Below are 196,331 nucleotides of genomic sequence, written 5' to 3'. Positions count from 1 at the left end.
GCGAGTTGGTCATCCGCCCGCCGATCCGGTCGGTCAGATAGGCGGCGGTCTGCATCACCTGGCTGTGGTTCAGCCCCTGGTCGATGATGCCGTTGACGGCGACGCGGTCCACCGACTGGGCGGCGACCGGCGTGGCGAGAAGAGCGGCGGCGGAGACGAAGGCGAGCAGACGCGACATGGATTCCCCTGAGCTGAACAGGGGCGCATCTGAGGCGATCCGCCTACGGAGTGCAAACCGCAAACCGTATTCAGGCCGCGACGATCAGCCCCAGGGTCCGCGCGGTTCGGTCGGCGTGGCAGGCACGCCGGTGGTCGAGGCGGCAAAGCCGGCGGCGGGGCGAGGTTGGGTCAGGTCCGGCGTTCGCGGGCGCGGCTGCATTCCCATCTTGGCGCCCAGCTCCATCAGCGCCTTGACGCGGTTGACCGTCGCCGGATGGGTCGAGAACAGATTGTCGGCTCCGCGTCCCGCCAGCGGATTGATGATGAACATCTGGCCCGAGGCCGGATTGCGCTCGGCCGTCTGATTGGTGATCCGCTTGGCGTAGGCGTCGATCTTCTGCAGGGCCGAGGCCAGGGCCTGGGGGTCGCCGGCGATTTCGGCGCCGACGCGGTCGGCCTCGTATTCGCGGCCCCGGCTGATCGCCATCTGCACCAGACCGGCCGCCATGGGCGCCAGCAGCATCAGGGCCAGGGCGCCGATGATGCCGCCCGGCCGTTCGCGATCCTGACCCCCGCCGAAGAACAGGGCGAAGTTGGCCAGGGCGGCGATGGCGCCGGCGATGGTCGCCGTCACCGTCATGATCAGGGTGTCGCGGTTCTTCACATGGGCCAGCTCGTGCGCCATCACCCCGCGCACCTCCTCGCGCGTCAGCATGTCCAGCAGGCCGGTGGTGGCGCACACGGCGGCGTTCTCGGGATTCCGACCCGTGGCGAAGGCGTTGGGCTGGTCGTTGGGAATGATGGCGACCTGGGGCTGGGGCAGGCCGGCGTCGCGGGCCATCTGGCGCACGTCGGCGACATAGTTCCTGACCACGGCGTTGGGATGCTGCTCGTCGACCGGCTGGGCCCGGTACATCTTCAGCACGATCTTGTCGGCGTTCCAGTAGCTGAACAGGTTCATCCCGCCCGCGAGCAGCAGGGCGATGGCCATGCCGGTCGCGCCGCCGATCCGATAGCCGAGGCCCATGAAAATGGCGGTCAGCGCGGCCAGCAGGATGAAGGTCTTCAGATGGTTCATCGCGGTTCCGTCACTCGATCCGGCCGTTCTGTCTGGCGTCACGAGTTTGATCCTCTATTTGAGAGAAGGCGCATCAAGCCTCAAGGGAGCCGCCCTGTGACCGAACATCCCACCCCCGGCCCGGACAACGACGCCGAAACGGCTCCGGCGACCCCCGTCTTCAACGCCGACGTGCCCAACGCCACGCCGGAGCGGCCGGTCAGCGAGGCCGCGCGCCGGGCCTTGCAGGAGGCGGCCGATCGTCGCGCGGCGGAGCCGTCGATTCAGGCGGACACGGAATACGGCGGCCCGTCCGGTCCCGAACCGACCCGTTTCGGCGATTGGGAAAAGAAGGGGCTGGCGGTCGATTTCTGACCCTCTGGCCCTGTCGGGGTGGGGGGAAGGGTTAACGACGGCTTAAGAAACAGGCGCCGGATTTGCCAGTGCAGGGACAACTCAGAGGAGTCTGTCCCGTGACGATACAGTCGATACTTACCGCCGCATCGGCGGCTCTGCTGCTCTCGGCAGCGCCCGCTCTCGCCGGAGGGCCTGGAGGCCACGGCGGCGGCTATGGCGGCGGCCATGGCGGTCAATCCGGCGGCTGCGGCGGCGGATGCGGTGGCGGCGGCTACCAAGGCGGTGGCGGCCATTACGGCGGCGGCAACTACAACGCCAACCACAACGCCAATGTGAACGTGAACGGCGGGGCCTACACCAATGCGAGCGCGAACGCCTATGCGGGCGCGTCCAGCTATTCGGCGATCAACGCCCGATCCTATTCCAGCTCGTCCAGCTTCCAGCGCGGCTATGTCGGCGGCGGCACGACCTACGTCGGCGGCGGCGGCTATTCAGACGGATATTACGGCGGTGGATACGGCGGCGGCGGCGTGAGCACGACCTCGGTCCTGGTCGGCCGTCCCCCGGTCAGCGCCCCGGTCGGCTATCCCGTCTATGGCTTCGGTCGCGACTATATCGGCTGGCGTCCGTATCAGCAGGGCCGCCCTGCCGACTGCAACTGCCGCCCGCCCGCACGTCCGCCGGTGCGCTACGAACAGCGCTATGAGCAGCGTTACGAACAACGCTACGTCGAGCAGCCCCCGGTCTATGTCCAGGCGCCGCCGGTGCAGGTCGCGCCGCAACGCATCTATGTCGCCCCGTCGCAAGTGAACTTCGCGCCGCCCCAGATCGAGATGGGACCGCCCACCTATATCGAGCAACCGCCCATCTATGTGCAGGCGCCGCCGGTCAACATCGGGCCTCAGCGTGTTCAGGTCGCCGCGTCGCAGGTGAACCTGGCCCCGCCGCAGATCGAGACGGGCGGTCCGGTCTATTACGATCAGGCCCCGGTCTATGTGCAGTCGGCCCCGGTCAACATCGGCCCGCAACGCATCCAGGTCGCCCCAGGCCAGGTCAATATGGCCCCGCCGCAGATCGAGACCGGCGGCCCGGTCTATGTCGATCAGTCGCCCGTCTATGTGCAGTCCGCACCGGTCAACGTCGCCCCGGCCCAGATCTATGTGGCCCCGCCGGAGGTGAACACCATGCCGCCGCCCCCTCCGCCGCCGCCGCCTTCGGGCTACTATGGCGATCTGCCGCCGCCCGAAGCGCCCGCGCCCCACGCGCCGCCCCGCCACGGCTATGCCCAGGAGCCGGGCGAGCGGGGCTGATCGCCTCGCGGCAGGACAACCGAAGACGAAAGGTCGCCCTGGTCTGTCTCAGATCAGGGCGATCTGCTGTGCGATCTCTTGCGCCGCCGCAAGAGGATCGGCCGAGGCCGTGATCGGCCGGCCGATGACCAGATGGGTGGCGCCGGCTTCAAGCGCCGCCTGCGGGGTCGCCGCCCGCGCCTGGTCGTCCAGCGCCGCGCCGACCGGCCGCACGCCCGGCGTGACGATCAGGAAGTCCGGCCGTCCCGCCTCAATGGCAAAAGCCCGCGCACGCGCCGCCTCGTGCGGGCTGGAGACGACGCCGTCGATGCCGGCGTCCAGCGCCTGACGCACGCGTCGCTCGACCAGGTCGGCCGGCGACAGGCTGTGGTCGTCGGCGGACAGATCCTCGGCCGTCAGACTGGTCAGGACCGTGACGCCCAGCACTTTCATAGTCGACCCCGCCGCACCGCGCGCCGCCGCCGCCATCACCTGCGGCCGCGCATGGACGGTCAGCAGGTCGCAGTCGGCGCTCGCCAGGTTGGCCGTCGCCTTCTCCACCGTCGCGCCGATGTCGTGGAGCTTCCAATCGAGGAAGATCTTGCGCCCTTGCGCCTTCAGCTCGCGCGCCAAATCCATGCCGCCGACCGCGAAAAGCTGAAGCCCGATCTTGTAGAAGCCGACCGCATCCCCGATCCGCGCGACCAGGGCGGCGGCCTCGGCCGTCGTCGGCACGTCCAGGGCGCAGATGATCCGTTCGTCAGGCAGGCGATTGGGCGATGCGGTATGGGTCTGGGTCATCGACGGACTCGCGCTTAGCGGCTATGCCGGGACCTGTGGGGGCGCGTCGGCATGCGGCGTGACTGATTGAGGGCGAGGGCAGGCGATGAACGCAGTCGATTTGGGTGTCAACCTGTTCGTGACCCTGTTCGCCCTGCTGGACCCGATCGGCAATCTGCCGATCTTCGCCGCCGCCACGGCCGGGGCGACGCTGCGCCAGCGGATTTCGGTCTCGGCCCTGATCTGCGCCTTCGCCGCCGTCTTCCTGGCCTTCTTCCTGTTCACGGGCCTGGGCCTGCTGCAGTTCTTCGGCATTTCGTTGGCGGCGTTCCGCATCGCGGGGGGCATTCTGCTGCTGTTCCTGGGGCTCGATATGGCGCGCGGCGACTTCCTGGCCATGTTCGCCGACAAGGACGCGCTCGCCGACACCAAGGACGTGCGCGGCTATGCCCGCCGGCGCTTCCAGCGCCTGGTCGTGCCCTTCGCCATTCCGCTGATGATCGGCCCCGGCGCCATTTCGGCCGTCATCATCCAGGCGGGCGAGGCGGCAAAGCTGGGCTATGCCGGGACCATGGGGTCGCTGGCCGCCATCACGGCCGCCTGCGCGGTCTCCTTCGTCTGTTTCGCCCTGACCGGGTCGCTCAGCCGCCTGCTGGGCGAGGTCGGCATGGCCATCATCGTGCGCGTGCTGGGCCTAATCCTGTGCGCCCTGGCGATCCAGTTCATCCTGCTGGGCCTGGGCGAGGCCATCCCCGGCATGATCTCCGGCGCGGTGACCACGCCCTATCCCGCAGCGAAGTAGGCTTCAGTCCTCGTCGTCCTCGATGGCGTGGATGTCGTCGTCGGTCAGGCCCAGGTGGTGGCCGATCTCGTGGATCAGGACGTGGGCGATCAGTTCGGCGATCCCCACGTCGCCGCGCTCGCACCATTCGTCCAGGATCGGGCGGCGATAGAGGAAGACTCGCGACGGCTCGGCCGCCGGCCCCAGACTGTCGCGCCGACCGATGTCCACGCCGTGATACAGGCCCGTCAGCTCGAACGGATCCTCGATCTCCATCTCCGCCAGCGTCGCCTCGTCGGCGAAGTCATCGATGCGGATAACCACCTCGCCCGCCGCCTGTCTGAACGGCCCCGGCAGGGCGTCGAACGCCTCTTGCGCCAGCCTGGCGAAGTCGTCGAGGGAGGGGGCCAGAAACGAAGGGGGGCGCGCGTCGGTCATGACTGCGATATCGCGGTCCCGAGGGGGCGGCGCAACGGGGCGCGATGACGCGATCACGAGACTGCCGCTTTTTCGCGCGCTTGGGGTATGGTTACCGAATCGGGGCGCAGACCTTTCTCCAGGGACACGAATGGCCGAGGCCGACATCGCCTATGTCGCCACAGCGGGCGCAGCCGGACTGGCCATGGCCGTCAGCGCCTGGGCCTTGCTGCTGCGCGGACGGCTGAACGAGACGGCCGTTCAGGCCGAGCGCGAGCGGGTCGAGGCCCTGGCGGACCTCAGCCGCCACGACGCCATGCTGCGCGCCTTCGACGATGTCAGCCTGGCCCTGACGCCGGACGGTCAGGCGGCCGGCGCGCCCATCGGCTCGGCCGAACTGATCGCGCGCCTGGCGGGCGACAGCGACGAGGTCGGCGCCGCGGTCCTGGCCAAGCTCAAGATCACCCACGACGCACTGATCGAGGCCCTGGTGCAGGCGGGCCAGGCGTTCGAGGGTCTGGTCGCGTTGGACGACGTCGAGCCGTGGCGGATCGAGGGGCGGGTCGCCGGCGGTTCGGCCTGGCTGCGGCTGTCGCCCGCGTCGCGCTTCACTTTGACCGGCGCCGATGCGACCGAAAGCGGCCTGGCCATGCTGGGCGACGCCTCGCCCATGCCGACCTGGGTCGTGGACGGGACCGGCAAACTGGCCTGGGCCAACCGCGCCTGGCTGGCCGAGATCAACGCCGAAACCATCGACGCCGCCATCGAGGAAGGCCTGTCGTTCGACCGGGGGGCGGACGCCCTGGTCGCCGAGGCCGCGCGCCTGGGCGTGCGCCAGGAAGGCTTCCGCTGGACGACTGGCGGGGGCGCGCGCCGCGCCTGGCGCATCATCGCCGAACCGGCGGGCGGCGGCGCCGTCACCGCCTTCGCCATCGAGGTGACCGAGGCGGAAGAGACGCGCGACACCCTGCGCCGCCACGTCGACGCCCATGACGAGACGCTGAACCACCTGGCTGACGCTGTCGCCATCTTCGGCCCGCAAAAGCGCCTGGCCTTCCACAACACCGCCTTCCAGACCCTGTTCGACATCGACGCCGCCTGGCTGGACGAACGCCCGACCCATGCCGAACTGCTGGACCGACTGCGCCAGCGTCGCAGCCTGCCCGAAGTCGTGGACTATGCCGGCTGGAAGGCGCGCGAGCTTGAGTTCTATGGCGCGTCGGAGGCCTCGCCCGACGACAGCTGGTCCCTGCCGGACGGTCGCACCCTGCGCGTGGTGCGCCAGCCGCACCCGCTGGGCGGCATATTGCTGATCTTCTCGGACATCACCGACGAGCTGAAGCTGCGCAGCCGGTTCAACGCCCAGATCCAGGTCCAGCGCGCGACCCTGGACAAGCTGAACGACGCGGTGGCCGTGTTCGGTTCGGACGGGCGGCTCAGGCTGCACAACGAGGCGTTCGAGACCTTCTGGAACCTGTCGGTCGATCGGATCGCGGCGGCGTCGGATTTCGACGCCCTGGCAGAACTGTGCAAGGCGGTGCTGCCCGATCCGGCCCTGTGGCTGGGGCTGAAGGCGCGGGTCGCCGATCCCGATCCCGAAAGCCGTGTCGCGATTTCAGGCGAGGGCCGAACCGTCGATGGCCGCGTCGCCGCCTGGCAGACCCGGCCGCTGCCGGATGGCGCGACCCTGGTCGCCTTCTCGGACGTCACTGCCCGACGCGGGCTGGAACAGGCCCTGGTCCAGCGCGAACAGGCCCTGGCCGAGAGCCAGGCGCTGAAACGCGAGTTCGTGGGCAGCGTCTCCTATGAGCTGCGCACGCCCCTGACGACCATCGTCGGCTATTCCGAACTGCTGGAGACCATGGGTGACCTGCCCGAGCGCAGTCGCCAGCACGCCGGCGCCATCCGCATCGCCGCCAGCCAACTGGCCCGCTCCATCGACGACGTGCTGGACATGGCCCAGATCGACGCCGGCGAGATGGAGCTGTCGCTGGGCGACATGCGCGTCAGCGACCTGCTGAACCAGGCGGCAGAGAAGGTTCGTGCGCGGGTCGAGGGACGCGGCGCGACTCTGATCCTCTCCTGTCCCATCGACCTCAAGCCGATCCGCGCCGACGAGCACCGCATTGGCCAGGCTTTGGATCATCTGCTGGAAAACGCCGCCCGCGCCGTGTCAGACGGCGGGGTCGTGGAGCTGAAGGCCGAGACCGGCCCGTCCGAAATCCGCCTGACCGTGTCCGACACCGGGCGCGGCATCCCCTATCATCTGCAGGCCCACGTCTTCGACCGCTTCGTGCGTCGCGAGCGCGGCGGCCCCGGCGTGGGCTTGGCCCTGGTCAAGGCCCTGGTCGAACTGCACGGCGGCTGGGCCGAGGTGGAAAGCGAGCCCGGCAAGGGCGCGGCCTTCATCCTGCACCTGCCGCTGGGCGCCGCGACCACCGCCGCCGCGCCCGAGCTTCAGCTGGAACTCTAGCGCCTCTCGATCTAGGTCTTTTCGACGCGCGCCGGACGGGTGGCGAACTGACCGGCGCGCCAAGCCATCCAGGTCGCCAGAACCCCCACGGCCATACAGACGACCAGGGCCGGCAAGGACGCCTCGGGTCCGAAAGCGCCGCCGGTCAGCCATTCTGGAAAGCCCGGCCGCGCCGTGCTGCTGGCGATGGCGGGTCCGAAGTCGCCGCCGCTGACCGCCGCGCCGAACAGATAGCCCTGCGTGAAATTCCAGGCGGCATGAACCCCGATCGAGACCCAGATGCGTCCCGTCAGGGCATAGAAGGCGGCCAGCATGATTCCGGCCTCCAGCGCGATGCAGATGGCCGCGAACACGGTCGCATTGGGATTGGTGATATGGCCGAAGCCGAACAGGGCGGCGGAGGCGGCGAAGGCGATCCACGGACCGAACGCCCGCCAGATCAGGCGCAGCAGGACGGCGCGCAGCATGATCTCCTCGACCACCCCCGACTGGATGGCCCCGCCGGCGGCGGCCCAGGCCGGGGCGACGCCCAGAGCGCGGATCTCATAAAGGCCGAACACCGCCATTATGGCCATGACGGCGGCGAACATCAGGGCGCCGATCAGCAGGCCGACAAGAAGCTGAGGTAGGAGCGGCCGCAGGGCGATCTCCGACGGTCTGCGGCCTTCGGCCAGCCAGACCGCCAGAGCATAGAAGCCCAGGCCGACGACGGCCCCAACGACATTGGCCGCCAGCTGCGCCGGCCCCGTGTTCGGCAGAAAATCGCCCAGCACCTGGATCGTCGGAAGGGAAACCAGCACCACCAGGAAGAACAGGGCCACGGCCCAGCCTACGGCCCGCAACCACCGCAGCGGCCCCGGATGCAGGAAACGCCGCTCGCCCAGGTCCACCGGATGGACCCAGGCCTTCATGTCGATCGTCATTCCGCGTTCCCAACCCAAAGGCGAAGCTTAGGCTGCGCCGGGGAGACGACGCAATCGTCAGCCTAGCGCCGCGAAGCTTTCGACGTATCGCGCGAGGGACCGAACTCGGCGCCTGGGTTCCATTCCGGCCATTGGTCGCTGTCCGCCAGCTCACGGCCGACAGCGTAGATCAGCGCCACATCCGCCGCTGCGGCATCCATTTTCCAGGTCGCATCCCATTCGTCCGTGGGCTGATGATAGCGGTTCTGGACGTAGTCGCGGCTGGCGGCGCTGGCGCCGGTGAAGCCAGCCGCCGGGAACAGGGCCGGCACGCCCTTCAGGGCCAGGGGGAAGTGGTCGGAGCGATAGAAGGCGCCGGCCTGGGGCGCCGGATCGGCGATCAGGGTGCGGCCGGCCTGGGTCGCGTGGCGCGCCAGAACGTCGTCCAGTTGGTTCTTGCCCTTGCCGATGACGACGACGTTCGGGTCGATCTGGGTTCCGGGCAGCAGGCTGTCGACGTTGATGTTGGCGACCGTGGTTTCCAGCGGCCAGACCGGATTGGCGGCGTAATAGGTCGAGCCGAGAAGCCCAGCCTCCTCGCCCGACCAGGCGGCGAAGACGACCGACCGTTTCGGACGCGGACCGTCGGAGAAGGCGTGGGCCAGTTCCAGCAGGGCGGCGACCCCGGTCGCATTGTCCACGGCGGCGTTATAGATCTTGTCGCCCTGAGCGTTCGGCGTGCCGACGCCGTAGCCGTCCCAGTGGGCGCCGTACATGACGGTCTCGTTCGGACGTTCGGCGCCGGGAATCCGGGCGATGACGTTCTTGGTCTCCACCTTGTCGGCGATCTGGCCGAAGTCCACGCTCATGGTCAGGCCCGGCAGCACGACAGGCTTGAAGTCGGCGCGGCGAGCGCTGTCCTTCAGGGCGGCGAAGTCCAGGCCGGCTGCGGTGAACAGTTCTTCGGCCCTGGCGCGCTGGATCCAGCCCTGGAAGGGCGCGCGCTCGGCGTCGGGATCGGCGCGCACGATGTCGAACTTGGGCGCGGCCGACGAGTTCTGCAGCGTGGACCAGCCGTAGCCGGCGCCCGCCGTCTCATGCACCACCAGCACGCCCGCGGCGCCGCGACGGCCTGCCTCCTGGAACTTGTAGGTCCAGCGGCCATAGAAGGTCATGGCGGCGCCGTCGAACTTGCCGGCGACGGGATCGCCCTCGGGGGCCTGGAAATCGGGATCGTTGACCAGGACGACGATGACCTTGCCGCGCACGTCCACGTCCTTGAAGTCGTCCCACTGGCGTTCCGGCGCGGTCGCGCCATAGCCGACGAAGACCACGGGGGCGTCGGTCACGGTGATATGGTCGGTCGGACGGTCGCTGGACACCAGCACGTCGGGACCGCGCTCCAGGCTGATCGCCCTGCCGCCGACGGTCGCGGCCACGGTCGCAGGACCGTTCTGTCGGGTGCGCGACAGATGGGCGACCTGGACGAAGGCGCCGTCCGGTCCGCCGCCCTGGGCGCCGGCAGCGCGGAATTGTTCGACCAGCCAGGCGACGGTCTTTTCCTCGCCTGGCGAGGCGGGGGCGCGGCCTTCGAACTCATCCGATGCCAAAACCCGCACCGATTCGTTCATCCGTGCGGCGTCGATGTTTGGCGCGCCCTCCTGCGCCAGGGCGGAGGAACAGGCCATCATCATAGCCAGGGCGGAAACGGCGGGAAGGGTGCGGCGCATCGGGAACTCCTGATCGAACCGGGCGACCCTGCCTTCCTCAGTCCCGGCTGTCGAGCCAGTCGATGACGCCGGACGCCGCGACCAAGCCAGAGGCGAAGCTGGCCTGAAGCAGATAGCCGCCGGTCGGCGCCTCCCAGTCCAGCATCTCTCCGGCGGCGAAGACGCCCGGTCGCGCAACCAGCATCAGCCGTTCGTCCAGGCCGTCCAGCGCCACACCGCCGGCCGAGGAAATGGCTCGCTCCAACCCCTGAACGCCCGTCAGGGTCAGCGGCATGGCCTTGATCCGTTCCGCCAGGGCGCGAGGCGAGGCGGGCAGGGGGCCGGCTTCGTAGAGCAGGGCGACGGCGGCCGGATCCAGCCCCACCACCTTGCGCAGATGGTTCGACAGGCTGGCCTTGCCGCGCGGCTTCGACAGCCGGTCGGTCAGCTTGCCGACCGCCACGTCCGGCTTCAGGTCGATCTGGATATCGGCGCGGCCGTCCGTCTCGACCGTCGTCCTCAGCGCGGCGGACAGCGCATAGATCGCGCCGCCTTCGATGCCGTAGCGGGCGATCATCGCCTCCCCGCGCGCCGTCCGGTCGCCATGGGTGACGGCGACGCCCTTCAGCGGCTGGCCGGCGAAGCGGTCACGGAACAGGGGGGACCAGGCGACGTCGAAACCGACATTGGCGGGTCGGAACGGCGTAACGGATGCGCCGGCCGCTTCGAGCCACGGCGCCCAGGCCCCATCCGAACCCAGACGCGGCCAGCTGGCGCCGCCCAGGGCCAGAACCACGGCGTCCGGTCTCTCAAGCCGCTCGCCGTCCGGTGTCTCGAACGCCAGCGCGCCGTCGCGCCACCCGGTCCAGCGCGAGCGGGTGCGGATCTCGACGTTCAGTTCGCTCAGCCGCGCCAGCCAGGCCCGGACGAGGGGCGAGGCTTTCATCGCCTTGGGAAACACCCGGCCGCTGGACCCGACGAAGGTCTCCTGCCCCAGGGCCTCGACCCAGGCGGTCAAGTCGGCGGGGGGAAATCGGTCGATCCAGGCGGCGGCAGTCGGCTGAGCGAGGCCATAGCGGGTGGTGAACCGGTCCAGCGGTTCCGAATGGGTCAGGTTCAGCCCGCCTCGCCCCGCCATCAACAGCTTGCGGGCGACCGAGGGCATCCGTTCATGAACGATCACTGTCGCTCCCGCCTGCGCCAGCCGTTCAGCGGCCATCAGTCCGGCGGGACCGGCGCCGATCACATGGACATGTCGGGAGGGCGTCAGGCGGGGGGACTGTTGCATGGCGTCGCTTTGCGCGCTTGCGGCGGCGCTGGCTATAGGCAGCCGCATCGCTATGTTCCGTACCATGAGCGTTGCATTCACCCGCGAAGAAGATCTTGAGGCCACCGCCGCCGATCTGGCGGACCGCCCGATCTCGCCCCACCCCAATCTGGTCACGCCGCAAGGCCTGGCGATGATCGAGGCCGAACTGGCCTCGGCGCGCGCCGCCTATACCGCCGCCCAGGTAAAGGGGTCCATCGAGAGCGACCGCACGGCGATGGCGCGCGCGACGCGCGATCTGCGCTACTGGTCCGCCCGTCGCGCCTCGGCCCAGTTGGTCGAGCCGACCGAGGACGAGGGGGCCGTGCGGTTCGGCGGGTCGGTCTCCATTGAGCGCGAGGACGGCCGTGCCCAGACCTGGCGTATTGTGGGCGAGGACGAGGCCGATCCGGCGGCCGGATCCGTCAGCCATGTCTCGCCCCTGGCCCGCGCCGTCGTAGGCAAGCGGGTCGGCGCCGAGGTGATCGTGGCGGGTCAGTCGGCGGAGATCGTGGCGGTCGGCTAGACCTTACGGCTGGGGCTCTTCGTCGCCCAGCATCTCACGCATCATGTCCAGGATCAGCTTCTGCTTGCGCGGCGGCAGGCGCGGCGCAAGGCGGGTGATCTCGACGCTGTTCCTGGTCGGCTTGTGCTCGTGGTCGAAGGCGGGGGCCACCTCTTCCGCCATGCCGGGCTGGGCGTTGGCGTAGCCGTTGAAGAAGAAGGGGATATCCACCTTCATGAAATCGGCCATCTCGAACAGTTTCGAGGCCGAGACGCGGTTGGTGCCCTTCTCGTACTTCTGCACCTGCTGGAAGCTGACGCCGACGGCCTTGGCCAGGGCGGTCTGGGTCAGGCCCAGGTCCAGCCGCTTTTCCTGAACGCGACGGCCGACATGGCGATCGACGGGATGCGGATCCTCGTCCTTGTCACGCGCCATGCCATCCCCCCTCTTTGCTCAGATCGCTGCCCGATTCGCACGGACCCTAGATCGCCGGATCAAAGGCCACAAGGACAGGATGAATGCTGTTAGGGTCGGGAAAAAGAACAGGAAATCGCCGAACCGACCATAGGGCGTGATCCCGGTCGGGCGCGGCAACGGCGCGTCGATCACGCCCATGACGCCGGGGTCCAGCCGCTGGCCGTCCACGATGCGACCCCAGGGGTCGATCATGGCCGAAATCCCTGTCGGCGTGGCACGCGCGATGGGCAGGCCGGTCTCGATGGCGCGATAGCTGGCCAGGTTCAGATGCTGGCGCGGACCCGAGGTCGCGCCGAACCAGGCGTCGTTGGAGGCGTTGACGATCCACGCCGGCCGCCCCGCCGCGCCGGGGGTGAAGCCGGGGAAGAGGCTCTCGTAGCAGATCAGCACCTGGGCCGGCGGCGCGCCCGGAACCTGGATCGGCGCCGGCGTCGGTCCGGCGGAGAAGTCGCTGGGCATATGCACCAGGCTGCGCAGGCCGACCTTGGTCATGATCCCGCTCAGCGGCAGATATTCGCCGAACGGCACCAGCCGGTGCTTGTCATAGACGGCCGCGACCCTCAGGCCCGCCCCGCCTTCGTCGGCCAGGGCGAACAGGCTGTTGTAGTAACGACCGCCCTCCGGCGCGGTCAGGTCCGGCTCGCCGCGCGCCAGCCCCATCAGCAGGGTCTGTCCGGGCCGCAAGGCGCCGGCGATGGCCTGGGCGTCCGGCGAGGCGAAGACGTCGTTGGCCGAGGCGGGCAGGGCGCCCTCGGGCCAGACCACGACATTGGGCGTGCGTGCCGCCGCCTGACCCGTCAGGGCGACATACCGATCGACGATGGAGCGATAGGCGTCGGGCGACCATTTGGTCTCCTGCTTCACATCGGCCTGGACCAGACGCACGACGGTGTCGGTGAACTGCAGGTCGGCCTGCGCCAGCCTGACGGCGCCGAACGTCCCGACGGCGATCAGGGCCAGCGCCCCCAGGCCGGCGGAGATCAGGCGGCTGCGCTTGGCGCCGGGTCCGATCAGCGGCGCGAAGGCAGCGGTCGCCGCGACCGTGACCAGGCTCAGTCCATAGACGCCGACCACCGAGGCGAACTGGGACATGCCGCCGCCCGCGCGCCAGGTCGCTCCGGCCGGGTTCCACGGAAAGCCGGTCAGCACATGGCCCCGCAGCCATTCGGCGGCGCAGAACAGGGCCGCGAACAACAGCACCCGCACCGCGCCCAGCCGCGCCCAGCGGCGATATAGCGCCGTCGCCGTTCCCCAGAACAGGCCCAGGCCGGCGGGCAGCAGGCTGGCGGCGAAGGGCGCCATCCACGCCTGTTCGGGATTGACGAAAAAGGCCTCGGCCACCCACCAGCAGCCGATGAAGAAATAGGCGAAGCCGGCCAGCCACCCCATCCAGAAGGCGCCGCGCACTGTGTCCGAACGCTCCGACAGGATCATCAGCAGCGGATAACCCAACAAGCCGATCAACACGCCGAACGGTGGATGCGCAAAAGCGGTCCCGGCCCCGGCCAGCAGCGCCAGGGCGATGCGGATCAGCCGCCAGGTCAGGGCGCGTTTCTTGTCGGGCATGGCGCGGATCGGGGCGGCGAAACGGTCCAGCAGGGCGTCGGGAAACATCGGTCAGTCCTGCTCGGCTAAATAGGGGTCGGCGACGCCGATCTGGGCCAGGATCTCGCGCTCCTCGGCCTCCATCTCTTCGGCCTCGGCGTCGTCCTCGTGGTCGCGGCCCAGCAGATGCAGCACGCCGTGGACGACCAGATGGCTCAGATGATCGGCCAGGGTCTTGCCCTGCGCCTCGGCCTCGGTTGCGCAGACGCCGTAGGCCAGGACGATGTCGCCCAGATGCGGCGCGGCGTTTTCCGGCGCGGGAAACGACAGGACATTGGTCGGCCTGTCCTTGTCGCGAAACCGGGCGTTCAGCTCGCGCACGCTTTCGTCGTCGGTCAGCAGGACGACGATGTCGCCCTCGACCTTCCCCAGCGCAGCGAGCGCCGCCCGTTCCACGACGGCTTCCGTTTCCGGCAGGGCGCCGGTCCAGGCCTCGGCCTCGACTTCAATCTCGATCATGCGGGGTCTTCGGCAACCGGGGCCGGGCGGCCCTTTTCAGCATCGGCGTCATAGGCGCGCACGATCCGCTCGACCATGGCGTGGCGCACCACGTCCGAGGCTTCGAACTTCAGGATGCCGACGCCCTTGACCCCGTCGAGGATCCGCAGGGCGTGGGCCAGGCCGGAGTCGCGCGGGTTCAGCAGGTCGATCTGCGACGGGTCGCCCGTGACCACCATCCGCGCGCCCTCGCCCAGGCGCGTCAGCACCATCTTCATCTGCAGGCGCGAGGTGTTCTGGGCCTCGTCGACGATGACGAAGGCGTGGCTGAGGGTGCGGCCGCGCATGAAGGCGATGGGGGCGGCTTCGATCTCGCCCTTGTCGCGGCGACGCTGCACGTCCTCAGGCCCCAGGATGTCGTTCAGCGCCTCCCAGATCGGGGCCAGATAGGGATCGACCTTCTCGTTCAGATCGCCGGGCAGGAAACCCAGCTTCTCGCCCGCCTCGACCGCCGGGCGGGTGATGACCAGACGGTCCACCTGCCCCCGCCGCAACAGCGACGCGCCATATGCCGCCGCCAGGAAGGTCTTGCCGGTGCCGGCCGGGCCGACGCCAAACGACAGTTCGCATCGGCCCAGCATGTCCAGATAGGCGGCCTGCGCCTTGGTCTTGGGCACGATGGAGCCGCGCTTGCCGCCCGGAAGCGACACGCCCGCCGCCGCCATGCCCGGCGTGCCCTTGCCGCCCCGCGCCTGACCCAGGGCCGCGCGCACATCCGCCTCGGTGACTTCGGCGCCCAGGGCCGCACGCTTGGCCAGGTCCTCGATGACCTGGCGCGCGTCGGTGCGGTCGCGCGTGCCGCCGTTGACGGAGACCCCGCCGCCCGGCGCCTCGACCAGCACCTTGAAGGCGTCCTCGATCAGGGCGACGTGACGGCTGTTCGGCCCGACGACCGCACGCAGTTCGGCGTCATTCAAAGGAACGAATTCGGACTCACGTGCCATCAAGCAGCCTTTTCTTTTTGGGCTAGCGCCGAGCCCGCGGGGCTCGGCTGCTTGAGCCCGTCTGCTATGAGCCGGCCCGACAGACTGTTTTGCTGGCCCGCAACGATCTCGACCGGAACGATCTGTCCGATCAGATGATCCGCGTCGTCGACATGGACCGATTGCAGATATGGGGATCGACCTATCGCTTGGCGACGGTGGCCGTGTCGGCCGGGCTTGTCGAACAGCACATTCAAGATCCGGCCCGTCTGAAGTTCATTGAAGGCGGTTTGCTGTTCGGTCAGCAGGGCGATCAGACGATGCAGCCGCTCCTTGGCGACTTCCGGCTCGACCTGTTTGCCCATGCCGGCGGCGGGAGTGCCCGGACGCGGCGAATAGGCGAAGGCGAAGGCCCCCGCGTAGTTCACACGCCGCACCAGATCCAAGGTGTCCTCGAACTCCTTGTCCGTCTCGCCGGGGAAGCCGACGATGAAGTCGCCCGCGATGGCGATGTCGGGCCGCGCGGCGCGGATGCGGTCGATCAGGTCGAAATACTTCTGGCGGCCGTGTTTGCGGTTCATCGCCCGCAGGATGCGGTCAGACCCCGCCTGAACCGGCAGGTGCAGATAGGGCATCAGGGCGTCCAGCTCGCCGTGCGCGGCGATCAGTTCGTCGGCCATGTCGTTGGGATGGCTGGTCGTATAGCGGATCCGGTCCAGGCCAGGAATATCGGCCAGGGCATAGGCGAGTTCCGCCAGGGTCGCCTTCTTCCCGTCCGGCCGTTCGCCGTCATAGGCGTTGACGTTCTGGCCCAAAAGCGTGACCTCGCGCACGCCGCGTCCGGCCAGTTGGCGCGCCTCCTCCAGCACCGAGGTCATCGGACGCGACCATTCGGCGCCGCGCGTATAGGGCACGACGCAGAAGGTGCAGAACTTGTCGCATCCCTCCTGCACCGTCAGGAAGGCGGTCGGTCCCTCGGTGAAGCGGGCGGCGGGCAGGGCGTCGAACTTGTCGTCGGGGGCGAAGTCGGCGCCGATCCGCTCGCCCCGCGCCCGCGCCGTGCGGGTCAGAAGTTCGGGCAGCTGGTGATAGGCCTGGGGGCCGACGACGATATCGACCGCCGGCTGGCGGCGCATGATCTCCTCGCCCTCCGCCTGGGCGACGCAGCCGGCGACGGCGATGGTCAGGTCGCCACCCGTTTCGCGCCGGACGTCGCGCATCTCGCGCAGCTTGCCGAGCTCGGAATAGATCTTCTCGGCCGCCTTCTCGCGGATGTGGCAGGTGTTCAGGATGACGAAGTCGGCGGCCTTAACATCGTCGGTCGTCGCGTAGCCCAGCGGGCGCAGCACATCGGCCATGCGCTCCGAGTCATAGACGTTCATCTGACAGCCGTAGGTCTTGATGAACAGGCGCTTTTCGGGCGCCGCCATCGCTTCTGCCGTTGGAACCAGGGTCTCAGTCATTGCGGGCTTATGATCGCCCGCACGCGCCCCGACAAGACGGGCGTTCAGCCGGCATCCACGTCGGCGGGATCGACCCGCGCGGCGTGGCGGGTGAAGATCAGGCCTTCGCGTTTGGACGGCTCGGCGCCCTCGATCGCCACGCCGTAAAGCTCCAGCTTGTGGCCGATCAGCTGGAAGCCCAGCCGTTCCGCGATCTCGGACTTCAACCGCTCGATCTCGGCGTCGAAGAACTCGATCACCTCGCCCGACTTGGTGTCGATCAGGTGGTCGTGGTGATCGTCGCCCGCCTCTTCATAGCGGCTGCGGCCGTCGCCGAAGTCATGCTTCTCGACCACGCCCGCCTCTTCGAACAGGCGCACGGTGCGATAGACGGTGGCGATGGAGATGTGCGGGTCGATGGCCGAGGCGCGACGGTACAGCTCCTCGACATCGGGGTGGTCTTCGGCGTTCGACAGCACGCGGGCGATCACCCGACGCTGTTCGGTCATACGCATGCCGCGGTCGGCGCAGAGTTTTTCGATCCGGTCCATGACCCTAGAATAGGGGCTCGGATCGCATCAGGGAAGCGGCACGTTGGCCTGATCCACACAGAGATCGCGGCTCATCACCAATGCATCCGTCCGAGACCCGTCGGCGGCGGCGTAATAGGCCTTTCGACTGCCGATCTGGGTAAATCCAGAGCGGTCGTACAGGGCGCGGGCGGCGAGGTTGTCCTCGGAGACTTCCAGGAACAATCGCGATGCCCCCGCCCGCGCCGCCGTGACGGCGCCGAGTTCGACCAGGCGACGGCCCAGCCCTGTTCGGCGCGCAGACGGACGCACCGCCAAGGTCAGGATTTCGGCCTCGTCCTGCACGACGCGAATCAGGATGAAGCCGTCGGGTTCCGCGACGACGAAGACCCCGGTATGGGACAGAAGGTCCGCAAACTCGATCCCGCTCCATGGCGCCGCGAACGCCTCGGCATGAAGGGCGGCGAGAGTGTGCGGATCGGGAGCGGTCATGACGCCGGTTGGCGCGGCTGGCCTGGCAGGCGGCTGGGCGGGGTCGCGTCGGGTGCGCGCAGGTAGAGCGGGCGCGGCAGGTGAACCGCCGGATCGGCGGCGGCGCTCAGCCGGGCCAGCGCCTCTGGCGACGGCGCGACGCGGTCGTCCCGGCTTGCGAACTTCAGATTGGGATGGGCCTCAACCAGAACCGCAGCGCCGTTGCCCACGAGGGCGATGTCGGGGCCAAGATCGGCGATCCGGCCCGCCGCGTCGCCTAGCGACAGGGCTTTGTCGGGTCCGAGAGGCTCGCCATTGGCGAACAGCCGCGCGTAAACCTGACCGCGTCTGGCGTCGATCAAGGCGGCGACCGGCCCCGTAACGGCATCCGAGGAGGCCGCGAGGGCGTCCAGGGCGGATAGACCTACAACCGGCCGATCCAGCGCCGCGCCCAGTCCCTGGGCGAAGGCCAGACCGACGCGAAGTCCGGTGAACGATCCCGGTCCGACGGTCACGCCGATCCGGTCCAGACTATCGAAACCGCCGCCCGCCTCGGCCATCGCATCGCGAACCAGACCGCCCAGCCGCTCCTGATGTCCCTTGGTCATCGGCTCGAACCGCACGGCCAGAGGGCGGTCGTCCTCGAACACCGCCGCCGTGCAGGCGCCCAGCGCCGTATCGATCACCAGAAGTCTCATGAGCGGCCTTCTAGGCCGCTCTGGCGAGAACCTCCACCAGTCGCGTCAAGGCTTGCCGCACGGCGCGGTCGTCGATGCGGGAAAACCCGTCGGCCATCGCCCGTCCCTCAGCCGTTACGGCCAGGGATCGGATCATGATTAGTTCGGCGCTTTCGGCCGGTTCAGGACGATCCGGAAAGAAGGCCTCGACGGGCAGGCCCAAGGCCAGAGCCAGCCGATGCAGGCGCGCCGCAGAAATGCGATTGCGCCCACCCTCGTATTTTTGAAGCTGCTGACAACTGACGCCGACCATCGCGCCCAGCGCCGTCTGCGATAGACCCAAGGCCGTTCGCCGCGACGCAATGCGCCTCCCGACCAGAGCATCCAGAGGCTCCACGGCGCGGGCCTTCTTGCGAGAAACGCTATCCGTCTTTTCCATAGAAAGACGATTTCACAACCTTACCGAGAATGCAACGTTTTCGTTTCATCGCTCCAGTCGGGCGACGACCGCCGATGTTCGCACGATGAGGTGACGGTCGATGATCTCGGCTTGATCGAGCTTTCCGGCGCCGCGCACGTGCATCTCTTGAGCATCCGTCCGCTCGAATAGCCGCACACGCATCGTCCCATCGGCCATCTCTATCACGCAGCCCTGCCCCTGGCGCGGCTGCATCCCCGGTTCGAACTCCAGAACGACGCCGGGTTCGGCCCAAGGTGACAGGTGGTCGTCACGAACTTCAATACGGTTCGGTGCGCGCGATAGCCCGTCGAAGGGGCGTCCGCTGTTTTCGACGCCGTTCGGATCGACCGCTGTCGGTCGATCGGCCTCGTCGGATAGCAGCAGGGCAAGGGCTTCGGGGCTGGAGTCCAGAGCGCCGGTCAGGCGGCGTTGGACATCGGGTCGAAACAGGCCGGGACGGCGACCGGCCTCATACAGGCCCCAACCCTGGCTGGTCATGTTCAGTCGCGCGCCCGCCTCGGCCTGCGACAGGCCGCGCTCGCGGCGCAGGGCGGCGAGGGCTTCGCCGAGGCGGAGAACTTCAGGGTCGGGAACGAAGCGGGGCATCAACTCAAGATGGCGCCCGGCAACGTGTCTGGCGAGGACGAAAACCGTCCGGTCGATCAGAGGGTCTGCTCGACCCGCGTCACTTCCGGCACATAGTGGCGCATCATCTGCTCGACGCCGGCCTTCAGCGTGGCCGATGAAGACGGGCAGCCGGCGCAGGCGCCGCGCATCCGCAGGTTCAGAACGCCTGTCGATTCATCGAAGGAATCAAACAGGATGTCGCCGCCGTCCTGGGCCACGGCCGGGCGGATGCGGCTGTCCAGCAGTGCCTTGATCTCGGCGACGATCTCGCTGTCGTCCTCGGCATGACCGTCGGCCTCGACGCTCGCGCCGCGCGTCAGCGGCTGGCCCGAGACGAAATGATCCATGACGACGCCCAGGATCGGCGCCTTCATCTCCGACCATTCCGGCCCCTGGGGTTGGCGGGTGACCGACACATAGTCGGCGCCGAAGAAGACGCCGTCGACGCCTTCGACCTCGAACAGGGCCTCTGCCAGAGGAGAGGCCGTCGCCTCATCGATGTTGCGGTACTCCAGCGCGGCGGCCGGCGACACGTCGCGGCCGGGCAGGAACTTCAGCACGTTCGGATTGGGCGTGGGTTCGGTCTGGATGAACATGGGCGGGAGATGCGCTCGCCCCCGCCCCGTTGCAAGACCCCGCGCGGAACCTAGCGCCGCTTCAACCCGCCCAGCAGGCCGCGCATCAGTTCGCGGGTCAGGGTCGATCCGGCGGTGCGAAGGACCGACTTGGTCATGGCCTCGATCGGTGTTTCACGCGTGGACCGACGGGCCGGGGTCGCTGTCGCGCGCGCGGCCCGCGCATCGGCCTGAGCCTGCGCCTTAGCCTGAGCCTGAGCTTGGGCCTGAGCCTGGGCCGCCTTCTCATCGGCCCTGGCCTGAACCTGAGCGGCCTTGTCGGCCTCGACCTGGGCCTTCGCCTGAGCCGCTGCCTGATCGGCGGCGCCGTGGCGGTTGGCCAGGATTTCGGCGGCGGATTCGCGGTTCAGAACCTGATCGTAGAGGCCGCGCACGGGACTGGCAGCCATGATCGCCGCGCGCTCGGCGTCGGTCGCCGGACCCAGGCGTGACGCCGGCGGGCGGATCTTGGTGCGAGCCACGATGGTGGGCGCGCCCTTCTCGTCCAGCACCGAAACCAGGGCCTCGCCCACGCCCAGACCCTGAATGGCCTCGGCCGTGTCGAAGGCGGCGTTGGCGCGGAAACTTTGCGAAGCGGCCTTCAGTCCCTTCTGTTCCGACGGCGTATAGGCGCGCAGGGCGTGCTGGATGCGGTTGCCCAACTGGGCCAGGACGCTGTCGGGAATATCGGCCGGGTTCTGGGTGACGAAATAGACGCCGACCCCCTTGGACCGGATCAACCGCACCACCTGTTCGACCTTTTCCAGCAGGGCGCGCGGGGCGTCGTTGAACAGCAGGTGGGCCTCGTCGAAGAAGAAGACCAGGCGCGGCTTTTCCGGGTCGCCCACCTCTGGAAGTTGCTCGAACAGTTCCGACAGCAACCATAGCAGGAAAGCCGCATACAGGCGCGGACTGTTCATCAGCCGGGTCGAATCCAGCACATTGACCTGGCCCCGTCCGTCCAGACCGACGCGGATCATGTCTTCCAGCTTCAAGGCCGGTTCGCCGAAGAAGGCGTCGCCGCCCTGTTGCTCGACCTGCAGCAGCGAGCGCTGGATGGCGGCGATGGAGGCGGGGGCGACATTGCCGACCTCGCGTCCGATCCGCTCGGCGTTCTCGCCGACATAGACCAGAAGGCTGCGCAGATCGTCGAGGTCCAGCAGCAGCAGGCCCTCCTTGTCGGCGACGTGGAAGACGACGGTCAGCACGCCTTCCTGCACGTCATTCAGGTTCAGCATCCGCGCCATCAGCACCGGGCCGATCTCGGACACGGTGGTGCGGATCGGATGGCCCTTCTGGCCATACAGATCCCAGAAGACCGTCGGCGCGGCGCGCGGCGTCAGGGTCAGTCCCATCTCGGTCGCGCGGGCGATCAGTTTCTCGTTCGGGGTTCCCACCTGCGAAATGCCCGACAGGTCGCCCTTCACGTCGGCGCAGAAGACCGGCACCCCGGCGTCGGAGAACCCTTGGGCCATGATCTGAAGTGTGACCGTCTTGCCCGTTCCGGTCGCGCCGGCGACGACGCCGTGGCGGTTGGCGCGGTTGAACAACAGGCTTTCCGGCTGGTCGGCGTCGGACTGGCCGAGGAACAGGCCGGGCAGGGCGTCGGGCATGAGGATCTCCGATGGCGTCTCGAAGAAAGGTCTAGCGCGTTCCAAACGCGGTCGGAACAGTGATTGACGCCGAAGCCGAGCGGTTCGACAACACAGGCATGAAAAGCCCCGTCGCCATGCCGTCCTCGGCCGTGTCCCGCAACGCCGTCGGGATCATCGCCACGGTGGCGGCGGGAGCGGCCATCTATTGGCTGCGGGACATCCTGACGCCGCTGGCCATGGCCATCTTCCTGCTGATCATGATCGACGGGGTGAAGCGGTCGGTCGAGGCGCGCACGCCGTTGAACAGCCGTATGGCCGGGATCGCGGCCCTGACCCTGGTGGTGCTGGCCTTCTTCGCCTCCATCGCCATCATCGTGAACGGCGCGGCCGGCTTCTTCGGCGAGGCGTCGGGCGTGTCCCAGAACATCGGCCCGCGCATCGATCAGATCATTCGCGATGTCTATGGCATCGTGCGGCTGGCCAATCCGCCGACGGCCCAGGATTTGATCAACGGCGTGGATGTGCGCGGCTGGCTGACCTCGATGGCCTTCCAGGTTCAGGGCATCGCCTCGGGCGCCTTCTTCGTCCTGATCTATCTGGGCTTTCTGCTGGCGTCCCAGGTTGGGTTCCGCCGCAAGATCATCGCCATGTTCCCCTCGGAGGCCCAGCGCGACGAGGCTGTCGCGGTGTTCCAGCGCGTGCGCGGCGGGGTCGAGGGCTATATCTGGGTGCAGTCGGTGACGGGGGCGATGATCTGCGTCGTGGCCTGGATCCTGATGCGGGCGGTGGGGCTTCAGAACGCCGAGTTCTGGACCTTCGTCATCTTCATCGTTGGCTTCATCCCCGTGCTGGGCGGGGCGGTGGCGGGGCTGGCCCCGCCGCTGTTCGCCCTTGTCCAGTTCGAAAGCTACTGGCCGGCCGCCATCCTGCTGGTCGGGTTGCAGGTGATCCTGTTCGTCGTCGGCAACTTCATCCAGCCGCGCATGCAGGGCGACAACCAGAACATCGATCCGGTGGTGGTGCTGCTGGCTTTGGCCTTCTGGGGCAAAATGTGGGGTGTGATCGGCATGTTCCTGTCCACGCCGCTGGCCGTCATGGCCATGGCGATCCTGGCCGAGTTCAAGGGGTCGCGCTGGATGGCGATCCTGCTGTCCGGCGACGGCGAACCCTATGCGGACGAGGACAAGACGACCGACAAGCCGAAATCGGCCCGGCGCAAGCCTAAACCTGAGCCTGCGCCGGAGGCCTGATCAGGGCTGCCAGCCGCTGATCTGATCCGTGTCGCCTTCGCCGGCCAGGGCGCCGCGCGTCTTCTTCACCTCGGCCCAGGCGGCGCGCAGCAGGGCGGCGACGCCCTCGCCCGACACGCCGGACACCAGCATGGGGCGGCGACCTGAGACGGCTTCCAGTTCGGCCGCCTTCTCATCGCGCGCCTCTGGCGTCAGGGCGTCGATCTTGTTCAACGCCAGGATCTCGGCCTTGTCGGCCAGGCCCTCGCCATAGGCCTCAAGCTCGCCACGGATGATGCGATAGGCCTCCGCCACATCGTCCTGTGTGCCGTCGATCAGGTGGATCAGGCTGGCCGAGCGTTCGACGTGGCCCAGGAAGCGCGTGCCCAGCCCCGCGCCCTCGCTGGCGCCCTCGATCAGGCCGGGGATGTCGGCGATGACGAACCGCTCTGAAGGCGACAGGTCCACCATCCCCAGGTTAGGGGCCAGGGTGGTGAAGGGATAATCCGCGATCTTGGGCTTGGCGGCGCTGGCCGCCGACAGGAAGGTCGACTTGCCCGCATTGGGCAGGCCCGCCAGACCGATGTCGGCGATCAGCTTCAACCGCAGCCAGATCCAGCGTTCCTGACCGTCCTGGCCGGGGTTGGCGTAGGTCGGCGCCTGGTTGGTCGGGCCCTTGAACCGCACATTGCCCCAGCCGCCGTTGCCGCCCTTCAGCAGCAGTTCGACCTTGCCGGGGGTGTCCATGTCCAGCAGGACGGTTTCCTTGTCCTCGTCCAGAACCTGTGTGCCGACCGGCACCTTCAGATGCACGTCGTCGCCCTTGCCGCCATGCATCTGGCGACCCTGGCCGTGATGGCCGGTCTGGGCCTTGAAATGCTGCTGGTAGCGATAGTCGATCAGGGTGTTCAGCCCGTCCATCGACTCGATCCAGACGTCGCCGCCCTTGCCGCCGTCGCCGCCGTCCGGGCCGCCGTTGGGAATGAATTTCTCGCGTCGGAACGACACGGAGCCCGCGCCGCCGTTACCGGAGCGGATATAGATCTTGGCCTGGTCGAGGAACTTCATCGCGGGCTTATGCCAAAAGACGAGGGCGAGGGCGAGGCGCCGCGTAATTCATAGGTCATTAAGCGACGCGATCCAGACTCTTCGCCCATGAACGTCTCGTCCGCCAGCGCCATGGGTAATGTCCTGAACGAGGGCCGTGTCCAGCGCGAGAAGGCGGCGGACGAGCGATCCGCCGCCCGGCTGCGTGACGCCAAGTCGGCGGTGGCGACGCTGAAACAAATGAACACCGACGCCTCGGACCAGAAGAAGGCCGCCGCCAAACAGCGCGTTGATCAGCTCAAGGCCCGGCTGCAGATGCTGAGGATGAGCAGTCCCGTCGATCCCAAGGTGCTGGCCCAGCTGGCGCGTGAACTGAAATCGGCGGTCAGCAGCTATGCCGGGGCAGGCGGTTCCGCCGGTGATCTGGGCGTGACGGCGACAGCCGCCGCCTCGGCTGATCCGAGCGCCGCCTCTGTCTCTGCAAGCGTCGAGGGTGAAGCCAGCGCCAACTCACAAGCGGTGCAGACGGTCTCCACAGCAGACAGTGCAAAATCAGGCGAGGGCGAGAGGGAAGCTCCCGCCGGCGAGCCGGCCGGATCTCCCGAGGCCAACCCCTATCAACGCATGGCGCAGGACGCGGACGCCCGGTTCGCCGATGCGTCGCGTCGCGGCGCAGCAATCCAGGCGGACCGCGAATTCCTGACCGACGTCCGCAGTCTGGTCAACCAGATCAAGGCCATGGCCAAACAGGCCGCCGCTCAAAAGCCCGATGGAGCCGAGACCCGCGATGCTGACGATGCGGAAAAGGCGGCGGCCGATGACGGCGGCCGACTTGTCAAAACGAATGACCGAGCCGATGCACTCAAGGCCGTGGACGATGCGGGCAAAGACCTGAACGTCGGCGGGATTTCCCTGACGGTCTGATCACCGCAGCGCCAGCGTCACCGTCTTGATGTCCACATATTCGTCGATCCCGTGGATCGAACCCTCGCGGCCATAGCCCGACTGCTTGACCCCGCCGAACGGGGCGACGGCGGTGGAGATCAGGCCCGTATTGACGCCGCACATTCCCGCCTCGATCCGACGCGAAAACCGCATGGCCCGGTCCAGGTCGCGGGTGAACAGATAGGAGGCCAGGCCGTAATCGCTGGCGTTGGCCTTCTCCAGAACCTCCTCCTCGGTATCGAAGGCGAAAACGGGGATCATCGGACCGAACGTCTCTTCCTCGCGGAACAGTGCGTCGTTCCCGCCCAAGGTGACGGTCGGCTGGAAGAAGCGGCCGCCCAGCTCATGGCGCGAGCCGCCGGTCAGCACCTTGCCGCCGTCGGCCTTGATCGTCGCCACGTGTTTCTCGACCTTGTCGATGGCCTTGTCCTCGATCAGTGGCCCAACCTTCACGCCCTCTTCGAAAGCGTTCCCGACGTTGATCTTTGCGACTTCCGCCGCGAGTTTTTCGGCATAGGTCTCGGCGACCGACCGCTCGACATAGACGCGGTTGGGACAGACGCAGGTCTGGCCCGAGTTCCTGAACTTGCCCTTGATGGTCTCGGCGACGGCCAAATCCAGATCGGCGTCGGCGAAGACGATCAGCGGGGCAGCGCCGCCCAACTCCATCGACACCCGCTTCAGCGTCGGGGCGCACTGTTCCGCCAGTTTGCGGCCCACGCCGGTCGAGCCGGTGAAGGACAGTTTGCGGATCGCCGGGCTGTCCGTCAGCACCTTGCCGATGGTCGCGGCGTCGCCAGTGACGATGGACAGGGCGCCCCTGGGCAGGCCCGCCTGATAGGCCAGTTCGGCAAGGGCGATGGCGGTGAAGGGAGTCTGGCTGGCCGGCTTGACCACGGCGGTGCAGCCGGCGGCGAAGGCGGGGCCCAGCTTCCGCGTCAGCATGGCGGCGGGGAAGTTCCACGGTGTGATCAATGCGCACGGTCCGACCGCCTCACGATAGGTCAGGATCAGATGGCCCAGCGGACTGTCCTGGGTCTCGCCGATCAGCCGCTCGGCCTGGCCCGCGAACCATTTCAGGAAGCCGTTGGCGTAGGTCACCTCGCCCTTGGCCTCCTCGAACGGCTTGCCGTTCTCCAGCGCCATCAACGCGCCCAGACCTTCGACGTTGTCGTCGATCAACGCCGCCCATTTTCGCAGGAAGGCGGCGCGCTCATGAGGGTCGCTCCGGGACCAGGTCTTGAACGTCTCCGCCGCCGCCGCGATCGCCCGTTCGGTTTCGGCGACGCTCATGTCGGGAACATGGCCGATGATCTCTCCGGTCGCCGGATCATCGACGGCGATGCCTGCACCGTTCGCAAGGATGGGCTCTCCGGCGATCAGGGCGTACTGGCGCAGCAGCGCAAGGCCGGATTGGCGGGCGGTATGGTTCACTCAAAAGCTCCTCTCGCAGTCCTGAAACGAACAAGGCCCCGACGATGCGGGGCCTTGCAAGTCCGACGATGCAGCCGAGGGCTGCGGCCGTCGATTAGTTCTTGGCGTCTTGGGCGGCGCCGGTGACGGCTTGGCCGGCGGCCTGGGTGTCGCGGCCCACGCCTTCGACTGTGTTGCAGGCGGCGGTGGTCAGGGCGGCGGCGGCGGCGACCAGAACGAAAATCTTGCGCATGAGAAAACTCCGAAGGTTAGCCGGGGTGAAACTCCGCCGGTCTTGCTGCATCAACGCGACGCCACGGCTCCGGTTCCGTTGCTGGACGTCTTGTCCGCCGGATCGACCGGCGCCAAGGCCTCGGGCGTGGCGAAGGTCATGCGGGCGATGGTGCCGCCGCCGCGGGGCGTGATGAAATCGGTCTCGCCCCGCAACTGTTTGGCGAAGGCGCTCATCAGGGTGCGACCCACGCCGACCTCAGCCCCGGCCTGGGCGCCGGGTCCGTCGTCCTCGACTTCAAGCACGGACGTTTCGCCCTGGACCCGGAAGCGGACCTTCAACTCACCGCCGCTGCCGGCGAAGGCGTGCTTCTGTGCGTTGGTCACCGCCTCGACCAGCCACAGCGCCAGGGGCGCCAGCTTGTCGGGATCGACGTGAAGCGAATCCGCATCGACCGAACTGATGACGACCGGGCCGCGGGTGGCCTCGCTGGCGACCAACTGCCCCACCAGTTCGTTAAGGAACTCACGCGCATCGGCGTGGCGGATGTCGTTGCTCTGGTAGAGGGTGCGATAGATCAGGGCCAGGGCCGAGATGCGCTGACGCGTATCGCCCAGAGCCGCCTTGGCCGGGGCGTCGGTCAGGGCGCGCTGCTGCATCGACAGCAGGGAAGAGATGATCTGAAGGTTGTTCTTCACCCGGTGGTGGATCTCGCGCATCAGCGCGTCCTTCTCCGCCAGGGCGTCGGTCAGCTCCCGATCTCGAACCGTGATGGCCTCGGCCATTTCGTCCAGAGTGCGGGCCATGGTGCGGATTTCAGCCGGGGCGTTCATCGCCTGAAGAGGCCGCACCGAGAACCGACCGCGCGCATAGATGGCGGCGACCCGCTCCAGATAGTCCAGCCAGCGGATGAAGATGCGCTCAGACAGCAGCATCACCGCCGCGAACGCCGTCAACCAGGCGCCCAGGGGCAGCAGCAACGTTCCGATCGGGTTCAGCCGCGCCCAGGACAGCAGGCCGGGCGCCGGCGCCGACAGCAGGGCGTAGAGGTCTCCGCCCGCCAGCGCCGCACCGGCATAGTCGCGTCGGTGGTTCTGAACGTCCTTGGCCTCGAACACGGCCGAACCCTGGTCGCGCGCTCGCGCGACCCAGCCGGCGATGTCGTCGCCGTCGGCAAGCTTGAAGACATCGGGATCACTGGCGGTCAGGATGCGGCCGGCGCCGTCGGTCAACGCGGCCTCGGCGCCCGATGGCAGAGCGGGGTCGCCGATGTCGGGTTGCAGGGCGGACAGGGGAATGACGGCGACCATGGCCCCGTCGAACCGGCCCATCGGCCGCTCGGCGCGGGTCGCCACGATCAGCGCGCCTTGATAACCGGCTCCGTCTGACGCGCGCACCACGACCAGTTCCTCGCCGTTGCGCAGACGCTGGAACCATGTGGCCTGTGCGGCCGGCGCGACGCCGGAACGCAGCCCGTCCGTGCGGCCGGAGGCGCAGACCGCCTCGCCGGTCGGACTTATGCGATAGAGGCCTTCATAACCTTCCAGCCGTCCGACAAGCGCGGTCAGGCGGGGCGCGCAATAGGGGCCGAGCGCATCGGGGCTGAGCGCGCGCAACAGAACCTGGGCGCTGTCCAGCTGGGCCTTGGCGCTGGAGGCGCTGCGCTCGGCCGCCAGTTGCAGGTCGACCTGTCGGTCCTCGGCCTGCCGGCGGAAATCCGCCTGGGTCTGGATCAAGCTGAGGACGAAGATCGGCAGCAGGGCCATGGCCATGGCCGCGCCCAGCCGAAAGCGAATGCCCTGAAACCGGTCCGTATTCCACGTGCGACCGAGGCGCGGCCTTGAGGCGTCTCTGGTCGTCTCATTCACCGCAGGTCAGCTCCGGGCGCCGGCCAGCCTGTCGGCCTCGCCCAGGATGGAGCGCATGGCGTCGCCCGCCGCCTTTCCGTCGCGGCCGTAGCCGCCTTTTTCAAGCGTGGCCGCAAGCGCGCGACGCGCCCGGCTGACGCGGCTCTTCACCGTGCCGACCGCGCAGCCGCAGATTTCGGCCGCTTCTTCGTAGGCGAAGCCGCCGGCGCCGACCAGGATCAGGGCTTCACGCTGTTCTTCGGGCAGGGTCTTCAGGGCCTGACGCAGTTCGTCCAGCGCGACGGGCGCCTCGGGATCGTCCACGGCGACCAGGGTCCGCTCGGCGGCTTCCTGATCCAGCTGCGACTGACGCCACGAGCGACGCTTCTCGGAATAGAACTGATTGCGCAGGATCATGAAGGTCCAAGCCTTCATGTTCGTGCCCATCTGATAGGAGGCGCGGGCGTCCCACGCCTTCATCATCGCGTCCTGCGCCAGGTCGTCGGCGGCGGTCGGATCACCGGTCAGTGTGCGGGCGAAGGCGCGCAGATGCGGGATCAGCACCACCAGTTCGCGCTTGAAGCCTTCGTCGTCGGCCGAGGCGGGCTTGGGGGCGGCCCCCAGGCGAGACGTACTCATGCGGCGCCATCCGCCGCCTTGGCGTCGGCGCGCTTCAGGATGTCGAGAAACTCGTCGGGGACGGGTTCGTTGACGACCTCGTCGAACATGTGCCGCAGCTTTACGCCGATGGCCTGCTGACGAAGGCGAGCTTCTTCAAGCCCGGCCTCCCCCTTGTTTTCGGCGCCCTTGGGGCGCGAGGAGTCGGTAGAATCAATCATAGACAGAACACGCCCACCCAACGGTCTTCGCAGAGATGCCCGCCGATAACGTCGTCCCCGCGCCGGGGTTCCTGTGCGATGGCGATTTTACGCTCAAGCTTTGTCCAAACTGCGGAACCGTGACGCGTATGATACGTTTAGACCCGCTGTAGCGCCTTCCATTGCTGGGACGGCGGAGATTTGTCGGGGACTATCTGAATGAGCCTTCTGGCCAGACTTGCGCCGCACCTGCCTTATGTGCGCCGTTACGCCCGTGCGCTGACCGGCGACCAATCCACCGGCGACAATTACGTCCGTGTCGCCCTTGAGGCCCTGGCGGCTGGTGAGCAGCAGCTGTCGGCCGACATGACGCCGCGCGTGGCCCTGTATCATGTCTTCCACGCCATCTGGTCGTCCACCGGCGCCCAGTTGGAGACCGGCATGCTGGAGACCACGGGCAATGACGCCTCGCAGCGTCTGCTGCGTATCGCGCCCCGTTCGCGTCAGGCCTTCCTGCTGACTGCTCTGGAAGGTTTCACCCCTTCGGAAGCCGCCCAGATCCTGTCCGCCGATCCGCGCGACGTCGAACGCCTGATCGCCGACGCCCAGTCCGACATCGACGCCGAACTGGCGACGGACGTGCTGGTGATCGAGGACGAGGCTATCATTTCGGCCGACATCCAGAGCCTGGTCAAGGAACTGGGTCACCGCGTCACCGGCACCGCCACGACGCATGACGAAGCCATCGACGCCGTCGCCCGCCACAAGCCGGGTCTGGTTCTGGCCGACATCCAACTGGCCGACGGTTCGTCCGGCATCGACGCGGTCAAGGACATCCTGAAGACGCTGGACGTGCCGGTGATCTTCATCACCGCCTTCCCGGAACGCCTGCTGACCGGCGAGCGTCCCGAGCCGACCTTCCTGATCACAAAGCCGTTCCAGCCGGAAACGGTGAAGGCGGCGATCAGCCAGGCGCTGTTCTTCCATCCTTCGCGTCAGAAAGAAGCGGCGTAAAGCCGCAGCCCGTCTTTCAGACGACAAAGAGGCCCCGTTCGCATCCGCGACGGGGCCTTTTCTTTTGGGTCGACAGGAAAAGTCGCAACCGTCGGGGAACCCGCGTTCCGTCTCGTCGTTATCGGGATGCGGAGGCGGCGACGCCCCCCGACTTGATCAGCGATAGCCGATCATGCCGCCTCCGCGCCTCATTCTCGATGATGCCACTTCAAAGCGGTCCGCAAGGGCCGCTTTTTTCTTGGTCATGGCTCGACCGCCGCGCGCGCCGGGGCCAAGGTGGCGCTCAAAGAAAACCCACGGGAGAAACGCGCATGGCCTCGACGAACGGCAAGACGAACCGACAATGGGTGCTGCGCCAGCGCCCCAAGGGGCTGATCCAGCCCGGCGACCTCGAACTGGTCGAGACGGCCATCCCCGACCTGAAGGAAAACGAGGTGCTGGTCCGCACCGTCTATCTGTCGCTGGACCCGACCAACCGCACCTGGATGAACGATTCCGAAGGCTATCTGCCGCCGGTGGGCCTGGGCGAGGTCATGCGCGGCCTGACCCTGGGCGTGGTCGAGGCCTCGCGGTCCAGCCGCTTCAAGTCCGGCGACGTAGTCATGCCGACCTCGGGTGGCTGGGCCGACTACGCCGTCGTGCCTGAAGGCGGCCTTCGCCCCGTCCACCGCGCGCCGGGCCTGCCGCTGACGGCCAATATGTCGGTGCTCGGCATGACCGGCCTGACCGCCTATTTCGGCATCACCGATGTGCTCAAGGCCAAGGAGGGCGAGACCATCGTCATCTCGGCGGCGGCCGGCGCCGTCGGCTCCATCGCCGGCCAGATCGCCAAACAGCGCGGATGCCGCGTCATCGGTATCGCCGGGGGTCCTGAGAAATGCGCCTGGCTGACCGACGAACTCGGGTTCGACGCCGCCATCGACTACAAGAACGAGGATGTGGGCGAGGCGCTGGACCGTCTGGCCCCCGACGGCGTCGATCTGAACTTCGAGAATGTCGGCGGCGACATCATGATCGCCGTCTTCAACCGGCTGAAGGTTCACGGCCGGATGGCGGTGTGCGGCCTGGTGTCTTCCTACAATGCGACCAAGGCGCCGCCGTCGCCGAACTTCGCGCGCATCATCACCCACCGTCTTCAGGTCCAGGGTTTCCTGGTTCTGGACTATGCTCCGCGCGCCCGCGAGATGGTCGCCGAGATGGGGCCGTGGCTGGCGGACGGGCGGGTGAAGTGGAAGGTTCACGTCGATGACGGCCTGGACGGCGCGGTGGATTCGTTGAACCGCTTGTTCACCGGCGATCACGACGGCAAGCTGCTGGTTCGCGTTTCCGAAGAACCCGCCTGAAGCCGAAGGTCCGTCCATGAGCGATCCGCTGCACGTCCATTTCGAAGACCTGGAAGTGGGTCAGGTCGTGCCGCTGGGCGCCTGCGCCGTCGATCAGGCGGCGCTGGACGTCTTCATCGAGCGGTTCTCGCCGGGCTGGGACGTCGCCTACGGCGCACCGGACGCCATGGTCTATGTGCTGTGGAGCCGGCTGGCGGCCGACAAGTCCGGCGGCTGGGCCCAGACCAAGGTCCTGGCCGTCGACGGCCTGCGCTACATGCGCAATCCGCCCGCCGGCGAGCTGCTGCGTGGGCGGATGACGGTGATGGGCAAGGATCCGGTCGGCGACGAAAAGGGCATCGTCATCGCCTCCCACGACCTGTTGGACGAGGCGGGGCGGCTAGTCTTTTCCTGCCTGACGCGGGCGCTGTTCTCGCGGCGTTGAGCCCACGAAAAGCCCCGCCGGCGGAACCGGCGGGGCTGATCGTCTTGAAGCGTCGTCGACTTAGTTGACGGTCGTCGGCGCCTGGCGCAGCACGGCCAGGGCGATCAGGCGATCCCAACCGATCAGCGACACCAGGTGGGCGTAGATCTGGCCCAGGGCGCCGTTGTCGCGCAGCTCGACCAGCTTCTCGGCGGGCAGGGCGCGCAGCTTGTCTTCCGACACCGCATAGTATTCGGCCAGCTTCTGCGGCTCGCCCGGCGTGCCGTCGGGGTTGCGAGGCGTGAAGTGGGCCTCGCGAATGTCCAGCAGGTCCAACTCGTTGATCAGCGTCATGAAGCCTTCGGTGCGCAGACGCTCCTGCTCGAAGTTGTTGCAGAACTCCATCGCCATATTGGTGTAGTCGCTGGGTTGGCCATCGACGAACAGCGGATTCTGGCCGCCCTCGGCGACGATCGAGGCGCCGCGGTCGATGCACAGGATCAGGCGCTGGTTCTGCTTGTCGTCGGCGAAGACGAACGGATAGCGGCGCACATAGGCCGGCACATAGGCGTCGCCGCGGAACTCGCCGTCGTCGGCGACGAACAGGTTCTCGTTCTGGCGCAGGCCCATCACGGCCACCGGCTGGCGGTTCTCGCCGGTGAAGATGATCGGATAGGACAGGGCGGCGGCCGAGAACTCGGTCACCGTCAGCGGCACGACATTCGTCTGGGCCACGAAGGCGTAGGGCTTGTCGCTCGGGTTGACGCCCAGGCCGCCGTGGATGGTCTGATCCAGCGGCTCGGGGTTGGTGTAGAAGAGGACGTTGCCTTCGAGCGGCGAGTTGTTCGTGTCGGTCATGAAGCGAGGACGCTCTGGTTGGAGATCGGAGGCGCGCCTTCTAGCCCAACCCCGCCCAACCGGCAAACCCGCGATGCGTCGGTTGCAGTAGGGGACGCCAGCCATTAGCTGTAGCGCATGGGTTCCGCCTGCGATCACGATCACGACCATTCCGGCCTGAACGGCGGCGCGCTGGATCGCGCCCTGGCGGCGGCCGAGGCGCGCGCGGTCCAGCGGGGCGAGCGCATGACCGCCCAGCGCCGCCGGGTTCTGGCCCTGCTGCTGGAAACGGGCGAGCCGGTGAAGGCCTATGACCTGATCGCGCGTTTCGGCGAGGACGGTCAGGCCGCCAAGCCGCCGACCGTCTATCGCGCGCTGGAGTTTCTGGAGCGACTGGGCATGGCCCACCGCATCGCCTCCATCAGCGCCTATGTCGCCTGCACCGACGACGGCGACGCCGCCCATGCCGCCGCCTTCCTGATCTGCGACTGCTGCGGCGCGACGCGCGAGGTCAGCGGCCCGGATCAGAGCGCCATGAACGCCGCCGCATCAGCTGCAGGCTACGCCATCGCCCGCACCACCATCGAGGCGCACGGCCGTTGCGCCGCGTGCCGAGAGACGGCTTGAGCATGGATGCGGCGCTGATGTCTCCTTCTCGGCGCCTGGCCGTTCCCATCGACAACCGCTGGGGCGCGGGTGAGATGGCGGTGCTGGATTTCGGCGATCCCAAACGCCCGGTCGATCTGATCTTCTCCCACGCCAACGGTTTCAACGCCGCCACCTACCGCAGCTTGCTGTCGCCCCTGTCGGCGTCGTTGCGCATCTGGGCGCCCGATTTGCGCGGGCATGGCCGTTCGACCCTGCCGGTCTTCACCCGGCCCAAGACCAGCTGGCTGGATCACCGCGACGACCTGCTGGCCTTGCTCAAGGCTATCGACGGTCCGCCGGTGGTGATGGCCGGCCATTCGATGGGCGGCACGGCCTCACTGATGGCGGCGGCTGTGCAGCCGGAACGTGTCTCCAGCCTGGTGCTGTTCGACCCGGTGATCTGGAAACGGTCGGCGGTCTTCGCCTTCAACCTGCCCTTCGCCCACCGGCTGATGGGCGCCATCCCCATCGCCAAAGCCACCCTGCGCCGTCGCAGTCTGTTCGACAGCCGCGAGCAGGCCATGGCCGCCTATCGCGGGCGCGGCGCCTTCAAGGGTTGGCCCGACATGGTTCTGGCCGACTATCTGTCGGAAGGCCTGACTGAGCAAAAGGGCGAGGGGGAGGGCGGCTTGAACCTCAGCGCCACCCCGGCCTGGGAGGCGGCCAACTATTCGGCCCAGGCGCACGACCCCTGGCGGGCGCTACGGCGCTATCCGGGGCCGGTGCGCATCCTGAAAGCCGAACACGGCGCCCTGACCCATGTGCCGGTCGCGCCTCGCGGCCTGCCTAACGTCACGGTCGAGGTCGTATCCGGCGGGGGTCACCTGTTCCCCATGACCCACGCCGACATAGCCCGTGACGCCTTGTTCGACGCTGCTGTCTAAGAATGATTTCTGTAGGCTGAACAAACACCCGCGCTATAAGGGCGCCGCTGAGCAAAACTCCCTCGCCGCCCGAGACGCCGCTTGTCCTTCTTCCACGCCGGTCCCGCGCCCAAAGGCGCCGGCCCCCGATCCGGGGCGCTGCGCGATGGCCTGATCTTGTCCCCAGGCATGAAGGTCGGCCTGTTCGGCGGCTCCTTCAATCCGGCCCACAACGGCCATGCCCATGTCGCCGAGACCGCCATGCGTCGCCTCGGTCTGGACCGTGTCGTCTGGCTGGTCTCGCCGCAGAACCCGTTGAAGGAGGCCCGTCACAGCGCGCCGCTGGACGAGCGCATGGCCTCGGCCCGCCAGCAGGCGCGCGGCCCGTCGATGATCGTCTCGGACTTCGAGACCCGCGCCGGCGTGGCCTGGACCGTGGACACGCTGCGCCTGCTGGTCGCGCGGCATCCCGGCGTGCATTTCGTCTGGCTGATGGGGTCGGACAATCTGGCCAGTTTCCATCGCTGGAGAGGCTGGACCGACATCATGCGGCTGATGCCCGTGGCGGTGATCGCCCGGCCCGGTTCGCTGCTGGACAGCCGCACGGCGCCTGCCGCCGCCCGTTTCGCCGGTTTCCGCATTCCGGCCCAGCAGGCGGGGCTTTTGCCGACGCTTGAGGCGCCCGCCTGGACCTATCTGACCGCGCCGCTCAATCCCCTGTCCTCGACCGCGATCAGGACTTCGACGGGGCGACGCGCGGCCTCGTGATCGCCGGATGATTCGGGCGCCGGTTCACGTTGCGGCCCATCCGTGCTAGAGGGCTTCTTTAGTCAACGCTCCCGGAGCCCTCCGCTGACCCCCTCGCCCGCGTATAATACGCAAGACGCCGCCGTCTCGAACACGGCGCACGAGATGGATGCTATCGAACCTCTCCATTCCGAAGACGGCTTTGAATCCGACGCCTCCCCGCGCGGTTTCGACGATTCCGCTCCGCGCCCCGTCGGCGCAACCCCGCTTGAAGAAGCCATCCTGAGCCGCCTCGACGAGGACAAGGCCCAGGACATGGTGCTGATCGACCTCAAGGGCAAAAGCGCCATGGCCGACAGCATGATCGTGGCGTCCGGCCGTTCCCACCGTCACGTCGGCGCCATCGCCGACCACCTGTTGCGCACGCTGAAGGAAAACGGTCTGGGCAAGGCCAAGGTCGAGGGCCTGCCGCACTGCGACTGGGTCCTGATCGACGCCGGCGACGTGATCGTGCACCTGTTCCGCCCGGAAGTGCGCACCTTCTACAATATCGAGAAGATCTGGGCCGTCGATTCCGCCCACCGCATGGTCCGCGACTAAGACCGTGAAGCTGAGCATCGTCGCCATCGGCCGACCAGGCCGGGGGCCTGAGGCGGCGCTCGCCGACGACTACGCCAAGCGCGCCACCCTGTCGGGACGTGCGCTTGGCCTCGGTCCCCTCGAACTGATCGACCTTGAAGCCCGCAAGTCGGGCAAGGCGCCGGAGGCCGAGCTGATCCTCGCCGCTGCCGAGGGGGCGCATCTGATCGCCTGCGACGAACGGGGCAGGACCTATTCCTCGCGCGCCTTCGCCGACCACATCGCCAAGCTGCGCGACCAGGGCGAGCGCCGTCTGGTCTTCGCCATTGGCGGGGCGGACGGACTGGACGAAAGCGTGCGGGCCGCCGCCTCCTCGACCCTGGCCTTCGGTCCCCAGACATGGCCCCACGCCCTGGCGCGCGCTATGCTGGCGGAACAACTGTATCGGGCCGTGACCATCCTGGCCGGATCGCCGTATCATCGCGACTGACATGCGTCGCGCCATTCCCCTATCGCTGGCCCTGCTGACGGGTTTCGTCTGCGCCGCGCCCGCCGTCGGCAGGCAGGCGCCCGAAAGCGAGCTGTCGCGCATCCAGGCCGAATACCGCGACGAGACGGTGCGCGCGCGCCGCCTGCGCGCCGACGCCGACGCCGCCAAGGCCGAACTGGTCCTGCTGGAGCGCCGCCTGGCCTTGCTGCGCGCCGACGAACAGACCGGCGACCGCCAGATCGACGATCAGCGCGCCCGGCTGCAGCAACTGACCGAACGCGAGGCCGAACTGGTCACCGACCTGGCCCGCGAACGCGGCGCCCAGGGGCGTCTGCTCAGCGCCCTTCAGATGATGAGCCGCCGCCCGCCGCCGCCCCTGCTGGTGCCCGCCGACAAGGCCATCGACACGGTGCGCGCCTCAATCCTGCTCAAGGCCATGACGCCGGACCTAGAAAACCGCGCCAAGGCCCTGGGCGCACGTCAGGCCGAGATCATGCGCATCCGCCGCCTCGCCGTCCTGTCCTCCGAACGCCTGCTGACGACCGAGAGCGAACAGGGCGACCGCCGGGGAGAGATCGAGGGTCTGACGTCGCGCAAGACCGCGCTGACCGCCGTGCTGAACGCCGAGGCCCGCGCCGCCGAACGCGCCGCCGCCGTGCTGGAACGTCGTATCCGCGAACTGGGCGGGGCCGTGCCGACCACCCAGGCGGCGGAAACCCCCACGGCCCGCCTGCCCGCGGGACGCGCGCGCCTCAGTCCGCCCGTCTCCGGCGCGCCCAGCCAGACCTGGGGCGCGGGAACCTCCGGCTGGCGCTGGCGCGCCGACCGGGCGGCCGTGACGGCCCCCGCCGACGCCAAGGTCGCCTACGCCGGGCCGCAGACGGGATGGGGCAATGTCGTGGTGCTGGACCTCGGCCCAGGCTGGCGCGCGGTCATCGCCGGGCTGGACAGCGTGGATGTCGGTCCGGACGCGCGCGTCTCGGACGGCCAGACCCTGGGCCGCAGCGGCCCTGACGGCGATATCTATTTCGAGCTTCGCCGCGACGAACGGCCCATCGATCCTGGGCCTTGGTTGCAGTGAACCTGCAATAGTCCTTTGCATTCTCGTCTGACGCTGATTTTATCGGCGTAACGCTGCGTCGCCACGATTTGGTCGTGTCTGCATCGCCTTACCCTTCCCACGGGCGCCTTGAATGATCGGCCCGACCGAAAGAGACCGAATGCGTAAACTGCTCCTCGTCGGCTGCGCCGCTCTGGTGCTCGGCGGATCCGCCGCTGCTGTCAGCAGCCAGACCCCCCGCAACGAAACCTTCCGCATGCTGGAGCTGTTCGGCGACGTGGTCGGCATCGTCGAGCAGGCCTATGTCGTCCCGGTCGACAACAAGAAGCTGATCGAGGCCGCGCTGGCCGGCATGATGACGGCCCTGGACCCGCACTCCAACTATCTGCCGCCGTCCAACTACGATGAGCTGCGCGAACGCACCGAGGGCCAGTATTCGGGCGTCGGCCTGACCATCAGCGCCGACGGCGGCATGGTGAAGGTCATCTCGCCGATGGACGACAGCCCCGCCGCCAAGGCCGGGGTCCAGGCGGGCGACGTGATCTCTTCGATCGAGGGCCAGAACGCCGCCGGCCTGACGGTCAGCCAGGTGTCCGAGAAGCTGCGCGGCGCCGTGGGCACCAGCGTCAAGGTCACCTTCCTGCGCGACGGCTCCGACCCGCTGGAAGTGACCCTGACCCGCGAGGTCATCAAGGTCCAGTCGGTCACCGGCCGGGTCGAGGGCGACTTCGGCTACCTGCGCGTCTCGACCTTCAACGAGAACACCGGCCGCGAGCTGAACGAGGCCATCGCCAAGATCAAGGCCGAGAAGCCGGGCGTGAAGGGCTATGTCCTGGACCTGCGCAACAACGGCGGCGGTCTGCTGAACGCCGCCATCGACGTGTCCGACGCCTTCCTTGAACGCGGCGAGATCGTCAGCCAGCGCGGTCGCAAGCCCGAGCAGATCCAGCGCTATTCGGCCAAGCCCGGCGACATCACCGGCGGCCTGCCGCTGGTCGTGCTGGTCAACTATGGCTCGGCCTCGGCGTCCGAGATCGTCGCCGGCGCTCTCAAGGATCATCAGCGTGCGGCCGTGGTCGGCCTGACCAGCTTCGGCAAGGGATCGGTCCAGACGGTGATCCCGCTGCGCCAGGGTCAGGACGGCGCCCTGTCGATCACGACCGCGCGCTATTACACGCCATCGGGCGCCTCGATCCAGAAGATCGGCATCGAGCCGGACCTGGAGGTGGCCCGTTCGGAAGCCGAGGCGCGCATCGTCTCGCGCTCCAGCTTCATCTATTCCGAAGCCGCCTACGCCACGGCCCTGGACGCCTCCATCGGCGCCGAGCGCAAGGGACCGCACACGCCGCGCGAGGCACCGGGCGAGAGCTTCGACAAGGAAAAGGATTACCAGCTGCAGCGGGCGCTGGACGTCCTGCGCGCCGGTGGCGATCTGACGAAACTGTCGGCTGCGCCCGAAGGCATCGTCGTCACCGAGCCGGGCTCGACGCCCAAGCCCGACGCCGAGCCGGCGGCGGCCGAGCCGAAAGACGAATAGGTCAGGGAAGGGCGGCGAGAGCCGCCCTTTTTCTTGCGCTTACGACAGGCGGTCGCGGAACTCGGAGTAATCGAACGCGCGCACGATCTTCAACGCGTCCGTCTCGCTGTTCCACAGGGCGATGGCCGGCAGCGGCACCCCGTTGAAGGTGTTGGTCTTCACCATCGAATAGTGGGCCTGGTCCAGAAACGCGATCCGCGTTCCCGCCGTCGGCGCCGTCTCGAAGACGTAGTCGCCGATGATGTCGCCCGCCAGGCACGACGGCCCGCCCAGGCGATAGGTCACGCCCGCCTCGCCCTCGTTCAGCATGGCCGGACGGTAGGGCGCCTCGATCACATCGGGCATGTGGCAGGTCGCGGACATATCGGTGATGGCGACCGCGATGCCGTTGTCGAAGGTGTCCAGCACCTCGCCGATCAGAATGCCGGCATCCAGGGCGACGGCCTCGCCGGGCTCGATATAAACCTCAAGACCGTGCGTTTCGCCCAAGCGACGCAGGAAGGCGGCCAGATCGTCGCGTCTGTAATCGGCCCGCGTGACATGGTGCCCACCGCCCAGGTTGATCCATTTCAGGTCGGCCAGCAGGGGCGCCAGCGTCGGCTCGACCGCCGCCCAGATCCGCTCCAGCGGTTCGAACCCCTGTTCGCACAAGGCATGGATGTGCAGGCCGTCGACGCCGGTCAGATGCTCCGGCTTCAGTTGCGACACCGGAAACCCCAGGCGCGAACCGAACTGGCACGGGTCGTATTTGGCGACCTCGGCCTCGGAATGCTCGGGGTTCAGCCTCAGGCCGATGTCGAACGTCTCACCCCCGGCGCGGGCCGTGGCGATTGCATCGGCGAAGCGGGCGATCTGATCGGGCGCGTTGAAGATGACCGTGTCCGACAGGCGCAGGATCTCGGGCAGGTCCGCCGGCTTGTAGGCTGGCGAATAGGTGGTCAGGTGCCCCTTGTAGAACTCCCGCGCCAGCCGCGCTTCCCACAGGCCCGAGGCGCAGACGCCGTCGAGGTATTCCCCGACGACATCGGCCAGCGACCACATGGAAAAGGCCTTCAGGGCCAGCAGAACCCGCGCGTTTCCGTGCGTCCCCACGTCCTTCAGGACCGACAGGTTGCGACGCACCGCCGCCTCGTCGACCACGAAGGCGGGCGACGGAACGCGGTTCAGATCGAACCGGGCGAAGGCGCCCGGTCCGCCGGCTTGGGTCTGCATGGCCATGGTCTGAGCCTTAGAAGTCGAGAGGGGCGTCCAGGTCCTGAACCTTCCACGGCAGGCCGTGCTTGTTCAGCATGTCCATGAAGGGATCGGGGTCCAGCTGTTCCATGTTGAACACGCCTTCGCCCTTCCACTGACCCGTCAGCATCAGTGCCGCGCCGATCATGGCGGGGACGCCGGTGGTGTAGCTGACCGCCTGATTGCCGGTTTCGGCATAGGCTTCTTGGTGGTCGCAGATGTTGTTGACGTAGACCGTCTTCTTGACCCCATCCTTCACGCCCGTGGCGATGACGCCGATATTGGTCTTGCCCTTGGTGATCGGACCCAGCGACGACGGTTCCGGCAGCAGGGCCTTCAGGAACTCGATCGGAATGATCTCGCGGCCCTGGAACTGCATCGGCTCGATCGAGGTCATGCCGATGTTTTCCAGCACTTCGAGGTGCTTCAGATAGCTGTCGCCGAACGTCATCCAGAAGCGGATGCGCTTGATTTCGGGATAGAATTTGGCCAGCGATTCCAGCTCCTCATGATACATGAGGTACATGTTCTTCTCGCCCACGCCCTCGAAGTCGAAGACCTGTTTGTGGCTCAGCGCCGGGCCCTCGACCCACTGGCCGTTCTCCCAGTGACGCGACGGGGCCGTCACTTCGCGCAGATTGATCTCGGGGTTGAAGTTGGTCGCGAACGGCAGGCCGGTGTCGCCGCCGTTGCAGTCCAGGATGTCCAGCGTCTCGATCGAATCCAGCAGGTGCTTCTTGGTGTAGGTGGCGAAGACCGAGGTCACGCCGGGGTCGAAGCCCGAACCCAGCAGCGCCATCAGGCCAGCTTTCTCGAACCGCTCCTGATAGGCCCACTGCCACTTGTATTCGAACTTGGCCTCGTCGCGCGGCTCGTAGTTGGCGGTGTCGAGATAGTTCACGCCGGCGGCGAGACAGGCGTCCATGATCGCCAGGTCCTGATAGGGCAGGGCCAGGTTCACGACCAGTGCGGGCTGCACCTGTTTGATCAGGGCGGTCGTCGCGGCCACGTCGTCGGCGTCGATGGCGGCGGTGTCGATGCTCACGCCAAAGCGCGACTTCACGGACTCGGCGATGGCGTCGCACTTCGACTTGGTGCGGCTCGCCAGGGTGATATGCGAGAAGATGTCCGCATTCATCGCCATCTTGTGGACGGCCACCGAACTGACGCCGCCTGCGCCGATAACCAGCACCTTGCTCATGTGTGCTTCTCCTGAAGTCAAAAGCTCTGGCGACATCGCCGCCCCTATAAAGGGCGCGGCTCTTAGCACGATGATGACAATCCGCTAAATGCCCCGGCGAACATTGGCCTTATAGCCCTTATCGACTCGCTCCGGTTGCCTTTGTCGAGGTTTTCCGCCATAAGCCGCCGCTTCCGACGCAAGTGAACCTGCGTCTCCACCATCACGCCCCCATCTCAGGATGGACGAGGATGGCGAGAACCCTCCGCCGACGTGATCGTCGCCGGGGGCCGTTGTCGTATGGAGCCGTTTCACCCGTCGATATGAGGTAGTGAATGTTCGAGGCTCTGAACGAGCGGCTGACAGGCGTCTTCGACCGGATCACCGGGCGCGGCGCCCTGTCCGAAAAGGATGTCGCCGAGGCGATGCGCGAAGTGCGCGTGGCCCTGCTCGAAGCCGACGTCGCCCTGCCGGTCGTCAAGGAATTCATCGCCTTCGCCACCGAGCGCGCGACCGGCGAAGAGGTCATCCGCTCGGTCAAGCCGGCCGATCAGGTGGTCAAGATCGTCTATGACGGCCTGATCGAGATGCTGGGCGGCGAAGAGCCGGTCCCGCTGAACACCAACGCCAACCCGCCCGCCGTGGTGCTGATGGCCGGCCTGCAGGGCTCGGGCAAGACCACGACCTCGGCCAAGCTGGCGCTGCGCCTGACCAAGTTCGATCGCAAGAAGGTCATGATGGCCTCGCTGGACACGCGTCGTCCGGCCGCGATGGAACAGCTGGCCACCCTGGGCAAACAGATCGAGGTCGCCACCCTGCCCATCGTGGCGGGCGAGAGCGCCGTCCAGATCACGCGCCGGGCGCTGCAATCCGCGAAACTTCAGGGCTTCGATGTCCTGATCCTCGACACCGCCGGCCGCATCACCCTGGACGAAGGGCTGATGAACGAGGTGGCCGAGGTCGCCGACATCGCCAAGCCCGTCGAGACCCTGCTGGTCGCCGACAGCCTGACTGGTCAGGACGCGGTGCGCACCGCCGCCGCCTTCCACGCCCGCCTGCCCCTGACCGGCCTCGTCCTGACCCGCGCCGACGGCGACGGTCGCGGCGGCGCCATGCTGTCGATGCGGGCCGTCACCGGCCTGCCGATCAAATATCTGGGCGCCGGCGAAAAGGTCGACGCCCTGGACGTGTTCGACGCCCGTCGCGTCGCCGGCCGCATCCTGGGTCAGGGCGATATCGTCGCCCTGGTCGAAAAGGCCAGCCAGGACCTGGACCAGGCCAAGGCCGAGAAGATGGCCCGGAAGCTGGCCAAGGGTCAGTTCGATCTGGACGACCTGGCCGGTCAGCTTCAACAGATGAAGCGGATGGGCGGGCTTCAGGGCATCATGGGCATGCTGCCCGGCGTGGCCAAGATGAAGGGCCAGATGGCCGAAAGCGGCATCGACGACCGCATGATCCTGCGCCAGGAAGCCATCATCTCCTCGATGACCAAGGCCGAGCGCAAGAAGCCGGATCTGCTGAACGCCAGCCGCAAGAAGCGTATCGCCGCTGGCGCCGGCGTGGACGTGCAGGACGTGAACCGGGTTCTGAAACAGCATCGCCAGATGGCCGACGTGGTCAAGTCGATGGCGCGCGGCGGACCCAAGAAGATGCAGCAGATGGCCGCCATGCTGGGCGGCCTCGGCGGTGGCGGCGGCATCCCCGGAATGGGGGGCGGCGGCCCGGATCTGAACCGATTGAAGGCCCTGGGCGGCGGCAAGACGCCGGAAGCCAGCGCCGACGAACTGAAAGCCATCCAGGACCGGCTCGCCGGACTTGGAAACCCCCTCGGGGGTGGCGGACAACTTCCGGGAGGCCTCCCTGGCCTTCCCGGCTTCCCTCCCAAGAAATAACGACTACCTGGAAAGAGACCTGAAATGCTGAAGATTCGTCTGGCCCGCGGCGGCGCCAAGAAGCGCCCCTACTATCACATCGTCGTCGCCGACTCGCACTCGCCCCGCGACGGCAAGTTCATCGAGAAGGTCGGCAGCTACAACCCGATGCTGCCCAAGGACGGCGCCACCCCGCGCGTCGCCCTGAAGGTCGAGCGTATCGCCGAATGGCTCGGCAAGGGCGCCCAGCCGACCGACCGCGTCGCCCGCTTCCTGTCGCAGGACGAGACCCTGGGCCAGAAGGTCAAGTGGACCCAGTCCAACAACCCGAACAAGGCCCAGCCCGGCAAGAAGGCGCAAGAGCGCGCCGCTGAACGCGCCCAGCGTGAAGCCGACCGCCTGGAAGCCGAAGCCGCCGCCAAGGTCGAAGCTGCTGAAGCCGCTGCTCGCGCCAAGGAAGAAGCCGCCGCCGCTGCCGCTGCTCCGGCTGTCGAAGAAGCCCCGGCTGAAGAAGCGCCTGCTGCTGAAGCCGCCGCCGAAGAGGCTCCGGCTGCTGAAGAATCGACCGAAGAAAAGACCGAAGCCTAAGCCTTTCGGTTTCGACACGATCAAGGCGGCGTCTTTCGACGCCGCCTTTTTCATGCGTTAAGGACCAGCATGACCACGGACAGCAGATTGATCCTCGTCGGCCAGATCGGCGGCGCTTTCGGCGTGCGGGGCGAGGTGCGGGTGACCGCCTTCACCGCCGATCCCCTGGCTCTGACCGCCTATGGTCCGCTGCTGCGCGCCGACGGCACGGTGGCCCTGACCCTGACCTCGACGCGGCCCGACAAGGCCGGCGTCGTCGGCCGGGCCAAGGAGATCGCCACCAAGGAAGAGGCCGACGCCCTGCGCGGCCTCAAGCTGCACGTCCCCCGCGACCGCTTCCCGGAACCGGACGAGGATGAATTCTATCTCGCCGATCTGCTGGGGGTCGAGGTCCGCGACACAGCGGGCGCCGTTCTGGGAACAGTCAAGTCTGTGCAGAACTTCGGCGCCGACGACATGCTGGAGATCGCCCCCGCGACGGGCGGCCCAACCTGGTATCTGCCCTTCACCAAGGAAGCGACGGCCGAGCTGCACCTCGCCGACGGCTGGCTTCTGGCCGTGCCGCCGACCGAGGTGGGCGAGCGCGAGCCCGACTAGGCGTCTTCAACAGGGGCGTCGCCGACGTGCTTCTTGATCGACTCGATCGCGCGCTTGGCGCCCGACTTGTCGGAATAGCCTTCGGTCGAAAAGATGATCTCGGAATTGTATTTGAAGCGGACCCGGTATTCGCCGGCCTTGTCCTGATAGACTTCGAACTTGTGCGCCATCGGGCGTCTCCATGTCTGCGACCCGTGATCGGTCACGGCCAAGCTGGCATCGTCGCCCGTACGGTTCCAGACACAAGCCCGCGATCAAATCGTGCCGATGACAGTTGCGAACCTCGCGCGCGACCCCGACATGGATGTTCATCACCCCAGTCGAGGCTGAACGCATGACCGACCTGTCCGCCTTCCCGATCACCCGGCGCTGGCCGGCCCAGTATCCCGACCGGCTCCAGCTCTATTCGCTGCCCACGCCCAATGGGGTGAAGGTTTCGATCATGCTGGAGGAGATCGGCCTGGCCCATGAGCCGCACCTGATCGACATCATGGCCAACGAGACCTGGGGGCCGGAATATCTGTTGCTGAACCCCAACGGCAAGATCCCCGCCATCCTCGATCCGAACGGCCCGGACGGAAAGCCGCTGGCCCTGTTCGAATCCGGCGCCATCCTGATCTATCTGGCGGAAAAGACGGGCAAGCTGCTCTCGGCCGATCCGGCGACCCGTTACGAGACGATCCAGTGGGTCATGTTCCAGATGGGCGCGATCGGCCCGATGTTCGGCCAGTTGGGCTTCTTCCACCGCTTCGCCGGCAAGGACTATGAGGACAAGCGCCCACGCGACCGCTACGTCGCCGAAAGCCGCCGCCTGCTGGGCGTGCTGGAAACGCGGCTTGAAGACCGGGACTGGATCGTTGGGGATTACTCCATCGCCGATGTCGCCACCCTGGGCTGGGTCCGCAACCTGATCGGCTTCTACGAGGCGGGCGAGATCGTCGGCTTTGCGGACTTCCCGCGCGTCGCCGCCTGGCTGGAGCGGGGTCTGGCGCGCCCCGCCGTGCAGCGCGGACTGGAGATTCCGGCGCGTCACTGAACCGTCGTGCCCGGCGGGCATTATCTGACGACACAAACAGGAGCGCGACCGATGGGTATCTTCTCTTCGATTTGGAACAAGATCACGGGCCACAAGCCGAAAGCGGCCCCCACACCGGCGCCAACGCCGACCGCCAGCGTGACGCCGACGCCCGGCACGGCGGCCCCGACCGCCGCTCCGGCCCTGCCGCCCGTCGATGTCGAGGCTGTGCTCAGCGATCTGGCGGCGTCCAAGGGCGGCGGCGGCAACTGGCGCACCTCGATCGTCGATCTGCTGAAGCTGCTGGACCTGGATTCCAGCCTGGCGGCCCGCAAGGAACTGGCGGAAGAGCTGAACGTCCATGCCGGCGAGCACGGTTCAGCCGAACAGAACATCGCCCTGTCCAAGGCGGTCTGGAAGAAGCTGGCCGAAAACGGCGGTCAGGTGCCGGCGTCGCTGCGCGACTAACGCGCCTCAAGCAGCGCGAAGCGCGATAGGCTAAAATAGAGAGGTGCTGGGTCAGGCTTGCGGTCTGATCCAGCGTCCGGCAGCCAAGGCCGCAAAGCCGACGACCAGACCCCAGAAGGCTGACCCCACCCCGAACAGGGCCAAGCCCGAAGCCGTCGCGGCGAACGTCAGCACGGCTGCCTCACGTGACGCCGTCTCGGCCACCATTCCTTGCAGAGCGCCCGTCAGAGGCGCGACCAACGCAAGACCCGTCACAGCCGCCAGCACTGCCGGCGGCATGGCGATAAAGAGCCCGGCCAGCGGCGCAGCGAACAGGGCCACGACCAGATAGAAGCCGCCATAGATCACGCCAACGACCCAACGTCGCGCGGGGTCGGGGTGTGCGTCAGGCCCGGTGCAGATCGCCGCCGTGATCGCCGCCAGATTGACCCCGTGTCCGCCGAACGGGGCGATCAGCAGGCTGGCTACGCCGGTGGACAGGATCAGCCGGTTGGCGGGCGGCGGATAGCCGGCGCTCTGCAACACGACCAGCCCCGGCAGGTTCTGCGCCGCCAGGGTCACCAGGAACAACGGAAAGCCCAGGCTGACCGCCGCCTTCCAGTCGAACACGGGCGCAACGGGCTCCAGATGGCCGAACAGGCCTGTCCCTGCCGGCAGGACCAACTGTCCCCGTATCGCCAGCACCGCAAAGGCGGCCGCCAGCACGGCCGGTAGTGCCCCGGTGGGCCACAGGCGTCGCGATACCAGAAACAGCGCGACCAGTCCGACGACCAGCACTGCCTCGTCAGGCACGACCCTGAACACTCTCAGCACAAAGGGCAGCAGCACCCCCGCCAGCATGGCCGAGGCGATGGCCGCCGGTATTCGCGCCGCCAGACGCCCCAGCGTCGGGATCAGGCCGGTCAGGATCATCAGCAGGGCGGCGAAGACGAAGGCGCCGATCGCCGTCGGCCACGACAGGCCCAAGGTCGAGGCCGCCAGCAAGGCCGCCCCCGGCGTCGACCAGGCCAGGACGACGGGAATCTTCAGCCGCCAGCTCAAGAGGGCGCCCGGCACGCCGATGGCCAGACACAGGGCGGTGACCATGGATCCGATCTGGCTAGCGTCCGCGCGCAGGGCCTGTCCCGCCTGCACCACCAGGGCGACGGTCCCGCCGAACCCGATCACCGTCGCCACGGCGGCGGACGAAAAGGCGGAGGCGGGCAGGGCGCGCATGGAAAAGGCCGGAGCAGTCATGCCCCGGCCTTAAACCGTCACCGTGAACGCCGGAAGAGCCTGATCAGGCCGCCCCGATCAACCTTCGACGTCGTCCGGCAGGCCCACGGCGTGGAAGCCCGCATCGACGTGGACGACCTCGCCCGTGGTCGAACGCCCCAGGTCCGAGCACAGCCACAGGGCCGCGCCGGCGACGCCCTCCATCGAGGTCTCTTCCTTGATCAGTGAGAACTGCGCCGACTTGGAGTGCAGGCCGCGCCCGCCCGAGATGCCGGCCAGCGACAGGGTGCGCATGGCCCCGGCCGAGATGGCGTTGACGCGGATGTTCTTGGGGCCCAGGTCGCGCGCGATATAGCGGGTTGCCGCCTCCAGCGCCGCCTTGGCCACGCCCATGGTGTTGTAGTTCGGAATGACCCGCTCGGACCCCAGATAGGTCAGGGTGATCAGGCTGCCGCCGTTCGGCATCAGCTTGGCGGCCCGCTTGGACACATCCACGAAGCTGAAGGCCGAGATGTTCATGGCCAGCAGGAAGCTGTCGCGCGTGGTGTTGTCCACGAAGCTGCCCTTCAACTCGTCCTTGTTGGCGAAGGCCACCGAATGGACGACGAAGTCGATCGTGCCGAAGGTCTTTTCCAGCTCGGCGAAGGCGGCGTCCATCGAGGCGTCGTCAGTGACGTCGGCCGGGATCAGCAGCTTGGCGCCGACGCTTTCGGCCAGCGGGCGCACGCGCCGCTCCAGGCTTTCGCCCATATAGGTGAAGGCCAGTTCCGCGCCCTGCGCCGCCAGCTGCGAGGCGATGCCCCAGGCGATGGAGCTGGAGTTCGCCACGCCCATGATCAGGCCCTTCTTGCCCTTCATGAGGTCGCCGGTCGGCATGTCCCAGCCTTCGGAATTGGCCATGGTTCGTCTCCTGATGATTTGCGCGGAGGGTTAGCAGGCGCGAGCCAAGCGCTCAACTTTTCCCTCCCCGCCTCGGGGAGGGTGGTCGCGCAGCGACCGGGTGGGGGCGACCCGGCAGGGGCGCGCTTGTCTTAGGCAGGTCAGTGGGGTGTCGCCTGGCCGCCCCCACCCGACCTCGCTGCGCTCGGCCACCCTCCCCGCCTCGGGGAGGGAAAGACGCCATGCTGATTTTTAAAGCAGGCCCGAGATCGCCGCGCGGGCGGCGTCGCCCAGGTCGGGCCGTTTCAGCGCCAGGGCGACGTTGGCGCGCAGCAAGCCGATCTTGTCGCCGCAGTCGTGGGTCACGCCCGCATATTCGACGGCGGTGAAGCTCTGGTCGGCCATCAGTCGCGCCATGGCGTCGGTCAGCTGAATCTCGCCGCCGGCCCCCTTCTCCTGCGTCGCCAGAAGATCGAAGATTTCCGGCTGCAGAATGTAGCGGCCCGAGATCGACAGGTTGGACGGCGCCGTTCCGGCGGCGGGCTTTTCGACCATGCCTTTCATGACGATCCGCGAGCCGTCGCGGCTGACGGGATCGACGATGCCGTATTTGTGGGTCTGGTCCTCGGGCACGGACTCAACCCCGATGATGTTGCCGCCGGTCTCGGCGTAGACCTCGGCCAACTGCTTCAGGGCGCCCGGCTGCGAATCCACGATCACGTCGGGCAGAATGACGGCGAACGGCTCATGACCGATGATGTCGCGGGCGCACCAGACGGCGTGACCCAGGCCCTTGGGCTGCATCTGGCGGGTGAAGCTCATCTCGCCGGCGGACGCCAGTTCGGCGTTCATCATCTCAAGGATTTCGATCTTGCCCTTGGCCAGGAGCTGGGCTTCCAGCTCGATCTGGTGATCGAAATAGTCCTCGATGGCGCCCTTGGAGCGGCCGGTGACGAAGACGATGTGCTCGATCCCGGCTTCGCGCGCCTCTTCGACGATGTAGGACAGGATCGGCCGATCGACGACGTTCAGCAGTTCCTTGGGCGTGGTCTTGGTGCCGGGGAGAACGCGGGTGCCGAGGCCCGCGACGGGCAATACGGCCTTGCGCAGGCGCGCGGGCGTGGTGGTCATCAATATTTCCTGACAGCTATCCCGCCCCTTCTAACCGGTGCGAGCCGGCGAAAGAAGGGGTGGGACGGCCGTCGGGTTCCGCCCTATTTGGCGGGGCGCGTCATGGGGGTCATGGCGGCGATGGTCGCGCGCTGGGCCAGCAGTTGATCTTCCGGCAGCGGGATCAGGCCGCGGTCGGCCAGATAGCCGCCCTTGCCCGCCGAACCTTCCGACAGGAACTCCTGCACGAACTGCTGCAGGCCAGGAATGACGCCGATGTGGGCCTTCTTCACATAGATGTAGAGGCTGCGCGACAGCGGGTATGCGCCGCTGGCGATGGTGTCGGCCGTGGGCGCGACGCCGTCGATGGTCTCGGCCTTCACCGTGTCCAGGTTCTGTTCCAGGAAGGAATATCCGAACACGCCCAGCGAGCCCGGCGTGCGGGTCAGGGTCTGGACGATGGCGTTGTCGTTCTCGCCCGAGTCGATCCAGGCGCCGTCCTCGCGCAGGGTGTGGGCGATGCCCTCGAACCGGTCCTTATCGCCCTCGATCGCCTTGACGGCCGGCACCAGCTTGGCGCCCGGCGTCATGCCCAGCTCCAGGAAGGCGTCGCGCGTGCCCGAGGTGGGCGGCGGGCCATAGACCTGGATACGCTGGTTGGGCAGGCCAGCGTTGACCTGGTTCCAGGTCTTGGCCGGGTTGGCGACGAAGGTCCCGTTCGGACCGGGCACTTCCTTGGCCAGGCCTTCGTACAGGTCGTTCAGTTCGAAGTTGAAGCCGTTGCCGTTGCGGGCGGTGGCGATGACGATGCCGTCGAAGCCGATCTTGATCTCGACGATGTCGGTGACGCCGTTTTTGGCGCACAGGTCGAACTCGGACTGTTTCATCTGACGCGAGGCGTTGGCGATGTCCGGGGTGGTCGGGCCGACGCCCTGGCAGAAGGCCTGGATGCCGCCGCCGGTGCCCAGCGATTCGACGCGGGGCGCCGCGCCGTTGGAGGCGCGGGCGAAGGTCTCGGCGACGCGCGTGGCGAAGGGGAAGACGGTTGAAGATCCGGCCGCCCAGATCCCGGCGCGCGTGCCGGAGGCCGAACCGCCCCCGCCGTTGTCGCCACAGGCCGCCAGGGCCAGAAGGGCGGCGGCCGAAGCCGCCAGTTTCAGTGTGCGGATCATCCTGAGCTCTCCCTGAGCATCGATTTCGCGATGCTTAGAGCAGAGGATTGTGACAGTCCGACGAAGGACAGCCCGCCGCTACAGCAGGCGACGACGCATGACCTGCGACAGGGTGTCGATCAGGGTCACGGCGATGACGACCACAATCACGATGGCCGAGACGGCGCGGAAATCGAAGGCGTTCATGCTGTCGAACAGCACCTGACCGATGCCGCCGGCGCCGATCAGACCCAGAACCGTCGCCGAACGGCTGTTGGATTCGAAACGATAGAGGGCGAACGAGGTCCACAGCGGCGCGACCTGAGGCAGCACGCCCCAGACGATCTCGTGCAGCTTGCCGGCGCCGGTGGCGCGCACGCCCTCGACGGGCCCCTTGTCGATCGACTCCACGGCTTCCGAGAACAGCTTGGCCAGCACGCCGGCCGTATTCAGGGTGATGGCCAGGACGCCGGCCAGCGGCCCCAGGCCGACGGCCGTCACGAACAGCAGGCCTATGACCAGGTCGGGCACCGAGCGCAGCAGATTCATCACCCAGCGCACCGGGGTCACGATCCACGTCGGCGCGATGTTGCGCGCGGCGGCCAGACCCAGCGGAACGCCCAGGAAGACGGCCAGGAATGTGCCCCACAGGGCGATCTGCACCGTCTCCCACATCTTGCCGACGAACATCTTCCAGTCGCCGAAATCGGGGCGCAGCAGGTCGTGCACGAACAACTGGGTGCTCTCGTTGCCCGAGAACAGGCGCGAGATGTTGCGCAGGTCGACCGCGTCGATGCTGTACAGCAGGACGGCGGCGACGCCGCCCCACACCAGAATATCGGCCGCCCACGCCAGGGTGGATTTCTTCGGCGCCTCAGGAATTGAGAGAGCGGGGGACGCGACTGCGGTCAAGGCCGGACCTCACGCAGGCTGCGCAGGCGTTGAAGCTCGCGCTCGGCGGCGGCGACGGCGGTCGTGTCGCCCTTGGCGCGCGCTTCGCCCAGCTTCTGGTCGGCGATCATTTCGCGGATCGGATCCAGATACCTGTCGTCGGCGGCGGCGAAGCGCGAATATTCCAGATCCGCCAGAACCTTGCGCTGACGCTCGGCCTCGGCGCCTTCGCCCTGGCCATAGGTCAGGAAGAAGCTGCGGATTTTTTCCTTCAGCGCCGGGTCCAGATCCTCGCGCACGACGATGCCGCTCTCGGGGATGGGGGGCGAGGTCCAGATTTCCTCGATCTGGCCCGCCAGCTGCGGGTTCTCGCGGCGCATGAAGACGGTGTTGACGCTGTTGGACGTGGCCACCTCGATCACGCCGGTGGCGACGCCGAAGGCGTTGGCCTGGTGGTTGGCCGAGCGCACGGTCTTGAAGCACTGGGCCGGGACCACGCCGCGCGGATTGAACAGGAAGGTCAGCGGGGCCAGGGTGCCCGACGTCGACTGGGCGTCGCCGATGCCGAAGTTGTACTGCTTGCCGCACGCCAGAACCTTGTCCAGCGTGATGCCCGAGCCCTTCTTGACGATCAGGGTCGACTGATAGCTGTCCAGACCTTCGCGGTTGACGGTGCGGGCGATGACCTCGGCCTTGGCGCGGTCGATGGCCTCGACCTCGGGCTTGGCCGAGAACCAGCCGACCTGGGTGTGGTTGCCGCGCATGGCCTCGACCAGAACCGTATAGTTCGAGCCGAAATAGGGTTTCACCGGCACGCCGATGGCCTTGGACATGTCGTCCAGCAGCGGCTGCCACATCGGGCCTGACGAGGCCTGGCCCTCGGCCGACAGGATCGAGAAGGTGATCTCGGTCGGCGTGCCGCCGGCCTTCTTGTCGTCGCCGCCGCCACAGGCCGCCAGGCCCATGATCATGACGGCCGCGCCGGCAGCCGCCATCAGACGACGTGTGGGCGAAATACGGGACAGGCTCATGCCTTGGTCTCCCAGAACGCGTCCTCGAATTCGGGACCGTAGATTTCGATCAGGCGTTGTTGGTCCAGCGCCGTTGACGGACCGTCATAGACGATCTTGCCGCCTTGCAGGGCGATGACGCGGTCGCAATAGCGGATGGCGTAGTCGACCTGGTGCAGGGTGACGATCACGCCCATGCCGTCGCGCTTGTTCAGCTCGACCAGCAGCTCCATCACCTTGCGCGCGGACACCGGGTCCAGCGAGGCGACGGGTTCGTCGGCCAAAATAGCCTTGGCGCCCTGAACGATGGCGCGGGCGATGGCTCCGCGCTGCTGCTGGCCGCCCGACAGGGTGTTGGCGCGCTGGGCGGCGTAGTCTGACACGCCGACGCGGTGAAGGGCCGCCATGGCCTTGTCCTTGTCCGCCTGGGGCCAGGCCCCCAGCAGGCCCTTCCACGCGGGCAGGCGGCCGAGCGCGCCCAGCATGACGTTGGAGAACAGGCTGAGGCGGCCGACCAGGTTGAACTGCTGGAAGATCATGCCCAGCTTGCCGCGCGCCTTGCGCACGGAGCCGGTGACACGGCCGTCCTTTTGCACCGTCTCGCCGAAGACCTGGATGGTGCCCTTGCCCGCGTCGATCGACTGCAGGCCGGTGATGGAGCGGAGCAGGGTGGACTTGCCCGACCCGGACGGACCGATCAGGGCGACCATTTCGCCGGAGGCCACGGAAATCGAGACGCCGTCCAGCGCCTTTCGCGATCCGAAGGTCTTCGACACGTCACGCGCCAGGACGAGCCCGGGGGAGACGGCGGCTGCGGATGAACTCATGAACTCGCTAGGAGGCTGTGGCGAAGGGGCGCCGCATGACGCGACGAGGGCGTCTAGGCAAGGCCTTAATCGCACGTCGGGCGCGATGTCGTCCAGTGCGGCGCTTCACGCACAGGCGCGCGCGAGGTTCTGCCTTGAAATTACCACTTTACATGACAGTTCGAAGTCCCCATATCGCGCCTTCCGGCGGACCCCGTAGGTCCTTTCTGCGCCGCTAACGCCGGTCTGGGTTTAACAATTAGCAGGGGGTTACGTGAATTGCGCACGTATCAGCTTCCCCTGGACCTGGTCCGTGAGCGGTCCCCTGAACGTCCCGTCGCCCTCGTGCGGCCGCGTTCGGTTTCCGTAGCGGCGCGCTGGTTCCAGGATAATCTAAAGGCCGACGTCTTCTACGCTGTGAAGGCCAACCCCTCGCGTTGGGTCGTCGAGACCCTGATCGAGGCGGGCGTTCGCGGCTTCGACGTGGCGTCCATCGCCGAGATCGAGCTGGTTCGCTCGGTCAGCCATGATGTGCGTCTGGCCTTCATGCACCCGGTCAAGAGCCGGTCCGCGATCACCAAGGCCTATTTCGACCACGGCGTGCGGACCTTCTCGCTCGACTGCGTCGATGAGCTGAACAAGATCCTCGACGCCACCGGCGGCGCGGACGACCTGAACCTGATCGTGCGCATGGCCGTCTCGGCCGATGGCGCGGCCTATACGCTTTCGGGCAAGTTCGGCGTTTCGGCGGATCAGGCTCCGGCCCTGCTGATGGAGACGCGCCAAGCGGTCAAGGAAGGCCTGATGGGCGTTTCGTTCCACGTCGGCAGCCAGTGCATGCGTCCGACAGCCTATCAGGCGGCGATGGCCCAGGTCAGCCGGTCGATCAGCCGTGCGGGCGTGATCGTCGATATCGTCGATGTCGGCGGCGGCTTCCCCTCGGTCTATCCGGGCATGGTCCCGCCGGACATGAGCGAATACGCCGACGCCATCCATCGCGGCTTCAACGAGATGCCCGTGTCGGAAACGACCGAGCTGTGGTGCGAGCCCGGCCGGGCGCTGGTCGCCGAGTCCTCGTCGATCCTGGCGCGCGTCGATCTGCGCAAGGGCGACGCCCTGTATCTGAACGACGGCTCGTACGGCTCGCTGTTCGACGCGACCCACTCGCGCTGGCCCTTCCCGACCAAGCTGGTGCGGGACGGTGAGGCGGCGGGCGATCTGAAGGCGTTCCAGTTCTACGGCCCGACCTGCGATTCCATCGACCATATGCCAGGCCCGTTCTGGCTGCCGGCCGATGTGCGCGAAGGCGACTTCATCGAGATCGGCATGCTGGGCGCCTATGGCGTTGCGATGTCGACCGGCTTCAACGGCTATGGCGAGCACGATCTCGCCGTGGTCGAGGACGCCCCGATGGCCTCGCTCTATGGTCTGGCCCCCCGTTCCATCCCCACCGTGCGCACCACGGCCGAGGAGAACGCCCGCAAGATCGTGCGTCTGTCACGTCCCAAGGGTAAGGCCGGTCAGCGCAAGTCGCGCCGGAAGTAGGTCGCTACGCTGATCGTGAGAGGTAATTCGTGAGTCGTGATTGGCAACCATGAGCGACTTGCGAACCCACCGCGATCTTGATGCCTGGAAGTTGTCGCTCGACTGGGTCGAAGCCGTTTATCGGTGTTCGGCCTCGTGGCTTTCCGACGAGCGGTTCGGCCTGATCAGTCAGGTTCGTCGTGCAGCCGTCAGCGTGGCGGCCAATATCGCGGAGGGAGCGGGCCGAAACGGAACGGGCGAATTTGTTCACTTCATCGGCATCGCGCGCGGGTCGCTCGCCGAGGTCCAAACCCATCTCCTCATCGCCTCGCGTCTCGGCTATCTAACGACTGACCATCTCCAGACTTTGCTTGCCGACATGGAGCGGATCGGGCGCATGCTCTCCGGCCTTTCGACACGACTGAAGCAACGCCACAAGACCTGACCGCATTCATCCTGTTCACGCCTTACGATTCACGAGTCACCCATGACCGCCAACACCAAGGCCCAGCTGCTGCAGAACGTCGTCGAGCATGTCGACATCACGTCCTTCGACGCCCGGCCGATCATCGACAGCATGCGGAAGATGTCATTCAGCTCGCGCGACACCGCCCGCGCCGCCGACATCTTCTCGATGGCCATCGAGGACAAGGACTGCTCGCCCTGGCTGATCCTGGCCGGTTCGACCTCGGCCGGCGGCTGCATGCATGTGTACCGCGACATGGTGAAGTTCGGCATGGTGGACGCGGTCGTCGCCACCGGCGCCTCCATCGTGGACATGGATTTCTTCGAGGCCTTGGGCTTCAAACACTACCAGGCCGCCGGCGAGGTGGACGACAACGTCCTGCGCGAAAACTACATCGACCGGATCTACGACACCTATATCGACGAGGAAGAGCTCCAGGCCTGCGACCACACCATCTTGGAGATCGCCAATCGGCTTGAGCCGCGCGGCTATTCCTCGCGCGAATTCATCTGGGAAATGGGCAAATGGTTGAGCGAGGGCAACGCCAAGAAGCCCGGCTCGCTGATCCAGACCGCCTATGAAGAGGGCGTGCCGATCTTCTGCCCGGCCTTCGTCGATTCATCGGCCGGCTTCGGCCTGGTCAAGCACCAGAAGGAACGCGCCGCCGCTGGCTTGCCCTATCTGATGCTGGACGCCATCGCCGACTTCCGCGAACTGACCGACATCAAGATCGCCGCTGGCGTCACCGGCCTGTTCATGGTCGGCGGCGGCGTGCCCAAGAACTTCGCTCAGGACACCGTCGTCTGCGCCGAAATCCTCGGCGTCGAAGCCGAGATGCACCGCTATGCGGTCCAGATCACCGTCGCCGACGTCCGCGACGGCGCTTGCTCGTCCTCGACCCTGAAAGAGGCCGCCTCCTGGGGCAAGGTCCAGACCACCCACGAACAGATGGTCTTCGCCGAAGCCACCACGGTCGTTCCCCTGATCGGCTCCGACGCCTATCATCGCGGCGCCTGGAAGGCCCGCGACAAGCGCCGCTGGAACAAGCTGTTCGGCAAGTAAGACTTACTCGTCGATTTCCTTCTCCCCTCGGGGGAGAAGGTGGCCGGCGGAGCCGGTCGGATGAGGGGGCTGTGTCCGCATCGCGGCATGCTGACGTATGGCGTCCAATACGACCGCCGGATTCTTCAAAAACGCCCCGTTTCTAAATCGCAGGACCGTATAGCCCGCGATACGCAGCCGCTCGTCCCGCACAGCGTCGCGCGCCTCGTGCAGATCATGCACGCCGCCGTCCAGCTCTATGATCAGTCTGATCTCATGACAGGCGAAATCGGCGATGGCCCCAGCGACTGGCGCTTGCCGCCTGAACTTCAATCCATCCAGCTGTCGGTTACGCAGCATCGACCAAAGGATCGTCTCCGCGCCTGTCATGTCAGCGCGAAGACGGCGTGACTGCCGGGTTCTTGGCGGCGATTGCAACATCTGCGTCCGGCAGCCCCCTCATCCGTCTCGCTCCGCGAGCCACCTTCTCCCCCGAGGGGAGAAGGATCGACCAGAATTAGTCAGCCGTTGAAGACGCAGCCGATCTTGTTGCCTGATGGGTCGCGGACATAGGCGGCAAACCAGTTCGGACCATAATGCGCCCGGTGTCCCGGCGCACCTTCGTCAGTACCGCCGTGAGCCATTGCAGCGGCATGAAAGGTTTCTACAGCTTCGCGCGAGTCTGCCGGCAGTCCGAGCATGGCGCCATTGCCTGCTGACGCCGGCTGGCCGTCGAACGGTTGGCAGACCCAGATCGTAAAACCTTCGCCCGTTCCGCCCGCCGAATAGGCGCGCCATCCCGGAAAGCTCACGTGGCTGCTCCAGCCGACAGTGGCCAGAACGGCGTCATAGAAGGCGTTCGCCTCGTAGGCGTCTTTGACGCCAAGGGTCAGGTAGGGCTGCATGGATAGTCCTCGTAAGTGCGAGACCCATCCTTGTGTACGAATCAGAACAAAGCAAGAACTTTAAGCGGCGGCACAGCCCTCGAACCCGGCTTTCAGCGCCGCCTCGTCGAGATCGCGGCCGATGAAGACGGCGCGGCTCCAGCGGCGTTCGGCGACACCCCATTCGCGTTGCAGGTCGCCTTCCAGGATCATGTGCACGGCCTGGAAGACCAGGCGGCGGTCCTCGCCCTGGACGTCGATGATGCCCTTGGCGCGCAGGATGTTCTGGCCCTGCTCACCCAGCAGCTTGTCCAGCCAGGCGGTAAATTTAGTCCCGTCCAGCGGTCGGTCCAGCGACAGGGAGATGCCCTTGATATCGTCCTGATGGGCGTGACCTCGCGCGCCATGGGCGTGATCGTGGTGATGATGATCGTGCCCGTGATCATGGTCATGGTCGTGATGATCGTGGCCGCAGGCCTCGTCATGCACATGGCCGTCCGCGCCATGCGGCGGGTTCACGAAATCCGGCTTGACCTCCAGGATCCGCTCCAGATCGAAGGCGTGCAGGCCCAACACCTGGTCCAGCGGTACGTTGGACCGCTCGGCCCGCACAATGGGCGCCAGCGGGTTCAGCGCCCGCAGACGCGCCTCGACCGCGTCCAGTTCGTCCGCCGTCGCCAGATCCACCTTGTTCAGGATGATCCGGTCGGCGAAGGCCACCTGTTCGCGCGCCTCTTTGGAGTCGTCCAGCCGCGCCATCACGTGTTTGGCGTCGACCAGGGTTGTGACGCTGTCCAGCTGGGTCTTGGCCTTGACGTCCTCGTCGACGAAGAAGGTCTGGGCCACCGGGCCGGGGTCGGCGAGGCCCGTCGTCTCGACGATGATAGCGTCGAAGGCGGGCTTGCCGGGGCGCTGGCGCTTCATCAGGCCGGCTACCACGCGGATCAGGTCTCCCCGCACCGTGCAGCAGACGCAGCCGTTGTTCATCTCGAACACGTCCTCGTCGGCGCCGACCACCAGGTCGTTGTCGATGCCGATCTCGCCGAACTCGTTGACGATGACGGCGTAACGCTTGCCGTGGTCCTCGGTCAGGATCCGGTTCAGCAGCGTCGTCTTGCCCGCGCCGAGATAGCCGGTCAGGACGGTGACGGGGATCTTGCCCCCAGAGCCTTGAGAGGATGCGGCGGTCGAGGCGGGGGCGGCGAGGGTGTCAGTCATCGCCGCTAGATGGCGGCTGACATCACGCTTGGGAAGAGGGGCTAGGCCTTCTTCACGAACTCGACGCGCAGGACCAGACCGCGCACCTTGTCGACATTGGCCTCGATCTCGTCCGTGTCGCCGGTCAGGCGGATGTTCTTGACCAGCGTCCCGCGCTTCAGCGTCACCCCGCCCGAACCCTTGACCTTGAGATCCTTGATCAGGGTCACGCTGTCGCCGTCGGCCAGGATGTTGCCGTTGGAATCTTTGGTCACGTCATCGGTCATGGCGAAGCTTCTAGCGACTGGTTCGGCGAATATCCACACTCAACCTATGGGAATTCACGCATCGTCTCCTCCCCGCTTTGCGGGGAGGGGGACCGCGTAGCGGTGGAGGGGTTCTTGAAGTCCCACCGACGCTTGCGATGCGGTCCAGAACCCCTCCATCACGGCGCGCAAGAGCGCCGCGCCACCTCCCCATAAATGGGGAGGAGACGGTTCAGTCCGGCACGTTCGCGTCCAGTTCGTCCAGCCACACTCGCGCGTTTCCATCTGACGGCGCGCGCCAGTCGCCGCGTGGTGACAGCGACCCGCCGGTGACCACCTTGGGCCCGTTCGGCAGGGCCGAACGCTTGAACTGCGATGTCTGGAAGAACCGCACCAGGAACTTCCTCAGCCAGCCCTTGATCGTCGCCAGATCGTATTCGACTTTCTCGTCTTCGGGCGTGTTCGCCGGCCATTCGCCCGCGCCCGCATCGCCCCAGGCCTGGTGCGCCAGGAAGGCGACCTTGGACGGCTTCAGCCCGAACCGGCTGATGTAGAACAGGAAGAAGTCGTTCAGCGCATAGGGGCCGACCGTCCCCTCGGTCGACTGGATCACGCCATCTTTCGCCGGCACCAGTTCAGGCGAAATCTCGGTGTCCAGAATGGCGTGCAGCGTCTCGCGCGCGCCCGCGCCGATCAGGTCGCCGGCCGCCACCCAGCGGATCAGGTGACGGATCAACGTCTTCGCCACCCCGCCATTGACGTTGTAGTGGCTCATATGGTCGCCGACGCCATATGTGGCCCAGCCCAGCGCCAGTTCCGACAGGTCGCCGGTCCCCAGGACGAAGGCCTGGTTCTGGTTCGCCAGGCGGAACAGATAGTCGGTCCTCAGCCCCGCCTGCACGTTCTCGAAGGTGATGTCGTGGATCGGCTGACCCTCGGCATAGGGGTGGCCGATGTCTTTGAACATCTGTTCGGCGGCGGGGCGGATGTCGATCTCTGCGCCCGTGACGCCCAGCGCGGTCATCAGCGCCCAGGCGTTGGACTTGGTGCCGTCCGACGTCGCAAACCCCGGCATGGTGAAGGCCAGGATGTTCGTCCTCGGCAGGTCCAGCCGGTCAAAGGCGCGGCAGGCCACCAGCAGGGCCTGGGTCGAATCCAGCCCGCCCGACACGCCGATCACTAGCGACTTCGCCCCCGTCGCCGTCATCCGGCGCATCAACCCTTGCACCTGGATATTGAAGGCCTCGTAGCAGTCCTGATCCAGCCGCCCCGCGTCGTCCGGTACGAAGGGGAATCGGTCCAGCGGCCGGATCAGCTCGCTGGCTTCGTGGTCCTCGCGCGCCATGAAGGGCACGACGGTCGCCGGCTCGCCTTCGTTCCTCGCGCATTCGGCGAAGGTGCCGTTCCTCAATCGGTCCAGCCCGATCCGGTCCACGTCCACGTCGGCGAGCGTCAGATGGCTGTCCAGGGCGAACCGCTCGCCCTCGGCCAGTTTCGAGCCCAGCTCATGGACCGTCGCCTGGCCGTCCCAGGCCAGATCGGTGGTGCTCTCGCCCCAGCCCGAGGCGGCGAAGACATAGGCCGACAGGGTCCGCGCCGAATGGCTGGCGCTCAGCATCGCCCGCTCGTCCGCCTTGCCGATGACGATGTTGGACGCCGACAGGTTCAGCAGTATCCGCGCCCCCGCCAGCGCCGCGCGGGTCGAGGGGGGCAGGGGCGCCCAATAGTCCTCGCAGATCTCGGCCGCGAAGACGAAGCCGGGCCGGTTGACCGCCTCGAACAGCAGGCCCGGCGCGAAATCCACCGTCTCGCCATTCAGCTGGATCACGTCCTCGCTGCGCGCCGTCGCCGGCGCGAACCAGCGTTTCTCGTAATACTCGCGGTAGTTGGGCAGATAGGTCTTGGGCACGACCCCCAGCACCTCGCCCGCGCCCATCACCACCGCACAGTTATAGAGGGCGTCGCCGTTGTGGATCGGCGCCCCGACCACGGCAACCAGATCATGCTCGCCAGTCGCCTGGGCGATGACCGCGATCTGCCGCTCGACCTCCTCCAGCAGCGCCGCCTGCATGTGCAGGTCGTCGATCGCATAGGCCGACAGAGACAGCTCGGGAAACACCATCAGGTCCACGCCCTGATCGGCCGCCTGACGGATCAGGGCGACGTGTTCCTGCGCATTAGCCTTTGGATCGCCGACATGGCTGATCGGCGTCGCCGCCGCCACGCGCACGAAGCCGTGCGTCTTGGGCGAGAAGAAGGAGGTGGCGTCTACCATCGGATCGTCCGCTGCATCCGGCGCGCGCCGGTCGTCGCCCTTCATATAGGCCGGAAAGGTGAAGGGCGAGAATCCCTCGCTCGACCGGGGCGATCATGGAGGCCGAATGGAGGTTCGATCAAACCCGCCATCGCCGCCTTGCGTGTCTGGTTTCAATATGTAGAGTATGTGGCAAATAATGGGACTGGCGCAGAAGCCGGACCACATCCAGGAAATGCACCATGAGACACGCCCTCGCCGCCTCGGTCCTGACCCTCGTTCTGGCCGCCGGTCTCGCCGTCGGTGCGGCCCAGGCCGAGGTCATTCGCGCCAACACCCCGGCGGTGGGCCTTACCATCGACCGGATCGGCGCCCTGCCGGATGTGGAGCGCGGCGCCTGGGCCGACTATCTGGCGCGGTCGCAGGCCCAGCATCTGGCGGATCGCGCGGCTCTTGCCGCCGAACTGCCGGCCGGTGCGACCCCACCGCCTCCGCCCCTGGCCATTCGCGGCAACAGTTCGCACATGCCGCTGGATCGCCCCGCCGCCTGGTATGGTTCGGCGGAAGCTCGCGCCGTCGCCGACGCCATCGTCACCTTCCAGACCCCCGCCGGGGGCTGGAGCAAGAACCAGGACCGCAGCCTCGCCCGCCTGCCGGGCCAGCGCTTCTCCAACGACGCCGAGACGATGGAGCAGAACCCGGCCAACTTCGACGCGCCCGCCGACCGGTTCTGGACCTTCGTCGGCACCCTGGACAACAACTCGACCTGGACCGAGATGCGCTATCTGGCCAAGGTCGCGGCCCGCTCGCCCGGCCGTCAGGGCGACGCCTGGCGCGCCAGCGTGATCAAGGGTGTCCATTATCTGCTGAACGCCCAGTATCCGAATGGCGGCTGGCCCCAGATCTGGCCGTTGGAAGGCGGCTTCCACGACTCCATCACCTTCAACGACAATGCCGTGGCCGAGGCGGCCATGATCCTGCGCGACGTGTCAAAGGGTGCGGAAGGCTTCGACTTCGTCCCCGCCGAACTGAAGGTTCGCGCCGGCGAGGCGACCAGGAAGGCCATCGACGTGACCCTGGCCGCCCAAGTCAGGCAAAAAGACGAGAGTGGGGGAGACCGCCTGCTGGGCTGGCCGCAACAGGTCGAGCCGATGCGCCTGGTCCCGACCAGCGCCCGCAACTACGAACCCCGCTCCATCGCCAGCGGCGAGACCACCGACATCCTGCTGTTCCTGATGGGCGAAGCCGATCCGTCGCCCCAGGTCCAGGCCGCCATCCGAGGCGGCGTCGCCTGGCTGGAGGCGAACCGCACCTACGACAAGTCGTTCGAGATGACCGACGACGGCCGCAAGCTGATCGACAAGCCGGGCGCCGGCCCGATCTGGTCGCGCAACTACGACCTGGTCACCGGCCGCCCGATCTTCGGCGACAAGGACCAGACCATCCACGACGACGTCAACGGCATCTCCGTCGGCCGCCGCAACGGCTATTCCTGGTGGCTCGCCCAGCCCCAGACGGCGCTGGACGCCTATGCGGCCTGGTCGGCGGCGCGATAAATGCACGTCTCCTCCCCATGCAATGGGGAGGGGGACCGCGAAGCGGTGGAGGGGCTCTTGAAGTCCCACAGACGCCAGTGATGCGGCGAAGACCCCCTCCGTCACCGCGCTGAGAAGCGCCGCGCCACCTCCCCGCTTCGCAGGGAGGAGACTTGAGAACACGCTTTACCCCGCCTGCTTCTCGTCCGGCCGCAGGGTCAACACCCGCACCCCGTCCCTGGTCACCGCAACCGTGTGTTCGAACTGGGCCGACAGTTTTCCGTCGTCGGTGACCACGGTCCAGCCGTCGTCCTCGGTGTGGACCGTGCGGACGCCCTGGTTCAGCATCGGCTCGATGGTGAAGGTCATGCCCTCACGCAGGGTCGTGCCGGTCCCCGCCTTGCCGAAATGCAGCACCTGCGGATCCTCGTGCATCTCGCGCCCGATGCCGTGACCGCAATAGTCGCGCACCACCGAATAGCCGGCCTTCCTGGCGTGTTTCTCGATGGCGAAACCGATGTCGCCCAGCTTGGCGCCCGGCCGCACGGCCTGGATGCCCTTCCACATCGCCTCATAGGTGGTGCGGACCAGGCGGCGCGCCTGCGGTCCGACTGATCCGATCAGATAGGTCTTGGAAGAATCGGCGATGAAGCCGTCCTTCTCCAGGGTGATGTCCAGATTGACGATGTCGCCGTCCTTCAGGATTTCGCTCGCTGTCGGGACGCCGTGGCAGACGACCTGATTGATCGAACTGTTCAGCACGAAGCCATAGCCGTATTGGCCCTTGCTGGCCGGCCGCGCCTTCAGCTCATCGACGATAAAGGCCTCGACCCGGTCGTTGATCTCCAGCGTGCTCAGCCCCTCCAGCGTCATCGCGTCCAGATGGGTGAAGACCGAGGCCAGCAGCCGCCCGGACTGCGCCATCAGTTCGATCTCGGCCGGTGTCTTGATCACGCGGCGGCGTCCGTCAGCACTGGTGAATCTACGCCCGCCGCCCTCAGCTCGCGCGCCACCAGTTCCTGAAACGTCACGCCCGGATGGGTCTCGCACAGCATACCGATCCTGATCCAGAACGCCGCCTGGGCGTTGATGGAGCGATAGGACGCCTTCGCGGCCCGACGCAGCTGCTCGTGCAGTTCGTCCTCGATGTTGACGATGCCCATCTCGGTCTCGCGATATATGAAACGTATGTGCAGTGTATATGCAACGTCAGTTGGGGACGCAAGAAAGCACGCCCTCCCTTTCGTCATCCTCCGGCGCGAAGCGACCGGGGGACCCAGCGGCGCGCGTGAGCGCAAACCTGTCGCGGACTCGATCTTCCAGCGTCCGTGCGTTGGACGCATCGCCTTCGGCGCCTCCCCCGGTCCAAGCTTCGCTTGGCCGGAGGATGACGAGGGGTTCCCCGGTCTGCGCCGCGAGACGCGGCTTGCCGGAGAATGACGAAAGAAAAAAGCGCCTCAGCCATCGCAATGACGCTGGTCTGAAATCAATGATTTCAACGGACTACCGATTTCTTGACGCCTTCCACCATCCCCTGTTTCCACCACGCCTATAATCCTCACGACCGCACTCACGTTGAGGAGGAGCCCCCGATTTCAGACGAATTAGACCAATTAGACGGTGTTTTTCGCTCCCACCGTCTCGAACCGCCCTTCACCTCGCTCGCGAATGCGGATGACGTTCGCCTTCGCCCCCGCTAAAGCCATCCCATGACCGACACGCCGAAAAAGGGCTGGTTCCAGCGCCTGTCCGCTGGGCTCTCGCGCTCCTCCAAACAGATGACCGATCAGGTCGTCGCCACCTTCGTCAAGGAGCCCCTGTCCGAGGCCTCGCTGGAGCAGCTGGAAGAGCATCTGCTGGAAAGCGATCTCGGCCCGGCCGCGTCGGCCCGCATCGTCGAACGCTTCCGCAGCCTGAAGTTCGGCAAGGACGCCCAGGAGCATGAGGTCAAGGAGGCGCTGGCCGAGGCCGTCGCCGCCGAACTGGCGCCGCGCCAGGCGACCTTCGATCCGCTGAACGGCCCCAAACCCTATGTCGTCCTGTTCGTCGGGGTGAACGGCTCGGGCAAGACCACGACCCTGGGCAAGATCGCCGCCGATCTGACGGCAAAGGGCGCCAAGGTGATGATCGTCGCCGGCGACACCTTCCGCGCCGCCGCCCGCGAACAGCTCAAGGTCTGGTCCGAACGCGCCGGCGCCCATTTCGAGAGCCGCCGCGACGGCGCCGACGCCGCCGGCCTGGCCTTCGACGCCTATACCAAGGCCAAGGCCGAGGGCTTCGACGTGGTCCTGATCGATACCGCCGGCCGGCTGCAGAACAAGTCCGCCCTGATGGACGAACTGCTCAAGATCGTGCGGGTGCTGAAGAAGATCGATCCCGAGGCACCGCACGACACGCTTCTGGTGCTGGACGCCACGGTGGGCAGGAACGCCCTGGCCCAAGAACAGATCTTCGGCCGCACCGCCTTCGTCACCGGCATCGTCATGACCAAGCTGGACGGCACGGCGCGGGGCGGGGTTCTTGTGCCGGTGGCCCAGGCGTCCGACGCCCCCCTGATGCTGATCGGCGTGGGCGAGGGGGTCGATGACCTGCAACCGTTCGACGCCCGCGCCTTCTCCCGCTCGCTGGTGGGACTGGAAGACTGAGATGACTGACGCCGCCCCGACCCCCGAAAAGAAGAACCGCCAGTGGATCCGCCAGGTCGTCGACTTCGGCGCCCTGGCCGCCTTCATGATCAGCTATTTCGTCACCCGCGACATGATCCTGGCGACCTGGGTGCTGGTCGGCGCCTCGGCCGTGGCTCTGGCGGTCGGCTTCGCCATCGAGCGGCGGTTTGCGCCCCTGCCGCTGATCACCGGCCTGTTCGCCCTGGTGTTCGGTCTGCTGACGATCTTCACCCACGACGACCTGTTCATCAAACTGAAGCTGACGGTCCAGAATGGCCTCTTGGCGGCGGTGCTGCTGGGTTCGATCCCGCTGAAGAAATATCCGTTCAAGGCCCTGCTGGGTTCGGCGATCAAGGTCAACGACGCCGCCTGGCGCACCCTGACCCTGCGTTACGGCCTCTATTTCCTGACGGTCGCCATCCTGAACGAGGTGTTCCGCAGCCCGCAGGCCGTGACCGCCCTCTGGCACGCCATGGGCCGCGACACGCCCAATCCCAACGACGTCTGGACCGGGTTCCGGGGCGTGCTGTGGATCGCCGCTTCGGTGTTCGGCCTGTCCCAGGTGCCGCTGATCATGCGCAACATGATCAAGGACGAGGAGCCGGGCCCGATCTCGCCCGATCCCGGGCTTTAGGTCCGACGGCGGAACTGTCACGGAACCGACGCGCTTTTCCCGTCAAATCGTAAAGCATAGCTGATACGTGTTCGGACGAAACTTAAGGGGAGCGGTGCGATGGTGAAGGCTGGAAAAGCGGCAAGGAAGGTCGGGCCGTTGGCGACCTCGCCCAGCCACCTGATGCACCGCGCGCTGCAACTGGCGCTCGACATCTATGCCGAAGAGACCGGCGCCGACGGCCTGACCCAACGCCAGTTCGCGGTGCTGGAGGCGGTGTCGATCAAGGCCGGTCTGACCCAGACCGAACTGGTCCGCATGACCGGCATCGACCGCTCGACCCTGGCCGACCTGGTCACCCGCATGACGGCCAAGGGCCTGCTGGAGCGGGAGCGTTCGACTCTGGACGCCCGCGCCAAGGCGGTTCGTCTGTCCACGGAAGGGGCCGCCCGGCTGGAGGCCGCCCGCCCGCTGGTCGAGGCCGCCGACAAGCGGATCATGGCCCTGCTGCCCAAGGGCCAACGCGAAACCTTCCTGGCGCAACTGGCCGAGCTGGCCGCCGCCGCCGACGCCGCCCCCGACGCCGCCAAGGCCGAAGCCAAGGCCGCCAAGAAGGCGCTGAAGGCGGTCGAGAAGGAAGCCAAAAAGGCCGAGAAAGCCGCCAAGAAGGCCGACCGCCCGGCCAAACCCGCCAAGGTCAAGAAGCCCAAGCTCAAGGTCGTCGAAACGGCCTGAGACTGGCCGCTTCATCCGGGCCTTCCTCGCAGTGATGAGCAGGGTCCGCTTTAGGCGGGCCATTGCATCTGATACGGTTTCGCCAGCGTGAGGATTTGGCCGATGACGTGGTGGAAGCGGCTGTTTAGACGGAACGGTAAGGCCGCACTGGATGGGACCGAATTTCGGACCGTGTCCGTCCTCTATAGTGAGGATGGAAAACGCGCAGCCGCCGTTAGAGAGTTTTCGAACGGCCAGACCTACCTTCTCGAAAGTGAGTGGGTCGAGGGGACGAAGTTTGCGGAGCGACATTCGGGTCAGATGGTGGGACCGTTCCAAACTCCTGCTCACGCGGAACGGTTCATCGTAGCCACACCGTGGTTCACGGGCCAGTCGGCCTAAAGTCCGCCTTCCACCCTTTTCAGACCATAGGCATGTCCGCTTGCGGCGCCCGCGCTTCGTTTTGCCTGCAGGCGCTAGCTCTTCTTGCGCAGCCGCTTCGCGTTGGCCGTCGCCGTCTTGTGGATGGGCGCCATGGCCTCGACCTGGGCCTTCATCAGTTCGCCGTTCAGGGTCATGGCCTGAGCCGCCGCCCGGCTCCACCAGCCCATGGCATAGCTGAACTGGGCCTCGGCCGCCTGGGCCGGGGTGCGGGCCTGGGTGACGGCCGCCGCCGCCCGCAGCGCGTGCGCGCCCTCGTCCATCGCCGCCCGCCCCAGCCGCTGGCCGATGGCCCCGGCGCTGGCGGTCACGGCGCCGGCCGAGGCGGACAGGGCCTCGGCCTTCTCCGAGCTCATCAGAGACATTTCCTTGAAGTCCTGCCCCTTGGCGCTGGTCAGGCCCTGCGCCATCAGACCGGTGCGGGCTGCGATCACCTCGGCCGAGGCGGCCAGGATCTCGGCGCCGACGACGGCTGCGTTGGCGGCGGTGGGGGTCTTGCGGGTCAGTGAGGACCTCCGGCTTCAGTCTCTGCGGCGAAGGCCGCGATATCGCTCAACAGGGCGGGGATCGCCGCGTCGATGATCTGCTGGCCCTTCTCGGGACTGGCCTGGGCCGGGTCCGAGCCGATACGGCCGTCGGGGAAGCGGGCGCGATAGTCCAGGGCGTCGCGGATCGGTCCGTTGGGCGCGATCTGGGGTGAATACTCAGCCGTCTTTATCCGGTCGGGATAGGCGGCCTGCGTCACCGCGATCTCGGACGGGGTGGCGTGCATCCCATGGCCGGTGGGGAACAGGCGGTTGCACAGGCCGTGCACGCCCGGCAGATCCCACCAGTTCTTCAGCTTAAGAATGAACGGCGGTGCGTCCTCCACGAAGCTCCACTCGGCGTAGATTTCGGAGATCGTCGCCTCGATGGTGGCGACGTTGCCGCCGTGACCGTTCAGGAAATAGATCCGCTCGAACCCGTGCCGGCTCAGCGACGACACCCAGTCCGTGATCGCGGCCATGAAGGTCGAGGGCCGCAAGCTGATGGTGCCGGCGAAGGCCAGATGGTGCTGGGCCATGCCGATGTTGAAGGTCGGGGCCACGATCAGGTTGGCGTCGGTCATCTCGGCCGCATGGGCGATGATCTCGGGGCACATCCAGTCGGTGCCCAGCAGGCCCGTCGGTCCATGCTGCTCGTTGGAGCCGATGGGCACGATCACCGTCTTCGACAGGGGACCGCCGTCGTTCAGCCGGGCGTCGATCTCGGGCCAGGACGACAGATGGATCAGCATGGCGACACTCTCAGGCTAGGAAAACACCAGCGCTTCTAACGCGGCGGGGTCAAGAAGTCTTCGCCACGGACGGACGTGGAGCATGGGCGACGACGAAGATGCGCGCCGCCTCCTTCGCCCGCGCCGCGCGCTTCTCGGGCGCCAGTTGCGGCACATCCAGCATGGCGCGCAGATGGCCGTGGCCCAGGACCAGTCCGGAGAACATCTCGGCCGCCTCCTCGGGATCGGCGACGTCCAGCCGTCCCAACCGCGTCTGTTCCGCCAGCCACAAAGTCACTTCCTTCAGGCTGCGACGCGGCCCGGCCTCATAGATGGCGTGTGCGATCTCGGGCGCCTCAACCGACACCAGGGCCACGCCGCGCATCGAGCCGACCTTGTCTGCGCTGCACACCCGATTCAGCAGGGTCAGGGCCAGGGTCTCCAGCACCGTCTGCGGATCGCCGGTCCCGCGCAACGGGGCGATGATGTCCTCCACCCGCTTCGACGCCAGGGCCTGGGCGATCTCCAGCTTGGAGGCGAAGCGGTTGTAGACCGTCTGTTTGGACACGCCGGCCAGTTTGGCGATCTCGTCCATCTTGGCCTGCAACCCCTTGTCGGCGAACAGGGTCGCGGCGGCGTCCAGGATCGCCTCGCTCTTTCTTTCGTCCACCTGCCCGCGACGGCGCGCCATCAGTGAACGTCCGAGGGCGGCGCGCCCGCCTGGGCCTTCACCGGCTGGGCCGCCAGGGTGACGAAGGCCGCGCCGGCGCACAGGATGCCCAACAGGGCGAAGGCGTCGCCGAACGCCATCGTCGTCGCCTGCCGTTGCAGAATGCCATAGACGGCCTTCATCGCCGAAACGGCCGGGTCGATGGAGCCGGAGAACCGCAACGCCATTCCCGCCAGCATCTGCCGCATCGCCTGGTCCCCTTCACTGATCGCGCTGGTCAGTTCGGCCATGTGCAGGGCGGTGTTGGTGGTCAGGCTGGTGTTCAGGATCGCCAGGCCGAAGGCGCCCCCGACGTTGCGCGCCAGATTGACCAGGCCCGAGGCGTTCTTGACCATGTGCGGCGGCAGGGTCGCCATCGTCACCTGTTGCGAGGCGATCATGGCCAGCATCACGCCCACGCCTCGGAAGGCCTGGATCGAGGCGAACTCCCAAAAGCCCCAGTTCTGGATGACCACGCGGGCTTCCCACATGCCCCAGGCGCACAGCATGAATCCGCCGAACATCAGGATGCGCGCATCCATCTTGCGCACCAGTCGCCCGGCGAACGGGGCGGTGGCGAACATGGCCAGACCCGACACGACCATGGTGGTGCCGACCTCTGACGAGGAATAGTGCAGCACCCGACCCAGGAACAACGGCAACAGGAAGGTGCCGCCGAACAGGGCGAAACCGACGATGAAGGTCATGATGAAACCGACCAGGAAGTTGCGGTTGCCGAAGGCGCGCAGCTCAACGATCGGCTGGCGATAGGTCAGGGATCGCCAGATGAAGACCGGCCCGGCCACCGCCGCGACCACCGCCAGCAGCAGGATGTGGGTGTCGTCGAACCAGTCGTTCTTGGCTCCTTCCTCCAGCACGAACTGCATCGACATCAGGAAGGCGGCCATGAAGCCCAGGCCCCACCAGTCGAACCCCTTGGCCAGGGACGGATCGCCCTTGTCGAAGTTGCCGTAGCGACCGACCAGGAACAGCACCAGCAGCCCTGGGCCCACATTGATGAAGAACAGCCAGCGCCAGCTCAGCCACTCGGTCAGGTGTCCGCCCAGGGTCGGGCCGACGGTCGGGGCCAGGGTGACGATCAGGCCCATGACCACGCTGGCGGTGACCCGCTTGTCCGGTGGGAAGGCGGTGAAGGCGACGGCGAAGACGGTCGGGATCATGGCCCCGCCGACGAAGCCCTGAATGGCCCGAAACAGGATCATGGTGTCGATGGACGACGACAGGCCCGTGGCGATGCTCATCAGCACGAAGCCGGCGCAGGAGGCCAAGAACAGCCGCTGCGTCCCCCACAGTCGCGACAGGAAGCCCGACAGCGGGATCATCACCACCTCGGGGATCAGATAGGCGGTCTGGATCCAGCTGATCTCGTCCGCCGAGGCGCCGACCCCGGCCTGGATCTGGGGCAGGGAGGCGGCGACGATCTGGATGTCCAGAATGGCCATGAACTGGCCAACCACCATCCCGGCGAAGCCGAGCAGCAGCATGGTCCAGTTGATCTCGGGATGGCCGGCGACGGGGCCCTTGGGCGCGGCAGGGGCCCCGCCGGCTGCGGCGGGGACGGCGGCGGTCACTGGCCTGCGGCTCCCGTCGTCGCGGCTTCAGCGAAGCTTTGACCGCCCTGGCTCTTCAGGTCGATCTTGACGTCCACCGACAGGCCGGGACGCAGCGCCAGGCTCCGGTCGGCGCCGCTGACCACGATCCGCACGGGCACGCGCTGGGTGATCTTGGTGAAGTTGCCGGTGGCGTTCTCGACCGGGATCAGGGCGAACTCGGATCCGGTGGCGGGAGCGAAGCTGTCGACGCGCCCCTCGATCTTGCGGCCGGGGAAGGCGTCGGCCGAGATCTCGACTGTCTGGCCCAGACGCACCTTGTCCAACTGCGTCTCCTTGAAGTTGGCGACGATATAGGTCCGGGTCAGGGGCACGATGGACAACAACTGGGTACCGGCGTTGACATACTGGCCGGCGCGGACGCTGCGGGCGCCGACGACGCCGGCGGCGGGCGCGCGGATGACGGTGCGTTCCAGGGCGATGCGGGCCTGATCGACGACGGCGCGGGCCTGTTCGACGGCGGCGACGCTCTGCTGACGGGTCGAGCCCAGCACGCCCGCCGTGCGTTGTTCGGCGACCAGGGCGGCCTGGGCCTGCTGCACCCCGGCCGAAGCGGTGGCGGCAGAGGCGCGCTCGGTCTGGATGCGCTGCTGCGAGACCCAGCCCTGTTCAGCCAGCTTGCCGTAGCGATCGACCTCGGCGCGGGCCAGACCGGCCTGGGCGTCGGCCTGGGTCACGGCGGCGGCGCGGGCGGCGATGGTCGCCTGTTCCTGCTCGGCCTGGGCGTCGACATGGCCGACGGCGGCGATGGCGGCGGCCAGATTGGCCTCGGCCTGGGCCAGTTCGGCCTTTTGGTCGGCATCATCCAGCTTGACCAGGATCTGACCCGCCTCGACCTTCTGATTGTCGCCGACCAGAACCTCGGTCACGCGGCCGGACAGTTGCGGGCTGATCAGGGTGGTGTCCGCCTTGACGAAGGCGTTGTCGGTGCTCTCCCATCGCTGGCCGTTCACCCACCAGAAGACGCCGCCCACGATCAGGGCGAGGCCGACCATGACCGCCGCGAACAGCGGCAGGCGTTTCTTGAGTTCAGGCGACATGGGACATCCGGGGAGGGTGCGACGTTTTGAAGCGGCTCTAAAATGGACCCCGACGTCCAAAAATCAATGTCCAATCGCATGAATGTTTGAACGCTTCCACGGCGGCGGGAGATTTCGTGTATCTTTCCCGCTGCATGACCGATCTTCCCAAGGCCTCGAATCCCCTTCCGTCACAGGTCGATGTCGTCGTGATCGGCGCGGGCGCTGCCGGGATCGCCGCCGCGCGTCGCCTGATGCGGCCGGACTTGTCCCTTCTGATCCTTGAAGCCCGCGAGCGCATCGGCGGGCGCGCCTGGACGGTTCGGTCCGAGGGGGAGGGGCTGGACATGGGCTGCGGCTGGCTGCACTCGGCCGACGACAATGTCCTGGCGGGCCGCGTCGAGGCCGAGGGGCTGACGCTGGACCAGACCCCGCCGCCCTGGCGCACCCAGGCCTTCGACCACGAGATGACCCGCGCGGATCAGGCCGCGTTCGGCGAGGCCTTCGCCGCCTTCGATCAGCGCGTCACCGAGGCGGCCGCGCGGGGCGAGGACCGGCCGGCCGCCGACTTCTTTGATCCCGACAACCGCTGGAACGCGAGGATGGACGCCATCTCAGGCGCCCTGAACGGTGCACGCTTCGCCGAGGTCTCCAGCCTGGATTACGACGCCTATGGCGACACCGGCGTGAACTGGCGGGTGCGCGAGGGCTATGGTCGCCTGATCGCGCGGCTGGGCGAGGCTGTGTCTGACATGGTCGTGCTGGACTGCGCCGTGCGTCGGATCGACCGCTCCGGTCCCGTGCTGCGGCTGGAGACCAGCCGGGGTGAACTGACCGCGCGGATCGTGATCCTGACCGTGCCCAACAGCCTGATCGCCAGCGAGACCGTCCGCATCGACCCGCCCGTTCCGGCCCTGCTGGAGGCGACGGCGGGCGTGCCGCTGGGCCTGGCGTCCAAGGTGCATATGACGGTGCGCGGCGCGGGCGATTTCCAACCCGACACCCAGCTTTGGACCCGAACCGATACGGCGGAGACCGGCGGCTATCACCTGCGGCCGTTCGGGCGGCCGATGATCGAGGCCTATTTCGGCGCCGACCTGGCCTGGGGGCTGGAGGCGCAAGGGCCGGCCGCCCTGTTCGACTTCGCCCTGTCCGAACTGGTCGCGGCCCTGGGTTCGGACATGCGCAGACGGCTGGAGGCGGTCGCGGTCAGCGGATGGGGCGTCGATCCCTGGTCGCGCGGCGCCTATTCCCACGCCCTGCCGGGCCATGCGGCGGACCGGGCGAAGCTGCGTGTCTCAGTCGAGGACCGCATCTTCCTGGCCGGCGAAGCCACCGCGCCCGTCTATTACGGCACGGCGCACGGCGCATGGATGGAGGGTCGTCGGGCGGCGGACGCGGCCCTGACGGCCCTGGGTCTTGACCCGCGACGCAACGACGGCGACAGCGAGGAATGAAGCCCGCCAAGGCCAAGAAACCGGCTACGAAACCTGCCGCCAAACGCCCGTCCATCATGACCGGCGCGTCCATTCCCGTGCTGCGCTGGCCGCCCGACGAAGACCGGGTCGAGACCATCTTCGAACGCCTTGCCGGCGTCATGCCCGACCCCAAGACCGAGCTGAACTTCTCCAATCCCTACACCCTGGTCGTCGCCGTCGCCCTGTCGGCCCAGGCCACGGATGTCTCGGTCAACAAGGCGACCGATCGACTGTTCAAGGTCGCGGACACGCCAGAGAAGATGCTGGCCCTGGGGGAAGAGGGGCTGGTCCCCTACATCGCCTCCATCGGCCTTTATCGCGGCAAGGCCCGAAACGTCATCGCGCTCAGCCGCATCGTGCTGGAGCAGCACGGCGGAGAAGTCCCGCTGAACCGCGCCGATCTTCACGCCCTGCCCGGCGTGGGGCGAAAGACGGCCTCGGTGGTGCTGAACGAACTGGGGATCGAGGCGGCCATCGCGGTGGACACCCATGTCTTTCGCGTCTCGCACCGGCTGGGCCTGGCCAATGCAAACACGCCGGACAAGGTCGAGGCCCAGTTGTTCAAGGTCGTGCCGGAGGAGTGGCTGCCCAAGGCGCACCACTGGCTGATCCTGCACGGCCGCTACACCTGCACGGCGAAGAAGCCCAAATGCCTGTCGTGCCTCATCGCCGACCTGTGCCCCTCGCGGGCCGGTCTGCTGGCGTTGGGCGAGGCGGGCTAGGATCGTTCGGGCGCGTCCGGGCCGTGGGCCAGCTTGTCCGCCAGGGCGTCCAGCACTCTTAGGGCGGCAGCCATGTCGTCTGCGGATATGCCTTCGAACACCCGTTGACGCATGGCGGCGGCATGGACCTCGAACGCTTCCAAAGCGACGCGTCCGGGCGGTTCCATGGCGATGAGCCAGGAACGTCCGTCGCCCATCATGCGACGGCGACTGACCATGCCATCCCGTTCCAGCCTCTGGACCAGCCGGGTCAGGGAGGCGCCGGACAGCTCCATCCTGCTCGATAGTTCCGAAAGCGTAAGCCCCTTGGGCTGATCGACGAGATAGTAGAGCACGAGGGTCGGGGCGCCCGTATGCCCGGCGTCTCGAAAAATATCTGCAACCCAAGATTTCCATCGTCGTGCGGTCAACATGACCTGCATGGCGACCTTCAGCTGCAGTGTCTCGCGTGAAATAGCCGGCGAGATGGGTCTGGTATGTGGCAACGCAACCTCATCGGCCGTCTACGGCGTGTTGGTCCTGATCCAGGCTTATGACGCGACAATAATAATCGTCTAGATTGAGTCTTAGCGTGCTAACTATACCGCCATCGCTCCTAAACTAGATTGTGTCATTTAAGGACAATATCCAGCGGGGTCCAGCCATGCAATTTTTCAGTAAACCGAAATACGACAGTAATCTGATGGAGCTGCGCAGCATGTTGGCTGCGGTCGAGCGTTCTCAGGCGGTCATTCAGTTCGACCTGGATGGCACGGTCCGGGAGGCGAACCCCAACTTCCTGTCGGTCGTCGGTTATGATCTCGGCGAGATCGTCGGTCGGCACCACCGAATGTTCGTGGATCCCGCAGAAGCCCAGACACCGGCCTATGCCGAGTTCTGGCGTCGGCTCAACGCGGGCGAGTTCGTCGCCGAAAAGTTCATCCGCTACGGCAAGGGCGGGCGTCGGGTGGTGATCGAGGCCAGCTACAATCCCATTCTCGATCCTCAGGGCCGCCCCTACAAGGTCGTGAAGTTCGCCATGGACGTCACCGCCGTCGAGGACGAGCGCGAACGGCGCGCCGAGGCCGAACGTCAGGCCGCCCAGATTCAGGCCGCCGTCGTCGAAGGCACGGCTCGCGGGCTGTCGGCCATGGCTGAAGGCGACCTGTCCTATCGGATTGAGGAAGACTTCCCCGGCGAATACGCCGTCCTGCGCGAGAACTTCAACCAGGCGATGGGTGCGTTGGACGAGGCCGTCGGCGTGATCGGCGTCAACGCCGGATCGATGCAGTCGGGCGCCCACGAGATCAGCAGCGCGGCCGAAGACCTGTCGCGCCGCACCGAACAACAGGCCGCCAGTCTGGAAGAGACCGCCGCCGCCCTAGATGAAATCACCGCCACCGTCCGCAAGACGGCCGAGAACGCCCAGGCGGCGGACGTCGTGGTCACGCAGGGCCGGACCCAGGCCGAGACCGGTGGCGTGGTTGTCCAGAAGGCCGTCGCCGCCATGGGCGAGATCGAACGCTCGTCCAATGAAATCGGCCAGATCATCGGCGTCATCGACGAGATCGCCTTCCAGACCAACCTGTTGGCTCTTAACGCCGGGGTCGAGGCCGCCCGTGCGGGCGAGGCCGGTCGCGGTTTTGCGGTCGTGGCGTCGGAAGTCCGGGCTCTGGCCCAGCGCTCGGCGGAATCGGCCAAGGAGATCAAGACGCTGATCTCGGCCAGCAGCAGCCAGGTCAAGGACGGCGTGGTTCTGGTGCGGCAGTCTGGCGAGGCCCTGACCGGCATCGCCGGCCGGATCGAGGAAATCACCACCCTGATGAGCGAAATCCGCGCCTCGACCCAGGAACAGGCGGTCGGCCTGGCCGAGGTCAACACCGCCGTAAACCAGATGGATCAGGTCACCCAACAGAACGCCGCCATGGTCGAACAGTCCACGGCCGCCAGCCTGAGCCTGAGCCGCGAAGCCGCCGAACTGGCTGAACTGGTCGGACGGTTCGAGATCAGCCAGGTCGCTGCCGCTCCGACGCCGATCCGAAAGGCCCAAGCTAGGATCGAGAGCTTCGCCCGCGCCCAGGCTGCGCCCGCTCGGGCGCGCATGGCCGTCGGCGGCGGTCGCGCCGCTGCGGTCCAATCCGACTGGGAGGAATTTTAATGCCTAACCGCGCCCCCGGACAGCGTGAACTGGTCGGCTTTCGCGTCGGCGAACAGGCCTTCTGCATCGACATCACCTCGGTGCTGGAAATCCGCGGCTGGACGGCGACCACGCCGCTGCCCGGCGCGCCGGCCTATATGAAGGGCGTGGTCAATCTGCGCGGAACCGTGCTGCCGATCATCGACCTGGCCTCGCGTCTGGGTCTGCCGTCGACCGAGCCGTCCGCCCGTCACGCCATCGTGGTCGTGCGCTGCGGCCAACGCACCGTCGGCCTGCTGGTCGAGGGCGTGTCGGACATCATGCAACTGGACGACGCGGCGCGTCAGGATCCGCCGAATATGGGCGAGGCCCAGGGCCCTGGCGTCGTCTCGGGCGTGTTCGCCGTCGACAGCAACCTGATCAGCCTGCTCGATCTGGACAATCTGCTGCCCCCGATCCGCGAGGCGGCTTAAGGCTCCAGCAGCGCTTTCACGGCCTGGGCGAAACCGGCGCCGTTCGCCGGGTCGTGGTCCAGGTAGAAGTCCGGCTCGATCAGTTCGGCCTCCATCAAGACCCAGGCCCCGGCCTCATCGCGGGCCAGGTCGATGCGGGCGTACAGCAGCGGCTCGTCGATGGCCGCCAGCACCTGATGCGCCAGGGCCATCGCCTCGGCGTCCGGCGTGACGGTCGTATAGAGACCGCCGAACTGCATCTGGATGCGGAAGTCGCCGGGCACTGGGCGCTTGTTGACCGCATGGCTGAACCGGCCGCCGAAGAACAGCAGCGAGGTCTCGCCCTCGGTCTCGATGGACTTCAGATAGGGCTGGATCATCGCCGCCCCCTCGGGCGCCTCGGTCAGAGGCTGGCCGGGCGTCAGCCGCAGGGTGCGAAACGCCCCGGCCGACACCGTCGGCTTGACGATCAGCACCGGCGCGCCCGTCTCGGTGAAGGCGGCGTCCACCTCGCCTTGGGTCACGCCGTCGGTCCACCGCGTCGGCGGAATCGGCACGCCCTTGTCCGCCAGTCGCGCCAGATAAGCCTTGTCCGAGTTCCAGCGCAGGACCTGCGCCGGATTGGCGACGGGCAGACCCGCCTCGGTCCAGGCGGCGCACGCTTTCAGCCAACGCCCATGATCGCGATGATAGCCCCAGGCGATGACCGGCAGGATCAGGTCGTAGGCCGCGAGGCCCGACGCGTCCTCGACATGATCTGTCCAGGGCGTTGGCGAAACCGTCGCGCCCGTGCTTTCCAGCGTCGCCTTCAGTCGCTCCAGCACCTCGGGCCAGCGGCCGATGTAGGAGCGGTCGGACGGATCGGGGATCAGGATGGCGATCTGGGTCATGCCATCCTCATACCGAAGCGACGCACGGCATATAAGGGCTTCCTTATATGATTTCGGGTGACGTGCGGTCATTCACCCGCTAAGGCGCGACCATGACCCAGAATACCGCCCACTATGATGTCTGCGCCGTCGGCAACGCCATCGTCGATGTTCTCAGCCCCTGCGACGCCGCCTTTCTGACGGCCCAGGACCTGGCCCCCAACTCCATGCAGCTGGTCGACGCCGAACGCAGCGCCGCCCTGTATGACGCCATGGCGCCGGGCGTCGAGGCCTCGGGCGGTTCGGCCGGCAACACCGTGGCGGGCGTCGGCTCGTTCGGCGGGCGCGCGGCCTATATCGGCAAGGTCGCGGACGACACCCTGGGCGAGGTGTTCAGCCACGACATCCGCGCCGCCGGCGTCCACTTCGCCACCCCGGTCCTGACGGGCGGGGCGGGCAAGGGCTTCGGCACTGGCCGCTGCCTGATCAACGTCCTGTCGGACGGGGCGCGCACAATGGCCACCTTCCTGGGCGCCGCGAACCAGCTGTACGCTGACGACATCGACGAGGCCCTGATCGCCTCCAGCGAGATCGTCTATCTGGAAGGCTATCTGTTCGACCCGGCGCCCGCCCGCGCCGCCTTCGAACGCGCCGCCGCCGCCGCGCACAAGGCGGGCCGCAAGGTCGCCATCACCCTGTCCGACACCTTCGTCGTCGCCCGCTGGCGCGCGGAGTTGCTGGACTTCATCACCCAGTCCGCCGACATCGTCCTGGCCAACGAGGCCGAGCTGGGCGCCCTGTTCGAGACCGAAGACTTCGACGCCGCCGCCGCGAAGTTGGCCGCCATCGTCGAGATCGCCGCTGTCACGCGCGGCGAGCACGGCTCGGTCGTGATCAAGGGCGAGGACCGCATCGTCGTCGCCGCCTATCCGATCGCCAAGGTCATCGACACCACCGGCGCCGGCGACCAGTACGCCGCCGGCTTCCTGCTGGGCGTCGCACGCGGCCTGACCCTGGAAGAGGCCGGCAAGCTGGGCTCTCTCGCCGCCTCAGAAGTCATCGCCCACTGGGGCCCGCGCCCGATGGTGAAACTGGTCGATCTGGCCGCCGAGCACGGGTTGAAGATCTGAGCCCTTCTCCCCTTGGGGGAGAAGGTGGGGCCGAAGGCCTCGGATGAGGGGGCTCTGTCCGCCTCGCTGCGGTGAGGGCTAAGGCTGCTGAACCAGCCCCCTCATCCGTCTCGCTCCGCGAGCCACCTTCTCCCCCGAGGGGAGAAGGACGTTGTTCAGCTCTTCCACCTTAGCGTCGTCGGCTGGATCGGGTTCACGAACGGCCGGTCCTCCGCCCGGCTCTTGGCCCATTCGCGCTTCAGCTGCTGATACCATTTCGCCTGTCTGTCGGCGTCGTCGATCCAGATCAGGGCGGGGTCATGGCGCAGCCCCTCGTTCTGCAGGTTCACCATGCCGCCGTCCTGTTTCAGGAAGGCGACCACCCCCATCCGCAGGAAGGGTTTGGCCAGGCCGAACACCCAGTGGTCGGACCAGAAGATCTGGGTGATCCGCGTCTTGGTATCGGTGATCGGCGTCAGGCAGGTCAGGGCCAGCACCTGTTTCTCGCCCACCTGAATATGCTCCCAGCGGAAGCCGGGCAGGCGGAAGGTGATCTCGGTCGCAGGCGCGCCGCCTAGCACCTTATACAGCCGGCTGTTCGACGAGGGGGCGTGGCGCACCATGGCCCAGCCGAACTCGGTCGGGGCGAAGGCCTTGGACTTTTCGTGCATCGAATGTTCGGATCGCCACCACCATTGCTGGTGAACGTAGGGGCCGTGGGCCGGATCCATCAGGCCGACGACGGCGTGGTCGATGTGGCTGTCGAAATCCATCGCCTCGACCAGCTTGGCCTCGCCGCCGACCACGCCGGGGAAGACCGGCGGCTCATGGTCCGGCTCCATGGGATTGCGCGCGTCCGACGCCATCCAGACGAAGACGATCCCCTGGCTCTCGCGCACCGGATAGGACCGCACGCGGATGCGGTCGGCCTCGAACGCCTGATCCTCGACCAGGGACGGAATGGCGGCGCAGACCCCGTTGGTGCGGAACCGCCAGCCGTGATAGGGGCATTCGACCGTCTCGCCCTCGCCGGGTTTTTCGACCAGTTTCCCGGCCGAAAGCGGCGCGGCGCGGTGGGGGCAGATGTCGCGCATGGCATAGACCTGGCCCGCGCGTGTGCGGCCGACCAGAACCGGCTCGCCCATGATCTCGTAGCGTTTCAGGCTGGCGGGCGCGACGTCGCGACCCAGGGCCACGAAATACCAGGCGTCGGTGACGAACCCCTTGCCGAACGGACTGACGCCCGCCTTGGACGGGGCGGCTTCGGCCATGGCGGGGGCTTGAGAGGGCTGGACTGGAGCGGCGGTCATCCGCGCTGTTTAACAGCGTGGGCGGCGGAGCCATAGAGGGCGTGCGCCGAGACAAGCGGGACGGTTTGTCCAAAAGCCTCCTCTCCTTTCGTCATCCTCCGGCAAGCCGCTCGCGGCGCAGACCGGGGGAGCCAGCGGCGCCGAAGGCGATGTGTCCACTGCGCGATGCTTGGACATCTACCCGCGACAGGTTCGCGCGCACGCGCGCCGCTGGCTCCCCCGGTCGCTTCGCGCCGGAGGATGACGAAAGGAAAGATGCGCAGGCTTCCCCTGCCTGTCGCGGCGGGGCTATGTCTTGTCCGAAGAACGCCGCTCAGGTCGTCCAAGGGAAGTTTCGCCATGCTCCGCATCCTCGCCATCGCCGCCGCCATGCTGGGCGCGCCGGCTATCGTTTCAGCCCAGGACGGCCACGGGACGCATCCCGAACACGGCCACAGCCACGCGGCCTTCGTCTCCGACCGCATCCATGTCCGGGTCGATGGCGACACGGACGGGCGCGACATCATCCTGATCCCCGGCCTCAGCTCCTCGCCCGAGATCTGGCAGGGCACGGTGAACCATCTGACGGCCCAGGACGGCGTGGGCTGGCGCGTCCACCGCATCCACGTCCAGGGCTTCGCCGGCGCGCCGGCCGAGGGCAACGCCCAGGGCGCGACGCCCAGCGCCGTCGCCGCCCCGGTCGCCGAGGAAATCGCCCGCTACATCCGCGAGCAGGGCCTGCCCAAGCCGGCCGTGGTCGGACATTCGATGGGGGGGACTATCGGTCTGATGCTGGCCGCCCGCCATCCCGACAGCGTGGGCAAGCTGATGGTCGTGGACATGGTGCCCTTCATGGGGGCGATGTTCGGCGCGCCGGGTGCGACCGCCGAGAGCGTGACCCCCGTCGCCGACCAGATCTGGACCGCCCAATCCACCAGCCCGCGCGAGGTCTATGTCGCCCAGGCCACAACCAGCATCAATGGCATGATCAACACCGAAAGCCGCCGCGCCGAGGCGCTGGAAGACATGCGCAACAGCGACCAGAAGGTCTCCGCCGCCGCCTTCCGCGAGCTGATCACCACCGACCTGCGTCCCGAACTGTCGAAGATCACAGCCCCGACCGAGGTGCTGTACGTCAAGTTCAACGATGCGCGCATGACGCCCCAGATCACCGACGCCATCTACCAGGCCTCATTCGCCAATCTGAAAGGCGTCGAACTGAAGCGCATCGACGACAGCGCCCACTTCATCATGTTCGACCAGCCGCAGGCCTTCTACGGCGACCTGGACGCCTTTCTTTCGGCGAAATAGCCGCTCACGATCTCGTGAAGTCGGCGGGACCGTTTCGGCGGGCGTTCAGACGCGATACACAGCCCTTGAACGAAAACCCGCCCAGCGCGGCATCTGAAGGATAGTCATGGCGGGTCCAGGCAATGGCGGCGGACAACAGGCGCAGGGCAAGCCCCGCCGGTCGGCTCTGGGGCGTCTCTTCTACTGGAGCGCGGTTCTGGCCGTCTGGGGGCTGATCTTCCTGGTCGTCTTCTTCGCCGTCTTCGCGCGCGGTCTGCCGGACACCTCCAGCCTGTACAAAGTCGATCGCCAGCCCTCGATCACCTATCTGGATCGTAACGGCGCCTTGATCGCGACCCGAGGCACCCAGATGGCGCCGCCCGCCGACCTGGACGCCTTGCCCGACTATGTCCCGGCGGCCTTCATCGCCATCGAGGACCGCCGCTTCTACAACCACCCCGGCTTCGACCCGATCGGCATGGCCCGCGCCATGGTGACGAACATGCGCGCGGGCCGCGTCGTTCAGGGTGGCTCGACCCTGACCCAGCAGCTGGCCAAGAACCTGTTCCTGACGCCCGACCAGAACATGCGCCGCAAGGTGCAGGAGCTGATGCTGGCCGTCTGGCTGGAGATGAAATTCTCCAAGAAAGAGATCCTGGCCCTGTATCTGAACCGGGTCTATTTCGGCGCCGGCGCCTATGGGATCGAGGCGGCGTCGCAACGCTATTTCGACAAGTCGGCCAAGAACCTGACGGTCGGAGAGGCTGCGCTTTTGGCGGGCCTCTTGAAGGCGCCGTCGCGCTATTCGCCGGTGTCCGAGAGCGAGCGCGCCGCCGCCCGCGCCACCGTCGTCCTGAACGAGATGGAAGAGGCCGGCGTCATCACCGCCGCCCAGCGCGAACAGGCCGTGACCCAGCCGGTTATCGTCTCGCGGACCCTGGCGACCCAGCACGCCCAGTATTTCATCGACTGGCTGGACAAGTCGATCCGCAGCCTGGTCGGCGAACCGACCGAGGACATGGTGGTCGAGACCACCCTGGACCTGACGCTGCAGACCTCGGCCGAGCGATCGGTGCGTCGCATCCTGGACCGCGACGCGGGCAAGGGCGTGCAGCAGGCGGCGCTGGTCGCCCTGGATGGCGACGGCCGGGTGCGCGCCATGATCGGCGGCGCCTCCTATGCCGACAGCCAGTTCAACCGCGCGGTCGATGCAAAGCGTCAGGCGGGCTCGGCCTTCAAGCCCTTCGTCTATCTGGCGGCGGTCGAGGCCGGCTATACGCCCCAAACCCCGGTGGTCGATCAGCCGATCACCATCGGCGCCTGGTCGCCCCGCAACTATTCCGGCACCTTCAGCGGCAATATGACCCTGGCCCAGGCCGTGGCCCAGTCGACCAATACGGTCGCGGCCTATGTCGCCGATCAGGTCGGTCGCGACAGCGTGGCCCGCGCCGCCCGCCGCCTGGGCATCGAAAGCCGCATCGGGCTGGAGCCGGCCATGGCGCTTGGCGCCGTCGAGGTTTCGCCGATTGAGATGGCCACCGCCTATGACGCCTTCGCCAACGGCGGTCGCCGCGTGGACGCCTATGGCATCAGCCGCATCCGTACGCCCCAGGGCCGCGTCATCTATCAGCGCGAGACGGGCCAGAGCGGTCAGGCGATCAACAATCCGTCGCTGTATTATATGAACCAGATGCTGCGGGGCGTGGTCTCCAGCGGCTCGGGTCGGTCGGCGGCCATCTCGGGACGCGACCTGGCGGGCAAGACCGGCACGACCTCGGACTACAAGGACGCCTGGTTCGTCGGCTACACCGGCGGCTTCGTCACCGCCGTCTGGGTCGGCAAGGACGACAACACCGCCATGCGCGGCGTGACGGGCGGCTCGTCGCCAGCCGCCATCTGGAAGGGCTTCATGGAGGCGGCCCTGCCGCGCCTGAACGCCCCGCGCATCCCCGACGGTCCGGCCATGCCCGAGGGCTGGGTCGCGCCCGATCCCGTCGGCGACCTGATGAGCGACCTGGACCAGAACGGCGTGCCGATCGAACCCGTCGATCCGCTGCTGGGCGAACCCTATGTCGAAGACCCGGAGGCGCAGGTCCAGCAGCCGTCGCCGAAACAGCCGACGATCCGCCCAAACGATTCGCCGAACCAGCAGCCCGAAGGCCGCCCGGCCCCGGAGCGGAAGGGCGATGCGCTGTTCTTCTGACATTCTCGAAAAAGCGCGTTCAGTGGCTTGATCAAGTACATATTGAAATTTCGATCCTTCCGTTATATCAATTGCGATATAACGGAAGGGATTTCGCTATGACGAAGCGAGCGTTTGAATGGACTGCCGAGGAGTACATTGATCTCGGGCGGATTGATGATCGATCAGCCAAACATGTACTTGTTCCAGTTGCCGTAGCGGCAAAATCTCTGGGGTATGAGCAGCCGACCATCCGCGCTCATGTGCGACAAGGAAAGCTCACGGAAATCATCATTGATTGTGATGGGCACAAAGTGAAAGGTATCGCGCTGGCCTCAATAAGAGAGGCGTTGAGAGCGCGTGAAGCACGAATTGCTGACCTGAAAGAGCCAATTCGTGACGTGATATGGCATACTGGATCTGAAACGGTCGAGTATGGAAAACTAATGGCTGCTGTGGGCTTATCTAGTAATAACCCGCATGATCGAAGACTTATAGGGTCTGCTTTGGATGGTTTAAGCAGGGATAGTCTTAAATGTGAGGGCTTTCTAATTTCAGCACTTGTCGTTTTGAAGTCTACGGGCCGTCCAAGTGACGGTTTTTACAAGCTTGCTCGAATAAATGGTCTGGGTCAAAATCAGAGCGATGATGTGATCTGGCACAATCAGATGCGCTTAATTCGCTGCTGGTTCGACCCTCACGCAAGTTTAGCTACATTCGAATAGCCCGATTTTTTTGCGCCCAAAAAGGTCGGTATAGTCAATCTGAACATTCACCGCCCCACGGCGTGAAGCGCGCCGCCGTAATCCTTCAGCCATTTGCGCCACGGCTTGTGATCCCCGACTAGCCGTTCGACCACGGACCAATAGGCCGGGCTGTGGTCGGCGTGGACCAGATGGGCGACCTCGTGGGCGGCGAGATAGTCGATGACCGGCGGCGGAGCCATGATGACGCGCCAGGAATAGCGGATGGTCCGGTTGTGCGGGCTGCACGAGCCCCAGCGCGACCGGGTGTCGGCGATCGACATCTTCACCGGCGTCTGGCCCAGGGCGCGCAGGTGATGATCGGTGCGTTCCAGCAGGGTATCGCGCGCCTCGCGCTTCAGCAGGTTCTCGACCCGCCGCGCATAGGCCTCGCCTTCGCCGCCCGAGCGGATGATCGTGCCCTCCTCGACCAGCCGCGCCGCCCCGGCGCCCGGCACGGCTTCCAGCCGAACGGGGCGACCGCGCAGGGAGATGACCTGGCCCGGCTCAAGAGGCCGGCTCTTGGGCCGCACCGCCAGCCGCTCGCAGATCCAGACGGCCTTGGTCCGGGCGAAGGCGACGGCCTGTATCAGGCCGCGCTCGGTCGGAGCGATGACCACCGCCTCGCCCGCCCGCGCATCGATCCGCACCGATAGGCGCCGCGCACGCGGATTGACGGACAGTCTCAGGACGGGGCCGGAGCCGGCCCCGCTTTCGTCAAGCGGCAGCCGCTGACCGTTGCGGTACGCCACCGACAGCCTCGTTCTGGGCGATGAAATCGCGGACGCGGGGATAGATCTCGTCACGGAAGCGACGGCCGTTGAACACGCCGTAGTGGCCCACGCCCGGCTGGACATAGAGCACGCGACGGTCCTCGGGGATGTTGGGGCACAGGCCATGCGCCGCCTGGGTTTGGCCGACGCCGGAGATGTCGTCCTTCTCGCCCTCGACGGTCATCAGGCCGATGTCGGTGATCTTGGTCAGATCGACCTTGCGCCCGCGATGCTCCAACAGGCCCCGCGCCAGCAGATGCTGCTGGAAGACGATGTCGATGGTCTGGAGATAGAACTCCTCGGTCAGGTCCAGCACCGACAGATATTCGTCGTAGAACTCCTCGTGCTTGTCGACCCCGTCGCCGTCGCCGTCGATCAGGCTGTTGAAATAGTCCCAGTGCGCGTCGCGGTGGCGCGCCTCGTTCATCGACATGAAGCTGTAGAGCTGGACGAAACCGGGATAGACCCGGCGCCCGAACCCGGAATAGGGCAGGGGCACGGTATGGATCATGTTCGACTTGAACCAGGTGAAGGGCTTTTCCTCCGCCAGCTGGTTGGTCACGGTCGGCGACAGGCGCGCGTCGATGGGCGAGCCCATGAAGGTCATGGACAGGGGGCGGTTTTCGTCGCCGTCCTCGGCCATCACCGCCCCGGCCGCCAGCACCGGCGGTCCGGGCTGGCACACGCCGACGACATGGGCGCGACCGCCGATCTCGGCCAGCATCATGCGGACGTGGTCGATATAGTCGAAGAAGTCGAACCGCCCCTCCAGCACCGGCACCTGGCGGGCGTTGATCCAGTCGGTGACATAGACGTCGTGGTCCTGAAGGAAGCCCTCGACCGTGCCGCGCAGCAGGGTGGCGTAGTGACCCGACAGCGGGGCCACGATCAGGACGGCGGGCGCGGCGACGGGTTTGCCCGCCCGTTTCAGGTCGCCGATGTTGCGCGCGAACCGGACCAGGCGGCACCACGGGCTTTGCCAGATCACCTGTTCGGTGGTGCGCACGGTCTTGCCGCCGATCTCCAGGGTTTCCAGCTTCCAGTCCGGCTTGCCGTATCGCCGGGTGACGCTCTCGAACATCTCTGCCGAGGCGTAGGCCGTGCGTCCGATCGCGGTGTCCGACGCCGGATTGAAGGGCGAGGTCCAGAAGTTCCGCGCCATCTGGGCGCCGACCCGGAACGGCAGGGCCGATTGGTAGGCGAGTTCATGAAATGCGTAGAGCATGACGATCCGTTACGGCCCATCGCCGTTTGTGCAGGGCAACATATAATGCATCACCCTGCAAAAGGATTATGAGGCAGCGGAATAGCCCTTGGTCGGGGATATCTCCCGACCTTCCGTCATCCTAGGCACAAGACCTAGGATGACGATGAGTGAGGGACTTACCCCCGCGCGATCGCGTCCTCGATGATCTTGGTCGATTTGTCCGGCCCCAACCCATAGGCGACGGCGGTGCGGAACTTGCCGTCCGGCCCCATCAGATAGACGGTCAGGGAGTGGTTCATCGTATAGGCCTCGCCCTCGCCGACCTTCTCGTAGAAGGCGCGGTAGGCCTTGGCGGCCGTCGCTACCTGTTCCGGCGTGCCCGTCAGGCCGATGGTCCCCTTGGGGAACCCGTCCGACGACAGATAGTCCTTCAGCGCCTGGGGCGTGTCGCGTTCGGGATCGATGCTGACGAAGACGATCTGCAGATCCTTGGCCTTATCGCCCAGCCGTTGCTGCACGACCGCTAGCTCGGCCAGGGTCGTGGGGCAGAACTCGGGGCAATAGGTGAAGCCGAAGAAGACCAGGCTCCATTTGCCGTTCAGCATCGTCTGATCGACCGTCTGTCCGTCCTGGTTCACCAGTTGGAAGTCCCCGCCGACCAGAGGCTGACCCGTCGAGGTGGTCTCGGCGCCGTTCGACGCAGGCGCGCGTCCGCTGACCACCACGACGGTGATGATGGCCAGGGCCACGGCGATGGCGATACAGGCGCCAGCGAATAGCAGGATGGAACGACGCGGCATGACGGCCTCTCACGAAACGGATCTGATCGGTCTATAGAAGCGGTGTGACCCCGACAGAAGCCCGCAATGCGCCGCACGGCGCATCATATTCCGAGCCGTTGAACGGCTGGAGCGACGCGCCGCGTCGCGGGCGCGGCTTTTCGCTGCGCACCCTGATCGTGTTGCGCTGGCTGACCATCGTGGGTCAGAGCGCGGCGATCCTGACGGCGTATCAGGGTCTTCACTTCCCATTGCCGCTCTGGCCCTGCCTGATCGTCATCGCCATCAGCGCGGCGGTGAACGTGGGGGCCATGGCGCGGGTGCGGCGCCTGGAAGCCAGTCTGCCGGATGGGCGTCAGACCGCGATCCACCTGGGCTTCGACATCTTTCAGCTGGGCGTGCTGCTGGGCTTGACCGGCGGGCTTGAGAACCCCTTCTGCCTTTTGCTGGTCGCGCCCGTGACCATTGCGGCGGCGGCCCTGCCGGCGCGTCAGGCGCTGGCCCTGGGCGCCCTGGCCCTGATCGCGGTCGGGGTGCTGTTCTTCTGGTCCGAGCCGCTGCCGTGGCGCCCGTACGAGCATTTCCACCTGCCGACCCTCTATCGCCTGGGCATGGCCATGGCCCTGGTGACGGGGGTGGTCTTCACCGCCGGATACGCCTGGCGGGTGGCGGCCGATGCGGAGAAGCTGGAACTGGCCCTCGCCACGACCCAGGACGTGCTGCAACGCGAACAGCGACTGGCGGCCCTGGGCGGTCTGGCGGCGGCGGCGGCGCATGAACTGGGCACGCCGCTGGCGACCATCCAGGTGGTGGCCAAGGAGCTGCAACGCGCCTCCGCTCCCGACAGCGACGCGGCCGAGGACGCCGCATTGATCCTGCAACAGGCCGAGCGCTGCCGGGGCATACTGACCCAGCTGTCGCAACAGCCCGAGGGCGATGACGCCCTCTATGCCGACGTGTCGTTGAAGGCCCTGCTGGAAGAGGTGGTCGAACCGCACCGCGGCTTCGACCTGGCGTTCGAGGTTCTGGTGAAGACCCCGCCCGGCCAGCCTGCGCCGCGCGTGCGCCGCCTGCCCGAGGTGATCCACGGCCTGTCCACCCTGGTCGAGAACGCTGCCGACTTCGCTGCGACCACCGTGCGCGTCCAGGCCGTGGTTGACGCCGGCTGGATCGAGATCGACATCCTCGACGACGGTCCTGGCTTCGCCAGCGATATCCTGCCCAGACTGGGCGAGCCCTATGTGACCAGCCGGCCCCAGGGCAAGGCGCGCCAGGCCCTGGCCGCCCAGATCGCCGCCGCCGCCCGCCCCTCCAAGCGCCGCCCGACAGCCGAGGCGCCCATCGCGCCCAGCCAGGGCGGCATGGGCCTGGGCTTCTTCATCGCCCGCACCCTGCTGGAACGCACCGGCGGATCGGTCAGTGTGGGCCAGGGGCTGGCGCAATCGGAGGCCAAGGCCGCACCGCGCGGCGCCCGCGTGGCCGTGCGCTGGGCGCGACCGGCGCTGGAAGTCGCGGCGTGAGCCAAATGGGTCTAACCGTCGCAGGCGGAACCTTGGCCTTGACCCACACGCTACCCGTCACGACTTGAAGCGGCAGGAGAGAACCGAATGTCCGAACTAGAAGCCCGCATCGCCGCCCTGCCCGACAAGTCCTTGCTGCTGCTGGACGACGATCAGGCCCTGCGCACCCGCATGGGTCGCGCGCTGGAGGCGCGCGGCTTTCAGGTGACCACCGCCGAGTCCGTCGCCGAGGCGACCCAGCTTCTGCGCGACAAGGCTCCTGCCTTCGCCGTGCTGGACATGCGGCTGGAGGACGGCAACGGCCTCAAGGTCGTCGAGGCCGTGCGTGAAAAGCGCGAGGACGCCCGCATCGTCATGCTGACCGGCTACGGCGCCATCGCCACGGCGGTCGCGGCGGTCAAGGCCGGCGCCGTCGACTATCTGTCCAAGCCCGCCGACGCGGACGACGTGGTCAAGGCTCTGCTGGCCACCGGCGATTCCCCCGAGCCGCCCGAAAATCCCATGAGCGCCGACCGGGTCCGCTGGGAACATATCCAGCGCGTCTACGAGCTGTGCGACCACAATGTCTCGGAAACCGCCCGCCGCCTGGGCATGCACCGCCGCACCCTGCAACGCATCCTCGCCAAGCGCGCGCCGCGGTAGGGGCTGGCGCAGGCGCGACAAACGTCTGAGTTGTGTTTGTTTTATTGACCGTGCCCGTTGGCCGGTCATTTTATGTCATGGCTTTTTCAGACTTCATCGTGTTCGCCGACGAAAGCGGTTCGCCCGTTCTGGAAGGGCCAGACCCCACATTTCCGGTCTTCGTCCTGAGCTGTGTGCTCATATCGAAGACGGTTTATGCCGACCAAGTCGTGCCTCAGCTCCAGAAGTTGAAGTTCGATTTCGTCGGTCATGATCAGATCGTGCTGCATGAGCGCGACATAAGGCGGCAGCAGAAAAATTTTGCCTTTCTGCAAGCCGACCCCGCCATTCGCGAAGCTTTCCTGAACCGCATCAACGATATCGTTGCGGGCGCTGACATCGACGTGGTGACGGCCGTGATCGATAAGGTTCGGCTGGCTGAGCGCTACGCCCAGCCTTGGAATCCCTACGAACTCGCATTGAATTTCTGCATGGAGAAGCTGCTGGCCCGCCTCCGCGCGCTCGAACAGGGGGACCGGCTCGTCCACGTCGTCTTCGAGGGGCGAGGAAAGAGGGAAGATGCAGAGTTGGAATTGTATTTTCGACGCGTCGCGGCGAACCAGGCGAACTGGGGTTACAAAAAGCCCGACTTCAGCTTCCTGAGTTGGAGCCCGTCTTCGTCGATAAGAAGTGCAATTCGTCAGGGCTACAACTCGCCGATCTGATGGCGCGTCCCATCGGGCTCAAGGCCCTGCGTCCATTGCAGGAAAACAGAGCGTTCGATCTTCTGCAGCCGAAGTTGAAAACCGACGGGCTAAAAATCTTTCCCTGAAAGCAGAAGGGCCCCCGGTGAACCGGGAGCCCTACGCCGACCGAGAAACCCCAGTCCATTTCAACGAGCAAATAGGCTCTATTTATTAGAAAGTCCACAACCGAAGCGCGTGATTTTTCGCTCAATCCTCGTCGTCGTCCTCGACCACGTCGGGGATTTCGGGGGTGACGACGGTCGGGGCTATGGTCTTGATCTCGCCCAGCTTGGCGCCGGGGAAGGCTAGCATCACCGCCTTGATGAAGGGGTTGGCCTCGACCTCGGCCCGTTCGGTCGCGCGGGCCTTTTTCTGCAGTTCGATGACCGTCTCGGCCCCGCCCTGGCCGTTGGCGGCGATCAGCCAGGTGCGACCGGTCCATTCGCGCAGGCGCGCCGACAGTTTGCGGGCCAGTTCGATGGGGGCGCCCTGGACGCTTTCATAGACGATGGCGCCGGGCTTGAACGAGACCGGCTTCACATACCGCTCCACGTCCATCTGAAGCCCGACCTCGCGCTTTTCGCCGATGAGCGCGACGACCTGTTCGAAGGTCTGCGGATCGGGCAGGGCGGGGGCCATGACGGGGCGCGCGGCCAGTTGCGCCGATGTTCCGCCGCCGCCTCCACCACCGCCGCGCGGGGCCGAGCCGCCGCCCAGCGGCTCGCCCGATTGCAGCCGCTTCAACGCCTCCTCCGGCCCCGGCAGGTCGGCCGCATAGGCCAGGCGCACGATGGCCATTTCGACCGCATCGGCCGGATTGGGCGCACGCCGCACCTCGTCCAGCGCCTTCAGCAGCATCTGCCAGGTCCGCGACAGGGTCGCCGCCGGAATGGCCGCGCCCAGGGCTGCCAGCTTCTGGGCCTGGTCGTTGGGAAGGCGCGTCGCGTTCGGCCCCAGCATCTTGGCGACCGAGGCGGCGTGGCAATGTTCCAGCAGGTCGTTCGTCACCTGCACCGGATCGGCTCCGAAGCCATACAGGGTGCGGAAGCTTTCCAGCGCCTCGGGCGTGCGGCCCGCCATGACGCTTTCGAATAGGGCGATGGTCTGTGTCCGGTCGGCGAGACCCAGCATGTCGCGCACGGTCTCGGTCTTGACCGTCTCGCCCCGCTCGGCCTGAACCAGGGCCTGATCCAGCAGCGACAGCCCGTCGCGCACCGACCCCTCGGCCGCGCGCGAGATCAGCGCCAGGGCGTCGGTCTCGATCTTCATGCCTTCGCGGTCGGCGATCCGGCCCAGGTGCTCGACCAGGATCTCCGGCTCGACGCGGCGCAGGTCGAACCGCTGGCACCGGCTCAGGATCGTCACCGGCACCTTGCGGATCTCGGTGGTGGCGAAGATGAACTTGGCGTGGGGCGGCGGCTCCTCCAGCGTCTTCAGCAGGGCGTTGAACGCCTGCGTCGACAGCATGTGGACCTCGTCCAGCACATAGACCTTGTAGCGCGCCTCGACGGGCGCATAGCGGACGCTCTCCAGAATGTCGCGGATGTCGTTGACGCCGGTGTGCGACGCCGCATCCATCTCCATCACGTCCATATGCTGGCCGGCCATGATGGCGGCGTCATGCCGGCCGTGGGCGGTCAGGGTCAGCGACGGCTTGTCTATGGTGTCTGTTTGATTGTTCAGGGCGCGGGCCAGCAGACGGGCGGTGGTCGTCTTGCCGACGCCCCGCACCCCGGTCAGCATGAAGGCGTGGGCGATCCGACCGGTGGCGAAGGCGTTGGTCAGGGTGCGCACCATCGCCTCCTGCCCGATCAGATCCTCGAATGTGCGCGGCCGATATTTGCGCGCCAGCACCTGATAGGCGGCGCCGTCGTCGACATGGGCTTCGACTTCGGAATGGGCGGGCTTGGCGACGACAGGCGCAGAAACAGGCGCAACGACCGGCTCAGGCGCCGCAGCGGGCGCCCCGAACATGTCGTCGGTGTTCTCGTCGCGCTCGACGACGTCGTCCTCTTCCCAGGGCGGGCCGTCGAGATTCGTGTCGCTGTCCGTCATGGGGTGAAGTCTTACAGCGGGTCAGGGGCGGGTAGAAGCGATTCAATCTTCCTTCTCCCCTCGGGGGAGAAGGTGGGCCCGAAGGGCTCGGATGAGGGGGCTCTTTCCGCCCCACTGACGGCGAGAACGAGCCTGTATCCGGCAGCCCCCTCATCCGTCTCGCTCCGCGAGCCACCTTCTCCCCCGAGGGGAGAAGGGACGGGCGCACCAAACGCGCTCAAGCAGCGAGCCGCCGCGCGGCGAGCGATAGCGCAAAAAAAGAGAGAAGTAGAGACCGCGACCCGAAGGGGAATTCGTTGTGGCTGCTGCCTTCCGGCCCTGACCAAGTTGGCGAAACCTTCGCCCGCGATCTCCGAGCGGAGATATGACGGGTGCGGCGGTCGGAATCAAGAGCTACAAAACGCGCATGGCCCATCAGAACACCTTCGCCGGCAATCCGCTCGATCGGGCCGGCGACCTGCGCAACGATCCCGAATGGCTGGACGGGCAGGCGGGCAAGCCTTACGCCCAGGCCATGGTCCTGTGGGAAGGTCGGCCCCTGATCGCAGAGACGGCCGAGGGGCCGCGCCTGACCTGGCTGGCGATGAGCCATGCGCGCACCCTGGTGCGCGACCGCGAGGCGTTTCTGGGCCTCTGGAATGACGAACCCGTCTTCGCCGTCGAGTTCGAAGGCTCCGTCGATCCGACCGACGGGCCGCTGGCCGGCGTCGGCGCCTTTCATGAGTTGCGGGCGGCGGCGGCCATCCTGCCGGCGGCGGACGCGGCCATGGCGGGCGGGGCCAAGAGCCTGTTCGACTGGCGGCGCAAACACGGGTTCTGCGCCAACTGCGGCACGCTGGGCGAGACCGCCTCGGGCGGATGGAAGCGCCGCTGCCCGGCCTGTGGGACCGAGCATTTTCCGCGCGTCGATCCCGTCACCATCATGCTGCCGGTTTATAAAGGCGGGGCCGAACCCATCTGTCTGTTGGGCCGTCAGGCGGCCTGGCCCGAGGGACGGATGTCGGCCCTGGCCGGTTTCCTGGAGCCCGGCGAGTCCATCGAGGAGGCTTGCGCCCGCGAGGTCAAGGAGGAGGCCGGTCTGACCGTGATCGCCACCGCCTATCACTCCAGCCAGCCCTGGCCCTTCCCGTCGCAACTGATGATCGGCCTGATCGCCGAGGTCTCGGACGACCAGGCCCGACCCGACCAGACCGAGCTGGAAGCCGTCGCCTGGCTGACGCGGGCCGAGGCGCGCGCAGTGCTGGCCGGCGAACACCCCACCATCCAGGCCCCGCCCCCCTTCGCCATCGCCCACAGTCTGATCAGGGCGTGGGTCGAGGAGAAATAGACAGATGCTTCTCCCTCCCCGCTCCGGGGAGGGTGGTCGCGCAGCGACCGGGTGGGGGCGGCCCAGCAGGGCCGCGCTTGCCTGATGCAGGACCGATCAGTGGGACGTCGCCTGGCCGCCCCCACCCGACCTCGCTGCGCTCGGCCACCCTCCCCGTAGCGGGGAGGGAGAATGTTAGTCTTCCATCCTATTCTAGAAAGCGAACCCACGCCGTTTCAACGGCTTGCAGCCTCGCATCGACCGTTTGCCATACAGGGTTCCGACCCGGTTTATAATCGCCGCCGGGTCTTTGACATCGTCATGTTCGGAAAAGGTCGGCGACTTGGACTGTCCAAGTCGGGAGGAAATAATTCTTCAGCAAAAACAATGATAGAAAGTCGAAGTTGGACTCGTTGGACTGTTTTTTTCAGAGTCCAACATCCGCACTCACGCCAACCGCCGCGCCGCCTCCAGGTCTGACGGATTGTCGACCGACAGGGGCGCTTCGTCGATGACGGCGGCCCAGATCTGCATCCCCATCTCCAAGGCGCGCAACTGCTCCAGCTTCTCCCGCCTTTCCAGCGGCGATTGCGGCGCAGCGCAGAAGCGGTTCAGGGCCTCGCGGCGATAGCCGTAGACGCCGATGTGCCGCCAGATGGGCGCATCGCCATAAAGGGTCGAGCGGGTGAAATAGAGGGCGCGGCCCTGGCGCTCGTTCTCACCCAACGCCAGCACCGCCTTGACCACGTCGGGATTGGTCCGGTCCGACGCCTCGGCCTCGGCCGCGACCAGGGTGGCGATGTCGCAGGTCGGCTCGCCATGCAGAATCGCGGCGCAGGCGACCGCCAGACCGGGGCTGGCGAAGGGCATGTCGCCCTGAACGTTGATGACGGCGTCGAAATCGCCCTCGGGGTCGATGGCGTCCACGGCAGCGCGAATGCGGTCCGAGCCCGACGGCAGGGCCGGGTCGGTCAGGACGGCGCGGCCGCCTGCGGCTTCCACCGCCTCGACGATCTCGGGATCGCCAGCGGCGACCACGACCGGCAGGCCCGACGCCTCGGCCTGGCGATAGGCGCGCACGATCATCGGCGTGTCGCCGATCAGGGCCAACGGCTTGTTCGGCAGGCGGGTCGCCGCCATGCGAGCGGGTATCATTATCAACGGATTCATCGACTTCCCTGACGCCTGTCTTGCCCGCCGCGTGCCGGGCTGGTTGCGAAGGCGGCGCTACCGTGCCAGAGACGCCAAAGCAAGATTATGTCCGGGGCGTGTTTTCGAGGGGCCCGGCCGGCAGAGGGAATCGACCAGGCGCATGAGCGGCGATCTTAAGTGGAACAAGATTTTCGGCGCGGCTCTGGGGACGGCCTTCGTCATCCTGGTCGTCAAGGAGGCTTCGGGCCTCGTCTATCAATCCGAACCGCCGGAAAAGATGGGCTATTTCGTCGATGCGCCGGACGAGGCCGCCGGCGCCGAGGCGCCTGAACTGGCGCCCGACTGGGGCACGGTCCTGCCGACCGCAGACCTGGCCGCCGGCGAGGCCGCGTTCGCGCGGTGCCAGGCCTGCCATGATGCGAACCAGGGCGGGGCCGACAAGATCGGTCCGAATCTGTGGAGCGTGGTCGGCGGTCCGGTCATGCACCGTCCGGGCTTCGCCTATTCGGACGCCATGACCAAACACAAGGCCGAGGCGCCGACCTGGGGCTATGACCAGATCAACAGCTTCATCACCGCCCCTGCCAAATATGTGCCCGGCACCAAGATGTCCTTCGCCGGCATCCGGGATGCGCAGACACGCATCAATCTGATCGCCTGGCTGCGCACGCAGGGCTCGGGCGGCTTCGCCATCCCGGCGCCGGATCCGACCCGCCAGCCCGGCGCGGCCGCACCCGCCGCCGGAGCAGAGGCTCCCGTCACCGAAGGCGCTGCGGCGACCGAGGCGACCGGCACGACCCCGGCCGAGGGCGCGCCTGCTGCAGCCCAGGCCACGCCGGCGGCTCCGCCCGCCGCGACCAGCCCGGCCCCGGCCAACCACTGATCGCGACGGCGACGCCAGGACGACAAAAGGGCGGCCCCGACGGGCCGCCCTTTTTCATTTCCGATGACAGGCATGATGAACGCGGCGCCGACCCCCTGTCGCCGGGAGGATCTTCGCCTTATCTAGGGGGCATGAAAGATCTGACCCAACTGATGCAGCAGGCTCAGGCGATGCAGCAAAAGCTGCAGGACGCCCAGGCCAAGATGGCCGAAACCGCTTCCGAGGGATCCTCGGGCGGCGGCTTGGTGTCCGTGTCCCTGAAGGGGCCGGGCGAGATCACGGCGATCCGGATCGACGACAGCCTGCTGACCCCGGGCGAGGGCGAAATTCTGGCCGACCTGATCGTCGCCGCCCACGCCGACGCCAAGCGCAAGCTGGACGAACAGAACAACGCCCTGATGCGCGAAGCCGCCGGGCCGATGGCCGGGATGAACATTCCCGGAATGCCGAAACTGTTCTGATGGCCGCCTCCGCCGGGCCGGAGATCGAACGGCTGATCTCCCTTCTCGCCAAACTGCCGGGCCTGGGTCCGCGCTCCGCCCGGCGCGCGGCCTTGGCCCTGCTTAAACGACGCGAGCAACTGCTGGTGCCGCTGGCGGCGTCTCTGGCCGAAACGGCGGAAAAGGTCGTGTCCTGTTCGGTGTGCGGCACGCCCGACACCCGCGACCCCTGCGCCATCTGTTCGGATGGATCGCGCGACAACGGCCTGATCTGCGTGGTCGAGGAGGCCGGCGCCCTGTGGGCGATGGAGCGATCCGGCGCTTTCCGGGGCAAATACCATGTGCTTGGGGGGCTGCTGTCCGCCTTGGACGGCGTTGGCCCCGAGCATCTGCGCATCACGGAACTGGTCGGTCGAGTGCGGGGCGGCGGCGTGCGCGAGGTCGTGCTGGCCCTGCCCGCCACCGTGGACGGCCAGACCACCGCCCACTATGTCGCCGAACGGATCGCCGGCCCGGACGTCGAGGTCACATCCCTGGCGCGCGGCGTGCCGGTGGGCGGGGATCTGGACTGGCTGGACGACGGCACTATCGTCCAGGCCCTGAAGGCCCGCCGCCCCGCCTGACGGCGATCAGTTCGACGGCGTCGTCGGGGCGTTGACGTTCGGCGTTTCACCGGCCGGAACAGGCTCGGCTCGGCCGGTCGCATCCGTCGGCGCATCGGCCGCCGGCGGCGTTTGACCGTCACCCTGGAAATCCCGAGTGTCCGCTGCGGTCGGGCCCGTTTCGTCGTTCTGGGCGTTGAAGCCCCCGTTCGAAACCATCCAAATCCCCAGCAGCAGGACCGCCGCCGCCAGCGTCGAGACCACCAGCAGCACCAGGATGCGCGGACCCTTGCGTCCGCTGCGCACCAGTTCGGCATCGACCGGACGGCCTTCGTGGACGGCGTCGGCGGCCTTGTCGTGGCGTTCGGGCTCTTGCGGGATCATCGGCGTCTCTCCTCGGTGGATATCGTCAGCCAAACCAACGTCATCGGAACCGCCGCGTTCCTGACCATGCCCTGGCGCTTCTCAAGCAAGGCGACTCCCGCTAGGAACGGAGCATGAACATGCTAGTGCCCATCCTCGCCGTTCTCGCCGCCGCCTTTGCGGGCGGTTTCCTGTGGGCCTTCATGGGCTGGCAGAGGACGCAAGGCGCGCTGGCGGCCGCCGAGGCGCGCATCGACCTGGTCGAGGAAAGCCGCGTCACCATGGGCGAACTGCTCAAGGCCCAGGCGGCCCAGTCGGCCCAGGTGGTGGCGGATCAGATGGTCAGTCGCGCGACCGAGACCTTCCGCGCTCAGGACCAGCTGGCGCGCGAGCGGATGGCGGCCCAACTGAAGCCTGTCGCCGACACCCTGACCAGGTTCCAGGAACATGTAGCCGCGCTGGAGAAGACCCGTTCCGAAGAGACCGGGGGCCTGCGCGAACAGTTGACACAGCTGATGGCGGCGTCCTCGGCGACGCGGGACGAGGCGCGCAAACTGACCGAGGCCCTGCGCGGCAACACCGGGCGGCGCGGGCGTTGGGGCGAGCAGACCTGCCGCAATGTGCTTGAGGCCGCCGGCATGGCCGGCCGGTTCGACTTCACCGAACAGACGTCCAGCGCCGACGACGAAGGTCGCCAGAACCGACCCGACTTCATCGTCCGCCTGCCAGGCGGTGGCATGTTCGTGATCGACGCCAAGGTGCCCCTGGCCTTCGACGAGGGCGACGGCGACGAGGAGGCGCGCGCCCGCTCGGTCGGTTTGCGCACCGCCGCCAGCCTGAAGACCCACGTCCGCCAGCTGTCGTCCAAGGCCTATCAGGACCAGTTCAAGCCCAGCCCGGATTTCGTCGTCCTGTTCGTGCCCGGCGACGCCTTCCTGGTCACGGCCCTGGACCACGAGCCGGACCTGATGACCCAGGCGATGGCGTCGCGCGTCGTCATCGTCACCCCCTCGACCCTGTTCGCCCTGTGCAAGGCTGTCGCCTATGGCTGGCGGGCGGAAGAACAGGCGGCCAACGCCGACAAGGTCGCCGCCCTGGGGCGCGAGCTTTACAAGCGGCTGTCGGTCATGGGCGGCCACGCCTCGGCCGTCGGCCGCGCCCTGGATCAGGCGGTTGGCAAATACAATCAGTTCGTCGGCTCGCTGGAAAGCCAGGTCATGGTCTCGGCCCGCCGCTTTGAAGACCTGCAGGTGGACCACGAGGGCAAGGCCCTGCCGGACCTAACGCCGATCGAAACCGCCCCCCGTGTCCTCAACCGGCCAGAACTGATTGCTTCACAGCCGTCGGAATGAACCGCTCCACCGAAATGGGTGGAAAGGGTATTTGACATCGCCAATCGCTGATGTAAAAGACACTTGTCTAAGCATTCAGCAACCCGGCGAGGCCCTTCAGATGAAAACCTTCAAGCCGCTCGGCGTTGGCGGCCTTGCCGGCATGATCGCCCTGCTGTTCGTGCTGGGTCTGCTGGGCGGCATCGGCTCGGCCTTTCTGTCTGACTTGCCAGGCGTCGGCGGGCTGATCGGATCGGGCGTGTTTCTGGTCGCCGTCATGGCCGCCACATTGGCGGTCTCCATCTGGTGGTGGCGTCGCCTCGACGAGGCTGCCCGCGAAGCGCACAAATGGGCCTGGTACTGGGGCGGCAGCGCCGGGATGGTCGTCGGTCTTGCCGCCATCCTGACCCTGACCACACGCGATGTCGATCTGGCCCGTTTTCTACCGGCGGACGCGAACCCCGGCGACATGATCGTCGGCGGAATGATGAGCATCCTGCTGTTCCAACTGGGCGGCTACACCCTGGCCTGGGCCTGGTGGTGGCTGGCGCGGATGCGGGGTTGAACCATGAACAATCGTCTCAAGGTCCTGCGCGCAGAGCGCGACTGGAGCCAGGCCCAGTTGGCCGAACACCTGGGCGTGTCGCGCCAGACCGTGAACGCGCTGGAGACCGGACGCTACGACCCATCCCTGCCGCTGGCCTTCAAGATCGCGCGCGTCTTCGGCCAGCCCATCGAATCCATCTTTTCGGACGATCAGGAGCCGACGAAATGAAGTCTCCCTCACTCTCCCCCGCCTCGTGGCCCCGCTGGGTCCGAGCCTTTGCCTTCGGCGCCCTGTTCGGGGTGGTCGGATACGGCGTCGGCGGCTGGCTGGCCAAGGTCGCGCCGGGCGGGTTCGGCCTGATGGACAAGGCCATACGCTGGTCGGACATGCTGGCCATGCTGGTCGGCGCCGCCCTGGTCCTTGGCGCACTGTTGGCCCTCTTTGTCAGCCTGGACGCCAAACGGCTGGGCCGGATGTACAATCTGGAAGGCGCCGCCTCGCCCGAGGAAACCGCCCTGGCCCGGTTCCAGGCGGCGGTCATGGGTTTCTCCGGCGTCATCCTGACCCTGCCGATCGCATTCAGCCTGACGGGCGTCAGCCCCGGGCTCGGCCTCGGCGCCATCGGCCTGCTGGTGGTGCTGCACACGGTGATGAACGTGCGCGTCTATCGCCAAGCTGACGAACTGCTGCGTCGCGCCGTGATGGAGGCCGCCGCCGTCACCTTCTTCGCCGGTCAACTGGTCCTTTTCATGTGGGCCGCCGCCGAGCGTCTGGGCGCCGCCCCGGCGATCACAGCCTGGGACATCTACGCCGTGCTGATGACGCTGTATCTCGGCGTCTCCATCTGGATCAGCGCCCGTCGCGGCCTGGCCTGACTTCTTTATTTTCCAACCTCTTTTCCAAAGACAAGAGTGATCTCATGACCCTCGCTGACCGCCTCCGATCCTCGGTTTCCAGCCTCGCGCGCGGCGCCCTCGGCGTCGCCGGCGGCCTGGCCCTGTTCGTCGCCATCGCAGGCGTCCCGGCCGACGCCCTGGCCCAGACCGCCACCGCTTCGCCCGCACCTGCGCCCATCCAGGGTCAAGGCCCCGCCCTGTGGGTGATCAAGGATGCGGATTCGACCCTGTATCTGTTCGGCTCGGTCCACGTGCTGCGCCCCACGACCGGCTGGGCCAGCCCCCGTGTCGAGGCCGCCTTCGACAGCGCCTCGGACATCTGGTTCGAGATCAGCAATCCCGACGATCAGGCCGCCGTCATGCCGCTGATCCAGCAGCACGGTCTGTCGCCTCAAACGCCTCTGTCCAGCCGCCTGACGCCTGAGGAGAACGTCGAACTGGAGGCCGCCGCCCAGGCCATGGGCGCGTCCGCCGCCCAGCTTCAGCCGATGAAGCCGTGGCTGGCGGCGCTCAGCCTGTCGGTCGCCCCGCTGGTCAAGGCCGGCTATGATCCCAAGTCCGGCGTCGAACTGGTTCTGAAGGCGCGCGCCGAGGCGGCGGGCAAGCCGATCCACGCCTTCGAGACCATCGACAAGCAGATCGGCATCCTGGCCAACCTGACCGACGACGTGCAGATGGCCTTCCTGCGCGAGACGCTGAAGGATTACGAGAACGCCGTCACCATGCTGGACACCATGGTCGAGGCCTGGGCCAAGGGCGACGTCGCCACCCTGGACCGCGTCATGGTCGAGGAGATGAAGGCGGCCTCGCCGGCCCTTTATCAGGCGCTGCTGGTCGACCGGAACACCGACTGGGCCAATCAGATCCAGACGATGCTCGAAGGCTCGGGCACCGCCTTCATCGCCGTGGGCGCCGGACACGTGACCGGCGAAGACAGCGTCCAGGCCATCCTGCAAAAGCGCGGCGTGACGGTCGAAGCAGCGAACTGAGAACGGGAAGGAGGCGCGGCGGCATCGTCGCGCCTTCACCAACAGGCTGGAGCGGGCAGCGGGAATCGAACCCGCACGAGCAGCATGGGAAGCTGCCAGGCTACCACTACATCATGCCCGCGATGGCCTGAGGGCGGTCTATCTCAAGGGGCGCCATGTCTCAAGGCAAGACTGGGTCTCAAGGCAAGACTGGGTCTCAAGGCAAGACTGGGTCTCAAGGCAAGACTGGGTCTCAAGGCAAGACTGGGTCTCAAGGCAAGACGGGGCTCAAGGCGCGTGCTGCATTCTCTCGCGCATAGCGCTGGGCGATGATGGTGCAGGCGAACAGCTGGATCTGGTGGAACAGCATGATCGGCAGGACGATCAGCGGGACCGCGTGACCGGCGAACAGGATGCCGGCCATGGGGATGCCCGTGGCCATGCTCTTCTTGGAGCCGCAGAACAGGATGACGATCCGGTCGGGCTTGTCGAACTTGAGCAGCCGCCCCGCCATCAGGGTCAGGCCCAGGACAATGGCCAGCAGCACGATGTTCAGGCCGATGACCTTGACCAGATCCGTCGGCGCGACCTGGGACCAGACGCCGGCGACGACGCCCTCGCTGAAGGCGGCGTAGACGATCAGCAGGATGGACCCCCGGTCCACCAGGCCCGTCAGCCTGGCGTGACGACCCAGCCAGTCCTTTAGCAGCGGACGGCACAGCTGACCCACGGCGAACGGGACCAGAATCTGCAGGCCGATGTCGAGGATGGATTGCAGGTGGATGCCGCCGCCCGCTCCACCGATCATCAGGGCGACCAGCAGCGGCGTCACGATCACCCCCAGCAGGTTCGACAGGCTGGCGCTGGTCAGGGCGCCCGCGACATTGCCGCCGGCGATGGAGGTGAAGGCGATGGACGACTGCACCGTGGACGGCAGCAGGCACAGGTAGAGCATCCCCGTCAGCAGATCGGGTTGAAGCGATCCCCGCATCAGGAGGACCAGACCCAGCCCCAGCACAGGAAACAGCAGGAAGGTCGACAGGAAGACCGTGCCCTGGAGCCGCCAGTGCAGCAGGCCCGCGCCGATGGCCGCCGGCGACATCCGCGCGCCGTACAGGAAGAACAGAAGGGCGATGGCGGCCTTGACCACCCAATCCATGACCACGGCGGCCTGTCCGCTGGCGGGCAGCAGCGCCGCCAGGATCACCATCCCGATCAGGGCCAGCAGATAGCCGTCGATGGGCAGGCGGGACAGGAAACGGGGCATGGACGGCTCAGGCTGCGGCAGGCTGACGCACAGATAGGCGCGTCCGCCCCCGCATTGAACCCCGCGCCCCTATTGCGCCCTGTCTATTCCGCTCCGGCGCGATTCTTGACCAGATCGTCCACCACCGCTGGATCGGCCAGGGTCGAGGTGTCGCCCAGCGACCCGATCTCGTTCTCGGCGATCTTGCGCAGGATGCGCCGCATGATCTTGCCCGAGCGGGTCTTGGGCAGGCCCGGCGCCCACTGGATCACGTCGGGCGCCGCGATGGGACCGATCTCGTGGCGGACGTGGGCGACCAGGGCCTTGCGCAGGTCCTCGGTCGCCTCGACCCCCTTGTTCAGGGTGACATAGGCGTAGATGCCCTGGCCCTTGATGTCGTGGGGATAGCCGACGACCGCCGCCTCGGCGACGACGTCGTGCAGCACCAGGGCGCTCTCGACCTCGGCCGTGCCCATCCGGTGGCCGGACACGTTGATCACGTCGTCCACCCGGCCGGTGATCCAGTAATAGCCGTCCTCGTCGCGACGGCAGCCGTCGCCGGTGAAATAGCGGCCCGGATAGGTCGAGAAATAGGTGTCGAAGAAGCGCTGGTCGTCGCCATAGACGGTGCGCATCTGGCCCGGCCAGCTGTCGGTGATGCACAGGTTGCCGGACGCCGCGCCCTCCAGCGGCTGGCCCTCGGCGTCCACGATCTCAAGCTCGACGCCGGGCAGGGGCAGGGTCGCCGATCCGGGTTTCAAGTCGGTGGCGCCGGGCAGGGGGGTGATCAGATGGCCGCCCGTTTCGGTCTGCCACCAGGTGTCCACGATGGGGCAGCGGCCGTCGCCGACCACCTCGTGATACCAGCGCCAGGCCTCGGGATTGATCGGCTCACCCACCGTGCCGAGCAGGCGCAGCGAGGCGCGAGACGACGCCTTCACCGGCGCGTCACCTTCGCGCATCAGCGCGCGCAGGGCCGTGGGGGCGGTGTAGAAGATCTCGACCTTGTGCTTGTCCACCACCTGCCAGAACCGGCCGGCGTCGGGATAGTTGGGCACCCCCTCGAACATCAGGGTCGTCGCCGCATTCGCGAGCGGGCCATAGACCATATAGGAGTGGCCCGTGACCCAACCCACGTCGGCGGTGCACCAGAAGACCTCGCCGGGGCGATAGTCGAAGACGATCTCGTGCGTCCAGGCGGCCCAGAACAGATAGCCGCCCGTGGTGTGCAGCACGCCCTTTGGCTTTCCGGTCGAGCCGGAGGTGTAGAGGATGAAAAGCGGATCCTCGGCGTTCATCGGCTCGGGCGGGCAGTCGGCGCCGGCCTTGGCGGCTTCCAGCCCATAGTCGAAGTCGCGGCCCTCGATCATCGGCACGTCGCAGTCGGTGCGGCGGATGACCAGGACGGTGTCGACCTTCACCTTCTTCAGGGCCTCGTCGACATTGGCCTTCAGCGGCACGTGCTTGCCGCCGCGCAGACCCTCGTCGGCGGTGATGACCAGGTTGGAACCGCAATCCTCGATCCGGCCGGACAGGCTGTCGGGCGAGAAGCCGCCGAACACCACCGAGTGGACGGCGCCGATGCGCGCGCAGGCCAGCATGGCGTAGGCGGCCTCGGGGATCATGGGCAGATACAGGGTGATCCGGTCGCCCTTCTTGGCCCCGTGCGCCTTCAGCACATTGGCCATGCGGCACACCTCGGCGTGCAGTTCGCCGAAGGTGATGTGGCGGCTGTCGGCGGGATCGTCGCCTTCCCAGATGATCGCCGTCTCGTCCTTGCGGTGGGGCAGGTGGCGGTCGATGCAGTTCGCCGAGACGTTCAGAACCCCGTCCTCGAACCAACGGATGCGGAAGTCGTCCTTCTTGAAGGAGACGTCCTTGATCTTGGTCGGGGCCGTGATCCAGTCGAGGCGTTTGGCCTGTTCGGCCCAGAAGACGTCGGGCGTCTCGCGCGCCGCAATCCGCGCCGCCTCATAGGCCTCCCGGTTCATATGGGCCTTGTCGGCCCAGTCGGCAGGGACGGGATAGAGGTCGGGATCAGGCACGCGAGACATCTCCGGCGGAAATCAGAATCCGTATTTGGCGAACAGGATCAGACGCGTCATGTCGCCGCTGGCGCCGGTCTCGATCTCGCGGTCTGCGAACATCAGCTCGGCCCCTACATCGAACGCCGTAACCGGCGACCAGATCAAATTCGCATGCACGCTTTGCGCCGAACGGTTGACCGTCAGGCCGGTGAAGCTGGTGTCGTTGTCCACCTTCTGCGCCGACCAGATCAGGCTGGATCGCCAGCCCGGCGCCCAGACGTGGCGGTAGGCGGCGAAGCCCGCGACCACGCCGATCGCGTCCAGCTCGCCAGAGGCGTCCAGCACGGCGTCGTTGGAGAAGTTCAGACCGACATAGCGGCCGATGCCCTCGCCGCCGGTCAGCATCAGGCGGATGTCGTCCTTGGACCCGACCTTGATCTTGGTCGAGGCGGACACACCCCAGCCGGTCGCGGTGGTGTCGATGTTGGTCGCCGGGTTCTGGTATTTCAACTGGCGCAGCAGGCCGGCGAACTGGAAGTCGCCCCACGGCCGGGACATCGCATAGCGGGCGGTGAAGTCCGGCAGGCTGTTGTCGTCGGCGATGATGCGTGCGCCGCCGCCGAACGGGGTCACGGTCGTCTCGGGGTTCTCGACCGAGACCGAGAAGGGGCCGCGCGTATAGCGGACCTGGACCTGACGGGCGAAGACGGTGCCTTCCGCCGCGCCGATGAAGTCGGCGGATTCAGGCAGGACGGCGGTGTTCTGGAAGTTGGTCCACTCCTGGCCGATCAGCCAGTTGTCGATGGTGATGAAGGCGCGACGCAGGGCCAGGTCGGCTGGGCTGGTCGTCCGTTGGTCCGCGACGCCGGGCAGGGTCTGGAAGTCCATCTCCAGCCGGGTGCCGATCTTGTGACCGCCGACTATGCCGTCGGTCGTCAACCAGAACCGCGTCTGGCGGGCATTGAAATCGGTCGCCGTATCTTCGTCGGCGCCGCCGATGGGGATGGAGCCGGGAATGTGGAACTCACGCAGGGCGTCGCCGTTGACCGGGTCGCCGCCGGAGTAGTTCGAGGCGTAGGCGTCGACCTTGATGAAGCCGCCGTATTTGACCGTCTGGTTGCCGATGCGGAAGCCGTCGCTGGGCGCGGCCGGGGCGGCGGCCTGCTGCACCGGCGCGGGCGTGGCCGGGCGGGTCTCCAGGCGGATGATGTCCTGTTGTTGCGCCGCCTGCTGGGTGCGCGAGGCGACGACCTCGGACTTCAGGGCGTTCAGCTCGCTTTCAAGCTGGGCGATGCGGGCCTCCAGCGCCGACTGGCTGCTCTGGGCCAGGGCGGCGCCCGGCGTGACGAGAAGCGCGGCTGCGGCGGCGCCGGCCATAAGGCTGGTCTTGATCATGGTGAAAATTCCTCCCTCGCCCGTCTAACGCGTGCGTCCCTGACAAAACCTTTCCGCCTTCATAGGTGTGACACCATTGGCCATTGGTCTAATTTCGACCAAAGTCGAACCGCGCCATGATGGCGACGACGCGGCCGATCAGACGCTGCGCACGGAAGGACGCCCATGGATCGCATCGTCGTCGCCGACGACCATCCCCTGTTCCGCGCCGCCCTGCGCTCGGCCGTCGACAAGGCGGCGCCGGGGGCGGAAGTGGTGGAATGCGCCAGCTTGGCCGAGGCCAAGGCGGCGATGGTCGCCGGACCGGTCGATCTGCTGCTGCTGGACCTGAAGCTGTCGGACAGCGAGGGCATGGCCGGGCTCGCCGCCGTGCGGGCCGAACAGCCAACCGTGCCGGTCGCCGTGGTGTCGGCCAGCGGGGACGCGCCCGTGGTGCGCCACGCCCTGGGCCTGGGCGCCGCCGGCTTCATTCCCAAATCCTCGTCCCTGCCCCAGATGGTCGAAGCCATCGCCGCCATCCTGGCCGGCGATAGCTGGGCGCCCGATGTGCCCGAGGCGGACGAGGACGATACCGCCGGTCGCGTCGCCAGCTTGACGCCGTCGCAACTGCGGATACTGGAAGGGCTGAAGGCCGGGCGGTTGAACAAGCAGATCGCCTTTGATCTCGGCGTGTCCGAAGCCACCATCAAGGCGCACCTGACCAGCGTGTTCCGCAAGCTGGGCGTCCACAACCGGACCCAGGCGGTGATCCTGGCCAAGTCGCTGGACCCCGCTTAAGGCAATCGGCGCCTGAGTTGATGCGTTCCTGGAAGGCGTTCATCACAACGGTCACGACGAGGTCACAGCGAACACGACGGGACCGAACGCGAGTCGGCTTCTAATTCTCATGTTCAGGTCGTCGATCAATCTGCGGCTTCGCCGCCGCAGGCCATCAAAACTTTCCGAACCGGCACGGCTCCGTCGTGTTCGCTGTGATACCGTCGTGACCGTTGTGATGAACCACTTTGTTTGAATACACTGATGAGTTGCCCGGCCAACTCAGTCGCCAAATGCCCTAGCTGGACAAGAAAGCCTTCAGCGCCGCCGGCTTGATGGGCTTGGGCAGCAGGACCGCGCCGGCCGTCGTCGCCTGTTCGTTCAAACCATCGCGGGTGTCGGCGGTGACCAGGGCGATACGGCGCACGCCGTGAGGCCGCAGCCAGTCGATGACGGCGAACCCTTCCGGCCCGTCACCCAGATGCAGATCGACCACGGCGGCGTCGAACGGACCCTGAGCCGCCTTGGCCGCCGCGAGGTTGGCGGCCAGCGTCGGCCGCGCGCCCCAGCGGGTCAGAAGGGCGTTCAGCGCGTCCAGGATCACCGGCTCATTGTCCACGCACAGCACCCGCAGGCCCGCCAGCGGCAGGCGCGCCTCGCGCACCGGCGCGATCTCGGGGATCACGTCGGCGGGGCTGCGCGGCACGGTGATGCGGAAGATCGTCCCGCGTCCGATGCGCGAGTTCAGCTCCAGCGGGTGATCCAGCAGGCTGGACAGGCGGCGCACGATGGCCAGGCCCAGGCCCGCGCCCGGCTCGTCCACCGCGCCGGGCAGACGCACGAACTCGCCGAAGACGGTCTCGTGATCGGAATCGGGGATGCCGCGCCCGGTGTCGCAGACGAACAGCTGCAGCGTCTCGCCGTGCCGACGCGCCCCGACCAGCACCCGGCCTGTGTCCGTGTAGCGGATGGCGTTGGCCACCAGGTTCTGCAGCATGGACCGCAACAGATCGCGGTCCGACGCCGCCCACAGGCGGCTGGGCATGAGGGTCAGGCGCAGGCCCTTGGCCTCGGCGACGGGGGCGAACTCGCGGCGCAACTCGTCGAACAGGCCGCCCAGCGACAGTTTGGTCACATTGGTCCGCACCCCGCCGGCCTCCAGCTTGGACAGGTTCAGCAGGGCGGTCAGCAGGCGGTGGGCGCTGTCGATGGCGCGGTCGGCGTTGACGGCCAGGGTGCGGCTGGTCGGCTCGGCCAGGGCCGGCTCCTCCTTCAGGGCGGCGATAAACAGGCGGGCGGCGTGCAGCGGTTGCAGCAGGTCGTGGCTGGCGGCGGCAAGGAACCGGGTCTTGGACGCCGTGGCGTCTTCAGCCACGCGCCGGGCCTCGTCCAGCCGGGCGGTCCGGTCGGCGACGCGCGCCTCCAGCCGTTCGTTGGCCTCTTCCAGCTCACGCGCTGCGCGGCGCAGGGCGGTGATGTCGGTATAGCTGGTCGCATAGCCGCCGCCGGGAATGGGCGCGCCCGAGGATCGCAACACCCGGCCGTCGGGCTGCTGGCGTTCGTGGTCGTGGGGGATGCGGCGGCTCAGCGCCTCCAGCCGGCGTTCGACCCAGGCCTCGATGTCGTCGGGGCTCTCGCCGCGCTCGGCGTTCAGGCGATAGATGTTGGCGATGGGCAGGCCGACGTGGACGAAGCCGACGGGCAGTTCGAACATGGAGACATAGCGCCGGTTCCAGGCGGTGACGCGCAGATCTTCGTCAACCACGATCACGCCCTGGTCGATGTTGTCGAGCGTGGTCTGCAACAGGTCGCGGTTGAACTGAACGGCTTGCGACGCCTCGTCCAGCATCCGCACCACGTCCTCAGGCGCACGCCCGACGCCTGCCAGCGCTGCGGCGATGACCCGCCGGGCCGAGGCCGCGCCGATGGCGCCGGCCAGCATCCGCTCGGCCGCGCGGGCCAGGGCCGCATCGGCCGGATCGGCGTCGCGCAGCCGGGTGTCGGTCTCGCGTCCCCAGGCGGAGAAGGCGCGCTCGGCCCGCTCGTCGCCGATGAAGCGGGCGACGAGGGCGCGCAGGTCGCCGACCGAGGCGCCCGACGGCGAGGGCTTGGCCTCCATCCAGTCCGGCCCCAGACGATCGACGAAGGCGCGGGCCTGGACCCGGTCGATCAGCCGGGGCTGGGCAAAGCGCGACACGCCGATATAGGCCGCCAGGTTCAGCGCCAGGCTGACGAACACCCCCAGGGCCAACGGATCCCTGACGCCCAGCATGACGTGCAGGTGCCAGGGGGCGCCCGGGGACAGCTGGGGCAGGGCCAGCATGACGATCCAGACGACCATCCCGACCGTCATCCCCGCCAGCGCCCCGTGCGCATGGCCCCCGCGCCACAACACCGCGCCGAACAGGGCGGGCGCCAGCTGGGCCATGGCGGCGAAGGACACCAGGCCCATGGCGGCCAGGCCGCGCGACTGATCCGTCGCCTGATAATAGAGCCAGGCCAGCAGCAGGACAGCGACGATGGCCCCGCGTCGCACCTGCAGTATGGTCCCCGCCATGTCCGAGGCGTCGCCCCGCACCCGCCAGCGGTCGCGCGCCAGGAAGGGCAGGATCAAACTGTTGGACACCATGGCCGACAGGGCCACGGCCTCGACGATGACCATGGCGGTGGCGGCCGAGAAACCGCCGACGAAGACCAGCGCCGTCAGCATCGTCTCGCCGCGCCCGAACGGCAGGGCCAGCACCAGCAGGTCGGGGTTCATCGACGGCGCAAACAGGGCGCCCGCCGCCACCAGCGGCAGCACCGCCAGACTGGTCAGCAGCAGATAGAGGGGAAAGATCCAGCGCGCCCGCTTCACGTCCGACGGCTGGGCGCCCTCGACGAAGGCGACGTGGAACTGGCGTGGCAGGCAGAAGATGGCCAGGGTCGACAGCAGGGTGATGGCGGTGAAGCGCGGCGTGACCTCGGGTGGGGAGGCTAGGGCGCCCAGACCTTCGATGATGCGCGGCGGCGAGCCTTCGTTGAGCAGCAGGACCAGGGCGAAGACGGCGACGAACAAGAGGGCGCCCAGCTTGACCATCGACTCCAGACCGATGGCCTGGATCAGGCCGCGATTGTGCTCGGTCAAATCGGGACGGCGCGCCCCGAACAGGATGGCGAAGAAGGCCAGCACCCCCGCCAGCACCAGCACCGTCAGCCGCTCGGACCCCGCCACCGGCGTGCCGGCGGTCAGAAGGGCGCCGGCCATCGACAGCGACTTCAGCTGAAGCGCGATATAGGGCAGCGACCCCAGGATGGCGACGACCGTGACGGCCGCGCCCAGGGTCTGGCTCTTGCCGTAACGCGAGGCCACGAAGTCGGCCATCGAGCCGACGTTCTCGCGCCGGGCGGCGGCGGCGATGCGCCGCCACAGCGGGAACAGCAGCGTCAGGCCGATCACCGGGCCGATGTAGATGGGCAGATACTCCCACCCGTCCCGCGCCGCCGTGCCGACCGCGCCGTAATAGGTCCAGGAGGTGCAGTAGATGGCCAGGGACAGGGCGTAGACCGACGGCCCCAATCCCTTGCCGCGCGCCCGCGCCGCCGGTCGCTCCTGATGCCAGGCGACGGCGAACAGCACCGCCATATAGGCGGCGACCAGGCCGAGGATCGTCAGGCTGAACATGGGGGCATCTGAACCGGGCTGGGGGTGTTCGACAAGCGAAAGGCGGGCCGTCTCGCGACGACCCGCCTCACCATTGCGCCTGAAAGCAGGATCAGGCGTTCAGATCGACGTCCTTGCCTTCCTTGACCAGCAGGAAGCCCAGCACGACCGTCGCGAGCGCCACGATGATCGGGTACCAGAGACCGGAGTAGATGTTGCCTGTCGCCGCCACGATGGCGAAGGCGGTCGTCGGCAGGAAGCCGCCGAACCAGCCGTTGCCGATGTGATAGGGCAAGGACATGGAGGTGTAGCGGATATTGGTCGGGAACATCTCGACCAGGGCCGCCGCGATCGGTCCGTAGACCATGGTCACGTAGAAGCCGAGGATGAACAGGATCAACACCACCATCGGCTTGTTGACCAGGGCGCTGTCGGCCTTGGCCGGATAGCCGGCGGCGGTCAGGGCCTCGCCCAGTCCGGCGTCCCAGGTCTTCTTCTGGGCGGCGAAGTCGGCGGTGGTCATGGCGTCGCCGCGGAAGCTGGGGACCACGGCCTGATCGCCGATGCGGACCTCGGCGACGGTGCCTGCCGGCGCCGCAACGTTGGTATAGGTCACGCCGGCCTTGGCCAGATAGGATTTGGCCACGTCGCAGGAGTGGTTGAACACCGTCTTTCCCACCGGATCGAACTGAAGATTACAGTCGGCCGGATCGGCATAGACCGTCACCGGCGCAGAAGCAGCGGCGGCGGCCAGACGCGGGTTGGCCGCCTGGGTCAGGGCGTTGAACAGCGGGAAGTAGGTCAGGGCCGCGATCAGGCAGCCGGCCAGGATGATCGGCTTGCGTCCCACCTTGTCCGACAGCCAGCCCCAGAAGATGAAGAATGGCGAGGCGGCCAGAAGCGCGATGGTCAGCAGGATATAGACCAGGGTCGCGTCGACCTTCATGACCCGTTCCAGGAAGAACAGGGCGTAGAACTGGCCAGTGTACCAGATGACGGCCTGGCCGGCGGTGAGGCCGATCAGGGCGATCAACACGATCTTCAGGTTGGGCCATTTGCCGAAGCTGTCCTTCAGCGGGGTCTTGGAGCCCTTGCCCTCGGCCTTCATCTTCTTGAACGACGGGCTCTCGGCCAGCTTCAGACGAATCCACAGGGAGACGCCCAGCAGCAGGATCGAGACCAGGAACGGAATGCGCCAGCCCCAGGAGGCGAAGGCTTCCTCGCCCACGGCGAGACGGACGCCCAGGATGACGACCAGGCTGAGCACCAGGCCGGCGGTGGCCGTGATCTGGATGAAGGAGGTGTAAAAGCCGCGCTTGCCCTTGGGAGCGTGCTCGGCGACGTAGGTGGCGGCGCCGCCGTATTCACCGCCCAGGGCCAGACCCTGGATCAGGCGCATCAGCACCAGGATGATCGGCGCCGCGATGCCGATGACCGCATAGGGCGGCAACAGGCCGACGACGAAGGTCGATAGGCCCATCAGCAGCATGGTGACGAGGAAGGTGTTCTTGCGTCCCCAAAGGTCGCCCAGCCGCCCGAAGACGATGGCGCCGAAGGGCCGCACCGCGAACCCGGCTGCAAAGGCCATCAGGGCGAAGATGTAGCCGGTCGTCTCGTTGACGCCCGAGAAGAACTGGACGGTGATGATCGCCGCCAGCGAGCCGTAAAGATAGAAGTCGTACCATTCGATGACGGTGCCGACCGATGAGGCGAGGATGACCAGACGATCGCTGCGATCGACGGTGTGTTCCTCTTCCCCAGACGCAATTGGAGCGTCGCTCGCCATATCCATTTCCTCCCAAGTCGCCGTTATCGGCCGTTCTGCGCATCCCTGCGGATACGTGGACGCCGACATTGACCGAGAGGGAGGCGGCTGGAGAGAGCGACTTTGGTCGAGGATCGTCGGTCGCCAAAGCCGCCAGCTCAGCCGTCGAGCGAGATGACCGGCCCCAGTTTGGGTTGGGCCTGGCCGCGACGGGCGCTGCGACGCTTCAGCCAGCCCCGGATGCGGGTCTGGATCGGATTGTCGATCAGGAAGTGGAAGGCGAAGGCGAAGCCGACGGCCGCCGCGACGCCCAGAGCCCACAGGCCCCATTGGGCGACGACGGGCAGGGGAACGCGGGCCTCCACGGCGTTGACGACGCCGAACCAGACGATGCGGATCACCTCGTTGGAGATGAACATGGAGAAGGACACCATCGCCGCCGTCTCGACCAGCTTCGAAGGTTTCTTCACCGGCACCGCGCCGGCGGCCAGGATGATGATCGAGATCAGGGTCAGAGCCGCCAGGGCGTGCTTGTCGTGAAGTTGCAGGACGAAGAAGCCGACGGCGGCCAGGACGCCGGCCCAGCCGGCCAGACGCGGGGCGATCCAGACCTTCTGGGCGAACCAGGCCAGGCACATGCCCAGGAAGAACAGCGGCAGTGCGCGCACGATGCCGTAGCGCATGGGCATCTGATAGACAGGATAGCCCAGGAATTGCCAGCAGAGCTGGTTGGCGACCAAATAGACGCCGACGCCGACCGCCAGGGCCGACCACGGACCCAGCCGCATCAGGCCGCGAATGATCCAGGGGAAGGCCAGGTAGCAGCCGATCAGGGCCGAGATCGACCAGGTCGGGGCGTTCCAGCCCAGACCGCCGTATACGCCATAGGACTGAAGCAACAGCAGTTGGGCGGGCAGCTGGTCCCACGCGAACCATTCGGGATTGCGGGGCGGGGCGCCGGCGGCCGTGGCCAGCAGAACGAACCCGACCAGAGACAGGCCCATGATCAGGTGGGCGGGCACGACGCGCAGGAACCGCTTCAGGAAGAAGTCGCCCGGCGACATCCGGCCCTTGTCCACCGCCGCGCCATAGACGCGCATCAGCACATAGCCGCTGTCGATCAGGAAGAAGTTGGTCAGCAGGAAGCCGCCGCGTTCGAAGATCGGATTGATCATGTGCGCCAGGGGCACGGGACCGGCCGCCTGGAAGTGATGCAGGATGATCAGGAAGGCCACGATGAAACGCAAAGCGTCCAGCCAGCCGCCGCGCGCGATCTGAACTGTTTCATTGCGGGTCGAAATCAGGGACCAGGGCATCGTCAGCGCCTCCTTTGGTCGGTTCGTCGCAAGAGATGCGCCAGTTCGCGCGATTGGGGAAATCCTAGCTTCGGACCAGTCGCAGGAACTCTTCGCGGGTGCGGGGGTCGTCGCGGACGACGCCGATCAGGTGGCTGGTCGACAGGCTGGCGCCCGGCGCATTGACGCCGCGCAGGGTCATGCAGCTGTGCTCGGCCTCGATGACCACGCCGACGCCGTGAGGGCGCAGGACGGTCTGGATGGCCTCGGCGATCTCGGAGGTCATCTTCTCCTGGATTTGCAGGCGGCGCGCGAAGCCGCGCACCACGCGGGCCAGTTTGGAGATGCCGACGACGCGGTCGGTCGGCAGATAGGCGACGTGCGCCTTGCCCACGACCGGCAGCATGTGATGCTCGCAGAAGCTGACGAAGCGGATGTCCTTCAGCACGACCAGCTGGTCGTAGCCGCCCGTCTCCTCGAACGTCTTCTCCAGATAGGATAGGGGATCGACCTCATAACCCTCGAACAGTTCGCGATAGCTGCGGGCGACGCGGGCCGGGGTCTCCAGCAGACCCTCACGGTCGGGATCGTCGCCCGCCCATTCGATCAGGGTGCGGACGGCGGCTTCGGCGTCGGCCTGGGAGACTTTGGGTGTGTGGGCGTCTGTCATGGGGCCTACATAGCGGGGCGGTTACGGGAAGGGGAGGGGCTGTGTCGACCCTTTACGAAGCGCGGCCGTTTTCAGACCTTGGCCCCGAAACTTGGCCCCGAAAAACACCGTCTGAATGGTGCACTTCGTCTCAAATCCAGACGAAGCCGCGCAAAAAACACCGTCTGAATAGTGCACTTCGTCTGAAATCCGAGGCGGTTCAGGTCCGGCCGAATGGTCAAGTCGGGATACGGATGGCCACCTTCAAGGCCTGTCGCGAGACTTTCGGAGCCGGGGCGCGGCTGCGCGACAAGCGCCGCTTGTAACCTTCTGCATTTCCGTGCGTTAAGGCTCAGCTACAGGCTAGAGGGCGGCATGACGGACGGCGAGACCAAGCGAGATGAGGCCGCCTTCGGGATCGTCGGACTGGACGATGTTCTGGCCGGGGGGCTGGAGCGGGACAGACTGTTCCTGCTGGAAGGCAATCCGGGCACCGGCAAGACGACCGCCGCCATGAAGTTCCTGATGACCGGGGCGTCGCTGGGCGAGATCACGCTCTACATCACCCTGTCCGAGACGGAAGAAGAGCTGCGCGCAACGGCCCGCTCGCACGGATGGTCGCTGGACGGCATCGAACTGTTCGAACTGGTGCCGCCGGAAAGCCTGCTGGACGAACAGCAACAGCAGAGCCTGCTCTATTCGTCGGACCTGGAACTGGGCGAGACCAGCCGGATGATCCTGGAGGCGGTCGAGCGGCTTCAGCCCCAGCGGGTGGTGATCGACAGCCTGTCGGAAATCCGGCTGCTGGCCCAGGGGTCGCTGCGCTATCGCCGTCAGGTGCTGGCGCTGAAACACTATTTCGCCAAGCGTGGCGTGACGGTGCTGATGCTGGACGACCTGACGACCGACGCCAATGACAAGACGGTTCACAGCGTCGCGCACGGCGTGATCCAGCTGCAGGAGCTGGTGCCGGAATACGGGGCCGAGCGTCGCCGCGTGCGGGTGATGAAATATCGCGGGCGACGGTTCCGCGGCGGCTATCACGACTTCACCATCAAGACCGGCGGGCTGGAGGTCTATCCGCGCATCGTGGCGTCGGAGCACCGCACCCAGTTCAAGCGCGAGCCCATGTCCAGCGGCGTGGCGGGTCTGGACGCCCTGTTGGGCGGCGGGGTGGAGCGCGGGTCGAGCGCCCTGATCCTGGGGCCGGCGGGGACCGGCAAGTCGCTGTTCGCCGTGAACTTCGTGACGGCGGCGATCGCACGCGGCGAGAAGGCCGCCATGTTCGTCTTCGATGAGGAACTGGGTCTGCTGTTCGCGCGGATGCGTCAGATGGGTATCGATCTGGAGGCGCTGGAGGACCAAGGGTCGCTGGTCGTGGAACAGGTGGACGCCGCCGAACTGGCGCCGGGCGAGTTCGCCGCGCGGGTTCGAGATTGCGTCGCCGAGCAGGACATCAAGACCGTCGTGATCGACAGCCTGAACGGCTATCAGGCGGCCATGCCGCAGGAGCAGTTCCTGGTGCTGCACATCCACGAGCTGCTGCAATATCTGAACCGCCAGGGCGCCACGACCTATCTGACCGTGGCCCAGCATGGGCTGGTCGGAGACATGAAGGCGCCGGTGGATGTGACCTATCTGGCCGATACCGTGGTGCTGCTGCGCTATTTCGAGGCGGCGGGTCTGGTGAGGCGTGCGATCTCGGTGATCAAGAAGCGCGCCGGCGGCCACGAGAAGACCATCCGCGAGTTCGACATCGGCGCAGGCGGCCTGACGGTCGGTGAGCCGCTGTATGGCTTCCAGGGCGTGCTGCGCGGCGTGCCAAACTTCGTGGCCCAGGACGGCGAAGGCCTGATGGGCGATCCGTCCGCATGAGCCGCGGCGGGGAGCTCTCCGAACGCGCACTGGTCCTGGCGCCCGTCGGACGCGATGCGGGCGTCGCCGCCCAGATCCTGATGGAGGCGGGCACGGTGGCGCAGGTCTGCGACACGCTGGACGATCTTCTGACGCGGATGATCGAGGGCGCGGCCCTGGCGGTGGTGGTCGAGGAGGTGCTGATCAACACCGACCTCAACGCCTTGTCGGCCTGGATCGAGGGGCAGCCGTCCTGGTCGGATTTTCCCTTCCTGGTGCTGAACCGGCGCGGCGGCAGCGTCGAGCGCAATCCGGCGGCGCGTCGTCTGTCGGTGACGCTGGGCAATGTCAGTTTTCTGGAACGGCCGTTTCACCCGACGACCCTGGTCAGCGCGGTCGATACGGCCTTGCGGGGCCGCAAGCGGCAATATGAGGCGCGCGAGCGGATCGCCGAGATTCAGCGCGCGGAGGCCCTGCTGGAACGCCGGGTCGCCGACCGCACGGCCCAGCTGGAAGACGCCAACCGCGAGCTGGCCGCCCAGATCCTCGAACGCGAAAAAGCCGAGACGGCCCTGCGTCAGGCGCAGCGGCTGGAGGCCGTAGGCCAGCTGACCAGCGGCGTGGCGCACGACTTCAACAACCTGCTGACCGTCGTCCTGGGCAATGTCGATCAGTTGAGGAAGAACGAGACCGATCCCAAGGTCCTGCGGCGGCTGGACATGATGCGCGAGGCCTCGCAGCGCGGGGCGCGGCTGACGGCGCAGATGCTGGCCTTTTCGCGTCGCCAGAAGCTGGAGCCGCGGGCCGTCGATCTGAACGAGACGGTGCGCAGCATGGGCGACATGCTGCAAAGCGCCATCGGCGGCAGCGTGCAGATTCAGCCGCCGCAACTGGCCCCCGACCTGTGGCCGGCGATGATCGATCCGACGCAGATCGAACTGGTCATCCTGAACCTGGCCATCAATGCGCGCGACGCGATGGAGGTCGGCGGGTCGCTGACCATCCGCACCGAGAACGCCGCGACCGCCGCCCAGACCGGCGTCCTGGGGCAGCCGGAAGAGCTTCCGGCCGGCGACTATGTGGTGGTGTCGGTCAGCGACACCGGCTCGGGCATGACCGACGATGTGCTGTCGCGCGCGTTCGAACCTTTCTTCACCACCAAGGAGGTCGGCAAGGGCTCGGGCCTGGGGCTGAGCCAGGTGTTCGGCCTGGCCAAACAGTCGGGCGGCGGGGTCAGCATCGACACCGAGGTCGGTACGGGCACGACGATCCGCATCTTCCTGCCCCGCGCCGATGCCGAGCCGATGCAGGAGCGGGAGGCGAGCGGCGAACTGCTGGCGGCCCACGATGCGGGCCTGGTCGTCCTGGTGGTCGATGACGACGAGGCGGTGAGGAACGTGACCGCAGGCTACCTCAGCGACTTGGGCTATGACGTCATCGAGGCCGACAGCGGCGGGGCGGCGCTGGAGAGCTTGAACCATAACGCCCGGATCGACGCCATGGTGCTGGACTTCGCCATGCCGGGGATGAACGGCGGCGAGCTGGCGAAGGAACTGAAGGCGCGTCGCCCGTTCGCGCCGATCCTGTTCGCCACGGGGTATGCCGACGCGGAAGCCCTGATCGACGTGGGCGAGGAGATGATCGTGCGCAAGCCGTTCACCCAGGCCGAACTGGCGCGCAAGCTGTCGCGCACCCTGGCGGCCTGATCCGCGTCGAATCCGCGTTTGGTTAGCGGCCTGTTAACCATCCTGTCGGCATTTTCTGCCCAGTATCTCTGGGGAGCGTGAGCCGATGAACGGCGCGGAAGTTCTGGACGTCGGGCGTGACGCCATCTGGCTGACGATACAGCTGTGCCTGCCGGTCCTGATCGTGGGCCTGGTGGTCGGCGTGGTGATCGGCCTGTTCCAGGCCCTGACGCAGATCCAGGAACAGACCCTGATCTATGCGCCCAAGATCATCGCCATCTTCATCAGCCTGATCCTGTTCCTGCCGCTGATGGGCGCCCTGTTGGGCGGCTTCATGCGCCAGATCGCGGCCCGCATCGCGGGGATGTAGTGGAGGCTTATGCGACCGCCGATCAGGTCTGGGCTGGGGGATTGATCTTCGCCCGGATCGCGGCGATCCTGATGTTGATCCCCGGTTTCGGCGAGGCCTATGTGCCGCCGCGCGTGCGGCTGTCGCTGGCCCTGGTCATCAGCCTGGCGCTGTGGCCCGTGGTGCGCGGATCGCTGCCGGGCCTGCCCGACAGCGTGGGGCTGATGGCCGGATGGATCATCCGCGAGGTGGTCGTGGGCCTGATGATCGGCCTGTTGCTGCGCATGTTCATGACGGCCCTGTCGACGGCGGGCGAGATCGTGTCGTTGCAGACGACCCTGAGCTTTTCGCAGACCGCCAACCCGATGCAGGCGATGCCGGGCACGACCATCGCCGCCTTCCTGACCCTGCTGGGGGTGACGCTGCTGTTCGCCACCGACACCCATCACCTGTTCATCGCCGGCATGGTGGGATCCTATCGCCTGATCTCGCCGGCCCAGCCGCTGGTGATGGCGGACTTCACCCAGATGGCGGTGCGCACCCTGGGCGACAGCTTCATGCTGGGAATCCAGCTGTCCGCGCCGGTGCTGGTGTTCGCCCTGATCTTCAACCTGGCGTCCGGTCTGGTGGCGCGGGTCATGCCGTCGTTCCAGGTCTATTTCGCCGCCGCGCCCTTGAGCGTCATCCTGGGCCTGTCGATCTTCGCCCTCAGCCTGGGCGCGCTGGGCACCATCTTCATCGACCGCTACCGCCGCCTGGCGGAGTATTTCGTGTTTGGAGGCCCTGGTGGCTGAAGGCGCGGATCCCGAGTCGAAAACCGAAGAGGCGACCTCGCGAAAGCTTGAGGACGCCCGAAAGAAGGGCGATGCGGCCAAGTCGCCCGACGTCGCCCAGGTGCTGTCGCTGGCGGGTGCGGCGGCGGTGATCCTGATGGGCGGAAGCTGGTTCGCCTCGTCCATCGCCGAACAGATGCTGCCGTTCATCGCCGCTCCGCACGAGATGCTGGGCACGCTGAACTCGGGCGCCGGCAACCAGATCATGGTGCGGGCGGTCTGGGCCATGGCGCCCTTCCTGGGTGCGGTCATGCTGGCGACCATACTGGGCGGCGTGGGGGGCAATCTGGCGCAGTCGGGCCTGATCTTCACCGCCGAGAAGCTGAAGCCGAAATGGTCGGCCGTCAGTCCGCTGCAGGGGTTCAAGCGGATCTTCGGACCCGACGGACTGATGCAGTTCGTCCAGACCTTCCTGAAGCTGATCGCCGTGTGCGTGGTCTGCTGGATGGTGCTGAAGCCCCATGTGCGCGAGTTCGAGAACATGGTGTCCATGAGCCCGCTGGCGATTCTGCCGCTGGCGCGCGACATGGCGGTGTCGCTGTTCTTCGCCTCGATCCTGCTGCTGGCCGCGACCGCAGGCGCCGACTTCATCTGGCAGAAGATGCGCTTCGCCAAGCGGATGCGGATGACCAAGGAAGAGCTGAAGGAAGACTACAAACAGTCCGAGGGCGACCCCCACATCAAGGCCAAGCTGAAGCAGATCCGCATGCAGCGCGGCCGCCAGCGGATGATGGCCAATGTGCCCACGGCCACCGTCATCGTGACCAACCCGACCCACTATGCGGTCGCCCTTCGCTATGAGCCGGATCAGGGCGACGGCGCGCCGATCTGCGTGGCCAAGGGCGTCGATGCGCTGGCGCTGCGCATCCGCGAAGTAGCGACCGAACACGGGGTGCCGATCGTGGAGAACGTGCCGCTGGCGCGCGCGCTCTACGCCACGGTCGAGGTGGACGAGATCATTCCGCGCGAGCATTTTGACGCCGCGGCCAAGATCATCGGCTTCGTCTTCCAGTCCAGAAAGCGTCGGTAAGAGTGCGTCAGGATTTGAGCGTATGATCTGGCCACTGATTCGCGAGGCTGCATGACGTCCACCCGACGCCCTTCGTTCGATCTGCTGTCGGCCGTGATGGCGTTCGGCGTGGTGGCGGCTATCGCCGCCCTGGCCTATCCGGCGTTTCGCGACAATCCGACCTCGGCGCCGGGGCTGGTGCTGATCCTGACGGTGGGGATGATCGCGCTGATCGGCCTGTTCGGTTTCCGCCGGGCGGCCAACGCCAAGCCGAGCATCGACGCCGCCATTGAGGTGCTGGAGGCCATGGCCGAGCCGGCCGCCCTGGTGTGGGATTCAGGACAGATACTGGCCTTCAACGCCGCCTGGGCCGAGGCCAACGGCGCGACGGGCGCCCTGCCGCGCGGCAAGTCGGCCCAGGCCCTGTACATGGCCTTCGCCCAGGCGCGCAAAGGCGAGCCAGGCCGCGCCATCGTCATGATCGGCGCCCGCGAGATCGAGGTCGTGATCGGTCAAGTTGGCGACAGCAGGACGGGGGAGGGCCGGTTCCTGATGCGCGCGGCGCCCGACGCGGTCCTGCCCATCGCCTCGGCGCCCGTCCATGCGCCCGCCGCCGCGACCGGCGAGGCCCGCGCCATGGCGGCCGGCGCGCCGTTCGGTTCGGCCGTCATCGGCGGCGACGACCTGTTTTCCGGCCGGGCGGAAGACGCCAATCCGGCGCTGGCGGTTCTGACCGGGCCGGGCGCGGCGCGCGATGCGGCCTTCGGCCATCTGTTCGATCCGGGCGGCGTCGCCGAGGCGCGGCTGAAGCTGGCGGCCGGGTCGTCAGGTCCAATCGAACTGATCGCGCGCGCCTATCCCGACAAGATGCTGCATCTGTATGCAGCGCCTGAGGGCGACAAGCGGCGCATCTGGCTGTTCGACGTGTCGGGCCAGAAGTCGATGGAGCTTCAGCTCAACCAGGCCCAGAAGATGCAGGCCGTGGGCCAGTTGGCCGGGGGCGTGGCGCACGACTTCAACAACCTGCTGACCGCGATCCAGCTTCAGCTGTCGGGCCTGCTGGAACGGCACCCGGTGGGCGATCCCTCGTACGAGGGGCTGAACGAAATCCGCCAGACGGCCATCCGTGCGGCCGACTTGGTTCGCAAGCTGCTGGCCTTCTCGCGCAAGTCGACGGTGCGGCGCGAGCGGCTCGACCTGGGCGAACTGGTGGGCGAGTTCGCCATCCTGCTGCGCCGTCTGCTGCGCGAGGACGTGCGGCTGGAGACGGATTACGGCCGCGATCTGCCGGTGGTGCTGGCCGACAAGTCGCAGCTGGAGACGGCGGTGATGAACCTGGCCGTCAATGCGCGCGACGCCATGCGCGGCGTGGTCGAGCCGGGCGCCGGCGTCGTCACCATCGCCACCCGCCGCCTGACGGGCGACGAAGCGCGCGCCCTGGGTTGGGTCGATGCGCCGACCGACGAGGTGGCCCTGATCGAGGTGTCGGACACCGGCCCCGGCGTGCCGCCCGAACTGGCGGACAAGATCTTCGAGCCCTTCTTCACCACCAAGGCGGTGAACGAGGGCACGGGCATGGGCCTGGCCACCGTATACGGCATCGCCCAGCAGGCGGGCGGCCATATCACCGTCAGCAATATCGAGGGGGCTGGCGCGGCCTTCCGCATCTTCCTGCCGGCGGCGGGCGAGGCGGAACTGGCCGAGGTTCTGCCGGTCGAGGTCAAGGTCAAGACGCCGCGCGACCTGTCGGGCGCCGGCCGCATCCTGTTCGTCGAGGACGAGGACGCCGTTCGCGGCATCGCCGCCCGCCTGCTGCGTCAGCGCGGCTATGAGGTGATCGAGGCCGCCGACGGCGAGGAGGCCCTGCTGCTGGCCGAAGAGCACGCGGGCCAGATCGACATGATGATCTCGGACGTCATCATGCCGGGTCTGGACGGACCGTCGCTGCTGAAAAAGGCGCGTCAGTATCTGGGCGATGCGCCGGTGATGTTCATCTCGGGCTATGCCGAGAGCGACTTCTCGGACCTGTTGCAGGACGAGGTCGGCGTGTCCTTCCTGCCCAAGCCGCTGGACATCAAGACCCTGGCGGAACGGGTGAAGCAGGAACTGCACGCGGGCTAGAGCCATCGGCGCTTGAGTTGATGGGGGCCTGGGAGGGGTTCATCACAACGGGCGCGACGAGGTCACGGCGAACACGACGAGACCGAATACGCGTCGGCTCCTTTCAACTTCATGTCCAGGCCGTTGATCGATCTGCGGCTTCGCCGCCGCAGGCCATCAAGACGTTCCGAACCGGACACGGCTCCGTCGTGTTCGCCGTGACCTCGTCGTGATCGCTGTGACGAACCTTTTCTGAGTTATGCTGATGCGTTGGTCGGTCTGACTCAGCCGCCGAATGTTCAGGCGGCGCGTCGAAGCGCCGAGGGCGCCTTCACGTACAGGCCGCGGCGGCCGTTGACGGCGCGGAAGGCGACGGTCTCGCCTTCCAGCTTTTCGTCCGCGCCCAGGAACAGGCAGCCGTCATCGACAAGGCGGCGTTCCAGCCCGTCCAGCAGGCGAGCGCGCCGCGTCGGCTCCATGTCGGACAGGACGTTGCGGCAGAAGATGACGTCGAACCGCGCGTCGTCGGTCGGTTCGTCCAGCAGGTTGGCGCGGCCGAAACGCACGGCGGCGGCCAGCTCGGCCTTGACGATCCACTGGTCGTCCATCGGTTCGAACCAGCGCAGCATGGTCTTGGCCGTCAGGCCGCGCTGGATCTCGAAGCCGGTATAGAGGCCCGAGCGCGCCTTTTCGATCGCGCGGGCCGACAGGTCGGTGGCGACCAGATCGACATCGACCCCGACCTCCATCGCGGTCATGGCGATGGACCAGGCCTCTTGCCCCGTCGAGCAGCCGGCTGACCAGACCTTGATCCGACCATCGGGCCGCGCCTTGGACAGGGCCGGCAACAGTTCGGTTTCCAGGATGCGGAAGGGGGTGCGGTCGCGGCGGAACCAGGTCTCGGCGTTCAGCAGGGCTTCGATCACAGACCAGGCCAGGGAGGCGACCGGATTGGCCCACAGGTTCGACAGCAGGGCCTCGACATTGGCGTAACCCTCGCGCCGCGCGATCGGTCCCAGCCGGTGTTCGGCCAGGTGGATGCGATCCCGCGACAGCCGGTAGCCGGCGCGGGTGGCGAGAAGGGACTGCAGCTTGTCGAAGTCCTCTGGGGTCATGCGGCGATCGCTCCGACCTCCGTCAGCTTGGATTGCAGAATCTCGCCGTCGAAAGGCTTCATGACATAGTCGTCGGCGCCGGCGGCCAAAGCTTCAGCGATCCGCTCGGGGCGGGTCTCGATCGTGCAGAACAGCACCTTGGGTTGTTTGCCGCCCGGCATGGCGCGCAGACGACGCAGGAAGGTGATGCCGTCCATCACGGGCATGTTCCAGTCCACCAGCAGCACGTCGGGCATGGCGCCGGTGCAATAGGCCAAGGCCTCGGAGCCGTCCGCCGCCTCGTCGACCTCATAGCCCAGGCCCTCGACGATGCGCCGCGCCACCTTGCGGATGATGCGGCTGTCGTCGACGATCAGGCAGGTTCGGAAGTCCAAGGTCGATCCCTCAAAGACACGGCGGCTTTCGCCCGAGGCGCATGAACCCTTTTTATCCCAGAAGCCAGTTAATGAGTCGTTTGGAAATAGGAATCAGACCGGCATTCGGGCGACAAGCGCGACCTTTCCGTCCTCAACCTTGACGCGTAATTCGCCGCCGGCCTCTTTCACGGTCAGCCACAGCCAGTAGGGCTGGATCCACTGACCCGCCAGACCCTCGGTCAGGCGTTCGCCGGCCAGGCCGACAACGGCTTCGGGCTTCAGCCGGGCGCGGGCGCCCTCGGCGAACCCTTCCAGATAAAGGGCGCCGTTTTCGGTACGCGACTGGATCGCTGCGACCCCACCCATCGGCAGGGCGCCGACCGTCAGATAGGCCAGGTTGGTCAGGGCGCGGGCCTGGGGCTTTGAAAACTCGCCGTCGGCGATGCGCCAGTCCAGCGAGGCGCGGCCGCCCTGGACCATGTTCGACACCAGGCCTTCGATCTCGCGCGCCGTGAACCGTTCGCTGGTGGTGGCGGCGCCGAAGGCGACGCGGGCGAAATGCACCAGGGCGACCATCTTGCGCGCGCTCTGTTCGATCAGGGCCAGGGCGTCGTCGCGCATGTCCTGGGCCGTCGGATCCTGCATCAGGTCCAGGCCGGAGACGATGGCGCCCGACGGGCTGATGAAGTCATGGCACAGCTTGGCCGCGATGTAGGTGGCCAGCTCCGTCCCGTCGACGGGAAGGTCCAGCGGAGCGGCGTCTGCGTCGTGGGTCGGGGTCATAGGTCTGGCGCGCTCAGGTCACAGTTCGTGTCGCGCGCGAAGTTGGAGTGATTTGCCGGTTCATGGAACCGCCCGGATGGTCTATCGACCCGCCAATGACGACCTCCTCCACAACTGTTCTGGCGCGCGATCTGAAGTCCGGCGCGCTTTCCCTGGCCATCGCCGAGATCGCGGAGGAGGCCGCGCGGCTGATCCTGCCCTATTGGCGCGCGCGCACGGCGGTCGAGACCAAGTCCGACGACAGCCCGGTGACCCAGGCCGATCGCGGGGCCGAGGCCCTGATCCTGGAACGGCTGGCGGCGCTTTATCCCGGCGTCCAGACGGTGGCGGAAGAGGCCGTTTCGGCCGATGGCGCGCCTGAAAAGGCCGAGGACTGGTTCTGGCTGATCGATCCGCTGGACGGCACGCGCGGCTTCGTGCGCGGCGGCGAGGCCTTTACGGTCAATATCGCCCTGATCCACGGTCAGCATCCGGTCGCGGGCGTGGTGACGGCGCCGGCGACGGCGACAACCTGGCGCACCGACAAGCCCGAGGGCGGCGCGTTCCGACGTCAGTTCGGCGCCCTTCAGGCCGGCGAAGCCCATGCGGGCGAGGACTGGCGTCCGATCCGCGTGCGTGACCGCCCTCAAGAAGGCATGGCCCTGTTGAGCCACAGCGTCACCGACGAGGAGGCGACGCGTCTGGCCGCCCGTCACGGCTGCTCGCGCTGGCAGGGGACGGATTCGTCGCTGAAATTCTGCCTGATCGCCGAGGGGCGGTTCGACGCCTATCCGCGCACCGGCCCGACCTCGGAATGGGACACCGCAGCGGGTCAGGCCGTGCTGGAAGCCGCCGGCGGCCGCGTGCTGGCCGACGATGGTCAGCGTCTGGCCTATGGCAAGACCAAGTTCCTGAACGGCGCCTTCGTCGCCATGGGCGGCTGAAGCCTCAGGCGTTCAGCAGGGCCTCGGCCCGGTCGGCCAAGGCCTCGACGCCCAGTTCGCGCGCGGTCATGGCGGCCTCGGCCAGGATCAGGCCGAGATCGGCCGGGGCCGTTCCGCCCAGACGATGGCGGGCCAGTTGAATCTCGGCCATGCCGATCTGATCGGCGGCCCAGTCCAGCGGCGTGGCCTCCGACATCCTCGCCCGCAGGCGGGTCTCCAGCGTCATCAGGGCCGTCGTGTCCTTGACGGCTTCGGCCAAGGCGACCTCTCGCGTGATGCGACGTTCGCGCACCAAGGCGCCGATGATCAGTTCGCCGCCTTGCGTCAGGCTCTCGGCCTGGTTCAGCAGCATCAGCGGCTGGGCGTCGTCGCCGGCGCGCAGCACTTGAATCGCGGCCCAGTCCAGCGGGCTGTGGTCGGGCGTGAACTGATCGGCGGCGGCGTCGAACATGATCCGGCCCTGGGCACGGGCCTCTTCGTGACCGGCGATGGCGGCCAGCGCCGACAGGCCGGCGCCGCACAGGGCCAGGGCGCGGGCGCGTGTCAGGGGGCGATGATCCGGCGAGGCGGTCTCGACCAGGGCGCCCAGGTCGCGGCCGGCCTGATCCAGCAAACGCACGTCGCGCTGGACCACGCCCATCTCCAGCGACAGGGCCGCCCGGTCCATCCGCAGGTCCATGTCGTGCGTGTCGTCGCTGTGCACCGCTGCGTCCATCAGCACGGCGGCGTCGGACAGGCTGGCGACATCGCCGGTCAACCGGGCGGTGCGGACCTTGAGCCGGGCGTGCAGCGCAGCCACGCCCGCCGCGATGCGTCGGCTGCGCGGGCGACCGACGGCCGCAAGGGTGGCCAGCGCCCGATCCAGTCGCGCGGGATCGCCGCACAGGTCGAAACGCAGCATCAGCACCGCCGCCTTGTCCATCGCGGCCAGGGCGACCTGATCCTCGCCCACAGCCGTGCGCGCCAGGCTGTCGGCGCAGCGTTCGGCGCGCTCCAGACTGTCGGAAGCGCCGCCGCGCCGGGCATGCTCACGCCACAGGGCGCAGGCGCGGTGCTCGGTTTCGAAGGGGCGGGCGCAGGACACGCGGCCTGAATCGATCGTCTCGCGTCGCGCCTCGGCCTGCAACAGGTCCGCGCCGATCAGCTCGACCCAGCCCAGGTCTTCGCTCTCACGCGCCTGAGCGAAGAGTTTTCGAAGATCGCGGCCGAATTCGAACATGCGCTGAACCTCTGTTATCCCGCTTCGGGACGCAGACTGCGTCTCTCGGGGCGTTCAGTGCAAACGCAGCGCCGCGAAAGCGGTTCGACTTGGCCTTATGCGGACAATCTAGTCGAGCTTGGGCGTCTTCTGCTGACAGCGTTGCAGGGCAGCCCTGGCCTCGGGCGCGTCGCCGTTCAGCAGCCGCACGGCCGCGATCCGCGCCCGCGTCTGATCGGCCTCGGCAGCCGGCGCAGCCTTGCCCGCCGCCGTCGCCGCTTGCATCGCCGCCAACGACCAGTAAAGGGCCGCATCGTACAGCCGCCGCCCCTGCACGCTCTCGCCGCCTTCCAGCTCCGACGCCGCCTGGGTCAGCCCCGCACAGCGCACAGCCTCGTTATACGAGACCAGCCCCACGGACGGGGCGGTCTGCAGCATAAAGACAGCGCTGGTTAAGGCGAGAAGCGAGCTCATAGAACTCCATGTCTTTGAGAGCCAAATCATTCTGCGGCGGATCCAAGTGTTTTTCAAATGTGTAATGTGGCAACGGATTGCCATCCATATTATACGGTTTGAATAATATGGATGGCTGCGAGATATCTTATGGCGCAAGTGGATAATAGCGACCGCAGTCAACGCGCGGGCCGATATGTGAAGCAGATGAGCGGCTATAAGGCGTTCATTCCCGAGCATTTGCCACCTGCGGATCTTGATCTGACTGGGCGCATCACGGCGGCATTGAGCCAGGCAGATTTGGCTTTGGGGCGCCTGGACGGCGCGGTCGAGACTCTGCCGCACCCCGAACTTTTCACCGCCATGTATGTGCGCCGCGAGGCGGTGCTGTCGAGCCAGATCGAAGGCACCCAAGCATCGCTGGACGACTTGGTCGCTGCGGAAGCCCGTCTTCGTGGCGACCGGCCGATGGGTGATGTGAATGAAGTGATAAACTACACGGCTGCCTTGACGTTCGGTGTTGCGCGTTTGTCGGCTCTCCCGATTTCCAGCCGTCTGCTGCGAGAAATCCATGAGATTTTGATGAATGGCGTTCGTGGCGGCCATGCCACGCCGGGCGCATTCCGCACGACCCAAAATTGGATCGGAAAGACAGGCGCGACGCTTTCCACCGCCATCTTCGTTCCGCCGCCGCCAGACGTGGTGCCTGAGCAAATCGGCGCACTGGAGAAATTTCTACATCAGCCCAGCGATCTTCCGCTTCTGGTTCAGGTCGGTCTTGCCCATGCCCAGTTCGAAACCATCCATCCCTTCGTCGATGGAAACGGTCGGCTAGGCCGTCTGCTGATAACGTTCCTGCTTTGCGAACGTCAGGTTCTCAGCAAGCCCGTGCTCTATGTGTCCTTGGTGCTGAAGAGACGGCGCGATGAGTACTATCGGCGTCTTCAAGCTGTACGTGACCAAGGCGAGTGGGAAAATTGGCTGGTCTTCTTCCTGGAATGCGTATCGGAAGCGGCGCTTGATGCCGCGCGGTTGGCCAAGAGGATTTTGAGCCTTCGCGAAGCGCATCGCGACGCTGTGGTCAACGAACTCGGCGCACGCGCCGGCAAGGCGATCCGTCTTTTGGAGCGGCTTTATCGGGACCCCTACATCGAAGTGAACGACGCAGCGTCGATGCTGGGTGTCAGCTACGCCAACGCAAACACAATCATCTTTGCGTTGGAAGGCATGGGGATACTAAGGGAAGCAACTGGGCAGCAGCGAAATCGCATATTTGTGTACGAAGATTATATCGCTCTGTTCCGCGATCTCTGATCAGCCGCGCTCCTTTGTCTTGGTGAAGGCGATCTTGGGGAAGCGTTCGCCGACGTAGCCGGTTTCCCAGCTGGATTTGGCCAGGAAGACGGGGGCCTGGTCGATGTCTCGGGCCATCTGCGGGCGGTATTTGCCCGAGAAGTCCTCGATGTCCGCGTCCGATCCGTTGACCCAGCGCGCCTCGGCGTAGGGGGACGGTTCGAAGATGACGTCCAGGCCGTATTCCTCGCCCAGGCGGTCGGCCATGACCTCGAACTGAAGCTGGCCCACGGCGCCGACGATGAAGTCCGAGCCGATCTCGGGGCGGAACAACTGGGTCACGCCTTCTTCGGCCAAGCCTTCCAACGCCTTCTTTAGGTGTTTGGCCTTCAGCGGATCCTTGACCCGCACGCGTTGCAGGATTTCGGGCGCGAAGTTGGGCAGGCCGGCGAACCGGACCACGCCGCTCTCCGACAGGCTGTCGCCCACACGCAGCACGCCGTGGTTCGGAATGCCGATCACGTCGCCGGCGAAGGCGTCGTCGGCCAGTTCCCGGTCCGAGGCGAAGAACATGATCGGCGCATTGACCGACAGCGACTTGCCCGTGTTCTGGACCTTCAGCTTCATGCCGCGCTTGAAGGCGCCGCTTGCCATGCGGAACATGGCGATCCGGTCGCGGTGGTTGGGGTCCATGTTCGCCTGGACCTTGAAGACGAAGCCGGTGACTTCGTTCGCGCCCGGCTCGACCACGGTCTCGACCGGGGCGGGAGCGTTGCGGGTCTCGGGCGGGGATTCCTTCCTGGCCTTCATCGTCTTGGGCGCGGGCGCCCAGTCGCCGATGGCCTTCAGCAGTTCGTCGATGCCGAAGTGGCGCAGGGCCGAACCCCACAGCACCGGCGTCATATGACCTTCAAGGAAGGCCTGGCGGTCAAAGGCGGGATAGCCGCCCTCGACCAGTTCGACGGCCTCGGCGAGGTTGTCCTTCTCGCCCGCCTCGAAATATTGCGCCGCCTGGTCCAGCGGCAGGGCGGGGGGGTGGTCCGGGTCTTCGGCCGAGCCGGCGACCTTGCGGGTATAGGGTTGGAACCGGCCGGTGCCGACCTCGACCATGCCGCGCAGGCGATTGCCGCTCTCTGCGGGCCACCAGATCGGGGCCGGGTCCAGCTGAAGGCGCGACGCGATGTCGTCCAGCAGGGTCATCGGATCCTGGGCCTCGCGGTCCAGCTTGTTGATGAAGGTGATGATCGGAATGTCGCGCAGGCGGCAGACCTCGAACAGTTTCAGCGTCTGCGGCTCGATCCCCTTGGCGGCGTCCAGCACCATGATGGCGCAGTCGGCGGCAGTCAGGGTGCGATAGGTGTCTTCGGAAAAGTCCTCGTGCCCCGGCGTATCGAGCAGGTTGAACATCTTGCCGTCGTGCTCGAACGTCATGACGGAGGCGCTGACGGAAATCCCGCGCTCCTTCTCGATCTTCATCCAGTCCGAACGCGTGCGCCGGTTCTCGCCGCGCGCCCGCACGGCCCCAGCCGCGCGGATGGCGCCGCCCGCCAGCAGGATATGCTCGGTCAGGGTCGTCTTGCCCGCATCCGGGTGGGCGATGATGGCGAAGGTCCGGCGGCGCGCCGCTTCTTCAGGCAGGGTCAGTGAGGACATGGCGCGCGACTAGCGCGGACACGCTTCAAAGTCACGGAATTGCACCATATCAAATAACCCTCGCCATCAGGGGATATTGGAGTCATGCTCTCTTCTGGAGGAGACGATCAGGCCGTCAGAGTCCGACGCTCCCCTCCCGGATTTATCCGGGATCATTAGGGAAAGGACAAAGACGATGGCTGTCATCCATCCTCAAGACCGTATCGCCCATACGCATCGCGAGCACGCGCCCCTTCATCCGGCTCTGGGGCTGGCGGTCGGGTTCGGCTTTATCGTGGTCGTGGCGACGCTGGTCCACGTGGTGTTCAACGCGGTCTTCTGACCGCGTTTCAGGCCGCGATCAGGCGGCCAGGCGGTTCCAGACGGCGCGGTCGGCGGAGACTGCGTCGAGGCGACGGCCCTTGGCCTGAAGCTGATGCATGACCTGCTCGGGCAGGGCGCAGAAGCGCGGCTCGACCAGGTCGGGGTTGCAGGCGGGGGCCGGGGCGGCGAACAGGGCGGCGTTCACGTCCGGGCTGCGCTGGGCGATCAGCCAGGCCAGGCGGCGCGCACGTTCGGGATCGTTGCGGTGAAGCAGCGGGTCCTCGGCGAACAGTTCGCAGCCCAGTTCGAGCACATAGTCGAACTCCAGCTTCTCGAACCGGCGCGTGTCGGCGGGCGTGGCCGGGCAGGCCTCGTCCAGGTCGAACACGACATCGTTCAAAAGAAACAGCATGGGCGATACGCTCGACTGGCCGGACGCGAGTTCGTCCGTAAGCTCACAATAGGCGCCGCCGCTTGCAGTCCCGTTCACGGACGCGGTTAAGAGTTTCTGACCGGGTGCGGGGCTCGAACGGCCTGTCTTTGACGAAAAGCGACCGCGATGACGCGACGTGACCCTTGCGGAGCGGCGCGGCCTCGGCTTACCTGATCACGCATTGTTACAGGCCGGCGTCGCGCCGGGGAGAGGCCGTCATGACGACCCATGAAGATCGCGCCGGGCTGAAGGTCGCGGGCGAGCTGATCGCCCTGATCGAGCAGGATGTGCTGCCGGGGCTGGGCCTGGATGGGGCGAGCTTCTGGGCCGGGGCGGCGAATATCTTCGAGCGGTTCGCGCCGGAAAACCGGGCGTTGCTGGAGCGACGCGACGCCTTGCAGGCCCAGATCGACCACTGGCATCGGGCGCGGCGGGGTCAGCCCTATGACGTGGGGGCGTCGGAGGCGTTCCTGAGAGAGATCGGCTATCTGGTCGATGAGCCGGCGGCGTTTTCCATCGAAACCGAGGGCGTGGACGCCGAGATCGCGCAGATGGCCGGGCCGCAGTTGGTGGTGCCGGTGCTGAACGCGCGCTTTCTGCTGAACGCCGCCAATGCGCGGTGGGGCAGTCTGTATGACGCCCTGTATGGCACGGACGCCCTGGGCGATCTGCCGGCCGGCGGCGGTTATGACGCGGCGCGCGGGGCGCGGGTGGTGGCGCGGGCCAAGGCCTTCCTGGACGAGGCGGCGCCTCTGGCCGAAGGGTCGCATGCGGACGTGGCCGGCTGGTCGGTCATCGACGGCGCACTGTCGCCCGCGTTGAAAGATGCGGGACAGTTCGTCGGGTTTACGGGCGAGGCGGCGTCGCCCGCGTCGATCCTGCTGGCGCACAACGGCATGCACATCGAACTGGTCATTGACCGCAGCCATCCGGTCGGGCGTGGCGATGCGGCGGGTCTGGCGGACGTGGTGCTGGAATCGGCCCTGACGACCATCGTCGATCTGGAGGATTCCGTCGCCGCCGTCGATGCCTCGGACAAGGCCGAGGCCTATCGCAACTGGCTGGGTCTGATGCGGGGCGATCTGTCGGCGACGTTCAGGAAGGGCGGCGAGACCCTGACCCGCGCGCTGGAGCCGGATCGCCAATGGACGGCGGCGGACGGATCGTCGGTGATCCTGAAGGGGCGCAGCCTGCTGTTCGTGCGCAACGTCGGACATCTGATGACCACGCCGGCCATTCGTCTGGCCGACGGGTCGGATGCGCCCGAGGGGATCATGGATGCGATCCTGACCAGCCTGATCGCGCTCTATGACATCAAGGGGCTGGGTGGGTTCGGCAACAGCGCGACGGGGTCGGTCTATATCGTCAAACCCAAGATGCACGGGCCGGAAGAGGCCGCCTTCACCGACCGGCTGTTCGACGCGGTCGAGGATCTGCTGGCTCTGCCGCGCCATGCGATCAAGGTCGGGGTGATGGACGAGGAGCGGCGGACCTCAGCCAATCTGGCGGCGTGCATTCAGGCGGTGAAGGACCGGATCGTCTTCATCAACACCGGCTTTCTGGACCGCACCGGCGACGAGATCCACACCGCCATGCAGGCCGGGCCGGTGGTGCGAAAGGCGGACATCAAGTCCAGCGCCTGGATCACGGCCTATGAGGCGCGCAACGTCGCCATCGGCCTGAAATGCGGCCTGTCGGGCAAGGCCCAGATCGGCAAGGGCATGTGGGCCGCGCCGGATCGGATGGCCGACATGCTGGAGCAGAAGATCGCCCACCCCCGGACGGGCGCCAACACGGCCTGGACGCCGTCGCCGACGGCGGCGACCCTGCATGCGCTGCACTATCACGCCGTCGATGTGTTCGCGGTGCAGAAGGAAGTCGCGGAGCAGCCGACGCCGGGGCTGGAGGCCCTGCTGACCCCGCCCCTGGCGCACGGCGTCAACTGGTCCGAGGACGAGGTGGCGGCCGAACTGGACAACAACGCCCAGGGCATCCTCGGCTATGTGGTGCGCTGGATCGATCAGGGGGTGGGGTGTTCGAAGGTGCCCGACATCCACGACATCGGCCTGATGGAGGACCGCGCGACGCTCAGGATCAGTTCGCAGCATATCGCCAACTGGCTGCTGCACGGGGTCTGTACGGCGGAACAGGTGGACGCCGCTTTCCTGCGCATGGCGGCCAAGGTCGATGGGCAAAACGCGGGCGATCCGCTGTATCGGGCGATGGCGGCGAACCCTGAGAACAGCCTGGCCTATCAGGCGGCGCGGGCCCTGGTGTTCGAGGGGGTGGAACAGCCGAACGGCTATACCGAGCCGCTGCTGCATGCCTGGCGATTGAAGGCGAAGGCGCAACACTAAAAACCCGTCACCCTCGGGCCCGTCCCGAGGGCCTACGGCTGATGCAGACGCGGGCGTTTGGGGGCGGATCGAGATCGCTGATCCACGTCCTTTACCGTGCGACGGATGGGTGGGCCCTCGGGACGAGCCCGAGGGTGACGGGTTATTTTAATCCGTCCGTACGCTCGGTGCAGGGAGCGTCTCCGGCGTCTCAACCTCGTCATCGGCCATGACGTCGTCGGCGGCGTCGTTGGCGGTTTGGGCGCTGCGTTGGGGAGCGACCGGTCGGGGCAGGGCGCCCACGCCATAGCCGAGCCGTTTCAGGGCCTCGTCGCCCTCAAGGCCGAAGGCGGTGCGCAGGCGAAGGTCGGTCTGGGGCACCGGCACCTCGACGCCCGCCGCCTCCAGCGCGTCGGCGATCAGCCAGGTATAGGCTGCGTGCATGGCGGCGGGGCGTTTGACCGCCTCGCGCGTCGGCCAGACCAGCAGTTCGAACGACAGGCCCTTGTCGCCGAACGCCACCAGCCAGACCTGGCTCTTGCGCGCCTCGGTCTCGGGCAGGGTGAAGGGGCTGGCGCGGGCGGCGGCCAGAACGGCGTCGCGAACCCGACCCTTGTCCGAGCCATAGGCCACCGAGAAGGGCACATGGATGCGGCGAGTGTCGCCCTTCAGCGTCCAGTTGGTCACAGGCTGTTCGATGAAGCGCGAATTGGGCACCAGGACATTGACGTTGTCGTTGGTGCGGACGCGGGTGGCGCGCGGGCCGATCTCCATGATGGCGCCGCGGATGCCGATGTCCTCGATCTCGATATAGTCGCCGACCGACACCATCCGGTCGAAGATCAGGAACAGGCCGGAGACGAACTCCTTGACCACGCCCTGAAGCCCCAGACCGACGCCGATGCCCAGAGCGCCGGCGAAGACCGTCAGGGACGACAGGTTCAGCCCCGCCGCCGACAGGGCCGACATGATGCCCACGACGATGATGGCGTACCCGGCCAGACGCTCCAGCAGATAGACGGCCTGGCGGCTGCGATCCGCACGCTCGCGCAGTCGGCGCAGCGACCGCGTCACCAGCCAGTGGGCGGCGAAGGCGACCAGCAGGATCACCCCGGCGCTGATCAGGCCGCCGATCGTCAGATTGATCCCGGCGATGCGGGCGATCTGCGACTGCTCGATGGTGTCGAGGCCCAGCTTCTGGATCGGATTGGTCATCGGCCTCTAAAGCGTATGTCGAACGGTCAAGGTTCCAAGGTGACCTAGCCGCGCCCCACCGCCAAGGGTCAGATGCTGAAATCCTCGGTCGAGAACCGGCCGTCCAGCCAGGCGACGATCCGCTCGGCGGCGTCTTCAGGCGACATCGTGGTGGTGTCGACGACGATCTCGGGACGTTCGGGCGCTTCGTAGGGGCTGTCGATGCCGGTGAAGTTCTTCAGTTTGCCGGCACGGGCCTTCTTGTAGAGGCCCTTGACGTCGCGGGCCTCCGCGACCGCCAGAGGCGTATCGACGTGGACCTCGACGAACTCGCCCTCGCCCAACAGGTCGCGGGCCATGCGGCGCTCGGCGCGGAAGGGCGAGATGAAGCTGACCAGGACGATCAGGCCGGCGTCCACCATCAGTTTCGACACCTCGGCGACGCGGCGGATGTTCTCGACCCGGTCCTCCTCGGTGAAGCCCAGGTCGCGGTTCAGGCCGTGGCGGACATTGTCGCCGTCCAGCAGGGTGGTGTGGCGACCGTCGGCGTGCAGCCGCTTTTCCACCAGGTCGGCGATGGTGGATTTACCGGCACCGGACAGGCCGGTCAGCCAGATGACGCGGCCCTTCTGGTTCTTGATCGCGGCGCGCGCGGCCTTGTCCACCGACAGGGCCTGCCAGTGGATGTTGTGGGCGCGACGCAGGGCGAAGTTCAGCAGGCCCGCCCCGACCGTGCGGTTCGAGATCCGGTCGATCAGGATGAAGCCGCCCAGGTCCTTGTTCTGGCTGTAGGGGGCGAAAGCGACGGGGGTGTCCAGCGACAGGTTGCAGACGCCGATCTCGTTCAGTTCCAGCCGCTTGGCGGGCTGCTGCTCCAGGGTGTTGACGTTCACCTTGTGCTTGGGCTCGGTGATGGTCGCCCCGACCAGTTTGGCGCCGATCTTCAGCAGGTAAGGCCGGCCCGGCAACAGCGGCTCGTCGTCCATCCAGACCACGGTGGCCTCGAACTGATCCGCCGCCTCGGGTGGGGCGTCGGCGCTGGCCAGGACGTCGCCGCGCGACACGTCGATCTCGTCGGTCAGGGTCAGGGTGATCGACTGGCCGGCGACGGCTTGATCCAGGTCGCCGTCGGCGGTGACGATGCGGGCGACAATCGAGGTCTTGCCTGACGGCAGGACGCGGACGGGATCGCCGGTGCGCACGGTTCCGGCGGCGATCTGGCCGGAGAAGCCCCGGAAATCGAGATTGGGCCGGTTGACCCACTGGACCGGCAGACGGAACGGATCGGCCTGAAGATCGTCGCCGACCTCCAGCGTTTCCAGCAAGCTCATCAAAGGAGGGCCTGAGTACCAGGGCGAATGGGCGCTGGCCTCAGTAATGTTGTCGCCGCGCAGGGCCGACATGGGGATGGCGTCGAAGGTCTTCAGCCCGATCTGACTGGCGAAGGCGGAAAAGTCGGCGACGATGGCGTCGAACACGGACTGAGACCAGCCCATCAGGTCCATCTTGTTGACCGCCAGGATGACGTGACGGATGCCCAGCAGGCTGACCAGATAGGCGTGACGCCGCGTCTGGGTCAGCACGCCGCGCCGCGCGTCGATCAGGATGACGGCGGCGTCGGCGGTCGAGGCGCCCGTGACCATGTTACGGGTATATTGTTCGTGGCCCGGCGTGTCGGCGACGATGAATTTGCGCTTTTCGGTCGAGAAGAAACGATAGGCCACGTCGATGGTGATGCCCTGTTCGCGCTCGGCCGCCAGACCATCGACCAGCAGGGCGAAGTCGATGTCGCCGCCCTGGGTGCCGACGCGGCGGCTGTCCGCCTCCAGCGCCGCCATCTGATCCTCGAAGATCATCTTGGAGTCGTAGAGCAGCCGGCCGATCAGCGTGGACTTGCCGTCGTCCACGCTGCCGCAGGTGATGAAGCGCAGCAGGCTCTTGTGCTGGTGGGCGTCCAGATAGGCGTCAATGTCGCGGGCGATCAGGTCCGATTGGTGAGCCATCAGAAATAGCCCTCCTGCTTCTTCTTCTCCATCGAGGCCGACTGGTCGTGGTCGATCATCCGTCCCTGCCGCTCGGACGTGGTGGTCAGCAACATTTCCTGAATGACCTCGGGCAGGGTCGCGGCCGTGCTCTCGACCGCCCCGGTCAGGGGGTAGCAGCCCAGGGTGCGGAAGCGGACTGACTTCATCTGCGGCGTCTCGCCGGGCCGCAGCCGGAACCGGTCGTCGTCGACCATGATCAGGGCGCCGTCACGCTCGACCACCGGCCGTTCGGCGGCGAGGTAGAGGGGCACGATCGGGATCTGTTCCAGATGGATGTATTGCCAGACATCCAGCTCGGTCCAGTTGGAGATGGGGAAGACGCGGATACTCTCGCCGGGCCGTTTCCTTGTGTTGTAGAGCCGCCAAAGCTCGGGCCGCTGGTTCTTGGGATCCCAGCGGTGCTCGGCCGTGCGGAAGGAGAATATCCGCTCCTTGGCCCGCGACTTCTCCTCGTCGCGCCGGGCGCCGCCGAAGGCTGCGTCGAAGCCGTGCAGGGTCAGGGCCTGTTTCAGCCCTTCCGTCTTCCACAGATCGGTATGCAGGGCCGAGCCGTGGTCGAATGGATTTATCCCGCGCGCGACGGCTTCGGGGTTTTGGTGCACCAGCAGCTCGACGCCCAGGTCGGCCGCCGCCTGTTCGCGCAGGGCGTACATGGCGCGGAACTTCCACGTCGTGTCGACGTGCAGCAGGGGGAAGGGCGGGCGCGACGGATAAAAGGCTTTCTTCGCCAGATGCAGCATCACGGCCGAATCCTTGCCGATGGAATACAGCATGACCGGGCGCTCGGACTCGGCCGCCACCTCGCGCAGGATGTGGATGCTCTCGGCCTCCAGCCGCTGAAGGTGGGTCAGGCGTGCGGGGGGCAGGGTGAGGCTGTTTCTGGTCAGGGTGGCGATATTCACCGAGGCGTCTCCGTCGAACGCCATGTGACAACGCCAATGCGCGCCAGGGGACAAGCGAGGGTTACTGTCGTCCGCTGTGAGATTTTCGGCCCGTGGCGTCCGATTTCTGCGCCGGAACGTAACGGAACCAGGATCGCCGAAAGCGGCTTATGGCTTCAAAACGGAAACGCTCATGTCCAGCCTGAAATCCTTGATGGCCTCGGCCGTCGCCGTCGTCGCCATGGCCGGTTGCGTCACGGCCCCGTCTCCATCCGAATACCGCGCGCCCCAGCCCGCCAAGCCTGTGGATGTCCAGCGTCTGTGGTCCGGGCGCTGGCACGAGATCGCGCGTCTGCCGGATCGGCTGACCGACGGCTGCGTCGCCGGCGCGTCCATCTATACGCCGGTTGAGGGCACGCGCGTCGATGTGCGCGACACCTGTCAGGTCGGCACGCCGCAGGGCAAGGAAAAGGCCATCGGCGGGCGGGGCGAGATTCTCGATCCCGGCACGAACGTCAAGCTGAGGGTCAAGTATCTGGCCGGGTTCGTGACCTGGGACTACTGGGTTCTGGACCGGGCGGACGACTACAGCTGGTTCATCTCGGCCGATCCGACGTTCGAACGCCTGTTCATCTATACGCGCGAGTTGCCCAGCGCGGCGCAGGTTCGCAGCCTGACCGAACGGGCGCGGGCCTTGGGCTATGATGTCAATCGGCTGGAGTTCCCCGCCCAACCCCCTCGCTGAGGCTTCGCGATCATGTCCGCCACGTCGAAGACCCTGCTCCTCTCGACCGTCGTTGCGGCCGTGATGGGGCTGGCGGCTTGTGCCGGGCAAACGGCGCTGCCGTCGGAGGCGGGGTTCGGCGCCAATCCTGAACTGCTGGCGCCCCGCAAGGGTCTTATCCCGACCGTCAACATCGCCCCGGCGGCAAGCTGGTCCCAGGGTGCGACGCCGGTCGCGGCGGCGGGGTTGCGGGTGCAGGCGTTCGCGACGGGGCTGTACCATCCGCGCTGGCTCTATCGACTGCCCAACGGCGACATCCTGGTTGCGGAGTCCAATGCGCCGCCCAAGCCTGAGGACAAGAAGGGCGGTCTGCGCGGCTGGGTGATGGGCAAGGTCATGGGCAAGGCGGGCGCCGGCGTGCCTAGCCCGAACCGGATCGTCCTGCTGCGCGACGCCGACGGCGACGGGGTGGCGGAGACGAAGACGGATTTCCTGACCGGCCTGAACTCGCCGTTCGGAATGGCCCTGGTCGGGGACCGGCTGTACATCGCCAACGCCGACGCGGTGGTCGCATTCCCTTACCAGACGGGACAGACGTGGATCGACGCCGCCGCGACCAAGATCGTAGACCTGCCAGCCGGTCGCAATCACCACTGGACCAAGAGCCTGGTCGCCAGCCCTGACGGAAGCCGGCTCTATGTCGGGGTCGGGTCCAATTCGAACGTCGGCGAGAACGGCCTGGACGAAGAGGTGGACCGCGCCGCCATCCTGGAGATCGATCCGGCGACGGGGACGCGGCGGGTCTATGCCTCGGGCCTGCGCAATCCGGTGGGTATGGACTGGAACCCGCAGAGCGGGAAGCTGTGGGTGGCGGTCAACGAACGCGACGAGATCGGCGACGATCTGGTGCCGGACTATATGACCTCGGTGACGCCGGGCGCCTTCTATGGCTGGCCGTGGAGCTATTACGGCCAGCACATCGATGCGCGGCCGCCCGCGAATCCGGCGATGGTTGCGCGCGCCATTCGGCCGGATTACGCCCTTGGCGCCCATACGGCGTCTCTGGGGCTGACGTTCGGAGACAGGGCCACGCTGTTGCCGTCAGCCTGGCGATCCGGCACCTTCGTGGGTCAGCACGGCTCGTGGAACCGCAGCGTACGCAGCGGCTACAAGGTGATCTTCGTGCCGTTCGTGGACGGTCTTCCGGCTGGCCCGCCGCAGGATGTGCTGACCGGTTTCCTGAACGCCCAGGGTCAGGCCCAGGGGCGGCCGGTCGGGGTTCAGATCGACCGGCTGGGCGCGTTGCTGGTCGCGGACGACGTGGGCAATGCCATCTGGCGCGTGACGGCGGGCGCATAAAAAAGCCCCGGCCGTAGCCGGGGCTTTTCTCATTTGACGACGATCAGTTCAGCGGTTGAACCGAAATCGACGGGGCCGTCGGCTGGACCGGCGTGGTCACGACCGGAGCCGGCGCCGGGGCCGCAGCAGGCGCGGCGTTTAGCTGGCTGGTGCTGGCCGTAGGGCTGGCTGGGGCCGCATAGGGCTGAGGACCCGTCGGGACAGCCGGCGTCTCGACGCGAGCGGCGGCCGGGCGTTCAGCAGCCGGGGCGGCGCGACGGGCGACCGGCTCAGCGCGAGGTTCAGCACGACGGGCGACCGGGGCGGGCGCAGCCGGCGTAGGCGCGGCGGTCGGGGCCGGAGCGGTCTCCATCGAAGCGGTCGGCATTACGGGCGTCTCGGCGGCGGTCATCGCGGCGGGCGCGGTCTGCATCGCAGGGGCCGCAGCCTCGGCGGCCGGCGCGGGCGCCGCCTGTTCACCGCCGCCCATCACCATGGCGACGCCGCTGCCCAGCAGCACGACGGCGCCGATAGGGGCCAGGATCATCCAGGTCTTCACCGACTTCTTGGCTTTGGTGTTGCGGGCGTAACGCGGCACGAAGGCGGTGTCCTCGGTGCGGGCTTCGGTCTCGGCGTTGGCGTAGGTCATCGACATTGTTTCTGTCCTCCATAACGTTGATCAACCAACCCGCCGTCTCGCAACGTCGTTCCGCCGTCGGCGCAAAAGCCCCGAAGAAACACCCTTCTCGCCCGGAATGCGGCGACAACCGCGCCCTTTGCGGCCGGATCGGCGGGGAATGCGGCAATAAAAAGCAGGCGCCGCCTCTGGATTTCCCCGGCGTCAACAGAACAAATGGGTCACGGCTGACGCCAATCCGTCGGGTGCGCGAGGGATCGCGGACGGCGCGGTTGACCCGACGCCCCCCCTTCGTCCATCACCGGGCCGGGTGGAACACGCATTGACCGGAGGCACGGCGCGCATGGGTTTTGTAGCGAATATCCGTCGGGACGTCCGGTTCGCTCGCGGCCTGTTCCGCCTGCTCAAGCGCATCAAGCCGATCGAGCTGGACAGCGATGTCCTGCTTTGTGACGACTTCGAAGAGGCGGTGGACAAGTTCGCTGACAATATCGCCATCGACGACGGTCAGCGCACCCTGACCTATCGCGACCTGGACGCCATGGCGAACCGCTTCGCCCACTGGGCCAAGAACCGGGGCCTGCGCCGCAGCGACACCATCGCCCTGATGATGACCAACAGGATCGAATATCTGGCGGCGTGGATCGGTTTCTCCAAGGTCGGCATCGCCACGGCCCTGATCAACACCAATCTGAACGGGCAGGGGCTGGCGCACTGTCTGGCCATCTCGAACGCCTTCAACGTCGTCGCCGACGAGGACTGCTGGCGCCAGATCGAGGAGGCGCGGCCTCTGGTCGATCACAATCTGGCGCTCTGGGTGCTGGGCCTGCCCGACGATCTGGAGACCAGCGACCGTCGCGGCCTGGACAAACCCGTGCGTGGCGGCTCGTCCGTGCGGCCGTCCAAGTCGGCGCGCGAGGGTCTGACCAACCGCGACACCGCGCTTTATATCTATACGTCCGGCACGACCGGCCTGCCCAAGGCGGCGCGCATCCCGCATTCGCGCGCCCGCACCTATATGCGCGCCTTCGCCGGCGCCACGCGTTCGACGCCCGAGGATCGGATCTTCAACGTCCTGCCGCTGTATCACTCGACCGGCGGTCTGGTCGGGGTGGGGGCGGCCCTGTTGAATGGCGCCCGGCTGGTGATCCGCAAGAAGTTCTCGGCCAGCACGTTCTGGCCCGACGTGCGGTCGTCGGGCGCGACCATGTTCGTCTATATCGGCGAGCTGTGCCGCTATCTGGTCAACTGTCCGCCGCATGAGGACGAGACCAAGCACAAGCTGCGGCTGGCGTTCGGCAACGGCCTGCGCGCCGATGTCTGGCCCGACTTCCAGAGCCGGTTCCGCATCCCCGAGATCCTTGAGTTCTACGGCTCGACCGAGGGCAATGTCTCGCTGTTCAACTTCGACGGCAAACAGGGCGCCATCGGCCGCGTGCCCAGCTTCCTGAAGTCGCAGATCAATATTCGCCTGGTCGAGTTCGACGTCGAGACCGAACAGCCCATTCGCGGCTCCGACGGCCTGTGCCGCCTGGCGCGCGTGGGCGAGGTGGGCGAGGCCATCGGCCTGATCGGCAACGACATCCGCCACGACTTCTCGGGCTATGCCGACAAGGCCGCGTCGCAGAAGAAGATCCTGACCGACGTGTTCAAGAAGGGCGACCGCTGGTTTCGCACCGGCGACCTGATGAAACAGGACGACGAGGGCTATTTCTACTTCGTGGACCGGATGGGCGACACCTTCCGCTGGAAGGGCGAGAACGTCTCGACCTCCGAGGTCGAACAGGTGCTGATGGATGCGCCCGGCGTGACCGAGGCCATCGTCTATGGCGTGCCGGTGCCGGCCCAGGACGGCAAGGCGGGGATGGCGGCCTTGGTGGTCGAGGGCAAGTTCGACGCCCAGGCCTTCTCCGACCATGTCGAGGCCAAGCTGCCGGCCTATGCCCAGCCGGTGTTCCTGCGCTTGATCAAGTCGGCGGAAACGACCGGCACGTTCAAGTATCGCAAGGCCGATCTGGTCGCGGACGGCTTCGATCCCGAAAAGACCGGGACGGCGCTTTACGTGCGCGGCGGCAAGGCCGGGTATCAGAAGCTGACGACGGCGGCGCGCACCGCCATCCTGAACGGCGAAGGTCGCATCTGAGGTCGGGGGACGGCGTTCGCGAAACGCCGTCTTAATGATTAACGGCGATAGTCCAGGCCTCTCGCGTCAGGATCGTTCGCTTTCATGTTCCAGATCATCGGCATCGTGCTGCTGTTCGGCCTCGTCTTCGGCAGCTACGCCATATCCGGCGGCAAGTTCGAAGTGATCCTGCACGCCGCGCCCCACGAACTGATGGCGATCGGCGGCGCGGGCATCGCGGCCTTCATGATCTCCAACTCCATGACCGTGATCAAAGGGTCCATGGGGGGGCTGGGCAAATGCTTCGCCGGACCCAAGTGGAAGAAGCAGGACTACAAGGATCTGCTGTCGCTGCTGTTCCAGCTGACCAAGACCATGAAGTCCAAGGGCGTCGTGGCGCTGGAAAGCCATATCGAAAAGCCCAAGGAATCGGCCATTTTCCAGAAGTACCCCAAGGTGCTGAAGGACCATTTCGCCGTCGACTTCATCTGCGACACCCTGCGGATGATGACGATGAACCTGGAGGATCCGCACCAGGTCGAGGACGCGATGGAAAAGCAGCTGGAAAAGCACCACCACGAGCATCTCGAAAACGCCCACGCCCTTCAGACCCTGGCCGACGGCCTGCCCGCGCTGGGCATCGTCGCGGCCGTGCTGGGCGTCATCAAGACCATGGGCTCGATCACCGAGCCGCCCGAGGTGCTGGGCACCATGATCGGCGGCGCCCTGGTCGGCACCTTCATGGGCGTGTTCCTGGCCTATGGCCTGGTCGGCCCGTTCGCCGCGCGCCTGACCGCGATCATCAATGAGGAAGCGGCCTACTACAAGATCATCCAGTCGGTGCTGGTGGCCCACCTGCACGGCAACGCCGCCCAGATCTCGGTCGAGATCGGCCGTGGCGACATTCCCTCGTCCGCCCAGCCGTCGTTCGGCGAGATGGAAGAGACGCTGAACAACATCACCGCCGACTGAGAGTCGCGGCTGCGGCGCGACGCCGCTTCGATCGCGCCTTGCCGGATCGTAACTTGCCCTGCGGCGCAAGCAGGCCCTATCGTTGCGGTGCGGGGCGCGCAGCCTCGCGCAAGCCTTCGGAGAAGTCCTCATGCGTATCAAAGCCCTCGTCGCCGCATCGGCTGCGGTCCTGGTCCTGGCCGCTTGCAGCAAGGCGCCTGAAGAAAAGGCCGAAGCCCCCGCGACCGATGCGGTCGAGGCCGCCGGCAGCGCCGAGGAAGCGGCCCTGACGGTCGATCAAGCCGCCAAGGACGCCGAGGCCGCCGCCAACCAGGCCATTCAGAACGACACCGCCGCCACCACGGCCCCGGCGGCAACGACGATGCAGGGCGCGGACGCCTCCGCCGCTGCGCCGTCGCCCGCCGCCCCCGCCGAACCGCCGCACGCGCCCGCCGCCCACTAGGTTCGCCTGCAAGCCATCGATCAGGCCGCCTCGAACGAGGCGGCCTTTTTCGTCTTTGCGACGAAGGTGCTAGAGCCGGGCCATGATCTCCGATGACGACGCCTCGCCGCAGTTGACCTGGACCGAAGAAGGCGAGCCGCGCTCGGGCCGGTTCGGGGATGTCTATTTCTCGCGCGACGACGGGCTGGCGGAAACGCGGGCGGTTTTCCTGGATGGATGCGGCCTGCCCGACGCCTGGGCCGGGCGGGACTGTTTCACGGTGGCGGAGCTGGGCTTCGGCACGGGGCTGAACATCGCCGCCCTGCTTGACCTGTGGCGGCGGACCCGGCCCGAGGGCGCACGGCTGCACATCTTTTCCATCGAGGGTTACCCGCTGACTGCGGACGAGGCGGCGCGGGCGCTGGGCGCCTGGCCGGAGTTGGCGCAGGCGACGCAGGCGCTGATCGACGCCTGGCCGTCCGCGACGCCGGGGTTTCACCGTGTGGACCTGCCGGGCTTCGACGCCGTGCTTGACCTCGCGGTCGGGGACGCGGCCTGGGCGTTGGAGCAGTGGTCGGGGGCGGCCGACGCCTGGTTCCTGGACGGTTTCTCGCCGGCGCTGAACCCCGGCATGTGGTCGCCCCAGGTGATGGCCCTGATCGCCGCGCGCTCCGCGCCGGGTGCGCGCCTGGCCACTTTCACCGTTGCGGGCGCCGTGCGGCGGGGCCTGGCCGAGCAGGGTTTCGTGGTCGAGAAACGCCCCGGGCATGGTCGCAAGCGCGAGCGGCTGGAGGCGCAACTGCCTTCTGCCTTTGCGCCTGTGCCGCTTCCCAGCATCGCCGTGATCGGCGCCGGCGTGGCGGGAGCATCTGTGGTGCGCGCCCTGAGGGACCAAGGCGTCCGGGCCGTGGTGTTCGAGGCCGAACGGCCGGGCGCGGGCGGATCTGGCTTTCCAGCGGCCCTGGTCACGCCGCGCCTGGATGCGGGCGACACTGGCATCGCCGCCCTGCATGCCCAGGCGCTGGGGCGGGCGGGACATCTGTATGCCGCGACGCCGGACGCCGTGACGGGTCATGGGGTGCTGCAACTGCCCCAGGCGCCGCGCGATGCGGCCCGGTTCGAAAAGATCGCGTGCCAGTCGATCTGGGCCGAGGGCGCGATGGCCGTGCTGGACGAAGACGCGGCCGCGACCCTGGCGGGCGAGACGACGGGGCAGGGCGGTCTGTCGATGAAGGGCGCCTGTGCGGTGCGTCCCGCCGCCGTGCTGTCGGACTGGCTGGGCGATGCGGACATGCGCTCGGAACGGGTGACGAAGCTGAAGCGGATCGACGGCCGCTGGAGGCTGTTCGGCGAAGCAGACGCGGTGCTGGCCGAGGTCGATGCGGTGTTGATGGCCGGCGGTTGGGGATCGGCCGCCCTGCTGGATGGGCATGATCCGGCGCCGCGCCTGACGCCTGTGCGGGGTCAGGCGGATTGGGTGGAGGGCGACGTGGTTACCCATCCCATGGCCTGGGGCGGCTATGCGGTCCCGACCGGCCATGGCGTGCTCTATGGCGCGACGCATGACCGAGGCGACACCGACACGACGCCGCGTGACGACGACAGCGCGAGAAACCTGGCGACCTTGCGGGCGCGTCTGCCGGGTCTGGCCGACAAGATCGAGGCGGCGGGACAGGCGCAGAGCCGCGCCGCGATCCGCGCCACCACGCCGGATCGTCTGCCCCTGGCGGGCGCTTTGGACGACGGTCTCTATCTGCTGGGCGGGCTGGGTTCGCGCGGCTTCTGCGTGGCGCCGGTGCTGGCGGAGCATGTCGCCGCCCTGATCCTGAACCGACCGTCGCCGCTGCCGCGCGATCTGGCGGCGCGCGTTTCGCCGCACCGGTCGGCGGTCGTCGGCAATCCCCTTGCACCCCCGTCGCCGGCGAGCGCAGGATGAGCGGGGGGCTGCTTCGGGAGCCAAGCATGCATCGTCTCATCCTGTCCTCGGCCGCCGTCCTGGCGCTGTCGGCCTGTGCGCCATCGCCCGGCGCGACGACGGCCAGCCGCGTCGACGCCACCCAATGTTTCCGGCCCAGCCTAGTGCGGAACTTCACCGCCCCCAACGACCAGACCCTGTATGTTCGCACGTCCGGCGCCGACGTGTTCCAGATCGAAACCACCTTCTGCCGCGACATGACCCGCGCCCTGTCGGTCGCGCTGGAGCCGCTCTCTGGATCGAACCTGTGCGTCGGCGATCAGGCGACCCTGCGCAGCCCGGCGACCGGCCCTGAACCTTGCCGCGTCCGCATCGCCAGGAAGCTGACGGCCGAAGAGATCGCGGCCCTGCCCTCGCGGGATCGGCCCTGATCGGAAAACCGCTGCGGGACCGTCAGGAAGATTGAATTCTTCCGCGCTCGGGTATGAAATGATCGTCTTGCCTGGGGAGGGAAGAGAATGATCAGAACAATCGGTCTTGCAGCGATAATGGCGACAGCAGCGCTGGCGTCACCCGTGGCGGCGGAAAGCTGGGCCGCGTTTTCGCGCAGCGACGCCACCGTCTATCTCGTCGATCTGGACGGCCTGACGCCGGTGGACGGCGTGGCGACGACGCGGATGGCGCGGGTGCCGGCGCACGGCGACGTGGCCAATCTGAGCCATGAGACCGAAGAGGTGATGGTGCGGTGTTCGGACGGCCAGTCGCGCTCAGGCGCGACGGTGACCTATGGGGCGGACGGCGCCGAAACCGACCGCTATTCCGAGGACACGCCGTGGGAGGCGACGCCCAGCGGCGGCATCTACGGCGGCATCAAATCCTTCGCCTGCGAGGAGATGCGGCCCCAGAACACGGCGTTTCCGACGATTGCGGCATTCATCGCCGGCGGACGCGGCCAGTAGGCCGCGTCCCTCTCGTCGTCAGACGTCGACGGCGGCGTCCAGGGCGTTTTCTTGGATGAACTCGCGGCGCGGTTCGACCACGTCGCCCATCAGTTTGGCGAACAGGTCGTTGGCGTCTTCCTCGTGCTCGACCGAGACCTGCAACAGGGTGCGGGCGTTGACGTCCAGCGTCGTCTCCCACAGCTGCTCGGGGTTCATCTCGCCCAGACCCTTGTAACGCTGGATCGACAGGCCCTTCTTGCCGGCGTCCAGCACGGCGTTCAGCAGGTCCAGCGGCCCACGAATGGTCGTGGACTTGTCTTTGCGGCGGTATGTGGCGGGGGCGACGAAGACGCCGTCGAACGCCTGGGCGCGTTCGGCCAGACGACGCGCGTCCAGCGAACGGATCAGCGTCTCTTCCAGAACGATGGTCTCCTGCACCGCGCGACGGGTGCGGGTGAAGACCACGGCGCCCTGTTCGCCCGGCGCGCCGGTCCAGTCGCCGTCGCCCTCTTCGGCATAGAGGTTCAGGCGCACGGCGGCGGCGGCCGATGCGGTCGCCATGTCGGAGTTCTCGGCGAACAGGCCGGCCAGGGCCGCCTGTTCGATGGCGAAGGCGGGCGCGCGCTGGCTGAGGCGATCGACGCTGGCGCTGAAGGCCTTGGCCTCACGCACCAGGGATTGCAGGTCCAGACCCAGGCGACGCTCGCCGGTGGACATGTCCAGCTCAGCCTCGGACGAGCCTTCCTCGATCAGGTAGGAGTCCATCTCGGACTGGTCCTTGAGGTAGCGCGACTGCTTGCCCTTGGCGACCTTGTAGAGCGGCGGCTGGGCGATATAGACGTGGCCGCGCGTGATCAGCTCGGGCATCTGACGATAGAAGAAGGTCAGCAGCAGGGTGCGGATGTGGGCGCCGTCGACGTCGGCGTCGGCCATCAGGATGATCTTGTGATAGCGCAGCTTGTCGGCGTTGAAGTCGTCGCGGCCGATGCCTGTGCCCAGCGCCAGGATCAGCGTCCCGATCAGTTCCGACGACAGCATCCGGTCGAAGCGGGCGCGCTCGACGTTCAGGATCTTGCCGCGCAGGGGCAGGACGGCCTGGTTCTCGCGGTTGCGCGCCTGTTTGGCTGAACCGCCGGCGGAGTCGCCCTCGACGATGAACAGTTCGGACTTGGCGGGATCGCGTTCCTGGCAGTCGGCCAGCTTGCCCGGCAGGCTGCTGATTTCGAGCGCCGACTTGCGGCGGGTCAGGTCGCGGGCCTTGCGGGCGGCTTCACGCGCGGACGCCGCCTCGATGATCTTGGCGACGACCTGCTTGGCCTCGACCGGGTGTTCCTCGAACCATTGCGACAGACCCTCGGAGCACAGGCCCTCGACCGCCGGGCGCACTTCGGACGAGACCAGCTTGTCCTTGGTCTGGCTCGAAAACTTGGGATCCGGCACCTTGACCGACAGGACGCAGGTCAGGCCCTCGCGGGCATCCTCGCCGGTGACGGAGACCTTCTCCTTCTTGCCGGCGCCCGAACTCTCGATATAGCCGCCCATGATGCGGGTCAGGCTGGCGCGGAAGGCCGACAGGTGGGTGCCGCCATCCCGCTGGGGGATGTTGTTGGTGAAGCACAACATCGTCTCGTGGTAGCTGTCGTTCCACCACAGGGCGAGATCGATCTCGATCCCTTCCTTCTTGCCGCGAATGACGATGACGTCCTTCAGGATCGGCGTCTTGGACTTGTCCAGATGGCGCACGAAGGCTTCGACCCCGCCCTCGTAGTGCAGGATCATCTCGACCGGCTCGGCGTGGCGCTGGTCGGCCAGCTTGATGACCACGCCCGAGTTCAGGAAGGCCAGTTCTCGCAGGCGATGCTCCAGCGTCTTCAGGTCGAAATCGATATGGCTGAAGGTCGTGACGGACGGATAGAAGGTGACCTCGGTACCGCTCAGGGCCTTGCCGGTGTCCTCGCGGATCGGGGCGTCGCCGGTGATCTCCAGCGACTTGACCGTGTCGCCGCGCTCGAAGCGCATCTGGTGCGCCTTGCCGTCGCGATAGATCTTCAGCTCCAGCCAGTCGGACAGGGCGTTGACGACGGACACGCCCACGCCGTGCAGACCGCCCGAGACCTTGTAGGAATTCTGATCGAACTTACCGCCCGCGTGCAGCTGGGTCATGATGACCTCGGCCGCCGAGACGCCTTCGCCCTCGTGGATGCCAGTGGGAATGCCGCGGCCGTTGTCGGTCACGGTGACCGAGCCGTCGGCGTTCAGGATGACCTGGACCAGGTCCGCGTGGCCGGCCAGGGCCTCGTCGATGGCATTGTCCACCACCTCATAGACCATGTGGTGCAGGCCGGAGCCGTCGTCGGTGTCGCCGATATACATGCCAGGGCGTTTGCGCACGGCGTCCAGGCCTTTGAGAACCTTGATGGAATCGGCGCCGTATTCGGGCATGTCGGCAATCGGATCGGTCATGAAGTCATTGGCTCTGAAGTCCCGACCGGGACGGGGATGGAGCGCCGAACAGAGCGCTCGAATCGACCACGGGATCGCACCGCGCCGAAGCCCGCAACATATAGGAAATTTGACGGGAATTGCGAGCGAAACGGTCGTTGGGGCGGGGTTTCTGCGGCCTCTTGCCGACGACCCAAAGCCCGTCCTCGTCTGCTGGTTCTAGGGAGAGAGACAACGACACGATGTTCGCCGGCGCCGAAGCGGCCTGGCTTCAATGTGTGCTTGTCGACAAGGCCTTGCCGAGGTCTCGCTGAGCATGAAGAACGCGCCAGATGTCGATGACGCCATTCCCGGCTTGATAGCAGATCAGGTAGGGGAAACCGGCGATAGGCCACGTCCGAAGACCATTGAGTCCGAGCGCGGCGCCCACAAGGGGCGAGCCGGCTTCCGGCGCATGAGCGAGACGGTCATAGGCCTTGGCCAAGGCATTGACGAACCGATCCGCGATTTTCTGGCCCGCCTCCATGGCGTAATAGTCCACCGTCTCCTCGACATCGCGTGCGGCAGCGAGCCGAGGCGAAACCGAGAAGATCACTTGGCCGCGTGTTGACGGATGCGTTCTCGCAGGCGTTCGAAATAGGCCGCATCGATTGGCTGGCCCGGCCCGGAGTCTCGACCTTCGATCAGCATGTCGCGGACACGTTGCTTATCCTGCTCCAACTGCACCAGAGCCAGGACGTAGTCGCTGTCGGCGGTCAGGCCCTGATCGGCGACCTGAGCGTCGATGAAAGCCTTCAATGAATCCGACAGGGAAAGGGTCATCGTCGCCATGGGCCGAGGATAACGGAACGGCGAACCGTCGGCAATCTAATCGCTTTCCAGCGCGCCGCCGGTGACGCGGACGAACTGGGCGCGGCCTTCCAGACCCGCGAACAGGCCGCGTTCGGTGCCGGTCATGAAGGCCTGGAGATCGAGGGCGACGATCTCTTCGAACAGGGCGGCGCGGCGGCGTTCGTCGAGGTGGGCGGGGGCTTCGTCCAGCAGCAGGACGGGGCGGGCGGCCCCGGCGACGGCCCCCGTCCCGACATGATCCGACAGGCGGGTGATCTGGGCCAGGATCAGGTTCAGGACCAGGGCCTTCTGCTCGCCCGACGACCCCTCGGCGGCTGGGCGCTGTTTCTCGCGATGGATGGCCGTCAGGTCGGTGCGGTGCGGCCCGAACAGGGAGCGTCCGGCGGCGCCGTCGCGGGCGCGGGCCTTGGCCAGGCCTTCACGAATGGCGGCGGCGATCTCGTCTTCTTCCGCGCCCGTCTCGGCCATTTGTTCGGCGGGGCCGTCCAGCCCCAGGTCGGCCTGGGGGAAGGGGCGGTCGCTGCGGGCGTCGATGGCGGCCTGGAGCGCGTGCAGGGCGGCGACACGGGCGATGGCCGCGCGGGCGCCGGCCTCGCCCAGGCGAAGCTCCAGTGCGTCCAGCCAGACGGGATCGGCCTCGCGCCCGTCGGCCGCATCGTTCAGCAGGCGCAGCCGTTCGCGCAGGGCCTTTTCATAGATCGAGACGCTGGCGGCGTGATCGGGATCGGCGGCGAACACCAGCCGGTCGAAGAACTTCAGCCGCTCGGCCCGCGCGTCCGAGAACAGCCGATCCTGCTCGGGCGTGGCCCAGACGGGGCGCAGATAATCGAGCAGCCGTCCCGGCTGCGCCGTCTCGCCGTCGATCCGCACGATGCGCCGCGCCGCGCCCGCCGCCTGGACCCCGGTGCCCAGCCGGGTCTCGTCGTCCAGTTCGACCATGACGGCCCAGGCGCGCCCAGTGGCCTCGCCGGGCTCGCGCCGGCCCATCTCGGCGGCCGTAGCCCCGCGCAACCCCTTGCCGGGGGTCAGGAGGCTGATCGCCTCCAGCAGATTGGTCTTGCCCGCCCCGTTTGGCCCATGCAGCACCACAGGCTCGGAGGTCATCTCCAGCCGCGCGCCTGCATAGGAGCGGAAGTCGGTAAGGGTGAGGGAGGTGAGGCTCAATCTATCCGTTCATCCCGGCGGAAGCTGGGATCCAGTCGGGCTGCCCCGCCGATATGCGCGGTATCATGTTCCGTATCGAGCTTTCCAAACGTGGAGCTCTTCGAGCAGTGCTTCGGCCTTCAGTTCGTATGAAGGCATCAGGCGGCCATCGGCCTCGGAAGGCAGACCGCGGAAAACCCAGAGGCCGAAGTTCTCACGCCGCGGCTGATCAACCAAAGCATACAAAACGTAACCATAAAGAGGGGTGCGAAGAACCCAAAATCTGTCGATTGCGCTCCATCGCATCAATGGCCGCCGCTTCAGTCCGTCGATCTGAAAACCATCTTCGGAGAGAATTAGGTTGGCGGGAAACAGAGCGCTCAACGCCATGCGGATGGTGACCCACGCTGCCAGCGCGAACCAAATCCAGCCGATTGTCGACACCAACCCATCTTCCAACCCGATCAATTGGAAGGCCGCCCATGCGCACAGCGCAAAGAACACAGCTCGCAGAACGAACGGTAGCCGTTTGATCGCTATGACGCGCCGTTGCCGGCTCACACCCGCAGCGGCATCAGCACATACTGAACGCCCGGATCGGCCGGATCGAGGACCAGGGTGGGCGAGGCCGGGTCGGCGAAGCGGAAGGCGGCGTTCTCGCCGGTGATCTGGCCGGCGACGTCCAGCAGGTAGCGGGCGTTGAAGCCGATCTCGAACGGTTCGTCGGAATAGCCGATCTCGACCTCTTCCTCGGCCTGACCGGCCTCCATGTTGCGCACGGTCAGCTTCACGCGGTCGTTGTCGAACGCCAGTTTCACCGAACGGCTCTTCTCGGCCGAGATGGTGGCCACGCGGTCGACGGCCTTGGCGAACAGGGCGTTGTCGATGTCGGCCTGTTTGTCGTTGCCCTTGGGGATGACGCGCAGATAGTCGGGGAAGGCGCCGTCGATGACCTTGGACGTCAGGGACGCCTCGCCCATGGAGAAGCGGATTTTCTGGGCCGAGACGGTGACCTCGACCGGGCCGCCGGCGTCGTCCAGCAGGCGACGGACCTGGTCCACGGTCTTGCGCGGCACGATCACGCCGGGGCCGCCGGCCGCGCCCTCGGGCGCCGGGGTCTCGGCCAGGGCCAGGCGGTGGCCGTCGGTGGCGACGGCGCGCAGCAGGGGCACGCCGGCCTCCGACACGGTGTGCAGATAAAGACCGTTCAGATAGTAGCGGGTTTCCTCGGTCGAGACCGCGAACCGGGTCTTGTCGATCAGGCGCGCCAGGTCTTCCTTGGGCATGACGTAGGAGGCGCCGGCGTTGTCGGTGGACATGACGGGGAAGTCGCCCGCCGGCAGGACCGGCAGGTTGAAGCGCGACCGACCGGCCGAGACGACAAGGCGCGGATCGTCACCCGAATAGAGCAGCGAGACCTCGGCGCCTTCCGGCAGCTTGCGCACGATTTCGTACAGGGTGTGGGCGGGGGCCGTGATCTGGCCCTCGACCTGAACCTGGGCCTCGGCCTCGTCCACCATCTCCATGTCCAGATCGGTGGCCGCGAAGGCCAGCCGGTCACGCCCTGCGGACAGCAGGACGTTGGACAGGATCGGAATGGTGTTTCGACGTTCGACGACGCTCTGCACGTGGCCCAGGGCCTTGAGGAGCGCGGATCGTTCGATGGTCAGCTGCATATCGTCTCGCCCGGCGCGGCCGATTCGCAGATGGCCGCGGTTAAGTGACCTTGGACACTAGCGGATTGCGCGGCGGGAGCAACGGGTCAGTCCCGCTGCTCCACAGCTTCAACCGCGCAGCTTGCGCGTCAGGGCCTCGACGTCGCGGGCGATCTGGTCGTCCTGCGGCATCAGCTCCTCGATCTTGCGCACGCCGTGCAGGACCGTGGTGTGGTCGCGCCCGCCGAAACGACGGCCGATGTCGGGGTAGGAGCGGGTCGTGTGCTGCTTGCAAAGATACATGGCGATCTGGCGGGGGCGGGCCACCGCACGGGTGCGGCGCTCGCTGAGCAGGTCGGCCTGTTTCATGTTGAAGTGGTCGGCGACCGTCTTCTGGATCTCGTCCACGGTGATGCGGCGCTCGGGTCCGCCGCGCAGGGCGGCGCCCAGCAGGATCGAGGCCTCGTCCACCGAGACGGCCGACAGGCGCGAGCCGGCGGCGGCGGCCAAGGTGTTCACGGCGCCTTCAAGCTCGCGCATCGAACCGGGGGTGCGGTCCACCAACTGGGCCAGAACCTCGGGGTCAGCCTCGCCCTGGACGACGCCCAGGGCCGACAGGGCCTTGAGACGGTTCTGGGCCACGGCGATCTTCAGCTCGCGGTCGCCCGCCTCGACCGGGCAGGTCAGGCCGGCGGCGAGATGGCTGCGCAGGCGCGGCTCGACCTCGGTCAGGGCCATCGGCGCGCGGTCGGCCGAGAAGACGATGCGTTTGCCGTCCTCGATCAGGGCCGTCAGGGTCGAGAGCAGTTCTTCCTGGGTGCTCGTCTTGCCGCCCACGAACTGAACGTCGTCCAGCAGCAGCATGTCGGCCGAACGCAGGCTTTCCTTGAAGGCGGCGGTCGAGCGGTCCTGCATCGCCTTGACGAAGGTCGACAGGAAGCGCTCTGCGGTCAGATAGACCACCTTGGCCTCGGGCCGCAGGCGCTGGGCCTCCCAGGCGATGGCGTTCAGCAGGTGGGTCTTGCCGTAGCCGTAGGGGCCGCAGAAGAAGACGGGGTTGAAATGGCCGTCGGCCCAGCTGGCGACCTGTTTGGCGATGGCCAGGGCGAAGGCGTTGCCCTGACCCTCCACGAAGCTGTCGAAGGTCAGGCGGTCCTGCAGGCCGGCGGCGCGCACGGCGCGGGCCCCATCGGCGCTAATATGGGCGGCGCTGATCGGGGCGGCGGGAGCGATATGGGGCGTGGAGGCGAAGGCGGCGAGACGCGGGGCGGCGTCCACCACATTGCCGGCCATAACGGCCGAGGCCGGCGGGGCCGAACCCACTTCGGCGCGGCAACGCACCTCAAGGCGACGGTTTAGGCCGTCCAGGCCCAGCCACAGCTCGTTCATGCGGCGCAGGGCGTTCTTGCGCACCCAGTCGCGGGCATAGGCGGTGGGCGTGACCAGTATCAGATGGCCGGCGTTGTCCAGACGGACCGCCGACGGGGCGATATAGGACGAGAAAGGGCCGTCGCCGATCTCGGCGCGCAGGCGCACGGACGCCTCGCTCCAGATGCGGTCAGGGTCCGTCATTCCCGACGTATTCGTTCCGCCCGCCATCGCCGTTGCGCCCCCAACCATCTTGCCCGCCCAGTTCAAAACCAAAATCCGACCTTCCGCGGCTTCAGGGCGATGGTTCAGGGACGACTTCTCCTGCGCCGAAAAGCGATGCTTTTCGGACGGGGTCGAACCTCTGGACAGACATCTCCCGCCAACGCGAAACCTGAGCCTCGCGCCGTCTTCATCCGTGCTGGGATGGAAGTGCGTTAGAGGCCAAAACTTACGCTGCGAGCCGGGTGGGTCAACGCTGATTCGTTGGTCGATTCGCAGTTAAATTGTTTGACTCCGTCAAACCCTGATCCTGCTTGGAATTTCTGGCGAACTGCTGCTCGACGAGCGCGGATTTCAAAATTGCACCTTAGCGACACAACGCAAAACGGCGAAGGAGCTTGCGCGCCTTCGCCGTTGATATTGCTTTATAATCCCACAACGAAACAGCGACAGCTGCTCCGTCTGCGTCGGATTAAATTTGGCTCAGGCGGCCGACAGCTTCTTTAGCTGGGCGGCCAGGCGCGACACCTTGCGCGAGCCGGTGTTCTTGTGAACGACGCCCTTGGAGACTGCGCGCATCAGCTCGGATTGAGCTTCAACGAAAGCGGTCTTGGCGACGGCGGCGTCGCCACCGGCCAGAGCTTCCTGGAACTTGCGCAGATAGGTGCGGACGCGCGAACGGCGCGCCTTGTTCACTTCGGTACGCGCTTCGATCTTGCGGATCGCCTTGCGGGCGCCGGGGTTGTTGGCCATGTCAAACCTTCGAACGGAAAACGCCGCGGAGCACACGTCCACGGCGCGGAAATCTCAAGAGGGCGGGCCTATAGCCGAAAGCCCGGAGGCGGTCAACGCGGAGTCTTCCTTGATCGACTCACGGGTTGGTCGATGGCGAACCCGGATGTCGTCGCACAACGCGCCTTTTGGGCGGCGTTTCAAACGCACCACGATCATGTTCAACGTTCCAGAACGCCAATTCCTTCGCGGCTTTTTTCGCGGTGTTGAACGGGTGCAACGCTTTCTGAAACTTCATGAATTGGGTCGTTTTCCGGCCATGTTTGTGCCGTCCCACGGGGGTCTGAAACCTTCTCCCGGATCGTCGTTCCATGACCCAGACCGCGCTTCTCCTGCTTGCGCTGGCCCCCACCGCCGGTGTCGTTCAACCTGCCCAGCCCCAGGTGCAACAGGAAGAGCCCACGACGGTGCTGCCTGATGTCGAGGTCACGGCGGCGCGGCGCGGCGTGGCCTTGGGCGGGCAGGAGCCGATCGTTTCCTATGACGCCGCCCAGATCCAGGCGTTCGGCGCGACCAACATCGGCGAACTGGTCACGCTGCTGGAAGCTCAGACCCGCAGCGCGCGTGGCGGCTCGCCGGTCTTCCTGGTCAATGGGCGTCGCATCTCAGGCTTCCGCGAGATCCGCGGCATCCCGCCCGAGGCCATCGACCGTTTCGACGTCCTGCCGGAAGAGACGGCGCTGTCCTATGGCTACAGCGCCAATCAGCGGGTGGTGAACATCGTCCTGAAGCCGGACTTCACGTCCCTGACCGCCTCGGTCAACGTCAGCCGGCCCGAGCAGGGCGGCCGCACCACGACCGCCAGCGAGAACAACGTCCTGAGCATCGCCGGGACCGACCGCTGGTCGCTGGACATCAACGGCACGACCGCCAACACCCTGTTCGAGACCGAGCGCGACATCGACCGCAGCGACACGGCGGGCGGCGGCGCGAACGGTCAGGAGGCGATCGCCTATCGCACCCTGTTGCCCAAGACGGCGCAGGCGTCGGTGGCCGGCACATACAAGCATGATCTGAACGACAAGATCGGGATGACGCTGAGCGGCAGTGTCGAGGACGCAAGCAACCTCAGCTACCAGGGCCTGCCCGGCGTGAGCCTGAACGTGCCGGGGACCAATCCGTTTTCGCCGTCGGGCGCAGACGCGGCCCTGTTCCGCTATCTGAACCTGCCGGGCGCCCTGACGCGCGAGACCGACACGCGCACCGCCGAACTGGGCACGGTGTTCGACGGCTATGTGGGCGACTGGCGCTGGACGGCGACGGGGGAGTACAGCCGCGTCGAGACCGACACCTCGGTTGGGCGGGGCGTGGACGAAATCGCACTTCAGGCCGCAGTGACGGCCGGCGACCTGACGGTCAATCCCTTCGGCGACCTGACCAGCCGGGCCACGGTCAATGCGCGCGACACAGCCAACTCGGTGGCCCAGAGCGCGACGGCCGAACTGGTGCTCAACGGCCGCCCGTACGAGCTGCCGGCGGGCGACATCACCTCGACCTTCAAGGTCGGCGCCGGTTATCAGTCGCTGGATTCCGGGAGCGTGCGTTCGGGCGTCGCCGTGGATCGGTCGCAGTCGCGCAACACGGGCAGCGTCCAGGCCAACATCGACCTGCCGATCTCCAGTGTCGAGCGGGGCATCCTGCCCAGGATCGGCGACCTGTCGGCCAATCTGAACCTGGCCTACGAGGAACTGTCCGACTTCGGCGGCGTGTCGTCGCTCGGCGCGGGCCTGAACTGGACGCCGGTCGAACGGCTGTCGCTGTCCGCCAACTATTCCGGCGAAGGCAAGGCCCCCACCGTCCAACAGTTGAACGACCCGACGGTGTCGACGCCCAACATCCCGGTCTTCGACTTCCGAAACAGCCAGACCGTCGAGATCAACCAGATCACCGGCGGCGATCCCAATCTGAAGGCCGAGGATCGGCGCATCCTGAAGCTGGGCGTCAACTGGCAGCCGGTGTCGGACAAGGATTTCCGCCTGAACCTGGCCTATACCCGCACCCAGGCGGACGACGAGATCTCCAGCTTCCCCACGATCACGCCCGACCTTGAAGCGGCCCTGCCGGATCGGTTCGTGCGCGACGCCGACGGCAATCTGCTGTCCATCGACGCCCGCCCGCTGAACTTCTTCAAGCGCGAGCAGCAGGACGTTCAGTGGGGCTTCAACTTCTCGCGCCCCTTCGGCAAGGCCGACCCTGCCTTGGCGGCAGCGGGGCCAGGCGGACGCCCAGGCGGCGGCATGATGATGGGCGGCGGCCCACGCGGCCATGGAGGCCCCGGCGGCGGTGGTCGGCTTCGCGGCTCCGGTGGGCCGGGGATGCAGCCGGGCCAGGGCATGTTCAACCTGTCGCTGACCCACACCTGGCGCGTCCAGGACGAGGTCGTGATCCGCGAGGGTCTGGCGCCGCTGGACCTGTTGAACGGCGACTCCATCTCCGGCTCGGGCGGACAGTCGCGCCATGAGGTCCAGCTTCAGACCGGCCTGTTCAAGAACGGGCTGGGCGCCTTCGTCAACGCCAACTGGCGTGCGGGCACCACGGTCAACGGGGACACGCTCGGTTCGCCCGATCTGGATTTCTCGGGACGGACGACGGTCAATCTGTTCGCCTTCGCCGACCTGACCCAGCGCACGTCGTGGGTCGAACGCTTCCCGATCCTGAAGGGAACGCGGATCGGCTTCGGCGTTCAGAACATCTTCGACGACCGTGTGTCCGTGACCAGCAGCGACGGCGCGAAGCCGGTCAACTACCAGCGGGACTATCTGGACCCGCAGGGGCGAGTGTTCCGCATCAACCTGCGCAAGATCCTGTTCTAGGGGATCAGACCGGCGGCTCAGGGCCAGACGGTCGCCAGCGCGATCATCACGACGGCGGCGGCGAGCGCGAGGGGAAAGAACAGACGGTCCGACATCGGTCGACTGTTACCTCTGTGCGTCCGGTGCGACAAGCAGAGCCGGCGGCCCGGCGCCGGCGAGCCTTGACCGGCCTGGGACGGCGTCCTACCCCGAAAGGCCGTTTTCCGAAGGACCGACCGAATGCCGCGCCTGATCCTGCTCCGCCATGGCCAAAGCCAGTGGAACCTCGAAAACCGCTTCACCGGCTGGGTCGACGTGGATCTGACGGCGGAGGGCGAGGCCCAGGCGCGTCACGGCGGCGAATTGATCGCCGAGGCCGTGTTCAAGCCGGCTGTGATGTTCACCTCGGTCCTGACACGCGCCCAGCGCACCGGCGCCCTGGCGCTGCAGTCGGCGGGCCTGACCGACGTGCCGGTGATCGAGGACTGGCGCCTGAACGAGCGCCACTATGGCGGCCTGACGGGGCTCAACAAGGCCGAGACGGCGCAGAAGCACGGCGAGGACCAGGTCAAGGTCTGGCGCCGCAGCTATGACGTGCCGCCGCCCCCGCTGGCGCCCGGCGGCGAGTTCGATTTCAACGCCGACCCCCGCTATGCCGGCAAGGCCATTCCCGACACCGAAAGCCTGAAGACCACGCTGGACCGGGTCAAGCCCTATTGGGACGCCGAGATCGCGCCGCGCCTGAAGGCGGGCGAGGACGTGCTGATCGCCGCCCACGGCAACTCCCTGCGGGCCATCGTCAAACTGCTGTTCGGCGTGCCGGACGATCAGATCGTCGGGGTCGAGATCCCCACGGGCAATCCGCTGGAGATCGATCTGGACGCGGATCTGAAGCCGACCGCCGCCCGCTACCTCGACGCCGCCCGCGCCGAAGCGCTGCCGACCCCATCATGAGCTGGAGCGCCGCCGACCAGGCCTTCATGGCCCAGGCCATCGCGCTGGCGACGGGGCGTATGGGCGAAACCTGGCCCAATCCGGCGGTCGGCTGCGTCATCGTCAAGGACGGCCGGGTGATCGCCCAGGCCGCCACCGCGCCGGGCGGCCGTCCCCATGCCGAGGAACAGGCCGTGCCCGCCGCCGGCGCCGATGTCGTCGGCTCGACCGTCTATGTCACGCTGGAGCCGTGCGGCGCCCGGTCGTCGGGCCGCAAGTCGTGCGCCCACTTCCTGACCGAGGCGGGCGTGGCGCGGGTCGTCATCGCCTGTCTGGACCCGTCCCCCTTCGCCGCCGGGCGGGGCACCGAGCGGCTGCGCGCGCAAGGCCTGACCGTCGAGACCGGCCTGATGTGCGAGGAGGGGGCGCCCCTGTGCGAAGGCTTCCTGCACCGGCTGGAAACCGGCCGGCCCATGGTGCGGATCAGCGAGGACGGCGTCGGCTTCGACGGCCGCTTCGTCGCCTCGCCCAAGGCCGATCTGGTCACCGAGCTTAAGCGGTTGGGCGAGGCGGGCTACACGCGTCTGTGGACCGGGCCGGGCGAGCTGGCCGAGGCGCTGGACGAGCAGGGCCTGCTGAGCATCTGAAAACCGAAGGTTGTTCAAAGGTTTCTTAAGTCAGACCGCATAGTGTGGCCTGATGGCCCTCGCCGCTGAACCCATTGTGAGAAAACGCCTGACGCAGGCGGAGCTGGACCTGGTCTGCGCCCGGCATGACCGGCTGTTCCAGGCTCGACCCGGCGGCGCCCGTGCGGTCTTCGCCTGGATGGATCTGTCCGGGCTCAGCCTGAAGGGGCGCAACCTGTCCGACGCCGATTTCGCCGCCGCCTGTCTGGAAGGCTGCGACCTGACGGGGGCCAAGCTGGACAACGCCAACTTCTTCGGCGCGGACATGCAGGACGCGATTCTGGCCGAGGCCAGCCTGCGACGTGCGGACCTGCGCGGCGCCTGCCTGCGCGGCGCGGACCTGTCGGGCGCCGACATGTTCGAGGCCGACCTGCGCGAAGGCGCCATCGCCGCCGCCGACGCCAAGCTGGGTTTCAAGGTCATCGAGCCGCGCCATCGCGAGGAGACCGAAGCCGTCGGCGCCAACCTGTCCGGCGCCAATCTGCAACGCTCCAAGATGTCGGGCGTCATCGCCATGAAGGCCGACTTCTCCGGCGCGGTGATGAAGGACTGCAAGCTGGTCCGGGCCAATCTGAAACAGGCCAACTTCCGGGGCACGGACCTGGCTGGGGCCGATCTGTCGGGCGCGGACCTGTCGGGCGCCGATCTGCGCGACGCCATTCTTGTCGGCTGCAAGATGACCATGTGGCGCGCGGACGGCGCGGACATGCAGGGCGCCCTGACCGACAACAAATCCGCGTGCGAATCCGTGGACCGTATGCCGGCCGCAGAGATGCTGCGCGAACACGCCCGCTGGTGCGAGACCGGCGGGACGGAGGGGCAGCCTTCGGTGTTCGATGGTGTCGATCTGCGTCCGTTGAAGTCGATCACGGGGCTGAACCTGACCGCCTTGTCGGCCAAGGGGGCAGTTTTCTATGGTCTGGACATGGAGGGGGTGCAGCTACAGGGCGCCCAGCTTGAAAACGCCGATCTGAGGTCCGCCAAACTGCGTCGCGCCGACCTGCGCGGGGCGCGTTTGAAGGGGGCCAGGCTGAACGGTGCGGACATGCGCGAGGCGCAGTTGGGACCGTTGCTGATCACCGCCGATCGCCTGATGCCGGCCGATCTGACGGGGGCTGTGCTGCGTGGCGCGGACCTGTCGGGCGCCGATCTGAAGCGCGCGGTCCTGATCGGCGCCGACCTGGGGCGTGCGACTATGCACGGCGCCCAGACCCGTCAGGCCGATCTGACCGACGCCAATCTGACCGGCGTGCGCGGCCTGGTCGTGGACCAGGCCGCTTAAAGCCTTAAGCCAGCGCTTTGAGCTGATCGACCAGGTCGGTCTTTTCCCAGCTGAAACCGCCGTCCGCATCGGGCTCGCGTCCGAAGTGGCCATAGGCGGCCGAGCGGGCGTAGATCGGCTTGTTCAGCTTCAGATGCTCACGGATCGCACGCGGCGTGGCGCCGCCGATCAGGTCCAGAATCTTGTCTTCCAGCACCGCTTCCGAAATCTTGCCGGTGCCGTGCAGATCGACGTGGATCGACTGGGGCTTGGCCACGCCGATGGCGTAGGAGATCTGGATGGTGCAGCGGTCGGCCAGACCCGCCGCGACCACATTCTTGGCCAGGTAGCGGCAGGCATAGGCGGCCGAACGGTCCACCTTGGTCGGGTCCTTGCCCGAGAAGGCGCCGCCGCCGTGGGGCGCCGCGCCACCGTAGGTATCGACGATGATCTTGCGGCCGGTCAGGCCTGCGTCGCCGTCAGGTCCGCCGATCTCGAAGATGCCGGTCGGGTTGATGTGCCAGACGGTGTTCTCGTCGGTGAAGCCTTCCGGCAGCACTTCGAGAATATAGGGTTTGACGATCTCGGCGACCTGTTCGGAGCTGAGGCCCTTGGCGTGCTGGGTCGACAGGACGATCGAAGTGGCGCGGACCGGCTTGCCGTCCTGGTATTCGATCGTCACCTGGCTCTTGGCATCCGGCTCCAGCTGCGAGCCGCCGGCGTGGCGAACCTCGGCGAGGCGCTTCAGGATGTTGTGGCTGTATTGCAGGGTCGCCGGCATCAGTTCCGGCGTCTCGTTCGACGCATAACCGAACATGATGCCCTGGTCGCCCGCGCCCTCGTCCTTCTCGTTGGTCGAGTCGACGCCGACGGCGATGTCCGCCGACTGGGCGTGCAGGTAGCAGGCGTATTCGGCCGTTTCCCAGTGAAAGCCGTCCTGCTCATAGCCGATGTCCTTGACTGCGGCGCGGACCAGCGGCTCCAGGCTGTCGATGATGGCCTGGGTGAAGGCTTCGTTCTCTTCCTTGGTGGCGCCCGGCCGGGTGGCGCGGACTTCGCCGGCCAGGACGATGCGCTGGGTCGTGACCAGGGTCTCGCACGCCACGCGCGCCTCGGGATCCTTGGCCAGGAAGGCGTCCACGACGGTGTCGGAGATGCGGTCTGCGACCTTGTCGGGGTGACCTTCGGAAACGCTTTCCGAGGTGAAGAGGAAGGAAGAACGAGCGGCCAAGAGAGGCTCCTGTCTGTGTCAGGCGGTCAGACATATAAAGATATGCTTATATGTTCAAGTGATCTGACATCGCGCGATGAGACGGAAAGTGGTTTGCAAGCTAAGCAGATCGGCTGACACCGGTGGATTTTAGGGTAAACAGGATGCGGGGGATCAAATGCCTGACAGCCTGACGACCAGAGAAAGCGAATGTGTCCACCTCGCCGGCCAGGGCCTGGAGGACAAGGAGATCGCTGCGCGTCTCGACATTTCGCCTCGCACCGTCGGCAATCACCTGCATCGCGCCTACGCCAAACTGGGGGTGTCGGACCGCAAGCTGGCGGCGCGCCGGCTGAGTAGCGTCTACTCAGAGGCGTCGATACTCATTCCCAACACCGGCCCCGATCCGCTGAATGATCCCACGTCGGCCGAACAGTTGGACGATGCGGTTTCCGACCGAACGACTTCCTGGCTTCTGCCGGCGCCGCCCCGCGGCGCTCTGGCAAGGGTGGGGATCATCGTCGCCGGGGCCGCCATCGCTCTTCTGTTCGCCATCGGGATCGTGACGGCGGGCATGGTGGTTCCATCCCTTTTCGACCGGCTCGCTCCCGCTGAAATGCGCTGACCAAACGGCTTAACGGGAGATGAGCCAATGAAGAATATGCACGTCGGCGTCCGCGTGGCGCGACAGGTCAGAACCGCCGAACACGCCGTCGATCAGGCGATGATCGAGGTCTGCCGGCTGGTCCAGACGGCGCTGGAAGGTCGGGTCGAGGCCCGCCTGGCGGCGGAAGTCGGACAGGACGCTCTGGCCAATATGGTTCGCGGCCTCAGCCAACTCGCCGAGGTTCGCGGCGCGGTCATCGCCAGTCACGGCGAACTGGCCCAGGTCGCCGACGAACACCAGGTCGGCTGGTACATGGACGGTCCTCGCGAGGACAAGACCGTCAAACCCACTGGGTTCGCCCCGGTTCTCGCCGTCGCCGCTTGATCGCGCCGGAATGTGGTCGCCGCTATCCTTGCTGCTGGAGGGCCTGACCTACGCGGTCATGGCGCTTCTGCTGTGGAAAGGCCGCACGCCCGAGCGGATCGTCGTCCTCGCCCTGTTCGCCTTGCAGTGGGGCACGCCATTGGTCGATCACCTGTTCATCGGACATTTCCGATGGGGGGTGGCGGGACTGTCGTTCGCCATGTTCTGCCTGCTGGTGGGCCTGGCGCTGCGATACGACCGCTGGTGGCTGCTTTTGGCGGCCGGCGCTCAGCTCATCGCGGTCTCGACCCATCTCGCCGGCATCGCCGGTTCCGACGCCCTTCTCTGGTCGATCGTGTCGACCCGAATGGTTGTCTGGTTCGAGCTCCTGCTTCTCGCCCTCTTTGGTGTCTGGGAGGCGCGCGCCGCCCCCTACGCCCATCCCAAATCACGGCGCGCGCCCGTCCGCGCGCCACACAAGGTCACAGTCCAATGAACACCCAAACCCCCACCGCCTTCATGCCCCTGTTCCGTTCGTGGCTGGAGACCGCCAATCTGGCTCAACAGGTCGGATCGCAATCCCTGTCGGCCAGCGGCGAGAACCTGCTGGTCGAGCTGGACCTTGCGCCGATGGAGGCGGCCGAAACCACCCTGCTGGATCATGCGCCCAGCACGGCGGTCGAGGCGGTCTGCATGATCGAGATCATTCGCCAGAGCCTGGCGGACGCGGGCCGTTCGGACGGCCGCGACATGCGCGCGCTGGACGCCATTCAGTCATGGCTCGCCGGCACGGCGCTGGAGGCGTCGTCGGACCGTCGAGACGAGGTGGAGCAGTTGCTGAAGAGCGTCAGCAACCGCGCCTGATCAGCCGCGCAGGCCCTTGGCTACGGTCAGAAGGGCGTCGCGTTGCGCGGCGTCCTTGATCCCGCGGAAGGCGGCCAGCAGTTCGGCGACGCCCGGGGCGGCCAGCGCAAGCTCGTCGCCCTCGGCCGTTTCCAACTCGCCCAGCAGGGCGGCGCCGGTCGACTTCAGAACCGAGGCGATCTGCAGAAGACGGGCGGCGGACACGCGATTGACGCCCCGCTCATACTTCTGAATCTGCTGGAAGGTGACGCCGGCGCCTGCGGCCAACTGCGCCTGGGTGATACGAAGTTCTTCGCGACGCGCACGGATGCGTCCGCCAATGGCGATGTCTACGGGATCTACTGCGTCGTTCATTTGGGCCTACGGACAGGACTAATGGCGTGCCAAGGCCCCAAAACATCAACGCCGTCAAGCCAAAGCTGCTTCGCTAAGGAGTGCTACGTGTGCTGATGAGTATGAATTCAACCATTAGGATACATGACGGCGCCCCCGCCGTCGCTTCCGGCGCGAACCGCGCTCGGAGAAGTGGTGCCGCTTAGGTGACTCGAACACCTGACCCCATCATTACGAATGATGTGCTCTACCGGCTGAGCTAAAGCGGCCCGGTTGCGACGGATGAAGTGGTCCGCGCGAGACGGGGTCTTTATACGGCCGTGTCGCGCTTGCCAAGCGCCGCTTTCAAGATCGTGAGCAATGAGGCTTCGTCGGGCGTTTGGGCCACGGCTGGCGTCAGACCCAGGGCGACCAGCGGGGCGGCGGCGGCGGGGGAGATACAGGCCGTGACGGCGTGCGACAGCCGGACGATGTCCTGTTCGGCCATGATCTTCGCCGCGCGGGGGGAGTGGATCAGGATCGCATCGAATGTCGTGGGCATGGCGACGGTCGTGGTTTGGGCGCGATAGACGATCAGGGGTTGGATCGAGACGTTGCGGGCGCCGGCGATGACCAGGGCGGCGTCGAAGTCGCCGGCGGGGGTTTCGGCTTGCGGGACCAGCACGGAGGCGTGGCTCAGCTCGGAGGCGATCAGGCGGGCGAGGGCGTGAAGGTCGCCGGAGGCGGAACGGACCTCGTCGAAGCCGGCGTCGCGGGCGGCCTGGGCGGTGGCGTCGCCGACGGCGAAGACCGGGCGGTCGCGTTCGGGCGTCAGGGCGGCGAAGGCTGCGACGCCGTTGATGCTGGTGAAGGCCAGCGCGTCGAAGGGAGCCAGGTCAGGGACGGGCGGGGTCAGGTTCTGGATCGTCAGCAGGGGGGCGATGATCGGCTCCAGCCCCATGGCTTGCAGGCGTGCGGCGGTGCGGGCGGCGCCGGGCTCGGCGCGAGTGATCCAGATGCGGGCGGGCCTGGCTTCTGCGTTGGGGGCGGTCATCCGTCCAGGGTCGCGGGATCGACCTCCTGATCGCCGGCGGAAGCGTGGACCTCGCCGCCCAATCGCTGGCCCAGGGCGCGGGCGTCGGCTTCGGTGGGTTGGGGCAGGTCGCCGACGCGGCGCCAGCGGGCGGACCCGTCGGGGCTGAGCATTTCGGTGGTCAGGTGAAGGATGTCGTGCTCGATGCGGGCATAGGCGCCGACGGCGGTGCGGCACGACCCTTCCAGCGCCGTCATGGCCCCACGCTCGGCGGCGACGGCGATGGCGGTCGCGGGGTGGTTCAGGGCGGCGACCCATTGGGCGTTCAGGGGCGCGTCGATGTTGGCGGCACGCGTCTGAATGGCCAGGGCGCCCTGGCCTGGCGCGGGCAGGAAGGCGTCCAGCGACAGTTTCTCGCGAATGTGTTCGGTGACGCCCAGGCGCGTCATGCCTGACACCGCCAGAAGGATGGCGTCGAAATCCCCCTCGGCCGCGCGGCGCAGCCGGGTGTCGATGTTGCCGCGCAGCATCTCGACCTTCAGGTCGGGCCGCAGGGCCAGGGCCTGGGCCTGGCGACGCAGGCTGGCGGTGCCCAGGCGGGCGCCGAAGGGCAGGGTATCGAAGCTGTCGAAGTCGCGGCTGATGAAGGCGTCGCGGGCGTCCTCCCGTTCGGGGATGGCGGCGATGCACAGGCCCTGCGGCTGTTCGGCGGGGACGTCCTTCATCGAATGGATGGCGATGTCGATCCGGCCGGCCAGTAGCGCCTCCTCGATCTCCTTTGTGAACAGGGCCTTGCCGCCGATTTCCAGCAGGCGGCGGTCCTGAATGCGGTCGCCGGTGGTGACGATCTCGACCAGGGGAATGGCGGTCTCGATCTCGGCCTCGGGCACGTTCAGGGCGCGGCCGATGGCGCGCTGCATCATGCCGGACTGGGCCAGGGCCAGCTTGGAACGCCGGGTGCCGATGCGGAGAGGAAAGGTCATGAGCGTTGCGCACCGGTCGCCGGGTCGCTACCTCGACCCGATGGAGATGTCCGCCGACTATAGCAGCGGCGCCAAGTCAGCAACTGGACGGGATGTCCCCCCTCGTCCCGGTCATGCGCTGACGGTGCTGGGCCTGGAGACCAGCTGCGACGAGACCGCCGCCTCGGTGGTGCGCCTGACAGGTGGTCGGGCGGAGGTGCTGTCCTCGGTCGTCCACAGCCAGATCGACGATCATGCGGCCTATGGCGGCGTGGTGCCCGAGATCGCGGCGCGCAGCCATGTGGAGATGATCGCCGAGGTCACGCGTCGCGCAATGTCCGAGGCGGACATGGGCTATGACGGGCTGGACGGGATCGCGGCGACGGCCGGGCCGGGCCTGGTCGGCGGGGTCATGGTGGGGCTGAGCTTCGGCAAGGCGGCGGCGCTGGCGCGCGGCCTGCCTCTGGTGGCGGTCAATCATCTGGAAGGCCATGCGGTGTCAGCGCGGCTGGGGGCGGAGGTCGCCTATCCCTTCCTGCTGCTGCTGGTGTCTGGCGGCCATTGCCAGCTTCTGGAGGTGCGCGGCATCGGCGACATGAGCCGGATCGGCGCCACCATCGATGACGCGGCGGGTGAGGCTTTCGACAAGATCGCAAAGGCCCTGGGGCTGGGTTATCCGGGCGGGCCGGCGCTGGAACGGCTGGCGATGCAGGGCGATGGGTCGCGGTTCGACCTGCCCCGCGCGCTGCTGGGCCGCAAGGATTGCGATTTCTCTTTCTCGGGCCTGAAGACGGCGGCCTTCCGCATCGCACAGACCTGCGAGACGGAGCAGGATAAGGCGGACCTGGCCGACGCGGTTCAGAACGCCATCGCGCGTCAGCTGTCGGATCGGTCGGAGCGCGCGTTGGCGGCCTATGCCGAAACCCATGAGCACAGGTTGTTTGTGGTGGCGGGCGGGGTCGCGGCCAACAAGACCATCCGCGCGACCTTGCAGGCGACGGCGGCCAAACACGGCTTCGACTTCCTGGCCCCGCCCATGGCCTATTGCACCGACAATGCGGCGATGATCGCCTTGGCGGGGGCGGAGCGGCTGGCGCTGGGACTGACCAGCGACATCGACGTCGTCGCACGGCCGCGATGGCCGCTGGACGAAGCGCGCGCCCTGTCCGATCCTTCGCACAAGCCGGGCCGCAAAGGCGCCAAGGCGTGAACGATAAAGAAGCTTCGGGAGGGCGTATGGAATTCCGCACGGCAGGAGTCATCGGCGCGGGCGCCTGGGGCACGGCCCTGGCGCAGGTCTGCGTTCGGGCTGGTCTGGACACGACCTTGCAAGCGCGCGAGCAGCAGTTGGTCGAGACCCTGCGGGCGACGCGGGCCAACGACCTGTATCTGCCCGGCGTGCCGCTGGCCGACGCACTGAAGTTCACGGCCGATCTGGGCGACCTGGCCGACTGCGACGTGATCCTGGCCGTGCCGCCTGCCCAGCATATGCGGGCGACGCTGACGGCGTTTGCGCCCCACTATCGCGCCGGCGTGCCGGTGGTGCTGTGCTCCAAGGGGGTCGAGCGCGGCACGATGAAGTTGATGACCGAAGTGCTGGCCGAGACCTTGCCGGACGCGCCTGCCGCCGTCCTGTCCGGCCCCAGTTTCGCTGGCGAGGTGTCGCGCGGCCTGCCCACCGCCGTCACCCTGGCCTGCGCCGATGCGGCGCTGGGCGAGGCGCTGCTGAACACCCTGTCGGCGCCGGGCTTCCGGCCCTATCTGGCGACCGATCTGGTGGGGGCCGAGGCGGGCGGGGCGCTGAAGAACGTCCTGGCCATCGCCTGCGGCATTTCCGAGGGGCGTCACCTGGGACGCAGCGCCCATGCCGCCCTCATCACGCGCGGCTTTGCCGAAATGACCCGCCTCGCCGTCGCTATGGGTGGTCAGGCCGAGACGGTGGCGGGCCTGTGCGGCCTGGGCGACCTCGTCCTGACCTGCTCCAGCCCCCAGTCGCGCAACATGAGTCTGGGCCTGGCCCTGGGCCAGGGACAGACGGTGGAACAGGCCCTGGCCGGCAAACGGTCGGTGGCCGAGGGCTATGAGAGCGCGCCAGCCGTGCGCGAACTGGCGGCGCGTCTGGGCGTGGAAATCCCGATCTCTGAAGGTGTCGCCGCCCTGCTGGCCGGCGAGATCGACGTGGACGGCCTGATCGACGGCCTGTTGTCGCGTCCATTGAAGGCCGAACGTGTCTGAGGACGCACCCGCAGAGCGCCAACGGGTCTGGAAGACGCCGCCGGGCGTGGCCCTGTGCGCCGAGGGCGACATCGCCGACCCCGGCTCGCGCGGTTTCGTGCTCCAGATCGGCGAGGCCTTCTTCCACGGCTTCGTGGTGCGTAAGGACGGTCAGGTCGCCGGCTGGGTGGACCGCTGCCCCCATGCGGGTTTTCCCATCGCCATGGAGATCGACCGCTATCTGACGCCCGACGGATCCTTGATCCTTTGCGGCTGGCACGGGGCGGTGTTCGAGCCGCTGACCGGCGAGTGCAAGGGCGGCCCCTGTGCGGGCGGGCGGCTGACGCCCTGGCCTGTGGCGGCGACGGGCGGGATCGTCAGGACGGCCTGAGGTCGATCAGCGCGCCAGCTTGCCCTTGGCCTTGGCGGCGCTGAGGACCACTTTCGGGTCCGGCTTCTTCACCTCGACGCTGGTGTGGTTCAGGATCGACAGGATGTAGCGGCCGATGTTCAGCCGCGCCGTCTTCTTGTCGTCTGTGGCCACGACGACCCAGGGCGCGAAGGGGCGATCCGTCTCGTCCAGCATGCGGTCGCGGGCGTCGGAATAGGCGTCGAACCGCGCCTCGGCCTCGGCGTCCAGCGACGACAGCTTGAACTTCTTCAGCGGGTCGGTGCGGCGTTCCTTCAGCCGTTTGGCCTGTTCTTCGCGCGAGATGTCCAGCCAGATCTTGATCAGGATGATCCCGTCGTCGGTCAGCATCCGCTCGAAGCGCGGGGCGTCGGTCATGAACTGGGCGTACTGCTCGGGCTTGCAGTATCCCATCACCGGCTCGACCCCGGCGCGGTTGTACCAGGACCGGTTGAAGATCACCGTCTCGCCCGCCGCCGGCAGGTGTGAGACATACCGCTGGAAATACCACTGGCTGGTTTCGCGGTCGCTGGGCTTGGGCAGGGCGATGACGCGCGTCTGGCGCGGTGACATGTGTTCGGTCAGCCGCTTGATCGCCCCGTCCTTGCCGGCGGTGTCGCGACCCTCCAGCACGATGACCACGCGCGAGCCGTGTTCGATGCTCCAGGCCTGGGTCTGGACGATGGCCAGCTGAATCTGCTCCAGCTCGGCTTCATAGGCGTCTGATTTCTTTCCCATGGTGAAAGAGTGGGCCGGACGGGGCCTGCGGGCAAGGGGTGTGCGTTCTCAGGGAGCCGACGGCGAAGCTGGGCGTTAAGGGCGCGGGGCCTGTCCGGCCCGTGACGGGGCGGAATGAAGCGCGATCTGGCGGACATGTGGAATCTGGTGTGGGAGCTGGCGCTGCTTGTCTGCTCGGCCTTCGCCCTGCTGAACGTCTTCGCTCCGCCACAGGATCTGCCGTGGAAGCCGCTGGATCTGGACCGACCCCTGGGGCGTGCGACCTCGGCCAAGGTCGCGGCCTTCGACGTGCCGACCGCCGCGACGCCCCAGGCCGTGGAGGGCGCGACCGAGGCCTGTATGCAGGCGTTGCGCAATGCGGGGGTTCAGGTCGAACGGGCGGCCGACCGCGACGACGGCGGCTTCTGCGTGGTGCGCGGAGCCGTGCGGATTACGGGCGGCGAGGTGACGCCTCTCGCGCCCGCCGGCGTTGTCATGCAGTGCCCGCTGGCCGTCCGCTACGTCATCTGGGACCGACAGGTGCTGCGCCCGGCCTCGCGCGACATCCTGGGGTCGGAGCCGGCGCGGGTCGAGAACTACGGCACCTATTCCTGCCGCCGCATCTATGGCTCCCAGGACGAGCAGGAGCGCCCCAGCGAACACGCCCGGGCCAATGCCCTGGACGTCGCAGGCGTCACGCTGAAGGACGGGCGGACCGTCAGTGTGCTGAACGACTGGCGGGGCGAAGGTCCTGCGGGCGAGCAGGGGTCACGGTTCCTGCATGCCGTTCGCGACGGCGCCTGCCGTCTGTTCTCGACTGTGCTGACGCCCGACTACAACGCCGCCCACGCCAACCATCTGCACATCGACGGCGCCGCCCGGGGCATCTGCCGTTAATCCTGAATGCGTCCCGTGCGAATCGCTTTGCTGTTGACCGCCTCGAAAAGCCGGGTGACAACATCGATACAGTCCGGATTTTGCGTGGGGTCCACACCCGCGTTTCGCTCCTTCGCCTGAACGAGCTGTCCAGATGGATTGTCGGGTCACCCTGATGGGGATCCGCCTGGAAAAGCGCGTTGACGGAGACGCAGACATGGCGACCGGCACGGTCAAGTGGTTCAACCCCACAAAGGGCTTCGGCTTCATCCAACCCGATACCGGCGGTCAGGACGTTTTCGTCCATATCACCGCCGTTCAGAAGGCCGGACTTCAGGGCCTCGATGAGAACGCCAAGGTCGAATACGAGCTGGAAAGCCAGCGCGGCAAGACCTCGGCGATCGACCTCAAGATTCTCTGAGTCGATCAGCCTTCAAGGCTTAGAGACAGGCGCGGCGGCTTCGGCTTCCGCGCCTGTTTTCTTTTTTGCTTGGGCTATCGCGCTTCGCGCTACTTGAGCCCGGCTGGAGCGTCAGCGGCGGGGACCGTCTTCGCTCTCTGCGACCTCTGCGCCAGGACGATGGCGCCCAGCACCAGGGCGCCGCCCAGGGCCTGAACCGGCGTCAGGGTCTCGCCGAAGATCCACCAGCCCAGCAAGCCGGCGACCACGGGCTGGATCAGGATGGTGACGGCCGTGACCGAGGCCGGCAGCTTGCCCAGCGCCCAGGCCACGCCGCCTTGGCCAAAGACGTGCATGATCCCCATGGCGATACAGGCGGCCCAGCCGCTTGGCCCGGCGGGGATGATGTCCTCGCCCAGGGCCAGAGCGACGATCAGCAGCAGAGGCGCGCCCAGCAATGTGGCCCAGAAGGTGACGCGCATGGCGCCGGCCGTCCGCCTCGCGGCCTTCACCGCCAGGAAATAGCCCGAGTACCAGACCGCCACCGACAGCGAGAAGATGTCGCCCAGCGGCGGATTGGTCCCCTGTCCGCCGTCCGCCCCCGCCGCCATGGCGAAAGCGCCGCCCATCGCCAGGGCCAGGGCCACAAGGAACAGCCGGTGCGGCCGCTCCTTCAGCACGAACCAGCCGAACAGGGTGACCACCACTGGCGTCAGGTTGCACAGCACCGTCGCATTGGCGACGGACGTCATGACGATGCCGTAGTGCCAGAAGCTGAGATCCAGCGCGAAGAACAGGCCCGCCAGCAGCGCCCATTTCGACGGGGTCGCGATCCCGCCCGGCTCGCGCGTCGCCAGTATGGTCAGCAGCGGCAGGGCGAACAGAAAACGCCAGAACCCCGCCGCCGCCGGTCCCGTCTCGGTCAACCGCACCAGAATGGGCGCCAGGCCCAGCACGCAGGCGGCGATCAGCAGGACGATCAGGGCGAAGGCGCGCGGCGAGACGCGCGAAACCAAGGCGGACATGGCGCGGCTCATACGCCGCCCTGCGGCGTGACGCCACAGGGCGTGCGATCAGATCAGCGGATCGATCCGCGCCTTTAGGCTCACAGCCAGGCCCGGCGCCCGGTCCAGATAGTCGATAGTGCCTTCCAACTGCCCCACCAGGCTCTGGATCATCATCGAGCCGAAGCCCTTACCCGCCAGATGGCCGCCGGCGCCTTCATCTTCGACCGACAGGCGGAAGTGGGCGCCCTGGTCTTCCATGATGATCCGCAGCGGACCGGGCTTGCCGTTGTAGGCGTATTTCTGGGCGTTGATGATCAGCTCGGTCAGGATCAGGCCGATGGTGACGGCCCGCCCTGCGTCGACGCAGACCGGGTCCAGATCCGTCTCGATCGCGGCGGTCCAGTCCGGCCCCATGCTGGAACTGAGATCCTCCACCAGATCGCCGATGTAGCGGGCCATGTCGATGGAGGCGACCTGGTCGCCAAGATAGAGGCGGCTGTGCACCGCCGAGACGGCGCGCACGCGACGACGCGCTTCGTTCAAGGCCGTGGCCGCAGGGCCTCCCGTCTGCTCGCGCGCCTGAAGGCCCAGGAAGCTGGACACCAGGGTCAGGCTGTTCTGGACCCGGTGGTTTACTTCGCGGATCAGATATTGCTGCTGCTCCAGCCGCAGATCCCGCTCGGACAGGCGATCCTGAAGCGAGCGGTTGAGGCGGCGCAGCTGGTCGATGGCGGCATAGTCGGCCAGGGCGTCGCGAAGCCGTCCGGCGGACTCGATCGCGGCGGGGCTCCAGCGATGGGCGCGGCCCGAAACCGATTCCGACCAGCTTTCGAAGGAGGCGCGGGGCGTCAGCACGGCGTTGGGACCGGTCTTGTCGGCGGTCGAGGGATTGCCGGCCCAGCGCACCGTCTCGATCACTTCGGATCGGAACCACAGGATCGATACCGGCTGGTCGATGGGCAGGGTGACGGCCAACAGGCCGCTGGCATGCGTCGTCCAGGCCTTGGCCTGGGGCAGGACGGCGGACAGGTTGTGGGACGACACGGGGCGCAGGCCGGGCCGCGATGCCGCCCAGGCGGCGACGGCGCCCACCGCATCGCGGGGCGGCGTATAGCCGAAGGTCTGGATCTCGCCGTCGCCGACGATGGCCAGGCCGTCGGCGCCCGTCAGCTGCATCAGCGGATCGGCGCGCGTGGCCAGCGCCTCGCGCAGCGGCCGATCCGTCGGAAGCCGACCGACCAGTTCGTCTTCCATGCGGCGCAGACGGGTGCGCTCGCGATAAAGGTCGGCGTCGCCCTTGGCCTTCAGCTGGCGCGCCAGATTGCGGGTCAGGGTCGTGCAGCCGACCCGCAGTTCGTAGGGCAGCAGTTTGGGCGAGGCGTTGTGACAGGCGATCAGCCCCCACAGCGCGTCATCGACGATGATCGACACCGAGGCCGAGGCCCGCACGTCCATGTTCTGGAGATATTGCAGATGGATCGGCGACACCGACCGCAGGCCGCTGTCGCTCATGTCCAGCGGCGCTTCGCCGGGCGCGACAGGCCGCAAGGGCTGGGGCCTATAACGGCTGTCGGGAATGACCCGCACGGGGTTGCGCAGATAAAGGGCCCGCGCCTGTCTGGGGATGTCGGCGGCCGGGAAATGGTGGTTCAGGAAGGAGCCTGTTCCGTCCGCACGGGCTTCGGCGACCACCTGGCCCGCGTCGTCGTCGTGGAAGCGGTAGATCATGACCCGGTCGAACCCGGTCAGCTTGCGAAAGGCTTCGGCCGCCCGATCGCACACCGACTGCACCGTCACCGCCCGTTCCAGCGATGCGCCGGCGGTGTCCAGATTGGCGACCAGGTCGATGCCCAAGCGCGCCTGCTGCGAGCTCTGTTCGACCTCGACGATCATCAGGTCGTCGGCGGCGGCGGCATTGGGCGCGCGGTGGACGACCACGTCATATTCCAGCCGGTTGGTCGCGCGCCAGCGGCAAGCGAAACCGGTCTCCTGCAAGGCCGCCATCGAGCGGATACGCCGGTCTGCGACATCGCCCAGCACGTCCGCGATCGGGCGGTCGATCCAGACGGTGCGGCCGGTCAGATCCTCGATGGCGCCCGCACCCTGGCGGATCGTCAGGGATTGCAGGTCGAGCACCAGCAGGAAGCCGTGCGGCTGAATGGATTGTGGAATGTGGATCGGCTCGCGATCACATTCGGTCAGATCGGGTTCGACGTTTTCCAGAGTCTCGGTCATGCGCAGGCGTCCCGCGTCTGCGGTTGCGGGGACGGGTGGTCGGCGGCTTCCCGAAGAGCGAGAAGGGCAGGGGAAGCGATCATGGGCGCCAGATTAACACACTGTCTTGTCTTGTCGATTTTCACGGGCGTGAAGCCGCGCTAGAAGGCGCGTCACGGACACGGAACGGCCCAGGGCGCATGGCGTTCAGCAGCCTCGTCCATTTTCATTTCGCTCGGAACGGTAGGCCCTCATGAAACTGCGCGTGCGCGCCGAGCTCGTCTATCGTTTCGATCCGCCGACGGACGCCATCTACAAGATCCAGGTCGCCCACTGGCCCGGCCAGGACATCATCGAAGAGACCCTGACCTTCGATCCGCCTGTGGAATTCCATGAGGACGAGGACGTCGATTTCGGCGCCCGCACCCTGCGTTGCCATGTCGAGGGCGAGGTCACCCTGACCTATGAGGCGGTGGTCGAGAACGGCGTGCTGAAGGGCCTGCCGCCCAGCGTATCCCAACACGACTGGGGCGAACTGCCTGCCGAGGTCCTGCCCTATCTGCAGCCCAGCCGATATTGCCCGTCGGACCAGTTCGGCCGCTTCGTCACGCGCGAGTTCGGCGATACGGCGGGGGGCGCGCGCGTGCTGGCGATCCTGAACTGGATCACCGCCAACGTCGATTACGAGCACGGGGTCTCGGATACCGAGACCACGGCGGCCCGCACCTTCATCGACCGCGCTGGGGTATGCCGCGACTTCACACACCTGGGCATGACCCTGTGCCGGGCCTCGGGCATTCCCGCGCGCGCCGTCAGCGCCTTCGCCCACCAGCTGGAGCCGCCCGATTTTCACGCCATCTTCGAGGTCTGGCTGGACAATGGCTGGTGGCTGGTCGATGCGACGGGCCTGGCGCCGGTCGAGGGTCTGGTGCGGATCGCCTGCGGACGCGACGCGGCCGACATCGCCTTCCTGACGACCCAGGAGCGCTGCCAGATGGTGCGCCAGTCGGTGACGGTGGCGGCGGCTTGATTTCTGTTCCTCTCCCATTGGGAGAGGGCTTGAGCGCACGACAGCATAGCCGTCGTTCTGGCGCGAAAGGGTGAGGGGCGGGTGGTGCGAGTTGGCCCACCGGCCGACCCTCATCCGGCCCTTCGGGCCACCTTCTCCCAATGGGAGAAGGATCGTTACTTGGGCTGCTGCGCCGCCTTGTAGGCCTGAAGTTCGTCGATGACGTCCATCTGGCGCAGCACCTTGTTCTGCGGGTCGATGAGGACATGGGCGCCGGCCGGAACCGCGACCTGGCCGCGCCTATCCGTCATAGCCACGGTCTGGACGACGCCGTCGATCTCGACCTCCAGCGGCATGGGGAAGGGCCCGCCGTCGCCCGTGGCCCACGCCAGCCGCAACATCTCGCCCTCGCGCATCTGCGTCAGCACCGGCAGGGCGGCGTTGTAGAGATAGCCGCGGAAGAACCAGCCATAATCCTGGCCCGTCACCGAGTTGACGATGTTCAGGAAGTCGCCGGTCGAACGATACAGCGGCGCGAAATTGCCCGGCCGGGGATCGGGTCGGCCATAGACCAGCCGGGTGATCGCCTCGTGGAAGGCCGCATCGCCGATCAGCATCCGCAGTGAATGGCTGATCAGCGAGCCCTTGGAATAGATGTCGTTGCCCGGCCCGACATCGCCCTTGTAGACCTCGTCCTCGGTCTTGGGCGTGCCCGAGACGACGGGGAACTTGTTGATCAGCCCCTCGCGCTGGTTGGCCAGTTCGCGCTGCATATAGCGGTCGCCCAGCAGCCAGCGCGCGTACAGGGGTTGCATGTACGACCCCAGCCCTTCGTGCAGCCACATGTCGTCGGCGTTCTGGTTGGTTAGCTGGTTGCCAAACCATTCGTGGGCGAACTCGTGCTGCAACAGCCAGTCATAGCCCCGCCCGTCGATCTTGTAGCCGTTGCCATAGGCGTTGATGGTCTGGTGCTCCATGCCAAGATGAGGCGTCTCGACCACGCCCATCTTCTCGTCGCCGAAGGGATAGGGGCCGACGGTGGCCTCGAAGAAGTCCAGCATCTTGGGAAACTGGGCGAACAGGGCCTGGACCTGTTCGGGCGTGTCGGACTTCAGATGCCAGTAGGCCATCGGGATCGTGTTGCCGAACCGGCTGCGATACGCGCCCGCGGCCTCCTGATAGGGGCCGACATTCAGGGCGATGGCGTAGGTGTTGGGCGACTTGGCGGTCCAGTTCCAGGTGGTCCAGCCGTCGCCGTGATCGACCTTGCCCAGGAACCGGCCGTTGGACGGCGCCGACAGATCGGACGGGACGGTGATGTGCAGATCGACCCGGCCCGGCTCGCCGTGCGGGCTGTCGATACAGGGCCAGAAGATGTCGCAGCCCTCGCCCTGAACCGCCGTGGCGATCCACGGCTCGCCCGACGGGGCGGTGGACCAGACGAAGCCGCCGTCCCACGGCGCGCGGGGCGCCACGCGCGGCTGACCGGCATAGGCGACGCGCATGGCGACGGACTGTCCGGCGGCCAGGGGCTGTGCCAACTGCACCGTCAGCCGGCCCTCGGGATTGGACCAGCGGTCGACGGCGACCTCGATCCCGTCGATCTGGACCGACGAGATGGTCAGCAGCGTATCCAGATCGACGACCAGGGCCTCCAACGGCGCCTTGGCGGTGAAGTCCAGAACGGCGACGGCGTCGATGGCCTTGTCGGCGGGAATGACCTTGATCGTCAGGTTGGCCTTGTCGAACCGCATCGCCTGTTGTTCGACCGTCAACGGCTGGTCGGTGGCCAGGGTGTAGGGGGTGGATTCACGCGTCGTCGCGGCCGTCGAAGCCGGGGCGGTGGCGCAGGCGGTCAGGGCCAGAAGGCTCGCTGCGGCGAGCAGAACCGTGATGCGCATCCAACTTCCCTTCGGTCTGGCAGGGAAGGCTTAGCGCGGCCCGGATGACGCGCAAAGAAAAAGGCCGGCGTTTCCACCGGCCTCTTCCAGAACTCTATGTCGCAGACGCCGATCAGGCGGCGGCGGCGGCGGCTTGCTCGGCGATCTTGGCGCGAACCTGACGCTTGATGCGCTGGGCGGCGATCGACAGCTGCTCGTCGCGAGCCTTGACGATGAAGACGTCCAGGCCGCCCTTGTAGTCCAGGGTGCGCAGCGCGGCGTTCGAGATACGCAGGCTGAACGTCTGGCCCAGGGTTTCCGAAGTCAGCTTGACCGTCTTCAGCGACGGCAGGAACCGGCGCTTGGTCTTGATGTTCGAGTGGCTCACATTGTGGCCGACCATGGGGCCGATACCGGTGAGTTCGCAACGACGCGACATCGTCAGATCCTTAAGGTGCGGCGTCCAGCCCGAGCATGGGAGAAGACGCATGAAACAGTTGCGCGCGGGAACCAGCCCGCGCGAGAGGGGGCCGTATAAGGGAAGAGGCGGTTCGGCGTCAAGCTGAGTCTGGACGCATAAAGCCAGCGGTTCGTTCAGCCGTCATTCAAATGCCGCGCTGTATGGGCCATATCATGAAGACCCCAGAAGAGACCCAAGCAGAACAGAAGGCCGCCATGTCCCGTCCGTCGCTGATCGACCGCCTGCCCAAGCGCGCGCTCGCCGTCCTGGCCCCGGTCGTCGCCGGCGGCTTCATGCTGGCCGCGCCCGCCACCGCCCCCGCCCAGACGGCGGCCCAGTCCGAAGTCCTGCCCGGCTATTGGGAATATACCACCAGCGCCGTGGGCCAGCGCGACACGCTGCAACGCTGTGTCCGCCCCAGCGAGATCAACCGCTTCTTCGGCGGCCTGTCGACCAACAAGTGGCGCTGCACCTATCCGACCCGCGTGGTGGGCGATGGCAATGCGCGCTTCGAGGGCACGTGCCAGGACCGCAAGGGTCGCCGCATCGCCGTGCGACTGAACGGAACCTATACGGACACCAGCTTCAGCTTCCGCGGGGGCGCCCAGATCGTGCGCGGTACCCCCTATATTCCCGCCAGCATCACCGCACGCCGCATCAGCGCCCAGTGCCCGGCCAACGCCGAGTATTTCTGAGGCCCGTATAGCGAGCAGCAAAAAAGGCCCCGGATCGCTCCGGGGCCTTTTCTTTTGTCCGAGGTCGAAGTCTATGCGGCTTCGGCGGTCGGGATCGGTCTGTTGGCGCCGACGGGGGCGATCCAGTCCTCCAGCGCGGCGATGACGGCGTCATCGACCTCGGCGTCGAACTTGCGCGCGAACAGTGACGGGCTGGCCTTCAGTTCGGGCAGGTCCGCCAGGGTGTAGGTGCGCGGGCGCAGCTTGATCTCGCCGTCGGGGATCCAGTCGATCATCCGCATGTCGTCGTTGACCATCGGCCCATGGACGTCGGTGTTCTTCATCACAGTCTGGAAGAAGCCTTCGTCGGCGATGAAGGTGTGGCGATAGAAGGCCTTGAAGCGATCCGCCGCCTTGTCGTTGCAGACGAAGTCGCAGAAGCGTCGGCTGACCATCATCCACTGATTGCCGATATAGGGCGTGGCCCCGCGCAGGAACGGGCGGCGCAGGATGGTGCGCAGGATGCCGCCGGGACGCTCGAACACTATGTTGCGGACCCGGTTCATGGTGTCGGGGCGGATCTTGCGCTGATCGACCGCGCGAATGAACTCCTGGCCTTTGTGTTTCGCCAGGAAGCCCATGATCTCGGCCTGAGACTTCAACGGGAAGTCCTGGCCGCTGAGGTTGATGAAGACCGACCAGTCGTCGCTCATTTCCAGCAGACGCTTCATGCCGCGCAGCTCTGCGTCGATCAGGCTGTAGCCGCCCCACAGGGCGCGTCGGCTCTCGATGACGTCGGCGTTGGCATAGGGGGCCAGGAACTGGCGGATCTGCTGTTCCAGCTCGGGGCCCGAGTTGCGATCGACGTGAACGACGTAATGGTTGGCGGGGTCATAGACGGCGTCGAACAGGCGTTTGAACTGTTCGGGATAGCGGTGGACCAGGATCAGATAGCCGATCATGCGTCCGCCCTCCCCTTGGTTGAAAGGGGAAAACCCGTCGCGGCGGCGCGCGCGACGGACAGCTCGATGAGCCAGATCATGAGATCGAAGGTTTCGCATGGTGGTCAAACCGGATCCGATCAACCGCCTGAGGGCGGTTCGCTCTCGGCGACCATCCTCCTATTTGGGAAGTCCTGGCTCAAAAGCCATGGGCGCGGGCCTGTGCGGCCTCATTTGGAGGTAGGCCGCCTGCTAGGCTGACCTTTCACAGAAAAGGTCGATCACCGTGAAAGAGAGCAAGGGCAAGTCCAAGAAGGTCGCGCCGCCCAAGGCGAACGCGTCCCAGCCCAGCCTGAAGAACCTGGTTCCCGTGCCTGGAAAGTCGGGGAAAACCGGCAAGTAGAACCCGAAAACAAAAAGGCCCCGGATCGCTCCGGGGCCTTTTCGTTTGTCCGAGGTCGAAGCCCCAACCGGTATTTAGGCGGCTTCGGCGGTCGGGATCGGCTTCTTGGCGCTGAGCGACTTGGCGAGCAGCTCGACGGCGGCGTCCTTGTCGATCTTGTTGGCGGCGGCGACTTCACGGGCCATACGGTCCAGGGCCGATTCATAGAGCTGACGCTCCGAATAGGACTGTTCCGGCTGGGTGTCGGCGCGGTGCAGGTCGCGGACCACTTCGGCGATGGAGATCAGGTCGCCCGAGTTGATCTTGGCTTCGTATTCCTGGGCGCGACGCGACCACATGGTGCGCTTGATGCGGGCGCGACCCTTGAGGGTGGTCAGGGCCTTGGTCACGACATCGTCGGCGGCCAGCGAACGCAGGCCGGCCGTCGCGGCCTTCTTGGTGGGGACGCGCAGGGTCATCTTCTCGTGGTCGAAGGTCACGACATAGACTTCCAGCGACATGCCCGCGACTTCCTGGACCTCGACCGCCGCGACTTTACCGACGCCGTGCGCCGGATAGACGACCGCGTCGCCAACCTTGAACTCCAGACCAGTCTTGCTCGTCATAATCGTCCTTTCCCGGTCAGGGCCGGGCGACGCGAAGGCGCAGGAAACGCAAACAGGATCTCATCCGCCGGATCGCTCCGTCGGAGGGGATGATGTCAGGCGTCAAATGCGGAAACGGATCACCAAACCTCTGGCCGATCCCGTCTATGGGCGGGATGCTGTCGCAAACACGGGCGGCGCGAAGATTTCGCGGACCGCCCGATCGAATGAAACAGAACCTATCACAAATCTGCGGAATTTCAAAACGTCCACAGGGTGGACGTGGATTTGCGGCAAGGCTTGATCGTCGCCAGCCGTAAAGTCAGGAACCCTTGCCCGGCTTGGTGCTGAAGTATTTCTCGTATTTGCCGGTCTCGCGTTCGTACTGTTCGCGGTCGGCGGGGGGCGTGCCCTTGACGGTGATGTTGGGCCAGACCTTGGCGTATTCGGCGTTGACCTGAAGCCACTTGCCGTCCGGCTCGTCCTCGGTGTCGGGCACGATGGCGTCGACGGGGCATTCCGGCTCGCACACGCCGCAGTCGATGCACTCGTCGGGCGCGATGACCAGGAAGTTCTCGCCCTCGTAGAAGCAGTCCACCGGACACACCTCGACGCAGTCCATGAACTTACATTTCACGCAGGCGTCGGTGACGATGTAGGTCATTGGGCGAAGAACGGGTGTCGGACTGTGAGCGGGAGGCCTGCGACATGGCGGCCACGCAACCAACTGTCAACAGCAGGGCTTAAGGCGAGAGACGTTCGCAAGCCGGTTTGAGCCCGCTTGACAACAGTCGGGCTTAATCGCAACCGTATTGATTGCATATTCACCGTCCCATCGACAGGAACCCCTCCATGCGCTCTCCCTTCATGAAATACGCCGTCGCCGGCGCGCTAGCCGTCAGCCTCGCCGCTGGCGGCGCAGTGGTGGCCCAGGCCGCCCTGACCAAGATCCCCGCCCAGGTCACCGCCGGGAACTACGATCTCGATTCCGGCCACGGCAAGATCACCTGGTCGGTGAACCACTTCGGCCTGTCGACCTACACCGGCCAGTTCGTGAACGTGAAGGCCGAGCTGAAGCTGGACCCGGCCAATCCGTCGGCCTCGACCCTGACCGCCACCATTCCGCTGACCGACGTGGCGCCGAACGACGACCGGCTGAAGGCCCACCTGCAGACCGCCGACTTCTTCGACACCGCCAACCACCCGACGGCGACCTTCGTCTCGCGCTCGGTGACGGTGGATTCGGATGACGCCAACGAGGCGACCGTGGTCGGCGACCTGACCCTGCGCGGCGTGACCAAGCCCGTCACCATCGAGGTCGAGTTCAACGGCGCCGGCACCGTCATGGGCGCCTACAAGTCCGGCTTCGACGGCGAGGCCACGATCAAGCGTTCGGACTTCGGCATCAACTACGCCCTGCCGGCCGTGTCCGACGAAGTGAAGCTGCACATCGAGGGCGAGTTCGTTCTCAAGCAATAATTGAGTAAAGGGCGCGGGCCTCTTCGGCAGGTCCGCGCCTTTCGCCCAGCGCCTCCACACTCAGGCTGGTGACGCGCCCGTCTTGGGCGAAGGTCAGCAGGTCGCCGACGTGGACGCAGCGGCTGGGCTTGTCGAGCCGCACCTCCCGCCCGTGATGCGTCAGCCGCACCGCGCCCCGCTCGACCAGATCGGCGGCCAGCCCCCGCGTCTTCACGAACCGCGCGCGCCACAGCCAGATGTCGATGCGACAGGCGTCCTCGCTCAAGCCGTCGCCTTCCGACGCTGGCGACGACGCTTGGGCCGCGCAGACGGCGCCTCCGTCAGAGCGGCCAGGGCCGCGAACGGCGAATCTTTCACCGGCCTGGGCGCCGCGCCGGGCTTGTCAGGCAGGCGGGCGCGTTCGGTCTTCAGGGCGGCGATGACCTGTTTGGCCTGATCGGCGCTCCAGCCCAGGTCGATCAGGGCTTCGTCCGACAACCTGCCATGATGGGCGGCGCGCAACTCGGTCATCCTCTCCAGCGCCTCGACGGCGACCAGCCAGCGACCGGCCTGGCGCAGGCCCGAGGCCGACAGCAGGCGCGGCGAGGGCGGCTCGACCGGCGCGGGGATCAGGTCGGGCGTCGCGGGGATCAGCGGCGCGTCCACGAACCCTTGCGCGAAATGTCGGGCGCGGGGCTTTTGCAGGCCGGGCAGCCACACCGAATGAACGCCGACGCGGATGGCGAAACTCTTCAGCGTGCGGCGCTCGACCTGGCTGAGAGCCGCCAGATCGCGTTCGACCTCGCGTCGGTCGATCAGGCCGCCGGCCTCGATCAGACGAAACGCGATGCCGCGCGGCAGGCCCTTTAGCGCGCCGCTTTCGACGGCCTGACGCAGACGGCGCAAATCTCGCAGCGCACGGCCGGCCTCGGCAGCCAGCCAAGCCTCGATCCGGCGCTGCGCCCGTTCGCGGGCGGGCGTCGGTCCCAGATCGCCCAGCAGACGCACGGACGGCGAGAACGGATCGGCCCCCTGCGGCGTCGTCACGATCTGGGCGGTCAGCACGCCGCGCCACAGGACCGCGCCATCCGGCGTGACGGAAAAGGCCTCGTCGGTCTCGGCCGCCAGCCGGCCCAGGCGGCGGTTGATCTCGGGCGTCACAGCGCGCACGGCCGCCTGGCGCAGGGTGCGGTCTTCCAGCGCCGAGGCGCCCTTCTCCATCTGGAAGCGAACGCCCTCCAGTTGGCCTACGACCTGTCCCTCGACCGTAACCTCGCCGTCGTCGGCGACCCCGGCGAACGTATCGTCCCGCACGTTCAAGGCCCGCATCAGGGCGGTGGTGCGGCGATCCACGAACCGGGCGGTCAGCCGCTCGTGCAGCACGTCGGACAGCCGGTCCTCCAGCGCACGGGTCTTGTCGCGCCAGCCTTGCGCGTCGTGAACCCAGTCGGGCCGGTTGGCGATGTAGGACAGGGTGCGGACTGCCGAGAGCCGCGCCGACAGCTGGTCGATCTGGCCGTCGTCGCGGTCCACGAAGGCGAAGCGCGGCCCCATCCAGTCGTCGGTCAGGCGGCCGCGTTTGCCGGTCAGGGCGTGGAAGACGTCCTTGGCCAACCGCGCATGCTCGTCCAGCGTCGTCTTCTGGAAATCGGGCAGTTGGCACGCCTCCCACAGCCGCATGATGGCGCCGCGCGATCGACCGATGCGGGCGATCTCCTCGTCCTTTATCAGACGGCGCAGCAGGGTCTCGTCCAGAGCCTCGCCGGTCAGGTTCAGGCCGATGCGCTGAGGCGTGACGGTCAGGGACCGCAGCAGGTCAGGCAGGGTGTCGAAATCGAGTTTGGCGTTGCGCCATTCGGCGCCCTCGACCGGATCGAAGCGATGCTCGACCACCTGTTCGACCAGGTCGGGATCCAGATCCTCGGCCTCGGCCGTGACGCCGAAGGTGCCGTCACGCAGGTGCCGTCCGGCGCGGCCGGCGATCTGACCGATCTCGTGCGCGTGCAGCCAGCGGGTCCGCCGACCGTCGAACTTCCTCAGACCCGCAAAGGCGACATGGTCCACGTCCATGTTCAGCCCCATGCCGATGGCGTCGGTTGCGACCAGGAAATCGACCTCGCCCGACTGATACAGGGCGACCTGGGCGTTGCGGGTGCGGGGCGACAGGCTGCCCATGACCACGGCCGCACCGCCTCTCTGACGCCGGATCAGTTCAGCGATGGCGTAAACCCGCTCGGTCGAGAAGGCGACGATGGCGCTGCGCCGGGGCAGGCGGGTCAGTTTCTTGGACCCGGCGTAGGAAAGCGTCGACAGCCGGTCCCGCGTCACGATCTCCACGTCCGGCACCAGGCGGCGGATCAATGGCTCCATCGTCCCGGCGCCCAGGAACATGGTCTCGAACCGCCCGCGCGCGTGCAGCAGTCGCTGGGTGAAGACGTGGCCGCGCTCGGGATCGGCGACCAGCTGAATCTCGTCGATGGCCAGGAACTCGACCGACCGCTCCAGCGGCATAGCCTCGACGGTGCAGACGAAATAGTGCGGCCGCGGCGGGACGATCTTTTCCTCGCCCGTGATCAGGGCGACGGCGGCGGCCCCGCGCTGGCGGACGATGCGCTCGTAGATCTCGCGGGCCAGCAGGCGCAGCGGCAGGCCGATCATGCCCGAGGCGTGACCCAGCATCCGCTCGACCGCCAGATGGGTCTTGCCGGTGTTGGTGGGCCCCAGGACCGCAGTGACGCGGGACGGGGCGAGGCCTGCGGACCGGTCGCTCATGTCCGCCCTAAGGTGGAGACGATTCCCTTCCGGCTCAAGCGTCGCCGGCGCGCATTCCCATGCGAACCAGGGTGGACAGGTTCGACGCCTGCATCTTGGTCATCACCTTGGCGCGGAAAATCTCCACCGTGCGGGGGCTGATCTCCAGCCGCAGCGCAATTTCCTTGTTCGAACAGCCGTCGATCAGGGCGTCGAACACCTGACGCTCGCGAGTGGTCAGGGTCGCCAGACGACTGTTGGCTTCATCGCGCGCCGTCCGATCCGCCTCCAGGCTGGTCAGCGAGGCGATGCAGCGACCGACGCAGTCCAGGATATGTTCGGGATCGAAGGGTTTTTCGATGAAATCGACGACCCCGGCCTTCATCAACTGAACCGCCAGCGGTACGTCGGCGTGGCCGGTGATGACGATTACGGGCCAGCGCTCGCCTCTCAGCGTCTTCAGCCTGCGCACCAGTTCCGGCCCTTCGACGCCGGGCATACGCACGTCGCTGACGACGCAGGCGCTCTTGTCGGTCGGCAGGTTCTCCAGAAAGTCGTCGGCGCTGGCGAAGGCGCGCGCTCGAAAGCCCGCTCCTCGTAACATGAGAACGAGCGAGTCCCGCATGGCTGGGTCGTCGTCGACGATGAAGACGGAATGCGCGTTCATGCGGCGTCGAGCTCCTGGCTGTGAGGCAGTCGGAAGGTGAAAGCGGCGCCGCCAAGTTTACTGCGACCGACGGTCAGGGCGCCGCCGTGGCTTTCCACGATGGACCTCGTCACGGACAGCCCCAGACCCATGCCGCCCGCCTTGGTCGAGATCATCGGATGGAAGATGCTGTCTCGCTGATCGGTCGGAATGCCACGCCCATTGTCCTCGACGGCGATCTCATAGCCTTCGGCGCCCAACGAACGACCCGAGACGGACACGCGGCCGTTTTCCTGTCCAATGGCCGCGTCCACGGCGTTCTTGACCAGGTTGGTCAGGGCCTGCTGCAATTGAATGCGATCCGCCAGTACATGATCGTCCTCGCCATCGGCCTGGATGTAGATGGTGACATCGGTGTCACGCCCGATCAGCGTGAAGACCGGATCCAGGTCCTGGATCATCTGAGAGGCGCGCTCCTCGGTGAAGCTGCGTGATCCGGTCGCAAGAAGCTCACGCATGCGTCGGATGATTTCGCCCGCACGCAGCAATTGCGCCTTGGCCAGTTCCAAAGCGCGCGTCGCTTCGTCTGCCGGGGATCCCGCCTTGGCCAGGGCGGCCTGGCCGGCGTGCAGATAGACGGCTGCGGCGGTCAGGGGCTGATTCATCTCGTGCGCCAGGGTCGCGGCCATCTCGCCCATCGAGTTCAGGCGCCAGACGCTGTTGAGTTTTTCGGTCAGGTCGCGTTCGCGTTGCCGCATCGCCTCTGACTGGCTCTGTTCGGCAAGGGCCAGAACGATATGTTCGGGCCAGATGTCGTCCGGTAGTACATTGGCGTGGATGGTCAGCGGCACGGGGCAGGCGTTTGGGCGCCAAACCGCCCAGAAGCCCGTAGACGGCGACAGAACCTCGCCGCCCTGCCGTGCAGACTCCAGGGCGGCCTCATCGAAACACGGCACCAGCGTGTGAAACGGCAGGGTCGCGGCTTCTTCTCGGCTGACGCCCAGAAGCGCGGCTGCGGCGGGCGTCACGCGCTGTGTGCGCCCTTCGCGATCCAGGGTCACGATCGGCACGGACGTCAGGATGGTCTCCAGAAGCATTTCCCGCATGGCCAGGTCGCGCGTCAGCGCTCGCGCGGTCCTGAGGGCGCCGCCTAGGCGGCGGCAGACCTCTGCGATGGCCCAGGCGACGACGGCGAAGAGGACGGCGTTCACCGTCGCATCGAGCGCGCCTTGCCTCTGCACCATCACTTCGTTGGCGATTATGGAGAGTGTGATCGCCAGAATGACCGACAGGCGCCGCGCCAACAGGGCCGTGACCATGACGGCCGCCACCATCGGCAGATAATAGAAATGTCCAATGGGTTCGAGCGCCACGCGCACGCCGACGGCGATCAATACTGAGATACAGGCGACGAAAGCGCCGCTCCACCAAGTCTTTGTGCGTCGCAGAGTGCAGAGGTGACGATCAGACCCTCGAAGACTGGCGTTATCCCGTTTCACTGTGAACAATCGTGGGTGAGCAACATCACTGGGACATTTACCTGCCGTCTTTTTGACTCATTTTCCATACGCGATCTTGTTATGCGTGGAAATACGTAATTCGCTTCGAAAGCCATGCGCTGCGATCTGAGCCCCGGCGCCAAGCTGTGCCGGCCCTACGCATTCCTACCTAGAGCGTGGTTCAGAAATAATATTAATCATCGCCTCATCCTTGGACTGCACAATGCAGAAGCTTCCAGGGACCACAATGCTTCGTTCGTTTTCCGTCCTCTCGCCTCTGATCGTCGCGGCTGCAAGCCTTGCGTCGCCGGTCACGGTCCAGGTTCGGGCGCCGGGGCGCGATGTCGCCGCCGGCTAAATCGTTCTGAATAAAAAGACACTATCGGGGGATGTAGAGTTGAAGTTGATTGAGAATCTGCCGGTCGGCCGCAAGCTGTTCCTGGCTTTCGGTCTCGTGCTCGCGGCGATCGCCGTGATGGGCGCCGTCGTGGTGACCAGCCTGTTGAAGATGGAAAGCGCCGGCGCGACGCGCAGCGTCGCGAACAAGGACAACCGCACAACCGCCACGGCCGAATTCTACATGACCCGTCAGGAGAACGCCTTCCGCGGCTATCTGCTGTCGAAGGATCCCTATTATCTCGAACGCGTCGATGCTCACCGCGCCAAGTTCCTGGCCGCGATGGAACAACTGCGCAAGGATCTGCCCGCCGATCGCGCCGCGCCGGTCGACAAGGCCGTCGAGGCCAATGCGACCTGGTACAAGAACGTCGTCGAAGTCGGCGGCGCGATGGTTCGCGACGGCCGCGGCGCCGAGGCCGTGCAGATGGTCGGCCGCACCGGCGTCGCCGACACCTATGTCGCCCCGCTGGAAGAAGCGATCGACGAGATCAAGGCCTCCAACGACGCTGCTCTTGAAGCGGCGCGCGCGGCCCAGTCCGCCGCCACTCGCAGCGCCATGAATGCCGTCGTCATCGGTCTGATCGCTGCGCTTCTGATCGCTCTGGCTGCCGGTTTCGTCGCGACCCGCGCCATCACGCGGCCGATCCTCACGATGATCGGCTATATGCAAAAGCTGATGGCGGGCGACACGTCGATCCAGATCGTCGGCGCCGACCGCAAGGACGAGTTCGGCAAGATGGGCCAGGCCATCGTCGCCTTCCGCGACGCCGCCGTCGACAAGGTCCGCGTCGAGAGGGAAGCCGCTTCTCACCGTTCGATGACCGAGCAGGAGCGCACCGAACGCGAGGCCGAAAAGGCGCGCGAGGCGGCGGAAGACATTCGGGCGATCACGGCCTTGGGGCAAGGCCTGTCGGCCATGGCCAACGGCGACATGACATTCCGTATCGATGTCGAGTTCAATCCGAAAGCCGCGCACCTGAAGTCGGACTTCAACGCCGCCATCGCCCAGTTGCAACAGGCTATTGCGGTCGTGGTCGGCAACATCTCGGGCATCCGCTCCGGCGCCGGCGAGATTTCGCAGGCCGCCGACGACCTGTCGCGCCGCACCGAGCAGCAGGCGGCCTCGCTAGAGGAAACCGCCGCCGCCCTGGACGAGATCACCGCCACAGTGAACAAGACCGCTTCTGGCGCGCGTCAGGCCTCGGACGTGGTGCAAGCCGCACGCGGCGACGCCGAAAAGAGCGGCGTGGTGGTGCGTGACGCCGTCCAGGCGATGCAGGCCATCGAAGGCTCGTCCAATCAGATCAACCAGATCATCGGCGTCATCGACGAGATCGCCTTCCAGACCAACCTTCTGGCCCTGAACGCCGGCGTCGAGGCGGCGCGGGCCGGCGACGCGGGACGCGGCTTCGCGGTCGTGGCCTCTGAAGTCCGGGCCCTGGCCCAGCGTTCGGCCGAGGCGGCGAAAGAGATCAAGACCCTGATCTCGGCCTCGACGGGTCAGGTCGGCGCGGGCGTGAAGCTGGTCGGCGAGACCGGTGAGGCCCTGCAACGGATCGTGGACCGGGTCGCCGAGATCGACAGTCTAGTCACCGAAATCGCCGCCTCGGCCCAGGAACAGGCCGTCGGCTTGGCCCAGGTCAACACGGCCGTGAACCAGATGGACCAGGTCACCCAGCAGAATGCGGCCATGGTCGAGCAATCGACCGCCGCCAGCCACTCCCTGTCTCAGGAAGCCGAGGCGCTGCAATCCTCCGTCGCCCAGTTCAACGTGGGCCAGACCGGCGCGGCGGCGTCGCACCGCTCGGCGCCCGCGCCCAGGCGCGTCGCGCCTGCCGCCAAGCCTGCCAACCGCATGGTCGCCGCGCTGAAGACCATCGGACGCGGCGGCGCGGCCCTCAAACCACAAGCTGCGGCCGTCGAAGACGGCTGGGAGGAGTTCTGATGAGCGAGACCCTGATCCTGCCCGACGTTCTCGATCTGAACGCGGCCGAACCGTTGAAGGCCGATCTGCTGGCCCTGCGCGGTCATCCCCTGACGCTGGACGCCTCGGCGGTCGAACGGCTGGGGGGACTGTGCCTGCAAGTGCTGCTGTCGGCCCGCAAGACCTGGGCCGCCGACGGCGTCAACCTAAGCTTAGGGTCTGTGTCCCAATACTGGACAGAACAGTGGGCGGCTTTCGGCGCGCCCGACTTCAATACCGAGGGGCTGACGGCATGACCAAGACCGTTCTGACGATCGACGATTCCCGCACCATGCGCGACATGCTGCTGATGGCGCTGGAAGACGCGGGCTACACCGTGATCCAGGCCGTCGACGGCGTGGACGGGCTGGAGACGCTGGCCGCCAGGGGCGCCGACGTCATCATCACCGACATCAATATGCCTCGCATGGACGGTTTCGGCGTCATCGAGGGCGTGCGCGCCGATCCGAACCACCGCACCACGCCGGTGCTGGTGCTGACGACCGAGAGCGACGTCGAGAAGAAGGCGCGTGCTCGCGCCGCCGGGGCCACCGGCTGGATCGTCAAACCCTTCGACCCCGCAAAACTGGTGGACGCCGTCCGCCGCGTCGCCGCCTGATCGCACCCAGTCTGATCGCCCCCAGTCTGATCGCCAAAGCCCGCCGGACCCGCACCTAATGGACGCCTTCGAAGCCATCAAAGTCACCTTCTTCCAGGAATGCGACGAACTGCTCGCCGACCTGGAGGCCAAGCTGATGCTGCTGGAGCAGGGTCAGACCGACCTGGAGACGATCAACGCCGTCTTCCGCGCCGTCCACTCCGTCAAGGGCGGGGCAGGGGCCTTCGGGCTGGAAGCCCTGGTGCGGTTCGCCCACGTCTTCGAGACGCTGATGGACGAACTGCGCGCGGGCCGCAAACCCTGCGACACGGTCACGATCAAGACCTTGCTGCGGGCGTCGGACGTGCTGGCCGATCATATCCAGGCGGCGCAGGGCCTGATCCCGCAGGTGGACGAGGGGCGCTCCGCCGCCCTGGTCGTCGAACTGGAAATGCTGACCCACGGCGGCGAGGCGCCGCCCGTGGTCGAGGACGAAGACGACGATTTCGGCTTCATGCCGATGGCCTTCGACATGCCGCTGGACGAACCCGCCGCCACCACGCCCGAAACGCCGGCCGTCGGCTGGCGCGTCGTGTTCAAGCCGCTGGGCCGGATGTACGCCAACGCCAACGAGACCGGCCTGTTGCTGCGCGAACTGGGTCGCCTCGGCCCGATCACGGTGGCTCTGGACGACGGCGAAGTCGACCCGCTCGACGCCCTGTCGGTCGAGGACGGCTGCCTGACCTGGACCATCGATCTGGACGCCGCCGTCGATGAGGCCGCCGTGCGCGAGGTCTTCGACTTCGTCGAGAGCGACTGCGAACTGACCATCACGCCGCTTGGCGCCAACATGGGAGGCGCGTCGGACATGAGCACGACGTTCGAAGACGAGCCGGCGGCGATCCTGCCGGCCAGCGACGATCTGGACATCGCCGCCCTGTTGGCCAAGGCCGGCGGCGCGGTCGTTGAGACGCCGTCCGAGGCCATCCCCTTTGCAGTCTTCGAGCCCGAGCCGGCGCCCGTCGTCGCGCCGCCGCCCGTTGCGGCTGCGGCGCCGACCCCGGCCCCTGCCGCCGCCGCTCCGGCTTCCGCCCCCGTCGCTCCGGCGCCGGTGACGATCCGCGTCGATCTGGATCGGGTGGATCGCCTGATCAACGTGGTCGGCGAGCTGGTCATCCAGCAGGCCATGCTGTCGCAACGCGTCCTGGAAAGCGGCCTGGCCCGCTCGTCCGGCATCGCCCTGGGCCTCGAAGACCTGGAGCTGCTGACGCGCGAAATCCAGGACAGCGTCATGGCCATCCGCGCCCAGCCGGTGAAGTCGGTGTTCCAGCGCATGCCGCGTCTGGTCCGCGAAGTCGCCGACATGGTCTCCAAACAGGTCCGCCTGGTCACCGTCGGCGAGGACACCGAAGTCGACAAGACCGTGGTCGAACGCCTGGCCGAGCCGATCACCCATATGCTGCGCAACGCCATCGACCACGGGCTGGAAAAGCCGGACGAGCGCATCGCCGCCGGCAAGTCGGCCGAGGGCACCGTGCGTCTGGCCGCCCTGCACCGTTCGGGCCGGATCGTCATCGAGATTTCCGACGACGGACGCGGCATCAACCGCGAACGCGTCAAGAAGATCGCCATCGACAAGGGGCTGATCGCCGCCGACGCCCCCCTGACCGATGAGCAGATCGACAACCTGATCTTTGCGCCCGGCTTCTCCACCGCCGCCGTCGTGTCCGACATCTCGGGCCGGGGCGTGGGCATGGACGTGGTCAAGCGCTCGATCCAGGCCCTGGGCGGCCGTATCTCCATCAGCTCGGTCCCCGGCAAGGGATCGACCTTCACCCTCAGCCTGCCGCTGACGCTCGCGGTGCTGGATGGCATGGTCGTCGCCGCCGCCGAACAGACGCTGATCGCGCCCCTGCCGGCCATCGTCGAGAGCCTGACGCCCCAGGCCGCCGACCTGCATTTCGTCGGCGGCGTCGATCCCGTAATCCGCTTCCGCGAGCGGTTCCTGCCGCTGATCGACGTGGCCCTGATCATGGGCTTCCGCGAGCGACCTATGAATCCGACCGACGGCGTCGCCGTGGTCGTCGAGACCGAGAGCGGCCAGCAGGCGGCCCTTCTGTTCGACGCCATCCAGGGCCAGCGCCAGGTGGTCATCAAGAGCCTCGAAACCAACTACCAGCAGGTCGAGGGCGTCGCCGCCGCCACCATCCTTGGCGACGGCCGCGTGGCCCTGATCCTCGACGTCGACGTCATCGTCACCGATATGCGCCGCAAATCCATCCGCCCCGATTTCAAGCTCGCGAGCTGATCCATGACCGAAGCCAAAGACCTCCAAAGCGAACTCATCGCCTTCCGCATCGGCAGCCAGGAATTCTGCGTCGACATCATGTCGGTGCGTGAAATCCGCGGCTGGACGCCCGCGACGCCGCTGCCCCGTTCGCCGGGATACATGAAGGGCGTGATCAACTTGCGCGGCACCGTCCTGCCGATCATCGACCTGGGCGCGCGCTTCGGCCTGACGACCTCGGAACCGACGGCCCGCCACGTCATCATGGTCGCCCATGTCGGCGGCCGGATGGTGGGGCTGTTGGTCGACGCCGTGTCCGACATCCTGCAGATGAGCGAGGCCTCGGTCCAGCCGACGCCCGACGTGGCCAGCGATCAGGTCAAGACCTTCGTCAAGGGCATCTTCTCCATCGACGGCCGCATGATCAGCCTGATCGAACTGGATTACATCCTGCCCCAGGTCGAAGCAGAAGCCGCATGAACGCCGCCGCCGGCCGGGGATCCATCGTCGAGGGCGAGTTCGTCTTCACCGCCGACGATTTCCGACACATCGCCGAAATGCTGCATGCCCATGCCGGCATCGCCCTGAACGAGGGCAAGGCCGCGCTGGTCTATTCGCGCCTGGCCAAGCGTCTGCGCACCCTGGGTCTGACCAGCTTCCGCGACTACTGCGCCCTGGTCGAAGGCGTGGACGGGGTGGACGAGCGTCAGAAGATGACGGCGGCCCTGACGACCAACGTCACCCGCTTCTATCGCGAGCCGCACCATTTTGACGACCTGCGCGATCGGGTCATGCCGGAACTGGTCGCCCGTGCGCGCGCCGGCGGCCGGGTCCGCCTGTGGTCGGCCGCCTGTTCGAATGGGCAGGAGCCCTATTCGATGGCCCTGACCATCCTGTCGGTCCTGCCCGAGGCGGCGGACCTGGACGTGCGCATCCTGGCCACCGACATCGATCCCAACATGGTGGCCCAGGGCCACGACGGCACCTATTCCGAAGAGGCGCTGGAGCCGGCGCCCGTCACCCTGTGGCGCAAATATTTCGACCGTGCGGACCGGGGCAACTGGACGGCGGGTCAACAGCTGAAGCGTCTGGTCAGCTTCAAGGAGCTGAACCTGATCGGCGACTGGCCGATGAAGGGCAAGTTCGACGTCATCTTCTGCCGCAACGTCGTCATCTATTTCGACGACGCGACGCAGGAGCGGGTGTGGAAGCGGTTCACGCCGCTGATGAACCCCGGCGCGACCCTGTACATCGGCCATTCCGAGCGTGTCTCCGGCGGCGCAACCAGCCAGCTTCAGACCGCCGGCCTGACGACCTATCGCCTGGGCGGCCCGGCATGAGCCCCGTTCGTGTCCTGGTCGTCGACGACAGCCTGACCATGCGGGGCCTGATCTCGGCCGCGCTGAAGTCGGACCCCGAGATCGAGGTCGTCGGCACGGCCGCCGATCCCATCGAGGCGCGCGCCGCGATCAAGGCCCTGAACCCCGACGTCCTCACCCTTGACGTCGAAATGCCCAACATGAACGGGCTGGAGTTCCTGGAAAAGATCATGCGGCTGCGGCCCATGCCGGTGGTCATGGTCTCGACCCTGACGGCTGCGGGGACCGACGTGACCCTGGCTGCGCTTGAAATCGGCGCCGTCGATGCCGTCGCCAAGCCGGCGGTCGCCAGCGTGGACGCCTTCCACGATCTGATCGGCAAGGTGAAGATGGCCGCCCGCTCGCGCGTCCGCGCCCGTGGCGACACCCCGGCCGCCGCCGAGGCGCCGCGCACCTATCGGCCCAATCCCAACCACGTCCTGGCCATCGGCTCGTCCACCGGCGGGGTCGAGGCCCTGCTGACGGTGCTCAGCGGCTTCCCCGCCAACTGCCCCGCCACGGTCATCACCCAGCATATGCCGGCGACCTTCACCGCCAGCTTCGCCGCCCGCCTGGACCGCGTCTGCGCCCCGACGGTGACCGAGGCCGTGGACGGCGCGCCGTTGAAGCCTGGCCACATCTATCTGGCGCCCGGCGGCGCGACCCATCTGGAGGTCGCGTCCGGCATGTCGCCGCGCTGCCGACTGGTCGTCAGCGATCCGGTCAACGGACACCGTCCGTCGGTCGATGTGATGTTCGAGTCCGTCGTGCGCCTGAAGCGTCCGATGACGGGCGTCATCCTGACCGGAATGGGCAAGGACGGCGCCAAGGGACTTCTCGCCATGCGCGAAGCCGGCGGCCGCACCCTGGGCCAGGACGAGGCCACCTGCGTCGTCTACGGCATGCCGAAAGCCGCCTTCGAATTGGGCGCCGTGGAGCGGCAGTTGCCGCTGCACCGCCTGTCCCCCGCCATCCTCGAACTGTGCGCCGATCCGGCCGCGCGGTCAGTCGCCTAACCGGGAGCGTAAATCATGCCCGCCGCCGCCTCTCTCCACTGTCTGGTCGTCGACGATCAGATGACGATGCGCTCGCTGGTCCGCACCAGTCTGCAACAACTCGGCGTTCGCGAGATCCGCGAGGCTGCCGACGGCGAGATCGCGCTGCGCGACATCATCTCCAAGCCCGCGCACCTGATCATCTCGGACTACAACATGCCGAACCTGGACGGGCTGGGTCTGCTGCGCGCCGTGCGCGCCCACCCGCCCACGTCCAAGACCGCCTTCATCATGCTGACCGGCCGGGCCGACCGCGAACTGGTCCAGCGCGCGGTGCAGTTCGGCGTCAACAACTACCTGGTCAAGCCGTTCACGGTCGCTCAGCTCAAAGGCAAGCTGGAAGCCGTCTTCGGTCCCCTGACATGAGTTTCGCCGCTCTGAAGGACAGCGTGGAAAAGCGCGTTCACGTCGGTCAGGGCGAGCACCACATCACGTCTGATCCCAACGTCGTGCTCAGCACCATCCTGGGGTCCTGCGTCGCCATGTGCCTGCGCGATCCGCTGGCGGGCGTCGGCGGTATGAACCACTTCCTGCTGCCGGAAGGCTCGGGGGCGGGGACCGACGCCGGGCGTCGCTACGGCGCCTATGCGATGGAGCTGCTGATCAACGACATGCTCAAGGCCGGCGGTCGCCGCGAGCGCATGGAGGCCAAGCTGTTCGGCGGCGGCCGCATGTTCGACAGTCTGCGCGACGTGGGCCGCAGCAACGCCGACTTCGCCGAGAAATTCCTGCGCGACGAAGGCATTCCGGTCGTGGGCGGCAGCCTGCGTGGCGATGGCGGACGGCGCCTGCACTACTGGCCCGTCTCCGGCCGCGCCCTGCAACGCGCCGTGACCGATGTCGTCGCGCCCAAGCCCGTCCCCGTCATGGCTCCGCCGGTCGATACCGGCGCGCTGGAACTGTTCTGATCATGAGCGCGCCTCCCGAACATGCCGACCTGCTGGCCGCCGTCGCCGACGAACTGATGCTGGTGCGCGAAGGCATCGACGGGATCGAGGCCCTGGTCAGCGACCTGGTCCGCCGCGCCCCGCCCGAGGAACGCCCCAACGCCCTGACCCAGGCCCAGGCGCTCGACGCCCTGACCCAGCGGCTGGAGGCCCTGTCCGGCGTCCTGCGCATGCTGGGCGGCGGCGCCAGTCCGTCCGAGGCCGTCAGCCGACTGTCGCTGGCCGACATGGCCGGCCGCCTGCGGCCCGCCGCCGGCGAACATCGTCCGGCGTCCACCGCCGACGCCGGCGACCTGATGCTGTTCTGATGTCATGGCCAAGAGCGATCGGGTCAATCTGGCGCACACCACGGTCCTGCTGATCGATGACCAGCCCACGTCGCTGGATATGCTGGGCTCCATCGTCCAGGGCTTCGGCTGCAAGGAACAGATCAAGTGCAACTCGGCCCAGGCGGCCGTCGAACTGCTGGCCCGCCGCGCCGTCGATCTGATCCTGATCGACTGCATCATGCCCGATATGGACGGCTATGAGTTCGTGCGCTGGCTGCGTCGTGACGCCCCGACGCCGGCCCGGTATGTGCCCGTCATCATGATCCTGGGTCATGCGTCTCAGGCCAAGGTCCATCAGGGCCGCGACTGCGGCGCCAGCTTCATGGTCGCCAAGCCCCTGTCGCCGTCGCTGCTGCTCAAGCGCATCATCTGGCTGGGCGCCGAGGATCGCGATTTCGTCGAGGCCGAACACTACGTCGGACCCGACCGCCGGGTGCGCAACTATGGCCCGCCTGCCGGCGCCGACGGCCGTCGCGAGAGCGACCTGTCCGGCGAACTGGGCGCCGCCGTCGAAGAGAATATGGATCAGGACGACATCGACATGCTGATGAAACCGATGAAGGTCAGCCTGTGACGGACGCACCGGTCAAGCCCACCATCCGCAAGGTCCACACCTCGCTCCAGCGTCAGATGGCCCGCCCCGGCGGACGGCTGATCGTCGAGGCCGAGTCCCGCGCCAATCAGGCGCTGGAGGGTCAGCGCGATCATGTCTTCGATCTGCTGGCGACCAATATCGACGCCATCGACGCCCTGTGCGCCAGCCGTCCCGACGACGCCCCGACCCAGATCTACGCCTTCGCCTCCGCCATGGTCGACATGGCCGGCTATCTGGACGTCCCCGCCTTTTTCGAAGCCGCCTTCAGCCTGTGCGAGATCGCCGACCGGATGCGCGCCGCCGGCGTCTGGTCCTGGCCCTCGGTCGAGGTCCACGTCCGCGTCCTGCGCCTGACCCTGGCCGATCAGGGCCGGGCCACCGCCGATTCCGACCGCCTGCTGGAAGGCCTGCGCGCCCTGACCGCCCACGTTCCGCCCGCCGGTTAACAGCCTATCCCGATCCTGCGGAACAAGCGTGAAACGAATCAGGACCGAATCACCGACACCGCCCCATTCGTCCTTTGTTCACCGCGACATGTGGTAGGTTAAGGGGCCTTAACCACAAGCCCGTTCCAACCCGCCGCGACCACCCGCACCAGACTTTTTCATCGCCGGCGGCCGCACCCCCTTTTTCAAATCCCCCCAAGACGCTAGGTCACCCCCGTGGCCCCGTAGCTCAGCTGCATAGAGCAAGGCTTTCCTAAAGCCGAGGTCGGGGGTTGGAGTCCCTCCGGGGTCGCCATGTTTTCAATGGCTTCGCGTCGAACTGTCCCGTGCGTTGGGCTCCTGGGGTACAAGTGGGGTGCAGGGCTATTGATTCCGAACTGAGCTTTCCAACCTATTTCAGCCGGTCTCACGGGATCCCAGGTCGCTCTGCCGTTCATTACCGCCGTTGGATTGTAGCCTTGACCGCACAGTCGACCTGATTGGGAATAACCGGCCAGAGCAGTTCTTTAAGGGTCTGACGTCTGTGCTGGCGATTACGGGTCCTCCGAACCGGGAGGCGCTAAGGCGGTTCGCACCTAAGCGCCATTTTGAGGACGGCAGATTGCGTATATGTTTGGCTCGGTCTGCGGCGACCTGATGAATGGGTTGCGGAGGGACCGTCGAAAGTCCCGGCTTAGTTCGAGGTCTTCCTGCTTGCCGAACGCCTTACGCGACTCGCCCCTCGCCCCCTCCAGGGCCTCCAGCCGTTCCCTGCCAAGATTTCGCCGGTGCGGTTGACGTGGAACGTCAGCATCGACATCGCCGACTGCAGCGGCGTGCCCTGCGTCGATGGCTTTGTTCAGCGGATCGCTTGAGCGACGCCGCGATGTTCGCAGGATCGTTCTGGTTGAAGACACTCTCCGTAGCTTCCCGGACCGCGCTTAGTGTTCGGCGCAATGCTGGTTCCTTCCGTCGAGGAACTCTCAGCTCAGTCGAATGTTCACGCTCCAAAAGGGAGAGCTAAACATGCCGCGCGGCGAAAAATCCAAATACACGGGCAAGCAGGAACGTAAGGCCGACCACATCGCCGAAGGCTATGAGAAGCGCGGGGTCTCCGAAAGCGAAGCCGAGCGCCGGGCCTGGGCCACGGTCAACAAGGACGACGGCGGGGGCAAGAACCCGGGAGGGTCCGGTCGCGGCAAGTCCACCGGTCATCCCGCCGCACATAAGGGGGGCCGCACTGGTGGCAAAGCGTCTGTCTCGCGTTCCAAGGCTGATCGTTCGGCCGCTGCCAAAAAAGGTTGGGAGACCCGTCGGAAGAAGGCTGGCTGACGCTTCCTGAAGATCGGTTTTCCGCCGGCGACGTCGCTCGCCGCGCCGGAGATGTCGATCCAAGCCCACCTTGGTCATATCGAGATGGGCTTCGTCTTAAAGTGGACTGCCCTGAAACGCCTCGATTATAGGACAGGGCCCGCTGTCATTCGACGCGCATGCACCCGCGAGACCCCGCAGCGCTGCTCTCGCCTTCTCTAGCTCCGTAATCGTGCGATCCAGCGCGGTCAGCCGTTCGGCCGCCAGCTCGCGTGCGCGCGCCCGGTCCTCGCCGGCATCTAGAGACAGCAGTTCCTTGATCTGCTCTAAGGTGAACCCCGCCGTCTGGGCCGACCGAATAAACTTCAGACGACGCACGTCCTCGTCGCCATAGCGGCGGATGCCCGCGCCCGCGCCGTCGCGCGACCATCGCTCCGGCGTCACCATAAGGCCCCGCCTCTGATAGAAGCGGATCGTCTCGACGCCGACGCCCCCTTCGCGCGCCAGTCCTGCAATCGTTCGAACGCCCATGCTTGACTCCGTATCATGGTACGGAACTTAAGACGTGGCCCTCGGATTGGAAGATCACGGAGGCTGCAGTGACCAAGACCGCCACCATCCACCGCATGGTGATGCCAGACCACACCTGTCCCTGGGGGCTCAAGGCGCGCCATCTACTGAAGAGCCGGGGCTATCAGGTCGAGGACCGATTGCTGACCACTCGCGAGCAGACCGACGCCTTCAAGGCCGAGCATGGGGTCAAGACTACGCCCCAGGTGTTCATCGACGGACAGCGGATCGGCGGCCACGACGATCTGCGTCGCTATCTTGGCCTCAAGGTGCGCGATCCCAAAGCGACGACCTATACGCCGGTGCTGGTGGTGTTTCTGACGACCGCCGTCATGGCCGCCATGCTCAGCCTTGTCATTTACGGCACACCTCTGACCGTGCGCGCCGGCGAGTGGTTCATCGCACTGTCGATGATGGTGCTCGGGATGCTGAAACTCCAGAACATCGAGAGTTTCTCGTCTATGTTTCTCAACTACGACCTGCTGGCCAAGCGCTGGGTTCCCTACGGCAAGATCTACCCTTTCGCCGAGTTTGGGGCGGGCGCGCTAATGGTGGCGGGCGCCCTGACCTGGCTTTCGGCGCCGGTCGCCTTAATCATCGGCGGCATCGGCGCGGTCTCAGTGTTTAAGGCCGTCTATATCGATAAGCGCGAACTGAAATGCGCCTGCGTCGGCGGCGACAGCAATGTCCCGTTGGGATTTCTGTCCCTGACAGAAAACTTGATGATGATCGCCATGGCCGTCTGGATGCTGGTGATGACGCTGACACGTAGCAGCGTGTCGATATCCATGTGAGATCGGGATCGGAGCGTCGCATTTTCGCGAGCAGTCAATGTCTGC

The 196,331-nt window shown here is 66.9% G+C and carries 198 protein-coding genes, 3 tRNA genes, 1 other RNA gene and 1 pseudogene; 99 read left to right on the top strand and 104 right to left on the bottom strand.

The window, feature by feature from the left end:
* Window positions 1-262: 262 nt before the first annotated feature.
* On the bottom strand, window positions 263-1,237 hold the full coding sequence (gene htpX, locus WC597_RS01545) for a zinc metalloprotease HtpX (RefSeq protein WP_372691442.1): 975 nt from the start codon (window positions 1,235-1,237) through the stop codon (window positions 263-265).
* 96 nt (window positions 1,238-1,333) lie between these two features.
* Here htpX and WC597_RS01540 point away from each other — a divergent pair, with 96 nt between their 5' ends.
* A complete protein-coding gene (locus WC597_RS01540; RefSeq protein WP_372691441.1) occupies window positions 1,334-1,591 on the top strand; it encodes a DUF1674 domain-containing protein in 258 nt (85 codons plus the stop codon).
* A 98-nt stretch (window positions 1,592-1,689) separates the two neighbouring features.
* Entirely contained in the window at window positions 1,690-2,883 is a 1,194-nt protein-coding gene (locus WC597_RS01535) for a hypothetical protein (protein WP_372691440.1), read from the top strand.
* A gap of 48 nt (window positions 2,884-2,931) precedes the next feature.
* Here WC597_RS01535 and pyrF read toward each other — a convergent pair whose 3' ends face one another.
* Entirely contained in the window at window positions 2,932-3,663 is a 732-nt protein-coding gene (gene pyrF / locus WC597_RS01530) for an orotidine-5'-phosphate decarboxylase (RefSeq protein ID WP_372691439.1), read from the bottom strand.
* A gap of 85 nt (window positions 3,664-3,748) precedes the next feature.
* On the opposite strand from pyrF, the gene WC597_RS01525 reads away from it, so the two are divergent.
* Window positions 3,749-4,444 carry a MarC family protein gene (locus WC597_RS01525; RefSeq protein WP_135194479.1) on the top strand — a complete coding sequence of 232 codons (696 nt, stop codon included), beginning with the start codon at window positions 3,749-3,751 and terminating at the stop codon, window positions 4,442-4,444.
* A gap of 3 nt (window positions 4,445-4,447) precedes the next feature.
* Here WC597_RS01525 and WC597_RS01520 read toward each other — a convergent pair whose 3' ends face one another.
* Window positions 4,448-4,861, bottom strand: coding sequence for a metallopeptidase family protein (locus tag WC597_RS01520; RefSeq protein WP_372691438.1), 414 nt, complete (start codon window positions 4,859-4,861; stop codon window positions 4,448-4,450).
* Between the two features lie 130 nt (window positions 4,862-4,991).
* Between WC597_RS01520 and WC597_RS01515 the strand changes: the two genes are divergently transcribed.
* The gene (locus WC597_RS01515; RefSeq protein ID WP_372691437.1) at window positions 4,992-7,313 is read left to right on the top strand and encodes an ATP-binding protein; all 2,322 of its coding nucleotides are present in this window, start codon (window positions 4,992-4,994) and stop codon (window positions 7,311-7,313) included.
* A gap of 11 nt (window positions 7,314-7,324) precedes the next feature.
* Here the strand turns inward: WC597_RS01515 and WC597_RS01510 are convergent, their stop codons facing one another.
* From WC597_RS01510 to WC597_RS01500, 3 genes are all read right to left on the bottom strand, one after another.
* Window positions 7,325-8,236, bottom strand: a complete 912-nt coding sequence (locus tag WC597_RS01510; RefSeq protein ID WP_372691436.1) for a lysostaphin resistance A-like protein — start codon at window positions 8,234-8,236, stop codon at window positions 7,325-7,327.
* Between the two features lie 62 nt (window positions 8,237-8,298).
* Window positions 8,299-9,945 carry a M28 family metallopeptidase gene (locus WC597_RS01505; protein ID WP_372691435.1) on the bottom strand — a complete coding sequence of 549 codons (1,647 nt, stop codon included), beginning with the start codon at window positions 9,943-9,945 and terminating at the stop codon, window positions 8,299-8,301.
* A 37-nt stretch (window positions 9,946-9,982) separates the two neighbouring features.
* A complete protein-coding gene (locus tag WC597_RS01500; RefSeq protein ID WP_372691434.1) occupies window positions 9,983-11,212 on the bottom strand; it encodes an NAD(P)/FAD-dependent oxidoreductase in 1,230 nt (409 codons plus the stop codon).
* 64 nt (window positions 11,213-11,276) lie between these two features.
* Here WC597_RS01500 and greA point away from each other — a divergent pair, with 64 nt between their 5' ends.
* Window positions 11,277-11,756: a transcription elongation factor GreA gene (gene greA / locus WC597_RS01495; RefSeq protein WP_372691433.1), complete on the top strand. Its 480-nt coding sequence runs from the start codon at window positions 11,277-11,279 to the stop codon at window positions 11,754-11,756.
* A 3-nt stretch (window positions 11,757-11,759) separates the two neighbouring features.
* On the opposite strand, the gene WC597_RS01490 is transcribed toward greA, so the two are convergent.
* Genes WC597_RS01490 through WC597_RS01435 form a run of 12 tightly spaced genes read right to left on the bottom strand, consistent with a single transcriptional unit; the run spans window position 11,760 to window position 21,672 of the window.
* Window positions 11,760-12,170, bottom strand: coding sequence for a helix-turn-helix domain-containing protein (locus tag WC597_RS01490; protein WP_372691432.1), 411 nt, complete (start codon window positions 12,168-12,170; stop codon window positions 11,760-11,762).
* Window positions 12,171-12,188: 18 nt separating this feature from the next.
* A complete protein-coding gene (gene lnt, locus WC597_RS01485) occupies window positions 12,189-13,778 on the bottom strand; it encodes an apolipoprotein N-acyltransferase (protein ID WP_372691451.1) in 1,590 nt (529 codons plus the stop codon).
* Between the two features lie 51 nt (window positions 13,779-13,829).
* Window positions 13,830-14,276, bottom strand: coding sequence for an rRNA maturation RNase YbeY (ybeY, locus tag WC597_RS01480; protein WP_372691431.1), 447 nt, complete (start codon window positions 14,274-14,276; stop codon window positions 13,830-13,832).
* Window positions 14,273-15,259 (bottom strand): PhoH family protein, encoded by a 987-nt coding sequence (locus WC597_RS01475; protein WP_372691430.1) that lies wholly within the window; start codon window positions 15,257-15,259, stop codon window positions 14,273-14,275. The genes ybeY and WC597_RS01475 overlap by 4 nt, the downstream gene beginning before the upstream one ends.
* Window positions 15,259-16,701, bottom strand: coding sequence for a tRNA (N6-isopentenyl adenosine(37)-C2)-methylthiotransferase MiaB (gene miaB, locus WC597_RS01470; RefSeq protein ID WP_372691429.1), 1,443 nt, complete (start codon window positions 16,699-16,701; stop codon window positions 15,259-15,261). Before miaB ends, WC597_RS01475 begins: the two co-directional genes overlap by 1 nt.
* Before the next feature lie 44 nt (window positions 16,702-16,745).
* The gene (locus tag WC597_RS01465) at window positions 16,746-17,231 is read right to left on the bottom strand and encodes a Fur family transcriptional regulator (RefSeq protein WP_159847368.1); all 486 of its coding nucleotides are present in this window, start codon (window positions 17,229-17,231) and stop codon (window positions 16,746-16,748) included.
* A gap of 27 nt (window positions 17,232-17,258) precedes the next feature.
* Window positions 17,259-17,702: a GNAT family N-acetyltransferase gene (locus WC597_RS01460; RefSeq protein ID WP_372691428.1), complete on the bottom strand. Its 444-nt coding sequence runs from the start codon at window positions 17,700-17,702 to the stop codon at window positions 17,259-17,261.
* Complete coding sequence (gene tsaB / locus WC597_RS01455) at window positions 17,699-18,379, bottom strand: tRNA (adenosine(37)-N6)-threonylcarbamoyltransferase complex dimerization subunit type 1 TsaB (protein ID WP_372691427.1); 681 nt, start codon at window positions 18,377-18,379, stop codon at window positions 17,699-17,701. The genes WC597_RS01460 and tsaB overlap by 4 nt, the downstream gene beginning before the upstream one ends.
* A gap of 10 nt (window positions 18,380-18,389) precedes the next feature.
* Window positions 18,390-18,797, bottom strand: a complete 408-nt coding sequence (locus tag WC597_RS01450) for a helix-turn-helix domain-containing protein (protein ID WP_372691426.1) — start codon at window positions 18,795-18,797, stop codon at window positions 18,390-18,392.
* Between the two features lie 45 nt (window positions 18,798-18,842).
* The gene (locus WC597_RS01445) at window positions 18,843-19,424 is read right to left on the bottom strand and encodes a helix-turn-helix domain-containing protein (protein ID WP_372691425.1); all 582 of its coding nucleotides are present in this window, start codon (window positions 19,422-19,424) and stop codon (window positions 18,843-18,845) included.
* Window positions 19,425-19,480: 56 nt separating this feature from the next.
* Complete coding sequence (locus WC597_RS01440) at window positions 19,481-20,041, bottom strand: NifU family protein (RefSeq protein ID WP_372691424.1); 561 nt, start codon at window positions 20,039-20,041, stop codon at window positions 19,481-19,483.
* A 50-nt stretch (window positions 20,042-20,091) separates the two neighbouring features.
* Window positions 20,092-21,672 carry a helicase HerA-like domain-containing protein gene (locus WC597_RS01435; protein ID WP_372691423.1) on the bottom strand — a complete coding sequence of 527 codons (1,581 nt, stop codon included), beginning with the start codon at window positions 21,670-21,672 and terminating at the stop codon, window positions 20,092-20,094.
* Window positions 21,673-21,731: 59 nt separating this feature from the next.
* Between WC597_RS01435 and WC597_RS01430 the strand changes: the two genes are divergently transcribed.
* Window positions 21,732-22,904, top strand: coding sequence for an AI-2E family transporter (locus WC597_RS01430; protein ID WP_372691422.1), 1,173 nt, complete (start codon window positions 21,732-21,734; stop codon window positions 22,902-22,904).
* Here the strand turns inward: WC597_RS01430 and obgE are convergent, their stop codons facing one another.
* A complete protein-coding gene (obgE, locus tag WC597_RS01425; RefSeq protein ID WP_372691421.1) occupies window positions 22,905-23,951 on the bottom strand; it encodes a GTPase ObgE in 1,047 nt (348 codons plus the stop codon).
* A gap of 87 nt (window positions 23,952-24,038) precedes the next feature.
* On the opposite strand from obgE, the gene WC597_RS01420 reads away from it, so the two are divergent.
* A complete protein-coding gene (locus WC597_RS01420) occupies window positions 24,039-24,854 on the top strand; it encodes a hypothetical protein (protein ID WP_372691420.1) in 816 nt (271 codons plus the stop codon).
* On the opposite strand, the gene WC597_RS01415 is transcribed toward WC597_RS01420, so the two are convergent.
* From WC597_RS01415 to WC597_RS01395, 5 genes are all read right to left on the bottom strand, one after another.
* The gene (locus WC597_RS01415; protein ID WP_372691419.1) at window positions 24,855-26,309 is read right to left on the bottom strand and encodes an NAD-dependent succinate-semialdehyde dehydrogenase; all 1,455 of its coding nucleotides are present in this window, start codon (window positions 26,307-26,309) and stop codon (window positions 24,855-24,857) included.
* A gap of 94 nt (window positions 26,310-26,403) precedes the next feature.
* The gene (locus tag WC597_RS01410) at window positions 26,404-26,541 is read right to left on the bottom strand and encodes an entericidin A/B family lipoprotein (protein ID WP_017505506.1); all 138 of its coding nucleotides are present in this window, start codon (window positions 26,539-26,541) and stop codon (window positions 26,404-26,406) included.
* A 50-nt stretch (window positions 26,542-26,591) separates the two neighbouring features.
* Window positions 26,592-28,292 (bottom strand): sensor histidine kinase, encoded by a 1,701-nt coding sequence (locus WC597_RS01405; protein ID WP_372691450.1) that lies wholly within the window; start codon window positions 28,290-28,292, stop codon window positions 26,592-26,594.
* Between the two features lie 102 nt (window positions 28,293-28,394).
* The gene (locus WC597_RS01400) at window positions 28,395-29,006 is read right to left on the bottom strand and encodes a sigma-70 family RNA polymerase sigma factor (RefSeq protein WP_135194501.1); all 612 of its coding nucleotides are present in this window, start codon (window positions 29,004-29,006) and stop codon (window positions 28,395-28,397) included.
* A complete protein-coding gene (locus WC597_RS01395) occupies window positions 29,003-29,206 on the bottom strand; it encodes a NepR family anti-sigma factor (RefSeq protein ID WP_372691418.1) in 204 nt (67 codons plus the stop codon). The genes WC597_RS01400 and WC597_RS01395 overlap by 4 nt, the downstream gene beginning before the upstream one ends.
* A 198-nt stretch (window positions 29,207-29,404) precedes the next feature.
* Between WC597_RS01395 and WC597_RS01390 the strand changes: the two genes are divergently transcribed.
* The 3 genes from WC597_RS01390 to WC597_RS01380 all read left to right on the top strand — a co-directional run bounded on the left by WC597_RS01390 (window position 29,405) and on the right by WC597_RS01380 (window position 31,966).
* Entirely contained in the window at window positions 29,405-30,199 is a 795-nt protein-coding gene (locus WC597_RS01390) for a response regulator (protein ID WP_372691417.1), read from the top strand.
* 311 nt (window positions 30,200-30,510) lie between these two features.
* Entirely contained in the window at window positions 30,511-31,542 is a 1,032-nt protein-coding gene (locus WC597_RS01385; protein WP_372691416.1) for an NADP-dependent oxidoreductase, read from the top strand.
* Between the two features lie 16 nt (window positions 31,543-31,558).
* Window positions 31,559-31,966 carry an acyl dehydratase gene (locus tag WC597_RS01380; protein WP_372691415.1) on the top strand — a complete coding sequence of 136 codons (408 nt, stop codon included), beginning with the start codon at window positions 31,559-31,561 and terminating at the stop codon, window positions 31,964-31,966.
* 60 nt (window positions 31,967-32,026) lie between these two features.
* On the opposite strand, the gene WC597_RS01375 is transcribed toward WC597_RS01380, so the two are convergent.
* Window positions 32,027-32,803: a SapC family protein gene (locus WC597_RS01375; protein WP_372691414.1), complete on the bottom strand. Its 777-nt coding sequence runs from the start codon at window positions 32,801-32,803 to the stop codon at window positions 32,027-32,029.
* Window positions 32,804-32,920: 117 nt separating this feature from the next.
* On the opposite strand from WC597_RS01375, the gene WC597_RS01370 reads away from it, so the two are divergent.
* The 7 genes from WC597_RS01370 to WC597_RS01340 all read left to right on the top strand — a co-directional run bounded on the left by WC597_RS01370 (window position 32,921) and on the right by WC597_RS01340 (window position 38,706).
* Window positions 32,921-33,409 carry a Fur family transcriptional regulator gene (locus tag WC597_RS01370; RefSeq protein WP_372691413.1) on the top strand — a complete coding sequence of 163 codons (489 nt, stop codon included), beginning with the start codon at window positions 32,921-32,923 and terminating at the stop codon, window positions 33,407-33,409.
* A 17-nt stretch (window positions 33,410-33,426) separates the two neighbouring features.
* A complete protein-coding gene (locus WC597_RS01365; RefSeq protein ID WP_372691412.1) occupies window positions 33,427-34,314 on the top strand; it encodes an alpha/beta fold hydrolase in 888 nt (295 codons plus the stop codon).
* A gap of 81 nt (window positions 34,315-34,395) precedes the next feature.
* A complete protein-coding gene (locus tag WC597_RS01360) occupies window positions 34,396-35,061 on the top strand; it encodes a nicotinate-nucleotide adenylyltransferase (protein WP_372691411.1) in 666 nt (221 codons plus the stop codon).
* A 144-nt stretch (window positions 35,062-35,205) separates the two neighbouring features.
* Window positions 35,206-35,640, top strand: coding sequence for a ribosome silencing factor (gene rsfS, locus WC597_RS01355; protein ID WP_372691410.1), 435 nt, complete (start codon window positions 35,206-35,208; stop codon window positions 35,638-35,640).
* 4 nt (window positions 35,641-35,644) lie between these two features.
* Window positions 35,645-36,109: a 23S rRNA (pseudouridine(1915)-N(3))-methyltransferase RlmH gene (gene rlmH, locus WC597_RS01350; RefSeq protein ID WP_372691409.1), complete on the top strand. Its 465-nt coding sequence runs from the start codon at window positions 35,645-35,647 to the stop codon at window positions 36,107-36,109.
* A gap of 1 nt (window position 36,110) precedes the next feature.
* Window positions 36,111-37,190 carry a murein hydrolase activator EnvC gene (locus WC597_RS01345; protein ID WP_372691408.1) on the top strand — a complete coding sequence of 360 codons (1,080 nt, stop codon included), beginning with the start codon at window positions 36,111-36,113 and terminating at the stop codon, window positions 37,188-37,190.
* 139 nt (window positions 37,191-37,329) lie between these two features.
* Window positions 37,330-38,706 carry a S41 family peptidase gene (locus tag WC597_RS01340; protein WP_372691407.1) on the top strand — a complete coding sequence of 459 codons (1,377 nt, stop codon included), beginning with the start codon at window positions 37,330-37,332 and terminating at the stop codon, window positions 38,704-38,706.
* Window positions 38,707-38,745: 39 nt separating this feature from the next.
* On the opposite strand, the gene WC597_RS01335 is transcribed toward WC597_RS01340, so the two are convergent.
* Entirely contained in the window at window positions 38,746-39,924 is a 1,179-nt protein-coding gene (locus WC597_RS01335; RefSeq protein ID WP_372691406.1) for a carboxynorspermidine decarboxylase, read from the bottom strand.
* Between the two features lie 10 nt (window positions 39,925-39,934).
* On the bottom strand, window positions 39,935-41,140 hold the full coding sequence (locus tag WC597_RS01330; protein ID WP_372691405.1) for a saccharopine dehydrogenase C-terminal domain-containing protein: 1,206 nt from the start codon (window positions 41,138-41,140) through the stop codon (window positions 39,935-39,937).
* A gap of 314 nt (window positions 41,141-41,454) precedes the next feature.
* On the opposite strand from WC597_RS01330, the gene ffh reads away from it, so the two are divergent.
* From ffh to rimM, 3 genes are all read left to right on the top strand, one after another.
* Window positions 41,455-43,011: a signal recognition particle protein gene (gene ffh / locus WC597_RS01325; RefSeq protein ID WP_372691404.1), complete on the top strand. Its 1,557-nt coding sequence runs from the start codon at window positions 41,455-41,457 to the stop codon at window positions 43,009-43,011.
* 24 nt (window positions 43,012-43,035) lie between these two features.
* The gene (gene rpsP / locus WC597_RS01320; RefSeq protein ID WP_372691403.1) at window positions 43,036-43,578 is read left to right on the top strand and encodes a 30S ribosomal protein S16; all 543 of its coding nucleotides are present in this window, start codon (window positions 43,036-43,038) and stop codon (window positions 43,576-43,578) included.
* A gap of 69 nt (window positions 43,579-43,647) precedes the next feature.
* The gene (gene rimM, locus WC597_RS01315) at window positions 43,648-44,175 is read left to right on the top strand and encodes a ribosome maturation factor RimM (protein WP_372691402.1); all 528 of its coding nucleotides are present in this window, start codon (window positions 43,648-43,650) and stop codon (window positions 44,173-44,175) included.
* Here the strand turns inward: rimM and WC597_RS01310 are convergent.
* On the bottom strand, window positions 44,172-44,345 hold the full coding sequence (locus WC597_RS01310; RefSeq protein WP_087120843.1) for a DUF1508 domain-containing protein: 174 nt from the start codon (window positions 44,343-44,345) through the stop codon (window positions 44,172-44,174). The genes rimM and WC597_RS01310 overlap by 4 nt on opposite strands.
* A 164-nt stretch (window positions 44,346-44,509) precedes the next feature.
* Between WC597_RS01310 and WC597_RS01305 the strand changes: the two genes are divergently transcribed.
* A complete protein-coding gene (locus WC597_RS01305) occupies window positions 44,510-45,211 on the top strand; it encodes a glutathione binding-like protein (protein WP_372691401.1) in 702 nt (233 codons plus the stop codon).
* Between the two features lie 51 nt (window positions 45,212-45,262).
* The gene (locus WC597_RS01300; RefSeq protein ID WP_372691400.1) at window positions 45,263-45,658 is read left to right on the top strand and encodes a DUF3597 family protein; all 396 of its coding nucleotides are present in this window, start codon (window positions 45,263-45,265) and stop codon (window positions 45,656-45,658) included.
* 51 nt (window positions 45,659-45,709) lie between these two features.
* Here WC597_RS01300 and WC597_RS01295 read toward each other — a convergent pair whose 3' ends face one another.
* From WC597_RS01295 to phnC, 7 genes are all read right to left on the bottom strand, one after another.
* On the bottom strand, window positions 45,710-46,894 hold the full coding sequence (locus WC597_RS01295; protein ID WP_372691399.1) for a benzoate/H(+) symporter BenE family transporter: 1,185 nt from the start codon (window positions 46,892-46,894) through the stop codon (window positions 45,710-45,712).
* Window positions 46,895-46,951: 57 nt separating this feature from the next.
* A complete protein-coding gene (locus WC597_RS01290) occupies window positions 46,952-47,749 on the bottom strand; it encodes an enoyl-ACP reductase (protein ID WP_372691449.1) in 798 nt (265 codons plus the stop codon).
* Between the two features lie 255 nt (window positions 47,750-48,004).
* Window positions 48,005-48,883: a UTP--glucose-1-phosphate uridylyltransferase GalU gene (gene galU / locus WC597_RS01285; protein ID WP_372691398.1), complete on the bottom strand. Its 879-nt coding sequence runs from the start codon at window positions 48,881-48,883 to the stop codon at window positions 48,005-48,007.
* Between the two features lie 83 nt (window positions 48,884-48,966).
* Window positions 48,967-50,034, bottom strand: a complete 1,068-nt coding sequence (locus tag WC597_RS01280) for a substrate-binding domain-containing protein (RefSeq protein ID WP_372691397.1) — start codon at window positions 50,032-50,034, stop codon at window positions 48,967-48,969.
* 78 nt (window positions 50,035-50,112) lie between these two features.
* Window positions 50,113-50,925, bottom strand: a complete 813-nt coding sequence (gene phnE, locus WC597_RS01275; protein ID WP_372691396.1) for a phosphonate ABC transporter, permease protein PhnE — start codon at window positions 50,923-50,925, stop codon at window positions 50,113-50,115.
* Entirely contained in the window at window positions 50,922-51,935 is a 1,014-nt protein-coding gene (phnD, locus tag WC597_RS01270) for a phosphate/phosphite/phosphonate ABC transporter substrate-binding protein (RefSeq protein ID WP_372691395.1), read from the bottom strand. Before phnD ends, phnE begins: the two co-directional genes overlap by 4 nt.
* Window positions 51,932-52,741 carry a phosphonate ABC transporter ATP-binding protein gene (gene phnC, locus WC597_RS01265; RefSeq protein ID WP_159846950.1) on the bottom strand — a complete coding sequence of 270 codons (810 nt, stop codon included), beginning with the start codon at window positions 52,739-52,741 and terminating at the stop codon, window positions 51,932-51,934. The genes phnD and phnC overlap by 4 nt, the downstream gene beginning before the upstream one ends.
* A 258-nt stretch (window positions 52,742-52,999) precedes the next feature.
* On the opposite strand from phnC, the gene WC597_RS01260 reads away from it, so the two are divergent.
* Genes WC597_RS01260 through WC597_RS01250 form a run of 3 tightly spaced genes read left to right on the top strand, consistent with a single transcriptional unit; the run spans window position 53,000 to window position 55,772 of the window.
* Window positions 53,000-54,265: a type III PLP-dependent enzyme gene (locus tag WC597_RS01260; RefSeq protein ID WP_372691394.1), complete on the top strand. Its 1,266-nt coding sequence runs from the start codon at window positions 53,000-53,002 to the stop codon at window positions 54,263-54,265.
* Between the two features lie 49 nt (window positions 54,266-54,314).
* Window positions 54,315-54,689, top strand: coding sequence for a four helix bundle protein (locus WC597_RS01255; RefSeq protein ID WP_372691393.1), 375 nt, complete (start codon window positions 54,315-54,317; stop codon window positions 54,687-54,689).
* A 42-nt stretch (window positions 54,690-54,731) separates the two neighbouring features.
* A complete protein-coding gene (locus tag WC597_RS01250; protein WP_372691392.1) occupies window positions 54,732-55,772 on the top strand; it encodes a deoxyhypusine synthase in 1,041 nt (346 codons plus the stop codon).
* A 3-nt stretch (window positions 55,773-55,775) separates the two neighbouring features.
* Here the strand turns inward: WC597_RS01250 and WC597_RS01245 are convergent, their stop codons facing one another.
* The 5 genes from WC597_RS01245 to WC597_RS01225 form a co-directional block, all read right to left on the bottom strand.
* Entirely contained in the window at window positions 55,776-56,111 is a 336-nt protein-coding gene (locus WC597_RS01245; protein ID WP_372691448.1) for an endonuclease domain-containing protein, read from the bottom strand.
* 161 nt (window positions 56,112-56,272) lie between these two features.
* Entirely contained in the window at window positions 56,273-56,656 is a 384-nt protein-coding gene (locus tag WC597_RS01240) for a VOC family protein (RefSeq protein WP_372691391.1), read from the bottom strand.
* A 60-nt stretch (window positions 56,657-56,716) separates the two neighbouring features.
* On the bottom strand, window positions 56,717-57,853 hold the full coding sequence (locus WC597_RS01235) for a GTP-binding protein (RefSeq protein ID WP_372691390.1): 1,137 nt from the start codon (window positions 57,851-57,853) through the stop codon (window positions 56,717-56,719).
* Between the two features lie 41 nt (window positions 57,854-57,894).
* Window positions 57,895-58,119: an alkylphosphonate utilization protein gene (locus tag WC597_RS01230; protein ID WP_159846931.1), complete on the bottom strand. Its 225-nt coding sequence runs from the start codon at window positions 58,117-58,119 to the stop codon at window positions 57,895-57,897.
* Window positions 58,120-58,330: 211 nt separating this feature from the next.
* Window positions 58,331-60,373: an NAD(+) synthase gene (locus WC597_RS01225; protein ID WP_372691389.1), complete on the bottom strand. Its 2,043-nt coding sequence runs from the start codon at window positions 60,371-60,373 to the stop codon at window positions 58,331-58,333.
* A 221-nt stretch (window positions 60,374-60,594) separates the two neighbouring features.
* On the opposite strand from WC597_RS01225, the gene pelA reads away from it, so the two are divergent.
* Entirely contained in the window at window positions 60,595-61,908 is a 1,314-nt protein-coding gene (gene pelA / locus WC597_RS01220; protein ID WP_372691388.1) for a pectate lyase, read from the top strand.
* A gap of 165 nt (window positions 61,909-62,073) precedes the next feature.
* Here the strand turns inward: pelA and map are convergent, their stop codons facing one another.
* Window positions 62,074-62,841 (bottom strand): type I methionyl aminopeptidase, encoded by a 768-nt coding sequence (gene map, locus WC597_RS01215; protein ID WP_372691387.1) that lies wholly within the window; start codon window positions 62,839-62,841, stop codon window positions 62,074-62,076.
* On the bottom strand, window positions 62,838-63,050 hold the full coding sequence (locus WC597_RS01210; RefSeq protein ID WP_372691386.1) for a ParD-like family protein: 213 nt from the start codon (window positions 63,048-63,050) through the stop codon (window positions 62,838-62,840). Before WC597_RS01210 ends, map begins: the two co-directional genes overlap by 4 nt.
* Before the next feature lie 546 nt (window positions 63,051-63,596).
* Here WC597_RS01210 and ftsY point away from each other — a divergent pair.
* The 3 genes from ftsY (at window position 63,597) to WC597_RS01195 (ending at window position 65,901) form a co-directional block, all read left to right on the top strand.
* The gene (gene ftsY, locus WC597_RS01205; protein WP_372691385.1) at window positions 63,597-64,532 is read left to right on the top strand and encodes a signal recognition particle-docking protein FtsY; all 936 of its coding nucleotides are present in this window, start codon (window positions 63,597-63,599) and stop codon (window positions 64,530-64,532) included.
* Window position 64,533: 1 nt separating this feature from the next.
* Window positions 64,534-65,187 carry an inner membrane-spanning protein YciB gene (locus WC597_RS01200; protein WP_372691384.1) on the top strand — a complete coding sequence of 218 codons (654 nt, stop codon included), beginning with the start codon at window positions 64,534-64,536 and terminating at the stop codon, window positions 65,185-65,187.
* 99 nt (window positions 65,188-65,286) lie between these two features.
* Complete coding sequence (locus WC597_RS01195; RefSeq protein WP_372691383.1) at window positions 65,287-65,901, top strand: MarR family winged helix-turn-helix transcriptional regulator; 615 nt, start codon at window positions 65,287-65,289, stop codon at window positions 65,899-65,901.
* A 455-nt stretch (window positions 65,902-66,356) separates the two neighbouring features.
* Here the strand turns inward: WC597_RS01195 and WC597_RS01190 are convergent, their stop codons facing one another.
* From WC597_RS01190 to WC597_RS01170, 5 genes are all read right to left on the bottom strand, one after another.
* Window positions 66,357-66,755, bottom strand: coding sequence for a phasin family protein (locus WC597_RS01190; protein ID WP_372691382.1), 399 nt, complete (start codon window positions 66,753-66,755; stop codon window positions 66,357-66,359).
* A 68-nt stretch (window positions 66,756-66,823) separates the two neighbouring features.
* Window positions 66,824-67,597, bottom strand: coding sequence for a creatininase family protein (locus WC597_RS01185; RefSeq protein ID WP_372691381.1), 774 nt, complete (start codon window positions 67,595-67,597; stop codon window positions 66,824-66,826).
* A 49-nt stretch (window positions 67,598-67,646) separates the two neighbouring features.
* Window positions 67,647-68,267, bottom strand: coding sequence for a TetR/AcrR family transcriptional regulator (locus WC597_RS01180; RefSeq protein WP_372691380.1), 621 nt, complete (start codon window positions 68,265-68,267; stop codon window positions 67,647-67,649).
* Entirely contained in the window at window positions 68,267-69,877 is a 1,611-nt protein-coding gene (locus WC597_RS01175) for a DHA2 family efflux MFS transporter permease subunit (protein WP_372691379.1), read from the bottom strand. The genes WC597_RS01180 and WC597_RS01175 overlap by 1 nt, the downstream gene beginning before the upstream one ends.
* Window positions 69,874-70,956 carry an HlyD family secretion protein gene (locus WC597_RS01170; protein WP_372691378.1) on the bottom strand — a complete coding sequence of 361 codons (1,083 nt, stop codon included), beginning with the start codon at window positions 70,954-70,956 and terminating at the stop codon, window positions 69,874-69,876. Before WC597_RS01170 ends, WC597_RS01175 begins: the two co-directional genes overlap by 4 nt.
* A gap of 134 nt (window positions 70,957-71,090) precedes the next feature.
* Between WC597_RS01170 and WC597_RS01165 the strand changes: the two genes are divergently transcribed.
* Both WC597_RS01165 and nth read left to right on the top strand, forming a co-directional pair.
* On the top strand, window positions 71,091-72,392 hold the full coding sequence (locus WC597_RS01165; RefSeq protein WP_372691377.1) for a flavin monoamine oxidase family protein: 1,302 nt from the start codon (window positions 71,091-71,093) through the stop codon (window positions 72,390-72,392).
* Entirely contained in the window at window positions 72,389-73,135 is a 747-nt protein-coding gene (gene nth, locus WC597_RS01160; protein ID WP_372691376.1) for an endonuclease III, read from the top strand. The genes WC597_RS01165 and nth overlap by 4 nt, the downstream gene beginning before the upstream one ends.
* Here the strand turns inward: nth and WC597_RS01155 are convergent.
* Complete coding sequence (locus WC597_RS01155; RefSeq protein ID WP_372691447.1) at window positions 73,132-73,548, bottom strand: MarR family winged helix-turn-helix transcriptional regulator; 417 nt, start codon at window positions 73,546-73,548, stop codon at window positions 73,132-73,134. The two genes, nth and WC597_RS01155, sit on opposite strands and share 4 nt — an antisense overlap.
* Window positions 73,549-73,778: 230 nt before the next feature.
* On the opposite strand from WC597_RS01155, the gene WC597_RS01150 reads away from it, so the two are divergent.
* Both WC597_RS01150 and WC597_RS01145 read left to right on the top strand, forming a co-directional pair.
* Window positions 73,779-75,272, top strand: coding sequence for a methyl-accepting chemotaxis protein (locus tag WC597_RS01150; protein WP_372691375.1), 1,494 nt, complete (start codon window positions 73,779-73,781; stop codon window positions 75,270-75,272).
* Window positions 75,272-75,724, top strand: a complete 453-nt coding sequence (locus WC597_RS01145; protein WP_372691374.1) for a chemotaxis protein CheW — start codon at window positions 75,272-75,274, stop codon at window positions 75,722-75,724. The genes WC597_RS01150 and WC597_RS01145 overlap by 1 nt, the downstream gene beginning before the upstream one ends.
* Here the strand turns inward: WC597_RS01145 and WC597_RS01140 are convergent.
* A complete protein-coding gene (locus WC597_RS01140) occupies window positions 75,721-76,593 on the bottom strand; it encodes a RimK family alpha-L-glutamate ligase (RefSeq protein WP_372691373.1) in 873 nt (290 codons plus the stop codon). The genes WC597_RS01145 and WC597_RS01140 overlap by 4 nt on opposite strands.
* A gap of 92 nt (window positions 76,594-76,685) precedes the next feature.
* Here WC597_RS01140 and WC597_RS01135 point away from each other — a divergent pair, with 92 nt between their 5' ends.
* A complete protein-coding gene (locus tag WC597_RS01135) occupies window positions 76,686-77,702 on the top strand; it encodes an adenosine kinase (protein ID WP_372691372.1) in 1,017 nt (338 codons plus the stop codon).
* Window positions 77,703-77,857: 155 nt separating this feature from the next.
* Here WC597_RS01135 and WC597_RS01130 read toward each other — a convergent pair whose 3' ends face one another.
* Window positions 77,858-78,952, bottom strand: coding sequence for a Rieske 2Fe-2S domain-containing protein (locus WC597_RS01130; RefSeq protein WP_372691446.1), 1,095 nt, complete (start codon window positions 78,950-78,952; stop codon window positions 77,858-77,860).
* Between the two features lie 378 nt (window positions 78,953-79,330).
* Between WC597_RS01130 and WC597_RS01125 the strand changes: the two genes are divergently transcribed.
* The 3 genes from WC597_RS01125 (at window position 79,331) to WC597_RS01115 (ending at window position 83,167) form a co-directional block, all read left to right on the top strand.
* Window positions 79,331-80,281, top strand: a complete 951-nt coding sequence (locus WC597_RS01125; protein ID WP_372691371.1) for an alpha/beta fold hydrolase — start codon at window positions 79,331-79,333, stop codon at window positions 80,279-80,281.
* A 106-nt stretch (window positions 80,282-80,387) separates the two neighbouring features.
* Window positions 80,388-82,463 (top strand): transglycosylase domain-containing protein, encoded by a 2,076-nt coding sequence (locus WC597_RS01120; protein ID WP_372691370.1) that lies wholly within the window; start codon window positions 80,388-80,390, stop codon window positions 82,461-82,463.
* Between the two features lie 98 nt (window positions 82,464-82,561).
* Entirely contained in the window at window positions 82,562-83,167 is a 606-nt protein-coding gene (locus tag WC597_RS01115) for a hypothetical protein (RefSeq protein WP_372691369.1), read from the top strand.
* A gap of 47 nt (window positions 83,168-83,214) precedes the next feature.
* Here the strand turns inward: WC597_RS01115 and WC597_RS01110 are convergent, their stop codons facing one another.
* From WC597_RS01110 to WC597_RS01100, 3 genes are all read right to left on the bottom strand, one after another.
* On the bottom strand, window positions 83,215-83,937 hold the full coding sequence (locus tag WC597_RS01110) for a M48 family metallopeptidase (RefSeq protein WP_372691368.1): 723 nt from the start codon (window positions 83,935-83,937) through the stop codon (window positions 83,215-83,217).
* Complete coding sequence (locus WC597_RS01105) at window positions 83,903-85,183, bottom strand: polyhydroxyalkanoate depolymerase (protein ID WP_372691367.1); 1,281 nt, start codon at window positions 85,181-85,183, stop codon at window positions 83,903-83,905. Before WC597_RS01105 ends, WC597_RS01110 begins: the two co-directional genes overlap by 35 nt.
* Window positions 85,184-85,341: 158 nt before the next feature.
* The gene (locus tag WC597_RS01100) at window positions 85,342-85,965 is read right to left on the bottom strand and encodes an SCO family protein (protein WP_372691366.1); all 624 of its coding nucleotides are present in this window, start codon (window positions 85,963-85,965) and stop codon (window positions 85,342-85,344) included.
* Window positions 85,966-86,009: 44 nt separating this feature from the next.
* On the opposite strand from WC597_RS01100, the gene WC597_RS01095 reads away from it, so the two are divergent.
* The 3 genes from WC597_RS01095 to WC597_RS01085 all read left to right on the top strand — a co-directional run bounded on the left by WC597_RS01095 (window position 86,010) and on the right by WC597_RS01085 (window position 88,810).
* A complete protein-coding gene (locus WC597_RS01095; RefSeq protein ID WP_372691365.1) occupies window positions 86,010-87,464 on the top strand; it encodes an ActS/PrrB/RegB family redox-sensitive histidine kinase in 1,455 nt (484 codons plus the stop codon).
* 87 nt (window positions 87,465-87,551) lie between these two features.
* Entirely contained in the window at window positions 87,552-88,106 is a 555-nt protein-coding gene (locus WC597_RS01090; protein WP_135194551.1) for an ActR/PrrA/RegA family redox response regulator transcription factor, read from the top strand.
* A 98-nt stretch (window positions 88,107-88,204) separates the two neighbouring features.
* Window positions 88,205-88,810 (top strand): DUF3800 domain-containing protein, encoded by a 606-nt coding sequence (locus WC597_RS01085; RefSeq protein WP_372691364.1) that lies wholly within the window; start codon window positions 88,205-88,207, stop codon window positions 88,808-88,810.
* 228 nt (window positions 88,811-89,038) lie between these two features.
* Here the strand turns inward: WC597_RS01085 and WC597_RS01080 are convergent, their stop codons facing one another.
* On the bottom strand, window positions 89,039-90,886 hold the full coding sequence (locus WC597_RS01080; protein ID WP_372691363.1) for a DNA polymerase III subunit gamma/tau: 1,848 nt from the start codon (window positions 90,884-90,886) through the stop codon (window positions 89,039-89,041).
* Between the two features lie 263 nt (window positions 90,887-91,149).
* An RNA gene (gene ffs, locus WC597_RS01075) (signal recognition particle sRNA small type) lies at window positions 91,150-91,243 on the bottom strand.
* A 49-nt stretch (window positions 91,244-91,292) separates the two neighbouring features.
* On the opposite strand from ffs, the gene nudC reads away from it, so the two are divergent.
* Window positions 91,293-92,213 (top strand): NAD(+) diphosphatase, encoded by a 921-nt coding sequence (gene nudC / locus WC597_RS01070; RefSeq protein WP_372691362.1) that lies wholly within the window; start codon window positions 91,293-91,295, stop codon window positions 92,211-92,213.
* A gap of 426 nt (window positions 92,214-92,639) precedes the next feature.
* Here nudC and WC597_RS01065 read toward each other — a convergent pair whose 3' ends face one another.
* Complete coding sequence (locus WC597_RS01065) at window positions 92,640-93,362, bottom strand: 3-deoxy-manno-octulosonate cytidylyltransferase (RefSeq protein ID WP_372691361.1); 723 nt, start codon at window positions 93,360-93,362, stop codon at window positions 92,640-92,642.
* A 142-nt stretch (window positions 93,363-93,504) separates the two neighbouring features.
* On the opposite strand from WC597_RS01065, the gene WC597_RS01060 reads away from it, so the two are divergent.
* From WC597_RS01060 to recR, 3 genes are all read left to right on the top strand, one after another.
* On the top strand, window positions 93,505-94,227 hold the full coding sequence (locus tag WC597_RS01060; RefSeq protein ID WP_372691360.1) for a cytochrome c family protein: 723 nt from the start codon (window positions 93,505-93,507) through the stop codon (window positions 94,225-94,227).
* A 131-nt stretch (window positions 94,228-94,358) separates the two neighbouring features.
* On the top strand, window positions 94,359-94,688 hold the full coding sequence (locus tag WC597_RS01055) for a YbaB/EbfC family nucleoid-associated protein (protein WP_372691359.1): 330 nt from the start codon (window positions 94,359-94,361) through the stop codon (window positions 94,686-94,688).
* Window positions 94,688-95,290 carry a recombination mediator RecR gene (gene recR / locus WC597_RS01050; protein ID WP_372691358.1) on the top strand — a complete coding sequence of 201 codons (603 nt, stop codon included), beginning with the start codon at window positions 94,688-94,690 and terminating at the stop codon, window positions 95,288-95,290. Before WC597_RS01055 ends, recR begins: the two co-directional genes overlap by 1 nt.
* 6 nt (window positions 95,291-95,296) lie before the next feature.
* Here the strand turns inward: recR and WC597_RS01045 are convergent, their stop codons facing one another.
* Window positions 95,297-95,653, bottom strand: a complete 357-nt coding sequence (locus tag WC597_RS01045) for a hypothetical protein (RefSeq protein WP_372691357.1) — start codon at window positions 95,651-95,653, stop codon at window positions 95,297-95,299.
* A gap of 113 nt (window positions 95,654-95,766) precedes the next feature.
* Here WC597_RS01045 and WC597_RS01040 point away from each other — a divergent pair, with 113 nt between their 5' ends.
* The 5 genes from WC597_RS01040 (at window position 95,767) to WC597_RS01020 (ending at window position 99,395) form a co-directional block, all read left to right on the top strand.
* Window positions 95,767-96,984: a DNA recombination protein RmuC gene (locus WC597_RS01040; RefSeq protein WP_372691356.1), complete on the top strand. Its 1,218-nt coding sequence runs from the start codon at window positions 95,767-95,769 to the stop codon at window positions 96,982-96,984.
* A 100-nt stretch (window positions 96,985-97,084) separates the two neighbouring features.
* Window positions 97,085-97,528, top strand: a complete 444-nt coding sequence (locus WC597_RS01035; protein WP_372691355.1) for a hypothetical protein — start codon at window positions 97,085-97,087, stop codon at window positions 97,526-97,528.
* Window positions 97,529-97,531: 3 nt separating this feature from the next.
* On the top strand, window positions 97,532-97,738 hold the full coding sequence (locus WC597_RS01030; RefSeq protein ID WP_039244055.1) for a helix-turn-helix transcriptional regulator: 207 nt from the start codon (window positions 97,532-97,534) through the stop codon (window positions 97,736-97,738).
* Window positions 97,735-98,385 carry a hypothetical protein gene (locus WC597_RS01025; protein WP_372691354.1) on the top strand — a complete coding sequence of 217 codons (651 nt, stop codon included), beginning with the start codon at window positions 97,735-97,737 and terminating at the stop codon, window positions 98,383-98,385. Before WC597_RS01030 ends, WC597_RS01025 begins: the two co-directional genes overlap by 4 nt.
* 44 nt (window positions 98,386-98,429) lie before the next feature.
* Window positions 98,430-99,395 carry a TraB/GumN family protein gene (locus WC597_RS01020; protein ID WP_372691353.1) on the top strand — a complete coding sequence of 322 codons (966 nt, stop codon included), beginning with the start codon at window positions 98,430-98,432 and terminating at the stop codon, window positions 99,393-99,395.
* A 47-nt stretch (window positions 99,396-99,442) separates the two neighbouring features.
* Here WC597_RS01020 and WC597_RS01015 read toward each other — a convergent pair.
* The 4 genes from WC597_RS01015 to WC597_RS01000 form a co-directional block, all read right to left on the bottom strand.
* A tRNA-Gly gene (locus tag WC597_RS01015) sits at window positions 99,443-99,516 on the bottom strand.
* A 129-nt stretch (window positions 99,517-99,645) separates the two neighbouring features.
* The gene (locus WC597_RS01010) at window positions 99,646-100,641 is read right to left on the bottom strand and encodes a bile acid:sodium symporter family protein (protein WP_372691352.1); all 996 of its coding nucleotides are present in this window, start codon (window positions 100,639-100,641) and stop codon (window positions 99,646-99,648) included.
* Between the two features lie 83 nt (window positions 100,642-100,724).
* Window positions 100,725-102,674 (bottom strand): acetate--CoA ligase, encoded by a 1,950-nt coding sequence (acs, locus tag WC597_RS01005; protein ID WP_372691351.1) that lies wholly within the window; start codon window positions 102,672-102,674, stop codon window positions 100,725-100,727.
* Window positions 102,675-102,686: 12 nt separating this feature from the next.
* On the bottom strand, window positions 102,687-104,042 hold the full coding sequence (locus tag WC597_RS01000) for a DcaP family trimeric outer membrane transporter (RefSeq protein ID WP_372691350.1): 1,356 nt from the start codon (window positions 104,040-104,042) through the stop codon (window positions 102,687-102,689).
* Between the two features lie 165 nt (window positions 104,043-104,207).
* Between WC597_RS01000 and WC597_RS00995 the strand changes: the two genes are divergently transcribed.
* A complete protein-coding gene (locus WC597_RS00995) occupies window positions 104,208-104,819 on the top strand; it encodes a response regulator (protein WP_372691349.1) in 612 nt (203 codons plus the stop codon).
* Window positions 104,820-105,096: 277 nt separating this feature from the next.
* Here the strand turns inward: WC597_RS00995 and WC597_RS00990 are convergent, their stop codons facing one another.
* From WC597_RS00990 to folE, 4 genes are all read right to left on the bottom strand, one after another.
* Window positions 105,097-108,462: a PAS-domain containing protein gene (locus tag WC597_RS00990; RefSeq protein WP_372691348.1), complete on the bottom strand. Its 3,366-nt coding sequence runs from the start codon at window positions 108,460-108,462 to the stop codon at window positions 105,097-105,099.
* 91 nt (window positions 108,463-108,553) lie between these two features.
* Complete coding sequence (locus tag WC597_RS00985) at window positions 108,554-110,227, bottom strand: MFS transporter (RefSeq protein ID WP_372691347.1); 1,674 nt, start codon at window positions 110,225-110,227, stop codon at window positions 108,554-108,556.
* Window positions 110,228-110,364: 137 nt separating this feature from the next.
* A complete protein-coding gene (locus WC597_RS00980) occupies window positions 110,365-111,522 on the bottom strand; it encodes an acyltransferase family protein (RefSeq protein ID WP_372691346.1) in 1,158 nt (385 codons plus the stop codon).
* Window positions 111,523-111,586: 64 nt separating this feature from the next.
* Window positions 111,587-112,171, bottom strand: coding sequence for a GTP cyclohydrolase I FolE (gene folE / locus WC597_RS00975; RefSeq protein ID WP_372691345.1), 585 nt, complete (start codon window positions 112,169-112,171; stop codon window positions 111,587-111,589).
* Window positions 112,172-112,525: 354 nt separating this feature from the next.
* On the opposite strand from folE, the gene WC597_RS00970 reads away from it, so the two are divergent.
* The 6 genes from WC597_RS00970 to cckA all read left to right on the top strand — a co-directional run bounded on the left by WC597_RS00970 (window position 112,526) and on the right by cckA (window position 120,001).
* A complete protein-coding gene (locus tag WC597_RS00970; RefSeq protein ID WP_372691344.1) occupies window positions 112,526-114,025 on the top strand; it encodes an ATPase domain-containing protein in 1,500 nt (499 codons plus the stop codon).
* A complete protein-coding gene (locus WC597_RS00965; protein ID WP_372691343.1) occupies window positions 114,022-115,710 on the top strand; it encodes a response regulator in 1,689 nt (562 codons plus the stop codon). Before WC597_RS00970 ends, WC597_RS00965 begins: the two co-directional genes overlap by 4 nt.
* A gap of 85 nt (window positions 115,711-115,795) precedes the next feature.
* Entirely contained in the window at window positions 115,796-116,059 is a 264-nt protein-coding gene (fliQ, locus tag WC597_RS00960; RefSeq protein ID WP_372691342.1) for a flagellar biosynthesis protein FliQ, read from the top strand.
* Window positions 116,059-116,832, top strand: a complete 774-nt coding sequence (fliR, locus tag WC597_RS00955) for a flagellar biosynthetic protein FliR (protein ID WP_372691341.1) — start codon at window positions 116,059-116,061, stop codon at window positions 116,830-116,832. The genes fliQ and fliR overlap by 1 nt, the downstream gene beginning before the upstream one ends.
* The gene (gene flhB, locus WC597_RS00950) at window positions 116,825-117,901 is read left to right on the top strand and encodes a flagellar biosynthesis protein FlhB (RefSeq protein WP_372691340.1); all 1,077 of its coding nucleotides are present in this window, start codon (window positions 116,825-116,827) and stop codon (window positions 117,899-117,901) included. Before fliR ends, flhB begins: the two co-directional genes overlap by 8 nt.
* 51 nt (window positions 117,902-117,952) lie before the next feature.
* Window positions 117,953-120,001: a cell cycle histidine kinase CckA gene (cckA, locus tag WC597_RS00945; protein ID WP_372691339.1), complete on the top strand. Its 2,049-nt coding sequence runs from the start codon at window positions 117,953-117,955 to the stop codon at window positions 119,999-120,001.
* 278 nt (window positions 120,002-120,279) lie between these two features.
* Here cckA and WC597_RS00940 read toward each other — a convergent pair whose 3' ends face one another.
* From WC597_RS00940 to chpT, 3 genes are all read right to left on the bottom strand, one after another.
* On the bottom strand, window positions 120,280-121,095 hold the full coding sequence (locus WC597_RS00940; RefSeq protein WP_372691338.1) for a protein-glutamate O-methyltransferase CheR: 816 nt from the start codon (window positions 121,093-121,095) through the stop codon (window positions 120,280-120,282).
* Complete coding sequence (locus WC597_RS00935; RefSeq protein ID WP_017505646.1) at window positions 121,092-121,469, bottom strand: response regulator; 378 nt, start codon at window positions 121,467-121,469, stop codon at window positions 121,092-121,094. Before WC597_RS00935 ends, WC597_RS00940 begins: the two co-directional genes overlap by 4 nt.
* Window positions 121,470-121,562: 93 nt before the next feature.
* Window positions 121,563-122,234, bottom strand: coding sequence for a histidine phosphotransferase ChpT (gene chpT / locus WC597_RS00930; protein ID WP_372691337.1), 672 nt, complete (start codon window positions 122,232-122,234; stop codon window positions 121,563-121,565).
* Window positions 122,235-122,329: 95 nt separating this feature from the next.
* Between chpT and cysQ the strand changes: the two genes are divergently transcribed.
* Window positions 122,330-123,157, top strand: coding sequence for a 3'(2'),5'-bisphosphate nucleotidase CysQ (cysQ, locus tag WC597_RS00925; protein WP_372691336.1), 828 nt, complete (start codon window positions 122,330-122,332; stop codon window positions 123,155-123,157).
* A 4-nt stretch (window positions 123,158-123,161) separates the two neighbouring features.
* Here cysQ and WC597_RS00920 read toward each other — a convergent pair whose 3' ends face one another.
* Complete coding sequence (locus WC597_RS00920) at window positions 123,162-124,376, bottom strand: hypothetical protein (protein ID WP_372691335.1); 1,215 nt, start codon at window positions 124,374-124,376, stop codon at window positions 123,162-123,164.
* A 108-nt stretch (window positions 124,377-124,484) separates the two neighbouring features.
* Entirely contained in the window at window positions 124,485-124,793 is a 309-nt protein-coding gene (locus WC597_RS00915; RefSeq protein WP_372691334.1) for a hypothetical protein, read from the bottom strand.
* A 165-nt stretch (window positions 124,794-124,958) separates the two neighbouring features.
* On the opposite strand from WC597_RS00915, the gene WC597_RS00910 reads away from it, so the two are divergent.
* Window positions 124,959-126,122, top strand: a complete 1,164-nt coding sequence (locus WC597_RS00910; protein WP_372691333.1) for a Fic family protein — start codon at window positions 124,959-124,961, stop codon at window positions 126,120-126,122.
* Here WC597_RS00910 and WC597_RS00905 read toward each other — a convergent pair whose 3' ends face one another.
* A complete protein-coding gene (locus tag WC597_RS00905; RefSeq protein WP_372691332.1) occupies window positions 126,123-127,754 on the bottom strand; it encodes a peptide chain release factor 3 in 1,632 nt (543 codons plus the stop codon).
* Between the two features lie 175 nt (window positions 127,755-127,929).
* Between WC597_RS00905 and WC597_RS00900 the strand changes: the two genes are divergently transcribed.
* On the top strand, window positions 127,930-128,076 hold the full coding sequence (locus WC597_RS00900) for a hypothetical protein (RefSeq protein ID WP_346494474.1): 147 nt from the start codon (window positions 127,930-127,932) through the stop codon (window positions 128,074-128,076).
* Window positions 128,077-128,094: 18 nt separating this feature from the next.
* Here WC597_RS00900 and WC597_RS00895 read toward each other — a convergent pair whose 3' ends face one another.
* The gene (locus WC597_RS00895) at window positions 128,095-128,469 is read right to left on the bottom strand and encodes a hypothetical protein (RefSeq protein ID WP_372691331.1); all 375 of its coding nucleotides are present in this window, start codon (window positions 128,467-128,469) and stop codon (window positions 128,095-128,097) included.
* A gap of 239 nt (window positions 128,470-128,708) precedes the next feature.
* On the opposite strand from WC597_RS00895, the gene WC597_RS00890 reads away from it, so the two are divergent.
* Window positions 128,709-130,847 (top strand): malate synthase G, encoded by a 2,139-nt coding sequence (locus WC597_RS00890; RefSeq protein ID WP_372691330.1) that lies wholly within the window; start codon window positions 128,709-128,711, stop codon window positions 130,845-130,847.
* 147 nt (window positions 130,848-130,994) lie between these two features.
* Here WC597_RS00890 and WC597_RS00885 read toward each other — a convergent pair whose 3' ends face one another.
* From WC597_RS00885 to cysD, 3 genes are all read right to left on the bottom strand, one after another.
* Complete coding sequence (locus WC597_RS00885; RefSeq protein WP_372691329.1) at window positions 130,995-132,041, bottom strand: mechanosensitive ion channel family protein; 1,047 nt, start codon at window positions 132,039-132,041, stop codon at window positions 130,995-130,997.
* Between the two features lie 68 nt (window positions 132,042-132,109).
* On the bottom strand, window positions 132,110-134,023 hold the full coding sequence (gene cysN, locus WC597_RS00880) for a sulfate adenylyltransferase subunit CysN (RefSeq protein WP_372691328.1): 1,914 nt from the start codon (window positions 134,021-134,023) through the stop codon (window positions 132,110-132,112).
* Window positions 134,023-134,991: a sulfate adenylyltransferase subunit CysD gene (gene cysD / locus WC597_RS00875; protein ID WP_372691327.1), complete on the bottom strand. Its 969-nt coding sequence runs from the start codon at window positions 134,989-134,991 to the stop codon at window positions 134,023-134,025. Before cysD ends, cysN begins: the two co-directional genes overlap by 1 nt.
* Window positions 134,992-135,139: 148 nt before the next feature.
* Between cysD and WC597_RS00870 the strand changes: the two genes are divergently transcribed.
* Together WC597_RS00870 and WC597_RS00865 are read left to right on the top strand one after the other, a co-directional pair.
* The gene (locus tag WC597_RS00870; protein WP_372691326.1) at window positions 135,140-135,691 is read left to right on the top strand and encodes a lipocalin family protein; all 552 of its coding nucleotides are present in this window, start codon (window positions 135,140-135,142) and stop codon (window positions 135,689-135,691) included.
* 12 nt (window positions 135,692-135,703) lie between these two features.
* A complete protein-coding gene (locus tag WC597_RS00865; protein WP_372691325.1) occupies window positions 135,704-137,029 on the top strand; it encodes a sorbosone dehydrogenase family protein in 1,326 nt (441 codons plus the stop codon).
* Between the two features lie 43 nt (window positions 137,030-137,072).
* On the opposite strand, the gene WC597_RS00860 is transcribed toward WC597_RS00865, so the two are convergent.
* A complete protein-coding gene (locus WC597_RS00860; RefSeq protein WP_372691324.1) occupies window positions 137,073-137,663 on the bottom strand; it encodes a hypothetical protein in 591 nt (196 codons plus the stop codon).
* 325 nt (window positions 137,664-137,988) lie between these two features.
* Here WC597_RS00860 and WC597_RS00855 point away from each other — a divergent pair, with 325 nt between their 5' ends.
* The 6 genes from WC597_RS00855 (at window position 137,989) to WC597_RS00830 (ending at window position 144,034) form a co-directional block, all read left to right on the top strand.
* Entirely contained in the window at window positions 137,989-139,788 is a 1,800-nt protein-coding gene (locus tag WC597_RS00855) for a long-chain-acyl-CoA synthetase (protein WP_372691323.1), read from the top strand.
* 84 nt (window positions 139,789-139,872) lie between these two features.
* Window positions 139,873-140,739, top strand: a complete 867-nt coding sequence (gene motA / locus WC597_RS00850; protein WP_159846706.1) for a flagellar motor stator protein MotA — start codon at window positions 139,873-139,875, stop codon at window positions 140,737-140,739.
* Window positions 140,740-140,869: 130 nt separating this feature from the next.
* Entirely contained in the window at window positions 140,870-141,181 is a 312-nt protein-coding gene (locus tag WC597_RS00845; protein ID WP_159846703.1) for a hypothetical protein, read from the top strand.
* Between the two features lie 82 nt (window positions 141,182-141,263).
* Window positions 141,264-143,096: a tRNA (5-methylaminomethyl-2-thiouridine)(34)-methyltransferase MnmD gene (gene mnmD / locus WC597_RS00840; protein WP_372691322.1), complete on the top strand. Its 1,833-nt coding sequence runs from the start codon at window positions 141,264-141,266 to the stop codon at window positions 143,094-143,096.
* 26 nt (window positions 143,097-143,122) lie between these two features.
* The gene (locus tag WC597_RS00835; protein WP_372691321.1) at window positions 143,123-143,506 is read left to right on the top strand and encodes a DUF6491 family protein; all 384 of its coding nucleotides are present in this window, start codon (window positions 143,123-143,125) and stop codon (window positions 143,504-143,506) included.
* 87 nt (window positions 143,507-143,593) lie between these two features.
* Window positions 143,594-144,034, top strand: coding sequence for a hypothetical protein (locus WC597_RS00830; protein WP_372691320.1), 441 nt, complete (start codon window positions 143,594-143,596; stop codon window positions 144,032-144,034).
* Window positions 144,035-144,052: 18 nt separating this feature from the next.
* Here WC597_RS00830 and gyrB read toward each other — a convergent pair whose 3' ends face one another.
* The 9 genes from gyrB to WC597_RS00785 form a co-directional block, all read right to left on the bottom strand.
* On the bottom strand, window positions 144,053-146,479 hold the full coding sequence (gene gyrB, locus WC597_RS00825; RefSeq protein WP_372691319.1) for a DNA topoisomerase (ATP-hydrolyzing) subunit B: 2,427 nt from the start codon (window positions 146,477-146,479) through the stop codon (window positions 144,053-144,055).
* A 250-nt stretch (window positions 146,480-146,729) separates the two neighbouring features.
* Window positions 146,730-147,053, bottom strand: a complete 324-nt coding sequence (locus WC597_RS00820) for a type II toxin-antitoxin system RelE/ParE family toxin (RefSeq protein WP_372691318.1) — start codon at window positions 147,051-147,053, stop codon at window positions 146,730-146,732.
* On the bottom strand, window positions 147,050-147,280 hold the full coding sequence (locus WC597_RS00815; RefSeq protein ID WP_372691317.1) for a type II toxin-antitoxin system ParD family antitoxin: 231 nt from the start codon (window positions 147,278-147,280) through the stop codon (window positions 147,050-147,052). Before WC597_RS00815 ends, WC597_RS00820 begins: the two co-directional genes overlap by 4 nt.
* A gap of 45 nt (window positions 147,281-147,325) precedes the next feature.
* Window positions 147,326-148,474 carry a DNA replication/repair protein RecF gene (recF, locus tag WC597_RS00810; RefSeq protein ID WP_372691316.1) on the bottom strand — a complete coding sequence of 383 codons (1,149 nt, stop codon included), beginning with the start codon at window positions 148,472-148,474 and terminating at the stop codon, window positions 147,326-147,328.
* A 63-nt stretch (window positions 148,475-148,537) separates the two neighbouring features.
* Window positions 148,538-148,957, bottom strand: coding sequence for a hypothetical protein (locus WC597_RS00805; protein WP_372691315.1), 420 nt, complete (start codon window positions 148,955-148,957; stop codon window positions 148,538-148,540).
* Between the two features lie 53 nt (window positions 148,958-149,010).
* Window positions 149,011-150,129, bottom strand: a complete 1,119-nt coding sequence (gene dnaN / locus WC597_RS00800; protein WP_372691314.1) for a DNA polymerase III subunit beta — start codon at window positions 150,127-150,129, stop codon at window positions 149,011-149,013.
* Window positions 150,130-150,237: 108 nt separating this feature from the next.
* Window positions 150,238-151,680, bottom strand: a complete 1,443-nt coding sequence (dnaA, locus tag WC597_RS00795) for a chromosomal replication initiator protein DnaA (protein ID WP_372691313.1) — start codon at window positions 151,678-151,680, stop codon at window positions 150,238-150,240.
* A 501-nt stretch (window positions 151,681-152,181) separates the two neighbouring features.
* Window positions 152,182-152,451 (bottom strand): 30S ribosomal protein S20, encoded by a 270-nt coding sequence (gene rpsT, locus WC597_RS00790; protein ID WP_135194610.1) that lies wholly within the window; start codon window positions 152,449-152,451, stop codon window positions 152,182-152,184.
* A 118-nt stretch (window positions 152,452-152,569) separates the two neighbouring features.
* Complete coding sequence (locus tag WC597_RS00785; protein WP_372691312.1) at window positions 152,570-152,728, bottom strand: hypothetical protein; 159 nt, start codon at window positions 152,726-152,728, stop codon at window positions 152,570-152,572.
* A gap of 73 nt (window positions 152,729-152,801) precedes the next feature.
* On the opposite strand from WC597_RS00785, the gene WC597_RS00780 reads away from it, so the two are divergent.
* From WC597_RS00780 to WC597_RS00765, 4 genes are all read left to right on the top strand, one after another.
* Entirely contained in the window at window positions 152,802-155,303 is a 2,502-nt protein-coding gene (locus tag WC597_RS00780; RefSeq protein ID WP_372691311.1) for a TonB-dependent receptor plug domain-containing protein, read from the top strand.
* Between the two features lie 219 nt (window positions 155,304-155,522).
* Window positions 155,523-156,236 carry a 2,3-diphosphoglycerate-dependent phosphoglycerate mutase gene (locus tag WC597_RS00775; RefSeq protein ID WP_372691310.1) on the top strand — a complete coding sequence of 238 codons (714 nt, stop codon included), beginning with the start codon at window positions 155,523-155,525 and terminating at the stop codon, window positions 156,234-156,236.
* Window positions 156,233-156,862, top strand: coding sequence for a bifunctional diaminohydroxyphosphoribosylaminopyrimidine deaminase/5-amino-6-(5-phosphoribosylamino)uracil reductase RibD (locus tag WC597_RS00770; RefSeq protein WP_372691309.1), 630 nt, complete (start codon window positions 156,233-156,235; stop codon window positions 156,860-156,862). The genes WC597_RS00775 and WC597_RS00770 overlap by 4 nt, the downstream gene beginning before the upstream one ends.
* 52 nt (window positions 156,863-156,914) lie before the next feature.
* Window positions 156,915-158,183 carry a pentapeptide repeat-containing protein gene (locus tag WC597_RS00765; RefSeq protein ID WP_372691308.1) on the top strand — a complete coding sequence of 423 codons (1,269 nt, stop codon included), beginning with the start codon at window positions 156,915-156,917 and terminating at the stop codon, window positions 158,181-158,183.
* A gap of 4 nt (window positions 158,184-158,187) precedes the next feature.
* Here the strand turns inward: WC597_RS00765 and metK are convergent, their stop codons facing one another.
* Window positions 158,188-159,393, bottom strand: a complete 1,206-nt coding sequence (gene metK / locus WC597_RS00760) for a methionine adenosyltransferase (RefSeq protein ID WP_372691307.1) — start codon at window positions 159,391-159,393, stop codon at window positions 158,188-158,190.
* Window positions 159,394-159,550: 157 nt separating this feature from the next.
* Between metK and WC597_RS00755 the strand changes: the two genes are divergently transcribed.
* From WC597_RS00755 to WC597_RS00740, 4 genes are read left to right on the top strand one after another with little or no spacing between them, the layout of a single operon-like run.
* A complete protein-coding gene (locus tag WC597_RS00755) occupies window positions 159,551-159,997 on the top strand; it encodes a helix-turn-helix transcriptional regulator (protein WP_372691306.1) in 447 nt (148 codons plus the stop codon).
* 27 nt (window positions 159,998-160,024) lie between these two features.
* Window positions 160,025-160,363, top strand: a complete 339-nt coding sequence (locus WC597_RS00750; RefSeq protein ID WP_372691305.1) for a hypothetical protein — start codon at window positions 160,025-160,027, stop codon at window positions 160,361-160,363.
* A gap of 10 nt (window positions 160,364-160,373) precedes the next feature.
* Window positions 160,374-160,838, top strand: a complete 465-nt coding sequence (locus tag WC597_RS00745) for a hypothetical protein (protein WP_372691304.1) — start codon at window positions 160,374-160,376, stop codon at window positions 160,836-160,838.
* Entirely contained in the window at window positions 160,835-161,206 is a 372-nt protein-coding gene (locus tag WC597_RS00740) for a hypothetical protein (RefSeq protein ID WP_372691303.1), read from the top strand. Before WC597_RS00745 ends, WC597_RS00740 begins: the two co-directional genes overlap by 4 nt.
* Here WC597_RS00740 and WC597_RS00735 read toward each other — a convergent pair whose 3' ends face one another.
* The 4 genes from WC597_RS00735 to hemC form a co-directional block, all read right to left on the bottom strand.
* Entirely contained in the window at window positions 161,207-161,560 is a 354-nt protein-coding gene (locus tag WC597_RS00735; protein ID WP_159846652.1) for a helix-turn-helix domain-containing protein, read from the bottom strand.
* A gap of 172 nt (window positions 161,561-161,732) precedes the next feature.
* Window positions 161,733-161,808: transfer RNA gene (locus WC597_RS00730), tRNA-Thr, on the bottom strand.
* Between the two features lie 41 nt (window positions 161,809-161,849).
* Complete coding sequence (locus WC597_RS00725; protein WP_372691302.1) at window positions 161,850-162,572, bottom strand: uroporphyrinogen-III synthase; 723 nt, start codon at window positions 162,570-162,572, stop codon at window positions 161,850-161,852.
* Window positions 162,569-163,534, bottom strand: coding sequence for a hydroxymethylbilane synthase (hemC, locus tag WC597_RS00720; RefSeq protein WP_372691301.1), 966 nt, complete (start codon window positions 163,532-163,534; stop codon window positions 162,569-162,571). Before hemC ends, WC597_RS00725 begins: the two co-directional genes overlap by 4 nt.
* On the opposite strand from hemC, the gene tsaD reads away from it, so the two are divergent.
* Genes tsaD through WC597_RS00705 form a run of 3 tightly spaced genes read left to right on the top strand, consistent with a single transcriptional unit; the run spans window position 163,533 to window position 166,118 of the window.
* Complete coding sequence (gene tsaD, locus WC597_RS00715; RefSeq protein ID WP_372691300.1) at window positions 163,533-164,723, top strand: tRNA (adenosine(37)-N6)-threonylcarbamoyltransferase complex transferase subunit TsaD; 1,191 nt, start codon at window positions 163,533-163,535, stop codon at window positions 164,721-164,723. The genes hemC and tsaD overlap by 2 nt on opposite strands.
* Before the next feature lie 26 nt (window positions 164,724-164,749).
* On the top strand, window positions 164,750-165,748 hold the full coding sequence (locus tag WC597_RS00710; RefSeq protein ID WP_372691299.1) for an NAD(P)H-dependent glycerol-3-phosphate dehydrogenase: 999 nt from the start codon (window positions 164,750-164,752) through the stop codon (window positions 165,746-165,748).
* Entirely contained in the window at window positions 165,741-166,118 is a 378-nt protein-coding gene (locus WC597_RS00705) for a Rieske (2Fe-2S) protein (RefSeq protein WP_372691298.1), read from the top strand. Before WC597_RS00710 ends, WC597_RS00705 begins: the two co-directional genes overlap by 8 nt.
* Window positions 166,119-166,124: 6 nt before the next feature.
* Here the strand turns inward: WC597_RS00705 and ppk2 are convergent, their stop codons facing one another.
* Window positions 166,125-166,874 carry a polyphosphate kinase 2 gene (gene ppk2, locus WC597_RS00700; protein WP_372691297.1) on the bottom strand — a complete coding sequence of 250 codons (750 nt, stop codon included), beginning with the start codon at window positions 166,872-166,874 and terminating at the stop codon, window positions 166,125-166,127.
* 114 nt (window positions 166,875-166,988) lie between these two features.
* Between ppk2 and WC597_RS00695 the strand changes: the two genes are divergently transcribed.
* The gene (locus WC597_RS00695) at window positions 166,989-167,750 is read left to right on the top strand and encodes an extensin family protein (protein ID WP_372691296.1); all 762 of its coding nucleotides are present in this window, start codon (window positions 166,989-166,991) and stop codon (window positions 167,748-167,750) included.
* 196 nt (window positions 167,751-167,946) lie between these two features.
* Window positions 167,947-168,150, top strand: coding sequence for a cold-shock protein (locus WC597_RS00690; RefSeq protein ID WP_372691295.1), 204 nt, complete (start codon window positions 167,947-167,949; stop codon window positions 168,148-168,150).
* 89 nt (window positions 168,151-168,239) lie between these two features.
* Here WC597_RS00690 and WC597_RS00685 read toward each other — a convergent pair whose 3' ends face one another.
* Window positions 168,240-169,154 (bottom strand): DMT family transporter, encoded by a 915-nt coding sequence (locus WC597_RS00685; RefSeq protein WP_372691294.1) that lies wholly within the window; start codon window positions 169,152-169,154, stop codon window positions 168,240-168,242.
* Between the two features lie 48 nt (window positions 169,155-169,202).
* On the bottom strand, window positions 169,203-171,371 hold the full coding sequence (locus tag WC597_RS00680) for a histidine kinase dimerization/phosphoacceptor domain -containing protein (RefSeq protein WP_372691293.1): 2,169 nt from the start codon (window positions 171,369-171,371) through the stop codon (window positions 169,203-169,205).
* Window positions 171,372-171,603: 232 nt separating this feature from the next.
* On the opposite strand from WC597_RS00680, the gene WC597_RS00675 reads away from it, so the two are divergent.
* On the top strand, window positions 171,604-172,380 hold the full coding sequence (locus tag WC597_RS00675; RefSeq protein ID WP_372691292.1) for a transglutaminase family protein: 777 nt from the start codon (window positions 171,604-171,606) through the stop codon (window positions 172,378-172,380).
* A gap of 155 nt (window positions 172,381-172,535) precedes the next feature.
* On the opposite strand, the gene WC597_RS00670 is transcribed toward WC597_RS00675, so the two are convergent.
* A complete protein-coding gene (locus WC597_RS00670; protein WP_372691291.1) occupies window positions 172,536-174,260 on the bottom strand; it encodes a M1 family metallopeptidase in 1,725 nt (574 codons plus the stop codon).
* A 112-nt stretch (window positions 174,261-174,372) separates the two neighbouring features.
* A complete protein-coding gene (rpmB, locus tag WC597_RS00665) occupies window positions 174,373-174,678 on the bottom strand; it encodes a 50S ribosomal protein L28 (protein WP_372691290.1) in 306 nt (101 codons plus the stop codon).
* A gap of 194 nt (window positions 174,679-174,872) precedes the next feature.
* Here rpmB and WC597_RS00660 point away from each other — a divergent pair, with 194 nt between their 5' ends.
* Entirely contained in the window at window positions 174,873-175,394 is a 522-nt protein-coding gene (locus WC597_RS00660) for a DUF3617 domain-containing protein (protein ID WP_372691289.1), read from the top strand.
* Between the two features lie 71 nt (window positions 175,395-175,465).
* Here the strand turns inward: WC597_RS00660 and WC597_RS00655 are convergent, their stop codons facing one another.
* The 3 genes from WC597_RS00655 to fdxA form a co-directional block, all read right to left on the bottom strand.
* Entirely contained in the window at window positions 175,466-176,335 is an 870-nt protein-coding gene (locus WC597_RS00655; RefSeq protein ID WP_372691288.1) for a beta-1,6-N-acetylglucosaminyltransferase, read from the bottom strand.
* A gap of 456 nt (window positions 176,336-176,791) precedes the next feature.
* Complete coding sequence (locus WC597_RS00650; protein WP_159846611.1) at window positions 176,792-177,322, bottom strand: CarD family transcriptional regulator; 531 nt, start codon at window positions 177,320-177,322, stop codon at window positions 176,792-176,794.
* A 301-nt stretch (window positions 177,323-177,623) separates the two neighbouring features.
* On the bottom strand, window positions 177,624-177,965 hold the full coding sequence (gene fdxA, locus WC597_RS00645; RefSeq protein WP_159846606.1) for a ferredoxin FdxA: 342 nt from the start codon (window positions 177,963-177,965) through the stop codon (window positions 177,624-177,626).
* A gap of 188 nt (window positions 177,966-178,153) precedes the next feature.
* Between fdxA and WC597_RS00640 the strand changes: the two genes are divergently transcribed.
* Entirely contained in the window at window positions 178,154-178,780 is a 627-nt protein-coding gene (locus WC597_RS00640; RefSeq protein WP_372691287.1) for a YceI family protein, read from the top strand.
* Here the strand turns inward: WC597_RS00640 and WC597_RS00635 are convergent.
* From WC597_RS00635 to WC597_RS00620, 4 genes are read right to left on the bottom strand one after another with little or no spacing between them, the layout of a single operon-like run.
* On the bottom strand, window positions 178,770-179,045 hold the full coding sequence (locus tag WC597_RS00635) for an RNA-binding S4 domain-containing protein (protein WP_372691286.1): 276 nt from the start codon (window positions 179,043-179,045) through the stop codon (window positions 178,770-178,772). The two genes, WC597_RS00640 and WC597_RS00635, sit on opposite strands and share 11 nt — an antisense overlap.
* The gene (locus WC597_RS00630) at window positions 179,042-181,531 is read right to left on the bottom strand and encodes a helicase-related protein (protein ID WP_372691285.1); all 2,490 of its coding nucleotides are present in this window, start codon (window positions 181,529-181,531) and stop codon (window positions 179,042-179,044) included. The genes WC597_RS00635 and WC597_RS00630 overlap by 4 nt, the downstream gene beginning before the upstream one ends.
* A gap of 34 nt (window positions 181,532-181,565) precedes the next feature.
* Window positions 181,566-182,177 (bottom strand): response regulator FixJ, encoded by a 612-nt coding sequence (fixJ, locus tag WC597_RS00625; protein WP_372691284.1) that lies wholly within the window; start codon window positions 182,175-182,177, stop codon window positions 181,566-181,568.
* Entirely contained in the window at window positions 182,174-183,550 is a 1,377-nt protein-coding gene (locus tag WC597_RS00620) for a nitrogen regulation protein NR(II) (protein ID WP_372691283.1), read from the bottom strand. Before WC597_RS00620 ends, fixJ begins: the two co-directional genes overlap by 4 nt.
* Window positions 183,551-184,130: 580 nt before the next feature.
* Between WC597_RS00620 and WC597_RS00615 the strand changes: the two genes are divergently transcribed.
* The 13 genes from WC597_RS00615 (at window position 184,131) to WC597_RS00555 (ending at window position 193,927) form a co-directional block, all read left to right on the top strand.
* On the top strand, window positions 184,131-185,999 hold the full coding sequence (locus WC597_RS00615) for a methyl-accepting chemotaxis protein (RefSeq protein ID WP_372691445.1): 1,869 nt from the start codon (window positions 184,131-184,133) through the stop codon (window positions 185,997-185,999).
* Window positions 185,999-186,274: an STAS domain-containing protein gene (locus tag WC597_RS00610; RefSeq protein WP_372691282.1), complete on the top strand. Its 276-nt coding sequence runs from the start codon at window positions 185,999-186,001 to the stop codon at window positions 186,272-186,274. The genes WC597_RS00615 and WC597_RS00610 overlap by 1 nt, the downstream gene beginning before the upstream one ends.
* Window positions 186,271-186,636 carry a response regulator gene (locus tag WC597_RS00605; RefSeq protein WP_135194671.1) on the top strand — a complete coding sequence of 122 codons (366 nt, stop codon included), beginning with the start codon at window positions 186,271-186,273 and terminating at the stop codon, window positions 186,634-186,636. The genes WC597_RS00610 and WC597_RS00605 overlap by 4 nt, the downstream gene beginning before the upstream one ends.
* A 58-nt stretch (window positions 186,637-186,694) precedes the next feature.
* Entirely contained in the window at window positions 186,695-188,923 is a 2,229-nt protein-coding gene (locus tag WC597_RS00600; protein WP_372691281.1) for a chemotaxis protein CheA, read from the top strand.
* A 3-nt stretch (window positions 188,924-188,926) separates the two neighbouring features.
* The gene (locus tag WC597_RS00595; protein WP_372691280.1) at window positions 188,927-189,382 is read left to right on the top strand and encodes a chemotaxis protein CheW; all 456 of its coding nucleotides are present in this window, start codon (window positions 188,927-188,929) and stop codon (window positions 189,380-189,382) included.
* Window positions 189,379-190,242, top strand: coding sequence for a protein-glutamate O-methyltransferase CheR (locus WC597_RS00590; protein ID WP_372691279.1), 864 nt, complete (start codon window positions 189,379-189,381; stop codon window positions 190,240-190,242). Before WC597_RS00595 ends, WC597_RS00590 begins: the two co-directional genes overlap by 4 nt.
* Window positions 190,239-191,276, top strand: coding sequence for a chemotaxis response regulator protein-glutamate methylesterase (locus tag WC597_RS00585; RefSeq protein WP_372691278.1), 1,038 nt, complete (start codon window positions 190,239-190,241; stop codon window positions 191,274-191,276). Before WC597_RS00590 ends, WC597_RS00585 begins: the two co-directional genes overlap by 4 nt.
* Window positions 191,277-191,291: 15 nt before the next feature.
* Window positions 191,292-191,681 carry a response regulator gene (locus WC597_RS00580; RefSeq protein ID WP_008262387.1) on the top strand — a complete coding sequence of 130 codons (390 nt, stop codon included), beginning with the start codon at window positions 191,292-191,294 and terminating at the stop codon, window positions 191,679-191,681.
* The gene (locus WC597_RS00575) at window positions 191,678-192,223 is read left to right on the top strand and encodes a chemotaxis protein CheD (protein ID WP_372691277.1); all 546 of its coding nucleotides are present in this window, start codon (window positions 191,678-191,680) and stop codon (window positions 192,221-192,223) included. The genes WC597_RS00580 and WC597_RS00575 overlap by 4 nt, the downstream gene beginning before the upstream one ends.
* Before the next feature lie 2 nt (window positions 192,224-192,225).
* Window positions 192,226-192,570 carry a hypothetical protein gene (locus WC597_RS00570; protein ID WP_135194676.1) on the top strand — a complete coding sequence of 115 codons (345 nt, stop codon included), beginning with the start codon at window positions 192,226-192,228 and terminating at the stop codon, window positions 192,568-192,570.
* Between the two features lie 4 nt (window positions 192,571-192,574).
* Complete coding sequence (locus WC597_RS00565) at window positions 192,575-193,165, top strand: response regulator (protein ID WP_372691276.1); 591 nt, start codon at window positions 192,575-192,577, stop codon at window positions 193,163-193,165.
* The gene (locus tag WC597_RS00560) at window positions 193,162-193,632 is read left to right on the top strand and encodes a hypothetical protein (protein WP_372691275.1); all 471 of its coding nucleotides are present in this window, start codon (window positions 193,162-193,164) and stop codon (window positions 193,630-193,632) included. Before WC597_RS00565 ends, WC597_RS00560 begins: the two co-directional genes overlap by 4 nt.
* Before the next feature lie 218 nt (window positions 193,633-193,850).
* Window positions 193,851-193,927, top strand: a tRNA-Arg gene (locus WC597_RS00555).
* Window positions 193,928-194,305: 378 nt separating this feature from the next.
* Here WC597_RS00555 and WC597_RS00550 read toward each other — a convergent pair.
* Window positions 194,306-194,568, bottom strand: a pseudogene (locus tag WC597_RS00550) (DUF3175 domain-containing protein).
* A gap of 69 nt (window positions 194,569-194,637) precedes the next feature.
* Here WC597_RS00550 and WC597_RS00545 point away from each other — a divergent pair.
* Window positions 194,638-194,943 (top strand): plasmid stabilization protein, encoded by a 306-nt coding sequence (locus WC597_RS00545; protein WP_372691274.1) that lies wholly within the window; start codon window positions 194,638-194,640, stop codon window positions 194,941-194,943.
* 96 nt (window positions 194,944-195,039) lie between these two features.
* Here WC597_RS00545 and WC597_RS00540 read toward each other — a convergent pair whose 3' ends face one another.
* Window positions 195,040-195,453, bottom strand: a complete 414-nt coding sequence (locus WC597_RS00540; protein ID WP_372691273.1) for a MerR family transcriptional regulator — start codon at window positions 195,451-195,453, stop codon at window positions 195,040-195,042.
* 68 nt (window positions 195,454-195,521) lie between these two features.
* Here WC597_RS00540 and WC597_RS00535 point away from each other — a divergent pair, with 68 nt between their 5' ends.
* On the top strand, window positions 195,522-196,286 hold the full coding sequence (locus WC597_RS00535; protein ID WP_372691272.1) for a MauE/DoxX family redox-associated membrane protein: 765 nt from the start codon (window positions 195,522-195,524) through the stop codon (window positions 196,284-196,286).
* The last annotated feature ends 45 nt before the right edge of the window (window positions 196,287-196,331 follow it).

This window comes from Brevundimonas sp. (assembly GCF_041648115.1).
Lineage (GTDB): Bacteria > Pseudomonadota > Alphaproteobacteria > Caulobacterales > Caulobacteraceae > Brevundimonas.
Note: the sequence above shows the minus strand (reverse complement) of the source record. Positions and strands in the feature narration are given on the sequence as shown.

What these genes read in the sequence shown, in the direction of transcription:
- htpX (WP_372691442.1), bottom strand. Translation starts at nt 1,237, where the DNA reads ATGAACCATCTGAAGACCTTCATCCTGCTGGCCGCGCTGACCGCCATT.
- pyrF (WP_372691439.1), bottom strand. Translation starts at nt 3,663, where the DNA reads ATGACCCAGACCCATACCGCATCGCCCAATCGCCTGCCTGACGAACGG.
- WC597_RS01525 (WP_135194479.1), top strand. Translation starts at nt 3,749, where the DNA reads ATGAACGCAGTCGATTTGGGTGTCAACCTGTTCGTGACCCTGTTCGCC.
- WC597_RS01520 (WP_372691438.1), bottom strand. Translation starts at nt 4,861, where the DNA reads ATGACCGACGCGCGCCCCCCTTCGTTTCTGGCCCCCTCCCTCGACGAC.
- WC597_RS01515 (WP_372691437.1), top strand. Translation starts at nt 4,992, where the DNA reads ATGGCCGAGGCCGACATCGCCTATGTCGCCACAGCGGGCGCAGCCGGA.
- WC597_RS01510 (WP_372691436.1), bottom strand. Translation starts at nt 8,236, where the DNA reads ATGACGATCGACATGAAGGCCTGGGTCCATCCGGTGGACCTGGGCGAG.
- WC597_RS01505 (WP_372691435.1), bottom strand. Translation starts at nt 9,945, where the DNA reads ATGCGCCGCACCCTTCCCGCCGTTTCCGCCCTGGCTATGATGATGGCC.
- WC597_RS01500 (WP_372691434.1), bottom strand. Translation starts at nt 11,212, where the DNA reads ATGCAACAGTCCCCCCGCCTGACGCCCTCCCGACATGTCCATGTGATC.
- greA (WP_372691433.1), top strand. Translation starts at nt 11,277, where the DNA reads ATGAGCGTTGCATTCACCCGCGAAGAAGATCTTGAGGCCACCGCCGCC.
- WC597_RS01490 (WP_372691432.1), bottom strand. Translation starts at nt 12,170, where the DNA reads ATGGCGCGTGACAAGGACGAGGATCCGCATCCCGTCGATCGCCATGTC.
- lnt (WP_372691451.1), bottom strand. Translation starts at nt 13,778, where the DNA reads ATGCCCGACAAGAAACGCGCCCTGACCTGGCGGCTGATCCGCATCGCC.
- ybeY (WP_372691431.1), bottom strand. Translation starts at nt 14,276, where the DNA reads ATGATCGAGATTGAAGTCGAGGCCGAGGCCTGGACCGGCGCCCTGCCG.
- WC597_RS01475 (WP_372691430.1), bottom strand. Translation starts at nt 15,259, where the DNA reads ATGGCACGTGAGTCCGAATTCGTTCCTTTGAATGACGCCGAACTGCGT.
- miaB (WP_372691429.1), bottom strand. Translation starts at nt 16,701, where the DNA reads ATGACTGAGACCCTGGTTCCAACGGCAGAAGCGATGGCGGCGCCCGAA.
- WC597_RS01465 (WP_159847368.1), bottom strand. Translation starts at nt 17,231, where the DNA reads ATGGACCGGATCGAAAAACTCTGCGCCGACCGCGGCATGCGTATGACC.
- WC597_RS01460 (WP_372691428.1), bottom strand. Translation starts at nt 17,702, where the DNA reads ATGACCGCTCCCGATCCGCACACTCTCGCCGCCCTTCATGCCGAGGCG.
- tsaB (WP_372691427.1), bottom strand. Translation starts at nt 18,379, where the DNA reads ATGAGACTTCTGGTGATCGATACGGCGCTGGGCGCCTGCACGGCGGCG.
- WC597_RS01450 (WP_372691426.1), bottom strand. Translation starts at nt 18,797, where the DNA reads ATGGAAAAGACGGATAGCGTTTCTCGCAAGAAGGCCCGCGCCGTGGAG.
- WC597_RS01445 (WP_372691425.1), bottom strand. Translation starts at nt 19,424, where the DNA reads ATGCCCCGCTTCGTTCCCGACCCTGAAGTTCTCCGCCTCGGCGAAGCC.
- WC597_RS01440 (WP_372691424.1), bottom strand. Translation starts at nt 20,041, where the DNA reads ATGTTCATCCAGACCGAACCCACGCCCAATCCGAACGTGCTGAAGTTC.
- WC597_RS01435 (WP_372691423.1), bottom strand. Translation starts at nt 21,672, where the DNA reads ATGCCCGACGCCCTGCCCGGCCTGTTCCTCGGCCAGTCCGACGCCGAC.
- obgE (WP_372691421.1), bottom strand. Translation starts at nt 23,951, where the DNA reads ATGAAGTTCCTCGACCAGGCCAAGATCTATATCCGCTCCGGTAACGGC.
- WC597_RS01420 (WP_372691420.1), top strand. Translation starts at nt 24,039, where the DNA reads ATGAACGTCTCGTCCGCCAGCGCCATGGGTAATGTCCTGAACGAGGGC.
- WC597_RS01410 (WP_017505506.1), bottom strand. Translation starts at nt 26,541, where the DNA reads ATGCGCAAGATTTTCGTTCTGGTCGCCGCCGCCGCCGCCCTGACCACC.
- WC597_RS01405 (WP_372691450.1), bottom strand. Translation starts at nt 28,292, where the DNA reads ATGGCCATGGCCCTGCTGCCGATCTTCGTCCTCAGCTTGATCCAGACC.
- WC597_RS01400 (WP_135194501.1), bottom strand. Translation starts at nt 29,006, where the DNA reads ATGAGTACGTCTCGCCTGGGGGCCGCCCCCAAGCCCGCCTCGGCCGAC.
- WC597_RS01395 (WP_372691418.1), bottom strand. Translation starts at nt 29,206, where the DNA reads ATGATTGATTCTACCGACTCCTCGCGCCCCAAGGGCGCCGAAAACAAG.
- WC597_RS01390 (WP_372691417.1), top strand. Translation starts at nt 29,405, where the DNA reads ATGAGCCTTCTGGCCAGACTTGCGCCGCACCTGCCTTATGTGCGCCGT.
- WC597_RS01385 (WP_372691416.1), top strand. Translation starts at nt 30,511, where the DNA reads ATGGCCTCGACGAACGGCAAGACGAACCGACAATGGGTGCTGCGCCAG.
- WC597_RS01380 (WP_372691415.1), top strand. Translation starts at nt 31,559, where the DNA reads ATGAGCGATCCGCTGCACGTCCATTTCGAAGACCTGGAAGTGGGTCAG.
- WC597_RS01375 (WP_372691414.1), bottom strand. Translation starts at nt 32,803, where the DNA reads ATGACCGACACGAACAACTCGCCGCTCGAAGGCAACGTCCTCTTCTAC.
- WC597_RS01370 (WP_372691413.1), top strand. Translation starts at nt 32,921, where the DNA reads ATGGGTTCCGCCTGCGATCACGATCACGACCATTCCGGCCTGAACGGC.
- WC597_RS01365 (WP_372691412.1), top strand. Translation starts at nt 33,427, where the DNA reads ATGTCTCCTTCTCGGCGCCTGGCCGTTCCCATCGACAACCGCTGGGGC.
- rsfS (WP_372691410.1), top strand. Translation starts at nt 35,206, where the DNA reads ATGGATGCTATCGAACCTCTCCATTCCGAAGACGGCTTTGAATCCGAC.
- WC597_RS01345 (WP_372691408.1), top strand. Translation starts at nt 36,111, where the DNA reads ATGCGTCGCGCCATTCCCCTATCGCTGGCCCTGCTGACGGGTTTCGTC.
- WC597_RS01340 (WP_372691407.1), top strand. Translation starts at nt 37,330, where the DNA reads ATGCGTAAACTGCTCCTCGTCGGCTGCGCCGCTCTGGTGCTCGGCGGA.
- WC597_RS01335 (WP_372691406.1), bottom strand. Translation starts at nt 39,924, where the DNA reads ATGGCCATGCAGACCCAAGCCGGCGGACCGGGCGCCTTCGCCCGGTTC.
- WC597_RS01330 (WP_372691405.1), bottom strand. Translation starts at nt 41,140, where the DNA reads ATGAGCAAGGTGCTGGTTATCGGCGCAGGCGGCGTCAGTTCGGTGGCC.
- ffh (WP_372691404.1), top strand. Translation starts at nt 41,455, where the DNA reads ATGTTCGAGGCTCTGAACGAGCGGCTGACAGGCGTCTTCGACCGGATC.
- rpsP (WP_372691403.1), top strand. Translation starts at nt 43,036, where the DNA reads ATGCTGAAGATTCGTCTGGCCCGCGGCGGCGCCAAGAAGCGCCCCTAC.
- rimM (WP_372691402.1), top strand. Translation starts at nt 43,648, where the DNA reads ATGACCACGGACAGCAGATTGATCCTCGTCGGCCAGATCGGCGGCGCT.
- WC597_RS01310 (WP_087120843.1), bottom strand. Translation starts at nt 44,345, where the DNA reads ATGGCGCACAAGTTCGAAGTCTATCAGGACAAGGCCGGCGAATACCGG.
- WC597_RS01305 (WP_372691401.1), top strand. Translation starts at nt 44,510, where the DNA reads ATGACCGACCTGTCCGCCTTCCCGATCACCCGGCGCTGGCCGGCCCAG.
- WC597_RS01300 (WP_372691400.1), top strand. Translation starts at nt 45,263, where the DNA reads ATGGGTATCTTCTCTTCGATTTGGAACAAGATCACGGGCCACAAGCCG.
- WC597_RS01295 (WP_372691399.1), bottom strand. Translation starts at nt 46,894, where the DNA reads ATGACTGCTCCGGCCTTTTCCATGCGCGCCCTGCCCGCCTCCGCCTTT.
- WC597_RS01290 (WP_372691449.1), bottom strand. Translation starts at nt 47,749, where the DNA reads ATGCCGACCGGCGACCTCATGAAGGGCAAGAAGGGCCTGATCATGGGC.
- galU (WP_372691398.1), bottom strand. Translation starts at nt 48,883, where the DNA reads ATGACCACCACGCCCGCGCGCCTGCGCAAGGCCGTATTGCCCGTCGCG.
- WC597_RS01280 (WP_372691397.1), bottom strand. Translation starts at nt 50,034, where the DNA reads ATGATCCGCACACTGAAACTGGCGGCTTCGGCCGCCGCCCTTCTGGCC.
- phnD (WP_372691395.1), bottom strand. Translation starts at nt 51,935, where the DNA reads ATGAGCCTGTCCCGTATTTCGCCCACACGTCGTCTGATGGCGGCTGCC.
- phnC (WP_159846950.1), bottom strand. Translation starts at nt 52,741, where the DNA reads ATGAGTTCATCCGCAGCCGCCGTCTCCCCCGGGCTCGTCCTGGCGCGT.
- WC597_RS01255 (WP_372691393.1), top strand. Translation starts at nt 54,315, where the DNA reads ATGAGCGACTTGCGAACCCACCGCGATCTTGATGCCTGGAAGTTGTCG.
- WC597_RS01250 (WP_372691392.1), top strand. Translation starts at nt 54,732, where the DNA reads ATGACCGCCAACACCAAGGCCCAGCTGCTGCAGAACGTCGTCGAGCAT.
- WC597_RS01245 (WP_372691448.1), bottom strand. Translation starts at nt 56,111, where the DNA reads ATGCTGCGTAACCGACAGCTGGATGGATTGAAGTTCAGGCGGCAAGCG.
- WC597_RS01240 (WP_372691391.1), bottom strand. Translation starts at nt 56,656, where the DNA reads ATGCAGCCCTACCTGACCCTTGGCGTCAAAGACGCCTACGAGGCGAAC.
- WC597_RS01235 (WP_372691390.1), bottom strand. Translation starts at nt 57,853, where the DNA reads ATGACTGACACCCTCGCCGCCCCCGCCTCGACCGCCGCATCCTCTCAA.
- WC597_RS01230 (WP_159846931.1), bottom strand. Translation starts at nt 58,119, where the DNA reads ATGACCGATGACGTGACCAAAGATTCCAACGGCAACATCCTGGCCGAC.
- WC597_RS01225 (WP_372691389.1), bottom strand. Translation starts at nt 60,373, where the DNA reads ATGGTAGACGCCACCTCCTTCTTCTCGCCCAAGACGCACGGCTTCGTG.
- pelA (WP_372691388.1), top strand. Translation starts at nt 60,595, where the DNA reads ATGAGACACGCCCTCGCCGCCTCGGTCCTGACCCTCGTTCTGGCCGCC.
- WC597_RS01210 (WP_372691386.1), bottom strand. Translation starts at nt 63,050, where the DNA reads ATGGGCATCGTCAACATCGAGGACGAACTGCACGAGCAGCTGCGTCGG.
- ftsY (WP_372691385.1), top strand. Translation starts at nt 63,597, where the DNA reads ATGACCGACACGCCGAAAAAGGGCTGGTTCCAGCGCCTGTCCGCTGGG.
- WC597_RS01200 (WP_372691384.1), top strand. Translation starts at nt 64,534, where the DNA reads ATGACTGACGCCGCCCCGACCCCCGAAAAGAAGAACCGCCAGTGGATC.
- WC597_RS01195 (WP_372691383.1), top strand. Translation starts at nt 65,287, where the DNA reads ATGGTGAAGGCTGGAAAAGCGGCAAGGAAGGTCGGGCCGTTGGCGACC.
- WC597_RS01185 (WP_372691381.1), bottom strand. Translation starts at nt 67,597, where the DNA reads ATGCTGATCCATCTGTCGTCCTGGCCCGAGATCGACGCCCGGCTGAAC.
- WC597_RS01180 (WP_372691380.1), bottom strand. Translation starts at nt 68,267, where the DNA reads ATGGCGCGCCGTCGCGGGCAGGTGGACGAAAGAAAGAGCGAGGCGATC.
- WC597_RS01170 (WP_372691378.1), bottom strand. Translation starts at nt 70,956, where the DNA reads ATGTCGCCTGAACTCAAGAAACGCCTGCCGCTGTTCGCGGCGGTCATG.
- WC597_RS01165 (WP_372691377.1), top strand. Translation starts at nt 71,091, where the DNA reads ATGACCGATCTTCCCAAGGCCTCGAATCCCCTTCCGTCACAGGTCGAT.
- nth (WP_372691376.1), top strand. Translation starts at nt 72,389, where the DNA reads ATGAAGCCCGCCAAGGCCAAGAAACCGGCTACGAAACCTGCCGCCAAA.
- WC597_RS01155 (WP_372691447.1), bottom strand. Translation starts at nt 73,548, where the DNA reads ATGTTGACCGCACGACGATGGAAATCTTGGGTTGCAGATATTTTTCGA.
- WC597_RS01150 (WP_372691375.1), top strand. Translation starts at nt 73,779, where the DNA reads ATGCAATTTTTCAGTAAACCGAAATACGACAGTAATCTGATGGAGCTG.
- WC597_RS01145 (WP_372691374.1), top strand. Translation starts at nt 75,272, where the DNA reads ATGCCTAACCGCGCCCCCGGACAGCGTGAACTGGTCGGCTTTCGCGTC.
- WC597_RS01140 (WP_372691373.1), bottom strand. Translation starts at nt 76,593, where the DNA reads ATGACCCAGATCGCCATCCTGATCCCCGATCCGTCCGACCGCTCCTAC.
- WC597_RS01135 (WP_372691372.1), top strand. Translation starts at nt 76,686, where the DNA reads ATGACCCAGAATACCGCCCACTATGATGTCTGCGCCGTCGGCAACGCC.
- WC597_RS01130 (WP_372691446.1), bottom strand. Translation starts at nt 78,952, where the DNA reads ATGGCCGAAGCCGCCCCGTCCAAGGCGGGCGTCAGTCCGTTCGGCAAG.
- WC597_RS01125 (WP_372691371.1), top strand. Translation starts at nt 79,331, where the DNA reads ATGCTCCGCATCCTCGCCATCGCCGCCGCCATGCTGGGCGCGCCGGCT.
- WC597_RS01120 (WP_372691370.1), top strand. Translation starts at nt 80,388, where the DNA reads ATGGCGGGTCCAGGCAATGGCGGCGGACAACAGGCGCAGGGCAAGCCC.
- WC597_RS01115 (WP_372691369.1), top strand. Translation starts at nt 82,562, where the DNA reads ATGACGAAGCGAGCGTTTGAATGGACTGCCGAGGAGTACATTGATCTC.
- WC597_RS01105 (WP_372691367.1), bottom strand. Translation starts at nt 85,183, where the DNA reads ATGCTCTACGCATTTCATGAACTCGCCTACCAATCGGCCCTGCCGTTC.
- WC597_RS01100 (WP_372691366.1), bottom strand. Translation starts at nt 85,965, where the DNA reads ATGCCGCGTCGTTCCATCCTGCTATTCGCTGGCGCCTGTATCGCCATC.
- WC597_RS01090 (WP_135194551.1), top strand. Translation starts at nt 87,552, where the DNA reads ATGTCCGAACTAGAAGCCCGCATCGCCGCCCTGCCCGACAAGTCCTTG.
- WC597_RS01080 (WP_372691363.1), bottom strand. Translation starts at nt 90,886, where the DNA reads ATGACGGACAGCGACACGAATCTCGACGGCCCGCCCTGGGAAGAGGAC.
- nudC (WP_372691362.1), top strand. Translation starts at nt 91,293, where the DNA reads ATGGCCCATCAGAACACCTTCGCCGGCAATCCGCTCGATCGGGCCGGC.
- WC597_RS01065 (WP_372691361.1), bottom strand. Translation starts at nt 93,362, where the DNA reads ATGAATCCGTTGATAATGATACCCGCTCGCATGGCGGCGACCCGCCTG.
- WC597_RS01060 (WP_372691360.1), top strand. Translation starts at nt 93,505, where the DNA reads ATGAGCGGCGATCTTAAGTGGAACAAGATTTTCGGCGCGGCTCTGGGG.
- WC597_RS01055 (WP_372691359.1), top strand. Translation starts at nt 94,359, where the DNA reads ATGAAAGATCTGACCCAACTGATGCAGCAGGCTCAGGCGATGCAGCAA.
- recR (WP_372691358.1), top strand. Translation starts at nt 94,688, where the DNA reads ATGGCCGCCTCCGCCGGGCCGGAGATCGAACGGCTGATCTCCCTTCTC.
- WC597_RS01045 (WP_372691357.1), bottom strand. Translation starts at nt 95,653, where the DNA reads ATGATCCCGCAAGAGCCCGAACGCCACGACAAGGCCGCCGACGCCGTC.
- WC597_RS01040 (WP_372691356.1), top strand. Translation starts at nt 95,767, where the DNA reads ATGAACATGCTAGTGCCCATCCTCGCCGTTCTCGCCGCCGCCTTTGCG.
- WC597_RS01035 (WP_372691355.1), top strand. Translation starts at nt 97,085, where the DNA reads ATGAAAACCTTCAAGCCGCTCGGCGTTGGCGGCCTTGCCGGCATGATC.
- WC597_RS01030 (WP_039244055.1), top strand. Translation starts at nt 97,532, where the DNA reads ATGAACAATCGTCTCAAGGTCCTGCGCGCAGAGCGCGACTGGAGCCAG.
- WC597_RS01025 (WP_372691354.1), top strand. Translation starts at nt 97,735, where the DNA reads ATGAAGTCTCCCTCACTCTCCCCCGCCTCGTGGCCCCGCTGGGTCCGA.
- WC597_RS01020 (WP_372691353.1), top strand. Translation starts at nt 98,430, where the DNA reads ATGACCCTCGCTGACCGCCTCCGATCCTCGGTTTCCAGCCTCGCGCGC.
- WC597_RS01010 (WP_372691352.1), bottom strand. Translation starts at nt 100,641, where the DNA reads ATGCCCCGTTTCCTGTCCCGCCTGCCCATCGACGGCTATCTGCTGGCC.
- acs (WP_372691351.1), bottom strand. Translation starts at nt 102,674, where the DNA reads ATGTCTCGCGTGCCTGATCCCGACCTCTATCCCGTCCCTGCCGACTGG.
- WC597_RS01000 (WP_372691350.1), bottom strand. Translation starts at nt 104,042, where the DNA reads ATGATCAAGACCAGCCTTATGGCCGGCGCCGCCGCAGCCGCGCTTCTC.
- WC597_RS00995 (WP_372691349.1), top strand. Translation starts at nt 104,208, where the DNA reads ATGGATCGCATCGTCGTCGCCGACGACCATCCCCTGTTCCGCGCCGCC.
- WC597_RS00990 (WP_372691348.1), bottom strand. Translation starts at nt 108,462, where the DNA reads ATGTTCAGCCTGACGATCCTCGGCCTGGTCGCCGCCTATATGGCGGTG.
- WC597_RS00985 (WP_372691347.1), bottom strand. Translation starts at nt 110,227, where the DNA reads ATGGCGAGCGACGCTCCAATTGCGTCTGGGGAAGAGGAACACACCGTC.
- WC597_RS00980 (WP_372691346.1), bottom strand. Translation starts at nt 111,522, where the DNA reads ATGCCCTGGTCCCTGATTTCGACCCGCAATGAAACAGTTCAGATCGCG.
- folE (WP_372691345.1), bottom strand. Translation starts at nt 112,171, where the DNA reads ATGACAGACGCCCACACACCCAAAGTCTCCCAGGCCGACGCCGAAGCC.
- WC597_RS00970 (WP_372691344.1), top strand. Translation starts at nt 112,526, where the DNA reads ATGACGGACGGCGAGACCAAGCGAGATGAGGCCGCCTTCGGGATCGTC.
- WC597_RS00965 (WP_372691343.1), top strand. Translation starts at nt 114,022, where the DNA reads ATGAGCCGCGGCGGGGAGCTCTCCGAACGCGCACTGGTCCTGGCGCCC.
- fliQ (WP_372691342.1), top strand. Translation starts at nt 115,796, where the DNA reads ATGAACGGCGCGGAAGTTCTGGACGTCGGGCGTGACGCCATCTGGCTG.
- cckA (WP_372691339.1), top strand. Translation starts at nt 117,953, where the DNA reads ATGACGTCCACCCGACGCCCTTCGTTCGATCTGCTGTCGGCCGTGATG.
- WC597_RS00940 (WP_372691338.1), bottom strand. Translation starts at nt 121,095, where the DNA reads ATGACCCCAGAGGACTTCGACAAGCTGCAGTCCCTTCTCGCCACCCGC.
- chpT (WP_372691337.1), bottom strand. Translation starts at nt 122,234, where the DNA reads ATGACCCCGACCCACGACGCAGACGCCGCTCCGCTGGACCTTCCCGTC.
- cysQ (WP_372691336.1), top strand. Translation starts at nt 122,330, where the DNA reads ATGACGACCTCCTCCACAACTGTTCTGGCGCGCGATCTGAAGTCCGGC.
- WC597_RS00920 (WP_372691335.1), bottom strand. Translation starts at nt 124,376, where the DNA reads ATGTTCGAATTCGGCCGCGATCTTCGAAAACTCTTCGCTCAGGCGCGT.
- WC597_RS00915 (WP_372691334.1), bottom strand. Translation starts at nt 124,793, where the DNA reads ATGCTGCAGACCGCCCCGTCCGTGGGGCTGGTCTCGTATAACGAGGCT.
- WC597_RS00910 (WP_372691333.1), top strand. Translation starts at nt 124,959, where the DNA reads ATGGCGCAAGTGGATAATAGCGACCGCAGTCAACGCGCGGGCCGATAT.
- WC597_RS00905 (WP_372691332.1), bottom strand. Translation starts at nt 127,754, where the DNA reads ATGTCCTCACTGACCCTGCCTGAAGAAGCGGCGCGCCGCCGGACCTTC.
- WC597_RS00900 (WP_346494474.1), top strand. Translation starts at nt 127,930, where the DNA reads ATGGCTGTCATCCATCCTCAAGACCGTATCGCCCATACGCATCGCGAG.
- WC597_RS00895 (WP_372691331.1), bottom strand. Translation starts at nt 128,469, where the DNA reads ATGCTGTTTCTTTTGAACGATGTCGTGTTCGACCTGGACGAGGCCTGC.
- WC597_RS00890 (WP_372691330.1), top strand. Translation starts at nt 128,709, where the DNA reads ATGACGACCCATGAAGATCGCGCCGGGCTGAAGGTCGCGGGCGAGCTG.
- WC597_RS00885 (WP_372691329.1), bottom strand. Translation starts at nt 132,041, where the DNA reads ATGACCAATCCGATCCAGAAGCTGGGCCTCGACACCATCGAGCAGTCG.
- cysN (WP_372691328.1), bottom strand. Translation starts at nt 134,023, where the DNA reads ATGGCTCACCAATCGGACCTGATCGCCCGCGACATTGACGCCTATCTG.
- cysD (WP_372691327.1), bottom strand. Translation starts at nt 134,991, where the DNA reads ATGGCGTTCGACGGAGACGCCTCGGTGAATATCGCCACCCTGACCAGA.
- WC597_RS00870 (WP_372691326.1), top strand. Translation starts at nt 135,140, where the DNA reads ATGTCCAGCCTGAAATCCTTGATGGCCTCGGCCGTCGCCGTCGTCGCC.
- WC597_RS00865 (WP_372691325.1), top strand. Translation starts at nt 135,704, where the DNA reads ATGTCCGCCACGTCGAAGACCCTGCTCCTCTCGACCGTCGTTGCGGCC.
- WC597_RS00860 (WP_372691324.1), bottom strand. Translation starts at nt 137,663, where the DNA reads ATGTCGATGACCTACGCCAACGCCGAGACCGAAGCCCGCACCGAGGAC.
- WC597_RS00855 (WP_372691323.1), top strand. Translation starts at nt 137,989, where the DNA reads ATGGGTTTTGTAGCGAATATCCGTCGGGACGTCCGGTTCGCTCGCGGC.
- motA (WP_159846706.1), top strand. Translation starts at nt 139,873, where the DNA reads ATGTTCCAGATCATCGGCATCGTGCTGCTGTTCGGCCTCGTCTTCGGC.
- WC597_RS00845 (WP_159846703.1), top strand. Translation starts at nt 140,870, where the DNA reads ATGCGTATCAAAGCCCTCGTCGCCGCATCGGCTGCGGTCCTGGTCCTG.
- mnmD (WP_372691322.1), top strand. Translation starts at nt 141,264, where the DNA reads ATGATCTCCGATGACGACGCCTCGCCGCAGTTGACCTGGACCGAAGAA.
- WC597_RS00835 (WP_372691321.1), top strand. Translation starts at nt 143,123, where the DNA reads ATGCATCGTCTCATCCTGTCCTCGGCCGCCGTCCTGGCGCTGTCGGCC.
- WC597_RS00830 (WP_372691320.1), top strand. Translation starts at nt 143,594, where the DNA reads ATGATCAGAACAATCGGTCTTGCAGCGATAATGGCGACAGCAGCGCTG.
- gyrB (WP_372691319.1), bottom strand. Translation starts at nt 146,479, where the DNA reads ATGACCGATCCGATTGCCGACATGCCCGAATACGGCGCCGATTCCATC.
- WC597_RS00815 (WP_372691317.1), bottom strand. Translation starts at nt 147,280, where the DNA reads ATGACCCTTTCCCTGTCGGATTCATTGAAGGCTTTCATCGACGCTCAG.
- dnaN (WP_372691314.1), bottom strand. Translation starts at nt 150,129, where the DNA reads ATGCAGCTGACCATCGAACGATCCGCGCTCCTCAAGGCCCTGGGCCAC.
- dnaA (WP_372691313.1), bottom strand. Translation starts at nt 151,680, where the DNA reads ATGACGGACCCTGACCGCATCTGGAGCGAGGCGTCCGTGCGCCTGCGC.
- rpsT (WP_135194610.1), bottom strand. Translation starts at nt 152,451, where the DNA reads ATGGCCAACAACCCCGGCGCCCGCAAGGCGATCCGCAAGATCGAAGCG.
- WC597_RS00785 (WP_372691312.1), bottom strand. Translation starts at nt 152,728, where the DNA reads ATGAAGTTTCAGAAAGCGTTGCACCCGTTCAACACCGCGAAAAAAGCC.
- WC597_RS00780 (WP_372691311.1), top strand. Translation starts at nt 152,802, where the DNA reads ATGACCCAGACCGCGCTTCTCCTGCTTGCGCTGGCCCCCACCGCCGGT.
- WC597_RS00775 (WP_372691310.1), top strand. Translation starts at nt 155,523, where the DNA reads ATGCCGCGCCTGATCCTGCTCCGCCATGGCCAAAGCCAGTGGAACCTC.
- WC597_RS00770 (WP_372691309.1), top strand. Translation starts at nt 156,233, where the DNA reads ATGAGCTGGAGCGCCGCCGACCAGGCCTTCATGGCCCAGGCCATCGCG.
- WC597_RS00765 (WP_372691308.1), top strand. Translation starts at nt 156,915, where the DNA reads ATGGCCCTCGCCGCTGAACCCATTGTGAGAAAACGCCTGACGCAGGCG.
- WC597_RS00755 (WP_372691306.1), top strand. Translation starts at nt 159,551, where the DNA reads ATGCCTGACAGCCTGACGACCAGAGAAAGCGAATGTGTCCACCTCGCC.
- WC597_RS00750 (WP_372691305.1), top strand. Translation starts at nt 160,025, where the DNA reads ATGAAGAATATGCACGTCGGCGTCCGCGTGGCGCGACAGGTCAGAACC.
- WC597_RS00745 (WP_372691304.1), top strand. Translation starts at nt 160,374, where the DNA reads ATGTGGTCGCCGCTATCCTTGCTGCTGGAGGGCCTGACCTACGCGGTC.
- WC597_RS00740 (WP_372691303.1), top strand. Translation starts at nt 160,835, where the DNA reads ATGAACACCCAAACCCCCACCGCCTTCATGCCCCTGTTCCGTTCGTGG.
- WC597_RS00735 (WP_159846652.1), bottom strand. Translation starts at nt 161,560, where the DNA reads ATGAACGACGCAGTAGATCCCGTAGACATCGCCATTGGCGGACGCATC.
- WC597_RS00725 (WP_372691302.1), bottom strand. Translation starts at nt 162,572, where the DNA reads ATGACCGCCCCCAACGCAGAAGCCAGGCCCGCCCGCATCTGGATCACT.
- tsaD (WP_372691300.1), top strand. Translation starts at nt 163,533, where the DNA reads ATGAGCGTTGCGCACCGGTCGCCGGGTCGCTACCTCGACCCGATGGAG.
- hemC (WP_372691301.1), bottom strand. Translation starts at nt 163,534, where the DNA reads ATGACCTTTCCTCTCCGCATCGGCACCCGGCGTTCCAAGCTGGCCCTG.
- WC597_RS00710 (WP_372691299.1), top strand. Translation starts at nt 164,750, where the DNA reads ATGGAATTCCGCACGGCAGGAGTCATCGGCGCGGGCGCCTGGGGCACG.
- ppk2 (WP_372691297.1), bottom strand. Translation starts at nt 166,874, where the DNA reads ATGGGAAAGAAATCAGACGCCTATGAAGCCGAGCTGGAGCAGATTCAG.
- WC597_RS00695 (WP_372691296.1), top strand. Translation starts at nt 166,989, where the DNA reads ATGAAGCGCGATCTGGCGGACATGTGGAATCTGGTGTGGGAGCTGGCG.
- WC597_RS00690 (WP_372691295.1), top strand. Translation starts at nt 167,947, where the DNA reads ATGGCGACCGGCACGGTCAAGTGGTTCAACCCCACAAAGGGCTTCGGC.
- WC597_RS00685 (WP_372691294.1), bottom strand. Translation starts at nt 169,154, where the DNA reads ATGTCCGCCTTGGTTTCGCGCGTCTCGCCGCGCGCCTTCGCCCTGATC.
- WC597_RS00680 (WP_372691293.1), bottom strand. Translation starts at nt 171,371, where the DNA reads ATGACCGAGACTCTGGAAAACGTCGAACCCGATCTGACCGAATGTGAT.
- WC597_RS00675 (WP_372691292.1), top strand. Translation starts at nt 171,604, where the DNA reads ATGAAACTGCGCGTGCGCGCCGAGCTCGTCTATCGTTTCGATCCGCCG.
- WC597_RS00670 (WP_372691291.1), bottom strand. Translation starts at nt 174,260, where the DNA reads ATGCGCATCACGGTTCTGCTCGCCGCAGCGAGCCTTCTGGCCCTGACC.
- rpmB (WP_372691290.1), bottom strand. Translation starts at nt 174,678, where the DNA reads ATGTCGCGTCGTTGCGAACTCACCGGTATCGGCCCCATGGTCGGCCAC.
- WC597_RS00660 (WP_372691289.1), top strand. Translation starts at nt 174,873, where the DNA reads ATGAAGACCCCAGAAGAGACCCAAGCAGAACAGAAGGCCGCCATGTCC.
- WC597_RS00655 (WP_372691288.1), bottom strand. Translation starts at nt 176,335, where the DNA reads ATGATCGGCTATCTGATCCTGGTCCACCGCTATCCCGAACAGTTCAAA.
- WC597_RS00650 (WP_159846611.1), bottom strand. Translation starts at nt 177,322, where the DNA reads ATGACGAGCAAGACTGGTCTGGAGTTCAAGGTTGGCGACGCGGTCGTC.
- fdxA (WP_159846606.1), bottom strand. Translation starts at nt 177,965, where the DNA reads ATGACCTACATCGTCACCGACGCCTGCGTGAAATGTAAGTTCATGGAC.
- WC597_RS00640 (WP_372691287.1), top strand. Translation starts at nt 178,154, where the DNA reads ATGCGCTCTCCCTTCATGAAATACGCCGTCGCCGGCGCGCTAGCCGTC.
- WC597_RS00630 (WP_372691285.1), bottom strand. Translation starts at nt 181,531, where the DNA reads ATGAGCGACCGGTCCGCAGGCCTCGCCCCGTCCCGCGTCACTGCGGTC.
- fixJ (WP_372691284.1), bottom strand. Translation starts at nt 182,177, where the DNA reads ATGAACGCGCATTCCGTCTTCATCGTCGACGACGACCCAGCCATGCGG.
- WC597_RS00615 (WP_372691445.1), top strand. Translation starts at nt 184,131, where the DNA reads ATGGGCGCCGTCGTGGTGACCAGCCTGTTGAAGATGGAAAGCGCCGGC.
- WC597_RS00610 (WP_372691282.1), top strand. Translation starts at nt 185,999, where the DNA reads ATGAGCGAGACCCTGATCCTGCCCGACGTTCTCGATCTGAACGCGGCC.
- WC597_RS00605 (WP_135194671.1), top strand. Translation starts at nt 186,271, where the DNA reads ATGACCAAGACCGTTCTGACGATCGACGATTCCCGCACCATGCGCGAC.
- WC597_RS00600 (WP_372691281.1), top strand. Translation starts at nt 186,695, where the DNA reads ATGGACGCCTTCGAAGCCATCAAAGTCACCTTCTTCCAGGAATGCGAC.
- WC597_RS00595 (WP_372691280.1), top strand. Translation starts at nt 188,927, where the DNA reads ATGACCGAAGCCAAAGACCTCCAAAGCGAACTCATCGCCTTCCGCATC.
- WC597_RS00590 (WP_372691279.1), top strand. Translation starts at nt 189,379, where the DNA reads ATGAACGCCGCCGCCGGCCGGGGATCCATCGTCGAGGGCGAGTTCGTC.
- WC597_RS00585 (WP_372691278.1), top strand. Translation starts at nt 190,239, where the DNA reads ATGAGCCCCGTTCGTGTCCTGGTCGTCGACGACAGCCTGACCATGCGG.
- WC597_RS00580 (WP_008262387.1), top strand. Translation starts at nt 191,292, where the DNA reads ATGCCCGCCGCCGCCTCTCTCCACTGTCTGGTCGTCGACGATCAGATG.
- WC597_RS00575 (WP_372691277.1), top strand. Translation starts at nt 191,678, where the DNA reads ATGAGTTTCGCCGCTCTGAAGGACAGCGTGGAAAAGCGCGTTCACGTC.
- WC597_RS00570 (WP_135194676.1), top strand. Translation starts at nt 192,226, where the DNA reads ATGAGCGCGCCTCCCGAACATGCCGACCTGCTGGCCGCCGTCGCCGAC.
- WC597_RS00565 (WP_372691276.1), top strand. Translation starts at nt 192,575, where the DNA reads ATGGCCAAGAGCGATCGGGTCAATCTGGCGCACACCACGGTCCTGCTG.
- WC597_RS00545 (WP_372691274.1), top strand. Translation starts at nt 194,638, where the DNA reads ATGCCGCGCGGCGAAAAATCCAAATACACGGGCAAGCAGGAACGTAAG.
- WC597_RS00540 (WP_372691273.1), bottom strand. Translation starts at nt 195,453, where the DNA reads ATGGGCGTTCGAACGATTGCAGGACTGGCGCGCGAAGGGGGCGTCGGC.